This is a genomic window from Chitinophaga sp. CF118 (genome assembly GCF_900112615.1).
Classification (GTDB): Bacteria; Bacteroidota; Bacteroidia; order Chitinophagales; family Chitinophagaceae; genus Chitinophaga.
Genome location: NZ_FOMK01000004.1, coordinates 57,672 through 288,357, shown reverse-complemented (window position 1 = coordinate 288,357; position 230,686 = coordinate 57,672). Strand labels below are relative to the sequence as shown.

Annotated in this window: 185 protein-coding genes, 1 pseudogene and 1 riboswitch (2 of these 187 only partly in view); of the genes and pseudogenes, 113 read left to right on the top strand and 73 right to left on the bottom strand. The window is 41.1% G+C overall.

Features of this window, described 5'->3' with window-relative positions:
• Positions 1-770, top strand: partial view of a dihydrolipoamide acetyltransferase family protein gene (locus tag BM176_RS17500; protein WP_090105388.1) — the 3' portion only. 595 nt of this gene lie to the left of the window's left edge; the window shows 770 of its 1,365 coding nt (coding positions 596-1,365); its start codon lies beyond the left edge, outside the window; its stop codon occupies positions 768-770.
• A 269-nt stretch (positions 771-1,039) separates the two neighbouring features.
• Here BM176_RS17500 and BM176_RS17495 read toward each other — a convergent pair whose 3' ends face one another.
• On the bottom strand, positions 1,040-1,372 hold the full coding sequence (locus BM176_RS17495) for an RNA recognition motif domain-containing protein (RefSeq protein ID WP_089783217.1): 333 nt from the start codon (positions 1,370-1,372) through the stop codon (positions 1,040-1,042).
• Between the two features lie 247 nt (positions 1,373-1,619).
• Between BM176_RS17495 and BM176_RS17490 the strand changes: the two genes are divergently transcribed.
• On the top strand, positions 1,620-2,339 hold the full coding sequence (locus tag BM176_RS17490) for a hypothetical protein (protein WP_090105386.1): 720 nt from the start codon (positions 1,620-1,622) through the stop codon (positions 2,337-2,339).
• A gap of 64 nt (positions 2,340-2,403) precedes the next feature.
• Here BM176_RS17490 and BM176_RS17485 read toward each other — a convergent pair whose 3' ends face one another.
• The 8 genes from BM176_RS17485 to murC form a co-directional block, all read right to left on the bottom strand.
• Positions 2,404-3,018 (bottom strand): DUF4230 domain-containing protein, encoded by a 615-nt coding sequence (locus tag BM176_RS17485; protein ID WP_090105384.1) that lies wholly within the window; start codon positions 3,016-3,018, stop codon positions 2,404-2,406.
• 85 nt (positions 3,019-3,103) lie between these two features.
• The gene (locus BM176_RS17480) at positions 3,104-3,598 is read right to left on the bottom strand and encodes a cupin domain-containing protein (RefSeq protein WP_090105382.1); all 495 of its coding nucleotides are present in this window, start codon (positions 3,596-3,598) and stop codon (positions 3,104-3,106) included.
• A gap of 77 nt (positions 3,599-3,675) precedes the next feature.
• On the bottom strand, positions 3,676-4,503 hold the full coding sequence (locus BM176_RS17475) for a DUF6597 domain-containing transcriptional factor (RefSeq protein ID WP_143097841.1): 828 nt from the start codon (positions 4,501-4,503) through the stop codon (positions 3,676-3,678).
• 182 nt (positions 4,504-4,685) lie between these two features.
• Positions 4,686-7,400 carry an alpha/beta hydrolase family protein gene (locus BM176_RS17470; RefSeq protein ID WP_090105378.1) on the bottom strand — a complete coding sequence of 905 codons (2,715 nt, stop codon included), beginning with the start codon at positions 7,398-7,400 and terminating at the stop codon, positions 4,686-4,688.
• A 476-nt stretch (positions 7,401-7,876) separates the two neighbouring features.
• A complete protein-coding gene (locus BM176_RS17465; protein WP_090105376.1) occupies positions 7,877-8,755 on the bottom strand; it encodes a DMT family transporter in 879 nt (292 codons plus the stop codon).
• 7 nt (positions 8,756-8,762) lie between these two features.
• Positions 8,763-9,509: a polyprenol monophosphomannose synthase gene (locus tag BM176_RS17460; RefSeq protein ID WP_090105374.1), complete on the bottom strand. Its 747-nt coding sequence runs from the start codon at positions 9,507-9,509 to the stop codon at positions 8,763-8,765.
• Between the two features lie 68 nt (positions 9,510-9,577).
• On the bottom strand, positions 9,578-10,351 hold the full coding sequence (locus BM176_RS17455; protein WP_090105372.1) for a 3'-5' exonuclease: 774 nt from the start codon (positions 10,349-10,351) through the stop codon (positions 9,578-9,580).
• 9 nt (positions 10,352-10,360) lie between these two features.
• Entirely contained in the window at positions 10,361-11,713 is a 1,353-nt protein-coding gene (gene murC / locus BM176_RS17450; protein WP_090105370.1) for a UDP-N-acetylmuramate--L-alanine ligase, read from the bottom strand.
• Between the two features lie 329 nt (positions 11,714-12,042).
• Between murC and ytxJ the strand changes: the two genes are divergently transcribed.
• The 3 genes from ytxJ (at position 12,043) to aroQ (ending at position 13,555) form a co-directional block, all read left to right on the top strand.
• Complete coding sequence (ytxJ, locus tag BM176_RS17440; protein ID WP_090105366.1) at positions 12,043-12,372, top strand: bacillithiol system redox-active protein YtxJ; 330 nt, start codon at positions 12,043-12,045, stop codon at positions 12,370-12,372.
• 188 nt (positions 12,373-12,560) lie between these two features.
• Entirely contained in the window at positions 12,561-13,136 is a 576-nt protein-coding gene (locus BM176_RS17435) for a UbiX family flavin prenyltransferase (RefSeq protein WP_090105364.1), read from the top strand.
• Complete coding sequence (aroQ, locus tag BM176_RS17430) at positions 13,133-13,555, top strand: type II 3-dehydroquinate dehydratase (protein WP_090105362.1); 423 nt, start codon at positions 13,133-13,135, stop codon at positions 13,553-13,555. Before BM176_RS17435 ends, aroQ begins: the two co-directional genes overlap by 4 nt.
• Here the strand turns inward: aroQ and BM176_RS17425 are convergent.
• The gene (locus tag BM176_RS17425) at positions 13,539-14,423 is read right to left on the bottom strand and encodes a glycosyltransferase family 8 protein (RefSeq protein ID WP_090105360.1); all 885 of its coding nucleotides are present in this window, start codon (positions 14,421-14,423) and stop codon (positions 13,539-13,541) included. The two genes, aroQ and BM176_RS17425, sit on opposite strands and share 17 nt — an antisense overlap.
• Before the next feature lie 411 nt (positions 14,424-14,834).
• Between BM176_RS17425 and BM176_RS17420 the strand changes: the two genes are divergently transcribed.
• Positions 14,835-15,695, top strand: a complete 861-nt coding sequence (locus BM176_RS17420) for a KilA-N domain-containing protein (RefSeq protein WP_218162229.1) — start codon at positions 14,835-14,837, stop codon at positions 15,693-15,695.
• Between the two features lie 219 nt (positions 15,696-15,914).
• Here the strand turns inward: BM176_RS17420 and bioB are convergent, their stop codons facing one another.
• The 5 genes from bioB to BM176_RS17395 all read right to left on the bottom strand — a co-directional run bounded on the left by bioB (position 15,915) and on the right by BM176_RS17395 (position 21,099).
• Positions 15,915-16,910 carry a biotin synthase BioB gene (gene bioB / locus BM176_RS17415; protein ID WP_090105358.1) on the bottom strand — a complete coding sequence of 332 codons (996 nt, stop codon included), beginning with the start codon at positions 16,908-16,910 and terminating at the stop codon, positions 15,915-15,917.
• A 168-nt stretch (positions 16,911-17,078) separates the two neighbouring features.
• On the bottom strand, positions 17,079-18,179 hold the full coding sequence (locus BM176_RS17410; RefSeq protein ID WP_090105356.1) for a M42 family metallopeptidase: 1,101 nt from the start codon (positions 18,177-18,179) through the stop codon (positions 17,079-17,081).
• Entirely contained in the window at positions 18,172-19,050 is an 879-nt protein-coding gene (locus BM176_RS17405; protein ID WP_143097840.1) for a UbiA prenyltransferase family protein, read from the bottom strand. The genes BM176_RS17410 and BM176_RS17405 overlap by 8 nt, the downstream gene beginning before the upstream one ends.
• A gap of 3 nt (positions 19,051-19,053) precedes the next feature.
• Positions 19,054-20,592, bottom strand: a complete 1,539-nt coding sequence (locus tag BM176_RS17400) for an acyl-CoA carboxylase subunit beta (protein ID WP_090105352.1) — start codon at positions 20,590-20,592, stop codon at positions 19,054-19,056.
• Between the two features lie 60 nt (positions 20,593-20,652).
• The gene (locus BM176_RS17395; RefSeq protein ID WP_090105350.1) at positions 20,653-21,099 is read right to left on the bottom strand and encodes a hypothetical protein; all 447 of its coding nucleotides are present in this window, start codon (positions 21,097-21,099) and stop codon (positions 20,653-20,655) included.
• Positions 21,100-21,252: 153 nt separating this feature from the next.
• Here BM176_RS17395 and BM176_RS17390 point away from each other — a divergent pair, with 153 nt between their 5' ends.
• Both BM176_RS17390 and BM176_RS17385 read left to right on the top strand, forming a co-directional pair.
• Positions 21,253-22,236, top strand: a complete 984-nt coding sequence (locus tag BM176_RS17390) for an acyl transferase (protein WP_090105348.1) — start codon at positions 21,253-21,255, stop codon at positions 22,234-22,236.
• Between the two features lie 172 nt (positions 22,237-22,408).
• Entirely contained in the window at positions 22,409-23,047 is a 639-nt protein-coding gene (locus tag BM176_RS17385) for a class I SAM-dependent methyltransferase (RefSeq protein WP_090105346.1), read from the top strand.
• Between the two features lie 5 nt (positions 23,048-23,052).
• Here BM176_RS17385 and BM176_RS17380 read toward each other — a convergent pair whose 3' ends face one another.
• Positions 23,053-23,775 carry a hypothetical protein gene (locus BM176_RS17380; RefSeq protein WP_090105335.1) on the bottom strand — a complete coding sequence of 241 codons (723 nt, stop codon included), beginning with the start codon at positions 23,773-23,775 and terminating at the stop codon, positions 23,053-23,055.
• 409 nt (positions 23,776-24,184) lie between these two features.
• On the opposite strand from BM176_RS17380, the gene BM176_RS17375 reads away from it, so the two are divergent.
• Positions 24,185-25,753 (top strand): T9SS type B sorting domain-containing protein, encoded by a 1,569-nt coding sequence (locus tag BM176_RS17375; RefSeq protein ID WP_177230438.1) that lies wholly within the window; start codon positions 24,185-24,187, stop codon positions 25,751-25,753.
• Here BM176_RS17375 and BM176_RS17370 read toward each other — a convergent pair.
• Both BM176_RS17370 and BM176_RS17365 read right to left on the bottom strand, forming a co-directional pair.
• Positions 25,746-26,111, bottom strand: a complete 366-nt coding sequence (locus BM176_RS17370; protein WP_090105331.1) for a response regulator — start codon at positions 26,109-26,111, stop codon at positions 25,746-25,748. The two genes, BM176_RS17375 and BM176_RS17370, sit on opposite strands and share 8 nt — an antisense overlap.
• An 8-nt stretch (positions 26,112-26,119) precedes the next feature.
• The gene (locus BM176_RS17365; RefSeq protein WP_090105329.1) at positions 26,120-26,818 is read right to left on the bottom strand and encodes a sensor histidine kinase; all 699 of its coding nucleotides are present in this window, start codon (positions 26,816-26,818) and stop codon (positions 26,120-26,122) included.
• A 430-nt stretch (positions 26,819-27,248) separates the two neighbouring features.
• Here BM176_RS17365 and BM176_RS17360 point away from each other — a divergent pair, with 430 nt between their 5' ends.
• The 26 genes from BM176_RS17360 to BM176_RS17235 all read left to right on the top strand — a co-directional run bounded on the left by BM176_RS17360 (position 27,249) and on the right by BM176_RS17235 (position 56,217).
• On the top strand, positions 27,249-27,929 hold the full coding sequence (locus BM176_RS17360) for a response regulator (protein ID WP_143097839.1): 681 nt from the start codon (positions 27,249-27,251) through the stop codon (positions 27,927-27,929).
• A gap of 295 nt (positions 27,930-28,224) precedes the next feature.
• Entirely contained in the window at positions 28,225-28,896 is a 672-nt protein-coding gene (locus BM176_RS17355; protein ID WP_255373536.1) for a polysaccharide biosynthesis/export family protein, read from the top strand.
• 47 nt (positions 28,897-28,943) lie between these two features.
• Positions 28,944-31,328, top strand: coding sequence for a GumC family protein (locus BM176_RS17350; protein WP_090105325.1), 2,385 nt, complete (start codon positions 28,944-28,946; stop codon positions 31,326-31,328).
• Between the two features lie 198 nt (positions 31,329-31,526).
• The gene (locus BM176_RS17345; RefSeq protein WP_090106111.1) at positions 31,527-32,063 is read left to right on the top strand and encodes a UpxY family transcription antiterminator; all 537 of its coding nucleotides are present in this window, start codon (positions 31,527-31,529) and stop codon (positions 32,061-32,063) included.
• A 36-nt stretch (positions 32,064-32,099) separates the two neighbouring features.
• Positions 32,100-33,119, top strand: coding sequence for a mannose-1-phosphate guanylyltransferase (locus BM176_RS17340; protein ID WP_090105323.1), 1,020 nt, complete (start codon positions 32,100-32,102; stop codon positions 33,117-33,119).
• Positions 33,120-33,137: 18 nt separating this feature from the next.
• The gene (locus BM176_RS17335; protein WP_090105321.1) at positions 33,138-34,079 is read left to right on the top strand and encodes a GDP-L-fucose synthase; all 942 of its coding nucleotides are present in this window, start codon (positions 33,138-33,140) and stop codon (positions 34,077-34,079) included.
• Positions 34,080-34,091: 12 nt separating this feature from the next.
• Entirely contained in the window at positions 34,092-35,444 is a 1,353-nt protein-coding gene (locus tag BM176_RS17330; RefSeq protein ID WP_090105319.1) for a UDP-glucose dehydrogenase family protein, read from the top strand.
• An 11-nt stretch (positions 35,445-35,455) separates the two neighbouring features.
• The gene (gene gmd, locus BM176_RS17325; RefSeq protein ID WP_090105317.1) at positions 35,456-36,553 is read left to right on the top strand and encodes a GDP-mannose 4,6-dehydratase; all 1,098 of its coding nucleotides are present in this window, start codon (positions 35,456-35,458) and stop codon (positions 36,551-36,553) included.
• Positions 36,550-37,728 carry an acyltransferase family protein gene (locus BM176_RS17320; RefSeq protein ID WP_090105315.1) on the top strand — a complete coding sequence of 393 codons (1,179 nt, stop codon included), beginning with the start codon at positions 36,550-36,552 and terminating at the stop codon, positions 37,726-37,728. The genes gmd and BM176_RS17320 overlap by 4 nt, the downstream gene beginning before the upstream one ends.
• Positions 37,729-37,829: 101 nt before the next feature.
• A complete protein-coding gene (locus BM176_RS17315) occupies positions 37,830-38,834 on the top strand; it encodes a polysaccharide pyruvyl transferase family protein (protein WP_090105313.1) in 1,005 nt (334 codons plus the stop codon).
• Between the two features lie 3 nt (positions 38,835-38,837).
• The gene (locus tag BM176_RS17310; RefSeq protein ID WP_090105311.1) at positions 38,838-40,328 is read left to right on the top strand and encodes an oligosaccharide flippase family protein; all 1,491 of its coding nucleotides are present in this window, start codon (positions 38,838-38,840) and stop codon (positions 40,326-40,328) included.
• A gap of 12 nt (positions 40,329-40,340) precedes the next feature.
• Positions 40,341-41,588 carry a glycosyltransferase family 4 protein gene (locus tag BM176_RS17305; protein WP_090105309.1) on the top strand — a complete coding sequence of 416 codons (1,248 nt, stop codon included), beginning with the start codon at positions 40,341-40,343 and terminating at the stop codon, positions 41,586-41,588.
• Entirely contained in the window at positions 41,585-42,862 is a 1,278-nt protein-coding gene (locus BM176_RS17300; RefSeq protein WP_090105307.1) for a hypothetical protein, read from the top strand. Before BM176_RS17305 ends, BM176_RS17300 begins: the two co-directional genes overlap by 4 nt.
• Positions 42,822-43,961, top strand: coding sequence for a glycosyltransferase (locus BM176_RS17295; protein ID WP_090105306.1), 1,140 nt, complete (start codon positions 42,822-42,824; stop codon positions 43,959-43,961). The genes BM176_RS17300 and BM176_RS17295 overlap by 41 nt, the downstream gene beginning before the upstream one ends.
• Positions 43,954-45,342: a hypothetical protein gene (locus tag BM176_RS17290; protein WP_090105304.1), complete on the top strand. Its 1,389-nt coding sequence runs from the start codon at positions 43,954-43,956 to the stop codon at positions 45,340-45,342. The genes BM176_RS17295 and BM176_RS17290 overlap by 8 nt, the downstream gene beginning before the upstream one ends.
• The gene (locus BM176_RS17285) at positions 45,311-46,294 is read left to right on the top strand and encodes an acyltransferase family protein (RefSeq protein WP_090105302.1); all 984 of its coding nucleotides are present in this window, start codon (positions 45,311-45,313) and stop codon (positions 46,292-46,294) included. Before BM176_RS17290 ends, BM176_RS17285 begins: the two co-directional genes overlap by 32 nt.
• A 9-nt stretch (positions 46,295-46,303) precedes the next feature.
• Complete coding sequence (locus tag BM176_RS17280; protein WP_090105300.1) at positions 46,304-47,389, top strand: glycosyltransferase; 1,086 nt, start codon at positions 46,304-46,306, stop codon at positions 47,387-47,389.
• The gene (locus BM176_RS17275) at positions 47,386-48,462 is read left to right on the top strand and encodes an acyltransferase family protein (RefSeq protein ID WP_090105299.1); all 1,077 of its coding nucleotides are present in this window, start codon (positions 47,386-47,388) and stop codon (positions 48,460-48,462) included. Before BM176_RS17280 ends, BM176_RS17275 begins: the two co-directional genes overlap by 4 nt.
• 2 nt (positions 48,463-48,464) lie before the next feature.
• The gene (locus tag BM176_RS17270; protein WP_090105297.1) at positions 48,465-49,601 is read left to right on the top strand and encodes an XrtY-associated glycosyltransferase XYAG1; all 1,137 of its coding nucleotides are present in this window, start codon (positions 48,465-48,467) and stop codon (positions 49,599-49,601) included.
• Between the two features lie 3 nt (positions 49,602-49,604).
• The gene (locus tag BM176_RS17265) at positions 49,605-50,513 is read left to right on the top strand and encodes a glycosyltransferase family 2 protein (protein ID WP_090105295.1); all 909 of its coding nucleotides are present in this window, start codon (positions 49,605-49,607) and stop codon (positions 50,511-50,513) included.
• A gap of 7 nt (positions 50,514-50,520) precedes the next feature.
• A complete protein-coding gene (locus BM176_RS17260; RefSeq protein ID WP_177230436.1) occupies positions 50,521-50,964 on the top strand; it encodes a VanZ family protein in 444 nt (147 codons plus the stop codon).
• A gap of 15 nt (positions 50,965-50,979) precedes the next feature.
• A complete protein-coding gene (locus BM176_RS17255; RefSeq protein WP_090105291.1) occupies positions 50,980-51,528 on the top strand; it encodes a WcaF family extracellular polysaccharide biosynthesis acetyltransferase in 549 nt (182 codons plus the stop codon).
• 2 nt (positions 51,529-51,530) lie between these two features.
• Entirely contained in the window at positions 51,531-52,775 is a 1,245-nt protein-coding gene (locus BM176_RS17250) for a WcaI family glycosyltransferase (RefSeq protein WP_090105289.1), read from the top strand.
• Positions 52,776-52,796: 21 nt separating this feature from the next.
• Positions 52,797-54,182, top strand: coding sequence for an undecaprenyl-phosphate glucose phosphotransferase (locus tag BM176_RS17245; RefSeq protein WP_090105287.1), 1,386 nt, complete (start codon positions 52,797-52,799; stop codon positions 54,180-54,182).
• A 133-nt stretch (positions 54,183-54,315) separates the two neighbouring features.
• Entirely contained in the window at positions 54,316-55,026 is a 711-nt protein-coding gene (locus tag BM176_RS17240; protein WP_090105285.1) for a hypothetical protein, read from the top strand.
• A gap of 141 nt (positions 55,027-55,167) precedes the next feature.
• A complete protein-coding gene (locus BM176_RS17235) occupies positions 55,168-56,217 on the top strand; it encodes an acyltransferase family protein (protein WP_090105283.1) in 1,050 nt (349 codons plus the stop codon).
• A 58-nt stretch (positions 56,218-56,275) separates the two neighbouring features.
• Here BM176_RS17235 and BM176_RS17230 read toward each other — a convergent pair whose 3' ends face one another.
• The 7 genes from BM176_RS17230 to nirB all read right to left on the bottom strand — a co-directional run bounded on the left by BM176_RS17230 (position 56,276) and on the right by nirB (position 68,771).
• Positions 56,276-57,808: a malate:quinone oxidoreductase gene (locus BM176_RS17230; protein WP_255373535.1), complete on the bottom strand. Its 1,533-nt coding sequence runs from the start codon at positions 57,806-57,808 to the stop codon at positions 56,276-56,278.
• A gap of 128 nt (positions 57,809-57,936) precedes the next feature.
• Positions 57,937-59,373 carry a rubredoxin gene (locus BM176_RS17225; RefSeq protein ID WP_090105279.1) on the bottom strand — a complete coding sequence of 479 codons (1,437 nt, stop codon included), beginning with the start codon at positions 59,371-59,373 and terminating at the stop codon, positions 57,937-57,939.
• A gap of 258 nt (positions 59,374-59,631) precedes the next feature.
• A complete protein-coding gene (locus tag BM176_RS17220; protein ID WP_090105277.1) occupies positions 59,632-63,153 on the bottom strand; it encodes a nitrate reductase in 3,522 nt (1,173 codons plus the stop codon).
• Position 63,154: 1 nt separating this feature from the next.
• The gene (locus BM176_RS17215) at positions 63,155-64,462 is read right to left on the bottom strand and encodes an MFS transporter (protein ID WP_090105275.1); all 1,308 of its coding nucleotides are present in this window, start codon (positions 64,460-64,462) and stop codon (positions 63,155-63,157) included.
• A gap of 24 nt (positions 64,463-64,486) precedes the next feature.
• Complete coding sequence (locus tag BM176_RS17210) at positions 64,487-65,845, bottom strand: alginate export family protein (RefSeq protein WP_255373534.1); 1,359 nt, start codon at positions 65,843-65,845, stop codon at positions 64,487-64,489.
• A gap of 71 nt (positions 65,846-65,916) precedes the next feature.
• On the bottom strand, positions 65,917-66,252 hold the full coding sequence (nirD, locus tag BM176_RS17205) for a nitrite reductase small subunit NirD (protein WP_090105273.1): 336 nt from the start codon (positions 66,250-66,252) through the stop codon (positions 65,917-65,919).
• Between the two features lie 17 nt (positions 66,253-66,269).
• The gene (gene nirB / locus BM176_RS17200; RefSeq protein WP_090105272.1) at positions 66,270-68,771 is read right to left on the bottom strand and encodes a nitrite reductase large subunit NirB; all 2,502 of its coding nucleotides are present in this window, start codon (positions 68,769-68,771) and stop codon (positions 66,270-66,272) included.
• A 199-nt stretch (positions 68,772-68,970) separates the two neighbouring features.
• Between nirB and cobA the strand changes: the two genes are divergently transcribed.
• On the top strand, positions 68,971-69,729 hold the full coding sequence (cobA, locus tag BM176_RS17195; RefSeq protein WP_090105270.1) for a uroporphyrinogen-III C-methyltransferase: 759 nt from the start codon (positions 68,971-68,973) through the stop codon (positions 69,727-69,729).
• Complete coding sequence (locus tag BM176_RS17190) at positions 69,716-70,411, top strand: Crp/Fnr family transcriptional regulator (protein WP_090105267.1); 696 nt, start codon at positions 69,716-69,718, stop codon at positions 70,409-70,411. The genes cobA and BM176_RS17190 overlap by 14 nt, the downstream gene beginning before the upstream one ends.
• Here BM176_RS17190 and BM176_RS17185 read toward each other — a convergent pair.
• A complete protein-coding gene (locus BM176_RS17185) occupies positions 70,406-71,029 on the bottom strand; it encodes a response regulator transcription factor (protein ID WP_090106109.1) in 624 nt (207 codons plus the stop codon). The genes BM176_RS17190 and BM176_RS17185 overlap by 6 nt on opposite strands.
• Positions 71,026-73,062: a tetratricopeptide repeat-containing sensor histidine kinase gene (locus BM176_RS17180; RefSeq protein WP_090105265.1), complete on the bottom strand. Its 2,037-nt coding sequence runs from the start codon at positions 73,060-73,062 to the stop codon at positions 71,026-71,028. The genes BM176_RS17185 and BM176_RS17180 overlap by 4 nt, the downstream gene beginning before the upstream one ends.
• A 213-nt stretch (positions 73,063-73,275) precedes the next feature.
• On the opposite strand from BM176_RS17180, the gene BM176_RS17175 reads away from it, so the two are divergent.
• Both BM176_RS17175 and BM176_RS17170 read left to right on the top strand, forming a co-directional pair.
• The gene (locus BM176_RS17175) at positions 73,276-73,728 is read left to right on the top strand and encodes a carboxymuconolactone decarboxylase family protein (protein WP_090105263.1); all 453 of its coding nucleotides are present in this window, start codon (positions 73,276-73,278) and stop codon (positions 73,726-73,728) included.
• Between the two features lie 9 nt (positions 73,729-73,737).
• A complete protein-coding gene (locus tag BM176_RS17170) occupies positions 73,738-74,604 on the top strand; it encodes a sigma-70 family RNA polymerase sigma factor (protein WP_090105261.1) in 867 nt (288 codons plus the stop codon).
• A gap of 110 nt (positions 74,605-74,714) precedes the next feature.
• On the opposite strand, the gene BM176_RS17165 is transcribed toward BM176_RS17170, so the two are convergent.
• The gene (locus BM176_RS17165; protein WP_090105259.1) at positions 74,715-75,914 is read right to left on the bottom strand and encodes a transglutaminase domain-containing protein; all 1,200 of its coding nucleotides are present in this window, start codon (positions 75,912-75,914) and stop codon (positions 74,715-74,717) included.
• Between the two features lie 179 nt (positions 75,915-76,093).
• Between BM176_RS17165 and ligD the strand changes: the two genes are divergently transcribed.
• A complete protein-coding gene (ligD, locus tag BM176_RS17160) occupies positions 76,094-78,736 on the top strand; it encodes a DNA ligase D (protein WP_090105257.1) in 2,643 nt (880 codons plus the stop codon).
• A 72-nt stretch (positions 78,737-78,808) separates the two neighbouring features.
• Here the strand turns inward: ligD and BM176_RS17155 are convergent, their stop codons facing one another.
• A complete protein-coding gene (locus BM176_RS17155) occupies positions 78,809-79,201 on the bottom strand; it encodes a DUF983 domain-containing protein (protein ID WP_255373533.1) in 393 nt (130 codons plus the stop codon).
• 57 nt (positions 79,202-79,258) lie between these two features.
• Entirely contained in the window at positions 79,259-80,125 is an 867-nt protein-coding gene (locus BM176_RS17150) for an AraC family transcriptional regulator (protein ID WP_090105253.1), read from the bottom strand.
• 162 nt (positions 80,126-80,287) lie between these two features.
• Here BM176_RS17150 and BM176_RS17145 point away from each other — a divergent pair, with 162 nt between their 5' ends.
• Together BM176_RS17145 and BM176_RS17140 are read left to right on the top strand one after the other, a co-directional pair.
• On the top strand, positions 80,288-83,506 hold the full coding sequence (locus BM176_RS17145) for an AsmA-like C-terminal region-containing protein (RefSeq protein ID WP_255373532.1): 3,219 nt from the start codon (positions 80,288-80,290) through the stop codon (positions 83,504-83,506).
• Between the two features lie 23 nt (positions 83,507-83,529).
• A complete protein-coding gene (locus tag BM176_RS17140; protein ID WP_090105251.1) occupies positions 83,530-84,285 on the top strand; it encodes a ThuA domain-containing protein in 756 nt (251 codons plus the stop codon).
• 166 nt (positions 84,286-84,451) lie between these two features.
• Here BM176_RS17140 and BM176_RS17135 read toward each other — a convergent pair whose 3' ends face one another.
• Positions 84,452-85,510, bottom strand: a complete 1,059-nt coding sequence (locus BM176_RS17135; protein ID WP_090105250.1) for a hypothetical protein — start codon at positions 85,508-85,510, stop codon at positions 84,452-84,454.
• Between the two features lie 473 nt (positions 85,511-85,983).
• Here BM176_RS17135 and BM176_RS17130 point away from each other — a divergent pair, with 473 nt between their 5' ends.
• From BM176_RS17130 to BM176_RS17080, 11 genes are all read left to right on the top strand, one after another.
• Entirely contained in the window at positions 85,984-87,189 is a 1,206-nt protein-coding gene (locus tag BM176_RS17130) for a serine palmitoyltransferase (RefSeq protein ID WP_090105248.1), read from the top strand.
• Positions 87,186-88,358: a GNAT family N-acetyltransferase gene (locus BM176_RS17125; protein WP_090105246.1), complete on the top strand. Its 1,173-nt coding sequence runs from the start codon at positions 87,186-87,188 to the stop codon at positions 88,356-88,358. The genes BM176_RS17130 and BM176_RS17125 overlap by 4 nt, the downstream gene beginning before the upstream one ends.
• On the top strand, positions 88,355-89,338 hold the full coding sequence (locus tag BM176_RS17120; protein ID WP_090105244.1) for an NAD-dependent epimerase/dehydratase family protein: 984 nt from the start codon (positions 88,355-88,357) through the stop codon (positions 89,336-89,338). The genes BM176_RS17125 and BM176_RS17120 overlap by 4 nt, the downstream gene beginning before the upstream one ends.
• Positions 89,339-89,355: 17 nt before the next feature.
• Entirely contained in the window at positions 89,356-90,696 is a 1,341-nt protein-coding gene (locus BM176_RS17115) for an inositol-3-phosphate synthase (RefSeq protein ID WP_090106107.1), read from the top strand.
• Entirely contained in the window at positions 90,680-91,138 is a 459-nt protein-coding gene (locus BM176_RS17110; protein WP_090105241.1) for a phosphatidylglycerophosphatase A family protein, read from the top strand. The genes BM176_RS17115 and BM176_RS17110 overlap by 17 nt, the downstream gene beginning before the upstream one ends.
• Positions 91,138-91,512 (top strand): GtrA family protein, encoded by a 375-nt coding sequence (locus BM176_RS17105; protein ID WP_090105239.1) that lies wholly within the window; start codon positions 91,138-91,140, stop codon positions 91,510-91,512. Before BM176_RS17110 ends, BM176_RS17105 begins: the two co-directional genes overlap by 1 nt.
• A gap of 9 nt (positions 91,513-91,521) precedes the next feature.
• Entirely contained in the window at positions 91,522-94,068 is a 2,547-nt protein-coding gene (locus BM176_RS17100; protein WP_090105237.1) for a DUF5686 and carboxypeptidase-like regulatory domain-containing protein, read from the top strand.
• Between the two features lie 14 nt (positions 94,069-94,082).
• The gene (locus BM176_RS17095; RefSeq protein WP_090105235.1) at positions 94,083-95,300 is read left to right on the top strand and encodes a DUF4833 domain-containing protein; all 1,218 of its coding nucleotides are present in this window, start codon (positions 94,083-94,085) and stop codon (positions 95,298-95,300) included.
• Between the two features lie 20 nt (positions 95,301-95,320).
• Positions 95,321-96,256 carry a phosphatase PAP2 family protein gene (locus tag BM176_RS17090; protein WP_090106106.1) on the top strand — a complete coding sequence of 312 codons (936 nt, stop codon included), beginning with the start codon at positions 95,321-95,323 and terminating at the stop codon, positions 96,254-96,256.
• Between the two features lie 656 nt (positions 96,257-96,912).
• On the top strand, positions 96,913-100,197 hold the full coding sequence (locus BM176_RS17085) for a SusC/RagA family TonB-linked outer membrane protein (protein ID WP_090105233.1): 3,285 nt from the start codon (positions 96,913-96,915) through the stop codon (positions 100,195-100,197).
• 23 nt (positions 100,198-100,220) lie between these two features.
• Positions 100,221-101,900 (top strand): RagB/SusD family nutrient uptake outer membrane protein, encoded by a 1,680-nt coding sequence (locus tag BM176_RS17080; protein WP_090105231.1) that lies wholly within the window; start codon positions 100,221-100,223, stop codon positions 101,898-101,900.
• A gap of 155 nt (positions 101,901-102,055) precedes the next feature.
• On the opposite strand, the gene BM176_RS17075 is transcribed toward BM176_RS17080, so the two are convergent.
• Positions 102,056-103,240, bottom strand: a complete 1,185-nt coding sequence (locus tag BM176_RS17075; protein WP_090105229.1) for a tetratricopeptide repeat protein — start codon at positions 103,238-103,240, stop codon at positions 102,056-102,058.
• 102 nt (positions 103,241-103,342) lie between these two features.
• Between BM176_RS17075 and BM176_RS33130 the strand changes: the two are divergent.
• Positions 103,343-103,435: pseudogene (locus tag BM176_RS33130) on the top strand (T9SS type A sorting domain-containing protein); the annotation flags it as partial.
• 94 nt (positions 103,436-103,529) lie between these two features.
• On the opposite strand, the gene BM176_RS17065 reads toward BM176_RS33130, so the two are convergent.
• Positions 103,530-105,719 (bottom strand): B12-binding domain-containing radical SAM protein, encoded by a 2,190-nt coding sequence (locus tag BM176_RS17065; RefSeq protein ID WP_090105227.1) that lies wholly within the window; start codon positions 105,717-105,719, stop codon positions 103,530-103,532.
• Between the two features lie 843 nt (positions 105,720-106,562).
• Here BM176_RS17065 and BM176_RS17060 point away from each other — a divergent pair.
• Genes BM176_RS17060 through BM176_RS17045 form a run of 4 tightly spaced genes read left to right on the top strand, consistent with a single transcriptional unit; the run spans position 106,563 to position 109,306 of the window.
• Positions 106,563-107,408 (top strand): ABC transporter ATP-binding protein, encoded by an 846-nt coding sequence (locus tag BM176_RS17060; RefSeq protein WP_090105225.1) that lies wholly within the window; start codon positions 106,563-106,565, stop codon positions 107,406-107,408.
• A 1-nt stretch (position 107,409) separates the two neighbouring features.
• A complete protein-coding gene (locus tag BM176_RS17055; protein ID WP_090105223.1) occupies positions 107,410-108,204 on the top strand; it encodes a hypothetical protein in 795 nt (264 codons plus the stop codon).
• Positions 108,205-108,582 (top strand): GntR family transcriptional regulator, encoded by a 378-nt coding sequence (locus BM176_RS17050; protein ID WP_090105221.1) that lies wholly within the window; start codon positions 108,205-108,207, stop codon positions 108,580-108,582.
• 1 nt (position 108,583) lies between these two features.
• The gene (locus tag BM176_RS17045; protein WP_090105219.1) at positions 108,584-109,306 is read left to right on the top strand and encodes a GIN domain-containing protein; all 723 of its coding nucleotides are present in this window, start codon (positions 108,584-108,586) and stop codon (positions 109,304-109,306) included.
• A 104-nt stretch (positions 109,307-109,410) separates the two neighbouring features.
• Here BM176_RS17045 and BM176_RS17040 read toward each other — a convergent pair whose 3' ends face one another.
• Complete coding sequence (locus BM176_RS17040; protein WP_090105217.1) at positions 109,411-110,343, bottom strand: EndoS/ChiA family endoglycosidase; 933 nt, start codon at positions 110,341-110,343, stop codon at positions 109,411-109,413.
• A gap of 583 nt (positions 110,344-110,926) precedes the next feature.
• On the opposite strand from BM176_RS17040, the gene BM176_RS17035 reads away from it, so the two are divergent.
• From BM176_RS17035 to BM176_RS17020, 4 genes are read left to right on the top strand one after another with little or no spacing between them, the layout of a single operon-like run.
• Entirely contained in the window at positions 110,927-114,184 is a 3,258-nt protein-coding gene (locus tag BM176_RS17035) for a SusC/RagA family TonB-linked outer membrane protein (protein WP_090105215.1), read from the top strand.
• 18 nt (positions 114,185-114,202) lie between these two features.
• Positions 114,203-115,708, top strand: coding sequence for a RagB/SusD family nutrient uptake outer membrane protein (locus tag BM176_RS17030; RefSeq protein WP_090105213.1), 1,506 nt, complete (start codon positions 114,203-114,205; stop codon positions 115,706-115,708).
• 19 nt (positions 115,709-115,727) lie between these two features.
• The gene (locus BM176_RS17025; protein ID WP_090105211.1) at positions 115,728-116,420 is read left to right on the top strand and encodes a hypothetical protein; all 693 of its coding nucleotides are present in this window, start codon (positions 115,728-115,730) and stop codon (positions 116,418-116,420) included.
• Between the two features lie 21 nt (positions 116,421-116,441).
• A complete protein-coding gene (locus tag BM176_RS17020) occupies positions 116,442-117,410 on the top strand; it encodes a DUF5007 domain-containing protein (protein WP_090105209.1) in 969 nt (322 codons plus the stop codon).
• A 53-nt stretch (positions 117,411-117,463) separates the two neighbouring features.
• Here BM176_RS17020 and BM176_RS17015 read toward each other — a convergent pair whose 3' ends face one another.
• Entirely contained in the window at positions 117,464-118,168 is a 705-nt protein-coding gene (locus BM176_RS17015; protein WP_090105207.1) for an SMUG2 DNA glycosylase family protein, read from the bottom strand.
• Positions 118,169-118,273: 105 nt separating this feature from the next.
• Between BM176_RS17015 and BM176_RS17010 the strand changes: the two genes are divergently transcribed.
• Positions 118,274-118,741 carry a hypothetical protein gene (locus BM176_RS17010; RefSeq protein WP_090105206.1) on the top strand — a complete coding sequence of 156 codons (468 nt, stop codon included), beginning with the start codon at positions 118,274-118,276 and terminating at the stop codon, positions 118,739-118,741.
• Positions 118,742-118,874: 133 nt separating this feature from the next.
• Here BM176_RS17010 and BM176_RS17005 read toward each other — a convergent pair whose 3' ends face one another.
• Together BM176_RS17005 and BM176_RS17000 are read right to left on the bottom strand one after the other, a co-directional pair.
• A complete protein-coding gene (locus BM176_RS17005; protein WP_090106104.1) occupies positions 118,875-119,846 on the bottom strand; it encodes a bifunctional methionine sulfoxide reductase B/A protein in 972 nt (323 codons plus the stop codon).
• Positions 119,847-119,917: 71 nt separating this feature from the next.
• Positions 119,918-120,667, bottom strand: a complete 750-nt coding sequence (locus BM176_RS17000) for an alpha/beta hydrolase (RefSeq protein ID WP_090105204.1) — start codon at positions 120,665-120,667, stop codon at positions 119,918-119,920.
• Between the two features lie 128 nt (positions 120,668-120,795).
• On the opposite strand from BM176_RS17000, the gene BM176_RS16995 reads away from it, so the two are divergent.
• The 7 genes from BM176_RS16995 (at position 120,796) to BM176_RS16965 (ending at position 134,150) form a co-directional block, all read left to right on the top strand.
• Entirely contained in the window at positions 120,796-121,218 is a 423-nt protein-coding gene (locus BM176_RS16995) for a DUF5655 domain-containing protein (RefSeq protein ID WP_255373531.1), read from the top strand.
• Positions 121,219-121,238: 20 nt separating this feature from the next.
• Positions 121,239-121,931, top strand: a complete 693-nt coding sequence (locus BM176_RS16990) for a sulfite oxidase-like oxidoreductase (RefSeq protein WP_090105202.1) — start codon at positions 121,239-121,241, stop codon at positions 121,929-121,931.
• Positions 121,932-122,077: 146 nt separating this feature from the next.
• Complete coding sequence (locus tag BM176_RS16985; protein WP_090105200.1) at positions 122,078-126,106, top strand: hybrid sensor histidine kinase/response regulator transcription factor; 4,029 nt, start codon at positions 122,078-122,080, stop codon at positions 126,104-126,106.
• Between the two features lie 191 nt (positions 126,107-126,297).
• A complete protein-coding gene (locus tag BM176_RS16980; protein ID WP_090105198.1) occupies positions 126,298-129,486 on the top strand; it encodes a SusC/RagA family TonB-linked outer membrane protein in 3,189 nt (1,062 codons plus the stop codon).
• Positions 129,487-129,506: 20 nt separating this feature from the next.
• Positions 129,507-131,159, top strand: coding sequence for a RagB/SusD family nutrient uptake outer membrane protein (locus BM176_RS16975; protein WP_090105196.1), 1,653 nt, complete (start codon positions 129,507-129,509; stop codon positions 131,157-131,159).
• Positions 131,160-131,173: 14 nt separating this feature from the next.
• Complete coding sequence (locus BM176_RS16970; RefSeq protein ID WP_090105195.1) at positions 131,174-132,403, top strand: glycan-binding surface protein; 1,230 nt, start codon at positions 131,174-131,176, stop codon at positions 132,401-132,403.
• A gap of 10 nt (positions 132,404-132,413) precedes the next feature.
• Positions 132,414-134,150 carry an alpha-L-arabinofuranosidase gene (locus BM176_RS16965; RefSeq protein ID WP_090105193.1) on the top strand — a complete coding sequence of 579 codons (1,737 nt, stop codon included), beginning with the start codon at positions 132,414-132,416 and terminating at the stop codon, positions 134,148-134,150.
• A 79-nt stretch (positions 134,151-134,229) separates the two neighbouring features.
• Here the strand turns inward: BM176_RS16965 and BM176_RS16960 are convergent, their stop codons facing one another.
• Both BM176_RS16960 and BM176_RS16955 read right to left on the bottom strand, forming a co-directional pair.
• Positions 134,230-134,754 (bottom strand): hypothetical protein, encoded by a 525-nt coding sequence (locus BM176_RS16960; RefSeq protein ID WP_090105191.1) that lies wholly within the window; start codon positions 134,752-134,754, stop codon positions 134,230-134,232.
• A complete protein-coding gene (locus BM176_RS16955) occupies positions 134,751-135,806 on the bottom strand; it encodes an AAA family ATPase (RefSeq protein ID WP_090105189.1) in 1,056 nt (351 codons plus the stop codon). Before BM176_RS16955 ends, BM176_RS16960 begins: the two co-directional genes overlap by 4 nt.
• A gap of 198 nt (positions 135,807-136,004) precedes the next feature.
• Between BM176_RS16955 and BM176_RS16950 the strand changes: the two genes are divergently transcribed.
• Positions 136,005-137,825, top strand: coding sequence for a beta-N-acetylhexosaminidase (locus BM176_RS16950; RefSeq protein WP_090105187.1), 1,821 nt, complete (start codon positions 136,005-136,007; stop codon positions 137,823-137,825).
• A gap of 171 nt (positions 137,826-137,996) precedes the next feature.
• On the opposite strand, the gene BM176_RS16945 is transcribed toward BM176_RS16950, so the two are convergent.
• From BM176_RS16945 to BM176_RS16900, 10 genes are all read right to left on the bottom strand, one after another.
• On the bottom strand, positions 137,997-138,251 hold the full coding sequence (locus BM176_RS16945) for a hypothetical protein (protein WP_143097838.1): 255 nt from the start codon (positions 138,249-138,251) through the stop codon (positions 137,997-137,999).
• Between the two features lie 22 nt (positions 138,252-138,273).
• Positions 138,274-138,915, bottom strand: coding sequence for a hypothetical protein (locus BM176_RS16940; protein WP_090105184.1), 642 nt, complete (start codon positions 138,913-138,915; stop codon positions 138,274-138,276).
• 21 nt (positions 138,916-138,936) lie between these two features.
• Positions 138,937-140,955, bottom strand: coding sequence for a TonB-dependent receptor plug domain-containing protein (locus BM176_RS16935; RefSeq protein ID WP_090105182.1), 2,019 nt, complete (start codon positions 140,953-140,955; stop codon positions 138,937-138,939).
• A 109-nt stretch (positions 140,956-141,064) separates the two neighbouring features.
• Positions 141,065-141,763: a LytR/AlgR family response regulator transcription factor gene (locus tag BM176_RS16930; RefSeq protein WP_090105180.1), complete on the bottom strand. Its 699-nt coding sequence runs from the start codon at positions 141,761-141,763 to the stop codon at positions 141,065-141,067.
• Complete coding sequence (locus BM176_RS16925; RefSeq protein ID WP_090105178.1) at positions 141,760-142,788, bottom strand: sensor histidine kinase; 1,029 nt, start codon at positions 142,786-142,788, stop codon at positions 141,760-141,762. The genes BM176_RS16930 and BM176_RS16925 overlap by 4 nt, the downstream gene beginning before the upstream one ends.
• Before the next feature lie 109 nt (positions 142,789-142,897).
• Entirely contained in the window at positions 142,898-147,043 is a 4,146-nt protein-coding gene (locus BM176_RS16920) for a hybrid sensor histidine kinase/response regulator (protein ID WP_090105176.1), read from the bottom strand.
• Between the two features lie 283 nt (positions 147,044-147,326).
• Entirely contained in the window at positions 147,327-147,734 is a 408-nt protein-coding gene (locus BM176_RS16915; protein WP_090105175.1) for a hypothetical protein, read from the bottom strand.
• Between the two features lie 50 nt (positions 147,735-147,784).
• Entirely contained in the window at positions 147,785-148,177 is a 393-nt protein-coding gene (locus tag BM176_RS16910; RefSeq protein WP_090105173.1) for a hypothetical protein, read from the bottom strand.
• 506 nt (positions 148,178-148,683) lie between these two features.
• Entirely contained in the window at positions 148,684-152,328 is a 3,645-nt protein-coding gene (locus BM176_RS16905; RefSeq protein ID WP_090105171.1) for an alpha-L-rhamnosidase-related protein, read from the bottom strand.
• 138 nt (positions 152,329-152,466) lie between these two features.
• Entirely contained in the window at positions 152,467-154,365 is a 1,899-nt protein-coding gene (locus BM176_RS16900) for an AAA domain-containing protein (RefSeq protein WP_090105169.1), read from the bottom strand.
• A gap of 323 nt (positions 154,366-154,688) precedes the next feature.
• On the opposite strand from BM176_RS16900, the gene BM176_RS16895 reads away from it, so the two are divergent.
• Positions 154,689-155,636, top strand: coding sequence for an ABC transporter ATP-binding protein (locus tag BM176_RS16895; protein WP_090105167.1), 948 nt, complete (start codon positions 154,689-154,691; stop codon positions 155,634-155,636).
• 148 nt (positions 155,637-155,784) lie between these two features.
• Positions 155,785-157,449 (top strand): ArnT family glycosyltransferase, encoded by a 1,665-nt coding sequence (locus BM176_RS16890; RefSeq protein WP_090105165.1) that lies wholly within the window; start codon positions 155,785-155,787, stop codon positions 157,447-157,449.
• A gap of 95 nt (positions 157,450-157,544) precedes the next feature.
• Here the strand turns inward: BM176_RS16890 and BM176_RS16885 are convergent, their stop codons facing one another.
• Positions 157,545-158,405, bottom strand: coding sequence for a 2OG-Fe(II) oxygenase (locus BM176_RS16885; RefSeq protein WP_255373530.1), 861 nt, complete (start codon positions 158,403-158,405; stop codon positions 157,545-157,547).
• A gap of 66 nt (positions 158,406-158,471) precedes the next feature.
• The gene (locus BM176_RS16880; protein ID WP_090105163.1) at positions 158,472-159,197 is read right to left on the bottom strand and encodes a DUF4197 domain-containing protein; all 726 of its coding nucleotides are present in this window, start codon (positions 159,195-159,197) and stop codon (positions 158,472-158,474) included.
• Positions 159,198-159,282: 85 nt separating this feature from the next.
• Here BM176_RS16880 and BM176_RS16875 point away from each other — a divergent pair, with 85 nt between their 5' ends.
• Entirely contained in the window at positions 159,283-160,431 is a 1,149-nt protein-coding gene (locus BM176_RS16875; RefSeq protein WP_090105161.1) for a DEAD/DEAH box helicase, read from the top strand.
• 151 nt (positions 160,432-160,582) lie between these two features.
• The gene (locus BM176_RS16870; RefSeq protein WP_255373529.1) at positions 160,583-160,990 is read left to right on the top strand and encodes a hypothetical protein; all 408 of its coding nucleotides are present in this window, start codon (positions 160,583-160,585) and stop codon (positions 160,988-160,990) included.
• Here BM176_RS16870 and BM176_RS16865 read toward each other — a convergent pair.
• Both BM176_RS16865 and BM176_RS16860 read right to left on the bottom strand, forming a co-directional pair.
• Positions 160,987-161,373, bottom strand: a complete 387-nt coding sequence (locus BM176_RS16865) for a VOC family protein (RefSeq protein ID WP_090105157.1) — start codon at positions 161,371-161,373, stop codon at positions 160,987-160,989. The genes BM176_RS16870 and BM176_RS16865 overlap by 4 nt on opposite strands.
• Positions 161,374-161,383: 10 nt before the next feature.
• On the bottom strand, positions 161,384-162,232 hold the full coding sequence (locus tag BM176_RS16860) for a dioxygenase family protein (RefSeq protein ID WP_090105155.1): 849 nt from the start codon (positions 162,230-162,232) through the stop codon (positions 161,384-161,386).
• Between the two features lie 155 nt (positions 162,233-162,387).
• On the opposite strand from BM176_RS16860, the gene BM176_RS16855 reads away from it, so the two are divergent.
• From BM176_RS16855 to BM176_RS16810, 9 genes are all read left to right on the top strand, one after another.
• Entirely contained in the window at positions 162,388-163,551 is a 1,164-nt protein-coding gene (locus tag BM176_RS16855; RefSeq protein WP_090105153.1) for an ATP-binding protein, read from the top strand.
• Positions 163,552-163,604: 53 nt separating this feature from the next.
• Positions 163,605-164,198 (top strand): RNA polymerase sigma factor, encoded by a 594-nt coding sequence (locus tag BM176_RS16850; RefSeq protein WP_090105151.1) that lies wholly within the window; start codon positions 163,605-163,607, stop codon positions 164,196-164,198.
• 66 nt (positions 164,199-164,264) lie between these two features.
• Positions 164,265-165,299: a FecR family protein gene (locus BM176_RS16845; RefSeq protein WP_090105149.1), complete on the top strand. Its 1,035-nt coding sequence runs from the start codon at positions 164,265-164,267 to the stop codon at positions 165,297-165,299.
• Between the two features lie 75 nt (positions 165,300-165,374).
• Positions 165,375-168,560: a SusC/RagA family TonB-linked outer membrane protein gene (locus BM176_RS16840; protein WP_177230434.1), complete on the top strand. Its 3,186-nt coding sequence runs from the start codon at positions 165,375-165,377 to the stop codon at positions 168,558-168,560.
• A gap of 18 nt (positions 168,561-168,578) precedes the next feature.
• A complete protein-coding gene (locus BM176_RS16835) occupies positions 168,579-169,988 on the top strand; it encodes a RagB/SusD family nutrient uptake outer membrane protein (protein ID WP_090105145.1) in 1,410 nt (469 codons plus the stop codon).
• Between the two features lie 4 nt (positions 169,989-169,992).
• A complete protein-coding gene (locus BM176_RS16830; RefSeq protein ID WP_090105143.1) occupies positions 169,993-170,889 on the top strand; it encodes a glycerophosphodiester phosphodiesterase family protein in 897 nt (298 codons plus the stop codon).
• An 85-nt stretch (positions 170,890-170,974) separates the two neighbouring features.
• Positions 170,975-171,223 (top strand): Atu4866 domain-containing protein, encoded by a 249-nt coding sequence (locus tag BM176_RS16825; protein WP_090105141.1) that lies wholly within the window; start codon positions 170,975-170,977, stop codon positions 171,221-171,223.
• Positions 171,224-171,653: 430 nt separating this feature from the next.
• Positions 171,654-171,872: a universal stress protein gene (locus BM176_RS16820; protein ID WP_090105139.1), complete on the top strand. Its 219-nt coding sequence runs from the start codon at positions 171,654-171,656 to the stop codon at positions 171,870-171,872.
• Between the two features lie 441 nt (positions 171,873-172,313).
• On the top strand, positions 172,314-173,354 hold the full coding sequence (locus BM176_RS16810) for an LLM class flavin-dependent oxidoreductase (RefSeq protein WP_369823742.1): 1,041 nt from the start codon (positions 172,314-172,316) through the stop codon (positions 173,352-173,354).
• Between the two features lie 152 nt (positions 173,355-173,506).
• Here BM176_RS16810 and BM176_RS16805 read toward each other — a convergent pair whose 3' ends face one another.
• Positions 173,507-174,583 (bottom strand): AI-2E family transporter, encoded by a 1,077-nt coding sequence (locus BM176_RS16805; protein ID WP_090105135.1) that lies wholly within the window; start codon positions 174,581-174,583, stop codon positions 173,507-173,509.
• Between the two features lie 208 nt (positions 174,584-174,791).
• Between BM176_RS16805 and BM176_RS16800 the strand changes: the two genes are divergently transcribed.
• Together BM176_RS16800 and BM176_RS16795 are read left to right on the top strand one after the other, a co-directional pair.
• Positions 174,792-175,829 (top strand): DUF6340 family protein, encoded by a 1,038-nt coding sequence (locus BM176_RS16800; RefSeq protein ID WP_090105133.1) that lies wholly within the window; start codon positions 174,792-174,794, stop codon positions 175,827-175,829.
• A gap of 131 nt (positions 175,830-175,960) precedes the next feature.
• Positions 175,961-176,620: a GDSL-type esterase/lipase family protein gene (locus BM176_RS16795; protein WP_090105131.1), complete on the top strand. Its 660-nt coding sequence runs from the start codon at positions 175,961-175,963 to the stop codon at positions 176,618-176,620.
• A gap of 193 nt (positions 176,621-176,813) precedes the next feature.
• On the opposite strand, the gene gpmA is transcribed toward BM176_RS16795, so the two are convergent.
• Positions 176,814-177,503 carry a 2,3-diphosphoglycerate-dependent phosphoglycerate mutase gene (gene gpmA, locus BM176_RS16790; protein WP_090106100.1) on the bottom strand — a complete coding sequence of 230 codons (690 nt, stop codon included), beginning with the start codon at positions 177,501-177,503 and terminating at the stop codon, positions 176,814-176,816.
• 151 nt (positions 177,504-177,654) lie between these two features.
• On the opposite strand from gpmA, the gene BM176_RS16785 reads away from it, so the two are divergent.
• On the top strand, positions 177,655-178,071 hold the full coding sequence (locus BM176_RS16785) for a secondary thiamine-phosphate synthase enzyme YjbQ (protein ID WP_369823744.1): 417 nt from the start codon (positions 177,655-177,657) through the stop codon (positions 178,069-178,071).
• A gap of 135 nt (positions 178,072-178,206) precedes the next feature.
• Here the strand turns inward: BM176_RS16785 and BM176_RS16780 are convergent, their stop codons facing one another.
• The gene (locus BM176_RS16780; RefSeq protein WP_143097837.1) at positions 178,207-179,205 is read right to left on the bottom strand and encodes a hypothetical protein; all 999 of its coding nucleotides are present in this window, start codon (positions 179,203-179,205) and stop codon (positions 178,207-178,209) included.
• Between the two features lie 231 nt (positions 179,206-179,436).
• Here BM176_RS16780 and BM176_RS16775 point away from each other — a divergent pair, with 231 nt between their 5' ends.
• A complete protein-coding gene (locus BM176_RS16775) occupies positions 179,437-179,880 on the top strand; it encodes a helix-turn-helix domain-containing protein (protein WP_090105126.1) in 444 nt (147 codons plus the stop codon).
• A 2-nt stretch (positions 179,881-179,882) separates the two neighbouring features.
• On the opposite strand, the gene BM176_RS16770 is transcribed toward BM176_RS16775, so the two are convergent.
• A complete protein-coding gene (locus BM176_RS16770; protein ID WP_090105124.1) occupies positions 179,883-180,308 on the bottom strand; it encodes a MauE/DoxX family redox-associated membrane protein in 426 nt (141 codons plus the stop codon).
• Positions 180,305-181,330: a hypothetical protein gene (locus BM176_RS16765; protein ID WP_143097836.1), complete on the bottom strand. Its 1,026-nt coding sequence runs from the start codon at positions 181,328-181,330 to the stop codon at positions 180,305-180,307. The genes BM176_RS16770 and BM176_RS16765 overlap by 4 nt, the downstream gene beginning before the upstream one ends.
• 683 nt (positions 181,331-182,013) lie before the next feature.
• On the opposite strand from BM176_RS16765, the gene BM176_RS16760 reads away from it, so the two are divergent.
• The 6 genes from BM176_RS16760 to BM176_RS16735 all read left to right on the top strand — a co-directional run bounded on the left by BM176_RS16760 (position 182,014) and on the right by BM176_RS16735 (position 189,449).
• Positions 182,014-183,462 (top strand): phytoene desaturase family protein, encoded by a 1,449-nt coding sequence (locus BM176_RS16760; protein ID WP_090105121.1) that lies wholly within the window; start codon positions 182,014-182,016, stop codon positions 183,460-183,462.
• 186 nt (positions 183,463-183,648) lie between these two features.
• A complete protein-coding gene (locus BM176_RS16755) occupies positions 183,649-185,361 on the top strand; it encodes an RICIN domain-containing protein (protein WP_090105119.1) in 1,713 nt (570 codons plus the stop codon).
• Positions 185,362-185,383: 22 nt separating this feature from the next.
• Complete coding sequence (locus BM176_RS16750) at positions 185,384-186,895, top strand: RICIN domain-containing protein (protein ID WP_177230433.1); 1,512 nt, start codon at positions 185,384-185,386, stop codon at positions 186,893-186,895.
• 233 nt (positions 186,896-187,128) lie between these two features.
• Positions 187,129-187,701, top strand: a complete 573-nt coding sequence (locus tag BM176_RS16745) for a Crp/Fnr family transcriptional regulator (RefSeq protein ID WP_090105115.1) — start codon at positions 187,129-187,131, stop codon at positions 187,699-187,701.
• 61 nt (positions 187,702-187,762) lie between these two features.
• Entirely contained in the window at positions 187,763-188,590 is an 828-nt protein-coding gene (locus tag BM176_RS16740) for an SDR family NAD(P)-dependent oxidoreductase (protein WP_090105113.1), read from the top strand.
• 112 nt (positions 188,591-188,702) lie between these two features.
• Entirely contained in the window at positions 188,703-189,449 is a 747-nt protein-coding gene (locus tag BM176_RS16735; RefSeq protein ID WP_143097835.1) for a M15 family metallopeptidase domain-containing protein, read from the top strand.
• 75 nt (positions 189,450-189,524) lie between these two features.
• Here BM176_RS16735 and BM176_RS16730 read toward each other — a convergent pair whose 3' ends face one another.
• Both BM176_RS16730 and BM176_RS16725 read right to left on the bottom strand, forming a co-directional pair.
• A complete protein-coding gene (locus BM176_RS16730; protein WP_090105110.1) occupies positions 189,525-190,112 on the bottom strand; it encodes a DUF4202 domain-containing protein in 588 nt (195 codons plus the stop codon).
• A 115-nt stretch (positions 190,113-190,227) separates the two neighbouring features.
• Positions 190,228-191,418 (bottom strand): THUMP domain-containing class I SAM-dependent RNA methyltransferase, encoded by a 1,191-nt coding sequence (locus BM176_RS16725; RefSeq protein ID WP_090105109.1) that lies wholly within the window; start codon positions 191,416-191,418, stop codon positions 190,228-190,230.
• Between the two features lie 274 nt (positions 191,419-191,692).
• On the opposite strand from BM176_RS16725, the gene BM176_RS16720 reads away from it, so the two are divergent.
• The 3 genes from BM176_RS16720 (at position 191,693) to BM176_RS16710 (ending at position 198,190) form a co-directional block, all read left to right on the top strand.
• On the top strand, positions 191,693-192,892 hold the full coding sequence (locus BM176_RS16720; RefSeq protein ID WP_090105107.1) for an ROK family protein: 1,200 nt from the start codon (positions 191,693-191,695) through the stop codon (positions 192,890-192,892).
• 161 nt (positions 192,893-193,053) lie between these two features.
• Positions 193,054-196,536 carry a SusC/RagA family TonB-linked outer membrane protein gene (locus BM176_RS16715; protein WP_090105105.1) on the top strand — a complete coding sequence of 1,161 codons (3,483 nt, stop codon included), beginning with the start codon at positions 193,054-193,056 and terminating at the stop codon, positions 196,534-196,536.
• Positions 196,537-196,615: 79 nt separating this feature from the next.
• Complete coding sequence (locus BM176_RS16710; protein ID WP_177230432.1) at positions 196,616-198,190, top strand: SusD/RagB family nutrient-binding outer membrane lipoprotein; 1,575 nt, start codon at positions 196,616-196,618, stop codon at positions 198,188-198,190.
• 64 nt (positions 198,191-198,254) lie between these two features.
• On the opposite strand, the gene BM176_RS16705 is transcribed toward BM176_RS16710, so the two are convergent.
• On the bottom strand, positions 198,255-199,376 hold the full coding sequence (locus BM176_RS16705) for a M57 family metalloprotease (protein ID WP_090105099.1): 1,122 nt from the start codon (positions 199,374-199,376) through the stop codon (positions 198,255-198,257).
• A 787-nt stretch (positions 199,377-200,163) separates the two neighbouring features.
• Here BM176_RS16705 and BM176_RS16700 point away from each other — a divergent pair.
• Together BM176_RS16700 and BM176_RS16695 are read left to right on the top strand one after the other, a co-directional pair.
• Complete coding sequence (locus BM176_RS16700; protein WP_090105097.1) at positions 200,164-202,080, top strand: thiamine pyrophosphate-binding protein; 1,917 nt, start codon at positions 200,164-200,166, stop codon at positions 202,078-202,080.
• A gap of 13 nt (positions 202,081-202,093) precedes the next feature.
• Positions 202,094-203,749, top strand: a complete 1,656-nt coding sequence (locus tag BM176_RS16695) for a flavin monoamine oxidase family protein (RefSeq protein WP_090105095.1) — start codon at positions 202,094-202,096, stop codon at positions 203,747-203,749.
• Between the two features lie 159 nt (positions 203,750-203,908).
• Here the strand turns inward: BM176_RS16695 and BM176_RS16690 are convergent, their stop codons facing one another.
• The 5 genes from BM176_RS16690 to BM176_RS32515 form a co-directional block, all read right to left on the bottom strand.
• On the bottom strand, positions 203,909-204,718 hold the full coding sequence (locus BM176_RS16690; RefSeq protein ID WP_143097834.1) for a hypothetical protein: 810 nt from the start codon (positions 204,716-204,718) through the stop codon (positions 203,909-203,911).
• A 164-nt stretch (positions 204,719-204,882) separates the two neighbouring features.
• Positions 204,883-205,659, bottom strand: coding sequence for a slipin family protein (locus BM176_RS16685; protein ID WP_090105092.1), 777 nt, complete (start codon positions 205,657-205,659; stop codon positions 204,883-204,885).
• A 15-nt stretch (positions 205,660-205,674) separates the two neighbouring features.
• On the bottom strand, positions 205,675-206,949 hold the full coding sequence (locus BM176_RS16680) for an NfeD family protein (RefSeq protein WP_090105090.1): 1,275 nt from the start codon (positions 206,947-206,949) through the stop codon (positions 205,675-205,677).
• Between the two features lie 74 nt (positions 206,950-207,023).
• A complete protein-coding gene (locus BM176_RS32955; RefSeq protein WP_255373528.1) occupies positions 207,024-207,155 on the bottom strand; it encodes a hypothetical protein in 132 nt (43 codons plus the stop codon).
• A complete protein-coding gene (locus BM176_RS32515) occupies positions 207,152-207,361 on the bottom strand; it encodes a rhamnogalacturonan endolyase family protein (RefSeq protein WP_255373550.1) in 210 nt (69 codons plus the stop codon). The genes BM176_RS32955 and BM176_RS32515 overlap by 4 nt, the downstream gene beginning before the upstream one ends.
• Before the next feature lie 197 nt (positions 207,362-207,558).
• Here BM176_RS32515 and BM176_RS16670 point away from each other — a divergent pair, with 197 nt between their 5' ends.
• The 3 genes from BM176_RS16670 to BM176_RS16660 are packed head-to-tail and all read left to right on the top strand — an operon-like array spanning position 207,559 to position 210,684.
• Positions 207,559-207,924 carry a hypothetical protein gene (locus tag BM176_RS16670; RefSeq protein ID WP_090105087.1) on the top strand — a complete coding sequence of 122 codons (366 nt, stop codon included), beginning with the start codon at positions 207,559-207,561 and terminating at the stop codon, positions 207,922-207,924.
• 2 nt (positions 207,925-207,926) lie between these two features.
• Positions 207,927-209,936, top strand: a complete 2,010-nt coding sequence (locus tag BM176_RS16665; RefSeq protein WP_090105085.1) for an ATP-binding protein — start codon at positions 207,927-207,929, stop codon at positions 209,934-209,936.
• A gap of 13 nt (positions 209,937-209,949) precedes the next feature.
• Entirely contained in the window at positions 209,950-210,684 is a 735-nt protein-coding gene (locus BM176_RS16660) for a LytR/AlgR family response regulator transcription factor (RefSeq protein ID WP_177230431.1), read from the top strand.
• A 41-nt stretch (positions 210,685-210,725) separates the two neighbouring features.
• Here the strand turns inward: BM176_RS16660 and BM176_RS16655 are convergent, their stop codons facing one another.
• Together BM176_RS16655 and BM176_RS16650 are read right to left on the bottom strand one after the other, a co-directional pair.
• A complete protein-coding gene (locus tag BM176_RS16655) occupies positions 210,726-211,157 on the bottom strand; it encodes a hypothetical protein (protein WP_090105082.1) in 432 nt (143 codons plus the stop codon).
• A 222-nt stretch (positions 211,158-211,379) separates the two neighbouring features.
• A complete protein-coding gene (locus BM176_RS16650) occupies positions 211,380-211,874 on the bottom strand; it encodes a DUF4430 domain-containing protein (protein ID WP_090105080.1) in 495 nt (164 codons plus the stop codon).
• A 732-nt stretch (positions 211,875-212,606) separates the two neighbouring features.
• On the opposite strand from BM176_RS16650, the gene BM176_RS16645 reads away from it, so the two are divergent.
• Entirely contained in the window at positions 212,607-214,016 is a 1,410-nt protein-coding gene (locus BM176_RS16645) for a hypothetical protein (protein WP_090105078.1), read from the top strand.
• A gap of 65 nt (positions 214,017-214,081) precedes the next feature.
• Here the strand turns inward: BM176_RS16645 and BM176_RS16640 are convergent, their stop codons facing one another.
• The 3 genes from BM176_RS16640 to BM176_RS16630 all read right to left on the bottom strand — a co-directional run bounded on the left by BM176_RS16640 (position 214,082) and on the right by BM176_RS16630 (position 217,526).
• Positions 214,082-215,236, bottom strand: coding sequence for a DUF3095 domain-containing protein (locus tag BM176_RS16640; RefSeq protein WP_090105076.1), 1,155 nt, complete (start codon positions 215,234-215,236; stop codon positions 214,082-214,084).
• A gap of 343 nt (positions 215,237-215,579) precedes the next feature.
• Positions 215,580-215,671: riboswitch (TPP riboswitch) on the top strand.
• Between the two features lie 72 nt (positions 215,672-215,743).
• Positions 215,744-216,394 (bottom strand): DUF4142 domain-containing protein, encoded by a 651-nt coding sequence (locus BM176_RS16635; protein ID WP_090105074.1) that lies wholly within the window; start codon positions 216,392-216,394, stop codon positions 215,744-215,746.
• A gap of 70 nt (positions 216,395-216,464) precedes the next feature.
• Positions 216,465-217,526 (bottom strand): serine hydrolase domain-containing protein, encoded by a 1,062-nt coding sequence (locus BM176_RS16630; RefSeq protein WP_090105072.1) that lies wholly within the window; start codon positions 217,524-217,526, stop codon positions 216,465-216,467.
• A 488-nt stretch (positions 217,527-218,014) separates the two neighbouring features.
• On the opposite strand from BM176_RS16630, the gene BM176_RS16625 reads away from it, so the two are divergent.
• The 6 genes from BM176_RS16625 to BM176_RS16600 all read left to right on the top strand — a co-directional run bounded on the left by BM176_RS16625 (position 218,015) and on the right by BM176_RS16600 (position 223,357).
• Complete coding sequence (locus tag BM176_RS16625) at positions 218,015-219,196, top strand: hypothetical protein (RefSeq protein ID WP_090105070.1); 1,182 nt, start codon at positions 218,015-218,017, stop codon at positions 219,194-219,196.
• Position 219,197: 1 nt separating this feature from the next.
• On the top strand, positions 219,198-219,986 hold the full coding sequence (locus tag BM176_RS16620; protein WP_090105069.1) for a peptidoglycan recognition protein family protein: 789 nt from the start codon (positions 219,198-219,200) through the stop codon (positions 219,984-219,986).
• A 378-nt stretch (positions 219,987-220,364) separates the two neighbouring features.
• The gene (locus tag BM176_RS16615; protein ID WP_090105067.1) at positions 220,365-221,096 is read left to right on the top strand and encodes a hypothetical protein; all 732 of its coding nucleotides are present in this window, start codon (positions 220,365-220,367) and stop codon (positions 221,094-221,096) included.
• On the top strand, positions 221,089-221,499 hold the full coding sequence (locus BM176_RS16610; RefSeq protein WP_090105065.1) for a hypothetical protein: 411 nt from the start codon (positions 221,089-221,091) through the stop codon (positions 221,497-221,499). The genes BM176_RS16615 and BM176_RS16610 overlap by 8 nt, the downstream gene beginning before the upstream one ends.
• 308 nt (positions 221,500-221,807) lie before the next feature.
• Positions 221,808-222,212, top strand: a complete 405-nt coding sequence (locus BM176_RS16605) for a hypothetical protein (protein WP_090105063.1) — start codon at positions 221,808-221,810, stop codon at positions 222,210-222,212.
• On the top strand, positions 222,209-223,357 hold the full coding sequence (locus BM176_RS16600; RefSeq protein ID WP_090105061.1) for a hypothetical protein: 1,149 nt from the start codon (positions 222,209-222,211) through the stop codon (positions 223,355-223,357). The genes BM176_RS16605 and BM176_RS16600 overlap by 4 nt, the downstream gene beginning before the upstream one ends.
• 127 nt (positions 223,358-223,484) lie before the next feature.
• Here BM176_RS16600 and BM176_RS16595 read toward each other — a convergent pair whose 3' ends face one another.
• On the bottom strand, positions 223,485-224,330 hold the full coding sequence (locus BM176_RS16595; RefSeq protein WP_090105059.1) for a caspase family protein: 846 nt from the start codon (positions 224,328-224,330) through the stop codon (positions 223,485-223,487).
• A gap of 405 nt (positions 224,331-224,735) precedes the next feature.
• Between BM176_RS16595 and BM176_RS16590 the strand changes: the two genes are divergently transcribed.
• Positions 224,736-225,554 (top strand): hypothetical protein, encoded by an 819-nt coding sequence (locus BM176_RS16590; protein ID WP_090105057.1) that lies wholly within the window; start codon positions 224,736-224,738, stop codon positions 225,552-225,554.
• A gap of 77 nt (positions 225,555-225,631) precedes the next feature.
• Here the strand turns inward: BM176_RS16590 and BM176_RS16585 are convergent, their stop codons facing one another.
• Positions 225,632-226,774 (bottom strand): papain-like cysteine protease family protein, encoded by a 1,143-nt coding sequence (locus BM176_RS16585; RefSeq protein ID WP_090105055.1) that lies wholly within the window; start codon positions 226,772-226,774, stop codon positions 225,632-225,634.
• A gap of 424 nt (positions 226,775-227,198) precedes the next feature.
• On the opposite strand from BM176_RS16585, the gene BM176_RS32950 reads away from it, so the two are divergent.
• The 3 genes from BM176_RS32950 to BM176_RS16575 all read left to right on the top strand — a co-directional run.
• Complete coding sequence (locus BM176_RS32950; protein ID WP_255373527.1) at positions 227,199-227,330, top strand: hypothetical protein; 132 nt, start codon at positions 227,199-227,201, stop codon at positions 227,328-227,330.
• 116 nt (positions 227,331-227,446) lie between these two features.
• The gene (locus tag BM176_RS16580; RefSeq protein ID WP_143097833.1) at positions 227,447-228,310 is read left to right on the top strand and encodes a hypothetical protein; all 864 of its coding nucleotides are present in this window, start codon (positions 227,447-227,449) and stop codon (positions 228,308-228,310) included.
• 25 nt (positions 228,311-228,335) lie between these two features.
• Positions 228,336-230,686 carry the 5' portion of an RHS repeat domain-containing protein gene (locus BM176_RS16575; RefSeq protein ID WP_090105051.1) on the top strand. Its footprint extends 877 nt past the window's final position, so the window shows 2,351 of its 3,228 coding nt (coding positions 1-2,351); it begins with the start codon at positions 228,336-228,338; the stop codon falls past the right edge of the window.

The following is a 230,686-nucleotide window of genomic DNA, read 5'->3' as shown; positions in this document are numbered from 1 at the left end:
CATCCGTGACGATACAGCATCCAACAGTAAATAATAATGGTAGCACCCATAATTATGGTGGAAATGTAGAGATCATTGAGATGGATCGCATGCGTAAGATGATTGCTGAACATATGGTTCGAAGCAAACATACGAGTCCGCATGTAACCAGCTTTGCTGAAGCGGATGTAACCAATATGGTGAGATGGCGCGATCAGGTGAAGAAGGATTTTGAAAAGAGGGAAGGGGAGAAAATCACCTTTACACCACTTTTTATAGAAGCACTGGTAAAATGCATCAAAAAGTATCCATTAATAAACAGTTCACTGGACGGCGATAGGATTATTGTTAAAAAGGATATCAATGTAGGTATGGCTACGGCATTACCAACAGGTAACCTGATAGTACCGGTGATCCGTAATGCAGATATGCTGAACCTGGTAGGACTGACCAGGCAGGTAAACAACCTGGCAGCAGCTGCCCGTCAGAACCGTCTGAAACCGGATGCTACACAGAATGGTACTATCACATTAACGAATGTAGGCTCTTTTGGCAGCCTTGCAGGAACGCCTATCATCAACCAGCCCCAGGTAGCGATACTGGCTGTAGGGGTTATCAAAAAGCGTCCGGTGGTGATAGAGACAGAGCATGGTGATACGATTGCTATCCGCCATATGATGTACCTGTCATTGTCATATGATCACCGTGTTGTGGATGGTGCGTTAGGGTCTACCTTCCTTAGTGCGATTGCAACTGAGCTGGAACATTTCGATCCTCACAGAGAATATTAATAAACAGTTTTTAGCCCGGCTTCTGCAGAAGGAGCCGGGTTTTTTATTTTTGATTCCCCCCAACGTCCTTTCTTTGCTACAATCACTACAAAAAAATACGAATAAGACAGTTATAAGGGAGGATTACACTTATTCCTGAATGTGCTTTAGAGAGCTATAAACATGATACTTCAGAGCATTGTGTAAAAATCATCGCACTAAAAAAGCCCCGAAGCATAATGCCCGGAGCTTTCTTAAATTTCTTGACCGAATAGCTTTGGTCAACAGAATTAATAACGACCACGACCGCCGCCGCCGCCGTATCCACCGCCGCCGCCACGGTTACCACCAAATCCACCACCTCTAGAGTTATTATTCGGTTGTTTAGGTCTTGCTTCGTTTACCATCAGCTGTTTGCCTTCGATTTCAGTTCCGTTCAAACTGTCCATAGCCTTACTACCTTCTTCCTGGTTGGCCATCTCGACAAAACCGAATCCGCGGGAACGGCCTGTTTCATGGTCCTTGATAATTTTAGCGGAAGTCACTTCGCCAAATTCGCTGAATATCTGGTGAAGGTCCTCATCGTTCAACCTGTAGTGCAGGTTGGCTACGTAAATGTTCATGACTAAAAAATTAAAAAAATGAAAAATAATATTGAAGATAAAGAAATAAGTTCAATAAATACATAGCCCTATGAAATAATTTAACAAAGCAGGTAAACAAGGTGGTTTTATCCCACTGATAGGGCTTATAGCTAGCATTTTAGTCCAATTTTAAATTTTTGCTAAGCTTAAATTAACACATAAGTGATATTTAAAAGTGCTCCATTTTTCGTAAATTAAGTGTAATGATCCATTAAATTTTATTACGATGAGTAATTTGAGCGAAACATGGTTTGCAGACGGTTATATCGACTTTGAGCAGAAAAAATATGCCTTACTGGCTTATCTTCAGCAGATTAACCGCTACTTCAACGAAAATAAATTGTACCCGCAACTGGCAGATGTGGTCTTTCATTACAATAATCTTGTAGCTTTTAAAGACAACAAGCAGTTTCTGCAGCAGCAATTCCCTAAACGGCTAACGGCTATCAATATGGAACGCCTGCAGCTGCTCTACGAACAGATGGTAGCAGACGATGAACTGATGCTGGAACTCGAAAGTATTATCCAGTACGCTATTCATAAACTGAATGGTACTATCCGGGAAGGAGCTGAGATCTATGAATTTGTGGAAGGCAGCCTTGATATTTCACCTGTGGGCCTTATCCCACTGGATTCACAGGAGGGTTACTTTTTCCTGTGCGATGGCAGTCACAGGCAAACACTGGTGTACGAATACCGGCTGAGCATCTTTGAAAGGCATGATGAGAAGTACAGGGGAATTCATACCCAGTATATCGATACCTACGCCAAAGATCTGGTGCATTCCTGCGAACATATCAAAACCAGCCTGATCCGCCAGCGAAAAAAACTACCCAATCCTGCAGTGTACAGAGTAGATACAAAACTGGTATTTCCTGTTGAAGAAACCTTACTGCCGATAGCCAAGCGCAGCCTTGTAAAATATATCGCTAAGAATGCAGCCTGAGCAGGGGTAAAAGTGCTTTGGACAAATGCTGAAATGCATCCCTGAAAATGCGGTTTAAACGCCCCTAATTTAGCGGATTATAAGCGGTGTTGTCAAATGCTATTTCTAACTGGTGATCGGCGAGAAATGGCTGGTAATATTGCTTTATAATCTTAGCAATCTTATCCTTTGACTGGCTAAGATATAACTTGTTGTTTTCAAGCTGTTCCCGGGAAGTTTTGTAAAGTTTCTTCTGTACATCGGTATAGGTTTCGTCATCCTGGAACAGGAACCATCCCTTCCGGTTGGCGGTTTCCATTTTGTCGACTGTCAGCTCATAACTCAGCAGATGAGGCTCTGGCAGGTTTACTACGATCTTCTTGTCAGAAATCGTAACATGGAAATTCTTTTCACTGATATCAACACCGTATTTAGCCTGGTAGGGGATAGATACCCAGATGGTATTTTCCAGGAAAGCCTTCTTCATATTACTGGACCAGGAGCCATCTTCCTCAATATTACTACGCTTGATATTGGCTACACCCTGTACCTCCAGGCTGGCCAGTTCTGCTATCTCTCTCACGATCAGGCTATTGGAAAGGATACTCTGGTTTACATTCTTGCTGCCAAATTGTTTACCCAGCCAGAATACCAGTATTATAAGTGCTGTGAAAAAAATGAAACGTAGAAATCTTTTCATAACGAAAAACTAATGAAAATAATTAATTACCTACAATCCCTGTGGAGAATGCAAAATATTAAAAATAGCTGTAAAATACCAGCAGTTATGGCTCTCTTGTAAGTTCTCCTATCAGGGCAGCATGTGCAGGATAGCTGGTCTGTAAAGACTGGCGACCGGCCAGTTCAAAATCAGCAAAATCAAATCCCGGCGCTACGGTACAGCCTACCAGTGTAAAGCCATTCTCTCCAGCCACACGTGAAGCAAACCAGTTACCGGCAGTAATTACCAGTTGCGGTTTTTCCCCCAGGTGGAAATTCAGTCCCAGCTTATGTATGGTAAGTTGCCCTGAAGGGTCAATCTCATAGATATTTAATGGATTCCCATCATAAAAATGCCACATCTCATCCGATTTAATACGGTGAAAAGCAGAAAAATCCGCATTCTCCAATAGGAAATAGATCCCGGTAGATGCGTTCCTGTTACCTGTCATAACAGGGGAGCGGTATGTTTCGCTGAAAGCGCCTCCTTCAATATGCGATTGTAACTGAAGATGTTCCCGCCAGTAAGCGGCATTATGTGTCTTGTAATCCGTGGACATATTCCGAAGATAAGGCTTTAAATAAAAAAAAACAGCCTGCCGGAAGGCAGACTGCTCAAGAATATATGTATAAATGATCAGGCAACAGCCATAGGTCGTACCATTTGTGCAATAACCGGCATATTAGTCTGCTGATCCATTACAGGGGGCTCTCCTTTAAAAAACTGGAAATCCTGAATGAATTGTGCATGATTGTAATAATCGTTGGTGGTGATGAATGACTGCCATTGTTCTACGGTCATTTTCTGCATATTACGCATTGCATCTCTGAAGCGGAGCATACGTGCATACAGTTGTGGTGTGATACCAATCACTTCCATGAACTTCCTTTCCAGGGTAGGACGGGAAGTTTTGAACTTCCGCGTAAGACGATCAATGTTGATATAGCCCTGATGGCGAAGCATATAATCGGCTACTTCATCTACCTGTTTCAACGGATGATTATTTTCTGCCAGCATGGAAGTAAACGCGTTGTTCAGCGTAATATCCAGACTGATAGGATCAATCGTAGTTGCAAGGTCCTGTGTCAGTTTCTGCCAGCTGCAATTGTTATGCTTCTGCAGATCGCGGTAGTAGTTATTGAAAGCCGACATATCCAGACCTGCCAGTTTATAACACCCATAAGCGTTCAGTTGCACTACCGTCATTTTTACCGGGCCTTTCACTCTTATCTGGTGGTGGCAGGTAAAGTGTCCAATCACGGACGCAGAGGGTAAAGTAAATGATGCATGCTGGCTCGGTTGAAATGTCACTTCTCCTTCCTGCAGGAATACCATGTAAAGGTCTCCAAGGGAAAAAAGATTTTGTGGCAGATTAATCAATCCACTGTTGGCATTCTCCAGATAGTAGTAATGCTTTACGTAGGGGACCAGCGTAGCAGCCGGGTGATAGATTCGGAAGTTCATAGGATCTGAATATACTGTGTTACGAGATATCCACACAGGCACTTAGGGCCATCGGTTTTCAATACAAACATATGGGAATGTAAGTATATAAAAAAATATAATTTGAGTGTATTGAAAGCCAGTTGTTTGTATTGTCCAAACTGGCAAAACAGCCATGAATGCGTAAAAACCGGGGGTGGAAATCATTCTTTCCATCCCCAGTTTTTACCCTTTTCAGTAGCTGGCACGCCTGAGAGCATCCATTCAGGAATGGGTGCATCTTTTAAATAATAGTCAAAGAATTGCTGTTCACGGCGTTGTATATCTTTTCTGTTTTGCCGGAGGATGAGATTATGTGCTTCATTGTTGTAATTAAGCAACCATACCTGTTTCCCCAATCGTCTTAAACCAGTAAATAATTCTATACCCTGATACCAGGGAACGGCACCATCTGCATCATTACTCATAATAGCAAGAGGTGTATTAACTGCCGGTAAATGAAACAGGGGAGAGTTCTCAATATACAATTCAGGTTTATCCCATAAGGTAGCGCCTATACGACTTTGTGAACGTTCATACTGAAACTGTCTGTTCATACCGGTTTCCCAGCGGATTCCACCATAAGCGCTCGTCATATTTGCTACCGGAGCACCAGCCCATGCAGCTTTAAACAGGTTGGTTTGTGTAATGAGATAAGCTACCTGGTAGCCACCCCAGCTTTGCCCCTGGATGCCCATATGCAGACTGTCTACCCAACTGTTTGCTGCTAATGCCCTGGCACCACTCACGATATAGTTATAAGCACTTTTACCGGGATATCCATTCTCATAGGTGATATCAGGAGCCAGCACAAGATAACCACGGCTTACAAAGAAAGAGATATTGAGTCGTGATGGTGTTGGTGTTGGAGGTATGTAGTTATACATTCCATCAGTGAGTTTCTCATAGAAGTAAAGTATCACCGGATACTTTTTCGTGCTGTCAAAATCTTCAGGTTTATACAGAATACCTTCCGCCGGTTTACCATTGTAGGCAGTCCATTTGAAGAGGGATACAGTCCCCCAGTTATATTGTTGTTGTTGCGGATTGATATGACTGATCTGCACGTCTTTTTTGAGATAAGAGTTTATATACAAGTCAGGTGAACGTTCGTAACTACCCTTTGTATAAATGCTTACAGGCGTACTTTTTGCTTTCACGGGATCGCTGAAGGAGAACGGCCCCATGACCAGTTTTTCAGGGGCAAGGATTATCTTTTTTCCTGGCAATTGATACCATCCGTTTTCTTTGGTTACCTCATTAAAAGTTTCCAGTAATAATTGCTGTCCCCCAATAAAATAACGTTCGTCTTTATCCAGACGGATATTACGGAAGCGCAGTTTTTGTTGCCGTCCCAATCCCTTTGTTAGCATTAATGGCGCTCTTTTAGCAGCCGGATCCAGTTGCCATATATCATAACGGTCATAGATATACACATTTGCATCCTGGAATTGCCAGCCGGCCACTCCATAAGGGCCGGGAGCATCCGGATGATCATCATCTTCCTCATACATTGGAACAGGAACCTGTGCACTGATATTACGGCTGATGCCTGTCGCCGTTTCATAAGTGAACCAGTGTCGTTGCTGCACATCGTACCAGAGAATATATTTACCATCAGGAGAAATAGTACTGCTGCTGTCAAGATGTTCCTTCACCACTTTACGTGAACCATCATTCATGTTCACGACGTATGCAGTTTTAAGCGTATTACCTGTCCACTGCATAGCTACACGTTCTCCTTTATCGGTATGTCCCAGCGCATACATACTGTTGCCTTCATCAGCAGGGATCAGATTTTCCATATCCTTATCAGCCAGTTGAATTACTTTCCCGACAGCGGGATAATAAACGGCAGTATAACTTCTTTTGAGTTCTTTATCTGCATTTTTCAATTGCATCGGTTGCAGGAAATCATCTTTATAATTCCATATATCAACCTTTGCTACTTCAAAATCTACTATGCTGGTATCTTTAGGAATAGGAGCAGGTGCTGTACCAAAAAACAGTCTTTCTCCATTTCTGCTGAACCATACTTTACCATCAGGACTGATTGTCCATTCAGCAGGAATATGACTGTTATGTTGAGCAGCAGCAATTAAACCGCTATCCTGTCCGGAACTGTAATAATACAGTTGGAAAAGTTGAACCAATGCCTTTGCGCTATCGCGGGAACTGCACCATGCAGCCTGTTTTCCTGTTTCATCGAAAGCAAACTGTTTACGGATACCCGGACCTCGGCTCAGCGTATCTGCTTTGTGAGTGGCCACATCCCATAACAATACGCCTTCTTTTATTTCTATCAGCAGCTTGTTGCCCGGTTTACTGAAAGTATATTCCTGAACATTCCGGATGGTATCTACCTGTTGTTTTTCCAGGTAAGCAATAACGAGTGTACCACTAGTACTATCATATTGCGGTTTTTCCTGTAGCCAGGCAATGACACCACTGCCTTTCTCCGGCGTTTTAAAGGACCTTACTGCTGTTGTTTTCCATATACTGTCTCTTCCTAAGGTAATAATGCCAAGAGAGTCTTTTGGCATGTCTGCGGCCTTTTTCTTTCTGATCTTAGCCTGTCGGGTAACAGCATAAAATGGTTTGATAGCAAAAAGGAGGTAGCGGCTATCTTCTGTGATCACAGGATTGCTCCCCCTGGGCACAGCCAGTTGTTGCTGGGTTTTACTGTTGTAAATCATCAGTGTGGCATCACCTTCCTGCGGAATGATGGTATAAGCCACCCATTGACCGTTAGCACTTATGACTTTACTGCCTATACTTTGCCAGTTGTCATATACGGTATGGTCCAGCGGTTTCTTTTGGGCATAAGAGCCGAAAGAAAGAGCGGAGAGTAGCATTATACAAGTCGTAATCCTTTTCATGCATCCAAAATAAAAAAAATACCAGTGTGGGAATTGAATTCTATACGAGTGGTTAATTACTCCTGAATCAGATCCTGGACAGTACTTAATGAACCAATTAATCCATAATATAGTCTTATATAAGCCTTACCTTTTAAGATAAGGCTTATATAAGGCTAAAATAAGACTAGGATAAGGCTTATATAAGGCTTATACTACTGATAAGGTACTACTACAGGGCTTTTAGAGTACTTTTAGGTAAGATACGTCCAAGGTATAGTATAGAGTGATAATGATTTATGTATAGTTTATTTTATGAATAAGCTATGATGCTTATTTTGAAGTCGGGTTAATCGGGGGGGAATCTATAAGAAGTTTTGGCGCGATATAGAAATCTATATTACGCCAAAACTTCTCATAGATTGTACTCTTTTGTCTCGGATACCCAACAGATGCGCACATCAGGAGTTGACGTGAGCTATTTAATATTTGAATAATTATGCGGCTTTCTGTATTGTACGGGAAACCCTGGTCATTTGTAGTACTACGGATAGGAGTATACAGCCTAATCCTGCATAAAAAGCAGGTGTTAGTTGTTTATTTTCATGAAAGAGGATAAAAGCCATTACGATGCTGTATAGTGGCTCCAGATTAAAGGTGAGATTTACAGTAAAGGGAGAGATTTTTGTCAGTGCATTCATCAGCAACATATACAGACACACCGTACACAGCCATGAAAGAATGAGCAGGTAGAATAGGTCTGATACAGAAGGCAGCTGCAAGGGCTGTGGAAATACATGGAGATAGAAGGGGAGGGCGAGGGTCAGTGCCAGCCATCCGACAGATAATTCATAGAAAGTAATGGTAGGCGTATCGTATTTGCTGATCAGGCGTTTATTGAAGATGGTGAACAGAGCCGCACATAAGGATGATATAATCCCAAGGATGATGCCGGTGCGGTATTCTGCATCAAAATGAAAGATGAGAATGATTCCACATAAGGTAAGGCCACTCAGCAGCAGTTCGGTTTTATCCAGACGATAGCGGTTGATCAGGGGATCTAAGATAGCGGTAAACAGGCTGGTGAGAGAAAAACAGACCACTGCGATAGATACATTTGAATACTTAATACTACCATAAAAGAAGAGCCAGTGAAGGGCTATTACTATACCGGTAAGACCGATGGGCACGATCTGTCTGAAAGAGAGCTTTGTGAGCATTTTCTTCCAGCGGAATATGACGTATAAAGTGATTATGGTGAAAAGTAGTCTGTACCAGACCAGCAGACCTTCGTTGAGGGTGATGAGTTTACCTAAAATGCCCGTAAAACCTGCCAGGAATACCGACAGGTGTAATTGTATCAGTGCTTTTTTCATGTCCGCTTTATTCGCTGTTTCTTACTCGTCTTTCATACTTGCGGAACAGGCTTTCCCATTGAATTTTAAGTACTCCGAGGACTCCTTCTTTTATAATCCCCTTACTCATTTTGGAATATCCTTCTTTACGGTCTTTAAAGGTGATGGGCACTTCTTTGATGAGGAAGCCCAGTTTCCAGGCCGTAAATTTCATCTCTATCTGGAAGGCATATCCCACAAACCGGATGGCATCCAGGTTGATGGCTTCCAGCACCTGGCGTTTATAACATACAAAACCTGCAGTTGCATCTTTTACATGGATCCAGGTAACAAACCGTACATATACAGATGCCCCACGGGAGAGCACAGCTCTGTCCCAGGGCCAGTTTTCTGTTTTGCCACCTTTTACATAGCGGGAGCCAACTGCCACATCACCGCCATCCTTTGCACAGGCATCGTAAAGCCTGATCAGGTCGGCCGGGTTATGGGAGAAATCGGCATCCATCTCAAAAATGTAGTTATATCCTTTTTCCAGTGCCCATTTGAAACCGTGGATATAGGCAGTACCTAATCCCTGTTTACCACTTCTTTCCGCCAGGAATAGTTCCTGAGGATGCTCTTTCTGGATGGATTTAACGATATTACCGGTACCATCTGGCGACCCATCGTCCACAATCAGGATATGAAAATCTTGTTGCAGAGAAAACACAGCGTCAATGATCTTACGGATATTATCCTTTTCATTGTACGTCGGAATGATGACAAGCTTTTCCAATCAGCAAATTGTTGTTTAAGGCTGCGAAATTAGTGTAATACCTAAAGAAAGTATGGATTTTATAAATATTAAATCTTTTTTAACATCATACTATGATAGATTTCTGTGAGTTTCTGCTTGGTATTCAAGGGGAAATCTGCTTTCATCATCCAATCATAATACTGAGGTTCTATTTTTAATACATCTCTAACAGCCCTGCCTTTATATTTGCCAAAATTGAATACTTCGTTACCGCTCTGCATCACCATTCTTCTCGCAAAGTCCACATACTCATCCTCTTTGGTGAAATCTGCCAGGTGTTCTACTTCAGATTGCAGCTGTTCATAACGGAGCAGCTGGGCTTCCAGGATCTCGTAGGTAGCCAGTGCATCGGCTTCTGCACTATGGGCATTTTCGAGACTTTTATCGCAGTAAAATTTATAGGCAGCGCTCAGTGTACGTTTTTCCATGAGGTGGAAAATCTTCTGTACATCCACAAATTTGCGGTCTTTCACATCAAATTCAAGGCCTGTACGTAAAAATTCTTCTACCAGCAGGGGGATATCAAAACGGTTTGAATTATAGCCAGCTATATCACAATTCTCCATGAACTGGCGCAGTTCATTGGCCGCTTGTTTAAAAGTCGGGCAATCTTTAATATCATCATCACTAATGCCATGAATAGCAGTAGAAGATGGAGGAATAGGCATTCCCGGGTGAATACGTTTCACCTTGGACTGAATGCTCTTGTCCGGGAACACTTTAATAATAGCAATTTCTATGATACGGTCAGTGGCCACATTGGTGCCAGTCGTTTCAAGATCAATAACGGCCAAGGGCCTTTTCAGTTGCAATGAGGGCATGACAAAAATTTATAGATACTTTTTGAGCGAATTTACATCCAATCCTTCATAATCACCTGAACTCATGAGGAGTAAGTTTGTATTACCGTAGTTCTGTGCGTCCAGGAAGGCCAGTAAATGGTCCCTTTTATTGAAGATCTGCAGGTCGCTACGGCCAAAACCCTGTGCTACCAGTTCGGGTTCCAGGTTAGGCATCCGCTTGATTTCCAGTGCATGACTGCTGTAAAATACCACCGGCACATCTGCTTTATCCATAGCACCCTGGTATTGTACCATAAAAGCAGCATTCAGGCTACTGTAGGTATGCAATTCCAGTACAGCAATGAGTTTACGCTGCGGATACTGTTCTTTCAGTGCCTCCATGGTAGCCTTTACTTTTGAAGGAGCATGGGCAAAGTCGCGGTAAATAGCGCAGTGATCATTTTTCCCTACGACTTCAAGCCTTTTGGCAGCTCCGGTAAAAGTAGCGATTGCTTTCAGGAAGGTCGCATCATCGATTCCTAACTCATTACATACCAGTCGGGCAGCATGCATATTCAGCAGGTTATGATCGCCGAATACTTCCAGGGTCGCTTTTAGTCCGCCAAAAGTAACTGTGGTGGTACCATTCACGATCTGGTGTTCAGGAACATTGTAGGGGATCAGTTTCAGATGACCGCCTTCAGCCTTTACCAGTTTAACCAGTTCATGGTCAGTATCGTTATAGATGAGTGTTTGTCCTGCTTCTATAGTTCGGAGGAAGATGGCAAACTGCTCAAGATAGTTGTCGTAAGTAGGAAATACGTTAATATGATCCCAGGCAATACCTGTTAGTACGGCAATGTGTGGGTGCAGGAAATGGAATTTAGGCCGTTTTTCGAGCACTGAAGCCGGATATTCGTCAGCTTCACACACAATCAGTGGCGCATCTGTAATATTAACTGATTGGGTAAATCCTGCCAGTTTTGCACCCACCAGGTAGTCAAAAGCAGTTCCCGCCTGTTGCAGTACGTGCATGATCATGGCGGTGGTAGTAGTTTTACCGTGGCTGCCGCCAATAGCAACCCGTTTTTTCTGCAGGCTTTCCTGGTAAATATATTCAGGGAAGGAATAGATCTTAAGGTTCAGTTGGCGGGCACGGATCAGTTCCGGATTATCGGCACGGGCGTGCATTCCCAGGATTACGGCATCAATATCCGGGGTGATCCGGGACTCGTCCCATCCCATGGTAGCCGGCAGAATACCAGCCTGTTTGAGATTTCCGTGAGAGGGCTCAAAGATCTCATCATCGCTCCCGGTTACCTGGTAGCCTTTATTTTTCAGTGCTATCGCCAATTGATGCATGACACTCCCGCCTACAGCAATAAAATGTACTTTTGTCATATAAACTAATGCCTGTATTTTTGCGTTATATTTATGTAATCAGGGAAAAAGGACCGATATTATAGTTAAAAAACTTAATATAATTTTTATATTTGCAAAGTAACGTTACAAATGACGATTAAAAAAGCGATATCGCCATTCCCTATGAAATTTCATTTATCAACAAAACATCATCCCTTTATGCAAGTATCTTATCTTAAAGTTTTGGGCGGCGCAGGTCTTATGTTTATCTTTGCGGCTTTACTAACTTCGTGTGCATCACAAAATAAGTTAGGCTGTCCGATGAAGATAGGCAAAGTGACACACACGGCAAACAGCAAGGATTGTTAATGAACTGGATACCTCTTACTACAGAAACTCAGTTATCAGAGATCAAAGCAACATCGGCCGAAAAACCGGTGGTTATCTTTAAACATAGCACGCGATGTTCAATCAGCGCTGTTGCTAAGTCCAGGTTGGAAAGGGCTCAAATGCCTGAGAACATTTCCTTTTATTACCTGGATCTGATCAGTTTTCGTAATTTATCCAACAAAGTGGCAGCCGATTTTTCTGTAGATCATGAATCGCCACAGGTATTATTGATTCGCAATGGGGAATGTGTATACGATGAAAGCCATAGCGGAATCCGCATGGAAGAATTGGAAGCGCACGCAAACTGAGGGTCGCTAAGTGCACCCATTGGAAGGAGCTAAATTCTATTTATCCAAAGAAATTAAGTCCCGGGAGTTTCCCGGGATTTTTTACGTTTATAGCAGGGAGCACATAGTATTAATGTAATTCCACGGATTTTTATTCCGAATCTTTTACATTTATAGCCGCAAGGTTTAATTTCCTAGCTTTGCCTCATATGAAACATCGGATAGTAGTAGCAGTTACAGGTGCCAGTGGTTCTATTTATGCCAGACAGCTTTTAAATAAGCTGCAGGCAGCAGCTGCACAGACAGATGAGGTGGCGCTGGTGCTCACAGAGAATGCCAGAACGGTATGGGAAACTGAACTGGGCACAAAAGATTATGCGCAGTTACCATTTAAAGTATATTCACAACAGGATTTTCATGCACCTTTTGCCTCCGGTTCCGGCAGGTTTGATACCATGATCATCTGCCCTTGTTCTATGGGTACATTAGGTCGCATAGCCACTGGTATTTCAAATGATCTGATCACCAGGGCAGCAGATGTAGTGCTGAAAGAAAGGCGTAAGCTGATTTGCGTGGTAAGGGAAACTCCTTATAACCTGGTGCATATCCGGAATATGCTTAGCGTCACAGAAGCAGGAGGGATCATTTGTCCGGCTACTCCTTCTTTTTACAGTGTACCTAAAACCCTGGAAGAAGTGGCCGCTACTGTTGTGGACCGTGTACTGGACCTCGCAGGTATTGAACAGAACACCTTCAGATGGGGAACTAATAATAAAGAATTATGAAAATTGCAATCATCAACGGACCTAATTTAAACCTGCTAGGTAAGCGGGAACCAGGTATTTACGGAAACGAATCTTTCGAAGATTATTTTGTTACACTGAAGCAATTATATCCATCGGTGGAACTCAGCTATTTCCAAAGTAACTCAGAAGGAGGATTGATTGATCATCTGCATGAGATTGGATTCTCTTATGATGGAATACTTTTCAACGCCGGTGGTTATACGCATACTTCTGTGGCTATACGGGATGCAATAGCAGCGATTAAAACACCGGTACTCGAGATTCATATCAGTAATATACATGCAAGGGAAGAATTCCGTCATAAGAGCATGATAGCACCTAAATGTGTGGGCAGTATCTGCGGTTTGGGAATGAAAGGGTATGCACTGGGAATAGCGTACTTTATTGTCGGCCATTAATAATACGTTTTATTAATGACTTTTTAATTTTCCAGGTACGTTGAAGTTTACCTATTGTAAGTACTCCGTATTTTTTTTGCCAGAATGTTGTGTTATAATCGGACCATAGCTTATATCCGGAATGAGTAATGCTTCCAAATAAATCCCATGGTTTTGGTGCACCTGCAAAATGCAGAATAGAATTATGATAACTGTGTGTAATAGGCAATATCCTATCAGGATACCACAGGTTATTAAAACGATCATCGATATAATGAAAATCGCCGTTGCAAAGTGCATTTAATATTGTTTGATCGTGAGAAATTAATTCAAGAGGATACTGCTCACACATCTGATCTATCTCTTGCGAAATACTTTTTGAATTCCAGGTTTTTATATTAAAGACTAATACTCCTGAATTAAAGCTTTTTTGTTCTTTACCAAGACCTAATCTGTTAATTAAAAACTTTCCGTCTAATGCACTCATAAATGTTCCTAAGGGCACCGCTGCGATAAATTGATCGGTGAATTTGATTTCACTTACAGTTAATATATCTAACAAAATAAGCAAGTCAGCATCAAGATATAATGCATATTCGCTATCAATCAATTTGGGTATAATGAACCGGCCATATATTGCCCAGTTGCCATGTAAAGAGTTTAAATGCCCAAACATTTCAATAGCATTAAAATCATAAAAAGAAGTAGCCCCCTGATAGTTTTCCATTTCAAGCAACTTCAGAATGTTGTCCTTATCACTGATATCTACATTAGAGCAAAAAAAGTGTAACGTCAGTTTTTTTGTATCTGAACAGTTTCTGATTAATGAGGTTAATGCTGCGCCCAGACCTTCAAGCCCGAGGACATCAATTACGAACACGATATTCATACACAGTATATTCTAGGATCAATTCTTATAAAAAGTAGCCTATATCAATTGGTTGGCTAACGTTAACGAAAAATTACTACTGTCAAAACCAGGCATTCACATTATATAAGTTTACGATATTAAATTCCATCAAGTAGTTCGCATGTACAATATAAGGACCCTAATCCAATTTTAGAAATAACCATTATAAAAATAGTTTCTCTTATAAGGTTATTGCTTCCTGCATTTTGAGTTTTTCAATTCTACCAGTTCAATTATTACATAATCATCTCTAATAACATTAAAAGTTTTTTTGGATATAAGAGAATGATTCTTGATATTTATTGTATTGTTTGTGCCTTTTCATCTCCACTGATATCTTAATAAAACTGCTTTACTAATTAGTAGGAAATACGGGCAATTAATTATTTTATGATGGCTAAAAAAAGAGAAATTACCGTCCAGGATAAAATTATATCCGTGATTGATCATCATGATGTTGATTATATCTCACTTACAGATATGGTTAGGCAAATGCCCAGTAGCAATATTGTTATTGGTAATTGGCTAAGGAAAAAAGATACAATTGAATATTTAGGTCTCTGGGAGCAACTCTACAATCCAGATTTTAAACCCATCGAATTCGAGGGGTTTAAAAATGAAGCAGGTACAAATAGGTTCGCATTATCTCCTCAGCAATGGATTGAAAAGACAAACGCAATTGGGCTAATCTCAAAATCGGGCCGATATGGGGGGACATATGCCCATAAAGACATTGCTTTTGAATTTGGAGCATGGATCAACCCCAGCTTCAAGCTTTATCTGATTAAAGAGTTTCAGCGATTAAAAGAAATAGAGGGAGATAAGAGTAAGCTGGAATGGAATTTCAGACGAAGTCTGGCAGCAACAAATTATAGAATTCAGACCGATGCAATTAAAGAAACACTCATACCCTGGGGGGATACTCCCCAAAAGAATGATGTGTATATATATGCTGAAGAGGCAGACTTAGTTAATCTGGCATTATTTGGTATTACGTCGAAACAATGGAAGGAAAAATATCCGGAAGAGGCATTTCATCACAAGAATATCCGGGACAGTGTTGATACAAATAGATTAATTGTTTTATCTAATCTTGAAAGTCTAAATGCTATCCTGATAAGAAAAGGAATGGGGAAGATGGAAAGATTCGATATGCTGAGAGAAACAGCTACCAATCAACTAATTTCTTTAAATAAAAGTGTAAAAGATCCTCTGGCAATTGAAAGCCCAAATCAAAAAAAGATAAAATAAACTTATATCCACCTGGAAACAGATCTTACAAGGAAGAAGGATGTAATTGCCATCTAAATTCTAAACTCACCGATTTCGGTGAGTTTAGAATTTAGATGGTGGACATAATAAAAGGATCTGTGGAAATATCGCAAATTCCCAGGATTCTAAACTCATCGAATTCGATGAGTTTAGAATACAACATAAAAAAAGCTCCGCAGAATCCTGCGGAGCTTTTTATTATAAAGCAATCGCTTCCTGAACCTCATGATCTTTGAAAGCTTCTCTTGCTTTCAGACCAAGCAGCTCAAACATCATATGATCTTCTTCGAAAGATGGATTGTCAGTTGTCAGCAGTTTCTCACCGGTAAAGATTGAGTTAGCGCCAGCCATAAAACACATTGCCTGTTCAGCAATGCTCATTTCGGCACGACCAGCACTCAAACGGACCATAGCCTTTGGCATTACCAGGCGGGTAGTAGCGATCATGCGTACCATATCCCAGAAGGCTACCTTAGGCATGTTTTCCAGTGGTGTACCTTTTACGCGGGTTAAAGCATTGATGGGCACTGAATCAGGATGTTTAGCCAGGTTGCTAAGGGTATGCAGCATACCAATACGGTCATCGTGAGATTCACCCAGGCCGATAATACCACCGCAGCATACGCTTACGCCAGCTTTCTGTACATTATCAAGGGTACGCAAACGGTCCTCGTAAGTACGGGTAGTAATGATTTGTTCGTAATATTCTCCGGAAGTGTCCAGGTTGTGGTTGTAGGCGTACAGACCAGCATCTGCCAGTTTCTGTGCCTGATGCTCATTCAGCATCCCCAGGGTACAGCAAACTTCCATACCCATTTCATTTACACCTTTCACCATGTCCAGCACCCTGTCAAAGTCGCGGTTATCACGCACTTCTCTCCAGGCCGCACCCATACAGAAACGTGTAGAACCAGCTTCACGGGCTTTCTGGGCATATGCCAGTACGTCCTCTTTTTTCATGAGGCCGTGAACATTGATGTCTGTATTATAACGGGCTGCCTGTGGGCAGTAGGAACAATCTTCGGAGCAACCGCCGGTTTTGATGGAGAGCAGTGTACAAACCTGTACTTCTGCAGTGGCCTGCGTTTGTCTGTGAACAGATGCTGCACGGAACACGAGCTCCAACAAGGGCGTATTATAGATCTCTTTTATTTCTTCAATGGTCCAGTCGTGACGGATCTGCACATCTTGCATAATAATCTAATTTGAACAGCAAACCTACAAAAAAAAGTATTATAAAAATTTAATGCCGGAAAGGGCTTTAGCTTTCTACCTGAAACATTTCATCTGTTATGGTCTCAGATGCCGAACAGGCTGGCTTTCAGCTATTTCGGATTAAGGATCAGATAGATTCCTATAGATTTAAAGGTATTTAAAGTTCGTTTTTGGTGTAATATTCAGCAAAGTCTGGTAAATCAGGTGAATTGTGTTCTCTATATCATCCTTTTTAACCATTTCTACCGTGGTGTGCATATAGCGCAGCGGCAGGCTGATAAGTGCAGACGGGGTACCGTCGTTGGAGTAGGCAAAAGCGTCCGTATCCGTACCGGTACTGCGGCTCACAGCATGCAACTGGTGTGGGATATCGTTCTTTTTGGCCGTTTTAATGATAAGGTCACGCAGGATGTTATGCACTGCCGGACCATAAGTAATACTAGGGCCACTGCCACACTTGATCTCTCCTTCAATGTTCTTGTTGATCATAGGCGTAGTGGTATCATGGGTAACATCAGTAATGATAGCCACATTTGGTTTGATGCGTTTGGCAATCATTTCAGCACCCCGAAGTCCAACTTCTTCCTGTACGGCATTCACGATATAAAGGCCAAAAGGGAGGCTTTGTTTTTTTTCTTTCAGCATCCGGGCTACTTCCGCAATCATAAAGCCACCTATACGATTGTCTATGGCGCGGCATACATAATAGTCGTTACTCAGTTCCTCAAAACCATCTTCAAAGGTAACCACACATCCCACATGGATGCCCAGTTCATCTACTTCCTTACGGGAACGGGCCCCACAGTCCAGGAAGATGTTATCTACCTTCGGCTGAGGTTCTTTGCCATCTCCACTACGCATACGGGTATGGATAGCCGGCCAGCCAAATACAGCTTTTACGGTACCATTCTCTGTATGGATATTCACCCGTTTAGATGGAGCGATCTGCTGATCAGATCCGCCATTGCGGATCACATATATGAGGCCTTCCGGTGAGATATAATTAACGAACCAGGATATTTCATCAGCATGCGCCTCAATCACTACCTTAAATTCTGCTTTGGGATTAATGATTCCCACTGCCGAACCATAATTATCTACATAATGTTCATCAATATATGGCTGTAAATATTCGAGCCACAGTCTTTGTCCTTCCTTCTCAAAACCAGTAGGAGAAGGATTATTAAGATAATTTCGCAGGAACGTAAGCGCTTCCTTGCTCAATATGGATTTTTGCTTCTTAGACATTGCTGTTATTGTTAATGATTGTGCAAAAATAAGGAATTAGGAGGCAGCTTTTTACTAACAAAATATGGAGCAGTGCAGATAACATTACCATGCCATCCAGTACAAAGTAATAGAACAGATCGGAACGGGTATGCATTGTATAACGGGTAAGCAGGGCCGTTGTAAGCACTGGCGCGAGCAGGAACACTGTTACAGGCCAGTGATACAGCGGAAGCAGGGTGAGTGCAAATACTGCTGAAAAGAGAAGTGAAAAATAATATAACCGTTTTAGGTTGGGTCTGCTTAGATAGGTAATCAGCGAACGGATGCCTTCCCGTTTATCCGCCTCCAGGTCCCGATAATCGAATAAGATACAGATAGCATATATAAGGAAAAAACGGTGTAGCGTAAATCCTGTCAGCGCCAGGGTTACTGGTTTTCCTGCTATGAATACCGGCAGGAGAGTGGTGACGTACGTCCACACAAAAGAAAGGAACAGTGTTTTACCAATAGCGATCTTACGCAGCCAGATAAATGGCGGGTGAGGCAGCTTGGGTGCAGAATAGAGAAAGGTAAGGATAGCAGCCCCGGCTAATGGCAACCAGTGTGCACGAAGGAACCAGAAGCTTAGTACTGCACCTATACCACCAAATGTGCACAGTGTTAACTGTAAGGTTTTGTGCCTGGCACCCCAGAGAATTCTTTCAGAAGCAGAGTAATCTGCAGGTGTCAGGTACCAGTGGAAGTTGTAGCTGCAAATGGTGGCGAAAAATACGAAGATGTAAAAAACATTATTTACATCAATGATATTAGATAGTATATTGACTTGCCATATCATCAACACCGCGCAAAACGAAACATAAACAGAAGAGAAAATAAATGCCCGGAACATAATTTATAATGGAATGTTTCCATGTTTTTTCCGGGGCAATGTTACAACTTTATTTTCCAGCATTGCATAGCCTTTGATCAGTTTGATGCGCATCTGGTCGGGAGTAATAACCTCATCAATATACCCCTTTTCTGCTGCCAGATAAGGATTGGCGAAACGTTCCGTGTATTCTGCCACCAGTTCGTTCATTCTGGCTTCGGGATCAGGAGCGGCATCTATTTCTTTTTTGTAGATGATTTCTACCGCACCTTTGGGGCCCATAACAGCAATCTCTGCCTGTGGAAAAGCGAAATTCAGATCGGCACCAATATGTTTGGAATTCATTACACAATAAGCACCACCATATGCTTTGCGGGTAGTCACCGTGATCTTGGGTACGGTTGCTTCACTGAGTGCAAACAGGAGTTTAGCCCCGTTAGTGATAATCCCATTCCATTCCTGGTCCGTACCTGGCAGGAATCCCGGCACATCTACAAGTACCAGTAAGGGAATGTTGAAGGCATCACAGAAGCGGGTAAAGCGGGCTCCTTTCACAGAGGCTTTGATATCCAGTACTCCCGCCAGATTAGCCGGCTGATTGGCCACTATGCCAATGCTGCGACCTGCAATACGGGCAAAACCTACCAGGATATTCTCTGCATAATCGCGGTGTACCTCAAAGAAGCTATCCGTATCTGTTACCTGCGCAATCACGTCTTTCATATCGTAAGGCTGATTGGAATTCTCAGGTATCAGGGTATTTAAAGGAGGTCTTATTTCGTCTGAGGGTTGGTAAGGATATACCGGTGCATCTTCTTCACAATTCTGCGGTACATAACTAAGCAGTTGCCGGATATTCTGAATACACTCTATCTCATTGGCACAGGCAAAATGGGTGACCCCGCTTTTGGATGCATGTGTATGCGCGCCGCCTAGTTCTTCAGCCGTTACTTCCTCATGGGTTACGGTCTTTACCACATTGGGGCCGGTCACGAACATGTAGGAGGTATGCTCTACCATCAGAATAAAATCGGTGATGGCAGGGGAGTATACGGCACCGCCGGCACAGGGCCCCATTACAGCGGAGATCTGAGGGATTACACCGGAAGCACGGGTATTGCGATAGAAGATATCTGCATATCCGCCAAGACTTACTACGCCTTCCTGGATCCTGGCTCCGCCGCTATCGTTTAGTCCTACTACCGGGGCTCCGTTCTGCATGGCAAGATCCATGATCTTGCATATTTTGCGGGCGTGAGGTTCGGAAAGGCTGCCGCCATATACTGTAAAGTCCTGTGAAAACACATAGGTGAGTCTTCCATTGATTGTACCATATCCTGTAACCACACCATCACCCGGAAATTGTTCCTGATCAGTAGTAAGGCCACGGTTACGGTTATGGACAAACATATCCAGTTCTTCAAAGGAACCTTCATCCATGAGCAGGGTGAGCCTCTCACGGGCAGTCAGTTTACCTTTTTTATGCTGGGAGGAAATACGTTCTTCACCACCACCAAGGGAGGCAACAGCAATGCGTTGCTGCAGTTCTTCAATTTTGTCCATGGAATTGCTTTGAGGTATGAATATTGGCAAGTGTAAAGCACAACCTGCAGATAGCGGTTACTAACTTCCCGGATAAAGTATTTCTACTTTAGGCGTAGCAATAGTATCGCTGATGTTATTTGCATTATCTACAACATATACAAGGAAGTGAACACTGTCTTTCGCAACAGGGTTGTCCGGGTCATTCGGGAAATCTATTGTACCCAGGTGAAGGACTACCTCTGCAGAGAGATTGGGACGTTTACTGGCATCAAGGCCCGGCATTGGCCGCCCCGAAAAGTTAGTATCCGTGGGGTTTCTGTCGTAAATGGCGGTAAATTGCAGGGCATTTTCAATATCCCCGTCTCCGTCTTTTACCTGGAAAGTAACATCCAGACCCAAACTGGCATCTACTGGTGCATAAGAATAAGATTTGAAGGTAATTACAGGTTTAGTACCCAATGAATCCTTCTTACAGGCAGTAATGGCTGCTAAAGCAAACAGGGATAAAAAAAGCATTTTCTTCATATAACAAACCTACATTAAATTTTTAATTATAGCTAATATACACTGCCAGCCAGTTACCACATCGTAATAACGTAATTTATACACTGTTTGTTACGTAGGTGATCCTAATTAAAGATAGTAGCCTAAATTTGTGCGGTTTTAAAGTAAGCAACTATGAGCGGCATCAATGCAGCAACAATATTTTCATTACAGGAGAAGGATCTGGAAGCGGCAGCCTTGGAGGTATTCCGTTATCAATACCGGGAAAATGTCCTGTACCGCGCTTATACCGATGCATTACATATCCGGCCGGAAGAAGTGAAAACATTACACAAGATTCCCTTTTTACCTATACAATTCTTTAAAACACACACAGTTACATGCGGAACATTTAAACCGGAACTGGTATTTGAAAGCAGCGGAACCACACAAACCGTGAACAGCCGTCACCTTGTAAAAGATGCAGGATTGTATGAAAAGAGTTTCCTGGCCACCTTTGAACGGTTTTACGGTCCTGTGGAAGATTACGTGATCCTGGGATTATTGCCTTCCTACCTGGAACGGCAGCATTCCTCCCTGGTATATATGGTGGAAGAAATGGTAAAACGCAGCCAGCATGCTGCAAGTGGATTTTACCTGTATGAGCATGATAAGTTATTCGCCCGTTTGCAGGAACTGGAATCCCGTGGTCAAAAGACATTGCTGATAGGGGTCACTTTTGGTTTGCTGGACTTTGCAGAGAAGTATGCCCTCCGGCTGGAACATACCATCGTGATGGAAACAGGGGGTATGAAGGGCCGCAGGGAGGAATGGACCCGGCAGCAGGTGCATGCCTTTTTACAGGAAAGACTGGGCTGTGCCAATATACATGCAGAGTATGGAATGACAGAACTGCTTTCACAGGCTTATTCCTACGGACAGGGTTTCTTTCATAGCCCACCCTGGATGAAGGTACTGGTACGCGATGAGAATGATCCTTTCCAGTTGTATGAGGAACAGGCAGCAGGCGTGATCAATGTGGTAGACCTGGCCAATCTGGATTCCTGCGCGTTCATTGCTACTGAAGATATTGGCCGTTTACACGAGCATGGCACTTTTGAAGTGCTGGGCAGGTTGGATAACTCTGCGCTGAGAGGTTGTAGCCTTATGGTAAGCTAACTTCTATTAATAATTATTGAAAAATACTTAGATAAGTAATATTTACATTAGTTAATATAGCCTAATTTGGATATATTCTTATGCACCGTTATTAGAATCATCAGCGCAACTTCCGGTATTACTGTTAACAAACCCACTGCATTTTCCTTCACAAAGTTAAATCAACATTGTTATGAGCAGGTTATATGTACAATATGGCTGTGGTTTCTCATCTCCCCAGGGCTGGAAAAACTTTGATGCTTCGCCCACTCTTCGTATCCAGCAGCTGCCCTTAATTGGAAATCTTTTAAAACACCGCATGCATGTTACCTTTCCTGAAAATGTACTACAGGGAAATATCTTGAAAGGACTACCGGGAATCACAGAAAACTCCTGTGATGGTATTTACTGTTCCCATGTACTTGAACATCTTTCTTATGATGATTTCATGACAGCTGTTAATATCACTTTTAATTACCTCAAACCCGGTGGTATTTTTCGTTGTGTAGTACCTGACCTGGAAAAAGCGGCAAGAGAATATGTACAGGATCTCGCTAATCATGATGAGGAAGCTAATACCAAATTCCTGGAGAAAACAAGGTTGGGCAAAAAGCAACGGAAAAGAGGGTTGGCAGGTTTGCTGCAGAATACAATGGGGAATAGTGAACATCTTTATATGTGGGATACACTTTCACTTAGCAATATTTTATATAAGGTAGGGTTCATCCGGGTACGCCCAGCAGGCTTTAATGATTCTGAAGATGAGATGTTTAAACTGGTAGAGTCACAGGGGAGATTTGAAAACGCAGTGGCACTGGAAGCGATAAAATAAATATATTAATGAATCAGCAGTGCTTTTTCCAGCAGGGCTTCAAGTTTTTCCGGCTGACCGCTGATAGCTTGTAGTTCCTGCATATAAGGAAAACTCTGGTGGTCCATTCCAAATTTCTTCATGAGATAAAGGTCGAGTGTCTCGGTCAACTGCTGATTTTCGAGGTAATTCCGCAGGTAGAAAAGAAAACTTTGTTTCTCTTTATCCAGTAAGAGAATGATAGCCATTTTCTCTTTCAGCGGTTGCTGAATATTCATCTTGAACAATTGTAGAATCTGTCTGAAATGCCGGCCGGTTATTTCTTCATTATAAGTAGGTAGAAAGTCAAGACAAAAGAATTCCACAGTAAAGTCATCAAAGATACCGGCACTCAACTGGTCATCATCTATATTATACCAGGTGGCCCACTCCAGCAAATCCTGCCGGGAAATTTCTCCCTTTACGAATGCATCCAGCTGATGTATCAAACCGGCACGGGTAGGAACAGTATCTGTTGAATGATTGATGTTACTGACGATATCCAGATAGAATGTTTCATTCATGTCACGGGCAGCTTCAATCAGCAGATAGGTAATATCTATTCCTTCCTCTATCAGTAGATAACTATCAAATTCCAATACTTCAGCAGTTTCTTCCAGAATTTCCTTTCTAGTTTTGTGCCCCTGTAAATATCCTTTGATCAATTCAATGAAGTAAGTGGATGTAACAGACGGTGTTTCATTTTTCATACTTACAGGTTTAAAATCATTTAAAATTCAATCACCTCAGCACATCTGTTTATATAACATATAGGTATGAGCAGCACGATTTCCTTTCTTACAATATAGCAAGAAAAACTTAAAAAAGTATTGGGAAAGTGAGGTAATACGGTAGCCATCGAAAATTTAAGAGAATGTTTGCATATTGCAGTTTCTGTTATACATTAAATAATAATTATCTGATATATTATATTAAAATATATTGTATCTTTATCTTATTCCTGGGAATGCAATTACAATAACCATTATGAGGGAATAGCTAATATTCCTTTGTTATACCTGTGAAGAAAGGATCCTATGAGGACATGATATGTATGTCCTAAAGCAAGGCATTGATCGAAACGGCAATTCATGAACATTTATTAGAACTATGTATCCTATGAGGCTCAAGCGGAAACCTGTATCATTACAGATACGGGGAAGGGCATGCTATTACTATCCTGTTATTCTGTTGATTAGTGGCATCATTTTAAGTAATATCTGTTACGCTCAGAATATCATTTTGAAAAACCCTTCACTGGAAGGTGCGCCCGGCAGGGATTCTATACCTGCAAGCTGGTATGCTGCATCCAATACACCAGATATACTACCTGGCGTTTTTAATATCAAACTGCCTGCCTCGGATGGTAAAACATATGCAGGCCTGCACAGCGGCCCTAATTACAGGGAAGGGCTGGGACAGCAGTTACAGGGAGAACTGTTGGGAGGAATGGCATATACATTATCAATGGATCTTGCATTTGCTCCAAGCTACTTATATAAGGCATGTTATGGTAATCTTGCTATCTATGGTGGTAACATACCTGGTGATACAGCGGAGTTATTATGGAAGTCGGGTGTATTTACTGATACTACCTGGAAGCGGCACAACGCAGTACTGATGCCTTCAAAAACGTATACCTATCTGTCTTTCTGGGCAGACCCTTCTGAGGCATGTGATAAAAGCACTTTTGGATCTGCGCTGCTGATGGATAACTTCTCTGTGATAAAGCAGGTACTAAAAACACAATTGTCTGCAAGTCCGAGCTGCAAGCATTCCAGTACAGGTACTGTAGCGGCGAATGTAACAAGCGGACAGGCACCATTTAAATATCTCTGGACACCCGGTAACTATACCACTGCACAGGTGGATCATTTACCCGCAGGTGTATATACCGTGGCCATAACAGCTGCCAATGGTACTACTGGTGGCGGGCAGGTAACGGTAGGGGCTTCAGATCTTAATACAAAAATTACGGTTACAACTTCTGCCTGTGCCGGCGAAAACAATAACGAAATCAAACTGGATGTTACAGGCGGAGTGCCTCCATACCATTTTTACCTGGATGACATAAAAGCTGGTAGTAATTCTGTATTCAGCAAACTGGATCCGGGGTATCATAATGTAATGGTGAAGGACGAAGATTGTGCAGATACATTTCAGGTAACAGTAAAAGAGCCTGAACCATTACAACTGCAACAGGCATCAACCGTGTCTTGTAGTTGCAGTGAAACCAATGATGGAAAGATCGTGTTAAAAGCAGCAGGAGGTACTTTGCCATATCAGTACCGGTTGTATAATGAAATGTGGAAACAGGACAGTATTCTGTCTGATCTAAAGGCTGGTTATTACCAGTATGAAATAAAGGATGCAAATGGATGTAGCCTGGGTGGAAATGCAAATATTACTTCACCGTGGCAGAACTGCCTGGTGGTAATACCATCTGCTTTTAGTCCGAATGGAGATGGTAACAATGATCTTTTCAAACCGAAGATCTATGATGCTGTTAAGAATTATCAACTGAGTGTTTTTAACCGCTGGGGAGCACTGGTATTCCGTACATCCGATCCTAATGCCGGGTGGGATGGCGCGCGACTGCAGTCGCAGTCATTTATTTATGTATGCACATTTAATGACCGGAATAATGAACGGAAAGAATATACAGGTTCTTTGTTATTAATTAAATAAGGAGTTTTTTTATTTGCTCATGCAGGCTTGTAAAGAGGAACGGTTTTGTGAGATAACCTGCTGCACCTTTCTGATAGGCAAGATTCACTTCTTCTTCTCCTGTTTTGGCACTTAGAATAATCACCGGGATCTTACAAAGAGTTTCGTCCAGCTGAAATTGTTCTAGTAATTGATAACCGTTTAGTACAGGCATGTAGATGTCACTGATCACAAGATCGGGGTGATGGCTTTTAGCCAGTTCAATACCTTCTTTTCCATTGGTAGCAGTAATTACTTTATAGTCGTGAAGCTCCAGTAAGTTCTGCACAGTATCGAGTAAACCAGGTTTGTCTTCAATTAACAGGATTGTATTACTCATAGTGATGACTATAATCCGGTATATGCAAATTTTAATATAAATATTGTGCCCTTGTTCTGTTCACTCTGAACAGTGATTGTTCCATTATTGGCCGTAACAAAGTTTTTTACAATATGTAAGCCGAGACCAGTACCCTCAATATTGTTTACATTACTACCTCTGTAAAATGGCTGAAATAAGTAAGGAAGATCCTGGGGGGGAATACCTATGCCATCATCTTCTATCGCGATAATAAGTGCTTGTTCTTCGTACTTTAATTCTACAGCAGGCATCTTTTTATTGGAAAATTTCAGCGCGTTATTAATGAGGTTAGAAAATATTGTGGACAATTGTTTTTTATCTACATATATTTTATTGTGTGTACCAGACACTTTAATTTTAAAAGTCCTGGCATCTTTCCGATCAGTAAAATAGTGTGCTTTCAGGTCATTCAGTACTTCCTGTACATCCGTCAGTTCTTTTTTTATTTCAATGCTGTTAGAAATGATATTACTCATTGTAAGGATTTCGTCCAGCATATTGTTTAGCTTAAAGATTTCAGTAGTTATTTTGGACATGTTCTTTTTATAGAAAGGGTCCATGTAATTATCTATATGGAGTTTGGCTGCTATAAGGTCTACTGCGGAGGAAATAGCGGTTAAAGGAGTTTTGAACTCGTGTGAAACAATAGCAATGATATTGCTGGTATTATTATTAAGGTCCGACATGTATTCTGGTTAACGGATATTTTATCACATCTATTATCCCGTGTGTGGAAAATCATTCACATTATAAAATTATTATCATCCCACACTCCGTTTTAAATGAATTGGTTTTTCTTTAAATTTGCTATGCCAATATAATTAATAGTTAGATAATTATCTACTTAATAGTTTATAATATTTTGTTTAAATTTATCAGAGAGACACTGTTTGTTACTATCTTGTTCGTAAAGCCTTACCCAAATTGTTACATAGAATTAAAAGTAATAAGAGCCAGTTACTATAGAGATGATTTAATTCATATGTAATCATTATTAAAATAAGTAATTATTATTTTAAATAGGGTCCGGCCATTTCTGGAACTATTTTTGATAACTGATTGCAGAGTTATACCATATTTATTTTATTGAACGAACCTTTTGCTAACAATAACCCTATGATCAACATTGGAATTATAGAGGACAACTATTTCCAGCTGAATAACTACAGAGAATTTCTGGAGGATTTTCAGGAGTGCAAAGTAGTATTTGCATGCAAATCGATGGAAGAATTTCGAGAACTGCCTTTTAAAGGAGAAGATGTAAATGTGATTTTACTGGATATCTCTTTGCCTGGAGAATCGGGCATACAGGGCATGCAGGAATTAAAGCGCATTTATCCGGAGTCCAAGATTATTGTGCTTTCGGGGCATGATGGTAAACATTATGTAATCGAATCTATCAGGCAGGGAGCGAATGGTTATATAATAAAAACCAGTCGCCTGATGGAGATCTATCATTCCATTCTGGATACGATCAGTGAAGGAGGTACATTATCTCCTAAAGCAGCACATCTGCTCATCAGTCATATTAATAAAGATCCGCTTGAGGATATCCGGCATAGACTCACCAAAAGGGAGTATGAATTGCTCGCGCTGTTGAAAGAAGGCTACTCATATAAGGAGATGGCAGACAAACTTTTTGTAACAGTTTTTACAGTAAATCAACATCTTAAGAAAGTATATCAAAAGCTCAATGTTGCAACCAAATCTGAGCTTATTTCTAAAATATGGTCCAATAGCCTCGTTAGTTTATTGCTAATCGCGGGATTTGTTGATTATTGTTCAAATATTTTTTAACTATATGTCAATCTCTGCAATTAAAATCATATTACTATAATAAGTAGGCACATTCGTGTTATATCAGGCAATTGTACTTTAGTGAGTAGTAGTTCACAAATCATTGTTGTACTAATTTTGTAATATGGGAAAAGCGCGGAAGATAACCTTCAACTATTAAATTGGAATGATGTTTTTAAGAAAGGATTTCTTAACCCTTATCGTTGTTGTTGCACCGATGCTTATTTGCTGTGCTTTTTCATCATGTGTCAGTACTAAGAGTTCGGTTTATTTTCATGATCTTCCGGATACAGTCATGGCACCAGTTGCTGGTAATTTTGAACCGGTGATTCAGAAGAATGATATCCTGCAAATTACGGTAAGTAGTATGAATGTTGAGGATGCTGTGATCTATAACACACCTAGCATGGCCAATATTGGCGGTGCATCTTCAAGTGGTCCGCAAGCAGTAGGTTTCCTGGTAAGTGAACAGGGATTTATACAGTATCCTGTATTAGGACAGGTAAAAGCTGATGGTTTGACAAAAAGCGAGCTGACAAAATATTTGCATGATCAGTTGGAACAACGCAAACTATTAGTAGATCCTGTAGTTAGTATCAGGTTTTTAAATTACCGTGTAACCGTGTTGGGAGAAGTAACCAGGCCAACCGTTGTGAATGTGGGCAATGAAAAAATTACCATTATGGAGGCATTGGGTCTTGCAGGAGATATTACCGTTTTCGGAAAGAAAGAAAATGTGCTATTGATTCGCGATACTGATGGCGTGCGAACAGTGAAACGATTGAATTTAAATAGCAGGGAAATATTTTCCTCTCCATATTATTATCTGCGCTCTAATGATATTGTGTATGTGGAGCCAAACAAGGCAAAGATTGCCGGATCAGACAGAGCTAAACAAACCATACCGATCATCCTGAGTAGTTTATCACTGATGGTGATCATATTAGACCGGTTAATACTTAATTAATTAGCCAGGCGTAACGCCCCTATTTTTAACTCTTGCCAGGATATTACATGCAAAGAAAAAAAACAGATATACGTAAGCAACAGGAAGATCAAACAGACCTGTTTGAACTGGTGAAGAACAGGTACCTTCCTTACTGGCCTTTATTTATACTGGCTGCCGTAATTGCTGTTGCAGGAGCTTTTGTTTACCTGCGATACACTACTCCAATGTACAGGATCTCAGCTTCCCTGCTCATCAAAGATGATCAGAAAGGAATGGGTACTTCTATGTTGGAATCTCTCGATCTCTTCGGATCAGGAAAACAAATCGATAACGAAATTGAAATATTGAAATCGAAAACACTTGCAAGGCAGGTGATCAGAAATCTCAATATGTATGGAGAAATCATTGAGGACGGGAAAATAAAAGATGTAGTATTATATAAGACCATCCCCGTTAAGCCGGTATTCCTTCAACCGGATATGATTCCTGATCTTACAAATACATTGGTGCCGCTGAGTTATGATGTTGCCACACGGCGTTTATCCGTGAATGGTAAATCATATCCTTTAAGTGATACAGTGCCAACTCCCTGGGGAAAGATGGTGTTCCTGCCTGGCAATGTGACCGAGGGAACTCACCGGTATTTCCTGCATGTTTCAGGAGAAAAACTTCTGGCAGTACAATTTGCAGGTAACCTGAAAGTATCTCAGGTGAACAAACTGGCAAATGTGATAGGACTGGAATACAGTGATGTAATTCCTGCAAGGGGAGAAGCTATTCTGAATGAATTGATGCACGTATATGATGCAGCAGCGATTGATGATAAGAATAAAACGGCGACTAAAACAATGGACTTTGTGGAAGGCCGTCTGCGTATCGTTACCTCTGAACTGGGACAGGTAGAGTCTCAACTTGCACGCTTCAAAACAAATGAAGGCATTGTAGACCTGAGCGAACAAGGTAAATTATTCCTGGAAAGTGTAAGAGAAAATGACAGCAAACTGAACGAAGTGAATATGCAGTTGTCAGTGCTCGATTCGATAGAAAATTATGTGCAGGGTAGAAAAGAAGGTGAAAGTATGGTACCGGCAACACTGGGATTAACAGATCCTGTATTGCTGGAACTTGTAGGCAAGCTGTCAGAAACAGAAATGGACCTGGCACGTCTGAAAAAGACAACAGGAGAAAACAGCCCTTTGCTGGCCAGCCTTAACAGTCAGGCCGCCAGGTTAGCGCCTGCTGTATTGGAAAATGTACGTAACCTGCGCTCCAACCTGAGAGCAGGACGGGAAAAGCTACAGAGCGAAAACAATAAATACATGGTTGTACTCAAGGGAGTACCCATGAAAGAAAAAGCATTACTTGAAGTAGGCAGACAACAGGCCATCAAGAATAATATCTACACCTTCCTGCTGGAAAAACGGGAAGAAACAGCCTTACAATATGCCGCAGCTATTTCAGACAGCCGGGTGGTGGATATTGCAGAAGCAGACTCTTTTCCTTTTAGTCCGCGGAGGTCAATGATCCTGGGTTTATCTTTCCTGGGAGGCATTGTTCTGGTGGCAGGATTTATTACACTGAAAGAGATGTTTAATAGTGAAGTGATGTTCCGTGCTGATATTGAAAAGGGTACAGCAACACCGATTCTGGCAGAGATTATGCAAGACCAACTGGCGCATCCTATTGCGATTACAGAAGGAAAACGTACGCCAGTTGCAGAGCAGTTCAGGGCATTACGTACAGGATTGTCTTACATCGGTATTAACGAAGAACATAAAACAATCCTTATCACCTCTTCTATTTCCGGAGAAGGAAAGAGCTTTATTGCCATTAACCTGGCTATCAGCCTTTCCCTGATGAAGAAGAAAGTAGTATTGCTGGAGTTTGACCTGCGTAAGCCTAAAGTGAGTAAGATGCTGGAAGTACCTGGTCAGCCGGGGATCAGTAATTACCTGGCAGGGCAGGCTGTGCTGGGAGATATTCTGAAGCTGCCGATAGAGAATAATGAATATTTTAACTTGTTGTCTTGTGGTGTAATTCCACCCAATCCAACAGAGCTGATATTAAATGGAAGGTTGGAACATCTGCTTGCAACACTGAGAGCTACTTTTGATTATATCATAATCGATACCGCTCCGGTAGGTCCGGTTACAGATGCCCGGTTACTGGCTCCATATGCTGATGCTACGCTATATGTGGTACGTCATCAGCGCACGCCCAAATTCTATCTGAAGATGATAGATGAGTTGTATCAGCAGCAGGAGCTGGGTAAACTAAACATTGTTTTCAATGGTATTAAATCCCGTGGTGTTTCCGGTTATTCCGCAGGCTATAGCAATGGCTATGGTTATGGAAACGGACATGGATACGGCTACGGATATACTGACGAACATAAGAACGGTAACATCAGGAAAAAGCGCTTTAATAAGCTCTTTAACGCCAAATCCTGATCTTATCAGACCATATCATATTGAATCGAATCATACTGACTAATACACCTTGATTAACCAATCGATGCATTAAAGGCACTCATGTGACTGAGGAGGCGAAGCTATGCCCTCAGTAAACCCATCCACCCTCTAGCCTTAATAAATTCCATTATCAAAGTTATTGTTATTGTGATTTTTTAACCGTAAAACATCATGCTCATGGAACAGAATCCGAACAATTGGTATGCAGTGTATACCAAGCCCAGATGGGAGAAGAAAGTTGCAGATGCTCTCAGCCGTAAGCAAGTAGAAACTTATTGCCCCATTAACAGAGTCACACATCAATGGAGTGACCGTAAAAAGATTGTCGAAGAACCTCTTTTCAAATCTTATGTATTTGTACGTATTTCTGAAGCAATGAAAACACTGGTACGCGAAACCAGTGGTATCGTTAATTTCGTTTACTGGCTTGGAAAGCCTGCCCGGATCCCTGATCATGAAATTGAACTGATCAGGAACTTTCTGATGGAATACCAGGATGTAGAAGTTGAAAGTTTCCCCATTCATGAGAATGATCTTATTCAAATCACTGCCGGCCCGCTGATGTACCAACGCGGAAGAGTGGTGGAAGCAGGTAAGAACACCGTCAAAGCTGTGTTATATAGCATGGGCTTTGCATTAACTGCTACCGTAAAGAAGAGCGAGCTGGTGCTCATCAACAGTCAGTCTGTTGCTCCTCTGAACGTTTCCATCTAGGCACAATCCTACTCTTTAAATACTACCCATAACACAATGCAACATATCATACTTTGCGGTGGATCAGGAACCCGTCTCTGGCCGTTATCAAACCGTCAGACACCCAAACAGTTATTACCCCTGTTTGACGGGCAAAGTTTGTTACAACTCACATGGTTGCGCAACAGTTTTGCATGTGACAATGTAGTGGCTATTGTAAATGAACAACAAGCAGATGTGGTGGCAGATCAGCTGACTGTATCCGGCGCGGAGTCAGTTGCATTGATAGCAGAACCAGTGGGTCGTAATACTGCCGCTGCTATTGCACTGGCAGCATTTTCCGCTGCTCCGGATACTATCCTGCTGATCACACCTGCAGATCACCTTATCGGTACACCGGATCTTTACACTGAAACCATTCTTACCGCAGCTGAATTTGCTGCAGAAGGGCATCTTGTTACCATCGGCTTAGAACCTGCCTATCCTGAAACAGGATACGGTTATATCCAGTATGCAGATAATGATGTAGTACGCTTTACGGAAAAACCGGATGCGGTGACTGCTGCTGCAATGCTGGAAAGTGGTGACTATCTGTGGAACAGTGGCATCTTTTGCGGTAAAGCAGGCGTATTACTGGAACAACTTGCATTACATGCACCAGCGATTTATGCTTCAGCAGCAGTAGCTGCTACGGCATGGATGGAAACAGGGCAAATCCCGCAGGAGGTAATGGAAGCAATCCCCGCAGATAGTATTGATTATGCAGTGCTGGAAAAAAGCAATATCGTAAAAGTAGTACCCAGTGCAATGGAATGGAGTGATGTAGGTGGATATGAAGCACTGGCAGATGCATTGGCAAATCATTACCGCTACAGCAATCACCAGGCAGTGTTTATAGAAAGTGATCCTGTAAACAGTATCGTGATCGGGAAAGATAAACTGGTAGCCCTGGTGGGAATAGAAAATGTAGTGGTGGTGAACACACCGGATGCACTGCTGATTTTACAAAAAGGGAAAGGGCAGGATGTGAAACAACTACACCAGTGGGTAAAGGAGAACAGACCAGAATTATTGTAAAATAAAATATTGACCCTTATGCAACTGAACGACAAGATATACATAGCCGGCCATCGTGGCATGGTAGGCGGTGCCATAAAAAGAAGACTCGAAATACTGGGATATAATAATATTGTTACACGCAGTTCGGGAGAATTAGATCTCCGCGTACAGGCAGATGTAGGTAATTTCTTTGCAACGGAACGTCCGGACTATGTATTCCTGGCAGCGGCAAAAGTTGGTGGTATTTATGCCAATAATACCTATCGCGCAGAGTTCCTGTATGAGAATCTGATGATAGAGGCTAATATCATTCATTCAGCATGGAAACACGGAGTTAAAAAACTGATGTTCCTGGGCAGCTCCTGCATCTATCCGAAAATGGCCCCACAGCCACTTGAAGAAAGCAGCCTGCTCACCGGTCCGCTGGAAGCAACAAATGAACCATATGCAGTGGCGAAGATAGCCGGAATCAAATTATGCGAAGCCTACCGTGATCAGTATGGTTGCAATTACATCAGCGTAATGCCTACCAATTTATACGGCATAGGAGATAATTATCATCCTGAAAACTCACACGTATTACCTGCGCTGATCAGGCGTTTTCATGAAGCTAAAGAAGGTAATAAACCCAGTGTAACCGTATGGGGTACCGGCACACCCCGTCGCGAATTTATGTATGCAGACGACCTGGCAGATGCTTGTGTATACCTGATGCAGCACTATGACGAAAAAGAACTTGTGAATATTGGAACTGGTGAAGACCTGAGTATTAAGGAACTGGCAGAAACAGTAAAAGAAGTGGTTTGTTATGAAGGTAAGCTGGTATTTGATGCTTCAAAACCGGATGGCACACCGAGAAAATTAATGGATGTTTCAAAACTACATAGCCTGGGATGGAAACATAGCGTAGATCTTAAAGAAGGACTGGTACAGGCATACGCAGATTTCCTGCGCAAGCGGCATTTTGTAATGATTTAAACGCGCAAAATTATGAAAGTAGTAGTAATAGGTACAGGGTATGTAGGGTTGGTTACAGGAGCCTGTCTGGCAGAAGTTGGAACTGAAGTGGTGTGCGTGGATGTAAATGAAGAAAAGATCCGCAACCTGCAACAAGGCATTCTGCCTATCTATGAGCCGGGGCTTGAGGAAATTGTTACCCGTAATTATGAGAACGGCCGGCTGTCTTTCAGTACCAGTCTGTCTTCCGTGATTACAGGAGCTGCAGTGGCCTTTATTGCGGTAGGCACTCCTCCGGGAGAAGATGGTAGTGCAGATCTGAAATATGTGTTGCAGGTAGCAAAAGAAATAGGCAGCGCTATGACAAATTACCTGGTGGTAGTAACTAAGAGTACCGTTCCTGTTGGTACCGCTGTGAAAGTGAACCGGGTAATCAAAGAGGCGATGTTGGAAAGAGATGCACTGATAGATTATGATGTGGCTTCCAATCCTGAATTCCTGAAAGAAGGGGCGGCCATACAGGATTTCCTGAAGCCGGACCGCATCGTGGTGGGCATCAATTCAGAACGCGCTAAAAGTGTGCTGGAGCAGTTGTATCATCCATTCCTGTTAAACGGAAGGCCTATTGTGTTTATGGATATTGCTTCTGCAGAAATGACGAAGTATGCTGCCAATGCTTTACTGGCTACTAAAATATCCTTCATCAATGATATCGCTAATCTCTGCGACCTGGTAGGTGCCGATGTGAATATGGTGCGTAAAGGGATCGGCAGTGATCCACGTATCGGTCACAGCTTCATCTATCCTGGTATCGGATATGGTGGTTCCTGCTTTCCTAAAGATGTAAAAGCGCTGGCGCAGACAGGAAAAGAGTATGGTCATCAGTTGCGAATCCTGGAGGCGGTGGAAGCCGTGAACGACGATCAGAAGAAAGTGATGTTTGAGAAGATCTGGAGGCATTTCGACGGGCAGCTGACCAATAAGACGTTCGGCATATGGGGGCTCTCCTTTAAGCCTAATACAGACGATATGCGGGAAGCATCCAGCCTGGTGCTTATAGCAGCTCTTTTGGAGGCCGGCGCCAGGGTAAAGGTATTTGATCCCGTGGCAATGCCCGAAGCTCGTAAAGAGCTGGGAGATGCTGTAGAATGGTGCTCTGATATGTATGCAGCAGCGGCAGGTGCAGATGCGGTAGTCCTGATCACTGAATGGAATGAATTCCGTTTGCCCGACTGGCCACGGGTAAAAGCATTACTCAATAATCCCGTAGTATTCGACGGCCGGAATATTTATGATCTTAATTTCCTGCAGAAGAACGGTTTCAGCAGTTATGGCATTGGGATCTCTCCCCGCAGTCATGAAACAATTTTAACATCTAACTATTAAAATTCAATTGTATGAAAGTTGCCTTAATTACTGGTGTGAACGGACAAGATGGTGCCTACCTGGCAGAGTTACTGCTTGAAAAGGGATACATGGTGCACGGTGTTAAACGCCGCGCTTCCCTGATCAATACAGAAAGAATAGACCATCTGTACCAGGATCCCCACAGCCCGGATGTCCGTTTCAAACTGCATTATGGCGATATGACCGATAGCACCAATTTGATCCGTATTATCCAGGAAACACAACCGGATGAGATCTATAATCTGGCTGCAATGAGTCATGTAAAGGTGAGCTTTGATACTCCGGAATATACTGCTAATGCAGATGGTATAGGTACATTGCGTTTACTGGAAGCCATCCGCATCTTAAAGCTGGAAAATAAAACCCGCATTTACCAGGCCTCTACTTCAGAATTATACGGACTGGTACAGGAGGTACCACAAAGAGAAACCACGCCATTTTATCCACGTAGTCCATATGCAGTTGCCAAGTTATATGGCTATTGGATCACTGTGAACTATCGTGAAGCATACGGTATGTATGCATGTAACGGAATTCTTTTCAATCATGAAAGCCCGCTGCGTGGAGAAACTTTTGTTACGCGCAAAATTACCCGTGGTGCTGCGGCAATTGCACTGGGCTTACAGGATAAACTATTTCTCGGTAATCTCGATGCCCGCCGCGACTGGGGCCATGCGAAAGATTATGTGGAAGCGATGTGGCGCATCTTACAACAGGAAACAGCTGAAGATTACGTGATTGCTACGGGAATCACTACACCGGTGCGCGACTTTGTAAGAATGGCATTTGATGAATTAGGTATAGAACTGGCATTCACCGGTAAAGGTGTGGAAGAAGTAGCGGTAGTAGCTGCCTGCCGTAATAAAGATTTTATACTGCCAATAGGGAAGGAAGTGGTAGCGGTAGATGCTGCTTATTTCCGTCCTACAGAAGTAGAACTGCTGATCGGTGATCCTACAAAAGCTAAAACAAAGCTGGGCTGGGAACCTAAATATGATCTTGCTGAACTGGTGAGGGAAATGATGCTGGCAGATGTGGAATTATTCCGCAAAAAAGATGTTGCACAACTGGAACACCTGATAGGATGATGAAGTTGCCTGTTAAAAACTCGCTTTCTTTTCTCGATGGGTTGCGCGGTCTTGCCGCGCTATATGTTGCTACAGGGCATGCCCGGTGGTTGCTGTGGGAAGGAGGGGGAAACTACAAACAAATGGCACATAACTATTCTATTGCTGAGAAAATACTGGCAGTAGGTATGTCGGTATTCAAATACGGGCATGAAATGGTATTGTTCTTTTTTGTATTATCCGGTTTCGTGATTCATCTGAGATATTCTTTACAGTTAAGTAAAGGAGAGGAGGCGCCTTTTACATTCGGGACTTACTTTTTCAAAAGGCTGAAGAGGATCATGCCTCCCTACCTGTTCGTTTTTGCATTGACATTTATCTGCGACAGTATAGTAGCGCATAATCAATATTCAATCTATACGCATACTACACCCATTCCGCTGGTGAATCAGAACATCGTCTTTGAGCATTCATGGTCTTCGCTGATCGGTAATATCTTTTTTTTACAGGACGCTTATGTACCGGTGTTTGGCTCAAACGGTAGTATCTGGTCATTGAAATACGAATGGTATTTCTACATGTTGTACCCGGTATTATTATTCTTTAACAGGAAAAGCCCGTGGTTCACGTTGATTGGTCTCACCGGGATCTTCCTGGTATATCTGGCAGGTTTTCATACCGGATTCATTTTGTTCGACCAGGTAGTAGCTTGTTTGCTTTCCTGGTGGATAGGTGGATTTGCTGCAGATATTTATAGTGGCAGGGTAAAGATCAAACGGTATTTCCTTTATCCGCTGATTGTGATTATTCCTTTCATCCCTGCAGTGCATGTTTCTCCAGTATCTAACCTGTTAAGAGACCAGATTGTGGCTTTCGGTTTTATGGGACTACTGGTACTGCTGCTGGATTATAAGAATAATAAAATAGTGCAGTCGTTTGGAAATCTGAAGTGGCTGGGGGATTGTTCCTACACACTTTACCTGGTCCATGCACCGCTGTTGATTCTTGCAAACGGTATATTACTGAGGGCAACAAATAATGTGATGCCCAGGTCATTTGTATATGTTTGGCTGGCAGTAGCCGGTGCAGTAATAATAGCATACGGATTACATTTCATTGTAGAAAAACCATTTGTATCCGCTACGAAAAAAGTGTCATCAAAACAACCGGAAGTCATGCCGGCTTTGGTAAAATAGATCTTTTAAATTATAACCGGAGGTCATGCCGGTGAAACCAATGTATCCATATCAAACACCCGGGGGTGTCATGCCCGGCTGTGGTAAACAAACTATCCAACATGAAAATATTAGTAGAAAATTCCACCTGGAATAACATCGGTGATGGCTTCTACCAGAGTGCATTGTTCGTATTAATCAAACAACTGTATCCGGATGCTACCGTTTTAATGGAAGAGGGGCCTATTTACAGGGCTTTCCGTCCAAAGTCTGAAAAGCAGAAGCAGAATGCTCTGCATTTGATGAATTATCAGTCGGCCGATCTGCATATTTTTTCCGGACCAATGATCCGGCAGATCCTGACCAACTACAAACAGAAGATCATAGATCTGAAGAATGCCGGTGAGCAGTATGCACTGATTAGCGCATCGTCTGCAGGTATATCTGACGAACTGCGTAAAGAGACCGGTGAGTTTTTTCAGAAATATCCGCCTCTGTTTTTATCATCCCGTGATGAAGAAACATACAATAAGTTCAAAGACTATATAAAGAACAGTTACAACGGTATCTGCACGGCTTTCCTGGTGAATAAGATGTTACCTGTGGATCAGCTGGATGAGGATTTCAAGTTTTTTATCAGCAGTTTTTACAGGGAATTGGAACCCGTTTATAAAGTGAACGGAGATGTGAAAATTACCAACCTGGAGCTGGATCGTAAAAAGAACTTCTTTGGCATCAACCACCGTTTCTCACGCCATCTTAACCGTCTGCGTCCGCAACAGGATGCATTGAACGAACATAAAATTGTGCGTGTCCAACAGGAAGTGTCTACTAAGTTCAATCATATCACATTTGCGATGCCAAACTCCTTTGTGAGTTTTAATCTGTTATCTTATCTCGCTTTGTATAAATCTGCCGCTTTTACCATTTCCGACAGGGTGCATTCATGTGCAGTAAGTCTGGCTTTCGGAAAACCGGCACGATTATTTACAAACAGTCCAAGAGCAGGGATTTTTAACAGGCTGGGATTTGATCATAGAAAAAACAACGGTATCATGTATCCAAACATGGACATCATTGATGTCGAAATGGAAAAAATGTCTTCATTTATTAAATCAGCCTTTTAACTCTTGAGCAACAAAAACATTTCCGGAAAGCAGGTCTTTAACAGCATCAGTTGGATGCTGTTGCAAACCGGCGCTACAAAACTGACAGCAATTTTAGGGCAGATAGTTCTAGCCTGGTTACTGCTTCCAGAACAGTTTGGATTGATCAGTCTCGTTTATACCGTAACCACTATCGGTATGCTCATTCAGCAGTTTGGTCTGAATGATGTATTGGTACGACGGCAGAAAAGTTTCAATAACTGGCTGCCATTATCATTTGGTATCTCCTGGATTTTTGGTATCATTTCCTTTTTGCTCCTCTTGATCCTGGGGTTCATTGGTAGCAAAATCTATCATGATAACAACATTTTTATCCTGGTTTCATTTTATGCTTTCACTACACCCATGGATGCATTGAGTGTGATCCCTCTTACTAAACTACGGATAGACCTGGATTTTAAAACGCTCTCCATTATACGTGTAATGGAAACCGTAATGACGATGGTGTTAACCGTTATCCTGGCCGATCTGGGGCTGGGCGTATATAGCTTTGTGATTCCTCCGCTGATAGTATCAGCTGTGTCACTGATCGTGAAGTACAGGATTACACATTTGAAGATCCTCTTCAATCTACACCTGAAACGTTGGAAATATCTCACTGTAAATAGTTCCTGGTCACTCATGCATTCAGTGATACAGCGTATCATGGATCAGACAGATACTATCCTCCTGGGTATCCTGGTTAGCAAAACTATTGTAGGTATTTATTACATGGCCTTCAGCTTATCCATCCAGGTGATTGGCTTTGTGGCCAATAATCTTCCGCAGGTATTATTCCCCAGCCTGGCATCCATTAAGGATAGCAAAAGGGCGAAGGAGATTTACAAAAAGAGCGTAACCTATCTTTCCGTTTTCGGTGCCGCATTTGCCATTTGGCAGGGTGCGACCGCCTTCTGGTTAGTACGTGTGTTACTTTCTTCCAAATGGGTCGATACTACACCGCTTGTAGAGATTTTATCAATAGGTATGGCATTTCGTGCAGTGGCCTGGTTATGGTCTATTCCTTTCAGGGTAACAGGCAGATTCTCCGGTATGGCCAAACATTCTTTTTATTCACTGCTTTTTATGATAGCGCTCGTAACAGCAGGAACGCTGCAATGGGGTGTATATGGTACTGCCGCAGGTGTTTCCCTGTACTATACTATTATTAGTCCGTATTGGTTGTATAAAGGCTTTAAACTTTTGGGGGGTACATTGCCGGAGGCATTGCAGATGTTTATCATCCCCATCCCACTGGCATTATTCAGTTATGGCAGTTGCTGGTACTTTTTCCGGTTTATGTATACAGGAATAAACCCGGTGACCGTCATGATCATCATCTCACTGGCAGGAACTACTTTTTATATAATGGGTATTTACCTTTTGATGAATGATACTTTCCAGGAGATCCGCCGGTTGATTCTGGAACGATTACCGGTGAACAGCGGCGTAAGAAAATTGTTATCGCGAAACTAATCCTAATCATTTATGCACGCAATCAGAAGTATCATTTCTACGGGGCAGGGCAGGTTACACCTGATTCAATCAGCTATCGCCATCCAGGGCCAGGGAGTGGATGTAAAAGTGATCACTGGCTGGGTACCCGGCAAGCTGTTTTCCGATAAACTTATTAATAACATGGGCCGCCTGATAGGAAGAAGCAACCTGGCTTACGGCCTGCGTAAACGTTCGCCGGAAGGATTGTCCCGTAATGATATCATGACCTGCAGCTTCTCTGAATTTTATATCCAGTTCCTTTTCATGCTGACTGGCAGAAAAATTTTATCGAGAGATACTTCTGCGCTGATGGGATGGAAAGCTTTTGGTACAGAATCCAAAAAGTATATCAGGAACAGTGAGATTTTTCATGTACGCAGTGGTGGTGGCCGCGCCGGCGCTATTCGCAAAGCACGTGCACAGGGAATGAAGATTGTGGTAGATCATAGTATCGCTCATCCAAAAGAGATCAAACGGCAATTGGGTAAACTGGAAAGCGAAAGTAAAAATTCAAAGTACATTAATATATCTGACCGGTTCTGGAATTCTGTGTTAGAGGATTGTGAGGAAGCAGATATGCTGCTGGTTAATTCAGATTATGTAAAAGATACATTCCTGGAACAAGGATATCCTGCTGAGAAGATCAGCGTGATCCATTTAGGGATTGATGAAAGTTTTTACGACCTGAAGAAAACATATCAGTCTGATAAGATAAAATTGCTTTTTACCGGAAATTTTGGTTTCAGAAAAGGCGCACATATCATTATTCAGGCAATAGAAATACTGATACAACAGAATATTCAATTCACACTGGATGTAATAGGCAATGTTTCTGCAGAAGTGCAGATACCTGAATGGTTCAGGAATCATCCGGGTATTACATTACATGGACACATGCCGCAGGATCAGATGAAGAAATTTCTGGCTACCAGTGATGTATATATCTTTCCCACGTTTGTTGAAGGAGCAGCACAATCAGTAAAAGAAGCAATGGCTGCAGGATTGCCGGTAATTACTACCGTTAACAGTGGGGCTCCTGTACAACACCGTCAGAATGGTTACCTCATCAAAGATGATGATGCAGTAGATTTGGCCAGTGCGATTATCGTGCTCAGCAAAGATGAAGAATTACGTAGCAGCATGGGAAAACAGGCCGCTGCAACAATCCGGAAGTCACATACCTGGAGCAACTATGCAAAAGAAGTGACAGAACTATACAAAAGCATGATAGGCGCATGAATAAATACTTGAATAAAAGTAATACAAGAATGGTGTTATACTCTCTTTTGAGCAGTGCAACATTGTCCTTTGTGGGTACGCTTATCATGAGTGAAGTATTTGCCTTTTTTTATTCTCTTTCTTTTAAAAGAATAAGGGAGTTATATACGAGGGTACCGGATCTCAAAAAGATCCATATTGGTATGGGACTTTTCCTGATCATGCAGATGCTAAGTGATGTTGTCAATCAGACCGAGATGAATAACATGTTGCGTGGATGGGCAGCGATTGGAGTCGCTATCATCATGTTCACCTTTATGTTCCGTATGTTCGATGAAACACCCAAAGTGATCGTTGCATTTATGATCGCAGAAGTAATAAGACTGATTCTTTTCGGACAAAGCAACCTGGAACAGGATAGTGCTTCGCTGGCAGAAAGTTATTCAGCTTTTAAATTTAGAATAGCCCCTATTACCAATAACATTATTTTACTCCTTGTATATTATACATATAATAAGCGTAAGGATAATCTGACAGTTGCATTGTTTGTAGTATACGGACTGCTCTGTATAGGACTTGATTATCGTTCCAACGGCTTGTTCTACCTGTTTGCAGGGTTGATTGTACTATTCAGAAAACAACTCATGCACATGACGCTGGCCCGTAAAATAGGGCTCACATTATTCCTCGTAATCGGTTTTCAGATATTGTTCATGCTGTATGTAAACGCAGTATTGTCGGGTGCGTTCGGGGGAAAACATGCAGGGACACAATTGGAAGAAACAGGTAATCCATACAATCCTTTTAGCCTTATCTCACAGGGGAGGGGAGAGTTTTTTGTAGCGATTGAAGCTATCAAAGATGCTCCGCTGCTGGGGCATGGTTCCTGGGCAGTGGATAAGGACAGCCATTACCGTATGATGATGTTACAGGATCTGGATGCGTCTAAAGTTCGGATGAATACAGAAAACAATGCAGCAGTGATTCCAAGTCATTCCGTATTGCTGGGAGCGTGGTTGTATGCCGGTGTAGTAGGGTTCATCGTAATGCTGTACATCTTTATCATGGTATTAAAAAAAGCTTTCTATCTGATTAAAGATGAGCGGGCAATGGAGACTCCTTATTACCCATTGATTGTATTGTATACAGTGCAGCTGATCTGGACATTTCCCTTTTCTCCGCTGCCACAAATCCGGAATATCATTCCTGCTTTTATTGCATTTATTATAACCATTTATTATTCTCTACAAAACGATGATGATGAAGAAGAGGATCTGCTTCCTGACAACGGGTGATATTACGAGTATTGCTACCATGAAAAGAGCATTGGGGATGGCCAATCCACTCTCCGCAATGGGATGGGAGGTGTCTATTATTGCAATGGATTGTACGGAGAACAGGCAGCGGGTGAGTATAGAATGCGGCAGCTATATTGGAGTGCATTATTATCAGCCGGCTGGTGCTGGTAAAGAAGTGCAGCAAAAAACAACTATTCTTAATACTATCCAACCGGACTATATCTATTTCTGTGCATTCGGCTTCCGTAACTGGATTAAAAAAAGCGCACTGAATTTTCATCCTGAAATGATTATTGAACATTCCGAACTACAATCAGGAATACCAGATAATAAAGGATTGAAAAAAGTGATGGCACATTTTATAGAAACACTGTCTGTTTTATATGCGGATAAACTGATCTGCGCCAGTAAGTACCTGGAAGACTTTTATCAGCGTAAGGCGAAGCAGTTGTTTAAACGTAACCTTTCCATATTGTACTCTCCTTATGCTTACAGCAATGAGGTGATCGATGCGCCCAAATCATATCTCAGTGAACTGACAGAAAAATATGCAGGAAATACTGTACTGATATATATGGGGACTATGACCCGCAACTATGGGTTGTTTACTATGCTGGAAGCAGTAGAGAAGGCAATACAAAAAACACCGGACATTAAATTACTGCTACTTGGCAGAGGGCGTCATCTGGAAGATGCAAAAGCGTATGTGAAAGAAAAACAGTTGGAACCTTACATCGAATTTCTGGGATATGCGCCTGAAACAATGCTGAGCTCTTACTTTGAACTGGCCGATGCATTTATCTCCCCACTAAATGACACCGTGCAGGACTGGGCCCGTTGTCCAAGCAAAATATACATGTACATCCCTTTTCATAAGCCGGTATTTACCTGTAAAATAGGAGAGCCGAAAGAGATTTTCGGGGATGACGGTTATTACTTCGATAATACGCAGCCTGCTACGCTGACAGATCTGATCACCACCCTGGCAGAAGGTGAACTGCAGCCCGTAACACTCGATGTTACAGAACATAGCTGGGAAAAACGTTCACAGGATTTTAGCAACTGGATACTTCAAAAAGAACAGGTGTATGCATAAAGCAACTTTACTATCAAAAGGAGAAGGAAATTATTTTTTCGGTTTTCACGATTTAGTAGCATGGAATAGTGCCGGTGATAAATTACTGGCATTAAGGATCTCAGATATGCTCACACCTCCGAATCCCGATGTTACCTGTGATATAGGCTTTATTGAAGATAACGGAAGGTTCCATAAGCTGGGTGAAACATATGCCTATAATTATCCACAGGGGGCCAGACAGCAATGGATTGGCAATACGGATCTGTTTATCGTAAATGATAAAGTAGATAATTCCTGGCGTTCTAAAGTGTACGATAGTGTTACAGAACAATGTACCGATATCCTGGATTACCCTACACATGTAATTACGGATGATGGTTGGGCATTCGGACTGGATTACGCCCGCTTGTTCAGAGTTGGTGGATATGGTTATACAGGACTGCCTGACGCATACGCAGATGATGAGGCACCTTCAGCTTCTGGTATCATGAAACATCATGTCTTTACGCATGAGCACAAGATGATCCTGACCGTAAAAGAAGTGGCCAGCTTCCAGATGAATCCGAATCTGGGTCGCTGCCATTATTTCACACATCTGTTACTGAATCCTGCCCAGGACAAACTCGCTTTCCTGCATCGCTATAAACTGAAAGACGGTGGAGAAACCACTCGCCTTATGACAGTGAATGTTGACGGTACAGGCCTGCGTTGCCTGGCCTCTGGTTTCCTGAGCCATTTCGATTGGAAAGACAATGAGCACGTAGCTATCTGGGGAAGAATAGGCAGTGGAGTAGAGCGGTTACGTCAATCATTCCTCTATAAGATGATGCCTACAGGACTGGTATCAAAAGGGAAAAAGCTCCTGAAGAAATTATTGTACAGACCCCAGAAGGGTGGCGCGAAAGTAAACCCGGCTTTTAACTGGTTACTGTTTAAAGATACAGAGAATCCGCAGCCTTCATTACTGGCAAAAGGTGTAATCGAAGAAGATGGTCATCCAATGTTCTGTCCGGCCGACCGGGATTGGATGATCTGCGATACCTATCCCGATGCGAATGGCATCAGAACCTTGTTCCTGTTCCAATACAGCACACAGCAACGGTTCGATCTGGGACGTTATAAGATGATCGATCAGCAGCCTGATATTGATAAATCAATGCCTTTCCTGAAAGGGGTGGATAAAGCAGTACTGAAAGCGTTTTCTCCTCAGCAAATGGCTTTTACCCGTAGCGGTTTACATTGTGACCTGCACCCACGATGGAAAAAAGATGGTACAATGGTAGCTTTTGATTCCATCCATGAAGGTAGCAGAAAGGTGTATGGTTTTGACGTGACGGACATTATATCAACTAAAGCAGATACTTCCCATGACCGTCAGAAAGTACATTCCCGGATTTGATTTTATCCGCCCTATTGCTGCTTTCAGTGTTGTATGGATCCATGGATGTGCAGGCAGCTACTGGACGCGTGAACTGAATCCCCTGAACAATTATGCTGTCCCTGTATTTATTGCCATCTCTTTATTCCTGTTTGCCACACAGGTGATCAGTAAAGGACAAACAGATTTCGGGGAAATGGTCGTTACCCGCTTTAAGCGGCTGATGATTCCATTTTTTATATGGACCCTGATTTACCTGGGTATCCGGTTATTTAAATCAAAATTTATTCATGAGCCGTTTGAGATCGACTGGGTACAGACATTTGTTTTCAAAGGGAGTTCTTATCAGTTATGGTACCTGCCTAACCTGTTTTACCTGTTATTACTATTCTTCGGTTTTCTGAGGATGGCAGGTAAACACAGGGGAATTGCAAACATTGTATTAAGTGTTATGATTATTGCTGTTGCGGTAGTGTTACTGTATACACCAGCAGATATCCGGACAGCGCCCTGGTTCACGCGGCACATTATGTTATACTTTCTTCCATCACTGATTTCATCAGGCATAGGAATGTTGTACTACATCAATTATAACAGTATAGAAAAGAGTTATGGCAATACAGCAAGAATAATAATGCCGATACTTTGTGTGGTTGCTTTCGTTGCACAGTGGTTAATTCCACATGTACTTACCGGGTTAATCTTTGTTGCTATATTATTTCCTTTCCTCTTGTTTCAGGCCAATATTCAATATCCTTTCATGAAACAACTATCAAAAAATTCTATGGGTATTTACCTGATCCATGGTGTTTTTCTGGAAGGTATCAAAACCGCCATGCAGATAGTTCATCATCCCATAAAAGGATTAGCACTAACTCTTGGCTCCATTATCATTACTTATGTACTCAGCTTTATAGTGTCCGACCTGCTGTCCAGGAGAGAGGTACTGAGAAAGTATTTAATGGGCAATTAATACTTTATTATGATCGCCATATTGCAACCGTTTATACCACATTACCGGGAGGAATTCTTCAACTCATTCAGGCAGCAAATGCCAACAGACCTGTTCTGTTATGAGAAACAGGAAGACATGAAAAAAAATGATTTCAAAGAAGGCGAGACGAAGATCATTCAGTTACGATCTTTTATGAAAGGTCCCTGGGTATTGTATAATCCTTTTCCGCTGCTGAATAAGAAATACGATGTGCTGGTATTAATGCTGAATTTCGGACATCTTAGCACCTGGCTGATCCTGTTTTTGAAACCATTTATAAAACAGAAGATTGTATTGTGGGGACACGGGATCTCTGTGAAAAGATATGTACACGAAGAAAAGCATCCACATATCCTGTTAAGATGGATGATTGCATTATCTGATGGCGTATGGTTCTACACAAAAAAAGAACTGTCCGTATGGAAGACCTTCAAACCCCGCATTAACGGGCATGCTTTAAATAATACAATCTCCGGTGTGGAAGAGATACTGCAGATGGAATTATCAGATAAAGAAGTGCTACGCAATAAATATAAAATCCCGCAGGAACGGATTCTAATCTACTGCGCGCGTTTCAATGAACCTGGCAGACGTGTGGATCTGTTGGTAGATCTCATAGAGAATATGTCTTCCAAAGTATTTGCTTTCGTGATTATTGGCGATGGTAAATTAAAGCCTGACTTTTCAGGGTATGATAATGTACATGATTTTGGAGCGTTATACGACAGAAGGATCAAGAGTGAACTGTTTAGTATGGCAGATATCTATTTCCAGCCCGGATGGGTAGGATTATCGGTTGTGGAAGCCATGTCTTACGGGAAGCCTGTTTTTACATTCAATCGTTCTTTATCTGTGATGCAATGTGTGGAATACAGTTATATACAACATGCACACAACGGGATGATCTTTGAGAATATGGATAGCTGTATCACGGGACTGGCGCAAATTACAAATGAGGAGATTGAAAGACTGGGAAAGAATGCGCGTGAATATGTAAGAACAGAACTGACTATGGACTCAATGACGAATAATGCCGTTAATGCGATCCGTCATGTAAAACCTCTTGCCATATGAAAGCTGAGAACAAACTGTGGCCACTGGAAGTGTGCAGGGGAGTAGCTGCTATCTATGTAGTATTACATCACTCACGGCAAATGCTGCCACATGCCATACAACCATTGTTGCTTTTCGGGCAGGAAGCAGTGATCTTATTTTTCCTGCTGAGTGGTTTCGTGATCCATTATAATTACAGCGTGAAGAAAGGATTTGACAGGGCAGACTTTTTATGGAAAAGGTTTGTAAGAATCTATCCCATCTTTATCCTGGTAATGTTGCTGAGTGTTGTTTTAAATATCGCTACAGGTGCACAACAAGCACATATGGATGTGGCTACCTTCTTCTACAATATTGTTGGACTACAGGATTCGCAGTTACAGAAGCCGGGAATAGGGTATGCTACTTTCGGAGATAATGACCCCTTGTGGAGCCTGGGATATGAAGCGTGGTTTTATCTTTTTTACGCGATAGCAGGATCTAAAAACTTCAACAGGAACCTGGTCATCGTAACTGTGATCGCATTGGCTGCAGGCATCCTGTTTTCCTTTTATCCCGGTAAGGCATACCTCACTTTATTTTACCTGCCTATCTGGTGGTTAGGTGCAGCAATTGCACAATCAACTATTACGGAACGTATTCGTCCTTTTGCATGGGGCATGCTGGTGCTGCTGATAGCACTGGGAGGTTATGTGGCTGGCAGCTACCAACAGATCAGCAGTAGTAACAATAGTATAGGGCTGCATCCTTTTATTGAGATTCGTCATTTCACTGCTGCTATTGTATTTGCCATATTGTGGATGGCGGCTCAAAAATGGTTATCGCTGAAGCATTTTGCATGGATGGAACCACTGGCTATACTGGCGCCTGTATCATATGGTATTTACATCGTGCATGTGCCTTTGCTGAGGGGTGTGAAATTCGTGCTGCACGACGGGTTGTTGTCCTGGCTGGTATTTGTTGTACTAACTCTGTTAATGGCTTATTTACTGGAGATCCAGTTTCAGAAGAAGATAGTACTGCCTTTATTATTAAAACGAAAGAAGACGCCAGCCCTGGTAAGAGAAAGGGAATTGGTTAATATAAAAGCATAGGAATGAGAATTTTATTTATAGCGCCTTCTTATAAGCCCGCATTTATCTATGGTGGTCCGATTGTAGTGATTGCCCGACTGGCAGAAAGATTGGTACAACTTGGACATGAAGTAACAGTGTATACAACAACGGCCAACGGTAAAGCAGAACTGGATGTACCTGTTAAACAACCAGTGATGGTAGATGGTGTAACCGTTCAATATTTCAAACGGATCACCGGCGATCATACGCATATTTCTCCTTCTTTAATGGCGCATACCTGGGCTACTGCTAAACAGTATGACGTAATTCACATTCATTCCTGGTGGAACTTCCTGGTATTAGGAGCAGCATTGATGTGCCGGTTGAGAGGAATCAAACCGGTATTATCTCCGCATGGTATGTTTTGTGATTACGTGCTGACGGCAAACAACCAGGCAAAGAAAAAAGTACTGCATGCAGTGATAGGTAAGCAGTTACTGAGAAATACTTATCTGCACGTATCCTCACGGATGGAATGGAATGAGTGTTTACAAATCAATACCAATTGGAAAGGTGCTGAAATCTTTAACCTGGTAGATCTGCCATCGGGTGAATATGCTAGAAAAGAAAGCCCTGTTTTTACCATTAGCTTTCTCTCCCGGATAGATCCTAAAAAAGGACTCGATATATTATTGCATGCACTGTCTGGCGTAACATTTCCTTACAGGTTACAGATTGGAGGCTCCGGAGATGCAGACTATGTAGCATATCTGAAACAGATGGTTGTCGACCTGGGAATGGAAGATCATGTGGAATGGGCAGGATGGAAAAACTCAGCAGAGAAGTTCACTTTCCTGGCAGGCTCTGATCTGTTTGCACTGACTTCGCTGAATGAGAATTTTGCTATCGTAGTCATTGAATCATTGTATGTAGGTACACCAGTGTTCATCAGCAATAATGTAGGATTGTCTAATTATGTACAGCAGAATGGGTTTGGCTGGATTACGGGGATCGAAAATGTGGCAGAGATCAGGGAGAAACTGACTCAGGCATATAACAACAAGCAGGTACGTAATAGCATTACGTCACGTGCCAGGGCAGTGATTGATCATGATTTTAATGAAGCAAAGCTGGCAGGAGATTATGTGAAACTATATCAAAGCACAAACGCGAACTAACAGATGAATATAGCGGTTATCATTCTTACTTATAACGAAGAAAAACATCTGGCCCGTTGCCTGCAAAGCATGCGTCAGATCTCGGATGAGATCTATATTATCGACGCTTTTTCAAAAGATAATACAGTGGCGATTGCGGAGGCACATGGAGCAAAGGTATTACAACATGCCTGGGTAAATTATGCACAGCAATTTCAATGGGGGCTGGATAACTGTGGTAGCAAAGCTTCCTGGGTGATGCGTATGGATGCAGATGAATATCTGGAACCCGGTTTAATACAGGAGATTAATACCCGCATTACACAAATGCCGGAAGATGTAAGTGGAATTTATATCCGTCGTAAAGTACTCTTTAAAGGAAAATGGATCCGTTACGGAGGCTTTTATCCGCATACGCTGCTTCGCATCTGGCGCAATAAGATAGGCAGTATTGAACAGCGGTGGATGGATGAACATATTGTACTCTCACAAGGGAGGACTATCATGTACAAAGAGCATATAGTAGATTATAACCTGAATGCAATTCATTGGTGGGTGAACAAGCATAACAATTACGCCATTCGGGAAATGGTAGATCTTCTTAATATCAAGTATGGTTTACTGCAGGCAGATAAACGGTTATTAGAGGGAGAAGGAACACAGGCCAAAACAAAACGTTTTCTGAAAGAGAAAGTATATGCAGGCATGTCGCCGGGTATGAGAGCCTCTTTCTATTTCGGATACCGGTATTTTCTCCGTTTGGGTTTCCTGGATGGTTATTATGGATTCATCTTTCATTTTATGCAGGGATACTGGTATCGTTTACTGGTGGATGTGAATCTGGCAGAATTTGAATTGAAGCTGAATGGTGATAAGCGAAAGGAGAATATGATAGCCTTATTAAAGGATGATTACAATATTATCCTTACTTAAATTAAATATGACGAGAAGGAGTTTAAAGATAAGCGTGACGATAGGATATCTTCTGTTGTTGTTATGTGTGGTAATTCTGAACCCACTGAGGTTTGAACATATTGTTCCGCTGGGAAGCCGCTTACGGATTCATCCGTTTGTTGATTCACTAAATGACATTTCGTATGCACGCGGCAGTAGTTGGTTCATACACTGGTTCAACTTCCTGGGGAACATTTTTGGAAACATTGCGCTGTTTATCCCTGTTTCCTTCATTGCCATATTGGTTTTTCGGATGCAACAGTTCTGGATGGTAGTCCTTATGGCCTGTATACTGAGTTTGATTATAGAGACAGTGCAGTATTGTACAGGTTTGGGCGTGGCAGATGTAGATGACGTAATACTTAATACTGCAGGTGCCGCCATCGGGTTTTATATATGTAAAAGGGCCTATAGCTTTTTGAGTGAATAATTATTTAATCAAACAATGAATACAGATCTGTCCAAATTCAGTGTAGGTAACTATACCGCCGGTCCGGCATGGAAAAAAGGAATTTGGTTCCTGGTGAATTATTACATTTTCGATAGTGTCTTTCCCTGGCCATATGGATTTAAAAGATGGCTGCTACGTGCTTTTGGTGCTACTGTTGGACAAGGGCTCATCATCAAAACTAAAGTGAGAATTAAATATCCCTGGAGGTTAAGTATTGGAGAACATTGCTGGATAGGGGAATCCGTATGGATTGATAACCTTGATATGGTGAATGTTGGAGACCATGTTTGTATTTCCCAGGGCGCTATGTTGTTAACCGGTAATCATGATTACAAGAAAAGTGATTTTCCTTACAGACTTGGTGGAATAAAGATTGAGGACGGCGTATGGATTGGTGCACAATCTGTAGTATGCCCGGGTATCGTTTGTGGATCGCATGCAATACTCACGGTGAAATCCGTGGCCGCAAAAAATCTGGAAGCATGGAGTATTTATACAGGTAACCCTGCTATTCATGTACGTAAAAGAGAGATCACCGAATAAATATGGCAAAACGATTATTACTGATTGGAGGAAACTTTTTACCTGAACAAACCGGTATTGGAAAATACAACGGTGAGATGATCCGGTGGCTGGCCGCGGGCGGTTATGATTGTTCCGTTATTACCAGTTATCCATATTATCCGCAGTGGAAAGTACAGCCTCCTTATGATAAAAACAGAAACTGGTATAAGAAGGAATTGATCCGTGAAGAAGGATGGCTGGGAAAGATTACTGTATACAGGTGTCCGCAGTATGTACCTGCAAAGCCATCGGGTAAAACAAGAATGCTGCTGGACTTTTCCTTTGCAGTATCTGCATTCTTCAAGCTGCTGCAATTGCTGCCACGCAAAAAATTTGATGTGGTGATCAGTGTAGTACCTCCTTTTCATCTGGGCCTGCTCGCAGTACTGTATAAGAAACTACGTGGCGCAAAGGTATTGTATCATGTACAGGATATGCAGATAGAAGCAGCACGGGATCTCAACATGATTAAATCTCCTGCACTTATCAAAGTATTGTTCGGGCTGGAACGTTACATCCTTCAGCAGGCAGATATGGTAAGCAGTATCTCTGATGGTATGATGAGTAAGATACAGCAGAAGGCCGGTAAGGAGATCTTCTTTTTTCCAAACTGGGTGGATGTTTCGTTATTCCATCCGCTGGCAGAACGGATGTCATTAAAAACAGAATACGGTTTTGCCCCAACAGATAAGATTGTGTTATACTCGGGAGCGATTGGTGAAAAACAGGGACTGGAGGCTATTCTGCATGCAGCAGACAGCCTGAAAGATCAGCCCGGGTTAAAGTTCCTGATCTGTGGTTCAGGGCCTTATAAAGAGAAACTACAGCACATTGCTGCAAATATGGGATTGCAGAACGTCATATTTTTTCCTTTGCAGCCTTTCGAGCGCTTTAATCATTTCCTGAATATGGCGGATGTACACCTGGTGATTCAAAAAGGAAATGCCAGTGATTTAGTAATGCCGTCCAAACTGACTACTATCCTTGCTGTGGGTGGACTGGCGCTGGTTACGGCCAACAACGGTACAAGTTTGCATAAGCTGGTGAGTACACATAATATGGGGATTGTAGTGGATGCAGAAAATCAGGAAGCATTGAATGAAGGTATCATCAGATCAATGAATGATAATGCGACAGAACTGGCCAGGAATGGCAGGTTATATGCGGAAACCTACCTGTCGGTAGGGAAAATAATGTCAAGATTCGAAGAAGCGGTAATAGGATAATAGTTAGTTAACATTTAATATATGCTGAACAGATATTTAAAAATATGCAGTATCCAGATACTGGTGTTTGATTTTATCAGCCTGAATGGATTTTTCTTTTTTACACAGTATTGGATGCAACAGTTTAGTGTACCTGTGCATGTAAACAGAGATGCTTTTTTACTGGCTTCTAATATTTCATGGGCAATTGCATTATATACCACAGGGATCTATTTCATGAGTCAGCAGTTGTCGTACGAAAGGATTACACGCAAAACGATTCAGAGTGTTTTATACTACCTGCTACTCATACTCTTGTTTGTATTCCTTTACAAAGAGGCTTATAACCGGATATTTATAGTTACCTATTGTTTACTTTTTATAGCGGTGGCACTCATAGACAGGTTGTTTTTTTATATGCTCACCAACTACATTCTGCGTCGTAAGGAAATTGAAAGGAAAGTAGTAATAGTAGGATATAATGATTTATCGAAACAGTTGGTAGATAATTTATTGGGCAGAAAGAGTAACCTCAGATTTGAAGGATATTTTGAAGAACCAAGTAATGTGCATGAGTTATCTTTTTACCCGGTGATTGGCAATTTACAAGAGTGTGTTACTTATGCGCAGACCAATAATATAAGGGAGATCTATTCCACTTTATCGCCGGAACAGTTTCCTTACCTGTACACCCTGGCACATGAAGCAGAGCGGCATTTTATCCGTTTCCGTTTCGTGCCGGATTTCAGAATGTTTGTAAACAGGCAGATTTACATAGATTACCTGGATAACATTCCTATCATCTCATTACGTTCGGAACCATTGGATGATATTGCAAACAGGATCAGAAAACGGGTTTTTGATATTATGTTCAGTGCCTTTGTAATGGTGTTTATTTTAAGTTGGCTGATTCCATTACTGGCGCTTCTGGTAAAACTGGAATCCCGTGGCCCCATCTTCTTCATACAGCATCGTACCGGCCGGAACAATCAAACTTTCCGCTGCCTGAAGTTCAGAAGTATGTATGTGAACAATGATGCCAATAATAAACAGGCCAGCAGGAACGACCGTCGTTTCACGAAGATCGGACGCATACTGCGTAAGACCAACCTGGACGAAATGCCGCAATTCCTGAATGTTTTTGTAGGAGATATGTCTATTGTAGGACCACGCCCACATATGCTGAAACATACAGAGGAGTATTCTGCGATTATTCAGAAGTATATGATCCGTCATTTTCTGAAACCAGGTATCACAGGATGGGCACAGGTAAATGGTTACCGTGGAGAGATTACAGAAGAAGTGCATCTGCGCAAACGTATCGAACATGATATCTGGTATATGGAGAACTGGTCTGTATATTTGGACTTGCGGATAATCTTTTTGACTGTATTTAACACGATTCGAGGCGATAAAAACGCTTTCTGATAATTTTGTACTAGTATAAGTAGCATAATTGAGCAGAATTAAAGAATGGTAAATGTTACATTTGCGCTCCGGCAGCGGTTAAGTCGGGAATATCTATCTTTAATAGGCGGGGACCTGTAAACCAGCGACGAAAATGAAAACTTCTGTAACTGCAAATAAATTTCTTGATAATAACCGGCTTGCAGACGATATCTTTCACGAGCTGAAATCTATTATATCAAGTATTCTTTCCAGCGTTGAGCTGATTGCGCTCTATGATGGGAAAGCTGTGCCCGGCAAGATTACCCGGCAGGCAGAGGCCATTAAATCACAAGTAATAGAATTGGATTTTCAGTTGCAGAATGTACGCATCATTCAACTAATTCTGAGCCAATCATTTGTGCTTAAGAGGAAGATGACTAATGTTCATTTCTTTCTGACCCAGTTTATCCGGGAAGAGCCTTATACAAAGCTGTTATCTCCGGCAGTGGAATTGCAACAGAACAAGGGGACCGCAGATGCTTTTATAGATGAATTTGTAATCAGGCAATTAATATTAAATCTGTTCTTTTGGATGAACAGGCATTCATCTACTTACCAGTTACCCAGACTGATATTTAGTTTTGAAGAAGGCTATTTTGAAATCAGAGGACATTTTTTTGCTAACTATATTTTTTCATCTCCATTTAAATCATCCGCGCATGAACATCGCGTTACTGATAGTGAATTATTAAACCAACCCATTTGTTACCTGATGTCTTACCTGGCAGCTTTGCATGATGGTAATTTTGAAATCACAGCAGCACAGGAAAAGAATGTGGTAGTAGTGGTACGGATACCATATAAACCGAACGGTGTACGGTAAAATTTCTCTTAGAAACAATAAGATAAGGTTAAAACAAAGGGGATATATCTATATCCCCTATTTTTTTACGCTTTTGGATGTTTTTAAAAATCACTGGTGCCGGATTGTATGTATAGGCAGAAACAGTAAAAGAATTAAATTATGAAATCAGAAAAAGTACAAAGGGACTCAAACATTGAATTACTCCGCATCGTGTTAATGTTTATGATCATTGTACATCATCTTGTTACCAGGGGATTAAAATTGCGGGAACTGGGTTCAGGAACTTATACTCCCATGTCATCCACTACTTTCCAGATTCTTTTAAATAGTTTCATAATTGTAGCTGTTAATACATACGTATTTATTTCAGGATACTTTGAAATAAAGTTTAAAATAAAAGTGCTTATTTCTTTTCTCATCCAATGTCTCTTTTATTCCATTCTGCTGTACCTCATATTTGTATGGCTGGGATTGAATGTATGGAGTATTAAAGGATTCGCCATGACCTTTTATTTTCTCTATAAAGGCTGGTGGTTTGTTCCTGTTTATTTAACGTTGTATGCTTTATCTCCCATGCTCAATAAAGGATTGGCAGGGATGAATCAAAAGCAGCTTATTTGTATGATAATCGTTCTGCTGATCCTGGCACATATCAAGTTCGTTATGGGCAATTTTATTTCAGACAGGGGGTTTGGTATTTATAACTTTATCTTTATTTATGCTGTGGCGCATTACTGCCGGAACTATGTGAAGAAAGTAGATTATGCCTGGTTATGGTATACCTGCTGTTCCCTGCTGATCTTTGCAATGGCGTACGGTTTATATCTCTTCGGAAAACCTAAGATAACCTGGGCTGTTTATAATTACAATAACCCGGTGATGATCCTATCCGCAGTTTTCCTGTTTTACACATTTAAGAATATCAGTATCAGGAGCGGTCTGATAAACAGCATTGCGGGGCTTGTATTCGGAACTTACCTGTTTCATGAGCAAAGGGATGTGTGCCTTTATTTAAGGGATCATGTGATGGTGTATGTTCAGGATACGGTGCATAATGATATAGCGTTGTTTGCTTCGATCTTTTTACTGGCTGTGCTGGTCTTTATTGCGGGGATTAGTATTGAGAAGATAAGACAGTATATCTGTGATCCGGTTCTTAATTATTTGTATAGTATTAAATGGGTGCAGCGTGTTTCAGATCTTAATTAATGGATTGTGTGTTAATGAAAAAAGCGGCTATCGTACGACAGCCGCTTTTTTTATTTAGTTAAGCTACAACGCTTGTTTTTTTCAATTCTAATATTGTGTTGGACCATTCTCTTACCTGATCACAAAGAGCAGGTTTATCAGCCAGTTTTTGGCCATATGAAGGGATCATCTGCAACAGTTTGTCCTTCCATTCAGGAGTAGCCAGTTGTTCTTTAAAGCAACGGTCCAGTAATTCCAGCATGATTGAAACAGCTGTAGATGCACCGGGGGAAGCCCCCAGCAATGCAGCAATAGAGCCGTCTGCCGCACTTACTACTTCAGTACCAAATTCCAGTACACCACCGAGTTCAGGATCTTTTTTGATCACCTGTACACGCTGACCTGCAAACTCCAGTTCCCAGTCTTCCATCTTTGCTGTAGGCAGGAAAGCCTGTAAGGCTTCGAGTCTTTCTGCGGGTGACTGACGTACCTGGTCTATCAGGTATTTTGTAAGTGGGAGGTTATCAAGGCCAGCCGCCAGCATAGGGCGGATGTTATTGAATTTAATAGATTTAGGCAGATCCAGCCAGGAACCTTTTTTCAGGAACTTTGTAGAGAAGCCGGCATAAGGACCAAACAGCAACGCTTTTTTGCCATCGATCATGCGGGTATCCAGGTGAGGAACGGACATCGGTGGCGCACCAACCGAAGCCTTGCCATATACTTTGGCAGCATGCCTTTCCACCACTTCCGGATTTTTACAGATTAACCATTGGCCGCTTACAGGGAAGCCACCAAAGCCTTTTCCTTCCGGAATATCTGATTTCTCCAGTAGAGGCAGTGAACCACCACCAGCACCTATAAATATGAATTTTGTAAAGAGCTTTCTTTTCTTGCCTGTTTCCAGGTTTTTCACAGTCAATCGCCATTTCCCATCCTCATCCTGCTCCAGGTCTCGCACTTCGTGATTCAGATGTAAGTGTACACCATCTTGTTCTGTCAGGTAATTGATCAATGATCTTGTCAGCGATCCGAAGTTGATATCGGTACCCAACTCCATACGGGTAGCAGCTACTTTCTCTGCAGGGTCCCGGCCTTCCATTACGAGGGGAATCCATTCAGACAATACGGCAGGATCTTCAGAGTATTGCATGCCTTTGAACAGGTGGTTACTTTCCAGCGCTTTCTGGCGCTTTTTAAGATACTCTACATTCTGTTCGCCCCATACGAAGCTCATATGAGGAACGCTTTGTATAAAACTTCCCGGAGATTGTATGCAGCCCTCTTGTACAAGGAATGACCAAAACTCCTTGGATACTTCGAATGATTCAGCAATTTTCATTGCTTTATTTATTTCGATAGAACCATCGGCCTTCTCTGGAGTATAGTTAAGTTCACAGAAAGCAGAATGCCCTGTTCCGGCATTATTCCATGCATCTGAGCTTTCACCGGCAATCATATCCAGTCTTTCAAAGATTTCAATGGTCAGTTCCGGTTGCAATTCTTTTAACAGAACACCCAGCGTTGCACTCATTATGCCTGCACCGATTAAAACGATGTCAGGCGCCGATTTAGGAGACATATTATTTTTTTTACACGATTTGCAGCGCAAAAATAAGACTTAATCTTGTAGTTCTATAACGTTTTAGCACTTGTTTTAATCGTTTTAATGATTACCAGGATGGAGCTTCCTGTATAAGTTACTGTAGTTCAGGCTATGCGCGAAGTGCAAAGAAAATGTTAAGATGTGATATTAATAGATGATGCAATATTTACCGGTATAAAATCAGATAACGGGGCTTCACAAACGGAGCAACAGTAACCGGAGGGTAAGTCGGCAAACGAAGTACCAGCTGGAATTTGTTGTCCCGGATCTCCCACAGTTTCATCGTAAATGGTCAGGCAATGTTTGCACTGATGTACCCATTTCTCCGGTTGCACTACTGTAGGAACAGCCTGTTGCGTGATACTAAGCGGATCATGGCTGTTTTCATAAAAATGTTTACAAAGCGCTGTAATATAAGGGCCCAGGTATTCCTTGGCCACATCTGTTCTGTAAGGGATAAGTGAACCAGAATTAGGCTGGAAATCCGGAGTATACAGAATATCATACCGTTGAAGGCCTTTTAAACGGCTTTTATGCCTGGCTTCCTGTTTGTTGATAATAATGGAGCCAAAGCAACTATTCCCCGGTTTTAGGCGTATACCAAAGCATAAACCGTAGGTCCTTACGTCGGCACTGTCGAAGTACCTGATAATGTGGCGTTTTAGTACGAGTGCATCTTCACTGTTATCTTCCACCTGCCAGTTCAGTTCATTGGCAGCATGGCGTACGTTGATATTGTATTTACCCAGAATATAATCCCAGAGACGCCGGTGCTCCTGCTTTATGTTTTTGATGATCAGCGATTTCCAGGATGTAGCATAGAGTTGTCCTGTCTTGGTTTCCAGGCAGATAGTACAGATATCTTTCAGGAAAGGAACGGAGAACTCTTCATCCCGCCGGTAAATCCCCAGCCAGTAATGATTATCGTGTTTATTGAAACCCTCATAGTAGGGGAGGTGAAAGCTAGGCTGTTCCAGTTCATGATCTTTTGGACGGCTCATGTATTCAATCTGTGCTTTCACCTGTGTGTAAAGCTGTTCATTTTCGCCTGGCAATAATGATTCGATACAACGGCTTACTTCACCTATATTGTTCGTATAGATCAGTTCCGGCCATGCAAACAGTGCGCCTGTTTTAGGATACCGGATATAAAGATACCAGTAGTGTGGCTGCCCGGCAGCAATCCAGTTGATATGTCCTGTAAAGAATGGTGTAAAGGTTTGCCTGCTGTCGCAGATGTTTATCTTCAGGGAAGGTGTATGATCAAACATATCGAAAACATCTTTGTAAATGCCTTCGGTTAGCCATGTATCAGTATTAAAAATGCCGGAAGTGAGATAGGAACTGGTGATGTTGGGACCAGATCCGTAAATGATCTTTTGTTCTTTGCAAGCCTTTTCAAATGTTGCCAGTTGTTTAACAGGTACGTCCAGTAGTAATTGCTGCCGTAATCCGAAACGCGCCTGTTTTACACGTGCTTCTCCTGCTATCTCCAGAATTGTATGGAGATAACCTGGAGAGATGATCCCTCCGGTGAAGTTTATACTAATCGTTTGCGTTTGCTTTAACATAAGATATTTCTTCCTGTTCTTTACAAATAATCCGGGAATGCAAGAGATAAAATACAGTCAGGAGATAAATTCATCCTTCGTTCATCCTTCGTTTTTTAACGAAGGATGAACGAAGGATGAATTTATCTCAACTCCGTCTGGCCCCTTACTATGGACCTTTTCGGGAGGATTTTATGCGGTTTTATTCCAATTTACCATGTTTCCCTGATAGTATTTTATCGTTTCTTATAAATTATTCCTGATAATCAATCCCAACGATTAAAATACTTTCTGCATATGATCTGTTTTCTTCTTCCCTGGTATTGCCTTTTCCAATAATGCCTTCACTTCCGATCTGCAACTACCACAGCCCATGCCCGCACCGGTGGACTGACATAATTGCTCCAGGCTATTACAGCCTTCTTTAATTTTCGCCGTAAGATTACCTTCACCCACACTGCCACAGCTGCATATGAGCTTACCAATTACCGGCTCACCCTTTTTACCTGATCTTAAAAGTTCCAGTCTTTTATCAGAGAGTTCTATCTTGTTACTGATCAGATCTTTGAATTCCAGGAATTCGGACTTGTCACCAATCAGGATAGCACCTATTAACCGGTCGTTATGGATCAGGCACTTTTTGTAATAACGTTTTGATTTATCAATGAAGATGACCTCTTCATATGCAGGGTCATCCGGTGTTTCTATTGTGCCTAAAGAGCAGAGATCTGTGCCATGCATCTTCAGGATATTCATAAAAAGCGATCCCTGGTAATAACCGGTAATATCACCGCTGAGATAACGGGCAACTACAGCTGCCTGTTGTTCTGCTGCTGCGGTAATTCCATACAGGGTGCCATTGAATTCAGCTATTTCACCAATAGCATAGATGTCAGGATCGCTGGTTTGCAGGTATTCATTTACAACCACCCCGCGGTTACAGGATAGTTCGCTGGCTTGTGCCAGTTCTATATTCGGTACGGTACCAATAGAAAGTACCACTGCCTGGCAAGCCACATGACGGCCACTTTTCAGCCGTATGCCATCAAGTTGTTTTAAACCTGTGAAGCGTTCTATCTCATCATTATATAAGATTTCTATGCCGCGGTCTGTCAGCTCTTCATACAACAGCTGGCTTCCCAGTCCGTCCAGCTGCCGGTCCATCAGTTTAGATGTACGCTGTATAACTGCTACGTCTATATTCATTTCACGCAGGGACGATGCCAGTTCTATACCTAGCAGTCCACCTCCCGCTATCATCACTTTTCCCTTAGAAGGATCAATATGTTTGACGAAGGCATCTGCATCCCGGCGATTACGCATGGTAAATATGCCTGGCAATGGAGGTGTATCTTTGAGCGTAGCAGCTCTGCTGCCCATTGCCATTAACAGGATGTCATAAGTATGTACCTGCCCTTTACTATCAGTCACCGTTTTATTTTCTCTGTCTATCTCCAGAATACTTACTCCACGGTGTAAGGTAATATCGAAGTTTGTTTCTTCATCATCTGTCATTTTTACCAGTTGTTCCCATTGCTGGGTACCACTGATATAATCAGGTAACATTACGCGGTTATAGAAGGGGAGATCTTCTTTACTGAACACGGTGATTTCATCTGTTGTATTCAGCTGCCGGTAAGACTTTACAAATCCGCAGGCACCTGCGCCTGCGCCTATGATTACAATTTTTTGCTGAGGTTTTTTATAGGGTTGTACCTGTACTGCTGAATATTTAAAATCAGGTTGTTTGGAGATGGGATCCAGCCTGGTATGTGTAAGATTATTTGCTCTGTTCAGATCGTTGTTTAGTGTTTTCCCCCAGTGCATAGGAAGAAATACCACTCCCTTTTTAATCGTGTTACTCAATTGTGCTTTTACCCGCACAGCACCATTAACGTTATATATCTCTACAATATCATCTGCTTTTATCTTACGGTCTTTTGCGTCGTCCGGATGTATTTCCAGAAAAGGAGCGGGGATATGTTGTTTCAGTTTGCTCACTTTCCCTGTTTTACTCATCGTATGCCATTGATCACGTATCCTGCCGGTGGTAAGGATTAGCGGGTAGTCGGCATCTGGTGGAACAGATGTATTTTCATCATCGAAAGAATGAATAATTGCTTTGGCCGAAGCAGTATAAAACTGGTGATCTGTAAATAGACGTGGTGTACCATTGCCAGAAATATCTTTGGGATATGGCCATTGTACACTACGTTTTTCTTTGAGTAATGTATAATTCAATCCGCTCACATCTATGTTAGTACCGGCAGTGAGGCGGCAATGTTCATCATAAATTTCTGAAGCATTGGCATATGAGAAACCATGATAACCCATTTTTTGTGCAAAGCGGCAAATGATTTCCGAATCTGGCAATGCCTCTCCAGGGGCATCTGTCACCTTCTGTAAGTAACTGATGCGGCGCTCAGCATTGGTCATAGTTCCTTCTTTCTCAGTCCATGCTGCAGCTGGAAGGACTACATCAGCATATTGCAGTGTTTCTGGTTTGGAAGAAATTTCCTGCACCACTACAAACTTAGCTTTCTGCAGGGCTGCTTCTGCGAGTCTTGCATCGGGAAGACTTACCAGTGGATTGGTGCAAAGGATCCAGATGGCTTTCAGTTTACCACTGTTTAAAGCGGCGAACATTTCAGTTGCTGTTAATCCCGGCTTTTCTGAAAGTGGACCACTTCCCCAGAAGGTTTGTACTTCTTTGCGATGTGCCGGGTTATCCATGAGACGATGAGCGGGTAACAGATTAGATAATCCACCTACTTCACGCCCGCCCATTGCATTCGGCTGACCCGTTAAGGAGAAGGGACCACATCCTGGTTTTCCTATATGACCGGTAATGAGATGAAGGTTTATCAGGCTAAGGTTTTTGTGGACACCTACAGAACTCTGGTTCAATCCCATGGTCCACAGCGTCATAAAACGTTTCGCTTTACTGATATACATCGCTGCTTCCATGATCGCCTCTTCTGTGATTCCACATATAGCTGCTGCACTGGCGAGACTGCGTTGCATTACCGTCTCTTTATAACGGGCAAATCCTTCGGTATGTTGTGTGATAAAAGTATGATCGGTAGCTCCCTGTTCTATAAGCAGCCGGCCTATAGCATGATGTAGTACGATATCCGTACCGGGATGTAATTGCAGATGCAGATTTGCCAGCGCACAGGTTTGTGTAATGCGTGGATCGCTGACGATGATCTTCAATGCAGGATTTGCTGCTTTAGCAGCTTCTATCCGGCGCCATAAAATTGGATGGCACCATGCCGGATTGGCACCGGCTACAAAAATGCAATCGGCCAGTTCAAGATCCTCATAATTCCCCGGTACGCTATCTTCTCCCAACGACATTTTATAAGCAGCTACTGCACTGCTCATACACAGACGGGAATTGGTATCAATATTATTGCTGCCAATGAAACCTTTGATGAGTTTATTGACTACATAATATTCTTCTGTTAAGCATTGCCCGGATGCGTAGAAAGCTACTGCATCCGGACCATACTTTTGAATAATCTGTGTAAATACGGCGGCGGTTCTTTCCAGTGCCTGGTCCCAGGATACGCGCTGACGCGGCATATACCTGTTATAGCGCATTTCAGGATAGAGTAGCCTGTCACCTGTATCCATGACGGTATAATGCAGGTTCATCCCTTTGGAGCAAAGCATACCCTTATTTACAGGGTGATCTTTATCTCCTTCCACATGCAGTTTTCCCTGCCTGTCCTTATTCACTATAATCCCGCAACCAACACCGCAATAACAGCAGGTTGTCTTAAATGAAGTTGGCATGTTAATCTGCAAATGCTACCTGCGCAGGTATTTTTGTTGGCACTGCGACAGGTTTTTTAATGAATCTTGTAAGCATTACGATCACTGAGACCGCAATCACTATCCAGCCTATATATGTGAATGCCTGTACGTAGGAGATGGATTCGGATTTGAAAAGAAACCCGAACATCATACCGCCGAGATTTCCGCCGGCACCTACAATACCGCTAACGAGTCCTACATTCTTTTCGTTGATGAAAGGAACAATACCATAAGTTGCACCATTGGCCATTTTGAGGAACAGTGCAAAGCTGAGCATAGATATGATAGCTAATACAAGTGTTCCTGCCTGTGCAAATAATAATAATCCCATTCCTTCCAGCAGCAATACTACCGCGAGCAGGGTACCTTTTCCTTTCATGCCAAAACGTGCTCCTACTTTATCAGAAACGATACCGCCGAATGCCCTGGCAAAGATGTTCATGAATCCGAAGATGCCTGCCCAAAAACCTGCACTGCTCTGGGAAAGATGGAAGGTATCTGTGAAATGAAGAGAAGCAACGTTGTCGAAAGTTATTTCCATTCCAAAGCACATACCATAGGCCAGGGTTAAAGCCCATATGCGCCAGTCTGCAAGGATTGTCCAGTCTGTTTTTGTTTTGTTTTTATTATACCCCACTTCATCATAATTCCCTGCAGGAGTATCTTTGGTATAACGTTGATAAAGGAAAGCAACTATCAGCATCATTATACCCGGAGCGATCATGGCATATCTCCATGCTTCTGCTTTTGTGTAGCCGAAACCAACGATAGCAGCAAAGATCAGGGGCATCACCATATTAGTAACACCTCCACCCAGGTTACCCCATCCACCGGTAACAGCATTCGCAGTTCCTTTGATGTTGGGTGCAAACATCATAGAGGTGTGAAATTGTGTTACCACAAAAGACGCACCTATTATTCCGATGGCTAAACGGAATAGCAGAAAGGTGGTGTAGTCTTTGGACAAGCCTACAAGGAAAACAGGTATAGAGCCAACAATCAGTAATCGCACCGCCGTTTTTCGCGGTCCCCATGTATCGCATAATTTACCAATGATCAGGCGGGCTATGATAGTGCTTGATACAGAGGCGATAATAATGTTTCCTACCTGCGATTTGGTAAGACCCAGGTCTACGCGAATGGTCGGCATCAGTGGTGCGAGTCCGAACCATCCGAAAAAGCATACAAAGAACATTAACCAGGTAGTATGGAATGTTCGCATTTGCACTGTGTTCAGGCTAAAAAGTGGCAGTTTGGTAAGTGGCTGATTACTACTGATTGCTGGCATAAGAATTTAGTTTTTTGGTTGTTATTATTTCAACAGTAATTCTGGTTTAATTAAGATTGTCAGGTAGGCCCAGTTACTGTTGCTTTGCGCGTTCGTTACATTTTTAACACTTGCAGCGGTTAAAGAAGCTGTATTCCAGAAGTGGCTGTAGCCTGCTTCGAAACTGATGATTTTAGTAAGAGCAAATGTTCCTACAAGATCTGCTTCAGTACCAAACCTCCGGGTAGCTCCACCGGGAATGGCACTGGCAGAGAAGAACTCATGTACATCTCCGGTTAACAGGAACCGCGGACCTGCCTTTAGTTTCGTTTTGATATAGTAGTCCTGCAGTCCTTTGTTACCAAAACCGTTAGCAGCATAGAAGTAATCCATGAGTCCCCAGAAGGCATGTGGGGCGCCATATAAAGGATCGAATGCTTTGCTGGTTTTACCGGAAGAAGATAATCCACCGGTAGTATAATCTACACCAGCACCTGCGCTGAATGAATTACAGAGCGCGTATTGAAATGATGCCGACAGTAGTTCTGCGCTTAATGTTTGTCCACTGGCATTACTGCCGAACTGGTAATAAGCAGAAGCGGTTACGCTCAGTTTATTAAACTGGTTAGTGAAAAACAGTCCTGTAGTAGCACGGTTGTAGGTGCCCTGATCCCATGTTTTTACAGCCACATTGTTCACGCTGTCAATGTGATACTTGTTGAACTGGTCTGCCAGGAAGAGGAATGATACATTACCCTTAGGTAGTTTTTTACCCAGGTACAGGAATTCCAGACTTTTGTACTGACTGCCGCCGTTTGTATTAGCGGTGTAAGCACCTGGAGGCGTGGCAGTATAAATAGTACCTGCCGCCATTTCTTTGTTCTGATTAAAAGCCCCGCCTACATGCAGCATCCATGATTTGCTTTCATATTTTAGTATTGCTGCATCGTGCCGGCGAGCCTGTTGTAACCAGTTGAGGTTGCCCAGCAGGCGGCCATCATCATACACTAATTCCTGTCTGCCTACTTTGAGATTGAGGCTTTTGTTCTTTACCACAGTATCCAGCAACATGACTTCTGCCCATGCCTCATGCAGCATAAATCCGTTGTTGTCTTGTGTTGTGGTCCTGTTGATTGTTGATACGTCCTGTCCCCATACGCGTACGTCCTGTACTGTTAGTCCCAGTTTGAAGCGGTAGCCTGTAAATCCAGCCGAGAGGCGGCTACGCTGTGATGTGAAAATAGCTGGCTGATTGCCCAGTGGTAATGGTGATCCTTGTCCGTCCCTTAATTCTGTCCTTGTTCTTAATTGTGCCCCCAGTGTAAATTGTGCCTGGCCGTTTTGATAAGATAGCATGCAGATAAGAATAGCAACTGCTCCTCCCAGGAAGTGTTTGTTCATCATTTTGGTTGATTTTTAATTAGCGGATTTAGTAACTTAAATAGAGGTGTTATATCCAAGTTACCAAATCATTATCATATGCCAATATAGACAAGATCTTCTTCCACTTTTACTGGATAGGTAGTGATACCGCACTCCGTGTCGTCCGACAGGCATCGTCCATCTGCCAGAGAAAATGTTTTTTTATGAAAGGGGCATGCTATTTTAGGCTCCCCTTCCTGTGTGCCCGTCATACCACGGCTTAATGCCATCTGTTGTTTATGCGGACAAAGATTCTGCGTAGCATACCAGGCATCCCGTCTTGCAAAACGAAACAGGGCTATTTGTTCATCTCCATACTTAACACATACTCCTCCGTTAGCAGGCACATCTGAAACTTTACAGGCGTAGAACCAATTATTGGTTGACATAGTTGACATTTTTAAAGTTATTTCCACTCAGCTGCTCTTTTCTGTTCACGCAGCGGATCAAATTTTATAGTAGGATCTTTATCACCAGGTGCATTTACAAAGTGATTGAAACGTTTACGCAGTTCAGGATTTTCCACCACTTCTTTCCATTCACATTTATATTTATCTACAAGATCCTGCATTTCATTGTCCAGTTGTTCGGCAATACCCAGACTATCGTTCACGACTACATTACGCAGATAGTTGATACCACCATCCAGCTTATTGAGCCAGGTAGCTGTACGTGTAAGCGGATCCGCAGTTTTGATATAAAACATCAGGAAGCGGTCAATGTAACGGATACAGGTATCACTGTCCAGGTCAGCCGCCAGCAGAATAGCATGTTGTGGTTTGGAACCACCATTACCACCTACATAGAGATTCCATCCTTTATCTGTAGCGATGATGCCGAAGTCTTTTGACTGTGCTTCCGCACATTCCCTGATACAACCAGATACAGCCGATTTGATTTTATGCGGTGCCCGAAGTCCGCGATATCGTTCTTCTATCCGGATGGCAAAGCTCACACTATCGTGAAGGCCAAAACGACACCAGGTAGAGCCTACACAGCTTTTAACAGTACGTAATGCTTTTCCGTAAGCATGGCCGCTTTCAAAGCCCGCAGCAATTAGTTCTTCCCATATGAAAGGAAGATCGCTGAGGTGAGCACCGAACAGGTCTATTCTTTGTCCGCCGGTAATTTTTGTATAGAGGTTGTACTTCAGTCCAACCTGTGCAATCACCAGCAGTTTTTCCGGTGTAATCTCACCACCTGGAATACGGGGCACTACAGAGTAGGTACCACCTTTCTGGATATTAGCAAGATAGCGGTCATTGGAATCCTGTACGGTATCATTTCCTTTTTCAAGGATCATATCATTCCACAGGCTGGCCATGATAGAAGCCACTACTGGTTTACAGATCTCACAACCATCTCCATGACCATAATGATCCAGTGCCTCATCGAAAGAGCGGATATCTTTAATCCTTATCAGGTCGAACAGTTCCTGGCGGGAATAGGCAAAGTGTTCACACACCACATTGCGGATGTATTTGCCCTGTGCTTTCATGGTACCGCTTATCAGGTCTTTCACCATGGGTACGCAACCACCACAACAGGTACCTGCTTTTGTACATTTCTTTACCGCATTCAGTGTTTCGTTGCCAGCTTCCACCGCTTCGCAGATAGCACCTTTGCTCACACTCTCACAGCTACAGATCAATGCATCATCAGGAAGGCTCATCACCCCAGCACCGGACTCGGTATTACCACCCCTTGCACCCAGTAGGAGATCTTCAGGGTTAGGAGGGAGGATAATTTTATTTTTAGTTGTTTGCAGCAGCATATTATAGGCCTCAGCATCACCAATGAGAATCCCGCCCAGAAGCAGTTTGCCATCACCGGAAATATTGATACGCTGATAGGTACCTTTCATGCTATCTTCAAATACGATAGTCCGGGAAGTGTCTGCCGGAGCAAACGGATCGCCGAAGCTAGCCACATCTACCCCAATCAGTTTTAATTTGGTGCTCATATCAAAACCTGTAAAGGCTTTATGTTCACCTGTAATATGGGTAGCCGCCACTTCAGCCATTTCATAGCCGGGAGCAACCAGGCCATAGATCATACCATTATATAAGGCGCATTCACCAATAGCATAAATGGAGGGATCAGTAGTCTGGAGCTGGTCGTTTACAACGATTCCTCCACGATGACCGGTTTCCAGTCCGCATAACTTCGCTAGTTCGTCTCTTGGTTTAATCCCCGCAGAGATTACCAGCATGTTAGCCTCCAGGATGGAGTCGTCTGCAAACTGGAGAGCAGAGATGGTATCATCTTCGCCTAGTATGGCGGCAGTATTTTTATTTGTGTGGATGTGCAGTCCCAGGCTTTCCAGCTTATGCTGTAGCATGCGGGAGCCGTTATCATCTATTTGCCGGGGCATCAGTCTGGGAGCAAACTCTATCACATGGGTATCAGATACGCCAAGGTCCAGCAGCGCTTTAGCAGCTTCGAGTCCCAGCAGGCCACCGCCTATTACTACCCCCCTGGTAGCTTTGGGAGCGTAGTCCCGCATCAGTTCCAGGTCTTCGATGGTACGGTATATAAATACGCCTTTTTTGTCTACCCCCGGAATAGGAGGAACAAATGCAGATGATCCGGTAGCAATGATGAGGTAATCATATGTTTCCGTAATATCTTTGTAGGAGTGAACGGTTTTATGCACTCTGTCAATCTGTTGAACAGGATCGCCGAGATGTAAACGTATATTATTTTGTGTATACCAATCAGCCGGAGCCAGCAGGAGATCATCTGCTGTTTTCCCGGAGAAGAATTCACTTAAATGCACTCTATCGTATGCAGGGCGGGGTTCTTCCCCAAAAATTACTATTTCTAAGGTCCCGGCTGGCGCTTTGGCAATAATTTTTTCACAAAATTTGTAGCTCACCATGCCATTACCTATTATTACAATTTTCATGACCAGGGATTTAATTGATAAAATGATGATTGATCTCTTCTCTTATTCAAATTATTAAAATCTTAATATGAAGAATATTTTCTGTTCAACTGTATTTTATACTCTTTTTATGATCTGCATCATGAAATTAGCAATAAGTATTCTATTTTTATAGTGATTTAAACAATTCATATCATATAATTATTTTTATAATATTCATATGGCATATTTATCTTTGGTAGGTGCCGGGCCAGGTGATCCGGAATTAATTACCCTGAAAGCGGTAAATACGCTCCGGGAGGCGGATGTGATTCTGTATGATGCCCTGGTAAATGAGGCGTTGTTAAAATATGCCAAACCAGGTGCAGTATTGAAATTTGTTGGCAAACGTTATGGTTGTCATTCATTATCTCAGCAGGAAATCAATCACCTCATTGTAGAGTATGCTTTGTCACATGGGCATGTGGTGAGGTTAAAAGGAGGGGATCCTTTTGTATTTGGACGGGCGGGAGAGGAAATTGCTGCCGCAAGGGCAGCAGGAATCCCGGTACAGGTAATCCCGGGTATTTCAAGTGCATTGGCGGCCCCTGCCGGCCAGATGATCCCGCTTACCAGCCGTGGTATTACGGAGAGCTTCTGGGTAACGACCGGTACTACGCTTACCGGGGGGATCTCTGCCGATCTTGAACTGGCAGCCCAATCTTCTGCGACTGTTATTATATTAATGGCAATGAGTCGCCTGGAAGCCATCATGGAAATATTTACCAGGCATGGCAAAAGTAACTTGCCGGTAGCCATTATACAGGATAGCACAACTGAAAGGGAAAAGATGGTAACAGGTACAGTAAATGATATTGTATTTAAATCACAATATGCCGGTATGGCTAATCCGGCAGTAATTGTAATCGGGGAAGTGGTCAGTTTGCGTGATCTGACCGGAACAGTACAGGAATTAATAAAAAGGAATGAAGAAAGATAAGCACGATTGCGATCTGCACACTTGTATGTTATGCAGGTTATGTATAAAAGAATGGCTTCCTGCTGTAAAAGCAAACAGAAAGAATCTTACTCTGAAAAAGGGACAGCTACTGTTCCGGGAGGGAGAACCGGTAAACGGAATCTATTTTATCTACACGGGTAAAGTAAAAGTACATAAACACTGGGGTGAAGAGAAGGAACTGATTGTACGCTTCGCCCAGGCAGGAGATATTGTAGGACATAGGGGGGTAGGGAGCGAGATGGTGTACCCCGTATCTGCTACTGCTCTGGAACCGGTAACGCTCTGCTTCATTGATCTGGAGTTTTTCCAGGCATCAGTTAAAGTCAATCATGCTTTCCTCTATGAACTCATGATGTTTTATGCCCGTGAACTACAGGATTCTGAAAAGAATACCCGTAACCTGGTACATATGTCGGTGAAGGGCCGTATTGCACATGCATTGCTGTTATTAAGGAATAAATTTGGATGCAGTGAAGATGGTTCGATCAATATGACATTAAGCCGGCAGGATCTTGCTTCCTATACCGGTACTACTTATGAAACAGCCTTCCGGGTAATGAGTGAGCTGATCCAGGAGAACGTGATTGCTGTTGCGGGTAAAACGATAGCTGTTAATGATGTTGACAGATTACAACAGCTTGAAAAAGAAGCTATGTTATAGCAACTTATATTCAGTGGCCAGTTTTACAACCGAAGTTGTGTTATTCACACCAAATTTTTCCATCAGATTTTTACGATGACTTTCTACCGTATGTGTGCTGATGAATAATTGTTCTGCTATCTGCATGGTCGTTAGTCCTTTTCCTATCAGATGTAATATTTCTTTCTCTCTGCGGGTGATGCGTGGAATGGCTTTCAGCAATTCCTGATCTGCATTTTTCAATGCCTGCTGCGTGCTGCTGCATAAATATTGTTCGCCATCCATGATAGCGTAGATTGCATGAATGATTTCTGTGCCAAGTGCATTCTTCAGTACATATCCGCTGGCACCGTTCTGTAACATGCTATGGATAACAGGATGTTCATCATGAATGCTCAGCGCAATGATCTTTATATCTTCATATTTCTTTTTGATCTCTTTACACAAGTTAATTCCACTCACATCCGGCAGGTTTACATCCATCAGAATTACATCCGGCTGCTCCTTATCAAGTGCAAGTAACACGCTTTTTCCATCGCCATAATCCCCATTCAGGGAAATGCCGTCATCAGTGCGTAGTATATTTTTCAACCCTTCCACCATGATAGGGTGGTCTTCTACAACAATTACCTTGATCATATTGTACATTCAATTATAATGGTAGTACCTGTACCTGTTTCTGATTGTATATCTATTTTTCCTCCCAGGAAATCCACACGGGCCTGGATATTGGTTAGCCCGGCTCCTTTCAGCCTGCTGCCTGCTTCTACATCAAATCCTTTACCGTCATCTTCTACGGTGAGGAAAAGTGTATCACCTGTTTGCTGAAGCAATACCAGGATCTGTTCTGCATCTGCATGTTTTACGGCATTATTAACCAGTTCCTGCATAATGCGGTACAGTACCACCTGCCTGGCATGTTCCATTGTAGTCTGAAAGTTGAACACCTGGCATACCACATTTTTTACACCGGTTTTTTTCAGTCCGCGGCAATATTCAACAGTGGCTTCTCCCAGTCCGTATTTAATCAGGATCTCCGGCATCATGCTGCGGGCAATGCGGCGCAGTTCATCCATCGCTTCGTCCAGGCGTTGCATGGTATTGTCCACCAGTATTTTTATGCGGGATACTTTCTGCGCAGGAGAGATGGTAGAAAGTTCCAGTTTGATACCTGAAAGCAATCCGCCGAGGCCATCGTGCAGATCGCGTGCGAGCCTTGTGCGTTCCTGTTCCTGTCCTTCGAGCATGGCGGATAAGAGCGATATCTGGTGTTCCTGCCGGATGCGCTCTACTTCAAAAGCGTGCAGCTTTTGCTGTTGTTCAAGGAGCTTGCGTCCATTGCGGTAGAACTGGTAACTTAAGGAGGCTACTATCACAAGTGATACCATGATTACCCCCATCAGCGCTAATAATAAACGGTTCTTCTGCAATGCAAATTCCTGCCTTTCATTTTCATGCTGCAGCTGCAGAATACGATTCTCTTTTTCTGAGGACTGATACCTGGCTTCCAGTTCATGCAATTTTTGTGTCACATCTTTTTCCTGCAAACTATCAGATAGTGTGAGATACTTTCTGAGAAAGTCATAAGCTTCATCCGTGTTATGCTGTTTGTAAGCGATGTCGGCCATCAGATCCAGGGCATGTAACCGGAATGGAAAGTCTTTAAGGGTCAGGGATAGCGCCGCATATTCTTTCATCAGCTCCATTGCCTGGTCATATTGCCCCAGCCTTACGTATAGTTTTGCCAGTGAGTAAAGGTTGTTGCAGATAGCATGACTATAGTGATAGCGCCGGGCAATGGAAAGACCGTTATTAAACATGGAAGTAGCATGGTAATACAGTTGGTTTTTTACATCCAGCTGTCCGCGGTATTCATAATAATTAGCCCAAAGGTCAATGGAATCTGCCCCTGTTAGATCCAGTTTCCTCTTTGCATTTACCAGGTATTTTTCCATCTGCGGCAGGCTGTCCATGTAATACATACAACTGGCCAGACTCAAATGTCTTCTGGCAATGTGATAACTATAAAGCGGCGAATCTTTATAAGTCTCTACACTCTTGCGATAATAAGTAACAGCAGTTTTGTATTGTGCTTTATTAAAAAAAATATTGCCTAAATTATCGTAGGTATTACCCAGGATATCTGGTGCATCAAGTTTTTCCAGCAGGGGAATGGATTGCAGATATTGTTCTACCTGTTGTTCAGTACGTCCCTGATTTCCCAATAGAGTAGCCAGATTTATTTTAGTCATCGCCAGTAACCGGCGACTTTCTTTTGAGGTATCTTTTATCAGCACATCTTTTGCCTGGAGGAAGTACCTCTCTGCTTCTTCAAGATTATCGGAATTATTATACCAGCTACCAATGGAGAAATAGGTGCGGGCTACGCCGATCTTACTTTTTTTGCGGTTATAAATATCGATAGCCTGTTCGAAATAGTTTACTGACAGCAGGCTGTCTCTGGCTGGCAACTTTTTAGCGAGCAGGATCATTAATTCTGCACGGGAGGCATCAGAGGGTGCTCTTTTAATGGCTCTCAGCAGGCTATCTATGATATGAGGTGGAGTATTGGTATGTTTCTGCGGTAAAGCCGTTTGCCACAGTAACAATATACATATCAGTAGTTTGCCTGTTTTGATAGCAGGTTTGGGTAATGTTGGCCAGTCATTCATAGGTACAATCTCTCCGAAATATATAAATATTTAATCGAATGTAAGTTATATCAGTCAGATGAATTTCTGTTTTCTGGTGGTTTAAATAAAAGTGATTGATTATCAATTATTTTCAATTCATTTTGAAAAAAGATTGAGAATCTGGTCACGTTTTAAAACGCTGGTTTGTCTTCTTAGGGATAAAAATATTCTTCAATTACAAAATCAATAAAAATGAAACAGAGAATTGCCCACGAAGAGATAACACCGGCTTTTTTTGACGGACTATTTAAAACAGGAGCTTACCTTAAAAAATCAGGATTAGATCCTAAATTGGTAGAATTAGTAACTTACAGGGTATCGCAGATCAATGGATGTGCATTTTGCCTGGATATGCATCATAAAGATGCTATTCACGCAGGAGAAACAGAACAGCGCTTATATTCTCTTGCTGCATGGGAAGAAACCCCATATTACACAGATAAGGAAAGAGCCGGACTGGCATTTGCTGAAGCGGTAATAAAGGGTCATGTAGCAGACAGTATATTCGATGCGCTGACACCTTTATTTTCCAAACAGGAGATCGCAGATTTAACACTGGCAATCGTGACTGTTAATAGCTGGAATAAGCTCAACATCACGTTCAAAATAGTGCCTGGTACTTATAAGGTAGGGCAGTTTGCATAATTTAGATACATGGAAGCATATCAAAAGATTCTATTCCCATATGCGTACAATATTTTAGGCGCAGTGGAAGATGCCCGGGATGCGGTGCAGGAAGTAATGTCTAATCACTTTGCTGTCAATAAAGAAGGCATTGAGAATGAGAAAAACTACCTGATCAAAAGTGTGATCAATCATGCTATCAATACTAAAAACAGGAATAAAAGAATCGCCCGGCAGTCAGACGTATGGCTGCCGGAGCCTGTTGCTACGGATGATGAGGCGGATAAGAATCTCCATCTCAAGGATATCCTGTCGTATTCTCTGATGCTGTTACTGGAAAAGTTAAATGCGACAGAAAGGGCGGTCTTTATCCTCAAGGAAAGTTTTGATTATTCGCATCAGGAAATTGCCGAAGTGTTGTCTGTCACAGAGGAGCATTCCCGCAAGTTATTAAGCAGAAGTAAGGCCAAGCTTTTTAAACCGGCAGCAGCTTCCCGCACAATTGAGCAGAATGCCCATGCTGCTGTGTTGCTCGAAAACTATATCGAAGCCATTCGTAAACGGGATACCCAAAAGCTGGAAAGCATGTTGTCTCAGGACATTGCCTTCTATGCTGATGGCGGAGGTAAGGTGAGTCTGGTGAAAGAGATTTGTCTTGGTGCTGTTGATACCGCAGAACTGGTTACAATGATCTATCATCGTTATCAAACGACCTTTAATATTGTATTTAAGTGGATCAATCATCAGCCGGCGTTTCTTTATTATAAGAACGATAAACTTTATGTTTGCCAGGTATTTAATATTTCATTTGCAGATTCGAAGATCTTGCAGATCAACACCATATTGGATCCTGATAAATTGAAAGGTTTAGAAGGGATGTTAAATATTGAGGCATAACAAATCAGGGCGACTAAATTTAGTCGCCCTGGTTTTTAAGAATTATTGCTTAAACAGAAGTTTATCCAGGCTCCATTTAAGGGCTCCGGTGAAAAAGAACACGTATTAACTCAATTCATAGGAATGCCAAACCAGGTTACTTTCCTGTCATAGAACATCGACTTCCTTCCCGACTTACCTTTGCTTAAATACAGATTTAACCATGCCTGTTGCTCAGTTACATGAACAGCAATATCACTGATAGACTTATTCAGTTGTGTAATCATCGCTGTTATATTGGCATCCGGATTCTGAATCTGTGCCAGCTTAGTCTTCGCTATTTTCAACTTGTTATCCGCTGCATCAATCATTTGCTGAATTTCAGGATCTTCTTTCTTAGGTATAAACTGCTTATTCCTGTAATTAATAAAGTCATTATAATAGTTAACCCCTTCGTTATAATCCGCACCAGCAGCATTATAGATGCGGACAATTTTATTTTGCCTGTCATTCTCAATCTCTAACTTAATATGCTGTAATCTGTCAAACACCATAGAATTTTTAACACCATTCTTCTCAACCCTGTATCCGGAAGCAACTAATTGTTCTATATAGTTTTGCTTTTCATATAATTGAAGCGTATCAATATAGTTAAAGTAAGGGTGGGACAAATTCTGTTGAGTTTTTCCTTCGTAGAACTCCTGATTGGTAATTGGATAATTCAGGAATTGCCAGAGATAGTCGAAGGGGATATGAGATTTAATAAGTATAACCGGACTTACCTTGAAGTAGCTGTTATTGATTTTCTTAAAAAACTTTCCTCCATTCACATATCCTGAACCCCAGGTAGGATCAAACATATACCAGGAAGTATCTATTAGCGCAGCACACCATGCATGCGGTATATAATCTGTGAAACCATTCTGTTTTGTATATCCCTCAATTACATAAGATTTTATGCCGGATTTTGAACAGATATCATTAAACAATGCGGCATAGTTTTCACAAATACCTTTTCTTGTTCTTAATGGTTTTGAGATCTTTTCTTCTTTTTTTTCGTAGAAGTTGATGGCGAACATATTCTCTATGTCATACTGAATATTGGAGGCTACCCAAATGAATATTGCCCTTGACTTATCCTTATCACTTTTAAAGTTTGCCGTTATGTAGCCGGCAATACCGTCTGCAGTTTTTGTTAAAGAGTCTGGCAGTTCGAGTGCTTTTTTGTCTATTGCAGCAAATTCATTTACAACTATCTTTTGTGTGGACTTTTGTGCAGATAAAGCTTGTGTAAACAGAATAAGAATAAGGATAAATCTTGCTTTTTTCATTCTTTCAGTTATATCGTTATTGAGGTATTGGAACTATCTAATGTACAGAATGACTGTAAGTTATGCAATATTTGAATAAATGTAAAATTGGAAATGGGATGGGCTCGTCGGGTATGCGTAAAAACAAAAATAGCAGAATTTATAAACAAAATTGGCACGAGTATTAGTGCTAATATAGTATGGGACTTGCAACTTACAAAAAGAAGAGATCGTTCAATGATACGCCGGAGCCTACCGGCGGAAAAGCCGTTTCCGGCGAACTCAGATTTGTAGTACAGAAACATGATGCTACAAGACTTCATTATGACTTTCGCCTGGAGATGGAAGGTGTATTAAAGAGCTGGGCAGTACCCAAAGGTCCCTCTTTAAATCCACAGGATAAACGACTGGCAATGATGGTAGAAGATCATCCATTTGATTACCGCAGCTTTGAAGGAATTATCCCGAAAGGTAATTATGGTGCCGGTACAGTGATCGTTTGGGATGAAGGTACATTCACACCTTTAGAACCGTCGGGTGATAAGAAGAAGGATGAGAAAGCACTGATGAAACAGTTGCGTGCCGGCTCTTTGAAAATAAACCTGCATGGTACTAAACTGAAAGGAGAGTTTGCGCTTGTAAAACTGAAGAATGGGAAGGATGAAAATGCCTGGTTGTTAATCAAACATCGTGATAAGTATGCAAAGGAGACAGATATTACGCGGAAAGATAAATCGGTCATCAGCAGGAAAACTATTTTGCAGATGGAAAAGCATCCTGTGAATGTTTATGGGAAGACTACCATACAACCCGGGACGACTAAGAAGGTTGCGGCAAAACGGGCGGCAAAGAAGGCCCCGGCTAAAACTACTGATCTTTCGAACGCTCCCAGAGCAGCCTTCCCTAAAACAATAAAGCCAATGCTGGCCACACTAATCGATAAACCGTTTGATGAACCCGGCTGGTTATTCGAAGTGAAATGGGATGGTTACCGTGCCATTACACTTAGTAACAAAGGGAAAGTGGAACTGCTTTCCCGCAATAACAAATCCTTCAATGATAAGTTTTATCCTGTTTATAAGGCGGTATCAGACTGGGGAATTAATGCAATAGTAGACGGAGAGATCTGTGTTCTGAATGAGAAGGGCATTGCAAATTTCGGTTCCTTACAGAACTGGCGGAGTGAAGCAGACGGAGAACTGATTTACTATGTATTTGACATCCTCTGGTTAGATGGTCATAACCTAAAACAGCTGCCATTAACAGAACGCAGAACTATTCTCAGGTCAATCCTCCCGGAGAACGATATCATCCGCTTTAGCGATACTTTCAACAGTACTGCAACTGAGTTCCTTGCAGCAGCCGGTAAGTTGGGTATGGAGGGGATAATAGCGAAGAAAGCAGATAGTATCTATGTAGAAGGTGACCGTACCAGGAGCTGGCTGAAAATCAAATCCAATAAACGGCATGAGGTAGTGATTGGCGGCTTTACCAATAATGAATCATCTTCCAAACCTTTCAGTTCCCTTCTTGTAGGTGTATATCAAAGTGATAAACTGTTATATACAGGCAAGATTGGAACCGGCTTTAACGCAAAACAGCAAAAGGAGATGATGGCACAGTTTAAGCCATTAATAGTCAAAGCTTCTCCCTTTAAAGAAATCCCGGATGTAAATAAGCCTTCCCGTTTCCGCCCCGATCCTCCCCATGCAACTGTTACCTGGTTAAAACCGAAATTAGTTTGTGAAGTAAGTTATGCAGAAATAACAACCGACGGTGTTATGAGACATCCCAGTTTTGAAGGTATGAGAGATGATAAACCTGCTAAATCTGTAGTAGCAGAAACTGCGGTGGAAACAAGTGAAGTATTGCCCGTGAAAAAACAGAAGTTATTAAAACCCGTTGCATCCGGTGGCAGGAAATCATTACTTAATCCTACAGAAGAAACACAGGTTAAAACAGTGAATGGTCATCAGTTGACCTTTACGAATCTTAGCAAAATTTACTGGCCGGATGAGAAGTATACCAAGCGTGATATGCTAAACTATTATTACCAGGTAGCACCATATATCCTTCCTTACCTGGCAGATCGTCCGCAATCGCTGAATCGCTTTCCGAATGGTATCAAAGGGCATAGTTTTTATCAGAAAGATGTAACGAACAAGTCGCCCGACTGGATTCAGAAATTTCCATATCATACGAACGGAGAGGATAAGAATTTCATGGTACCACAGGATGAGGCAAGTTTGCTTTACATGGCCAATCTGGGAGCCATAGAAATGAATCCCTGGAGCAGTACTATACACAATCCCGATTATCCTGACTGGTGCGTGATCGATCTGGATCCTGATAAAGGAAATACTTTTGAACAGGTAATTGAGACTGCACAAACCGTAAAGAAGGTGCTGGATGAATTGGGGGTAAAAGGCTACGTCAAAACATCAGGATCTACCGGTATTCATATCTATATTCCATTAGGTGCCAAATACACTTATGATCAAAGTCAGTTGTTTGCAAAACTGATAGCGGTACAAGTACATGAACTGTTGCCAAAGTTTACCAGTATTGAACGAATGACGCGCAACAGGAAAGGGAAATTGTATATAGACTATCTGCAAAACCGAGCTCTGGCAACATTAGCTGCTCCTTATTCATTGCGGCCCAAACCGGGAGCTACTGTTTCAATGCCTCTACATTGGGAGGAAGTGAAAAAGGGATTACAGATGAAGGACTTTACAATTAAAAATGCGCTTGAACGGATTAAACGGGAGGGCGATATTTTCAAACCGGTATTGGGAAGAGGTATTAATCTGAAGAAATTACTGAAGAACATGGAAGAATAAACCCCGTATTCAGTAAAGCCGGAAAAAGGGCTTTCCGGCTTGTATTTGTAGAATTAGTTGCACAATGATACACTATACTGTTCTGTGTTGAGTGGCAGAGGCCGCAAGTCGTTCTGGTTTATACCTGACAAAGAATGCCAGCCATATGGTTCTTGACACACGCATAATTGGTGGTTGCAACGCCACAAGCAGTACTGCATTAATACCCAGCCACCAGAACATACGGTTATCGTAGAGAGAAAATCCGATAATCACCCACCAGGCAATAAATGTAGCCACGCTGAAAGCAATGGTCAATGCATAACTTACATAACCGGTACCATAATAAAAACCAATTTCTCTTTCAAGATCTTCTCCACATACAGGGCAATGCTCATTCATTTCTGTGAAGTGTTTCAGGTTATATGCATTGTCACTTTTATATAGCTTCCCCTGCCGGCAGGCAGGGCATTTATTTTGCAACACACTTAATACTAGGTTAGGTCTTTTTCCTGTTTTTTCGGCACACATGGTAATAGTAATTTATAGATGAATAAATTTTTTCCTGAACTCTTCGGGAGTTATCCCTTCATAGTTTTTAAAGAACCTGGTAAAGTAAGAGTTGTCCTTGAAGCTAAGTTCATAGGCTATTTCAAGAACACTCATGCCTGCGTTTGTCAGTAAACGTTTGGCTTCCAGCAATACCCTTTCACGGATCACATCTCCGGCTGTTTTCCCTAGCAATTCCCTGCATAATGCATTTAAATGATTGGGAGTGATGTATAACAACTCTGCATATTCTTTCGGCAACCGCATGGTTCGGTAGTACTGATTGATCAGTTGCTGAAAACTTTTCAGCAGGGTAGTAGTATGCTGAGGCAGATGATTATGTTCGTTATGGGTAGTATGTTTTTCTACCGTAATGAACATTTCCAGCAACCGCAGGCGGATCATATCTTTATTCTGTTCTTTCAGCAGCGCTTCAAAAATCCTTACTATTTCCTCACGGATATCTTTTGTTAACTGGCATACACACTGTCCGCTGATCCCACTGAAAAAACTGAACTGTTCCAGGTAAGACGGGTTTAAAAGAAATGGCCGAAAGAAATCTGCAGAGAAATGAATGATATAGCCATCGGTATTTCCTCTGAAGTCCCAGCTATGTACCTGTCCCGGTGCCATAAAATAGATCTGGTAAGGACGCACATCAAACTTCACAAAATCAATAGTATGTGTACCACTACCCTGAGTGAACAGTACCAGGTGATAAAAAGAATGGCGGTGGGCATGATGCAGCGCCTGGTAGTGTTTTTCCAGGTACCCGCCAAAGCGTTCTATCATCAGATCCTGCGCCGGACCATTTTTATCGATGGTACAGATATCATAAACCGGTATTGTAGCGCGGGCCATTTCCTTTCTTATTGTTGATTCTCCAAAATTAGGGTAAATCAAGTAGGGGTGGTGGTGATTATTGTCGTTATTATGGTACTTTTTACTGATACATTCATATATAGGATAATTTTTATTTTATATAGGTTGTATCTAAATTTGCATTATTACCTGAAGGGCATTATGAAGCAGACAAGAAAAAGGATATTCCGGATATTTTTTATACTGGTATCGATAGTTTTATTACTGGGAGTGATTGGTGTTGTGATTCTCTATACCCAGCAACAGCGACTTACTAATATGGCTGTCAGTGAGTTAAATAAACAGCTTCCCGGCGAACTGGTAATTGAAGGTAGTGAAATCTCTCCTTTTCAGAACTTTCCATACGTATCTATAGGATTGCGAAATGTACGCTTTTATGCAAATAAACAGCGGAAGGGACGCCCACTTTATGAGATGGAACGCTTGTATGTGGGATTCAGCCTGCCGGATGTGTTAAGGGAAAAGTATAATGTAAAGGTGCTTTTCCTTAAAAATGGTCATCTGGACATGGTGCGGGAACTGAATGGTAATCTGAACCTGGTAGAAGCCAACAGGATTAAACAGGATACCCTGGCCACCACAGAGAGTTCTTCCGGAAGCCTGGCCCTGGATGTGAAGAAGATCGTATTGAAGAACATGGACATTTCTTTTTATGATCGGACAAATGGACAACGCCTCTCTACACATATCGACAAGATAAAAACAGCCTTACATGCTGATGATAAAGAGATTAATGGCACACTACACGGCGGATTTATAGTAGATGTAAGCAGCCCTTCAGATACTGTATTATTCCGTCATAAAAAACTGGAAGCCAATATAAAAGTCTCCTACAATACAGAAAAACAATTCCTGACCATTTCTCCCAGCCAGCTAAAGATAGAAGCTGCCACCCTGAAAGTATGGGGTACAGCAGATCTTCTGCATGGTGATATGGTCGATCTGAGGGTGACTGGCGACAGGCCCGACCTGAACCTGCTTTTTGCCTTTGCTCCTCAATCTGTGGGAGATGAGCTGAAACGCTTCAATTACGATGGCCGTATCTACTTCAATGGTACTATAAAAGGTAAATTTGCAGGTGGGCAGCTGCCACAAATTGCTTTTTCTTTTGGTTGTGAAGATGCCTGGTTCCTGAATAAAGATGCCAACAAAAAACTAGACCAGCTTGAATTTAAAGGATACTATACAAACGGGGCTGCTCATTCCCTGAAAACATCAGAACTGCATTTGCTGAATATGAATGCCCGCCCCGACAAAGGGACTTTTAAGGGCAATTTTGTAATGCGTGATTTTACAGATCCGAAAATCATTATGCAGATAGACTCTGAACTGGAGCTGGAATTCATAGGAGCCTTCCTGGGAATCAAAGACCTGGAACGTATTACTGGTCATATCAGCCTTAAAATGGATTTTAAGGAAATGGTGGATCTCAGTTTGCCGGAAGCATCTATGTCAAAACTAAAAGAGGGGATCCAGAGTGAGCTGACCGTAAAAGACCTTACCTTCCGCATTCCCGGTTATCCGCATATTGTACGTAACCTGGATCTGCACGCCAATATGAAGAATGGCAGTGTTACGCTGGATTCGCTGGCCTGCAAATTTGGCAATTCGGACTTCTTCATGAATGGCGCCCTGAGTGATCTCCCTGCGTTGTTCCACCAGCATCAGAAGCCGGTGACCATTACATTGAATGCCCGGAGTAATAAGATGATACTGAAAGAGCTGCTTGCCTTTGATACCACTATGGCGGCTAAAGTGAAAGAAGAGATTAATGGATTTAATATCGGACTTTCCCTTGAAACTTCCGTACAGCAGTTACTACACCCTGCACCTTTGCCAAAGGGTAAATTCCACATGGAAAAATTATATGCAGGCTTTAAGATTTATCCACATGCCTTCCATGATTTTGGAGCAGATCTTACTATCAATGATACCGCATTATTACTTAAAAATTTCGGAGGCAAGATAGACAGCAGTGACCTGCGGTTAAGCGCCAGGGTGATCCACTACCAGTTATGGTTTGACAAGGTTATGAGAGGAAGAACGCAGGTAGCATTTGATCTTAAGTCGGACCATCTGGCCATGAATGATCTGCTTAGTAACCGGTCAAGACAATTCATCCCGGCAGATTATCAGCATGAAGTAGGCAGTGGCCTCTGGCTGCGTGCTAAGATGGATATGAAGTACGATTCTGTATTCAGATTTGCAAAACTGCATATCGCTAATATCTCCGGTGCTTTAAAAGTACATCCTATCAAACTGGACAGCATCAAAGGCACTATAAAATACGGGGCTAATAAATTCATTGCTGTAGATACTCTGACCGGTAAAATAGGACGCAGCGATTTCGATCTCAGCATGCGGCTGTTCACAGGGAAAGATACTACACAGCGGAAAAAGGCGAACTTTTTACAGTTTACTTCGAAGTTCCTGGATGTGGATGAGCTCACCAATTATAGTTTCAGTAATACACCAACACCTGAAGCTCCACTGGTACAACCTGCTGTTGTTCGTGTAACCGATTCCTCACATTCTAAAGCATTCAATATCTTCTCCATTCCTTTTACTGCTTTCACAGCTAAAGTAAATATAGGGAAGGTGAAATATCATAAACTGTGGTTGAAAAACATTACTACAAGCATGCGTATGCAGGCAGATCAGCATTTGTATATTGATACCCTGGGTATGAATGTAGCAGAGGGCAGGATAGGAATGCGGGGGCATTTCAACGGTAGTAATCCAAAGAAAATCTATTTCAGGAGCCGCATTCGCGTAGAAGATGTGAACATTGAAAAGATGATGCTTAAACTGGACAACTTCGGACAGGATCTAACCATCAATAAAAATATAAAAGGCCGTTTAAGCGGACAAATAAAAAGCCGTTTACTGGTGCATCCGGACCTTACACCTATCATCAATGATTCAGAAGCGCAGTTAGATGTACATATCTATAACGGCAGCCTTATCGACTTTGCACCTATGCAGGCAATGGCCGGTTATTTCAAAGATAAAAACCTGCGCAACGTGCGCTTTGATACTTTACGGAATAAGCTGACTTTAAAAAATGGGGTGCTTGAAATCCCTACCATGAATATCAACTCCTCACTTGGATTCATTGAGATCTCTGGTAAACAATATATGGATATGAGTATGGAATATTATCTGAGAATTCCTTTGAAACTGGTTACACAGGTCGGTTTCAAATCACTCTTTGGTAAAAAGCAGGAAGAAGTTGATCCTGACCAGGTAGATGCTATTGAATACCGCGATAAAGATAAAAAGGTACGTTTCATGAACATCAAGGTGTCTGGCACTCCGGACAAATTTAAAGTAGGTTTGGGCAAAGCTAAGAAAGCATAATATTTTCATACATTGGGAATAATATGGGAAAGAATACTTTATTGCTGGTAGCCATTGCTACTCTGTTACTCTCCTTTAATACTGCAAAGCCGCGATTCCGTGTACTGGCATTGTACGAGAATGGCGGTCATCATGTAGCTTATTCAAAAGCAGCAAAAGTATGGCTGGATCAACTGGCAGCAGATAGTGGATTTGCTATTGACTATATCCAATACACAGATAGTATTGACGATGCTTTTTTAAGTAAATATCAACTCTTCATTCAGTTAGACTATGCACCTTATGGATGGAAAGAAAAAGCAGTAAAGGCTTTTGAAAAATATATAGCGGAAGGCAGGGGAGGATGGATCGGTTTTCATCATGCAACTCTGTTAGGGGAATTTGATGGTTATCCGATGTGGGAATGGTTCCATCAGTTTATGGGAGATATCCGGTGGAAAGATTATATACCCGGTTTTGCCGGGGGAAAGGTGCGTGTAGAAGATACAATACATCCGGTAATGCGTGGAGTGCCTCATTCATTTTCCATAAAAACAGAAGAGTGGTATACGTATGATAAAAGCCCACGGGCCAATGTTCATGTAATTGCGAATGTAGATGAATCATCTTACGTACCTGCTTCTGAAAAGAAGATGGGTGATCATCCGGTTATATGGACTAATCCACATTATAAAGCACGTAACATTTATATTTTCATGGGTCACTCACCAGATCTTTTCAGCAATGCAGCATATGTTACACTCTTCAGAAATGCTATTAGCTGGGCAGCAAAAAAGTAGAATAAAGGGAAGCATCATTGTTATTGATTCATTAAATACACCTTTATCTGCCGTGATGATTAGGTGAAGTATAATAAAGATCTAATCTAAAGCCTTATCCCAAAGCTAAATTAACAAACTAAACAGGCAGATGCAGTGTATTTAATGATCAATAACAAATAATAAATTAGTTTCTGCTTCTTGCTCCGGACGATCTTCCACCACCATTTCTACTTCCTGATCTTGTTCCCTGGGAACTTCTTCCCCCTGAGTTAGAAGGTTGGTAGCTTCTGCCGCCATTATTGGTTCTTGCCGGCTGATAGGTTCTGCCACCTGTGTTACCGTTGGATACCCTGGAAGGTTGGTAGCTTCCACCACCGTTATTCACCCTGGAGGGTTGGTAAGTTCTGCCTCCGGAGTTAGTAACTCTTGACGGCTGATAATTTCTTCCACCATTATTTACGCGGTTCACCCGGTAATTATTTACCACTACCCTGTTACGGTTGATCACAGTAACGGAAGAGGTACGCATAGGGCGATACATCACACGCGCAGGAGCAATTCTGCGGGTATTCACGAATACATATCTGGTATTATAATAGTGGTAATGGGGACGGTATGCGTACCATGGCATTGGTCTCCAGGGGCGCCACCATACAGGGTGTGAGTGCCAGCCCCAGGGAGAAGCCCATATTACATAAGAAGGTGCATATACGAACCTTACGCAGGGCCAGAACCATACATTTACAATAATCCCGGTGCCAAAAGAAGCAGAAGGACCATGAGTAGCGGGCGAGTAGTTAAAAGCATTGTCGGCTTCCGGAGCTGGTTCTGCAATCTTTGTTTCCCCATAAATATCTTTATCTCCTTCTATCTGGATCACAGCATTTTCATCGCTGGTTTTCTGCAGTTCTATCACTGCAATGTCCTGATTTTCATTCTCTGAGACTACGGCCTGTAGAACAAATACCTGCACATCATCTTCCTTTTTATTAATCACCCTGATATAATCGATGTTACCATCATTATTCAGATCCAGGTTATTCACCTTATTTTCTTCTGAATTAAGTGCTTTTTCGAATGCCTCAGGGGAGGCCGACTGTTTAAACATTTCGAGTGCACCCTGAAGGCTGAAGTTATCCCCTGGCAGGCCGGTAGAATCCTGGTCGGATGTGTCCTGCGCATTTACATATACAGACAACAGCAGTGTTACCAGCAGTGTCGGTAAAAAATAGCGGAATTGCATAATTATAGGTTTTTGTGGCGTACTAATATTGGACTCATTTAATTACAAATAGTTTAATTGCATTATGTAACAATGCTTTATGTAATATGAAGTTTAGAGGCAATTGTTATACATCTGTAATCTTTTGTTGTCTATTTAGATTTTATTTCATCTGTATAGTATTTTTTGACTAATTTCGTGCCATAGTCAGGAAATGGGCAAAAAACCCTTCCTGTCTTTACTTAAAGCTACAACTCTAAGCTGTTTGGACCACCGAATTTAATTGCTTAAACCACAACTCACAAGCTGTTAAGCGTCGCGACTAGTGAACTGCTTAATCTACAACTCGCATACTGACAATTATATTATTGACACTGTGTTTTTGCAGGACTGTTGCCGTATATCATGACGTCGGCTCATACCTCAAAATTATATGTGTTTATGTTTCAAGCCCGAACTTGTTCAGGCAGTGTTATGTCTTTAAGATTTATGAGATGAGCAAAATGTTACGTTCGAAAATGGCCGGTCTAGCCAGGGTGAATAGCACCAAAGAAAAGGGGATTTATCCGTATTTCAGACCTATCTCATCCTGTCAGGATACTGAGGTAATGATTAATGGAAAGAAAGTATTGATGTTTGGCTCCAATTCCTACCTGGGATTGACAAGCCACCCGAAGGTGAAAGAAGCGGCCATCAAAGCAATTGAAAAATATGGCACCGGTTGTGCCGGTTCGAGATTTCTGAACGGAACACTGGACCTTCACCTGGAACTGGAACACAAACTGGCACAGTTTGTAGGTAAGGAATCGGCAATCGTATTCAGTACCGGTTTCCAGGCTAACCTGGGTGTACTATCCAGCATTACCGGCCGCAATGATTATATCCTGCTGGACGAACTGGACCACGCATCTATTATAGATGGCAGTCGTTTGTCTTTTTCAAAAGTGATTAAGTACCGCCATAATAATATGGACGACCTGGAAGCAAAATTACAGGCCTTACCACAATCATCTATCCGGTTAATAGCAGTAGACGGCGTATTTAGTATGGAAGGAGATATTGTCCGCTTACCGGAAATCGTATCTCTTGCAGATAGCTATGGGGCAAATATTATGGTGGATGATGCCCATGGGCTGGGTGTAATCGGACATCAGGGAGCGGGTACCGCATCTCATTTCGGGCTCACAGATAAGGTAGACCTTATCATGGGAACCTTTAGTAAGTCTCTCGCTTCCCTGGGAGGTTTTATTGCCGGCGACGGTGATATGATCGAACACCTCAAACATACGGCACGTTCGCTGATCTTCAGCGCCAGCATGACACCTGCATCTGCGGCAAGTGTAATTGCAGCGCTTGAAATCATGACTACCGAACCGGAACATATCAGAAGGCTTTGGGATAACACCCATTATGCCCGCACATTATTACAGGAATATGGATTTGATACCGGAGATGTATCAGAAACACCAATCATTCCTATTTATATCAGAAATGAAGAACAGGTATTTCATATTACGCGTAATCTGCTGGATGAAGGGGTGTTTGTAAATCCTGTAGTGCCTCCGGCAGTATCTCCGGACGCAACACTGATCAGATTCTCATTAATGGCTACACATACATTCAGCCAGATAGAAACAGCGGTGGAAAAACTATCGGAAGCCTTTACACAGGCAGGGATCCCATTAAAGGTTAAAATATGATAGAGACATTAAAGACGCCAGTCGCAAAAAAGGCTTTATTAAGCAACGTTCTGCGGGTACAACGTGTTATCTCCAAAAAAGACCTGCAATTGTTTATTGATTTTCCCCACGAATTGTACCGCTATGATGCGAACTATGTACCGGAACTGTTCATTGCACAGCGTGATATGTTGTCATGGAAGAAACATCCATTTCATGAACATTCAGTAGTACAGCTTTTCCTGGCTTTTCGCAATGATATGATTGTAGGCAGGATCGCAGCTATAAAAAATAATAATCATAATGCATTTAATAATGCGGCCGACGGCTTCTTTGGCTTTTTCGACTGCGTCAATGATCTGGAAGTAAGTAATGCTTTGCTGGACGTAGCAGAACACTGGCTGAAAGATCACGGATTAAAAACGATCATAGGCCCGGTTAACTTCTCTACTAACGAAACATGTGGACTGCTGATACAAGGCTTTGACAGTGCGCCGGTCATCATGATGACTTATAACCGTCCATATTATATAGAGCTGCTGGAAAATGCAGGACTGAGGGAAAAAGTAACATTACTGGCTTATAAGATCGTGGTGGCCTCACTGGATGACAAGCCTTACCGGATGATGCCGCTGTTAAAGGAAAGACTTGAAAAGAGAAACATTACGATCCGTAAGGTAAACCTGAAAAAATTCAAAGAAGAGGTAAAGATGCTTCATGAGGTTTACAACAATGCCTGGGATGAAAACCTGGGTTTTGTTCCGATGACTGAAAAGGAGTTCAATTATCTGGCTAAAGATCTGAAGATGGTGCTGGACGATGAGTTTTGTCTGGTAGCAGAGCTGGATGGCAAAGCCATCGGGTTTGCACTCTGTGTGCCGGATATGAACCAGATCTTTAAAACAATCAAACGGGGGCGTTTATTGCCTACCGGTATATTCAAACTGCTCTTCAATAAGAAAAAGATTGATACGGTGCGTGTAATCGCATTGGGAGTACTGGAACCTTACCGGAAGATGGGGATAGAAGCTTGTTTCTATGGAGAGCTGATTCAGCGGAGCCGGGAAAGAGGCTTCCTGTATGCAGAAGCATCCTGGATACTGGAACATAATGACCTCATGAACAGAGCGCTGCTTAAAATCAATGCCGATCCTTATAAGCGTTACAGGATCTACGAAAAAGCTTTATGAAACCAAGAATTCTGATTACCGGTGCCAGTGGATTTATAGGATATCATTTGATATCGGCGGCTTTAAATGCCGGTATGGAGGTGCATGCAGCTATCAGATCTTCCAGTAAGATCTCCCAGTTGCAACATTTTAACCTCAAATATGTTATTCCCGATTATACGGACACAGACAGTTTGTGCAAACTCCTGGAGGAATATCAGTACAGTTATATCGTTCATGCTGCGGGGGTAACAAGGGCAAATTCTGAAGAGGAGTATAAAACCTTGAATGCGGTATATACTCTGAATCTGGCAAAAGCTGCCAGAGCAGCAGACATACCGCTGGAAAAGTTTGTATTCATCAGCAGTCTTGCCGCACTCGGCCCGGTGTCTTATAATGCTACCTGGCCGATACCGGATGGGGCAAATGCCAACCCCATTACCATGTATGGTCAGAGCAAGCTGTTGGCAGAAGAATTGCTGGCAGGGCAGAAAGACCTTCCCTGGGTAGTACTGCGGCCCACTGCAGTATATGGTCCGCTGGAAAGGGATCTGTTCGTATTGTTCAAAACATTTAAGAGGGGGATGGAAATTCATGTGGGACGTACACCGCAACAATTGAGTTTTGTTTATGTAAAAGACCTGGCAGATGCTGTTATTCTGGCACTTACAGCACCGCCCATTCATACCGGTTACAACGTGTCTGACGGGAATAGTTATGACCGTTATGCACTTGCAAACATCTTTAAGCGCTCTCTTGGCGTAAATATGTTACGAATCCACATTCCCACACCACTGGTAAAGCTCTTTGCCACGGTATCGGAGAAGGTAAGCAGGGGAATTCCGCTGCTTAATAATGAAAAACTGCGTGAACTCAATGCCCAAAGCTGGAACTGCAATATTGAGCAGATCAGGCGCGATCTTGGTTTTAACCCCAACTATAACCTCGAAACGGGCATGAAGGAAACGCTTAACTGGTACAAAGAAAATAAATGGTTTTAGAAACAAACAAAGCAAGCATGAAACACCAAATCAATGAAGCAACTGGTAAGCTCGGCATTCTGATGCCGGGACTTGGTGCCGTTGCCACCACATTTATCGCAGGAGTAGAAGCTATTAAAAAAGGCCTCTCAAAACCAGTAGGTTCCGTTACCCAGATGGGTAATATACGTTTAGGAAAAAGAACTGAAAACAGAAACCCCTTTATCAAAGATTTTGTACCACTGGCCAATTTGAATGACCTGGTATTTGGAGGATGGGATGTTTATGAGGATAATGTGTACACTGCTGCGGTAAAAGCAGAAGTGCTGGACAGGTTTCTTATAGAATCCGTTCGCACTGAGCTGGAAGCTATTGTTCCCATGAAAGCAGCTTTTGACAAAAGTTTTGTTAAGAATCTGGATGGCACACACGTAAAAGACTTTAAAACACGTTATGACCTGGCAGAAGCTGTGAAAGCTGACATCAGAAATTTTAAAGAGAAAAATGGTTGTGATAGAATCGTACTGGTATGGTGTGGTTCTACTGAAATTTATCATCAAACGGCAGATGTGCATTCATCCCTTGAAAAGTTTGAACAGGGATTGAAAGACAACGATGCCCGTATCGCTCCCAGTATGATATACGCATATGCGGCTATCAGCATGGGTATTCCTTTTGCCAACGGGGCGCCCAACCTGACTTGTGATATCCCGGCATTAACTGAGTTGGCAAAGAAAACTGCCACCCCCATAGGCGGAAAAGACTTTAAAACAGGACAAACATTGATGAAAACTATCCTGGCACCTGGCATACAGGCACGTGCGTTGGGACTTGAAGGTTGGTTCTCTACGAATATTCTGGGTAACCGTGACGGTTGGGTACTGGATGATCCTGAGAATTTTAAAACCAAAGAAGTTTCCAAGCTGGGTGTGCTGGAAGATATCCTGCAGCCTGATCTGGCACCGGATTTATACGGGGATCTTTATCATAAAATCAGGATTAATTACTATCCTCCGCGTAAGGACAATAAGGAGAGTTGGGATAACATTGATATCTTTGGCTGGTTAGGGTATAAAATGCAGATTAAAGTAAATTTCCTGTGCCGTGATTCTATCCTGGCTGCACCTATCGTCCTTGACCTGGCATTATTCATGGATTTTGCCAAGCGTGCGGGCATGAGCGGTATACAGGAATGGTTATCGTTTTACTTTAAATCACCGCAAACAGCACCGGGACTGCGCCCTGAGCATGATATTTTTAAACAACTTGCCAAATTGCAGAATACGCTCCGCTACCTGATGGGAGAAGATCTTATCACCCATCTGGGACTGGACTACTACGAAGAAGAAATTTTAGTTACGGATGATCAGAATACATAAAATGATTGCTACCAGTCTTGGCATCGGGTACATTGGCAAAGGCGGCGGAACAGTTGCTGCTGCGGTAGCAGCACTTTGCTGGTACCTGGTGCTGGCTGACAGTCATATACCGGCATACGGACCGGTACTTTTTACAGTTATCATCACCTTACTGGGAGTGTGGTCTGGCAACATAGTTGAACCTTACTGGGGTAAGGATGATAAAAAAGTAGTGATAGATGAAGTGGCAGGGATGTGCGTAAGCCTCTTGTTTCTGCCGGTGAATGTTAAATATGTACTAACGGGACTGGTACTTTTTCGCTTCTTCGATATCCTTAAACCATTGGGTATCAGGCGTACGGAAGCGCTCCCCGGAGGATGGGGTGTCATGGTGGATGATGTAATAGCAGGTATCTATGCAAACCTGGTATTACAATTGATATTTTATTTTAACCTTTTGTAATGCCAGTGAAATTTATAAAGGCGCAGGCCTCATCACTGGCTGCTACAGGTGTAGATTTTCTGATTGCCATCCTGCTTACGCAGGTAATAGGAGTGTGGTACATCAGTGCCAATATAACCGGTAACGTAGCCGGAGGGGTAACCAACTTTTTTGTGAACAGACAATGGGTTTTTGAAAAGCGGAATAATGCCATCAGCTTACAGGCAGTAAAATATATCCTGGTGTGGGGAGGTAATATGATCCTCAATGCAGTGGGTATATGGCTACTGGTAAATTATAAAATATTGCCTTATGTTTGGGCCAAAATTATAGTCGCTGTAGTAATAGGTGTCACTTATAACTATATGATTCAGAAGCGGTTCGTATTTAAATGATGATGATAGATGAATGGAATTAAAAATATAATAACTGGTATTTCGTTACTAATCGCTTTCGGCTTTAATACAGCAACGGCTCAAACTACCAGGCTGAAGGGACAGATAACAGATAGTAAATCCTTAGTGCCACTGCCTTTTGTGAATGTATTCATACCCGGTACAGCCATAGGAACTGCTACAGATGCCGCCGGGCGGTATGAGCTGGAGTATAATGCAACCAAAGACAGCATCCGTTTTGCATTCATGGGCTATAAAACCGTAGATAAACGCATCACCAAAGGAACAGACCAGGTGTTGAATATCAGGTTGGAAAGCACCAGCAAAACCCTGAACGAGATCGTGGTAAAGCGGAAAAAGGAAAGATATCGCAATAAGGATAATCCTGCAGTAGAACTGATCCGGCTGGTGGTTGATAACAGGGAGAAAAACAGGATGACACACTATGACTATGCGGCATACAACCAGTACGAGAAACTGGAGTTCGCATTGAGTAACTTGTCTGCCAAGGTGCAGAATGGGCGGTTTACCAAAAAGTATAAATTCATTTTTGATAACCAGGATACCACCAAAATGAGTGGTAAGTCATTATTGCCCATTTACCTGGAAGAAAAACTGGCAGATGTTTATTTTAGAAGAAGCCCCGAAAAAAAGAAAGTAATAATTACCGCAGATAAAAAGGTAAACTTTCAGGACTTCATAGATAACGATGGACTAAATGCTTATCTGAGGCATATTTATCAGGATGTGGACATTTACGACAACAATATGACGTTGTTTACCAATCAGTTCCTGAGTCCTATTGCAAACGCTGCCCCTACTTTCTACAAATACTATATAGCAGACACAATTACTACCGCAGATAATGAAAAGCTGGTAGAAATGGAATTCTATCCAAGGAATAAAGGTGATTTTTTGCTGGAAGGTAAATTGTATATCACACTGGATGGTAACTATGCTGTGCAGAAAGCTGAGATGACTGCCAACAAAGAAATTAACCTCAACTGGGTAAGGGAATTTCATCTGTATTTAGACTTTGAAAAAACATCAGATGGAAGATACTTTACCAACAAAAGTACAATGCGTGCTGACTTTGGTGTATTCAAAGGAAGAGGCGGGATCTATGGTGAACGTACCGTGTCTATAAAAGATATGAAGATCAACCAGCCCATGGCGGAAGATTTCTATAGCGGTCCCTCACTGGTAGAAAATGAAAAAACAGAAGAAAAGCCGGATAGCTTCTGGGTACACAACAGGCACGATACATTATCCAGCGCTGAAGCCAGAGTATATAAAAATATAGATAGTCTTCAGAATATGAAGTCCTTTCAAAGGACCATGAAGATTGCCACTTTGCTGCTTGCCGGGTACACAAAAGTTGGCCCGGTAGATGTTGGCCCGGTAAATACCTTTTACAGCTTTAATCCGATAGAAGGATTCAGGTTACGTGCCGGTGGCAGAACATTACCTTCTTTCAGCAAAAGTATCTACCTGGAATCATACGCGGCTTATGGTTTTAAAGATGAAAAGTGGAAATACTACATTGGTGCCAGTTATGCTTTAAATCATAAAGCACCTTACTCATTCCCTATTCATGCCATCAGCGCCAATTTTCAGCGCGATACTAAAATTCCAGGACAAGAGCTTCAGTTCATACAGGAAGATAATTTCCTGTTGTCTTTCAAACGTGGTAACAATGATAAGTTGTTATACAATGATATCTACAAAATAAATTATGAGCATGAGTTTAACAATCATTCCTCTTTTAATGTAGGGTTCAAACACTGGAAGCAAACACCTGCCGGCTCATTGAACTACGCTAAGGGAACGAGCACGGAAATGGTAAGGGATCCGATCACTACGGCAGAGTTTTCCCTGGAATTACGCTGGGCACCACATGAACAATTTTACCAGGGTAAATTATATCGTATTCCCATTCCGAATAAATATCCTATCGTTACGCTCAGAGCTATTGCAGGTGTAAAGGGGATTGCGGAGAGCGGTTATGACTACAAGAACATCTCCCTGAATTTATACAAGATGGCTTACCTTTCGCAGTTGGGATATAGTGAAATTGTATTGGAAGGTGGTTATATCTTCGGAAAATTACCTTATCCTTTACTCACTATTCACCGCGCTAACCAGTCGTACGCTTACCAGCTGGATTCTTATAACCTGATGAACTTCCTGGAATTTGTAAGTGACCGGTATGCCAATCTGAATATAGATCATAATTTCAATGGTTTTATCTTTAACAAAATACCTTTGCTGAAGAAACTGAAACTACGTGAAGTAGCTGCATTTAAAATATTATACGGCGGGTTGCGTGATGAGAATAATCCTTACAAAGATCCGTCCCTGATCCAGTTTTCAAAAGATACAAGCGGCATTCCCATAACTTATACACTTAGTCATGGACCGTATATGGAGGGTAGTATCGGTATTGCCAATATCTTTAAACTGTTAAGGGTAGACCTGGTAAGACGTTTCACTTATCTTAACAACCCCAATGTTCCTACATGGGGTATAAGGGCACGTTTTAAATTTGATTTCTAAAATAGTAACTGAGCATGAACAAGAAATGGAGAGATAAATTACAGCAGCTTATTTACCTGGTGATCAATCCCCTTGTAAAGGGGTTGATTAAGCTGGGACTTACGCCCAATGCTGTGACCCTTATTGGCTTCGCATTAAATATAGGAGTAGTCATAATTTTTGTGGCCGGGGTAGAAGAGGGGAATCGTGGAGATCTGTCTTATGTTGGTTGGGCGGGAGCTCTTACTTTATTTGCAGGCTTATTTGATATGCTGGACGGGCAGGTAGCCAGATTAGGTAATATGGGGTCCCGTTTTGGTGCCCTGTTTGACTCTGTGCTGGACCGTTACAGCGAAATGGTATTATTCTTTGGCATATGTTATTACCTCATCGGTCATCATTATTTTCTGAGCTCCATATTTGCCTTTATAGCGCTGATTGGCTCTATGATGGTAAGTTATACAAGGGCGCGTGCAGAAGGATTGGGAATAGAGTGTAAGGGCGGTTTAATGCAACGTCCGGAAAGAGTGGTGATCATCTCTATATCGGCCATTACCTGTGGCATTACCGCGCACTACATAGGAGGGGATTATAAACTGTTCGTTCCCGGTATTCCGTTTCATATATTTGAGACCATTTCCATCTTTACCTTCCCGTTATTCATCATGGCGGTATTAACTAATATCACTGCTATTGGTCGGTTACTGGATGCTAAAAAAGCATTATCAGCTGGTGTATTGATCCTCGGGATCCCCCTGCTTACCTTTGCTGGCCGGCCTGGTGAAGAACCAGCTTTCCCGGTACCGAATAACGTACCTCATATGTTGTTCTATATGCAGCGTACACCTAACATTAATACTATCATTTATGATCTGAACATTCAGAAGGATGGTACATTGGATAAGGATGATCCGGTGAATGTTTACTGGATACGGTATGCAGACGGTGGAGAGAAGAAAGATCTTAACTATATACAGCGTAAATTTGCCTACGGTATAAAAGTAAAGTCACTCGGAAACGAAAAATATGATATCCGTTCCGTAGCCTATACAAAAAAACAAATGTTCCTGATGAAATCTGCCACCGGGGATTATCATATCTATACGAAGATCAATAATACAATGGCTATTCTGAGCCGTATTTACCTGCAGATAGAAGGTGGTACTTTCTGGTTTCCGAATGTAGTGTATATAGAGATGAAGGGAATAGACCCTGTTAGTGGTAAAGAAATAAAGGAGCAGTTTAAGCCGTGATCCTGCGGAAAAAAGAACGTATGACGACTAATAAGAGGCTTTTCGATATAAAGACATTATTATTTACAACCTCAATAAGTATTGCCTACCTGTTGCTATCAGCCTGGCTGGTTGGCTTCAAAACCGACCAGTTATGGCTTGTGGTTATCTTCAATAGCTGTTATTATTTTTCATGGCCCACGCGGCGGCTCATTACAGGCTTCTCTATCTTCATTGTATACTGGATCCTGTTTGATTACATGAAAGCCTTCCCTAATTACCTGTTCAATACAGTACATATCAGGGACCTTTATGAAACAGAGAAATCCATTTTCGGGGTACTTGTAAATGGGGTGAAAGTAACTCCGAATGAATACTGGTTATTGCATAAATACACCTGGCTGGATGTAATGTCTGGCATATTCTATTTGTGCTGGGTACCAGTTCCACTGCTTTTTGCGGGTTATTTGTTCTACAAGGATACCCTTGCATTCCTTCACTTTGCCATTTCTTTTTTACTGGTTAATCTCATTGGGTTTGTTCTGTATTATATTTACCCTGCAGCGCCACCCTGGTATATCCAGCTGCATGGATTTGAATTTATTGCCCACACACCAGGTAATTCGGCCGGACTATTACGTTTTGATCAGTATCTGAACATAGACGTATTCGGTTCATTGTATTCCAAGAGTTCTAATGTATTTGCGGCCATGCCATCACTGCATTCTGCTTACCCACTCATTGTGTTGTATTATGCAAGGAAACACGCTAATGTGTTTTTCCAGGTAGTGTTTGGCGTAATTGCTGTGGGAATCTGGTTTTCTGCTATCTATAACAGTCACCACTACATATTGGATGTTGCTGCCGGTATTATCTGTGCTATCATTACCATTATTTTTTACAGGCGGGTGCTAATGGTCAGTCCCATTTGTAACAGATTCACCATGCACCTGTATAAGTTGATTAATACAAAATAGATATTATATAGTATTAAATAATATGTTTATTTTTTTTGCTTGTTTTACTATAAAAGTTATGAGAATACTTGAAAAGTATATATATTTATATTAATAGACGAGAAAGAAAGACCAAAATCTAGAAAACTAGCTAAATCGTAGACGAGCTTTATTGGGATAAGTAGTGAACAACAAGATTTAATTGAACAGAACCAGCCAATTGTCATGGCCTTTATTGTGAAATAAAATAATCCAAATTGAACAACAAGATTTAACAATCAGCACAGCCAATTTCAAGGGTAACTTTATTTTGAAATAAAAAATCTAAACTAAACAACAAGATTTAATTATCAGAACAACCATAATCATCGGGCTGACTTTATTGTGATAAATATGACTTGCATGTATCGTTGCAAGCAGTTGGTTAATTGCTTTTGTGTGGAGCTTTACTTCCTATAAGGTGCCTTAGAGTCTTTAATTCTTCCGGTTATTTATCGATCTCCATTGTTTGTTATGGCGGAATTCACTTGCCCGACAGTCTGCTATGTACGATGTACATACCGGAATGACCTGTCTATTGATATAACTGGTAAAGAAGTTTGTACCGGGTAGAAATCATAATTCTACCGGCTGGCTTTTTTATGCGACATATTTATTAGTCATTTTAAAACAGAATTATGCGAATCCACAGCTTATTATGCTTCATGGTATTGCTTTGCCATGCATTCACTTGTTCGTTAATGGCACAGACCACGCCAAAAATTACCGGAACAGTGAAGGATGAATCAGGAGCGCCCGTTCCGGGAGCAAGCATTAAAATTAAAGGAGGAGGAGGAGCCGTAACCGATGGTGAAGGAACCTTTAGTATTAATGTTGAAAAAGGGAAAGTCCTCATTATTTCAGGAATTGGTTTTGAAACAAAAGAAGTAACAGTGAGTGGATCTGTTATGCACATTCAACTTGGTATAGATAAAAAACTACTCTCAGAAATAGTAGTAACTGGTGTTGGTACAGCTACCAGCAAAAGAAAACTAGGTATCTCCGTAGAATCTGTTAATGCAGAAAAACTAACGTCAGGAGCTTCTACTTCTATAGACCAGGCATTGATCGGTAAAATTCCAGGAGCCCAGATAACGTCTATTAGTGGTAATCCCGGAGATCCCGTAAACATTCTGCTCAGGGGTGTTAATACAGTGCAGAATGGTACCAAACCACTAATCATGCTGGATGGTGTGCAGCTTTCTACCACAGATATGAACTCTCTTGATTTGAGTAATGTGGAAAGAATAGAAGTAGTACAAGGTGCTGCATCTGCCTCTCTGTATGGTGCACAGGGTGCCAATGGGGTAATGCAGATCTTTACTAAAAAAGGAAAAATGGGCCCTCTGGCTGTCAACTTTTCTTCCAGTTATACAACCAGTGAATATATCAACAGTGGTAATGTAACAAAGGCAAACAAGCATCCTTATTTAACAGATGCCAATAATAATATTGTAGATGCTTCAGGAAACATTTTAGCCTATGATGATCTTGGCTCCATTGAAGGCATCTCTTATGCTTATGGCGGTGCTACCCGTTATGGAATATTGGATCCCCGCAATATTGCTAATAAATCTTATAATGCTAACCTGAAATACTACGATCACTTTAAGCAGGTATTTAAAACAGGAACTACTCTTAATAATAATATCAATTTTTCTGGCGGGACAGATAAGAGTGATTTTAATATTTCAGTTGCTAATAACCATACTGTCAGCCCTATTATGCATAACGGATCTGTAGACCGTTCAAACTTAACTACAAACCTGGGAACGCAGTTATTTAAGGGCTTTAAACTCAGATCAGTTACACAACTGATCTATACCAAAAATACACTTGTTCCCGGCCTGGGTGCTGCCGGAGGGTATTTATATGGCCAGGGTAACCGTAAAGGTAATTTGAGCAGTGTTTATAATTTCTTAAATACTTCTCCTTTCTTTGACCTGGGAGCTAAAATGGCAGATGGCAATTCGCCTGCATACCAGACGGCTGATTTTCTTAGTATCAATGCCTTTAATCCTTATTACGTAAAGCAATATGCAAGTGGGCTGGATAATAAGGTAGATATCGTTCAGAGTTTTAATGCCAACTATGAGGTAAATCATTTCCTGGAGCTGGATGCCAAATATGGTCTTCAGTACAGAACTGAAGGTAGCACCTGGACTTATCTCAATCAAACAGAAAATGCAAATGCAACTTACTATGATACATGGGTAGGAAATTTTGCCGCCGATCGTTCTGGTGAAATAGATAAATGGAATTACACTACTGTTTTCCAGAATTTCCTGGCCAGCGCATACTTCAAAACTGATTTCCAGAAGGATTTTCATATCAATCTCCCTATTCAAACCAGTACACAGGTTTCATTCGACTATCGTAAAAATAAATATAAAGAACAGGATGTGTATGGCTTAGGTTTGCCACTCACATCTCCTATCAATTTATCTTCTGCATCAGAAGTACATGTTGCTCCTATTTCTTCTGTTACAAAGACGAATGGAAATTATGATGAAACATTTGTCACCTACGGATACCTGCTTAATCAGAAAATTGATTTCGGTGATTATGGTGGTATAGCAGGAGGATTCAGAAGTGACTGGTCTTCCGCTTTTGGTAGCGGTTCAAAACCTTTTACTTTCCCGCACGCATATGGCTACATCCTTCCTTCTTCCTTTAACTTCTGGGGAGGTAAGCTGGAAAATGTTGTTTCTTACTTCAAATTAAGAGCAGCATATGGAGAAGCGGGTATTCAGCCTGGTCCATTTGACAGATATCCTACTTTGGACCAGAGCACTATCGGCGACGGACTGGTATATTCAATACCCGTAACTGCTCAGAATCCAGCTTTACAGGTGGAAGTATCCAAAGAGTTTGAAGCAGGTACTGATTTCACCTTTGATGTTAATAAAAGAGGCAAATGGTTAAGTGCTATTAATGGTTCCTTTACCTACTGGAAACGTAAGAGCGAAAATGTGATCTATACAGTTAGCTCTGCACTCTCTTCCGGCTCTACCGGTATCCTGAATAACGCCATCAATATGTCGTCCAAAGGATTGCAGTTCCAGTTAAACCTGCCAGTATTTCGTTCCAAAGATTTTACATGGGACTTTACAGCCAATTACGGCCGTCAAACTTCTATGATAGATAAGATCAGCGGTGGTTCAGATATTATCCTCACTTCATTTGCAGGAAGCACAGCACTGGTATTAACCGCAGGACAAAAAATAGGACAGATATACGGATATAAGGCATTAACAAGTACAAGTGAGACTGATAAAACAGGTGCCCAGTATATTTCCCCTGCAGACGCAGGCAAATACCAGATTGTAGACGGCCGCGTGGTAGATACCGCCAGCAGATCTATTCAGTTTGCTTCAACTGCTACTGCATTCGGTGATCCTAATCCCAAGTTCAATGCATCCTTCATTAATGCATTTACCTACAAAGATTTTCTTACTTTCTCTTTCCAGTTTGACTGGGTATATGGCACCCATCTGTACAACCAGACAAAAGAATGGATGTACCGCGATGGTATTCATGGAGATTTTACCAAACCGGTAACCATTAACGGAACAACAGCTGCGTATACTGCATATTATGGAAGTGCTTACTCCAGTTCCTGGGGTAGCCTGTATGGACCAGGTAATAATGCCACAAAAGATTATTTCTATGAAGATGCTTCTTTCTTAAGATTGAGAAATGTTTCTGTCGGATTTGACCTGGCAAAAGTGATGAACATCAGATACTTCAAAAAACTGCAACTCGTATTTACAGGAAGGAATATCCTGACTGTAACAAAATATACCGGTTTCGATCCTGAAGCAAGTTCCGGTGCTGTGAATTCTTCTTTCGACAGAGGAGTGGATCATAGTACAATGCCGAACATGAAATCTTACATGATAGGTTTAAATGTGGGATTATAATTTTTTATTAAAAAAAGAAAGCCATGAATAAGCATAAATATATTTTATCAATTTTGAGTGTTGCTCTTTTACTGAGTGGAACTGCGTGTAAAAAAGATCTGAACGTAGGAAACCCGAATTTGCCTACGGAAGGGGAAAATGTAAATTCCGAATCAGGGATCATCTCTCTTGCAGTAGGTGCAGTGTATGTGAATGGTTTCAAGAACGGCGATGACTGGCTGGGAAACAGCTATTTCTCATTACCTTACGGATACAGTGAACTCCTTGCTGATGTAGTGGGGGCACAGGCTTCTAATCAGCTGATAAGTACAATCAGCATCCCTGAATATTACACCCTGGACAATAACTCGAAAACCACTACAGGTATATCCAACATTACCCAGTTAAGGGCTAACAATACCCGGGCGCAGACCGGCTCCGGTTATAATCCGCTTTATTACCAATGGTTGAATATGTACGCGCTTAACAGTGCCTGTAATAAGGTATTAAGCCTTGTAGATAATATCACCTTTTCCGGAGAGGGTACTACGAAGGCCAATACAATCAAAGCCTGGTGTTATTGGTGGAAAGGATACGCATATGCTTCCATAGGATCAATGTACTATTCAGGCCTGATCGTAAATGAAGCGGGCGCAGCCAGCAACAAATATCTTATCAAGGATTCCATCATTGCAGAATCAAATACCTGGTTTAATAAAGCCGCTGATATCCTGGGCACAGGAATTTCCAGTGCAACAGATTACAGCACCGTTTTAGGACAACTAATCCCTTCTTTTTGCCAGGTAGGAAATGGTGGTGTGCTAACAACCGATATGTGGATCAGGAATATCAATACCATGCTTGCCAGGAATATCCTGGTGAATAAGCTGGCGCCTTTTGTAAATGGTAATCCTGCTGCAACAATCACCAAGTCCTCCACTGCTACCATGACTGCTGCGGATTGGACCAGTGTATTAACATTGGCTACAAATGGTATCAAAAAAGGAGATTATGTATTTACCGGAAGAAGCGCTGCTGCCAATGGCTTCTTTACAGCAGCAGGAGGTACGGCGGCTGCCTTAACAACAAATGTGAATACTTCTTCTACGTTTAGATTAAGTGAGCGTTTTGTGCAGAACTTTGAAAGTGGTGATAAGCGCATGAGCAACAATTTTAATACCGCTACTACTTACCTGGATGATATTACTTTTGGTACGCGTTACAGCATCATAGATGGTGGTAACGGACAAAGCGGTGTATATGTGTATGGTAGTAAAGCCGTAGGGGCATATGAACTCTTTATTGCCGGAAGTTATGAAGAAAATGAATTAATGCTGGCAGAAGCTAATATAAGATTGGGTAATACCGATGCCGGCCTGGCTTATGTAGATGCTGTAAGAACCTATTTGGGTGCCGGTGTAGCAGCTGTTTCTGGCACCGGTTTGAATGAGGCCGGGGCACTTACAGAACTGGTAAAAGAAAGAAGAGTAGCGCTTGTTTTCAGAGGATTATCTTTTTATGATAGCAGGAGATGGGGCTGGACATATGACATTGATAATGGTGGTGGTAGTTATGGCAATACTTTCCTGACTTCTGCCGGCGATGTAAATACAAATGTTACTATCAATTATGACTTCCTGGATTACTGGGATGTTCCTGCCGATGAAGTGGATATAAATCCTGCAGGTGAAGGCAGTGCAGCAACTAAGAATCCTAATTTCTGATTTTAACGTTTCTTATTTTTTTACAGCCTGTATCATTGAGCGAGAGCTTATTGGTACAGGCTGTAAAATTTTACACCGGCTATCATATTTTCACTGCACAATTACGAAACATTTCTGTGGTATTTAAAGAGCCTGCATTTTACAGGATAATAATCTTATTTATATTTAATACTCCTAAGCAGATCATCTACTTCACTGCCATACTTACCTTTAAAATCATACTTCTGCGCACTGAGTAGCATTTGCTGAGCAGCATGAAAATTTCTTTCCTGTAAATATAACAGGGCAAGATTGCGATAAGCATATGCATTGCCTTTGTTGTATTGAAGGGATTGTGTTATCAGTTCTCTTGCCTGCGAAAGATATCCCAGACGCATTAACACATAACCTTTGTTGTTATACGCGTATGCACATTCTGCATCGATAGCTATAGCCTGATCAAAAAGCGTAATCGCTTTATCATATTGTTGAAGATCCGCTAGTACAAAACCAAGTGCATTTAGTAATTCAGCCGAACCAGGGCTAATGGCCAGCGCCCGGAGGTATAATTCTACTGCACGAATCTTATTACCCGACTGACTGTAACAATATCCTAATTGAGAGAGTACTCCGGTATGCTCAGGATGTTGTTGTAATACCTTGTCATAATAGGGAATCGCTTTTTCAAATTGAAGGTCTGTGGCCCATGTAATGCCCAAAATCCAGAGTGCATCTGTGTGCTGCGGATCAATCTGTAAGATATATCTGCAAAATCTCCGGCTTCTTTTCCTGTCATTGTATTGAAGAAAATTCCTTGCTTCCGCTAAATGTTCTTTCACCATTCTGTTCTTTTGTTTTTCTCCATACAACCATAGAACCAGGGGATTATGAGGAAACGAACGTGAAGGTTTGATCTTTGGACTTCTGAAAGGAATATGGAGCTGGTTATCTCTTACTGCCGCTAATTGCTCCACGAAGGTGCGAAAGACGATACCCAGCGATTCCAGTTTATGCCGGCAAAGGTTTTCTATACTGAGCAGGGACAGCATGATATGCTCGGGCAACAGATGTTTATCTTTCAGTTTCTTCTGATAATAGGCGGCATTCTTCATCATGCGTTCTGCCTCCTGCGTTATGAAAACGGAGGTATTAATTACAGTTCCATGTTGCCAGTCAAGCATTTTCAGCCAGGTGATCATCTTTTCTCTGTCCTCATCCTGTATCAGATCCGTAAAGGCAAAGGAATCAAGCAGCCCAAGTAAGATCATCTGACTATCTATATAATAGAGTTCTTTTTCCAGGGAAAATGTCCTGGCATAAGATAAAGCAGCTTTTATTTCAAGGGAGGCATCGAAAAGCATCAGTTATTAAATATACCTCAAATTTATAATATTATTATGGCACCTTGGATAAGAAATATGGAATCATTTGATATGCAGTAATCTGTAACCGGTACGCAATACGTATTACCTCTTGGTAACGTAATGCCCGGGGTTTATTTTGTAAGGGTTAGTAAAGGAGGGAATAGTATTACTAAGAAGATTATTAAAAACTGATTCTCAGTAATAGCACCCTCTGTTCCCCATAAAAAAACATCCCCGGTTCCGAAGAAGCCGGGGATATTTTTATTTAACCAAAAACTAATTGAAACTATAATTTCAGCAATCCAAACTTATACAACGTATTCACCGGTTTATTATCCCAGAACAATTCAAAATCTTCCAACCCGGCTTCCGTATAACTATCCATTACTTCTTTCAGCGTATATGTCTTTACGTTACCTACAGAAAGTTTTTCCAGCATACCTGCTAGCCATCCTCCCTGTGCCTGATCTACACTGATAGTATACTTTTCTTTCTTGTTCTGGAAGGTGAGTGCTGCCATTTCCCACTGATTTCCTTTTTTCGACTTTGTAAAATTCTCTACAGAAGGTGTTTTTCCCAGCCACACAATTTTAGCTGTAGGTTTATGTGAAGAATACTGATCTTCTGTTAAAGCATTAACAATATAATCGGGGGATATTTTTGTTTTCGGTACTTTAAAATCAAACCACTTTTGCAAAGGATCTGTTAAGCAGATACCATGCATGTAATTCAATAATGATTTTTTCAATCCGAAACTGAAGAGCTCATGTTCAGTACCTGTTTCATCAATATGCACAATATCGTTATTGGCGAATGTACCCACAGCCAATGATTCCTTTCGGACATTGAATTTTTCAGGTTGCATTCCCACGGGACTATGTGCCGTCATAGTAAACTGGTGCCAGAATGCAGATTGCAGGATGCCTGCCTGGAACATCTGTCGTACCATTTCCAGGGAGTCTATTGTTTCCTGAGCTGTTTGGGTAGGGAAGCCATACATCAGATAGGCATGTACCATGATACCAGCCTCGGTGAAGTTTCTGTTCACCTGTGCCACCTGCGATACGGTGATTCCTTTCTGGATCAGTTCCAGTAAGCGGTCAGATGCAACTTCCAGTCCGCCGGAAACGGCAATACAACCGGACTCTTTCAGCAGCAGGCAGAGATCCCGGGTAAAGCTTTTTTCGAACCGTACGTTTGTCCACCAGCTAACGGTCAGTTTTCTTTTGATGATCTCGAGTGCTAAAGCACGCATGAGGGCTGGCGGTGCGGCCTCATCCACAAAATGAAAACCGTTCTGCCCGGTTTGCGCAGTGATCTCTTCCATACGGTCGCACAGTAATTGTGCAGCTACCGGTTCATAGAGTTTGATATAGTCCAGGGAGATATCGCAGAACGTACATTTACCCCAGTAGCAGCCATGTGCCATGGTGAGTTTATTCCATCGGCCATCGCTCCACATGCGGTGCATGGGATTGACTACTTCTATGGCAGAGATGTATTTATCAAGGAGGAAGTCGCTGTAATCCGGCGTACCTACCTGTCCTTGTTTATAATCCGTGCAGGATTGATTATTGGAGTAAGTTACTTTTCCATCTATGACGGAAAAGGTACGTTTCAGCTCATCTAAGTCTTTCTTTCCTTCTACAAAGGCAAACAAGTTTTCAAGTGGCGCTTCACCATCATCCAGGGAAACGAAATCATAGAACTCGAATACGCGGGTATCGGAGAGGGAGCGAAGTTCAGTATTAGCAAAGCCGCCGCCCATCGCCACTCTTACGGAAGGATAGTTCTTTTTGATCCATTGCCCGCAACGCAGGGAAGTATACAGATTGCCCGGGAAAGGGACGGAAATTGCCACCATTTTAGGTTGTACGGTGGCCATATGTTTTTCCAGGATCTCAATTAAGATCTGGTCTATGTATGTGTAATCTTTCTGAAGGGCCTCATACAGCTCATCGAAGCTGTTAGCCGATCTGGCCAGTTTTTCTGCATAACGGCTGAACCCGAAGTGTTCATCGATTGTTTCCATGATCAGGTCGGAGAGGTCTTCGAGATACATGGTTGCCAGGTGTTTGGCTTTATCCTGAGTACCCATGGAGCCGAATGCATGGTCCAGGTCGTCCAGTTGTGAAAACCGGCTGGCTTCCGGAAGGAAATCCCGTTTACAGATTCTGTGGGCCAGGGTAGGGTTTTTGCCCTGCAGGAAAAGGATTACATCGTCTATTGTATAGATGTAATCGTCCTGTAAAGCCACGATACGGGCTGCATTTTCGGATAAAGGGGTGCTGATTTGGGTAAAAAGATGTTGCAGGCCCTGTTTTCCAAACAGGGCCAGGGTTACTTCAATACCAAGGTCTGCCTGGAAAGAAGTAATGTTTTTAGTATTAAGAAAACCTTTCAGGTAAGCTGTTGCCGGGTATGGCGTGTTCAGCTGTGTAAAAGGCGGAGTAATTAAGAAAACAGACGCACCCAAATCAGTGATTTTGATGCGAAATTATTACTAAATAGGTTAAGAAGGAATAAAACCTACATGAACAAGGGCCACAAATGGAGATGGGAGTCATTACATCCTGGCAGAAAATATTAAGTGAAATATTTTGCAAATAAACTGATTTCCAACTTGTTGGAATAGTTTTTCAGGTAAAAAAGCATTGTAAACTACGGTCTTTGGTATACAACAATTAGTAATATACTTACCTGACTTCTTAACTTCATGCGGGAAACGAGCTATTGTCATGCAGGAAAGTTGGGAGAGAGTAGCACTTTAAGCCAGTGGTTGATCGGTGGTTGGTCGGTAGTTGTTCGGTCATGACTGATCAATCACTGACCAACCACCGATCAACCACCGATCAACCACCGATCAACCACCGATCAATCCCTCAACTCTTCCTTAACTCTCTATGAAGTCTCTCCGAAGACACTAAGAATTTGCACTAGTCATGAATAGTTATTCGCTTTGTGACAGGAAAGGCCAGCCACGTTTTTTCAAAACAGCTGCCTAATGCTTTTGACCATTTTTGATCTGTACCGTACTTGCAAGACAATTTCGCAGACATTTCCCAGCTAACGGTCTACAAAACATATCCCTGGCCAACTGTCCGGTTTCGAACCAATTCTTCAAGATTCATATTGAAATTCAGCGATTTATTGAAATTTACAAGTAGTGAAGGATGCGACAAATAGTAGCTATGAATAGTTGTCCTGAGCTGCTTTCCTGTCGAATTTTATCTGGGGGAATTAAAATATTTTGAAAAACGCTTGCAGAAGATAAAATAAACATCTACTATTGTAGTGTAATACTTAACTACTACACTACATGATTAAGATTTCAAATTTATCATTTGGTTATAGCAACAAAAAATTGCTCTACAGCGACCTTTCGCTAGATATAAAAGGAGGAAACATATATGGACTGTTAGGCAAAAACGGTGCAGGGAAATCTACGCTGCTGAAGAACATATCCGGAACATTATTTCCCAAAAAAGGGGAGGTAATAGTTAACGGTAGTATTCCCCAAAGGAGAAAACCATCGTTCTTGAATACTGTATATTTTATTTCTGAAGATGTTACACTTCCGCCGCTAACGCTCAGGAAATATTTAGACTTATTTTCGGTGTTCTATCCCAATTTTAATGTAGATGAGTTAAACACTTTTCTAAAAGAGCTGGCAGTTTCCGTTCCCGCAAAGCTCAGTGCGTTGTCATTTGGTCAGCAAAAAAAATTCAGTATTGCCTTTGCATTAGCCTGCAACACACAGATTTTACTAATGGATGAGCCTACCAATGGCCTGGATATTCCTTCGAAAGCGCAATTCAGGCAATTGATCGCATCAGTAATGACAGATGACCGCATTATTATTATCTCGACGCATCAAACCCGTGATCTCGAAAACTTAATTGATCAGGTGATCATTGTCGATGATGGTCAATTGCTGTTAAACGAATCTGTTAATACGATCACAGAAAGGCTAATCTTTGAAACGGTTAGTATTCAGCCAAATGATAACAGGATCTTATATGCAGAGAAACATTTAAAAGGAGTGTCTCTGGTGAGGGAAAATACTTCAGGTGAAGATACCCGGATCAATTTAGAGAACTTATTCAATGGCGTTACCTCAAAGCCACAATTAGCAAAAGAAATTTTCACCACTAACACTAAATAAAATGAATGATACATTTAATATAAAGCGGTTTGGTTGGGTATTCAAAAAATCAGTACTTGAACGGCCCACCCTTATGCTTGGATTGATGTTAGTGACACTTGTCATTACTTTACTTACCTATGCAATTGTACAATCGATGGCAGGTATAGCCAAGGCCCAGGTCAGCGCTTTTGTTTTTGGGTTTCTGGTTGGCGGCAGTTTCATGTCATCTTCAGCATTGGGCTACTTTTCATCCAATTCAAGTGGTACATCCTTTTTAATGCTACCTGCATCACATTTGGAGAAATGGCTTTGTGCTGTGTTGATTTCAGGAGTTATCTATGCTGCAATATATCTTGGTTTTTTCAGGTTGGTGGATGTGTTTTTTGTAAATAACTACTATCAGGGACTTGATCCTAATAGTCCCAATTATCAAAATTTATATCATTCAGTTGAAGTATTTGGATTTAACAATGAAATAGCTAAGAACATATTCGTCATTTTCTTTAATATTTCAGGAGCGATGTTATTGGGTTCACTTTATTTTAATAAGGTCAGTTATATTAAAGTAGCTCTATTGGTTTGTACGCTGGTAATATTCACTTACTTTGCGAATCTTCTGATCGCTGGCCTGTTTTTTAACCATATCGACATGGCTATTCCTTTTAAAAGTATATTTTTAAAGGTAGGTTCTGCGATTGGAATTGTAGATCTGCCCGAAGGTGTAAATTCAGCAATTAGCTTTTTGATAAGTTATGTGATCCCCGGAACATTGTGGTTAACAGCCTTAATAAGGTTAAAAGAAAAGGAAATGTAAATGGAATTCAGAGACAAGCAAGCGATTTATCTGCAAATAGTGGAATATGTATGTGAACAGATACTACTAGGAAATTGGCAGACCGGAAATAAAATATTAAGCATAAGGGAGCTGGCCGTTTACATGGAAGTAACACCTAATACCATACAACGTACTTATGACTTTTTGCAGCAAAAGCAAATTATAAGTAACCGCAGAGGAGTGGGGTACTTTCTTGAAGAGGAAGGTATGCAACGCGTTCTTGCTTACCGGAGAGAATTGTTCTTGGAAAATGAACTACCGTTGATGTTTAGAAACATGCATTTACTTAAAATTGGACCGGAAGAAGTTAACAGAAGATTTGACGAATATATTACCCAAAATTATAAGGATAAATAAAATGAAACTAAGTACTATAATACTCATTACCCTGCTGGCACTTTTGGTGACTAGTTTGTTTGCCTCCAACCTGCTTTTCAAAAGGCAGTATGACCACCGGGATAAATCCGATCTATATTGGAATTACAATAAGATATTGGAACGCCCTTTTAAGCATTTAAAAGTTGATGGAGGAAATGTGACTAATATCGTTTTTATGCAAAGTAAAAGCTTTTCTGTAAGAGTTCTGGACTACTGGGGTGGTTATCAGAAAGATAGTGTGAAAGCCTATGTAAATGGGGATACTTTACATATAAAGTTTCTTAATAAATATGATAATCTTATAGAAAAGTCATGGATGCAGAACAATATCCTGGTGCGTGTTGCTGCCCCTGAACTGTTATCAATTGAAGGGCATAATACGAACCTTGAATTAGATGAGTTCCGGCAAAAATCGCTTACAGTTCGTTTGTCAGGAAAGTCACGATTAGAGGTAGAGAGCAACATTCATAGTTTTGATCAACTTGAAGTTACCCAAAATGACTCGACTCAAGTGGTATTTGAAATGAACCCCGATCTGAAAGGTTCCCCAATCATGCATGCAAAAAAAATAACAGTGAGGTTAAAGGGGGTAACCCTGTTGGATATGGGCCATTTATATACGAACCAAAGTGATCTTTTAATAGCAGATAGCTCAGCGCTTATTCTTTCGGGTAAAACCATAAATTCTTTAAAATTCAATTAAAATGAAGGGTTTGAGGATCGCTTAAACAGCGTATGGTTTCCAACCGTGACCCGGGTAAAGAACAGGCTGTATAATGAGAATACAGCCTGTTCTTTATAAATTATTTAATTCGTTGTTGCCCGGAAAATCCTGTTAGTGTAGGAGGAATCAACATTACCTGCAAATACCATGATACCGGCTTTATGGCTGCCGCTGGAAGGTTGCCATGCAGCAGCAGTGATAGCTGTACTTACGCTGTTATATTGTTTGGAAACGCCAATCATTGTTTTGGCTGCTCCTATGTAGTTTGCCCACCTGTTGAATCGTGTGGTGTTATTCTGGGAATAGCCCATGTCCTCCACAAAGTTTAAATATTGGGCAACAGAGGGAACCTGCCCGATAGCATATCCTGCCTGTCCGCCACTATAGATAGCTGCTGTATAAACAGTTCCGGTAGGATTGTTTGACAATGGACCAAAATATGCTCCGAATGCTTTTATCAGGTTAGTGAAATTGGTGTTGGCGGCGGTGCTGCCCATATGCTCTACATCCAGGGCAATACCATCTAAGTGCAAAGAATCTATAATGCAGGCTTTTACAAAGGATGCAAACTGCAGATAGGTTAATTTTTGTCCGTTGTAGGTAGTGAATGGAGTAGTGGTATTCCAGGAAGCAGCATCGTCTACATTCATCAATACTTTTACTCCTCTTGCCTGTAATACTCTTACATGATTAATGATTGATTTGTAGGAATGATAGTTGGGGTTGACAGTCAGGATATAACTGTTGCTGCTGCCGTAATGTAAAGAGTCTGCCATTTCCCATCCGGTGCCTTCAAAGAGAACAACAACATTCGCCTCAACAGAGAAATTAGTGAGTGGAAGATTATTGGGTGTAGCATCAAAGGCATAATAAGCTACTTTAAATGGGCTGGGTAGAGCGGCTGGAGCTGCTACGGCAAGCGTGGTTACAGCGGGCACTTTTAGATTGTCTTTTTTCATACATCCGATGGTGCTTATGAATGTTAAGCCGGTAAGTATAAGGGTTTGTGTTTTCATAATGTATATGTGGTTTGGGTATATAAACTAGCAGGGATTGTAGAGCATCGTGGAATCTTATTCGTTATCACAAATTAACTTATTTATCTATTAAAGTCATTAAATATTTAGTGAATTTAAATTCCGTTCACAGTCTATTTAAGATTGTTTACAATCTGTTTGCTTTTCATTGACAACTTATTTTTCCATTACATCTTAACTTGTCCTAATATTCGACGTGTGTAGGCCCTGTTAAAGAAACTGATTTGCATTGAGAAAAAGAGTTTGACAAGATAATTTTATCAACCGGTAAAAGCCTCTACGTAGCAGCATTTCACACTAAGGGAAAGGGATAATTTTTAGTTCAACGTTATATACTATGGAGTAATTAAAAGGTATGTAGTTATATCGCTCTTTTATAAATATTCATGTCAACTAACATTTAGTAATTACTGTATCAACCAATTTATTTATCATACCCGGAATGCAGAGATAGCATCCAGGTAGCAGAAATCTTATGTATTTACAGCTCTTTATAATACTCATGCCCAACAGGCATGATCAACCAATTTCGTAATAATCCTTAAGCTTCAAAATTTATTTCATGACTGTTAATTTTACAAAATGCAGCTATCGCTGTACTGTGATGTTATTAACGCTCTCCCTTACAATCATTTCTATATTTGCACGGGCACAGGGCACACCTGATGCACGTGTAATTATATCCGGGACAGTAAAAGACGGGGGAGACGGAGAGTCTCTTCCTGGTGTATCCATCAGTATTTCCGACTTAAAAGGTGGCGCCGTTTCTAATACAGATGGTGGTTTCAGTATTAAAGCCAACATCGGCAGCACACTAACGTTTAAAATTGTAGGATATGTTCCTTTTTTATTCAAGGTAACCGGTCCTGATGCAAAAGTGAATGTATTACTGAAGCGGGATAAAACAGATTTGAAAGATGTGGTAGTAATCGGCTATCAGGAAGTTTCCCGTAAAAATGTAACAGCTTCAGTTACCTCTGTAAATCCGAAAACAATGCTGGACGTTCCTGCTCCTACTCTGGATGCCCTTTTGCAGGGCCGCGCTCCGGGATTAGATGTACAGAACTTTTCCGGCGAACCGGGTGTAAGAAGTAATGTAGTAATGCGTGGTAATACTGCCGTGAGCAGGAATATCAATAGTGACTTTACCAGTCCTCAGGGTAAAACAAGTCTGGCACGGGCATTAAGCGGCCCTTTATATGTAATAGATGGAGTACCTCAGAACACGGATGATATCGCCGCTATTAACTATGGTAGTGGTACCGGTACTGATGCATTGGCCGGTATTCCGGTGAGTGACATCGCGAGTATTGATATCTTAAAAGATGCCTCTGCTGCTGCTATCTATGGATCAAGGGGTGCCGGTGGGGTAATCATCATCACCACCAAACGCGGTGTAACAGGAAAGCCAAGAGTGGAATTTTCTACTTATCATGGCATCACAGATCAACCGGCACTGGATAAAGTGGTGATCGGTGCAGAAGAGCGCAGAGCGAAAATGGCATTGATAGAACACTATGGAAATTACTTTAATCTACCTTCTATTCCTCAGATTTTAACAGATAGCCTTAACCCGGGATTTAATAATGCCAATGATTATATAGGCCAGCTTTACCAGAGTGGTCGTGTTAGCAATTATGATGTATCCGTGAACGGTGGTACTGAACTTGTTAGTTACAGGTATTCACTGAATTATTATGATGAAGAAGGAGTTATTAAGAAATCAGGATTTAAAAGATATAGCTTTAACGGGACTACAGGACTGCACGTTTCTCCTAAACTGAACATCAGTACGCAAATCCGTTTCTCAAGAGGAGACAGGCCTATTTCACTTAGCGATGTTTCCGGTGGTTATGGTCCTTTTAATGGTGGGTATTATGCTTCCAGCCCATTGCCTACTTCATTGTTATACCTGTCTCCCGCAAACAAGGATTTCATTTTCGGAAATACCTCCAACAAGACAGATCTGAACACAGATAATAATCTCTCTATCAGCCCTATCATAGAGTGGAAGATCTCTAAGAAATGGAACTTTAATACGGTGCTTTCCTACAATATGCACAACTCCCGTAAAGATGCATATATACCTGGTGTGGTGAGAAAGGATGGCACAGGTAAGGCTACCAGCTTTACAGATGCTTCCATCAACTACCTGATGAGTAATTCACTTCAGTATACTACCGGGTTAGGTAAATACCATACGTTTAATTTTTTATTGGGACAGAATACTGAGTTCAATGAATACCGCGTAACACAGTCTAGTGCAATTGGTGTTCCTAATGATCAGATCCGTACTGTTACTGTGTTAAATAAAAACTTATCTACAACCAGTACAGACCTGCAACAGAGTGGTATCCAAACGGGTTTCTTCCGTGTGAATTACGGATACAAAGGACGTTATTTATTGTCTGCTGTAATGAATGCAGATGCATCTTCCCGTTTTGGTAAAGATAACCGCTGGGGATATTTCCCTTCCGTATCTGCCGGATGGGTAATTAGTGATGAACCATTCATGAAAAATCAGAGCAGCTGGCTTACCATGTTGAAACTGCGTGCCAGCTATGGTCAAACAGGCCGTCAGCCCGATGGAGGAGATAATTATCTTTCTTTTAATACTTACACAGTAGGTGCCGGTGATTTCCAGGGTAGTGTCAATCCTGTTACCAACTATAATCAGGTATTCACTTACAACGGTGTACCTGCTGTATCTCTTAATTTTGATAAGGGCCTTTCCAACAGAAAACTGAGCTGGGAAAAAACAAGCCAGACCAATCTTGGTATAGACCTGACCCTGCTGAACGGACGGTTTAACTTTGTGGCAGATGGGTATGTGAAACAAACACATGGCGGTATCTTTACTATGGCGGTTCCTGTTACAACAGGATATTCTACAATCACCGCCAATGCTATTGGTATTCGTAATACAGGTATTGAAATGCAGATCATTGCCAACATCTTCCAGCCTTCTTCAAAATTCCAGTGGCAGGTGATGTTGAATGCTGCACATAATGATAACATCATTACATCATTGCCTAATGGTGGTCGTGATATTTACCTGGATAAATTTGTATTGAGACAAGGGCAACCACTCAATTCTTATAACGTTTTCAAAGCATCCGGCATTTATAAATCAGATGCAGATGTTCCGGTAAATCCCGTAACGGGACAGGTATTGAATTTCTATGGTTATCCTTTCAGAGGTGGTGATCCTATCTGGCAGGATTCAAATGGAGATGGTGTGTTAAACGACAGAGACTATGTACCTGCCGGTAACCCAAATCCTAAAGTAACAGGTGGTTTCAGCAATACATTCAGTTACAGAAGATTTACGCTCGATGTATTCTGTACATTCACAGCTGGTCGTCAAATCTACAATGATTACCTGGCAGGAAAGCTTTCCCAACTGGTGCCTACAGATGATGGCAACCCTGATCCTTATCATTCCATCAGTACGCATTCCCTTCCTGATCTGAATGGTATTAATTACTGGCAGAATGCGGGAGATAATGCGCAATATCCTTCTTTAAGTTCCGTAACAGGTACCCGTTATAAATATGCACTTGTAAGTTCACAATGGGTTGAAAGTGGTACTTATCTGCGTATCAAGAAAGTGTCTCTGGGTTATAGCCTGGCACCTGCTTTACTGGAAAGACTGCATATGAAACGTGTTCGCATTTATGGACTGGTTGATAATCTGCACATTTTCCAGAAATCAAAGAATGTACCCGATGCAGAGCAGGTGGATGCTTTTGGGGTATATAGTGGAAGTGGTTATCCCATTCCTAAAAAGTTCACCATGGGATTGGATATAAGCCTTTAATTAAAAAAAATCAGGATCATGAACAAACGACTCTTACATAAAAGTTATACTGTCATATTATTGGCTTCCATCATGATAGCATCATCATGTAGTAAAATACTTGACCTGGAGCCTCATAATTCTACTTTTACAGATGCTTATTTTACCAATGAACAGGATGCCAATACAGCTCTTGCGGGTGCTTATGCAATACTGCGTAATGTATTGATGACAGACAACTGCTGGCACATGTATGGTGATGTTGCTGCCGGCGAATTTAAACCGGATGGTAACTATGATGCAGGTGCCATCGATGTTGCTTCAGGAAATTATATTGGAGGAAATGCTCCCGGAGGATTAAGGAACTGGCAGAAATTTTACAAGCTGTTACAGCAGGTAAACCTGATCATTGATAAAGTTCCCGGTATCGACGATAATAAGTTCCTGGATACAACTGCCAAGAGGCATGTTATTGGAGAGGCATATTTTTTACGGGCATTTACTTATTTCTATATGAGCAGGATTTGGGGTGATGTGCCTTTAAAACTGGCGCCCGATTTGAATGCAGATGAGGCAAAGAATATTCCCAGAAGCCCTGCAGATTCTGTATTGATGCAATGTCTGGCTGATCTGGAAATCGCAAAAGGGGCCCTTGATTTTGGTTATACGGATGGATTACAACGTGCGGTAAGAGCTAATAAAGGAAGTGTTTTTGCTTTGGAAGCACACATCAAAGCATGGAAAGGCGACTATGCCGGTTCTGAAATTGCTGCCAATGAAGTCATCACCAAGGGTGGATACCAACTGGTAGATTCTGCGAATTACATGCAGATCTTTATAGGCAGATCGATGGAAGGGATCTTTGAGGTTAATATTAATGACGGACAGAGTGAAGGTATTGCATTGAACAGATATGAGGGAGGCTATAATGCTCCTGCCAATGTATTAATGGATCCGTTTATTGATGGGAAAAGCACAATCGCATGGCCTTTAAATAATACATACCTGTCTAACATCTATAGAGAAAGCGGTGATATCCGTTTCGAAAAGTTCTTTTATCAGGCAGGTTCTGATAAAGGGCAAACCATCAAATATGCGAACATCACTTATGCGGATGGTTCTGGTAAGAAACAGCCAAGAATGGCTAACAACATGAATATCTTCAGACTGGCAGATATCATTCTATTAAGAGCTGAAGCATTAAATAAATTAGGACGGGATCCGGAAGCGATAGTATTGTTAAACCAGGTACGCAATAGGGCAGGGGTGCCAGACTATGATGGATCAGTTGATCTTGCTTCTGTAATCCTTGAAGAGCGTATGAGAGAACTGTTTTATGAAGGGCAGTCTTATTACGATCTTGTAAGAACAAAGAAATTATCCAGTTTTAGTCCTGTTTCAAATATTGGTTATAATGAGAATTTCACTGATGGAATGTTCATGAATGGATCTCCTTTAGGCGGATGGTTATGGCCAATTGATAATGATATGTTCAGGGACGATTTTACACTGAAACAAACTCCTTACTGGCAGGGTAAATACTAATTAATTAAAAAGAATCTTCATGAAAAATAAGATGTTTTCCGGTATCATAATTCTGATAGCTATCGCGTTCTTCTCCTGTAAGAAAGAATATACGATTGGTGGTAGTGTAAGCGACCCGCATGTAGATATGACCACTTACGATTATCTCAAAACAAATCCTCTTTTTGATACATTACTCCTGCTCATAGACAGAACAGGGCTGAAGGATGAATTAAATTCCTCCGGAACTTTTTTTGCATTCACCGACTATGCCATTCAACATTATGTTGATGCTAAAAGGGAAGATGAAATACTGAAGAGGAATGATGAAAACCTTGTATATACTTTTGATTCACTTGATTTCACCGCATTAAAAGATTCCGTAAGGGCTTATATCTTTAAGGATGAGATAACAAGAGATAATACCACTTCCACAGGCCGTATATTCAAATCTAATGATGGTGAACTCCGGTTGGTGCAGTTAATTCCTTCCGGCGATTATACAGATGGGACAGTATTTTCTACTCCGCCTAAATACATCTATTTAAACAAGATGATTGCCACCGAGAACGGATATCCTGTTCCTATAGATTCTACTGGTATTCCCGGTCTGAAACCTGGACAGTTACTCAAAACACTTTGCCAGACAACGGGTATCATCACTACTACCGGTGTATTGCATGTGTTAAGCAACTCACATACATTCACCTACTACGCGGACGATAAAAATTAATCTTTACCTTATTCTATTATCATGAAAAAGAGTTTTAAAGTCGCTGTCTGTATATTATTAATAATTGCTGCTGTTTCTTCCTGCAAAAAAGTAGAACAAGGTTTCCTGAGCAGTCAGATACGTTACGTAGATAATCCTATTAAGATAACACGTGGACAAATTGTTCAAACCGCAGCTGTAAATGGAGATGGTTCAAGTGCTCCCGTTATATACACATTGCTGGATATAAGAGACAGTACTCATCACCATGCAGATTCACTATACAAGAATTTTGAACGTTATGAGTGGATTGGCCAGTTCGATGCAAATACCGATACTACGGTGGAACTGCTTAATAAAAAGAGAGCGAAAAAGAATACACCGCCCTTTGAGTTTAATGAACATACAGGTGCATTTACTTTTTATGGTACAACGACTAAAGTGCCTTTAGGGACTTATGAATTTGATATCAAAGCTACCAATCAAAACGGATCAAAAGTGTTTAATAACGTGGCCACTTTCACACTTGTGGATGGAGTTCCCTACCAGATAGGAGCAGGCGGATGTGCCTGGTTTATAGATGGTACTACTACCAGCGGTGATCTTGGTGCCCCGGATGTATGGATCGAAAAAACATCTGATGAGGGTACAGATATTACACTGAAGATAGTAGATCAGAATAATAACCCGTTTAATCCTGCGGCCAATGAAATCATAAGAAGAGGTGACCGTAGCGATTTCCAGACGTATGCACAGTTCCATCCACTGGTGAAAACAGATTCTACAATGACCTGTAATTACGAAACAACACCTTTTCCTTTAAAGCAAAGCCAATACGGTTATCTGATCTATTATCGTATTCCAAGTCAATTTGTGAATGTAGACCCTGCTTTTACACCTGATACTAAAAAAATCTACAGCGTAAATCCAAGGTTCCAGTTTAACATCTACCAGGAAGGATCATATAGTGTGACCGTAAAAATGAAACACGTAACCAGGGTAATGCCTTAAGAGAATAATACTGTAACAATTCCGGCCGTCCCAATTCATTTTGGGGCGGCTTTTTACTTATTATCCGCAAACTCCCGCAGGTATTTATCTACATATTCCTGCTTTGTTTTAGACTTATACTGCATCACAAAACGGGGATGTTCCAATGCTACTATCTTCTTAAAGAATCCCTCTTTCTTATTCAGTTGCTCCAGGAAATTCACATTCTTTCCTGTACCTAAACAAAAGCATACACTGGTATCGATCCCAAATGTTAATTGCTCACTGATACTCTCCACCATGAAATCATACACCGCATCAGTCAGCGCCCTACTATCGTAATAATTATAATTGATTTCCTTACCTCCGGGTTGTAAAGCCGTAAATCCCAGCGGACAAACAGAACCAATATAGAAGTCTTTATAGAATTTCTCTGCACCTCCATAGGCATGGATTACATCATGTATGAACACGGCAGATGGCTCATGTGTTTTCATCCCTTCAATCTGGATACCATGCACATCTATCATCCTTTTGGTATCCGTAAAAGGAACTCCTGTGGAACCGGAGCCTAATCTGCCGGGATTAATACCCATAATCATCCGGCGGGTATGGTTATCATCGTAGAACTTCTTATAGAATTGCCGCATTACATCCATTATCTGTGGTTGTTCGCGGAAAGGATTCATGATCCGGATACCGGGAGGAAGCTGACCGGTAAACTGTACATTACTGTTAAAGTTGATCACATGATCAGCAAATGTTGCTTTCTTACTCAATGGAAACTGGTTTTCTCAAAAATACGGTTTTGCGAACTTTCTTTCGTACTGGTTTGTTAATATGAGTTCTCTATTCTAACTTGGTCATCCATAAAACTAAATGCCATGTTTGAGCAATTCATGCAACTGATCCAGGAAAGTGGTCAACAGTCAGTCGTTAACAATCCTGAGGTACCTAATGAACATAATGAAGGAGTAATGAAAGAAGCTGGTAGCACTATCATGTCTGCCCTTAGTAATCTGACTCAAACAGGACAGGTGAATGAAGTTCTGGCTACGCCCGGTCATCCTGCTGTACAGGAAATACAGGGTAACTTCGCTACTAATATCATAGAGAAATTCGGGATCAACAAAGATGTGGCGGGAAATATCGCATCCACACTTATTCCTTCCATTTTAGCTTCCGTTAGTGGCAAAACAGGAGGATTAGATCTTCAATCCATATTGCAGTCTTTCGGTGGTAGTGGCAATCTGCAATCCACCCTGAGTGGTATTGGCACTAAGTTCGGATTGGATAAAGATGGTGATGGAGATGTAGACCTGAATGATGTAACGAAGATGTTTAAATTCTAACTAAGGAGTATCCTGTTTGTAACAAAAAAGGATACTACTGGATCAGAATAAAAAAAGGGTGCACCATATTTTGATGCACCCTTTTGGTTTTAAAGAAGTAAATGTATGTAAGGCATTCGTCTTTGTTACAATCTTATGATACTTTTAATTTACTTACATATTTACTTCTGAACTTGTTTAACTTAGGATTGATTACCGCCGCACAGTATCCATTACCCGGATTGTTGCGGAAATAGTTCTGGTGATAAGCCTCTGCCGGGTAAAACACATCCAGAGGTTTCACATCTGTAACAATTGGCTCGTCAAATGAATCTTTCACCTTTGCAATTACCTGATCTATGATGGCCTTTTCCTGCGGGGTAGTGTAAAAAATAGCTGACCTGTATTGTGTACCTACATCTGCTCCCTGTCTGTTGAGGGTAGTAGGATTGTGGGTGGTCATATGGATCTCAAGAATATCTTCCAGAGATATCACATTGGGATCATAAGTCACTTTTACCACTTCCGCATGTCCGGTATTGCCAGTGCAAACCTGCTCGTAAGTAGGAGATTTTACCTGTCCGTTTGAATAACCGCTCACCACTTTAACAACGCCATCTACTTCCTGGAAAACAGCTTCTGTACACCAGAAACAACCGCCACCCAATACGATACTTTCTTCCTGCTTTTCCTGTTTTACAAGTGCATCGGAATTCATACAGTACCGCAGGCCGGAAGGAGCCGGACCATCAGGAAACACATGTCCAAGATGCGCATCGCATACACTGCAGAGGGTTTCAACGCGTACCATACCATAGGCCGTATCCTGGTGATAGCTGATGGCATTTTCTGCTATTGGTTGAGTGAAACTAGGCCAGCCTGAATTAGATTCGAATTTCTCTCCACTGTCAAAAAGCAGGTTGCCACAACAAACACAGGAATAAAGTCCTGGTCCGAAGGCACTGCATAATTCCCCGGAAAAGGGTCTTTCTGTGCCTTTTAAGCGTGTAATACGGAACTGATCTGGTGTCAGGATCTTCTTCCACTCTTCTTCCGTTTTTTCCACCCTTCCTGGCGGCGTAAGATTCCCTTCACTGCTGAGCTTTAAGATATCTTTCCAGTTCATAGTCATTTTTTGCTTGCATATGCTCAATAGCCATGCCGTAAGTATTTTGCGTCAAAATGCCCTTAAAGAGGCTACTTTTTGTCAGTACCCTTTGCGGCAGCTTCGATTATGGCTGCTACTTCTTTGGGTTTGGACATGAAGATCACATGGCTGCCATTGAGTTCTGTGATGGTAGTTTTGGAACGTTTGTACATGTTACGCTCTATGTCCGGATTGATACTCTTATCCGCAGTGGCTACGATACCCCAGGAAGGTTTCGTTTTCCAGGCTGCATGGGATAAAGGCGTACCGAATCCTTTTGCGCTAAAAGCTCCCTGGGATGCGTACATAAAGGCGGCCTTTTCTTTGCTTACATCGGCACAGAAGCCTGCATGGAATTTTGCTTTGTCGTAATACACAAAGCCTGCTGGATCCGGAGCAAGAATCCCGTTTTCTGGTGCTGCCGGAGCAGATTGGGCCCAGGAAAGGGCAGATTCTCCCGCATCTGGCTGAAATGCTGCTACATATACCAGGCTTACCACTTTGGGTGAAATTCCCGCTTCAGAGATAACAGCGCCACCCCAGGAGTGTCCTACAAGTACGGTTGGGCCGTCTTGTTTGTCCAGCACAAGGTTTACCGCTGCTACATCATCTTCCAGAGAGGAGAGAGGGTTCTGTACAATGGTAACGTTGTAACCTTTGTGGCTAAGGATATTGTATACGCCTTCCCAGCCGGATCCGTCGGCAAAGGCTCCGTGAACGAGTACAATATTCTTTGCCTGTTGTGCAAATGTTACATTTGCTGTTAGCATTACGATGAAAGAAAAAATAAATCTTCTCATTGGATGAATGGGTTTATAGTTTGTTACGATACAAAATTAGAGTGAATGAGGAGTAATGACAATTGACGTATAGAGGTAATTCTTGTACATTTTACTGTAGGAATAAAGTATCTTTTGACAAATTTTCAATGATGTGGGTATGTCCTTTTTGTCAGCAGCAATTTGTCAATAACAACCAGGTGCATTCATGCGGAGATAAAGTCTTATCAGATTTCCTTAATGGCAAATCCGAACATACACTTTCCCTGTTCTGGCATTTTGTAACCAGTTACCAGCTATTGGGCAATGTAACAGTCCATCCTACAAAATCGATGATTGCTTTTGCGGCTACAACACGTATTGCTTATGTCACAAAATTGGGTAAGGATTTTGTAGATGTTGTATTTCCATTTAATAAACCGTTCAATGATAATCTTTGTTTTCATAAAATAGCACAGGTGCCGGGAACGTCTCAGTATAATCATCATTTTCGGATGCAGCACAAGGAAGATCTGAATGAAGAGGTGAATGGATTTATGTTAATGGCATATAAAGGCAGTCATTCTGCATAACTTTAATTAAACTTACAATTATGGAAGGATCAGAAAAATTAAACAGGGTTGTAGATGCCAGAATGAAACTCAAAGCCCGTTTTGAGGATAAGATGAGCCTTACGCCTTCTGTTTCGGACAATAAACCAATGGGGAAAGGAAACCCTAATCGTCATGGAATGCCGCAGGTGCCGGTCGGGCAAACCATCACCAAAAAGTGGCCTGTTCTGGATCTGGGGATTCTTCCGGAGATTTCCCTGGAAGAATGGCGACTGGTTATTGATGGAGAAGTAGAGCACCCGGTAGAACTTACCTGGCAGGATTTTCTGGCCTTGCCACAAACTGAAGATACTTCCGATTTTCACTGCGTTACCACCTGGTCAAAGCTTGATATGAACTGGAAAGGAGTGCGGCTCCTGGATCTGGCAGCATTGGCTCAGCCGAAAGATACCGCCACGCATATTATGTGTTATGGTTATGATGATTACACCACCAATGTTTCTCTGGAAGAAGCATTGAAGCCAGATGTGCTGCTGGTGCATGCTGTAGACGGACAACCTTTGCCACAGGATCATGGTGGACCGGTAAGAATGATCACTCCTCAGTTATATGCCTGGAAAGGATCAAAATGGATCAGGCGGATAGAATTTCTGTCAAAAAACAAATTAGGCTTCTGGGAAGAACGGGGGTATTCAAATACGGCTTATCCCTGGAGGAATGACAGATACAGTTAAGCGCATGTTAATCAAAATACTTTCATGGAAATTAATCTTATATTAAAGCCAGATAATTACCTATATATTCATTCGTTCTGTAATAACTGGTATTATCCCTAAAACATTATATTTACTATTATAACTTAGCATTGATTCGCAATTCCATGTTACAGAAAAAATGCCTGCTTCCACTGTTATTAGTTGTGCTATCCTATGCTCATGCACAGCAGTTTTCTGCATTGAATATTCATAACGGGCTGTCTAATAATCAGGTGAACTGCATCTACAAAGATGTCAGGGGCTTTATGTGGTTTGGTACAATGAGCGGTCTGAACCGTTATGATGGAAACAGTTTTAAAGTATTCCGTCATAATCAGGGAGATTCTAACTTCCTGGCTGACGATTATATTTACGGTATCTATCCCGCTCCGGGTAATAAATTATATGTAAAGACCCGGCAGGGAGATAATATTTATGATCCTGTGAAAGAACGGTTCTCCAATGCTGTTACGTGGTTGAAAAGGAAAGGTATGCCCGGTTACGGAGTAATTTCCATTGAGAAGATAAGCAATTCCTGGTGGGTAGCATATGCTGACTCCGGTTTATACAGGATAGATAGTCTTGAGAAAGTAACAAAAAGCAAAAGTGCTAAAAACATTGCATCCATTGCTGCAGCTTCGGGCAACAGGCTGGTGATTTTATATACCAATGGGAGCATTGACATGCTGGATACACGTTCGGATAAAATCATTTATCACACAGATCAATTGACCAGCTATATTGATAAATCATCTTTAGCGCTCCGGCTTTTTGTGGATATGCAGGATGAACTCTGGATATATATGCCCGGCAGTGATTTCGGCGTATTATATCTCTCCCCCGCCGGAAATATAGTAAAACAGTTATCCAGCAGGAATGGCATTATGAATAATGACCTTGTCAACAGTATCGTTCAGGATGATAATGGGGCAATATGGATAGGCACGGATCATGGAGGTATAAATGTGATCAATAAAAATGACTTCAGTTCCCGGTTCCTCATGAACAGAGAAGGCGATACAAAAAGTGTTGCTGAAAACGCCATATATGCACTGTATAAAGATAATCTGGGTATCATCTGGAGTGGTACATATAGGAGAGGGATCAGTTATTATGCGGAGAATATGACAAAGTTCCGGCTGTATGAACATAAAAGTACAGACAACCGGAGCCTGGGTTACAATGATGTAAATTGTTTTGCAGAAGACAGGAAAGGAAATCTTTGGGTTGGTACAAATGGGGCAGGACTCATCTATTTTGACCGTACGGCAAATACATTTACCCGGTTAATCCATCAACCTGGCAACGATAACAGTATCAGCAGAGAAGTGATCATCAGCCTGTATGTTGATGCTGAGGATAACCTCTGGATTGGTTACTATTTCGGAGATATGGATTATTATAGTAAAGGACAATTTACACATTACCGGCACAATGAAAAAGATCCTAACAGTCTTGGTAACAAAACCGTTTGGAAAATATATAAAGATCAACGTAATAATTTCTGGATAGGTACACTGGGCGGAGGATTGGACAGGTATGATGCCGCCAACGGAATTTTCTATCACAACAACGTAGACCTCCCTAATTCTGTTCACTCCAACTATATTTCATCTATGGCAGAAGATGGGAAAGGAGATTTGTGGATAGGCACTGCCTATGGCATTGATGTGCTCGACAAATCCAAGGGCATTTTTATACATTACCTGAGTACAACTCACCAGTTGAGTAATGATAATGTCAGTTCATTATTATCCGATCGTAATGGAAATATGTGGGTAGGTACAAGAGACGGATTGAATGTTTTTGATCCGCATACCCAAATGTTCAGATCCTTTCGTATGGAAGATGGATTGCCCGACAATAACATCATCAGCATCCTGGAAGATGATGACGGGCACATCTGGACCAGCACTTCCAATGGCCTCAGTAAAATCACTGTTCTCCGGAATAAAGACGACATCGGTATCAGTTGCAGAAACTATGATGATAAAGACGGATTGCAGGGAAAGGTATTTAATGTGAATGCAGCTTTAAAATTAAGATCCGGTGAGCTGGTTTTTGGTGGGGCCGATGGATTTAATATTTTTGATCCGGCAGAGATCGGGCAGAATAAAAATGATCCCTCCCTTGTTTTTACCAACCTCCTTTTATTTAACAGACCAATAACCGTAAATGAGCGGTTGAATGGCCACGAGATCCTGAAGGCCTCATTACCAGAAACTAAAGAAATTGTGCTCAGGTATAATGAAAATGATTTTTCTATAGACTTTGCCGCATTAAATTTCATAAATGCCGGCAAGAATAAATACGCTTATAAACTGGAAGGCTTTAATAAAGAATGGGTAATAGCAGATGGTGAAACAAAACGGATTACTTATACCAATATCAATCCGGGGAAATACACTTTACGCCTGAAGGTTGCTAATGAAGAAGGGTTATGGAATAATAAAGATATTTCTCTGCAAATCAGGATCTTACCGCCCTTCTGGAAAACGACGCTGGCTTATATTATATATGTGCTGTTGGGGATTATAACACTATACTTTTTACGAAGGATGGTATTATTGCGGGCTCATAGCCGCTTTGCACTGCAACAGGAACGTAATGAGGCACACAGGCTGCATGAGCTTGATATGATGAAGATAAAACTCTTTACCAACCTTAGCCATGAATTCAGAACGCCGGTATCACTCATACTGGCGCCACTGGAGGAGATCATTCAACACGAAAAGGATAATCATAACAAGCATAAACTACATCTGATCCATCGTAATGCAAAAAGATTGCTGAACCTCGTCAACCAACTGATGGACTTCAGGAAAATGGAAATGCATGAACTGAAACTGCACCTTACGGCAGGAGATGTGTTGGGTTTTGTTAAGGAGGTAGCCTGTTCTTTTACTGATCTCGCAGAAAGAAAGCAGGTAGCTTTTTCTTTCAATGCCAGTTGCGATCAGTTAAATACCCTTTTTGACCATGACAAGATACAGCGTATCCTGTTTAATCTTTTGTCCAATGCATTCAAATTCACGCCGGGAGGAGGCTTCGTTACTGTAGTTGCGGATGTGACGGAAACGGCAGATAAAACCTGGCTGGAAATAAAGGTGATAGATACCGGCATTGGTATACCTGCAGAAAGGCAGGATAAGATTTTTGAACAGTTTTTCCAGAGTGATGTCTCTGCTGGTTTTGTAAACCAGGGAAGCGGTATAGGTCTGGCTATTACGAAAGAATTTGTGAAGTTGTGTAATGGAACTATCACAGTAGAGAGTGAAGTAAATAAAGGAAGCAGTTTTATAGTCCGCCTGCCATTTGAATTATTACCCTTCAATATAGCGGAATCTTTACCGGAGGCAACAGTTAGTGAAATAGAACCCTCTTCCAGTGTCAAAAAGGAACAAACGGTGTTGCTGGTAGAAGATAATGAAGATTTCCGTTTTTACCTGAAAGAGAACCTGAAAGCATTTTATAACATTATAGAGGCAGAAGATGGGATTTCCGGATGGCAGAAAACCCTGTCTGCACACCCCGACCTGGTGGTAAGTGATATCAATATGCCGGGGTCAGATGGCATTTCACTCTGCAGGAAAATAAAGCAGGATACCCGTACCCGGCAAATACCGGTAATATTATTAACTGCTATGGCAGGAGAGGAACAGCAATTGAGGGGACTGGAAACAGGGGCCGCCGACTATATGATCAAACCTTTCAGTTTTGAGATCATGCTGTCAAGGGTACGAAATATACTCGCCAGCCAGGCACCGGTAAAATATGTAATTGGTCAACCAGAATCAGATAATAATATTGTCCATGTACCCACCCCGGATGAAAAATTCATGCAAAAGGTACAGGATATAGTAGTGAAAAACCTTTCAAATGCCTCTTTTTCAGTAGAAGAACTGAGCCGGGAACTTTGTATGAACCGGGTATCGGTTTACAGGCGCATTTTTGCCCTTACCGGGAAAACACCTATTGAATTTATACGCGCCATGCGATTGCAGCGAGCTGCAGAACTGCTTACAAAAACAGGAATGAATATTACCGAGGTAGCTTACGAGGTGGGGTTCAATAACCCCAAATACTTTGCCCGGTATTTTAAAATGGCCTATAATGTACTACCTTCTTCTTATATGGCCGCTATGCGTAAATGAGTCATGCAACAGAAGATACCCCTCTTCGTATACATTTGATACCCCTGTTGTAACATTTTGACTTGAATTATAAACATCCTGGCTACTCCTTACTAAAAGGAGAAAGATATCTTTACTTCGACGTTATGAATGGGGTACCCAACAATGAACAAATGAATTAACAAGCCAAAATCACTTAATTCCTCCACGCTATGAAACGAGCCAGTATTACTGGATCATCATACCTAATCGTATGGTTGATGATTTCTGTATGTGCATTAATGATGCCCGCAAAAGGGCAGAACCTTCCCGGTGAGCTACGAAAAGTTACCGGTACAGTCACCTCCCAGGAAACAGGTTTAGGAATTCCCGGTGCATCTGTCACTATTAAAGGGACAAAGTCCATTACCGCCACCGATGATAAAGGAAACTTTACCATTACTGTAGCACCTGGTCAGGTAATCACCATTTCCTCCCTTGGTTTTGTATCAAAACAACAAAAAGCCGGTTCAGGCAGTACAATGAGTATTAGTCTGGACCAGGATCCCCGCACCTTAAATGATGTAGTGGTAGTTGGATACGGAAAAATGAAAAAAACGGATCAAAGCAGTGCGCAGGTATCCATTTCATCTGCCGATATAAACAAAACCATAAATACTACCCTCGACCAGGCATTGCAGGGCAGGGCAGCAGGGGTATATGTAACTCAGAATTCAGGACAACCCGGCGGCGGACTTTCAGTCAGCATACGGGGTATTAATACACTGAACGGAACCAATGAGCCGCTGTATGTTATAGATGGGGTACAAATACAGCCTTCCACTGTTGCTTACGGGGCTACCAGTTCTGTTAATCCACTGGCAGGGATTAATCCTTCCGATATGGAATCAATGGAAATCCTGCAGGGGCCTTCTGCTACAGCTATATATGGTTCCCGCGCCACTAATGGTGTGGTGCTGGTAACAACCAAACGGGGTAAACCCGGGCAGGTAAAACTGGGGTACAACTATTTATACTCTTTGCAGGATGAACCGAAAGGATTGCCTGTGATGGACCTCCGCCAGTTTGCACAAATGAGTAACGAAATTGCTGAGCAACTGGATCGTACTCCAACAGCTGAGTTTAAAAATCCCAGTGTGCTGGGCAAAGGTACCAACTGGCAGAAAGCCCTGTTCAAAACTGCAGCTTTGCAGAAACACCAGGTTACTGTAAGTGGTGGAGCCACTAATACCACGTATTATATGTCTGGCGAATATTTCAAGCAGGATGGTGTTGCTATAGGATCTGATTTTAACAGATACTCTTTCCGTCTTAATCTGGATAACCAGGCATTTAAATGGTTGAAACTGAGTACCTCTCTTAATTTTTACCAGACCAAAGAAAAACTGGCAGCTACAAGTGAAGATGTGATAAGGAATGCCATCAACCTGGCTCCAAATATCCCGGTAAAAAATCCTGACGGCAGCTGGGGAGGTGCAACAGTGAATGAATTTGGCGGCAATGCAAAGTATGCACCACTTAATCCTGTAGCTATTGCCAATCTTGTGAGCAACAATTATAAAAAGACCGGTGGTCTGGGTGGAGCCTCTGCCGAAATTGGTATCATAAAAGGCCTGATATTCCGTACCAGCTTCAATGGTAATTTTGAATATGCAGATGGCGCCAAATTTATCCCTACTTACCAATTGGGTTATAATGTTAATGAAAAGGCAAGTTTAAGTATCAACAACAACAGAAATTTCTACTGGAACCTCAACGAATTATTACAATACAATAAGGATTTAGGAAAGCATAGCATTGGCGTGATGATCAGCCATGAGGCACAGTCCTGGAATTCTCAGGGATTTTCCGCAATGAGAACCGGGTTCGCCAGCAATGATATTCAATCACTGAACCTCGGTGATGCACTAGGACAAACTACCGGCAGTTACAAAAGTTCAGGAGCTCTGGAATCATACCTGGGACGTGTGAATTATACGTACAACAACAAATATATTCTTCAAGTGGCTGGCAGAACGGATGGTTCATCCAATTTTGGGGTTGATAACAGGTGGGGATTTTTCCCATCAGTATCTGGTGCCTGGAGGATCTCCGAAGAGTCATTTATGAAACAGATACCTTTTATTAATGAGTTGAAGATACGTGCAGAATATGGTACTACAGGTAATAACGGTAGCGGCGGGGCGCAGTATTCTGCATTAAATGCAGTTACAACAGCCTGGGGAGCTGGTTTTCGTACCGGTCAATATGGAAATGCAAATCTTCAATGGGAGTCAACAGAAACAAAAAACATCGGGTTTAACCTGAGTGTATTGAAAGACAGGATTCAGCTGGAAGGTGATTTCTACATCAAAAAAACGAATAACCTGTTAATGCCTAACCCACTGCCTGCTTACATGGGTACACAGGGAGAAGGCGCCATCAATGCTCCTACTGTGAATATTGGAGCCATGCAGAATAAAGGCTTCGGTCTTACCCTGAATACGGTAAATATTAATAACCTCAACGGTTTTACCTGGAGAACTAATTTTAATGTTTCCGCATTTAAAACAAAGATCACTAAGTTTTATTCAGATGCAGCATTCCTGTCAAGGTCTGCATGGTACATGAATAACTTCACTTCCCGTTCATCTATCGGAGATGCCCCATGGCAGTTCTACGGATATACTGCCGAAGGCATCTTTAAGTCAGTTGATGAAATTAACAACAGTGCTATCCCTGCACAAGCAGATGGCAGCCGGCTTCCTGTAACAAAAGATGGCGGCGTATGGGTTGGTGATATTAAATACAAAGACCAGAATGGAGATAAAATTATTGATTCAAGAGATCAGACCTTCATCGGAAATCCCTGGCCTAAACTGACTTTCGGCTTTACCAATACATTTTCCTATAAAGGATTTGATCTGAATATACTTGTAACTGCAGCACAGGGTAATGAGATCTACAATTACCTGCGTTTTGAAAATACCAATCCAAATAATATCAACCTGGGCAGGAATCTGTTGGCAGAATCATTCGATTATGCCCGCGTATCAGCAGATGGCACATTGCAGAATCCGGGTACCAGTGTACCTCGTCTGGTAGGTAATGATGTGAACGGAAATGGTAACCGTTTCACGAATCTTTTCGTGGAAGATGGCTCTTATATAAGAATCAAGAATGTACAGCTGGGCTATAATATTCCACGTTCCCTGCTTCGGCAACAATCGGTTATAAAGGCAGTGCGCCTTACAGCAGGCGTACAGAACCTTGCCACTTTCACTAAATACAAAGGGTATGATCCTGAAGTAGGTGCTTACATGGGGAAAGAGGTACAGCTGAACAGCCAGCTCATTGGCGTTGATGCAGGCCGTTATCCGTTAACAAGACTTTACTCTGCCAGTGTAGCCGTTGATTTTTAAAGCAGTTAAAAATTTAGATCATGAACAAGCTTAATTATAAAATATATTCGACCGCGTTAATGATATTGGCAGTACTGGCTGGTTGCAGTAAAGACTTTTTGAACAGACCACCGGAAGATGCTATCGTAGATGCTAATTTTTATAAATCATCAGACCAGGTGCTGGCAGGTACAGCCCCGCTCTATAATATTGTATGGTTTGCCTGGAATGATAAATCTTCGCACGGTATAGGTGATGGAAGAGCCGGGATTTTAATGTCAGGCTCCTACCAGGTAGATAATATCAGGATGCAGACTACAGATATTACACCAGAAGTATACAGTTCCTGGACTTCCTTTTTTAATGTAGTTGCACAGTCAAATATGGTGATCAATAATCTCACAAAATATACTGCATCCTCAGTACCTGAAAATGTAAAACAGGCAGGGATTGCAGAGGGCCGTTTTATGAGAGGACTTGCTTATTCTTACCTGGTACAGAACTGGGGACCAGTACCCATCATCACAGATAATAATGTGCTGCTCACTGATACTACCATTACAAGGAATACTACTGAGACAGTATGGGAATTCATAATACGCGATATCCGTGCTGCCGCACAGAACCTGCCTTCTACTCCTTTGCAGAAAGGACGTTTAACCAAATGGGCTGCAGAAGGTATGCTGGCCAGGATGTACCTTACCCGTGCAGGCGTAGGACAATCGGGCTCCCGCACTCAGGCAGATCTGGACAGTGCTGCATGGTATGCAAATGATGTGATTATGAACAGCGGCGCTTCACTGATGAGTAATTATGAAGACCTGTTTCTTATGAAGAATAATAACAATTCAGAAAGTTTATTCTCTCTGCAATGGAAATATGATGGCGACTGGGGAACACAAAACAGTGTGCAGGCATTCCTTGCCTATAGCTCTGATATAACAGGTTTTGGCGATGGCTGGGGCGGTGATCTCGGTGCTTCTTACGACCTGCTGAAACTGTATTCAGCAAATGATAAACGTCGTAAAGGAACATTCATGTTCCCCGGAGATCATTATTCCTATATACATCAGTCCATAGACGATCCAAATAATCCTGGTAAGAAGATCATACAGGAATTACAGGTACCCTGGAATTTTGTTGGTACAGACAGATATAATAACCGCGCGTGGGTGAAAAAATATGTAGTAGGACGGCCGGAAGATAATGATGGAAAAGTAACACAACAGCATACGGAGATTAGCACTTACATGTTGCGCCTCGCAGATGTGTACCTGATTTATGCAGAAGCTGTGCTGGGAAACAATGCATCTACCGCTGATGCGCAGGCATTGAAATATTACAATGCTGTACGCACCAGAGCCGGGCTCGATGAAATGACAGTGATCACATGGGATGATATCTTTAGAGAAAGAAAGCTGGAACTGGCGATGGAAGGACAGGCATGGTATGATATTGTTCGTCTGCATTATTATAATCCCGCTTTGGCACTTTCTATCCTTAACAATCAGGACAGGGGTTCTTACAAGATTGTTCCCAATGCTGCTACCAATGCTACTTCCTGGACAGTTACATCTGATCAACCGGCCTTTTATCCTGTTTCAGAAAGCAATTTTCAGCTGCCTTATCCCGCAGCAGAGTTGACCGCTGCTCCAAATCTTAGAAAACCGCCAGTGCCATATAAGTTTAATTAAAAAAAAGTAACGTTATGATTAATATTAAAGCAATCAGAAACCTGCTGCCGGTTATGTTATTATTACTGCTGGCATGTTCAAAAGATAAAGATATTTCCGGTTCACCGGTTGTTAATACAGTCACCCTGCTGGATTCGTTACATCAGGACAGCTCTTTTGTAAGAGCATTGCCTGGTACGCTTATCCTGATAACAGGGCAAAATCTGAATGGTGCGGTAACCGTTTCCTTCAACGGACAGAGTGCTTATTTTAATTCCACTTATAATACCAATACTCATCTCATTATTACAATACCGGGAAATGCACCAACGGAGGCAACAGATCCAGATGTTCCCAATACTATCCGTATTGTAACTTCACATGGAGAAACCTCTTACTCTTTTGTGGTAGATATACCACCGCCAGCTATTGCAGCAATCTCAAATGAAAATGCCTTACCGGGCGATTCACTGATCATTTATGGTTCCAGTTTATGGTTGATCGATAAAGTGATTTTCCCAGGTGGCCATGAGTTAACGGAGTTTGTGGAAAATGCGGCAGGTACAAGGTTAGGAATGATTATGCCCGATCTGGGAGATGATACCGGACGTATTGAAATTCAGGCTAAATATGGAAATACGGTGTCCAATGCGCCTTTAAATGATCATCAGAGTGGGAATGTGATCAGCAACCTTACCGCAGCTGGTGAAACCGGGGAATTGCCTGTTTTCAACTGGGGCTGGTGGGGAGCTAACAGAACTACTGATGCTTCTATGTTCCCGGGAACCAGGGGCGCTTATCTGCAGAATATTTTTGGTGGCGTAGGTGCAAAAGATGGAGCCTGGTGGAATGGTAACCGTTCGGGTAATTTCAGTGAGGTAGCAATGTTCACAAGCGATGTTATGACACAGCAGGCTGCTAACTATGCACTTAAGTTTGAGATCAACACGAAAGAACCATGGACTGCCGGCGTGGATGTGTTGCGCATGGGAGATAATTATGCCTATCGCTTTATGCCATGGTCTACTGCTGCAGATGGAATAGCGGATACTAAAGATACATGGGTGACCGTTACAGTTCCGTTATCTGAGTTTAAAACTGTAGCAGATGGTGTAGAAGGTACAGGCGCGGGCGCCGTTACAATGGCAGACCTTTTAAAAGATGGAGGTGTAGTAGCGTTTGGTTATCGCTTTATTACAGAAGCCAGTCCTGTAGATGTATATAATGCGGCTTTTGATAATTTCAGGATTGTAAAAATAAAATAAATTTTAACCGATGAGAAGAACCAACAGCATTGGAATTGTATGCCTGGTATTGACAATTGTAACAGCTTGTAGTAAGAGTACTGCAGAAACAGACACCGGCGAGAACAAGGGAGATTCAATAATCGTAACCGTACCCAGTGATCCTTCACTGGCAGGTACTATCGGGTTTTTTATGGAGGGATGGGCGAAGAAAACCTTTTCAGCACCCTCTTATACCGAAAAAACGGTTCCGGCTTCCGCCACCCTGACGGTGACCGTAGATGCATCTACGGTAGTCACGAAAGTTTCTCCCGCTTTATTCGGGAACAACAGTAATCTTTATATGAGCCAGATGGTTACTGAGCAATCATTGCTCACCCATCTTACCAATCTGCATCCTGGTATTATACGTTTCCCGGGTGGTAATCTCAGTAGTGTATTTTTCTGGAACGGCTTACCAGGCAATCCACCTGCTGATGCCCCTGCAACCATTAAGGATGCTGATGGTAATAGTATAGATCCTGGTTACTGGTATGGCGGCAATACTGCCGGCTGGACATTGTCGCTGGATAATTACTATAGCATGTTGCAGCAAACCGGCAATGAAGGTATTATCACCGTAAATTACGGGTATGCAAGATATGGTACCAGTGCTGATCCTGTAGCAGCAGCAGCGCATCTCGCAGCTGACTGGGTACGTTATGATAAAGGACGTACGCGTTACTGGGAGATTGGTAATGAATCTAATGGTACCTGGCAGGCCGGTTACAGGATAGACGTTGCCGCGAATAAGGATGGTCAGCCAGAAATGGTAACCGGAGATCTTTATGGCAGACATTACAAAGTATTTGCAGATTCAATGCGTAAAGCAGCTGCGGAAAATGGTAAACCAATTTATATTGGTGCGCAATTACTTGAACATGCACCGGCAGTATGGGCTACGGCAACAGATCAAAGCTGGAACAGCGGTGTATTGAAACAGGCAGGTAGTGGAGCGGACTATTTTATTGTACATAGTTATTATACTCCTTACAATACTAATTCCAACCCGCCTGAAATATTGGCTTCTGCCGTTACTGTAACTAAAGCAATGTCCGATTATCTGGCCAGCTCTCTTTCTACAGCTGGTGTAAGTACAAAGCCGGTTGCACTGACAGAGTGGAATATCTTTGCTGTGGGATCTCAGCAAATGGTATCGCAGGTAGCAGGCATGCACGCTGTAATGGTATTGGGTGAATTGATGAAGAATAAGTTTGGTATGGCCAGCCGCTGGGATATTGCAAACAGCTGGGAGAACGGCAATGATCATGGCCTCTTCAGTCAGGGTGAAGCCGCTTCCGGTGAAACGAAATGGGCACCAAGACCAGCCTTCTATTATTTCTACTTTTTCCAGAAATTCCTGGGCGACAGATTTATTAATACCCAGGTGTCTGACAGTACTAGCAATATCAGTACTTATGCATCAACGTTCAGTTCAGGAGAGGTGTCTGTTGCCCTTGTAAACAAAGGCACTAATCAGCAAAATGTAAAACTTGCCTTCAAGAATTTTAATGCAGGCAATCGCTTTTACTGGTATGTACTGACAGGAGGGGATGGGAGCACCAGCTTTTCCCGTAAGGTATTTGTAAATGGAGAAGGTCCTTCAGGTGTAGCAGGTGGCCCGGCAAATTATACTGCGGTAAAGGCCTATGAAGCCAGCGCACAACAAGGTGTGACAGTGACCTTGCCGCCTTTGTCTGTGGTATTTATGGTGGTCGATAAAAAGTAAAGTATTGGAGTTGATCCAAAGGCTCAAAAGGGGCTTGGGGATCAACTCTTTTCATAATTGTTGCCCTGGTATTATCAGATTAAAAGGTATGACTTTGTCCTTCCATCAGATCCGCATTATGGGTCTCTTTAAAAGCTACAATATCTGCTGCACGTTTTGCACTTTGTAAAGGATATACCTGTTTTGCTTTAAGGCATACCACAGCAATAAGGGATGTATTTTGAAGATCGATTTTATCTTTCAATAAGGAAATAGAAGAATCTAATTGTTTTATAGCATTTGCTCTTGCAGCACTTCTCTGATTAGATTTAACTTGTTTGATTTCAACAAAATATAGCTTCCTGGAATTTCCTATAAAGAAATCACATCTTGATTCATTATCAGAACGAAGTAAACAATTATCTAAAGCCGCAAAGGCTAATGTTGCAGCCGTTGGGTTTTCAAGTGTGAAATGAACAGGTTGTTCTTCTCGTGCTTTTATATAGCTTTTTTGCTGTGCTGCAGCGCAATCATAACAGTCGAATATTTCTATTTTTGTATCGTTTGTTTCAGTAAGACAATCAGCAGTTTCAGTGCCAAAAACCCTTCTTAAATCCTGTATCATTTGGTATTAGGCTTGTACAATTCCATTAAAGCATCAAATTCACCGGCCAAATCTTCAGAAATGCTATCTAATTCATTCTCATCAATAAGACCGGTATTCGCGTTTACGATTGAAGTGGCACTTCCATTTTTTACATAATAGGCAGAAAAATCATTTTTGTCAATCCATGATTTGCTGGATATTATGTCATTGACTTTTTCATCAGCATCATTATTCTGAGCAGCAACTTTAGATGCAAAGAGCAAGTTATTTGCAGCGCTTAGGATATAAGGACTGTGAGTTGGCAACATAACATAAGCACTGCTTAAGTGAGGCATGCTCATTCTTTCTGTAATGTAATAAAGCAACTCCTTTTGTAATGTCGGAAATCCATGTAATTCCACTTCTTCAATTACAAATAGCGATGCAGTTTTAATGGGATATTGGAGAATAACCAACAACGGCAGATTGGCTTGAATAGCACTAGATGTTTCATCAAGTTGGAGTGGGTCGTTTCCTTTTATTATTACAAGATTTTTACCGTCTTTATATTCATATTCAACATTTAAAATTGGAAGATTGAATGTCTTTTGGTTTTTCCTCGCAAGAGTGAAATCCTTTCCAAATTGTAAGAAATATTTGGGTAATGTACTTTGTTCAAGGGTAAGCTCAAATAATGACTCACTTATCATTGGCAAAGCTATCCTTTCGGCTGGAATATAGTAGCTTTCTGTTCGGTTGACAGTATGTTCCAGTCCTTGTTTATGGATAATTTGTATTTTCAATCCATTTAATTCAAAAGAAAAGAAATCATCTTCAAAAAACCAATATGTATTTAGTTTATGAAAGTTCTCAATTCTATAATAATTGAGGAACACATATAGTATGTCTATCTGCCTCTTTTCACTGGCTTTAGAAAAAATAGTATAATCAAACGAATGTATAACACACAAAACTTTTGATATAGTGCTCTTACCAGATGCTTGTGGTCCAATCAGAATATTGAATTTCTTTACTTCAATATCAAGATTGGTGATTGGTCCAAAGTTTTGTATTCTTAATGTAGCCTTCATACTTTTCAAAGATAAGCATCTTTTGTTTAATGCATAATAGCCATAGGCAATGTTTATAGGTTTCGAAAGCAGGCACTTTTTATTTAATGTATCAGGTAACAGTACCAACCGCTCGTACAATTTCCCTTTTGATCCTAATTGAATATTTATATATTGGGAAAATTGCCAACGGTCTCAATAATAAATTAGGATAGTACCATGTTAAAGCGAATCGTTTTTGTTCTAATTGCCTGGATGGCAGTTAGCAATGCCTATGCTCAGAATGGAGTTTATTCCATCATTCCAAAACCAGCTTCTCTTCAACCCGGGAAAGGGGTTTTTATCCTTGATCAGCAAACTCACCTTGTTGCTAAAAGTGATGCTGCTAAACGGAATGCGGACTTGTTCAATGACTTTCTGTGGAACAGGTACAAATTAAAGCTCACTGTAACGCCTGATACCTCCGGGAACGCTATCATTATTGAAGAACAGGGAAATGAGCAGGAGGCTTATACCCTTAATGTATCAACTGATAAGATCAGTATAAAAGGAGGAAACAGTGGAGGCTTTTATGCTTTTCAGACAGTACTTCAATTAATAGAGACGCAAAACGGGGGCCTGATTATTCCCGCAGTAAGTATTGCAGACAAACCTGCATTTGGATATCGTGGAGTAATGATTGATGTGGCCAGACACTTTTTCTCTTTAGATGAAATGAAAAAGATTGTGGATGCGATGGCTTATTTTAAGTTCAACCGGCTGCACTGGCACCTGACAGAAGATCAGGGCTGGCGTTTGGAAATCAAGAAATACCCAAAGCTGACACAGCTATCTGCATGGCGGGATTCCACTATTATCGGCCAATATGGGGATTTCAAACCCTTTGTATATGACGGTGAAAAACATGGAGGATATTATACCCAGGATGAAGCACGTGAGTTGGTAAAATATGCAGCCGACCGTAAGATCACTATTGTACCTGAAATTGAACTCCCCGGTCACAGTACCGCTGTATTGGCGGCTTATCCGGAATTTGGATGTAAGGATACTACTTACCATGTTCCAGGTTATTGGGGAGTACATTACAGTATTTTCTGCCCTAAAGAAGAAACATTTAAATTCCTGGAAGATGTACTGACTGAAGTGATGGACATCTTTCCAAGTGAGTTTATTCATATAGGTGGAGATGAGGTGCCTAAAGAACACTGGAAAGAATCTGCATTTGCACAAAAACTGATCAGCAAACAGAAACTGAAAGATGAACACGGATTACAAAGCTATTTCATTACCCGCATTGAAAAGTTCTTAAATCAGCATGGCAGGCGTTTAGTCGGTTGGGATGAAATACTGGAGGGTGGACTCGCTCCAAATGCAACCGTTATGAGCTGGAGAGGTGAAGCCGGTGGTATAGCTGCAGCAAGAATGGGACATGATGTAATCATGTCGCCTAATAGTCACTTATATCTGGATCATTACCAGGCAAAGGATGGTAAGACAGAACCGGTTGCTATTGGCGGTTTTCTGCCATTGGAAAGAGTATACAGCTATCATCCAAAACCAGATTCTTTAACCGCCGAACAACAAAAGCATGTCCTGGGTGTACAGGGCAATCTGTGGACAGAATACATCCCTACGAATAATAAGCTGGAATATATGCTTTTCCCAAGGATACTGGCTTTATCAGAGGTCGCCTGGACAGAAAGAGCAGATCAGAACTATGATGATTTTTCTACAAAACGTTTACCTCTTCGTTTACAGGAACTGGAACAAATGAATGTATTCTACCGTATTCCGGAAGCAAAGATTCGTTTTGGTACAGCGTCTTCCGGAAGGAAGACTGTAGAGATCATTCCATTTGTAAACAATAGTACCATATACTATACTGTGGATGGTCATAAAGCTGATCAGGCAGCTACTTTATACAGCGGTCCTATTCAGCTTCCATACTCAGCCAAACCATTAACATTGAATTATATCATTGTTACTCCTGGTGGTCGTATCAGTAATATGTTCAGTGTTTCTTTAGCGGATAGCAAGTAAGTTATACAATTACAAGTCTCCATCAGGAGGAAAGAGAAGAGCCTGTATCTTAATCGCGATACAGGCTCTTTTCATTCGGACACTTGATGGAGGGCCTTGGTCGTTTAAGTAATTCTCAAGCCCTTTATTTATTTTTGATCCATCTTCTTCTCTTTATTTTCAAATACCTTCTCAGTTACCCACATGCCTTTCTTCTTTTACTTCCTGATTGCAATGCCATGGTCCTCTGCCATCAGCATGCCTGAAGGCGATACTCATTAACAATATATTTGTAGCTATAAACAGGAAGATAACAAGTATAACAGCAACTTTGGTTATTATACTTAATGATGGTTTCTTTGAAAAACCACCGAAAACATACCCGATAATGAATACCATACTAGCTATAAATAGTATTCGCAGGATGATGATAAATACGAGTGCCATAAAATGAAATTTTTAACGTGATTTATTTATACTTACTTAAAAGTTCCATGTCTTCTGCTTTACCCCAGTGAGGCTGACTATCCGGTGTAGCATTTTCCAGCAGCTTTAAGCTTTGCGTAGCCAGTTGCCTGGCAAGATTCTTATCTCCTCCCCACATTTTTGGTGTATTATATTTTACCCATGCTTCTACATACATCGCTCTTGGATTTGTGGGATTGAATTGTTTTGCCTGTCTAAGCCACTGGTCGGATAACATGCCGTATTTTCTACCGTAAGTCATGGGATTAATAAATACTTTAGTACGATATACCATACTCATCACCGTATATACTTCGGACAACTCATTCTTTTGACGGGTAGTATCCAGGAGTGATTTCGCTTTATTAGCCTGTTCCTCACCACGAATGCTATATGGTTCTATCTTATCGCCATCATCCTGATAAAGAAGGCCGATCCTGGCATTGCAAAAAGCAGCATAGTAATAAGGTAGCCAGTCATTACCTTGCGATGCAATGGCAGCAAACACTTTCTCCAGACTTTCATAATCTTTAGCTGTTTGGGACTGATCGAGCTTTGTGATGGCATTTTGTAATGATGTAGTTTGCGCAAAACCGGTAAAACCAGATAGTACAACTGCCATGAGGCCAATGATTAAATTTTTCATTTTTATTGTTTTATGATGGGTTTATAAATTATTATCCAGGAAATCATCGGTACGATCAATACCGAAACTCATGAAGATCCCGATGAAAAAACTTTGAGTAGCCGGTGGTGTTACCGGCACTTTATTATTTCCATTGAAACTGTAGTTATAGCCGAATACCTGTTTGGTCCCTAACAGATTATTTACGCCGAAGGCAATGCCGGAAAAATCCTTCCGTTTCCATTTTTTAAAGAAAGAGCAGAGATAGGCAACATGAAGATTCATCATACTATATGTTTTAGTTGTTCCATGATCAAAAATCTGTGTACTCTTGTCTGTAGTATTGTAGTGGATGTCATAATAAGGTCTGCCGGCGGCAAGGGAATATGACAAATTAAAGCTGGTGGAAATGTTCTGGAAAAACTTTTTGATAGCGACAGTGGTAGTATGAGGGGCCGTAAAAGAAGGACGTAATAGATGGGGATAGTTTAGGAAATCCCGTTTGGTATCCAGGTAAGTATAAGTTATCCAATAGTCAAGATTCCTGATTGATTTTTTATCCCTCCAGAATAGTTCCAGTCCTTGCGCATATCCCTTGCCATTATTATTAATCTCCGGGATGGTCTTAATCAGCTTGTTGTACTGCTTATAATAGGCTTCCACGCGGAAGAACCGGTTGTTGGATTTTTTAGTGTAATTAAGCACATAATGTATTGCATTGGAAAAAGTGAGATGAGTTGTTTGATACAAAAAATCGTTCAGAGGCTCCTGATAAAAGATGCCATAAGCAAGATTAAACTGACCACCATCTTTTAATCTGTAGGCCAGACTTACCCGTGGGGCCAATACAGTTTTGCCGGTTATAGAAGAATATTCCAGGCGCAAGCCTGTTCTGGCAGCGAGGTTTTCAGTCAGATAAAGATCGCCTTCAATAAATGCGGCTGTTAAATTGTCTGTTAATCTTCTTGTACTATCACTCACTATTCTTTTGTCTTCAGAATAAAAATGTTCTACACCAAAACGTATTGCCTGGTTATGTGGCAGGAATCTTGTAAATAGCACCCTTGCCTGTGCAAAATGAGAAGTAGTGAAACGTTGATTGTTTTTATCACTGAATGGTTCATAAGGAATATGAACTGTGTGTGCTGTTCCATCTGTAAGTTTATTTGTTACATCATCCTGGTTATAACTGTAAGCAGCACCAGCGTCTATTTTCCAGTCGTTTGTGAGATAATTCCGATAACTGAGATTATTATAAACATTCCTGCCTTTTACCTGGTAAGTGGATTGTAGAGTGCTGCTGTCTATATCCGGATTGTTCATACCTACATTACTGGTATTCCAGTTGGTATAAAATTTCAGCATCCCTTTTTTACCGGTTTTGATCCTGAAATTGGCATCTCCTTCCAGGTATTCAGGACCGTTGAAATAGTCAGGTTTTTGCGGGATAATTGAATGATAGAATGACTGATTACTGTAGTTTAAGTTAGCCCCATAGCTGCTTTTATTATCGCTGGCCAGATGCTGCATACCTGCTCCCAGATTAGTCGGGAAAACACTGAAACTGGCAGATGATTTTTCCGGCAGATCTACGCTTTCCAGGATCAGGGCACTACTCATTGCCTGCCCGTATAACGCTGAATATCCCCCGGAACTGAATAATATTCCTTTAAACAAAAATGGATTAATGCGGGCATATTGCTGGATGCCAGGTACAGCCGGGTAGTTAGGATTTTTAAGGAGAGTACCATCAATGAATTGTTTTGTTTCATCACCTGTACCACCTCGTACAAACAAGCCTGATTGTTCTCCAATCTGCTGTGCTCCGGGCAGAGAACGTAATGCAAGACTAATATCTGCATAACTTCCGGCTACAGTTACAGCATCAATAGGAGTGAGGGAGGCTCCCTTGGCTTTATCGCTTGCGTCAAAAGCACCAGCGCTTACTATTACTTCATGTAAAACATGATGAATAACTGTATCAGCCGGAACCTTATGTTGTGCAATTACAGAAGGGCTGAATAATGTTAATATAAGTGCCGGAAGTGTATGTAATTTCATCACTTGTTGTATGATTTACTGTCAAAATTATAGCAGTTAACAAGTGTATCCGGAGAGAATAGACATGACAGTAAAGTGTAGCGACAGAAAGGGGAAGTCCGGAGAAATCTTAATATTCAGGCCGGTTAATTATGCGGGTTACATTTTCTTTGTAGAACTCACTTACCGGTATTTCTTTTATGCCAATACATACAAGATCACGTTTCACTGTTGTAATTTTTCTTACAGCCACGAGAAAGGATTTATGAGTACGTATGAAGGCGGCAGATGGAAGTTTTTCTTCTATTGCTTTAATAGTCATCCGGGTAAGGATTGGTTGGGGGGATGATGACAGATGGATCTTTATATAATCCTTTAAACCTTCTATATATTCGATATCGGCTACTACAATTTTCACCTGTGTATATTCCACGTTTACAAAAAAATCCTGCACATCAGGCTGACCATGTTGTAAACGGAATAATTCATTTGCGCGATTGCATGCTTTCACGAAACGTTCAAAGCTGAAGGGCTTTAGCAGGTAATCTACCACATGCAGATTAAATCCTTCCAGTGCATATTGTTCGTAAGCAGTTACAAGTATTACCAGTGGAGGTCGCTGTAACGATTGAAGAAATTGTAGTCCATTCAGCCGGGGCATTTGTATATCCAGGAAGATGAGATCTACCTGTTCCTGTTGCAATACTTCATATGCTTCCAGTGCATTCTTATACGTCCCTATGAGTTGCAGAAATGGTAATTGCCGGATGTTGTCTTCCAGCAGATCACGTACTAATTGTTCATCATCTATGGCAATACAACGTATCATGTTAGTAACAAAGTTAAAGTAATATGAAACACGTTATCATGATCGCTTACATTTAATGTATGGCTACCCCGGTAGAGTAGGTCCAGACGTGATCTGACGTTGGCGAGCCCTATACCTGAACTTTCATCTTTAGCGGTATCCGGTTCTTCGTGGTCAGATTGGTTCCAGACTTCAAATACCAACCGGTTTTTATTGACAGATAGTTGTATGTCGATCAGGGGTTGTTTAATTCCACCCAGCCCATGTTTAAATGCATTTTCCACAAAAGGTATCAGCAGCATGGGTTCAATTGTGTAATGATCTGTTTCATCATCAGATGAAATGTTATAATTTATCAGTACATCATTTCCGAAGCGTAATTTTTGCAACTCAATGTAGCTGCTCAGGTAGGTTACTTCTTTACTGAGAAGAACTTTTTCTCCCTGTGTATCATAAAGCATATAGCGTATGAGGTCGGAAAGTTTAATCAGTGCAGATTCCAGGTGATCGGACTTTTTTCTTGCCAGTGAAACCAAATTGGTTAAGACATTAAAAAGGAAATGCGGACTAATCTGTGAACGGAGAAATTTTAGTTCCGTTCTTAGTTGTTCTGCGTGTTTTTCTTTTTGTTCTTTTTCGGAATTAATTTTGTCAATCACCTTGCGATATACAAGACTGATGATGAGAATACCAATAGAAGGTGCAAATACAAATTTATAGTTGGTTACATCTTTCTGTACCTCCGGAAACCAGGTTGCCATTATATGGTATTTCAACTGGAAAGAGGTTATAATCAGCAAAATGATACTTAGTATATACAGCCACCAGAAACGTTTATTCCAGAATTTTGGATACAGATAATAAGCATTGGAATAAAAAATAGCTGCATGAATAATTCCGGAAATAGTAAAGAATAATCCGGGTATAGCACCTATTTTATAGTCATGGTCTGCCGTGGAAACAAAATAGGGTAAAAACAGCAGTGTACTCCATACAAGGATATGGAGTGAAATATTAATATCTCTGGATTTAACGAATATTTTCATATACAGTAAGTGGTAAAGCTACTGATTTATGGAGGTTTTTAATGTAGTAGGTGATATCAAGGGAATATGTGCCGGCTTAAAGGGTATTTGTAGCGACATGCCGGACTTCTTAACTCCACTTTTTCAGTAACTCAATAAGTGCTGGCTGACTAATTGGTTTGCTGATATAATCATTCATCCCTGAATCAAGGCATTTTTCCCTGTCTTCCTTCATTGCATTCGCTGTCATGGCAATGATCACAGGTTGTTTAACTGTTTTCTGGCGGATGATTTTTGTCGCCTCAATTCCATCTACTTCCGGCATTTGCATATCCATGAGAATCAGGTTATGTTTATCTCGCTCCCACATTGTAAGTGCTTCATGTCCATTATTAGCTAAATCAACATGATAGCCCAGCTTGTTTAGAATTGTTTTTGCTACAAATTGATTAACAGGATCATCCTCTGCCAATAAAATATGCCATGGGAATAATACACTTAATTTCTCAGGTTTAATTACCGTTCTAATGACATTTGTGTCTGTCACCACTTGTCTCTTACTATTTTTGAGGGTATCAAAGACCTGAGAAAATAACATTTGCTGCTTGATGGGTTTAGCAAGTGCAGATGCAAAAAGATCTGTGTATTGCTTATGATATTCTTCCCCAATGGAACTTAATAATATAATAGGTAATTGCGGATGAAGTTCCTTTATGATTTTTGCCAGATCGGTACCATCCATATCGGGCATATGCATATCAGTCAGTACCAGGTCAACAGGACCTTTTTCTTTAATTACTTTTAATGCTTCTTCACCGGAAGATGCCGGTAAAGTAACGAGTTCCCATTGTTCCAATTGGCTCTTAAGAATAATTAAATTGGTCATATTGTCGTCCACGATTAAAACCCGCTTTTTTTCGAGGCCGTCATAACTATTATTAACGTATGTAATGAGGGGTTCTTTACTCACTTTTGTACGGATGGTAAAGTAGAATGTAGTTCCTTCTCCTGGTTCACTGGAAACTTTTATATCTCCTTCCATAATTTCCACCAGTTTCTTACAAATTATCAGTCCTAATCCTGTTCCGCCATATTTGCGGGTTGTAGATGCATCTACCTGTGAAAATGCCTTGAATAATTTGTCAAGATTTTTATCCGTAATGCCGATACCTGTATCTCTCACGGTAAATCCTATTACAACTATATCATCCGGTTGTGATTTCTCCAGTTGTACTTTTACAAATACTTCTCCCATTGTGGTGAATTTGATAGCATTGCCTACAAGATTCATCAGTATTTGTCTCAGTCTCAGCCGATCTCCAATGATCTGCACAGGAACGTTATGGTCTATCTGGTATAATAGATCCAATCCTGCCTTTGCCGCTTTCCCGGCAAAAATATCCAATACTTCCTCAATGCAGGTGCGTAGATCGAAATCCCTCTGTTCGAGTTCTATTTTACCAGATTCGATCTTGGAAAAATCCAGGATATCATTGATTACATTCAACAGGCTTTCCCCACTCGTTCTTATAATCTCAGCATATTTACGTTGTTCATCGTCAAGCTGACTTTCAGCCAGCAGGTCTGCCATCCCGATAACACCATTCATTGGTGTGCGGATCTCATGGCTCATCGTTGCAAGGAAAACGCTTTTGGCGCGGTTAGCCTGCTCTGCTTCCTGTCGGGCTTTCCGTTCTTCTTCCATCGAAACAGCCAGCCGCTCTGTCCGTTCCTTTACCTGTTTTTCCAATACTTTTTTCTGTGCCTGGACGGCATTGATACGAGCTCTGTTAAAGAGAATAATACCCGCCGTAATGGCTGCTATTACCAATGTTTTGAACCACCATGTCAACCAAAAAGGAGGTATGATAACAAGTTGTATAGAGGTAAAGCGGGAAGACCATTCTCCATCGTTACGAAGTCCTTTTACTTTGAATGTATATTTGCCTGGATCCAGGTTTGTATAGGTAGCTACCCGCCTTGATCCGAATTGATTCCAGTCTTTATCAAAGCCCTCCAGCATATACATGTATTGTTTTTTTTCCCTGATGGTATAGTTGAGGGAAGCGAATTCGAACGAAATAACCGAGTATTTATAAGGTAGCCGGATTTCCGTTGCTTCTGATATACTTTTCTTTAGGGGAGAAGGATCATTTTTATCAAGGGCGATTGGAACATCCTGGTTAAGGATCTGGAAATTGGTCAAAATTAAAGGAGGATCGAATGGGTCTATTTGTATGCTGTCGGGATTAAACATATTAAACCCGTTTACACCACCAAAATACATAATTCCAGAGCGGCTTCTGGTGGCTGCATGTGCTTTAAATTCATTTGACTGAAGTCCATCAGCTGGTGAAAAATTTGTAAAAGATTTTGTTGAGGGATCGAATCTGGACAACCCTTTATTAGTGCTGATCCATAATCTGTCTTTGCCATCTTCCAGTATATCGAAAATAATATTATTAGGTAATCCATCCTTCATAAAGTATGTGCTGAAGGTTTTACTTTGCCTGTTCCAGCAGTTTAAACCATAGCTGGTGCCAATCCACATGTTCCTGTTATGATCTTCATAGATACAATTGATTCTGTTATCGCTCAGGCTGTTTGGCCCTGTTTCACGGGCAAAATAGGTAAAGGTTTGAGTCGTTTTATCAAGGATGTTTAGGCCCTTTTCAAAACTTCCTATCCACAATAAACCCTCACTATCCTCATAAATACTTTGTACCCTGTTACTACAGATACTATTGGGGTCATTGCTACTATGTTTATAACGTTTGAAATACTTTTTTTTAGGATCATAGAAGTTTAGTCCTCCTCCAAAAGTCCCTAACCACAGGTTATGATCCCTGTCTTTCGCCATAGAACAAACATTATCATTGCTGATACTGGTGCTGTCTTTGGGATTATGCTTTATTTGCCTGATAGTGTTATTCTTCAGATTAATAACAGAGATCCCATTACCCACGGTTCCCAGCCACAAATTATGATCTTCATCTTCCAGCAGGGCTACTATATAATCGCTGCTTACAGTTTTTGGATTGCCCTCTTCATGCCGGAAGTGGGAAAACCGCCTTGTTACAGGGTCAAATAGATTTAACCCTCCTCCATCTGTTGTTATACCAATACGGCCATCACTGGTTTCGCAGAAGCCAAGTACATTGTTATTACTAAGGCTATTATCAGAAGTACTATGCTTATAATGAGTAAATTTATTACGGTCCTTGTTATAAAGATTGATGCCACCGCTGTAAGTTCCTACCCACATGTTTCCGTGGAAATCTTCATAAATAGAGTAAATAGAATTATTGCTCAGACTTGTATTATCAATATCATCGGATAATAAATTATTGAAAGTTCCTTTCTGCGGATTAAATATGCTTAATCCGCCATTTTCTGTACCAATCCATAAGTTGTCATTGCTATCGGTGTTCATAGAGAGGATTACATCCAGGGGCAGTGTATTAGGATTGAAGCGATTGTTTTTGAAATGTGTGAAGGTCCGGCTCATAGGATTAAACAGATCCAATCCTCCGCCTCTTGTACCTATCCATAAATGGTGATTTCCATCTTCAACGATGGCCTTGATGGAATTATGTGCTAATGATGTCAAGTCATCCGCGGAATGCTGAAAATGGGCAAAGGATTGCGTTTCTTTATCCAGCAGGTTCAAGCCCCCCTGGAAGGTGCCTACCCAGAGATGCTGTTGGCTGTCTTCAAAAATACTGGTCACATAATTATCGCTTAAACTGGAGGGATTGTTCTTATCATGTTTATATAATGTGAACTGGTTGGTTTTGTAGTTATACTTATTTAACCCACCGCTTTCTGTTCCAATCCATAAATTATCATCACTGTCTATAAAAAGAGAACTTATAAAATCATTGCTGAGGCTATTAGTATTATGATTATCATGAGCATAACGGATGAACTGTTCAGTTTCCCTGTCAAACCGGTTTAACCCACCGCCCCAGGTACCGATCCATATATTTCCTTTTTTATCCTGAGCTATACTTTTAACGAAATTATTGCTTAGACTGGTTGTATTTGATTCGTCGTTCTTATAAACTTTAAATTGATAACCATCATATTTATTTAATCCATCCTGTGTACCTAACCACATCCATCCCCTGATGTCCTGTAAAATACTGGTTACATTACTTTGAGATAACCCTTCATTCGCACCTAAATGGACAAATTTTATTTGTTGATTTTGAGAGAGTGCTACCAGTGGGAAAACATTCAAAAATACATACAGAAAGTACCTATACACTTTCATGACGTGGAATTTGGGTATTATGAACAAAATAATCGTTCGATATGCTTGTTTACTGGGTTTTCAAGAGAGAATAGGTCAAGTTTTATAGCTATCTCTGATTGATACTCAAATTATTCTACTAAGCTTTAGTAATTTAGTATAATTAGGGGAGAAAATCCAGAATATATGGTAGGATAGGCTTGCTTTGGCCCTTTGGGTTATAAATATAGCGCCCTGTAGTTATCGGTTTTATATATGCAAAAAGAAGTAACTACTGGGCTCGTATATTAGTTCTTTCTGATATTTATTCCTGCTTGGCAAGTAGCTCCTTTTCTGCAACAGGTTCGGTACTATTATCTGTTTTGAGACCTGGGAAATATTCTGCAACCATTTTATTATATAATCTCTTAGATTCACTAATACCGTAATTCCATTCTGAAATTAGTTGTTCAATTTCCAGCACTACTGGTTCTTCATACTTGAAAAATAAGTATTCATTAATGAATCGGGTGTTGAATACTTCATTAATAGTCATATAGGCATTGTATAAATTTTCATCAGGCTCCGATCCATCCTCCAGGGTTAATTCAATAAGATGTATAGTTTTTATTATTATTCCACTTAATCCATATCTGATTTTAACATTAGGAAATTGTAATGCCAATAATTGCAAAGACGTTTTCAAAAATTTTACAGATTTCATCTTTTTCATCTTACGATAATTTGTTTATCAGATATTAATAGCAGTAATGTATCATACTCTTAACATCTAAGCATATCCTTTTCTACAAGTGGCTCAGTATTATTATCTTCCTTGCTATCTGAAAGATATGGTGCACACATTTTGTTATACAATCTATCAAATTCGCTAATGCCATTATTCCATTCAAATATCGGTTCCTTAATCTCTAATGAATTATCACTGGAAGTGAATATAACATTTTCACAAAAGAAGCGCGCACTAAAGGCTGTTCCAATAGCAGAACATGCATTGAGCAAAGTTTCATTAGAATCACATTCATCCGGAATTAACTCAACAATATGTGTATCTGTTAATACTGTTTCATAGCCATATCTAATTCTGATGTCGGGAAATTGTAATGCCAATAGCTGTAAAGAATTTTTCAGAAACTTTTCAGATTTTTTCTTTTTCATTTTATTGTAATTTATTTATTAGACTATTAATAGAGGCAGCATTATTCAATGCTTTACAAGGTTTGCACACATGCATAAAACGAGCAATGCACACTACTGGAATAGTAACATTGTTCAAGCAAAACCTTTGCAGAAGATAAATTTTGTTTAGTCTTTTCTATAAGTCCATTCATAGAAATCAATTAAAGCATTAACAATATGAATCGTAGATTCTTACAATTCAATTTTAGAAATAGTTATATGCTTTGGAAATTGATCTTATGAGTGGAACAGTAATATTGAATTACTGTGTGTAGTAAAAATGTGGTAGTGCGAATGTATAAAAAGTTATTAAAGCCAGCAATTTATTTTAAAAGTTTTTTTTCATCCATAGAGAAGTAATCAACACATGCAATTTAGCATACAAAAAACATATAATTGGTTAACCAGAAGTTATTTTTAGTACATAAAAAATCCGTAGGAGCTGCCACACCGGCAGCTCCTACGGAACTCATACATCAATCAACTTAATATTTTATTACCTTCTTACTAAACACTGATTTTCCTACTTTCACATTGATAATGTAAACGCCTGCAGGTAATGCAGACATATCAAGTAGTTGTCCATTACTAATCTGCCTGGAAGAAACCACCGTTCCGGAAGTATTATAAATCCGGACATACAATTGCGATTCTTTCGTATTAGCTGCTCTTATAGTTACTGCATTTGTAACAGGATTAGGATCCACAGAAAGCGATACTGCTTTATCTGCAATAGGTAATGCCGCGGCTACGGTGGCAACTGCTGCTGTTGCACTGAAATTCCATTGTCCGTTAGTCTGACCGGTATTCGTCCATTGGTGTACTAGTCCGCCACCAGATACTCCATTTACCTGTAGTACTTTACCACTATGTTCAGGGATCATTTTGTAATAGCCGTCACCGGTAGCAACAATGATATAGTTCTGATGATGCTCTATAGGATCATGATATGAATGCTGGATCAGGAGCGCTCCATTATCCAGGGATGCTCCAGTTACATCCAGTGATTTACCACTATGTTTCGCCAGGATTTTGTAGTTACCATCTCCCAGATGTGTTAATATGAATTTCTGGTTATCATTGCCGTTATACTCTGAATGGATCATACTGGCACCGTCCGCTGTGGATGCTGCATTCACATCCAGCATTAACCCACTGGCCCTGTTCCTTATAAAGTAAGTGCCGGATAAATTAGTCACCCCATTCGGAAGCACACGGATAGAAGTGGTTTTATCATGTAGTGGAGACCATGTAATGCAACTGTTACTAGCCGTAAGCGTCTCCGTTTGTCCGGTAAAGTTATCATCCGCATAGAGAATCACTTTGTATCCTTCTGCAATTGCTAATGAGGATATCGCATCATCAGTAATCCCCAGTGCCTTCATTTGTGTGAGTGTGTAATCACCATATCCCAGACCGATTGCGGTACCTGTATAATTACAATCCATATAAGTAATCACTGCTGCGTTCGATGTTCTTGGATATGCAACAAACTGCCATGTGCCCGATGTTACTTTAAACTGGATGTATTTCTGATCTTCCTGGTAATAAGTTACGCCTGCAACACTGCCCAGATTAGTACCGTTTTTCCAGATAGTAGTACCTCCGACTTTAATCTCTGCGGTAACTGCAGACAGCAGTTCTTTGGGAATACCTACGATGGCTGTAGTACCGGCGGGATTGGTAAGCATTTGCGTGAAACTGCTGGTGTTATTCGCAAATGATGCTGTGATGTTTCCCTTAGGTGTTGGTACTGTTCCGGAGAATGTTGTTACCCCACCTGCCTGTGGTAAAAAGGTAAACTCCGTATATGCCGGTTGTGTAGGCCGCACACCCAACAGGTAAGCATTCATAAGGTACAGCGGGCCGGCAGACCATGCATGGTTATTGCTGACGTAACCTGCATTGCTGTTAGTTTCTGTAAACTCTTCCCACAGGGTAGACGACCAGCTGTTGATCATGCCGTTGAACCTGCTTTTCATCCTGTTAACGGCAGAAGTACCATCCAGCATAAATAATGCCTGCTCAATGTACATCTCCTGATAAGGACCGGCATCATTCCTGTTTTTCAATACATTCAGTATGCCTGCTTTCTGGTTATCATCCGCTACGCCTGCCAGTAATGCCCATGCATTACTTCTGTCATCCACAGTCGTTGATTTTGTGCCGTTCATATTGTAATATACATAAGACCTGATGGCACTGTTCCAGAAGTAATTATTGAAGTTGGTTTTAACCTTCGTCTGCAAACCCTGATAATATGTTTTATCGCCTGCCTGACCTAATAGATCCGCTGTGTTAATTGCCATATCCAGCACATTAATGTACAACGAATTAAAGATGGTATTTGCACTGCCTACATCCACAGAACCCCGGTTATCACCCCAGTCTATCCAGTTCCAGGCATCGCCTCCCTGTAAGATCATCATGCCATCACTGTTGCAGGTACTGGCGCAAAATTGTATGTATTTTTTTATCTGTGGATAAAGCTCCTGCAAAAAGCCTTTGTCGCCCGTATACATGTAATACTTCCACAACATAGCTACGGCAGCCAGGTTCTGATCGGGTAAATGAAAACGTGTACCCGGAGCAGTTGTATATAGGGAACCATTCGCTTTCTGTGTATTCATCAGCTCCCGGAATGCCTTACGTGTCAGTTTATTTGCACTGGTATCATAAAGGTAGAAAGAATAGAGAATCTGTTCGGATACATCTCCCCACCACTGACCGCGTTCACGATCCGGACAATCATAGTACTGATCTCTCATGCATACCTTGGACGTATTTTTCGCTTTGGTCCATAACGTATTCAGTGATGCATCTGAAGATGTAAACTGACCAATCGTTTCTGCATTGTAACTCGTTTCCCTGTATTTCAGTCCAAGGATTTGTACCTGTCCTGTTACATTTGTAAACTCATAATTAACAGTATGATTGCTGGAGTTCTGCCATGTCAGACATTCAAATTCCTGGTCGCCGGCTTTCGTAATATACTCCTGCCAGTAATGTCTGTTCACTACAAGTTTAATTTTCACTCCGGCAGGTGCATTCACCCGCAGATAAGGCCGCAGCTGAATGTTACTACCTACTGTTCCGGTGATAGTGGTATTAGCTGCAATAGTTGTTGTTATTGCCGACTGATTCTGGTAATTACTCAACTCATATTCCTTGAAGAAAGGAATACCGCGGGGGACTAACTTATTCCAGGGGGCAACTGCAGGGACTCCTTTTTTCACTGCATTACTCCAGGCTGCATCATTAAAGGCTGCGGTGGTCCATCCGGAGGGTTCTACCTGTGCATTGTAAGAGATTGGAAATGCAATCCACTTGTAATCCTGTCCGTTCAGTATTAACAGTGTAGTTGGGCCAAAAGATGGATGTACCATGAACTTCCAGCTATCATCGGAGGCAATGGTAGAAGGCGTACTGCCACTCAGTCTTGCGTCGAAGAATAATCCGCCATTACCTGTGGTTATCTGTGAATAACCACCCTGACCGGCCCTATACCATACTAATACTGCAATGGTGTTTTCTCCTGCCTGCAAATAAGGAGCAAGATCCACTTCATCATAATAAGTGTTCTGCTGATCCGGGCGCAAATCAAGTCCACCATCTTTTACTACCAGCTGGTTGTTCACATACAGCTGGTATTTGCTTTCAGCTGCAATCTTTGTGATTGCAGTTCCTGGCTTGGCAGACAGTGTTACCTTTTTTCTGAAAGCCATCCAGGTATTGTCCGGACCAGCAACAGAAGACCAGATCCAGTTAGCACTTCCATCGGTACTGAGAGGACTGATAACAATTGAAGATACTTTGTCATTCCAGTCAGCTCCTATCCAGGACATAGATGCTGAGGTTGTAAAACTTGCACCGCCAAATGCATCATGTTCAAATAATGAAACCTGGTAACCGGCGGGTACCGTAAAGGAAGAAATGATATTATCCGGCATGCCTGCTGCAGTAAGACTTGCAATGGAATAGCTGCCGGGAGAGAGGGCGACTGATCTTCCTCCATAATTGACATCATCATAAAAGACTGCCTGCTGTGCACTGGTAAGGTGGACACCAGTGAGCATACAGATTAACAGCAGGAAGTAATTCCTAAATAACGTAAACTTTGTGTGATTCATTGGTTTTGAGATTTGAGGGTTGATGGTTATTCTGAAAAGAGGTATGGGCTATAATAACGTGGTTATAGGTCATAGGTTTTCATGAGGGATAATTTGATTACCCCCGAAAAATAAAAAGAAAAACTGAATCAACTGTCCTTAACTGTCTATGAACTCCCAGGCGCTTTTATAAGCATCCTTTTGTTCGGCGTAAGTAATGAAATCAGCATAAAATGCTAATTGAGAAAGAGTTCCGCTGTCGCCGATTACTACCAGTTTTTTCCGGGCTCTGGTCATGGCAACATTCATACGCCTTATATCCGACAGGAAGCCGATCTTACTTTCAGTATTGCTTCTCGTCATGCTGATATAAACGATATCTCTTTCCTGTCCCTGGAAACTATCGATTGTATTCACTGAAATTTTGTTTCCAAATGGTTGTAGAACAGGTGAATGTAATAACTGTTCCTTCAGCAGATAGATCTGTTGTTTATAAGGGGAGATGACGGCAATCGTGGGGAAATTATCCGGCTGATAATGTGGCCCCAGCTCCGTAACCAGTTGTGTGAGATGCTTGAATAAAAATGCTGCTTCCTCCGGGTTGGTAGTGCTGGTGCCTTCTGTTTTCTCATCAAAACCACAGCCGGCAGTATCTATAAATGCAAGTGGGATATCCTGAGGGAATAATAGATGATCTGCTACAGATACATGCGCTTTCAGTTTATCTGCATAAAATATGGAAGAGGAATAACCCATGATCATACTGTTCATGCGATATTGTTCTTCCAGTAATGTTACTGCTTCCGGATGTTGTGCTACGCACTTTTCCAGCAGGGTGGTACTCAGCCCGCCCTTCGCCGCTTCATTTGATTTAACGGTAGGAGATAGCTGACAATGATCGCCGGCAAGGATCACCTTTTGTGCTTTGAGGATTGGGATCCAGCAGGCGGGTTCCAGTGCCTGTCCTGCCTCATCGATCACTACGGTATGATATTTTAGTTTCCTGACAGTATAATGATTTGCTCCCACCAGGGTGGCCGCGATTACCTGAGCTTTGGTCAGCAGATCGTCAATAATATATTGCTCTGTATTTTCTACAGATTTCATGATGCTGCGGGCTTCATCAAAGAGCGCCTTCCGCTGATCCCTTTCTGCCTTTCCAAAGTTCCGCTTATACTTATGAGCCATATCACGGAACTCGTTGGCCTGTTTTCTCAGCTTTTTGATCTCTTTCATGCTGTTATGTTCAGCCATTTTGCTGTCGAGGGTAAGGGACATCAGTCTTTCGGAAACCCTGGCGGGGTTACCCACACGGAGTACGTTCAGTCCTTCGTCCGACAGCTTCTCACTCAGCAGGTCCACGGCGGTATTGCTGGGTGCTACCACCAGGATCTGTTTATGGTCCTGCTTGATGAGGGCTTTGATGGCCTGTACCAGGGTAGTGGTTTTACCTGTGCCCGGAGGGCCGTGGACAATTGCCAGATCATTGGCGGCCAGTATTTTATGTACGGCCTCCTGCTGAGAGCTATTCAGCCGGGGGATGGTGTAAGGAGGGATGTCTGTCTGGAAGCCCGGGGCTTTTTCACCAGTCAGAATTTTGATCAAACGGTTCTCTTCGCTAAGTGTATCTGCCAGTTTAAGGGCATTTTGCATTTCATCGTAGCTATTATCATCAAACAGCAGGTCGATGCCCAGTTTCCCATCGCGGGACCATTCCGGAAGCTCATCCGTACGTAATGTAATTTTGAGCTTATTGCCACTCTGGTAGGAGATAGTTCCTTCTACACGGTCTTTTTTCGGGTCATGATTGGAGAATAATACGGCAGATACGCCAAAACGTAGCTGGTGGCTGATATCCTGGTGGGTGGTCCGTTCCACTTCTACAGTTAAATAATCGCCCCGGCTCATTTCTGTATCCTTAATGGCAATGGGATACCATGTTAATCCATTAGCTCTTCGCTCTGCTACAGATGAGGTTTCCGTCAGTTGCTGGTAAGATTGCCTGTCTTCTTCCCGCTCTATCTTCATCAGATCAAGCAGTCTTTTGAAATACTCCATCTGGCAAAGATAAGATTGCCTCACGAAATCTTTTGTCCTGTTTAGCTGAATAAACAGGTTATTTTCAATAAAACAACCCCATTGAAAGCCCTTGCCATTAACGTTTCTAGAGAGATAAAGCATATATAAAGCATATGTGAAGCATATATAAAGCATAAATGAAGCATACCTCTAGAGATATGGATTATATATGCTTCACTAATGTGTTTATTATGAATATCTTGTATTTTGCCTCTCTGGTTATGTATTTGTTTAGGTCTAAATAGAGTATAAACATTTAATTTCAGGGTATTTTTGCAGGATAAAATGTCTCTACCGACTTTATGAGTTTATTACAAGTATCAGGAATCTGTAAACAGCAACAGGGAGCTTTCGTATTAAAAGAGACCAGCTTTACACAACAGCAATTTGAGAAAATAGCCATAGCAGGGGAAACCGGTTCGGGGAAAAGTACCCTGATGAAAATCATAGGAGGCCTTACACAGGCAGACGGGGGAGAGGTATTATTTGAAAATATACGTGTAAAAGGACCGGAAGAGGTTTTATTGCCGGGACATCCTGGTATTGCTTACCTGTCTCAGCATTTTGAATTGCGTAATCACTACCGGGTAGAGGAGTTGCTTTCTTATTCCAACAAACTCTCTGATGAGGATGCGGAGAATATCTATAAAGTGTGCAGGATCACACATTTAATGAAAAGGAAAAATGATCAGTTATCCGGAGGCGAAAAACAACGTATTGCGCTGGCAAAGTTGCTGATCACTTCTCCAAAATTATTACTGCTGGACGAGCCATTCTCCAACCTGGATGCAATCCATAAAGGCATCCTGAAGTCCATTATTTATGATCTTGGTGAGAAACTGGAAATTACCTGTATGCTCATCTCTCACGATGCACAGGATATTCTTTCATGGGCAGATAAAGTATTGGTGATGAAAGACGGACAGGTTATTCAGCAGGGAACCCCACAGGATGTTTACAGCAAACCGGTAAATGAATATGTTGCAGCATTATTTGGTAAATACAACCTGCTCTCACTGAATGGGAAGGATACATTCATACGGCCGGAGAATATAAAGATAGTTCCCAAAGAGAATGGTACATTAAAAGGTAAAGTAGATAAAGTACTTTTCTTTGGCAGTCATTATGAACTGGATGTCCGGCTTCCGGATAATACCGTTACCATAAGAACAGGGGAAAACGGTATCAAAAAAGGAGATACCGTCTATATTTCCCCTGCAAAGGATAAGGCCTGGTATTTTACCAGTTAACCCTGCCATTATCATCAAAAAATCCTGTAGCGTATTTTTGGTGCCTGTAAATCCATTTAGATCTATTTAATGTTTTGATAATTAACTGATTTGTAAAAGATATTATATGCACATATATTTGTAGACTTCCAACAAATTCGATAAGCATATGTATTCAAATAAAACACTGAATGTTATATTGTTGTCAGTGATTGCAGCTCTTTTATTTATTCCTTTTCTTGGCAGGGTACATTTGTTTGACTGGGATGAAATAAACTTTGCAGAGTGTTCAAGAGAAATGCTCAAGCTGGAAGATTATACGCGTATATATGTAAACTTTAAGCCGTTCTGGGAAAAGCCACCTATGTTTTTCTGGATGCAAAGCTTGTCCATGAAAGTTTTTGGTATCACGGAGTTTGCTGCCCGTTTCCCTAATGCGATCTGTGGTGTAGTTACGCTGGTGGTACTTTTCCTTTGCGGACAAAGGATTTACGATAAGAAATTTGGTATCCTCTGGGCGCTCGCTTACGGTGGATCACTTTTCCCTAATATGTATTTCAAATCAGGTATTATAGATCCCTGGTTTAACCTGTTTATTTTTCTGTCATTATACTTCTTCATTTTATATACCTGGAAAAGGAATGGATTTGATAAAGAGGGATTGCAGAAAAAGCCGGTGCAGTATGCTATATGGGCAGGTGTATTCATGGGGCTGGCTATTCTTACCAAAGGGCAGGTAGCATTGATGGTCTTTTTGTTAGTTCTGGGTGTTTATTTTATTTATAACAGATTCAGGTTCTATTTTAACTGGGGGCATGCAGTTTTATTTCTGGTGGTGGCTTCTTTGATTACTTCTTCCTGGTATGGTTATGAAACTATTAAAAACGGACCTTGGTTTATTACTGAGTTTCTGAAATACCAATACCGTCTGTTTACTACACATGATGCCGGACAGGAAGGCTTTTGGGGGTATCATTATGTGGTTCTTCTCATAGGATGTTTCCCGGCTTCTCTGTTTGCGATTCCTGCTTTTTTTAAAACACCATCCACTAGCCGGTTTGACAGGGATTTTAAGAAATGGATGCTTATCCTTTTCTGGGTAGTCACTATTTTATTCACGATTGTACAATCCCGCATTATTCACTATTCTTCTATGGCATGGTTCCCGGTTACTTTCCTGGCGGCCTATTCATTTTATAAGTGGGATAGAAAAGAGATGAATTATAAGAAGTATGCCGGGGTATTTGCTACCATATTGGGAGTAATCATTTCTGTAGTGCTGCTGGCAGTTCCTCTTATCGGGTTAAATATTGGGAAACTGGCTCCATATGTGAAGGATAAGTTTGCACAGGCTAATATGGAGGCAGATGTAAAATGGAATGGTCTGGAAGGTATTGCAGGAATAATTATGGTGATCACTATTATAGTTGGTGTAAGGTGGTTAAGAAAGAAGGAATTCTATAAAGCGGCCTGGACTTATTTTGCTGGTACTGCGCTTGTTATCTTCTTTGCAGCTGCAATGATTGTTCCTAAAGTAGAAAGATATTCGCAGGGAGCTGCTATTGATTTCCTGATAGAAAGACAAGGGGAAGATTGTTATGTAACTGCATTAGGTTACTGGAGTTATGCTCCGTTTTTCTATACACATAAAGAAAAACCAGCTAATGCAAATGCTTACAATGAAGACTGGCTGCTTTCCGGAGATATAGACAAACCTGCTTATTTTGTTACGAAAATAGACAAGATTGATAATTATAAACAATTTACAGGACTGAAAGAACTATATAGAAAGAACGGTTTTGTTTTTCTGAAGAGAGAAATACCTTCTAAATAACAAAGGATATAAAAGACGGACTCCGTTGTAAGACTCCTGTTTAAGAGGAGGCTTGCAACGGAGTCCGTCTTTTATCTACAAAAAGCTATTCGTGTTTATTTCTTTCCTGAGAAGAAGCGCAGGATTTTGCTAACGATTTTATCATTAGAACCGAGCATCCCCTTGATTTCAGTATAAACGGCCAGCATGGTATTGTCCAGCTTTACCATCAATTTTTTTCTGTTTTCACCTGGTCTTACCATATAATGCGTAGCCCTGCGGAAAGGATGAGCTTCTTCTGTATAATAATATAAAGCAATAGATCTTCTGAAAACATCTTCAGGACAGGTGGTTGGTTCCGGATGACCATGATAAGAGTCTGCATCTGTATTAAAAATAACACAGCGGTTAAATATGGGTAACACCTTCCTCTCACATGCTTTCATTTCTGTATCCCATAACTCCAGTTTGCCGCCCCATTCTTCCTCCCAATCTTTATTGAGGTAAACCAGCACATTTACACGACGTTGCCAGTGGCGGTGATGCGGATGAACTGTGAAGTCAGCATGAATGTTGAGATAACCATTCCTTTTAGACTGGTGGATACCTCCGCCCTCAAGCAGATCATCTTTCATTAAGCCTTTTATGCCTGTAATGGTACTCAGGAATTCCAGGAATGCCGGTGAGTTCAATTCGTTAATAGTACGCTTAATGGTGGTTGGTAATGCATCCAGCTTGTTCAGGCCCGCCTTTTTCTCATTATAATGGACATAATTAATCCATCCATCAGCTTCATTGAGTTTATTAAACTCATCCACACAGGCATTCAATACTTCCGGATTAAGGAAATTTTCCAGTACAATATGTGGATAAGGACTTGCCTGCTGGTATTCTCCACTTAATGCAGGAAGTTGGCTATTCCATTTATCGTAGTCAAATAATTGATTGGTTTGTGAGGACACTGTAGTGGTATTCACGGCTTTGATTTTAAGTTTAAGGATACTAAAATAGGCAGAAAGTTGCTAGAATGGAAAAATATGGAATTATTTAACCTGTGCCAGTGCACTGCCAAATACGGTTTTTAAAAGATCTGTTACACGTGCAGCGGGATCTTTTCTGATCTTTTGTTCTTCCAGCCCTACTTCCAGGAAGATTCCGGCAACAGCCTTTTCCGTAACGTAAGCAGAAAGATCGGTGTTTACCGGTTTGCTGGTGAACTTATTATATGTAGAGAAAACATCCGACCAGTATTTGGTTGCATCCACTTTTTTCAGAGCCTCTGCAATAACAGGGCGGAAAGAATCCGATAATGCCAGCGTAGTTTTCTGTTTGAAATAATCAGTTGCCGCAAAATCTCCGCCTCTCAATATGCCGATAGCATCAGTGATGCTCATTTGTTTGATTGCATTTACGAAGATAGGAGTGGCCGATTTGGCTGCTTCTTCAGCACCCCTGTTCATTGACAGGATAGCTTTATCAACAAGACTGCCCATACCCAGGTTACGTAAAGTAGACTCAACTTTCTGTGCCTCAGGGGGCATCAGGATCTTCAGAGCAGCATTTGCAAAGAATCCATTTACAGAAGAAAGTTTCGTAGCACTGTTCTGTGTGCCAATGGTCAATGCTTCTTTTAACCCGGAGGCTATCTGTGCTGTGCTCAACTGACCATTAGTGGTGCTGGCAGGCAGGCTGTTAAGGACCTGCTGAGCGGTTTCGCAACTGGTCAAAAGCACTAAAAGAACAAGACATGACAAAAAACCTTTTTTCATAAGATCGTATATTACATTGTATAGTGTCAAAGTTCGACAAATATAGGCGTTACTTTTCGTAGTTTATGCTAGCTTTGCGCAAAAAATGGCATTTTCATCACTTGGATTATCTGGACCTTTATTGCAGGCTGTAAGGGAACAAAAGTACGCAAACCCTTACCCGGTACAGGAACAGGCTATACCTGCCATTATAAGTGGAAAAGATATCCTGGGCATCTCCAAAACCGGGTCCGGCAAAACAGCTGGTTATGTATTACCCATACTGGAGCTGTTTCAGACCAGGGCTTCAAAAGGAGACAGATATGTAGGGGCGTTGGTAATTGTGCCTACCAGGGAACTGGCTATCCAGGTAAATGACGTTTTCAAAACATTTAGTAAACATCTTCCTCAAACAATAAAGACAACAGCCGTTTTTGGTGGCGTGTCCATCAATCCCCAGATGATGGCGGTGCGCTTTACGGATGTGTTAATTGCTACTCCCGGCAGATTGCTGGACCTCATCGAAAATAAAGCCGTACATATTTCCAGGGCAGACATCCTGGTACTGGATGAAGCAGATAAAATGCTAAACCTGGGCTTCAAAGAGGAAATGGACAAAATCCTGGCCCTTTTACCGGAGAAACGTCAGAATATCCTGTTCTCTGCTACATTAAACAACGATGTTAATGATATCCAGTTACAATTGCTGCGTGAACCTTTCAAGATAGAAATCATTGAAGAAAAGACGGAAAACAGCATTGAGCAGATTGAACAGGTTGCCTATAATGTACCACTGGAGAAAAAAGGACCTTTCCTGAGATACCTGATTAAGAGTGAAAATATGGAACAGGTGCTCGTATTTGCCTCTGCAATCAGATCTGCAGATAATATCGTAGGGAAACTGACAAAGAATGGAATCCAGGCAGCCGCTTTTCATGGTGATCTGAGCCAGTCGGCAAGAGTAGAGAATCTGCGGAAATTTAAAAACGGTAACCTCCGTGTATTGGTCGCCACAGACCTGGCAGCAAGAGGGATAGATATTCAGGGCTTGCCTTTTGTTATTAATTTTGAATTACCCCGTTCCCCTAAAGATTATGTGCATAGGATTGGCCGCACCGGCAGGGCAGAAGCACAGGGAAAAGCCATTTCTCTGTTATGTGAAGATGATCAGCATCACTTTAAGATCATTCAGAAAAAAATGGGTAAAAAGGTGGAGATAAAAGAGAGTGCAGATATCAATTTACAAGGTTTTTAATGCCAATGATTGAAAGATCCTGAAAAGGGATTTATTTGTCCTAACATCTTCCTTTTTCAATAAAGACCTTTGCTGCGTCTTTAAAGTGATAAGAAAAATGTTATTCTTTCTATTCTTTCATTCTCTCTTAAGGTGGCTTGTTCTAATAAGCTTGCTATACGCTATTTACAGAGCGTATACCGGTTACAGATCAAATTCAGTCTTCACAAAAACAGATGATTCGGTAAGGCACTGGACGGTAACAATTGCCCATATCCAGCTGCTGACCGGCATCCTGCTCTATACACAGAGTCCTGTCATAAAATATTTCTGGAAAAACTATCATGAAGCCATTCACCAGCAGGAAATAACATTTTTCGGTTTGGTACATATCTCGATAATGGTAACGGCCATTGTGATCCTGACCGTTGGCTCCGCACTGGCTAAGAGAAAAGATATTCACAGAGAGAAGTTCCGGACCATGTTACTTTGGTTCCTGCTTGCTTTAATCATTATTTTCATCGCCATTCCCTGGCCTTTTTCACCACTCGCAAACAGGGTTTATTTCAGACCATTTTAAATATCCTGATAGTTACTGATCTCTATCAGGTTATTATCCGGATCACGGAGATAAACTGATAAGATCTTTCCCACAGCACCGGTTCTTTCTACAATACCTTCTACAACCGGAATGTTTTTACTGTGCAATTCTTCCAGTACCTCCTTAACGGGTGTATCTGAAATAAAGCAAAGGTCGGCTGATCCTGGGGTTGGATGGTCGGCCTTGGGTTCAAATTCCTTTCCTTTCTGATGCAGGTTAATCTTTTGGTTTTTGAATTGCAAGGCTTTCCTGTCTGGTCCGAAAGTAATTACAGTCATACCGAGAACATGCGAATAGAATTCACATGTTTTGTCAATATCCTGCACTGTCAATACCAGATGATCTAAGTGATCAATAATCATGTTTAATCTTTTAATTATTACCTATTCTGAAACACCGCATGCTGATAGCAGAAAATACTTCCTCATAAGTATAAGTGATCTCTTCTTTTTTATCTGCCAGTGCAATGCTGTATAACATAGGAATATAATGATCCGTAGTTGGAACAGCTTTGTTGGCCATCTTCCCTAAATTATTATAGTAAAACAAACTTCCAAAGTCGCGTTCATTGATCCTTGCCTTCACCCATTCATCAAACTCAATTGCCCATGAATAAGGTTTATTGCGCGAAAAAACACCCTTCAATAGGCTTAACTCAAGGTTATGTACTATGTTTCCGCTACCTATGATTAACACTCCCTTTTCCCGCAATGGTTTCAGATGTTGCGCCAGGTTCCAGTGATAATCCAGCCTTTGCGATACCGGGATACTTAATTCCATGACCGGGATGTTTCCTTCAGGTACAATATGTCTTAAAATAGCCCAGGCACCATGATCCAGATCGTTACTTTCATCGAGTTCCACCTGCTGCGACATTTCCGGGATTACTTTGCTGAATGCAGTAGCACCGGATACTTTATAATAAGGACAGTTGAACTGATCCGGTACTTTCAGATAAGAGGCTTCTGCCGTCAGGTAATGTCCGGAGATGATCAGTATAGCTGAAGGCTTACGTACCAGGTCATTACCCATCTTTTTTAAGCTTTGTGTAAAAGGGTTATCCCTGAAGGCGTTTTCCGGGTCTCCATGTCCTATAAAGAAAACGGGCATTTTTTCCGTTGGCTGGAAAACACCGGGCAGATTTAATAACCGCTCAATCTGTGATGAGTAGGGAATGAACGGCAGCAATGCTGCCATTTTGATAAATGATTTCCTTTCCATGCTAATGATTCTACGAACAATATATAAATATAGGTAGAATGGAGGGAGTATTTGAAAAACAGTTAATTTATTGATTTTCACTAGTTTAATTAAAAATTCGTGTAAAATATGGAATCTGATTCCATATTTTACACGAATCGCTGTAAATTTGCTATATGATACAGAGATCAGCTGCTAACAAAATACTTCATTTAGCTTCTTTATTCAAATCTGTGGCGGTTACCGGACCCCGTCAATCTGGAAAAACAACTTTGGTGAGGGAGCTATTTAAGCACAAGCCATATTTATCACTTGAAAATCCGGATACCAGAAGATTTGCAATCGAAGATCCCCGTGGTTTTCTTGCCGGATATCCTAATGGGGCGATACTAGATGAAGCACAGCGTACGCCAGAATTGTTCTCTTATCTTCAGGGAATTATGGATGATAGGCAGGATGCGGGGCAATTTATACTAACAGGATCTAATAATTTTTTATTACAGCAAAATATTACTCAAAGTTTGGCAGGAAGAGTAGCTTATTTGTACCTTTTGCCTTTCAGTCTTTCTGAGCTATACCGGGATAAAAGTGAAGGAGTACCTGACGAAAACTCTATTATGCTAAATGGATTTTATCCACCCATACATGATAGACATATTCCTCCCATGGATTGGTTTCCTAACTACTTGCGTACATATATAGATCGTGATGTAAGACAAATAAAAAACATCACAGATTTGATTGTATTTGAACGTTTCATCAGGTTATTGGCAGGAAGAACAGGTCAGGAACTTAATATGGCTGCACTTGCCGTGGAAACGGGAGTAGATACAAAAACAGTCCAATCATGGATCAGTATCTTGGAAAGTAGTTTTATTATATTTCTGCTTAAACCACATTTTAAGAATTTTAATAAAACACTGGTTAAAAGACCCAAAGTTTATTTTTACGATACGGGGTTGATTTGTTCATTATTAGGGATTAATGATGTTAACCAGCTAAAAAATCATCCTTTAAAAGGGAGTATTTTTGAAACGTTTATAATATCAGAACTTGTAAAGAAACGAACTAATGCTGGCGAGCAGGTTAACTTATATTACTGGAGGGATAGAACGGGCCATGAAATTGATCTTATTATAGATAACGGGACCTCTCTTTTACCTATAGAAATAAAAGCCGGGAAAACGGTGAATGCAGATTATTTTAAGAATATTTTATACTGGTTTGAATTAAGTGGAGAAAAAAAAGGGTATATTATTTATAGTGGTGATGAGGAACAAAAAAGAAGCAACGGTATTGAAGTTATTAACTGGCAACGCTTGATTGAGCAGAATCTCTGAATTCACAATTTCTTAACCTGCACCCCTAAATCCAAAATGTACTTTTGCAGGGTATGGAGGGGGGCAGAACAGAAATATCTTTAATTTATGATCTTTCCGGTGGAAGTATAACCGCCTTTGAAATGTTGTACCACCAGTACAAACAGGCGGTGTATGCCAATATCTTTAAAATGGTTCGTCAGCCGGAGGCAGCAGAAGATATTTTACAGGAGGTGTTTCTGGCGCTCTGGCAAAACCGGGAGCAGATCCATAAGGACAAATCTGTGGCAGGATGGCTTTTTGTAGTGAGTTATAATAAGGCCGCAACTTATCTGAAACAACAATTAAAATCGGCCATTGTATTGCATGAATACCCCGAAGATATCCCCCAGGAACAGGACGATGACGAATTATATGATATACAGCTTTCTATAGTAGAAGATGCTATTAACCATTTACCTGCGAGGAAAAAAGAAGTATTCCGCCTATGCCGGCTGGAAGGAAAGCCCTATGAAGAAGTGGCTGAAATAGTAGGGATCTCCGTACCCTCTGTAAAAGATTACCTCAAACAGTCTACCCGTTTTATTAAGCGATACGTAAGCGGAGAGTACACCTCTACCAGCCTTACAACCCTATCTCTGCTGATCATTTTCCTCGATACTTACTGAGTTAACAATCTGGTAACATTAAAGTCATCCCCATTTATTCCTTTCCGGAGTATTTATAATTGAATCATGGAAACAATTCAACATCTGATAGAAAAATTCTGGGCTGGTACTATCACAGATACCGAGAGACTGCAGCTATTCACCTATATGAATGATCATGAAGGTGCGTGGAAGAAATACCTGGAACATGGATATGATAATCATGCAGAGAAAGGTGAAACGCTGTTGAGCGAAGCTGCTGCGGATAAAGTGCTGGCAGGTTTACGTGAAAAGATAACACCGGTAAAAATAGTGTCTGTTAACAGATGGACCAGATGGGTTGCTGCCGCTATGATTATAATCGTAGCAGGATGGGGTATTTTTCAATACAGTAACAACACCCGGCTTAAGCATAGTCTGGCAGTGAATGTAACAGATGTACGGCAGTTATTGCAGCATGTTAATAACGGCGGTCATGTAGAAAAGATCGACTTATCTGATGGCTCTGTTGTACAATTACAACCGGGTAGTATGATCTGTTATTATCCATCGTTTGATAGCCTGGAACGTAATATCACACTTGAAGGAACTGCTTATTTTAAAGTAGCAAAGAACAACCGTCCGTTTAGCGTGACTGCAAAAGGATTCACTACAACTGCACTTGGTACAGCATTCTCTGTGAGTACCGCAAAATCCGGTAAAGTATCTGTGACGCTTTTAGAAGGAAAAGTAGTGATAAAAGCCGCCCGTGGTAGTGGGATGGTGATGAAAGAAATGTATCTGACTCCGGGACAGGAGTTTGTAGTGAACACTGAACTGAAACAATATCACGTACAGCAGTTTGATAATATAGGCGTGGGCGTAAAGAAAACAACTGTTGCCAATCAGCATATCATCACCATGTCGTTTAATAAAACAGACTTAGAGGATGTATTCGCACAGTTAGGGACATACTATAAAGTACAAATTGAAATGGATACTGCAGCTATTGAGAGATTGTCATTTACCGGCTCTTTTGAGAAGTCCGATTCCCTGCAGACAATATTATCGGCTATATGTAATATGAATGATCTTACATTCAAAAAAGAAGGGGAGAGAATAATCATCAGTAAACAAAAATAAATCCGGATTTATAAGATAAACTGATACTGTCCAATGGGCAGTACGGGAAACCTATTGTCAAAAAATAAACAGAAAATGCAAAAGCAACATCACAAATTTTTCCGGCAGTTCATAGGGTATATATCTGCCTGCATACTGTTGTTGAATCTTACTGTACATGCACAGCAAACAGCCCGGATAAAGGGGATGGTAGTGAATGAAAAAGGAGAGAGCATGCCTGGCGTTACCGTACAGATGAACGAAACAGGTAGTAAAATTACAAAGGTTACAATTACTAATGAAAAAGGGATCTATACTTTCGATCACTTAACCGTAGGAGGTAAATATGACTTCCTGTTTACTGCTGTAGGGTATGAAAAATATGTTTCCAATAGTTACCTGATCAATGAAAGTGATAATAATTCATTGCTGGTAAGAATGAACGTGTCTACAAAAGCATTGAGTGATGTAGTGGTGATCGGCTACGGACAACAATCCCGGATGAAGGTGACCGGTGTAATCTCACAGGTAAAGTCAAAAGAACTGAGCCGATACGGTGGGAGCAGTTTTGCACAACAACTGGTTGGAAAAGCTGCGGGCGTGGTTATCAATGATGCTTCTGCACAACCAGGTACAGACCCGCAGATCGTAATCCGTGGTATAGGAACATTAACCGCAGGCAGAAATCCGCTGATCGTGGTAGATGGATTTCCTTTATCAGAAGGATCTTCTTTTAATTCCATCAATCCACAGGATATTGAATCTGTGGATATCCTTAAAGATCCGGCTTCTGCGGCTATCTATGGTTCCAGGGCTGCTAACGGCGTAATCCTGGTTACAACTAAAAAAGGGAAGTCCGATCAGTTTAAAGTATCTGTAGATATTTATACAGGTACACAGGAGCGCTCCGACAGGGTGAAGTATGTTAATGCTTATGAAGCGGCTACCTTTTTTACTGAGGCGAGAGACTGGGGCTATGTGTCAAAAAATCCGGCAAACAGAAGTATTAATGATGACAGAGCAACCCGTATATCAAAAGGTGCAAGCCTGAGGGATCTGCGGCTTAATTATCTGCAACCTTACCTGGATGGTGAGCAGGGCCTTACAAATACCAACTGGCAGGATGAGGTGTTCAGAAAAGGACAAATCAGCAGTTATAACCTGGCTATTTCCGGTGGTTCTGCTAAAACAAACTATTATGTGGCTGGCAACTATTTCAACCAGCAGGGCATTGTTATAAACAATGGATTAAAACGTTATAGTGGTACCATAAAACTGGATACAAAATTATCCGACCGCTTTGATATGGGTGTAAGTATCAACCCTTCCTATAACACACAGAACTATTTTGAAAATAATACCAACTGGTCCAATGATCCGATAGCAGATGTCTATATCATGTATCCTTTTTTTAGTCCTTATAATGCAGACGGTTCACTGGCTATCAGCAAACAGATCATTGCCAACACACCCGAAGATGGAGCACTGGGCGAAAATGCAGTAGCGCTGGCAAAGAAGATTAAAAACAAGAGGGACTTTTACAGAACATTCGGTAATGGTTATATGTCTTTTAAAGTACTGAATGGATTGAAATTAAAAACACTGGTGGGTGGAGATATTATCAGTAACATGTTTGATTTTTATAACCCCTCTGATATAGGACAGTACAGAGGTGCAGCTCCCAAACCTGCTATTGCTACTGAAACAAAAAACTTCAATGTTAATTACCTTTGGGAGAATACATTGAACTACACAAAAAACTGGGGACATCATGATCTTGATGTACTGGCAGGATACACATTTCAGAAAGAAACAGGATCAGCTACAGTGGTGACAGGCTCTGGTATTGCAGATAATAATATTATCAACATCGGTGGAGCCAGTGCATTTAATGTTACTGCTTCCCGGTATACCTGGGTACAGATCTCTTACCTGGCCCGTGCGCAATATGCTTACATGGATAAATACCTGTTATCTGCTACCATAAGAAGAGATGGTTCTTCCCGTTTTGGTAATGACAGGAAATGGGGAAATTTCCCTTCCGTAACGGCAGGCTGGATATTAAGTAAAGAAAATTTCTTTCCTGAATCAAATGTAGTTTCCTTTGCTAAGATACGTGCTACCTACGGACAGTCGGGCAACAACCAGATCGGTTCCTATAGTTCCAAAGCGCTGGTCAATTCCTCCAATTATGTATATGGTAATGCGCTGGCAGCAGGGTTCGTAGCTACAACTACACCTAATCCCAATCTTTCATGGGAAACAAAAACTTCTTCTAACCTGGGTATAGACCTGGGCCTATGGAATAAATTCAATGTAACGGCAGACTACTATAATTCAATTACAAAAGATCTGTTATTAAATGTGCCGGTGCCAGATCAGTCAGGCTTCAGCACCTCTATCCAGAACATAGGGAAAGTAAAGAATTCCGGTTTCGAAATAGAATTATCAGGTACTGATATTGCGCTTGGTTCTGTAAAATGGAGTTTCAGCGGGAACCTGGCCACTAACAGGAATGAAGTGCAGGCATTGGCTCCGGGCCAGAAACAGATCATTACCGGATCAGAGAGCAATTTCCGAACTAAGGTAGGGGGGCCTGTTGCAGAACTATATGGATACAAAGTGACTGGCGTATATAAAACTCAGGCAGAGATCGATAACAGTCCTCATATGGCTGGTACACTCACCGGCGATTATAAAGTAGAAGACATTACCCATGATGGTAAAATCGACACAGACGATCGTATGGGGTTTGGTACCTATAATCCCAAATTCACTTATGGTTTTTCAAGCAATTTCTCTTACAAAGGATTTGAATTAAGTTTTGCACTACAGGGTATCCAGGGCAGAAAGACATACGACAGACAGATTGCTTTGTTTGACGAATCCGGCGAAGGCTTTTCCGTTCCCAGTAAATATTACTACGATCACCGCTATCATCCTGTTGATAATCCTGACGGTTTCCTGGCTCAGCCAAATCTCGGTAATTTATCCAGCGCAAGGAAATTAACCCGCGCATCCAATATGTTCTTTAAGAATGCCGATTATCTCCGTTTGCGTAATCTGCAACTGGCATATTCACTTCCTGCATCATGGGCTTCCAGAGTTAAGATGTCGGCAGCAAGGATTTATGTTACCGCCAATAACCTGTTTACCATTACAGATTTCAGGGGATATAATCCGGATGCTACTTCTACAGATAATGTGCTGACGAATGGATTGTCAATGGCCAATTACCCTGTAGCAAAATCATTCATCATCGGGTTTAATGTAACTTTTTAAACTGTTTAATTATCTATCATGAAAAAGAGAAGCGTTATTATTCCTGTGCTGGGATTGTTATTCATATTAAGTTCCTGTACAAAACAACTGATGCAGGACCCTACTACAGAAAAAGAAGCTGGCAATTTCCTCAGCAATGAAACAGAGGTGGAAGAATATGTGAATGCTGTATATGCCAATTTACAGTTCAATGGATTATACGGTTTATTTATGCCGGCTATCGCCGAAATCCCTTCAGATAATACCTATGATGAAGTACCTGCTAATGATGATGGGATTTACGGACAGCTGGACCAGTTTACGCTGATTGCTTCCAACGGTATCATCGCATCTACATGGCAGGATTCATATAAGGCTATTCAGAAAGCAAATGTGGTATTGAACCGTATAGAGAATATTTCTTACAATGTAGCCACCACAAAAGAGGCCCGCAAGGGAGAAATGAAATTTATCCGCGCATTGCTGTATTTCAATCTTGTAAGATTATATGGAGATGTACCACTGGCACTAAAAGAAACAACAGATCCTAATGTATATTTCGGACAAGGACGTACACCTTCTGCCGATGTATATACTCAGATTATAAAAGACCTGACAGAGGCAATAGATGAGTTACCGGTTTCTTCCGCGCAATCTGGTAAGGTAATAAAAACCGCAGCACAGGCGCTGCTTGGAAAGGTATACCTGACCTTAAAAGATTATACAAATGCAAAAATACAGTTAACAGCAGTAGTGAATTCTGGCAGGCACCGGTTAATGACTAATACCACAGATGTATTCAGTATCGCTAATGAAAACAATGCAGAGATAATATTTGCCGTGCAGTTTGCATCCGGTTTGAATGGAAATACTGAAGGCAGTACTATGTTTCAGCAGTTTAGTCCCTCCGGTACACAATCCGGTGCAAAAGGACATAATCTGCCAACAAAAAGCTTGTACAACCTTTATACTGCAACAGATAAACGAAAAGGCAGCTACATTGATGTAACAGCCGCCGGTATCCCTTATTGCAAAAAACTTTCACAACCAACAACAGTAATTACGGATGGGGGCAGCGATGTGGTGATATTACGTTATGCGGATGTATTACTCATGCTGGCAGAAACAGAAAATGAATTGAACAATACAGTTGCTGCAATACCTTATATTGATTCTGTGAGAGTAAGAGCCGGTCTGCCAGGTACAACAGCACTTACACAAGATGATCTCCGTTCTGCTATTGCATTGGAAAGAAGACTGGAACTGATAGGAGAGGGGCAGCGCTGGTTTGACCTTGTTCGCACTGGCACGGCTGTTTCTGTGATGAATAAGTGGTTTAGCGATAACGGTATTTTAACAACCATCGATAACCATAATCTTTTAATGCCCGTACCACAAGGTCAGATAGATACGGATCCATCTATTAAACAAAACAAAGACTATAACTGATTATATGAAAAAGCTGCTTCCATTTTTATTATTGCTGATCACTATTTCGGGCTTTGGGCAACAGGTGAATGCGATCATCAGCAAATTTGAAAATCCTTTAGGAAAAGATATTCTTGTTGCTGCACACCGGGGCGACTGGCGGAATGCTCCGGAAAATTCCATTGCAGCAATCCGGTATGCTATTGACATGGGAGTAGATATCGTAGAAATCGATGTTCAGAAAACGGCAGATGGGCAACTGGTAATTATGCACGATGATAAGATAGACCGCACCACTACTGGTAAAGGACGCGTGAAAGATTATACACTGGATTCCCTGAAAACATTTTATCTGCGAAATGGACTGGGTATTCCTACGCATCACAGGATTCCTACATTGGAAGAAGCTATGCTGGCCGCAAAAGGTAAGGTAATGGTAAACCTGGATAAATGTTATGACTATATGAATGAAGCTTATGCTGTGCTTGAGAAAACAGGGACCGTACATCAGGCTATCTTCAAAGGTTATTTTCTTTCTGCTGCTAAAGTAAAGACCGATTATTCCGGTGTGCTAAATAAGATCCATTATATGTCAATGGTACAACTGGATGATAGTGCTGCATTAAATATGATCCATGATTTTGAAGAACAGATAAAACCAACGGCTTTTGAGCTGATCTTTAAGAGTGATACCTCAGCTATTTTATCTCAGTTGAACACTATTAAACAAAAAGGTTCCAGAGTATGGGTGAATGCTTTATGGGCAAGTTTGAATGGAGGTCATTATGATGATATGGCTGTAGATGACGGAAATATAAAAGATAGCTGGCAATGGTTGCTGGACAAAGGATTTACTGTTATCCAGACGGACAGGCCGGCTGCATTGCTTGCATACCTGCGTGGGAAGGGCCTGCATAAATAATGTTTGAATTATACAACAATCTGTTTGAAATCTATAAAACATCTGCTTCACTCCATATGTACCTTTGAATTATAAAATAATTCTTATGGAACAGCAACACAAATACGTTGGTATGTGGGTAACTGCCGACGGCTATATCAGGCAGGAACTATTGCCCAACGGAAAATATGATGAAGCCCGTGGAACTAAGAAAAGTGCATACACCGGACGTTATGAAGTAAAAGGTGATCATATTATGTATTGGGATGATACAGGATTCACAGCCACAGGAGATTTCAAAGGCGATGATACTCTTTATCACGGAGGGTATATCTTCTACCGGGAAAATAAATAAATTACCAAAAAAGCTTTAGGTTATATCTAAAGCTTTTTTGGTATGATAATATTATTGTCGCCGGTATTGATTTAACCGCTGAACAGGTGAGATTGCTGGATGAAGTGAGTGCTATTCCGTTAACTTATCCAAATGATGTTGATACAGTTGCCATGATAACCGATCACTGCCGGCATAAAGTTGCATTCGCTGTAAAGAGAGTATTATGATTGATGAGGTTTCTCAGCTTATTATCTTCTGCCATGTTTAATTACCAGCATACAAGTATGATTATAAAATTGTTCATCCCTGGTTCAGCTTATCTACCAGAGGGTTGGTAAGTCATCCACTGTAATGATAAACATCATCATTTTTCCCTTGCCGGATCATTTATTCCGGACTGGATACCAGGTAGCTTGCAAGTAATATCCAAACCATAAAACCTTATAAAATGGAAAAGCTAATAGTCGCAGTTGACTTCCCAATTACATCTGAAAATGTAGCCCATTATACAGCCGACCTGGCATTACAGATGAATGACGAAATTCTTTTACTTCATGTAATTGATATTACTTTAGTAGTTCCCGGTATAATGGTAACTGATGGCTATTACATTACCCTGGAAGACGATCCCGAATACGAACTAATCGACGAGGAAAGATTGAACTAGTAGAAAACCTGCCATCTAATTGTTCCGTCTGTCCTTCTACCAGGTGTAAGCCTGGTCTGTTCCTTACCTGTGAATCCCAATCTTCTGAAAAACCTTTCCCTATATCTTTTATTAGTTTCCCTATATCTTTTTTTTAAGAAGCAAAGCGCAGTCTGCTGTCCAACCCCATTTTCATGGACCGCATTCATGTATACAGTACAGAGTAACTATCATAACCCGTTGTTGGTTTTAAGTATGTGCCAGGACCATATTTAACAGAGATCCTGTATTAAGTAAAAATAAGGCTAACATAGCGAGCAACATACAGTTGTCTTTTCACAAATCGCAGTCATATGAAAAAATCCCGATAGCATCACCCTATACATAGTTCCCCACGGGAAACCGCCGGTATTTCCGAAAGTAAAGTGACATTCCGATATTTGCACCATAAAGTAGCACAATATGAAAATGGAATTAGGCATTAGCTCTTTTGGAGATGTACGTCGGGATAATGGAGCCGGAAATGCAGTGAATGCACACCGGCGCATGCAGGAGTTACTCGCTGAAATAAAGCTGGCAGATGAAGTAGGATTGGATGTATTTGCTTTGGGAGAACATCACCGCTCTGATTTTATGATCTCAGCACCAGAGGTAATCCTGGCAGCAGCGGCAGCCATTACTAAAAACATACGTTTATCCAGTTCTGTAACCGTACTTAGTTCAGTGGATCCCGTTAGAACATTTCAGAACTTTGCTACAGTAGACCTTGTATCGGGTGGCCGTGCAGAGATCATGGCAGGCCGTGGCTCCTTTATTGAATCTTTCCCGCTATTTGGATATAAACTGGATGATTACGACGAGCTATTCAATGAAAAACTTGAAATGCTGCTGAACATCAACCAGCATGAGATCGTTACCTGGAAAGGTAAATTCAGAGCACCTCTTGTGAATCGTGGCATTTATCCACGTCCCCTCCAGGAATCATTGCCCATATGGCTGGCAGCCGGAGGTACACCTGCATCTGCAAAACGTGCAGGCAGAATGAACCTACCTATTATGCTGGCATTGCTGGGAGGTACTCCTGAGTTCTTTGTGCCTTTCGTTAAAACATTCCGGCAGGCCGCAACAGATGCCGGTCATGATGCCAGTAAATTACAACTGGGAATCAGCTCACAGTTTCATATAGCAGAGCATGCAGATGAAGCAGCAGAAGATTTCTATCCCGGATATGAGGTACTGATGAACCGTGTAGGGCAGGAAAGAGGCTGGTCGCCCCTCAGCAGAGCACAGTTTGAATATCTGAGAGAGAAAGGTCCCTTAATGGTGGGAAGTGTGCAGCAGGCAATCGATAAGATCCTGGCTCAGTATGAGTTATTTGGGAATACACGTTTCCTTGCACAACTGGTAGGAGATGATATGCCACATGAAAAAGTATTACGTTCAATAGAACTGTACGGTACTAAAGTAGCACCAGCGGTAAGAAAAGCGTTGGAAGATAAATAAGTGGGATTGCTATTAATCAATAAATACACCTTGTCTGCCGTGATGACAAGGTGAAGGTCAATAAAGATCTAACCTAAAATTATATTCTAAAGCTAAATTAAGAAGCTAAACAGGCAGATGCAGTGTATTTATTGATTAATAGCAATAATAAATTAAGGCACATCCTTCTCCTCTATTTTTTCTTCCTTATCCTCTCCCATCAGGATAGCCCAGGGTTGTAACCCTTCCACTTTTTCACTGATAATACGTATGATTGCTGCCAGCGGGATGAAGAGGAACATACCGGGAATACCCCAGATCAGTTTACCAGTCAATATTGCCACAATAGTAATGAGCGGGTTCAATTTTACGTTGCCACCTACAATACGTGGCAGTAATATATTGGCATCCACGAAATGAGCCACTATGAATACGATCCCGACAGTGAGAGCCTGACTGGGAGTTCCATCGGCCAATGTAATAATCATGCTGATGACCATAGCAGTGTAAATACCCAGGTAGGGGATTACATTGAGCAATGCCGCCATTACGCTGATCAGCAGGGCATATTTAATACCTAAGATTGCAAAGGTTGATAATAAGAGTACAATCAGTATGAACATTTCAGTTAAGAGTCCGATGATATAACGGTTAATCATGCTTTTGGCACTAATGATCACATCTTCTACCTTATGTAGTTCACTTTCCGGGAATAAAGCCACAATAAAGCGTTTGAAGAGACGGCGGTGATATAACATAAAGAAGGTGAAGATCAGGAAAAAGATAGTGAGGATGATAACTTCTCCTACACCTAAAAAAGTAGCACCCAGGGAAGTAAAAGCCGTAGACTCGAGGCTGCCGGCAGATCTCTTCAGATAGGTGGCCTGATGCTGGTAATCGATATGATAAGTATTGAACACCCATGAGCTGATCTGCTGTATCATTTCGGAAACTTTCGATTGCAGCTCCGGCAGATTATGGGTAAAACTCACCACCTGGTGGCTCAATATGTAAATAAAAGATCCTATAATCACTATAAATGAAAGTATGGATAATACCGACGCAAGGCTCCTGTGTAATCCCCATCTCTCCAGTTGATTTGATACAGGCAGTAATGCAAATGATATCAGCAGCGCGAAAAACAGCGGAATAATAAGCGTTTTACCAAAGTGCATCAGGAACAATACTAGTATCAATGCATGCAGAACGAGGGCCAGGCGTGCGTAGAATGCCAGTTTGACGCTTGTCATAAAAGAAATAAATTTTAAAATATGATTGGGTAGTGTGTTACAATGTAATAAAAATTTAGATACCGGAAATGGGTTCCGGGGATCATAAGTGCCTTGTTGTTACTATTTTATATTTTAATATATGATTAATAATAATTATTATTATCTTGTTGATGAATAAGGGCATATGCTCCCTTATTGAAAGGGGCAATTAACGTAAACGAGACCTATGAAACAACTATTATCTGTTATTTTAGTAACATTTACATTTTATTCGTGCAGTTCAACTCAATTGGTATACATCAGTGTTTTGGAACCGGCACCTGTAACTATCCCTCCCAATATTAAAACAGTGGGGATTGTGAACAGGAGTATTGTTGCAGACAAGAATAAAGCCATTGATGTTGTAGACAAAGTACTTAGTCTTGAAGGGGATAACCTTGACAAAGAAACCGCACAGGCAGGTATTACCGGACTTGCAGATGAGCTCATTAAAAATAACAGGTTCACAAATGTTACCGCATTTAATAGTATTGATCTGAGAACAAATGTTCCCGGACAGTTCCCGTCTGCTTTATCCTGGGATATCATTGATAAAATATGCCGGGAAAACAATGTGGATGCACTCTTTGCACTTGAGCTGTTTGATACAGATTCCAAAATAAGTTATGCTGCCGTTCCAATAAAAATAAATACACCGTTGGGAAGTATTCCTGGAATTGAGCATCACGCCAATATGCTTACAACTGTAAAAACAGGCTGGAGGATTTATGATCCTGCCGATAGGCTTGTACTGGATGAGTATTCTATGATAAAGGATATTACATTTTCAGGAAAGGGTATCAATCCGGTAGCTGCTGCTGGAGCTATCCTTAACCGGAAAGAGGCCTTAAAAGAAGTTTGCGGAAAAGCAGGACACGACTATGCATTCAGAATAATTCCTTATTGGATCAGAGTGTCAAGGGACTATTATGTAAAAGGAACTGAGAATTTTAAAATAGGAAGACGTAAAGCACAAACAGGAAACTGGAAAGGCGCTGCTGAATTATGGAAGAAGGAAACAACATCCTCAGACAGTAAAATTGCTGGCAGGGCATGTTATAACATGGCAATCATCTGCGAAATAAATGGCGACCTTGACCTTGGTATACAATGGGCACAGAAGGCATATGAGAACTACGGCAATCGTCTGGCACTGAAGTATGTGAACATTCTTAAATACAGGAAACAAAGTAATAATGTTTTGAAGAACCAGCAAGCGGATTAATAATAACATTATATTCCCGGTTACCGGAGAGCTTTGAACTGATGTATACCGGTAACGTATAGTGTAAATTCAATATAAAGAACCACTGTTTCTTTATATTGAATTTACACTATATTTGGTAAAACCATTGTATGAAGAAAATACTTGTACTAACCCTTCTGCTCCTAACCGGAAGCTTGCTCTATGCCCAGGATAGACCCAGATTCTGGGATGATGTTCAAACCATTAAGAAGTACGACGAGATGTATACACCTCCGGCAGATCCTATTCTGTTTGTTGGTAGTTCTTCCATCCGTAAATGGAATGATCTGGAAAGAACCTTTGCAGGCTATGTGGTTTTAAACAGGGGAATCGGGGGAGCTGTTACTGATGATATTACTTATTATGCTAAAGATATTATATTCCCGTATCATCCACGGGAGATTGTGCTGTATATAGGAGAAAATGATGTGCCAGATGAAAAGACGACTGCTGATTCTATCCTGAACAGAACGAAACATCTGATGGAAGTATTAAGGGCGCAACTGCCAGATGTACCTGTTGTATATATATCAATGAAACCAAGTCCCAGCAGAGAGATATACCAGTCAAAGGCAAAGGCCGCCAATGAACTGATCCGTGATTATCTGAAGACTGAAAAGAACACAACTTATATTGATATCTTCAACTTAATGTTAACACCTGATGGAAAACTGCGCAGGGAATTATTTGTGGAAGATATGCTGCATATGAATCGTGAGGGGTATAAAATATGGCGTGCAGCAGTAGAACCGTACCTGCTAAAAAGATAAAAAGGGAGCCCTATAGATTGTAAATGATCAATAAATACACCTTGTTTGCCGTGATGCTTAGGTGAAGTATAATAAAGATCTAATCCATAATCTTATACCCAAGCTAAATTAAGAAACTAAACAGGCAGGCGCGGTGTATTTATGATCATTTATAATCGCGGAAAATCCTTTTTAGTTGGCCCATTTTTTATTGCTATTCCAGGTAGTAATGCCTGATCCTGTTAAAGTCTTCATCCAGTTCATACACCCAGGGTACTCCTGTCGGGATATCCAATTCGGTTACCTGCTCATCTGTTAGATGATCCACATATTGAATCAATGCCCGTAAGCTGTTGCCGTGAGCACATATGATCACCTTCTTGTGATTCCGTACGGCCTGCATAATTGTTTCTGTCCAGTAAGGTAATACCCGGTTCATTGTTTCACTTAAATTCTCCGTCAGTGGTAATTCCCGTGCTGTTAGTTCTTTGTATCTTGAATCATTGCCGGGAAAGCGGGGATCAGTACGATCCACTGCTGGAGGATGTTCATGTGGATCTCTTCTCCATTTATGTACCTGTGCTTCTCCATATTTTGCAATGGTCTCCTCTTTATTTAATCCTTGTAAAGCACCATAGAATCTTTCATTTAAACGCCATGATTTCTGTTCAGGAATCCATAGGAGATCCATTTCTTCCAGTACAAAGTGAAGGGTTTTAATAGAGCGTTTGAGTAATGAGGTGAACCCGATATCAAAAGAGTAACCTTTATCTTTTAATAGTTGACCAGCATGTTTTGCCTGCTTAATACCTTCTTCGGATAGGTCTACATCTTCCCAACCTGTAAACTTGTTTTCCAGATTCCATTCGCTTTGTCCATGACGAAGTAATACCAGCTTCAGCATTTTTTTATGGGTTTGTAAGTAAATGTACAAATTAAATAAACCTGTTTTTATTACGACCGGATAAAAGCCTGCGATTATCTTTTGCAGATCTTGCAAAAGGAGGTATCTTGAAATTAAAGATGGCAGGACAATCAAAGAATTAATCATGAAAATATACCAGGAATCATTACAATTAAGAGAAAGAAGAAGAGGATTTCATCTTATCACAACAGAAGTGATGCAAGCATTTCCTAATATCAGGGAAATCAAAACAGGCATCTGCCAGGTGTTCATTCAGCATACATCAGCATCGTTAACTATAAATGAAAATGCAGATCCTACTGTAAGAATGGATTTCGAAATGTACTTTAATAAAACAGTGCCAGAAAATGATCCTCAGTATATCCATAATGATGAAGGTCCTGATGATATGCCTGCCCATTTGAAGGCTGCTTTATTAGGTAGCTCGGTGATGGTCCCTATCCGTAACGGAAGACTGGCTCTCGGTACCTGGCAGGGTATTTATTTATGTGAGCATCGTGATCATGGAGGACCAAGGAATCTGGTGATTACTGCCTGGGGGGAATAATATAAAAGAGGTTGTAAGAAATAAACGAAGGGCCTAAGGATCGGATAAACGACAATTGTTCTTCATCAAGTGTCCGAATGAAAAGAGGTTGTACCAAACTTTGATACAACCTCTCTTATACCTTCTTAAATATTATCAGATTTTTCCGAAGAGCCCTACCATTTCTCCATTGGTTACCTGTTTCATAACTCCTGTATTCTTATTATACAGTTTGCATTTGAACAGCATTTTTGTTTTCAGATAGAATGTCCCTGTCAGATCCGGTGAATCAGATATGCTGGAAATATTGAATGTACTACCTGTCTGATCTCCTGTACCGTATTCCGTTCCCCACTCTTCCCCATCAGCATCCAGCCAGCCAATGGTAACGCCATCTCCATCTGCAAAGCTTTTTACTATCTTATAACTACCGGGAGCAAAAAAGGCTTTAAAAGTATTATTGGTTGCATTCAGATAGTTATGCATGGTACCACGGGTAACACCAAAACCAGTTTTCCCTTTAGGTGTTTCACTTTCTCCTATAACATAATAGTTAATACCGGCAGATATTGTTACATCATCCACGCCACTCAGACTGGACCCAGCTTCATAATCATTAGTCATCGTAACTATTTGCTCATAGGTCTTACCATCTATCGTAATCTTATAATAATATTCTGTAGCACTACCAGGATCTGAATTACCGGGGATAGTTGCAACAGCAACACTACATGTATTATTCCCTGAGTTGAAGGCATATAAATTGATCCCGGCAGTTTGAGGAGTACCTATGCCCTTCAGCGTTATCATCTGAGAACCAGTAGCCGTAAAGGTGCCTGTGCCGGTGAATGAAATGCCGTTCAATGAATTGGTAGACATTGTCCAGTTACCAATTTTTGTGACATTTACAGTAATCGTCACTTTGGCATCTGTGCCCAGCACTGTACCTGTCTGGTAGTTACCGGCAGCAGTTGCATCTGAACAATTAGTACCTGAAGCGATAAACGAAAATTGGGCAGTACCACCGGTTGTTCCCGGGATTTCTGTAGTTGGGGTAGTTGGCGGCTCATAAGATTTCTCTTTTCCACAGCCCAGGCCTGCAATGAATAATAACAGGAATAACGCCAGGTGGCGGCTCTTAAGTTGACAGAACATACTAGTATTTAATTGATTAATTGCTACAATGCCCTTGTTTGGCAGGTTGCAAATATAGTAGAAATACAGGTCGATTTGCACTAATCTTAATAGTCCATGTTTAAGGAGTAATTGTTTGAAAAAATAAATACGCATAATGCGTACTTTTATTAACTTAGTATAATCAATGGGACGAGAATCCTCGTAATGCTAAAGAACAATATACAGTAAGTGAATATTAAATTATCTTTTATGGATACTTTACAATTTAAAGTTATTAAAACTGAAAAGCAGTACAAACAGTATTGTAACCAATTAGAAACATTGTTAGCACTGAAAAAGAAAAATAAGTACAATCAGGATGTTATCGAACTTTTAACAGTATTAATCGAAAAATGGGATGCAGAACATAGCACATTTACGGATGCAGATCCCATCGAATTATTACGTTATCTCATGAATGAGAATAATCTTAAATCAGTTGATCTGGCCAAGCTGCTGGAAATTAGCACAAGTTTAGTATCTGATATTCTAAACTATCGCAGAAGCTTATCTAAAGATATCATAAGGAAGCTGTCTGAAAGGTTTAAGTTATCCCAGGAGGCCTTTAACAGGCCTTATAAACTGATATCTTCTGCTAAACCGCAAGAGGTTAGTGTAATGAAAATCACTAAAAAAGTTGCAATCGAAAAATAAGATTATGCAACCGCCTTCTTGTAATTATTATCTGTGAGCAATACTCCCGTGGCGGCCAGTAATGTAAAACAGATGTTAAATACAATATGCACAGGGTAAGACATCTTCCCAAGGATACCCCCACATGAGCAGGGTATATTTGTAAAGAAGAAGAACAGCGTGGATAAATAAAAGGTAAAGATGGCCATCACAAAGAAAGATAAAAAGAGCCCTGTTTTTCTTGTTAAGGGAAAACTTAACAGAAATACAATCAGAAATTCTGTACCTAATACAACTGGCCCCAACAGGTTCTTATCGTATTTTACGAGTAACGGTGATTTACCCATATCAGACAGGAAGATTTGGTAATCCATTGCTTTAAAAATACCAGCATACATGAAAAGCATGCATATAAGTATCACAATTGTTTGAAGAATATAATTTTTCATTGAGATGTCAGCTTAAAAAGAAGAATGTTTTTTTCGTAGGCAGCGATTAGCGTATCTGAACATTTTGCCAATTGTAATACAGGGCTATTCTGATAGCCGGGTAATCTGAAACTACCTTCGTATTTACCGCTCATTATATTATAAACGTCTATTGCCGGGCCCCGGTATCCGCTGGACAAAACATCCTTAGACAATACGTAAGAAAGTATATAGAGATGTTCCTGATCGGAAGTAGCAGTTGAGTTGACTACAATCGATTTGCTTGACCTGGTATATATGTTACCAGTGGGTACAGCTATATTGGATGGAGGAGTATGATCAATTGTATGAATAACCTGGATTTTGTTATGTTGCTCATCATACTTTATAATACCGGAGTTATAAAATGGAATATAAAAGTGATTTCGGGAAGGCATGTTCCGGATATAAAATCCATCGGCAGAAAGACCGCCATCTTCAAAGCGTGGAAATTCATATAGGGTACTGTCCTGCACAGGAGCGTTGAAGTTTCTCAGTTTTAATTGCGTTACCTTTTTAGTGGTATCATAGTTTGTTATCAGGAATGCAGTTTCATATATATCCTTAAATGATCTGGCAGTTGTAGTATCAGGGTAAATTATACTATCCAGTTTTCCGGTACCTGATTGATAAGATGTGATCTTTTTACCAATATCGTCAAAGAGATAAAAAGTATTTGTATTGGTGTCAATTTCGAGCCTTGTAACTATACTTAGAGGTAGTATTCTGTTTGTGAAGAAAGAGTCTGTTTGATGCAGATGGGTATTGTATTTTAAAATGGCAGTTTTACTGTACACATATCCATAAACATTCCCCTGCGCCACTTTCATAATACTTACCCGGCCAGGAAATTGAACTGTATCAATTGCCTGTAATTTATACCTGTCATAATTTCTTGTATGATCCGTAAATATTCTGTCAGGTTCAGCTCCTTTTACAAGTATGTACATGACGATCATTGCGCAACATAATAGCGCGGATAGTATCAGCAGATTTTTTTTCATAAAGAGAAGGCTGCATGGGCAGCCTTTAACTTTTAAGATTTAATAGAATAAATAATTTCAGATAATAGATCAGGGGCAGAGCTGTGTTTTGATACCCCAGGCTCCGGTGGAATTACATTTAATATCTGGCTCGCAATGGCAGTAAGGGATTCTTTTCGATTGATTGGCTTTAACTGTAACAGCGATTGTTGTGCCAACGGCGAGCACAAAGAATAGCAAGGCTAACTTTTTCATGTTTTTCTTTTTTGGATTTTGAATAATTAATGAATATTTAAAGTGAAATACTACAGGGTTATGGGTCCAGATTTAGGTTATGTAATTGTTGGCGAATATTTCCTAAAGTGAATCTAAGAAATACTTTTTGATTTTGCAATAGTCGTAACAGGATTTTATAAAATAAAGTTTAACAGAATGGAGGTGTGTAAAAAAAATAAGTAGTTGTACCTACATTAAATACAACAGGAATTGTTTTACTTCAAATGGAAATATTGATCAATCAAATGTTGTAAATTAACCTGGCTTTGTCAATTGCGGGCTATATAAATAATTGATTAAAGATGTGACATGAGAATATGAAAGAAGAAAGTAATACCGGAGAATTCAGGTGGGCGATGGTAGGCCTAAAGCTCATACACCACAAAAAAACATTTTTATCATCCCGATATCTGTAAATTTGAAATCCAATGTCTACAGAATACGATGCAATAGTTGTGGGCTCCGGCCCTAATGGACTGGCCGCAGCTATTACCCTTCAACAGGCTGGCTTGTCGGTACTGGTAATAGAAGGCCATTCAAATACCGGTGGCGGTTTGCGAACCGCAGAACTGACTCTGCCAGGATACTGGTCAGATGTTTGTTCTGCCATCCATCCAATGGGTGCGGGTTCTCCTTTTCTGCAAACATTGCCCCTCGAACAGTTCGGGCTGGAATACATTCACCCGCCGGTACTTGCTGCGCATCCTTTTGATGATGGCCATGCTGCAATACTGAAAAGAGATCTCACAGAAACGGCTACTCTGTTAGGAAACGATAAAGATGCTTACCTGAGGTTACTGGAACCAGTGGTAAGAGACTGGCCGGGACTGGCTCCCGATGTGCTGGGACCATTACACTTTCCTGAGCACCCGCTTAATATGGCCCGCTTTGGCTTGCAGGCGCTGCGTTCAGCACAAAGTGTGGCAAAGGGGTTCCGTACAAAAGAAGCGAAAGGTCTCTGGGCTGGCATGGCTGCCCACAGCCTGCTCTCACTGGATACTTTATCTACTGCTGCCGTTGGCCTGGTATTGATGGCAAATGGACACCTGACCGGATGGCCGTTGCCAAAGGGTGGGTCGCAAAGTATTGCAGCAGCATTAGTAGCCTATTTTAAGTCGCTGGGAGGCAAAATAGAGACGGGGCACTATGTAAGATCATTGTCGGAGTTACCTTCCGCAAAAGCGATCTTATTTGATATTACACCAAAGCAATTACTGGAAATCGCAGGAGAGTCTTTTAATGACCTCTATCGCTGGCAGCTGAAAAAATATCGCTATGGCGTGGGAGTGTTTAAAGTAGACTGGGCTCTTAATGGGCCAGTACCCTTTACTGCCCCGGAATGCCGGCAGGCAGGCACAGTTCATCTGGGTAATACCATTGAAGAAATTACCCGTTCAGAAGCGGATGTTAATGCCGGGCGACTTAATGATTCCCCATATGTGTTGCTGGCACAACAAAGCCTCTTTGATCCCGGAAGGGCGCCGGAAGGTAAACAAGTATTATGGGGATATTGCCATGTACCACATGGTTCGACTGCCGACAGAACTGAGATTATTGAAAAGCAAATAGAAAGGTTTGCACCAGGATTCAGAGATCTGATTCTGGACAGGCATACTTTTAATACAGCACAACTGGAGGAATATAATCCCAATTATATTGGAGGAGATATCAATGGCGGTATTCTGGATATCTGGCAACTCTTTACCCGTCCGGCCTTGCGCATTTCTCCCTATCGTACTGCTGCCAAAGGACTTTATTTATGTTCCTCTTCAACACCTCCGGGAGGAGGAGTACATGGCATGTGTGGTTTCCATGCTGCCAGAAGGGCGTTAAAAGATCTCTGGCATATTAATGTGCCACTGCCCCGGAAAGCATAAGATATTGATTTACGAAATATCGAAGTACTCTCATAAATATACGGGATGCCGTAATTTTTATGAGAGAGCAATTTCTTGTATCCTACAGCAAAACAATGAATTAGCACAATGGCATATGCTTTGAAATAACCAGCCCTGAAAAATAAAAGGATTTCCCTTTTAATATTAACCATAACCATTTATCTTATGATGAAACCCAGTTTATTGTACTTAGCACTCTTATGTTTATCATTATTCAGTTGCTCCAAAAGAAATTCTTCCAATGAAAATTTAAATGCTGGTGATAAAACCACAGCAGCAGTAGCAGGATCTCCTGTTGGAGATGTTGTTGGGAAAGTAACCGTTGGCTATCAGGGCTGGTTCTCCGCCCCGGGCGATGGATCGGCAGTGAACAGATGGACGCATCAGAACCTTGATATGTGGCCGGATCTGCGGGAATATTCAGTTACATACCAGACTACTTCAGGGAATCTTGGAAATGGCCAGCCAGCAAAAATGTTTTCTTCATATGATCAGTCAACTGTCGATCTGCATTTTCAATGGATGCAGCAAAATGGTATTGACTGCGCCGCACTTCAGCGGTTCACTGGAGAACTGTCAGACCCTCCGTTCAAATCTCAGCGGGATGGTATGGCATTGAAGGTTAAAAATGCAGCGGAAGCTACTGGCCGGAAATTTTACATCATGTATGATATTTCGGGGAACCAGACCATGCAATCGGTTTTAAAAACTGACTGGATAAGTACGATTCAGGGTACACTTAACCTGTTATCATCTCCAGCTTATGCAAAGCAGAATGGTAAACCAGTTGTATGCATATTTGGTATGGGTTACCAGGGGGCTACTGTTCCCGGAGGAGGTGATTCGGCAGCATGCCTCGACGTTATCAACTGGTTTAAAAGCCAGGGATGTTATGTAATCGGCAGTGTGCCTATGAACTGGCGTACTCCTACTCCGGATGGTTTTTCCCGGAGTAATTTCACCAGTGTTTACAATGCATTTAATATGCTTGCACCATGGGCAGTAGCAGCCCAGGTAGTGGCTTCCTATCAACCCTGGATTCAGGGAGATTATGATTATTGTGAAGCGCATGGTATCGATTATCAGCCGATTGCTTATCCCGGATTTTCTTTCCATAATACTAATGCTTCAAGTAAGCTGAATGAAATACCGAGAAATCATGGTGATTTTATGTGGGCGCAGGTAGCTGTAATGAAAACAGTGGGTGTTAAAAGTCTTTATATCGCCATGTTTGATGAGATGAATGAAGGTACGTCCATTTTCAAGGTTGCAGAAAATGCCTCTCAGGCACCTGCTGATAAGTCATATGTTAATCTCGATCAGGATGGCGTTGCCGTATCATCAGATTTTTATCTGCGGCTTACTAATGATGCCGGCAGGATGATCAAAGGTCAGATTCCTTATCAGGCTACACATCCTACAGCTCATGTTATTGGAGGAGCTGGTCCCCTGACCAATGGAACTTACAAAATTATAAACCGTAACAGTGGAATGGCGCTTGACGTAAAAGGTGAACTGACGGCCAACGGTAGTTCTGTTCAGCAATGGAATTATACTGGCGGGAATAATCAGCGCTGGACATTGACAAGTCTTGGTGGCGATCATTATAAAATTATTGGTGTACAAAGTGGAAAATCACTTGACGTGGCAGGGCAGAGTCTTATTGACGGTGGTAAAATCCAATTGTACGATTATAGCGGCGGCGCAAATCAGCAATGGGTAATAACACCAACGGCTAATGGCTATTATTTTATCCAGGGAGTGCAGAGCGGAAAAGTAGTAAATGTTCCAAGGCAGTCTACCGAAGCTGGTACACTTATCGAGCAGTGGACAAATGATGGTGGCAATAATCAGCAATGGTCAATACAACTCCCTTAAACAATTACTACAAAACAAGATCATGCATTTTAGAAAAATAAGTGGAATACTCTTAATAGCTATTTCTTTTTTGTTTAATAGTTGTACAAAAAAGAATGCTATCGAAACAGCTATTCCCATTAGGAATAATGATGTGAGTGTTTCAAAAATAGCGGCAGTTGCCGGTAATCCGGATGATCCGAATATAAAATATTTCGGACGCTGGGATTTTAGTGATACAAATCAATATGTAAGTTATTGGGGAGGTGCTTATATCAAAGTAAATTTTTCCGGTACAACTGTAAAAATAAAAGTTGGTAATACGAGTAACTTTTACGCCAAAATAGATAATGGTGCCTGGGTAAGTTACAACAATACCGGAGGAACAATTGATCTGACATCAATTCCTCTTACCAGTGGCATTCATTCTTTAAGTGTTGCTCAGGGGAGGGATTATGATTACCTGTTTAAGTTCCAGGGACTGGTTCTTGATGCAGGCGCTGTAACAAGTGCTCCTGCTTCGTTAGCTGACCTGATTGAATATATCGGAGATTCTATCACCGCGGGATATCTCGACGAGCAGACAAATGTATCGGATTATGCGTGGGTCTGTTCTGAAATGCTGCATTGTGAACATACTCAGATCGCTTATCCTGGCATTTCCCTGGTAAGTACAACTGAAAATCCTTCCGGAATGGATGTGCAGTATTTTAAGCAGCAAACGTCCAATTATCCGTCATCGCCAGCATGGGATTTTACAAAATATACCCCAAGAGTTATTGTCATTAACCTGGGGACAAATGATAACACAAATAATACGAAAGACAGTGCATTTCAGCGGGGATATACCAGTTTTCTGGCCAACATCCGTACTAAATATCCTAATGCTGAAATATTTGTTTTACGCACTTTCCTTGGATTAAGGGCATCGCCTTCATCTGCAGCGGTAAGCGCCCGGAATGCGGCCGGGGATAGTAAGGTTCATTATATCAATACGGCAGGCTGGCTTACCCAGGGGACCAGTGATTATCTGCCGGACAACCTGCATCCCAGTGTAAGTGGTCATATTAAAGCCGCTAACCTCTTACAGCCAATACTGGCTCCGTATGTTGGAGGCAGTCCTTTAATTGCCGACGGAACATATAAAATTACAAACAGAAATAGTGGGTTGGTATTGGATGCAGCAGGACAAGGAACTGTTAATGGAACTGCCATTCAGCAATGGAGTTATAATGGTGGGAGTAATCAGCAGTGGACCGTGAAAAGTATTGGTAACAACCAGTATCAGATCATTGGTTTACAAAGTGGCAGATCCCTGGATGTTACCGGGCAATCTGTTGCGGATGGAGCTCCTATTCAGTTATATGATTACCAGGGAGGTAATAATCAGAAATGGTTGATTACCCCGGCTACCGGTGGTTATTATACAATCACTGCCGTTCAGAGTGGAAAGGTAATGGAGGTTTCTGCTCAATCTACCGCCTTAGGCGCTGCTGTAAACCAGTATACCAGTAATGGGGGAAATCATCAGCAATGGATTTTCCAGGTACCTTAGTCTTGAGTAAGAGAATTGCTTAAACAATCTGGACCCTCCATCAAGGTGTCCGAATGAAAAGAGCCTGTATCGTATTTATGGTACAGGCTCTTTATTTTATTATTCCTATAAAAGCAATCTTCTCAAAGAGTAAGGCTGCAATTTCATATGATGTGTGAAGGGAATATACAGTCGCTTAACCAATTCTTTAGCACTTCATTTATTGATAGCTGGTAAAAGTGTAATTTGCGGTTATGCATAGTAAATTACTCCATCTTATTGCTGAAAATGTGCATTTGGATAAAGCAGACGAAGTGTTTGTAGAAAAGCTGTTTCTTCCTGTAAGTTGTGAAAAGAACACTATGTTGGAGAGAGAGGGGAAAATTCCTCAGTATCTTTACTTTATCAATTCGGGTTTTGTCAGGGTTTTCTACTGGGAAGATGGTAAACAGATCACCACGCATATCAATTGCCCTCCTGGCTTCATTACATCTTTCAATAGTTTTATTTCTGGTACTATTGCTACGGATAACGTTGAATGCGTTACCGGCTGTGAACTTTTGCAGATCACCAAAACAGACCTTGAATGGTTATATAAACGCAGCGCACAATGGGCTGCATTTGGTAAAATTATCTATGAAAGATCCCTCACCTATAATGAAGAACGTACAAAGGAAATGATAGGATTGTCGGCAGAACAGCGATATCTTAAACTCCTCCGGAGCCAGCCTGAAATTGTTCAGCAGGTTCCTTTACAGTATATTTCCTCTTATCTGGGTATAGAACCTCAATCATTGAGTCGTATTCGGAAAAAGATAAGTTCTTAACATTTGTTCAGTGTGTTCAGTTTGAGGTGATTGATCTTTGCATCGTACAAAACAAATAACGATGAAAAGTATCAAAGGGAAAACAGTGTTAATCACCGGAGCATCCTCCGGAATAGGCAAAGCATTTGCTTTTGAAGCGGCAAAGCAGGGAGCCAATCTTATCTTAACAGCCCGTTCAATACAGAAATTGCAGGATATAGCCTCACAGATTATGCGCAGGTTTGGGAATACGGTTCATTTATTCATTGCCGATCTCTCTAAGAAAGATGCACCTGCAGATCTCTATCGCCAGATCAGCGAAAAAGGGCTCAAAACAGACCTGTTAATAAATAATGCCGGCATAGGGAAATGGACAAACTTTTTAGACGAATCTTCGGCTTCATATGAAGAAATGCTGGAATTAAACATCAACTCCCTGGTTAAACTCACTCAGCTTGTAATTCCGGGTATGCTGGAAAGGGGAACGGGAGGTGTTATTAATATTGCCTCTACGGGAGCATTACAGCCTTGTCCTTATGTGGCAGTTTATTGTGCCAGTAAATCCTTCGTATTATCCTTTTCAGAGGCTTTATATGGAGAATATTATCACAGGGGGATTACAGTAACTGCTGTTTGTCCGGGAAATACAGCTACCGGCTTTCAGGCTATAGCAGGCGCAGATACTAAGGGGATGGCTGCGGATACGCCTGAATATGTGGCAAAGAAAGGATTAGAGGCATTTTTAAAGGGGAAGAGCTTTAAGATTACCGGAACAGTTAATTATCTGCAGTCTTTTTTGCCAAGGCTACTGCCACGGAAAAGCGTTATTAATGTGGTATCGGGGATGATGAAAAAAAGGGTAGAGGGTGTCAGAAAATATGGATTGGAGGTTAGTGTAAATAATAGGTGATAACCAACAAAATACAAACTAGTTGGTATTGCAGGGGAAGTCAACATTTTTAACTTTATAGTGTTATGCAGAATAGAAATTCTATTCAACTTTAACCATTTAAAGTATTACAATGAAATCTCCATTAATCCCAATTAACGTTATTTCGATTTATAAGAATAGTTTGGGTGATTTGCTTCCATTACCTACCCGGATGGCAAAGTGTACGCCAGACACACATACTGCTATTATAAATACAGCCATGGGGCTGGCTAAGAAAGGAGGGCGTTTAATATTAAGTGACCTTTTCCGCAGTTATGATATGCAGGCTCAGTCACATCAGGATTATATTTCAAAAAAGAAGAAGGCATTCAGTCCGCCGCCGGGAGGCAGCTTTCATGAAGCCGGACGAGCATTTGATCTGGATCTGAGTGCTATCAAAATTTCCCTGGCAGACTTCTGGGCCATAGCCGCTAAATCCGGCATATTCCCTATCATAAAACAACCTAAAGCAGGTGTATCAGAATCCTGGCATTTTGACTGCCGTGGCAGTCATCAGATTGTTTATCAATATTATGAGGATGGGAAGGGCACTAATTTCAAACCATATACAGCTGCAGCAGCAAGTGGTATCCTTTCATTAGGGGTGCATGTAGATGCTTTTGAAGGCAACCAGGTGCAGGCTGCTATTCAGTCTTGTATTATCCGGCTGGGCAAAGTGATTGGAAATATTGACGGACAGATTGGGCGTAAAACCCAGAAAGCCCTGGAAGAACTTGAAATTCCATTGGATATGGCTAATCCTGCTAATATGCTGATGCAGGCGGAGAATATGGTCCAGAAAAAATTTCAGGCCGAATTTACTATGCCATCAGTTTAATACTGAGTGGATGGTAGTATATCCATATGAACTTTGGTTGTTATTATCAGGAGCAACCAAAGTTCGTTTATCGGATTATATAGCGCCTTCCAGCGCCTTGTTCAGGAGTTTTGATCCCTTATCACTATAGTTGAGCAGCAAAGCGGCTTCCCTTCCCTGTGAGCTCATTTTTGCCCATGTTTTTTGCAGGATTCCTATCATTTTTTCTTCAGAATGCTTTTCAGCCAGCTCATCATACTGAAATTCAAGAAATACCAGGCAGAGTGCATTCTCCATTGTTTGCACTTCACTATTCGTTTTGAGCGTCTTTTTTAATACAATTATATTTACCTGGTTGATGATATCTGCTTCATATCCCAGCGACTGTAATATCTCTGTAGCTTTTTGTGCATGAAATTTCGAAAGATCGCTTCTCCATTTCAGATAGCCCACCCGGCCATCTGGATAAGTGTTTCTCGCAATTTCCCATCTTCCAATATGCTGGCATCTGGAAGCAAGCAATAAGGGTTCACTGGCTTCCGGATTAAGTTTTTTTATCCATTCGTATAATTTGAGTGCATAAAAATACTCAGATGGATATTCCTGCCCGTTCCATGTCACTTTCACAGGATCCCGCTGGTTGTATTCATCAAAAAGATTAAAAGCCTGTTCAAGATTAGCCATAGAAATTAATTTTTTTGTACCAATTCATAATGATACAAAAAAATAATCAATCTTTTGATTATCCGTGTGTTTGGGCAGGCCCCGGCCAACTAATAAGAGTAATATGTTTAACTGGTTACTGTTCTTCCAGTTTAGCATCTTTTGGTATAGCACGTGTACCGCTGTACAGCTCATATTCCAGCAGGCGGCAATCTATAATGCTGGTATAAAATTCTATACGGCGTTTTGCTTTAAGGCCGATTTTTTTTGCAAGTTCAAGGTTGCCGGTAAATACATATCCGAAATAACCACCGCATTTTTGTTTCATAAAATCACCTATGCGGCTATATGTTTTTTCAAGTTCAGTTACTTCTCCTAAACGTTCGCCGTACTCAGGGTTAACATAAAAGATACCGGGAACATTCTCAGGTATTTCCGTATCTGCAAAGTCACAAACAGAGAATTCTATAAGGTTTGCCACACCGGCTGCCACAGCATTTTTGCGTGCATTCTCAATTGCTTTAGTGCTGTAGTCTGTTGCAATAATGCGAAGATCTGGTACTTCTTTTATTTGTTGTTCCAGTAATGCATCCTCCTGCAGATAAACTTGTTCATCATATCCTTTAAGGTGCATAAAAGCATAATTGGTCCTGAATAGGCCGGGCCTGCGATTTGTAGCAATCATTGCAGCTTCAATAGCTATAGTTCCCGAACCGCACATTGGGTTTACGAATGGATTTACCTTATCCCAGCGTGATGCATAAATTGTGGCAGCCGCCAATGATTCCAGCATTGGAGCCTGGCCTGGTATTTTGCGGTATCCATGACGGGCAAGTGAATCTCCGGATGTATCAATAAAAACTTCAGCACCCTCATTTTTCCAGAACAAATGAATTACTGCGCCTGTTAACGCAGCACCTGTAGAAGGACGTATTCCCGTTTTATTCCTCATCCTGTCTATAATGGCATCTTTTACCCGCAGGTTTGCAAACATGCTGTTGTTGATGCTTTCATTGTTCACATTGCTGGTAATAGAAAAATATCCGGATTCAGGTATTATATTCTCCCAGGGGTAGGAGCATAGATTATTATATACATCATCTGCATTTGTAGCCTCAAAGGATTTAAGGCTATATAATACCTGGCTGGCACAACGCAGGTTAAGATTAAGTTTGATACATTCATTAACCGTTGCCTTCAGCTTTATACCGGTTACAAAAGTTTCTTCAATATCGAATCCAAGATCCTTTGCTTCCTGTTCCAGGTAAGGCATCATGCGCTTGTGACAGGTAATGGTAACATTCCCGGTAGTGGTATATATATGCATAAAGCGCGAATATAAATCAAATTACCGGAAGCATTCACCCAAACCAACTGGCTCGCTTTGCTTTCAACCTTATTTAATTCCCTGACCTGGTGTCATTTATGGTTTAACCAAAAACCTGTTTTTTGATTAATTTTCAAAAGACCCCTTATTTTAAGGCCAGACCTTTCTAAATTTTAATAACCTATAGAACTTTTTAATAAATTTAAAAAGTTATTAAAAAGTTAAGAGAAGTATATTATCTTCATAAAGTTTAATAAAACATTGACCCGACAGAATGGAAGAGAAAAATTTAATGTATAGGAACTCTGTTATCAAGGAACTATACTTTGCCAAAACGCTTTCATGTGCGGATCTAAGTGGGAAAATAGGTAAAAGTCTTCCACTTACCGCCAAAATATTGGCAGAAATGATTGAGGAAGGGGATGTAGTAGAAACAGGGTATGCGGCATCTACCGGCGGACGAAAGCCGGTTATGTATTCAATGAAACCGGATATCATGTTCATCGTATCTGTGGCAATGGACCAGTTTGTTACCAGGATTATTGTTGCGGATATGCAGGGAAATTATGTGACGGAAATTGAAAGATTCGAGTTGCATTTGTCGAAAGAGCCACAGTGGCTATATTTATTGGGGAACAAGATTGAAGAGGTTATCAGGAAGTCGGGCATTAAAAGAGACAATATTGCAGGGATAGGAATAGGTATGCCGGGATTTGTGGATGCCGGGAAAGGAATCAATTACTCCTTTCCGGATGCCGGAGAAGAAACCATTACCGGGTATATTGCGGAGAAAACAGGAGTACCTGTATATATAGATAATGATTCAACCATAATCGCACTGGCGGAACTTAAGTTTGGGGCGGCCCGCCATAAAAAGAACGCCATGGTAGTTAATATAGGATGGGGGATTGGTCTGGGATTGATTGTTAATGGGGAACTGTTCCGGGGGCATAATGGTTTTGCCGGTGAGTTCAGCCATATACCTCTTTTCCTGAACGGGAAGTTATGCAGCTGTGGTAAAACAGGCTGCCTGGAAACAGAAACCTCATTACTGATAATGGCTGAAAAAGCAAAGGAGGGATTAAAAGCAGGACGGGTTTCTTTGCTGCAGCAACTACCGTTGGATTCTTTTGAAGAGGTGAATGAAAACCTTCTTTTCGCAGCTGTAAAGGGAGACCGGTTTGCTGTGGAATTATTGTCGGAAGCAGGATATAATATCGGTAGAGGGGTAGCTATTTTAATACATCTTTTCAATCCGGAATTAGTGGTATTGAGTGGAAGAGGGTCCCTTGCGGGTAAAATATGGCAGGCTCCTATACAACAGGCATTAAACGAGCATTGTATTCCCAGACTTGCTTCCAATACAGAAATAGAAATTTCAGAAATGGGATATGAAGCAGAATTAATCGGAGCCGCCGCGTTGGTTATGGAAAATTATAGAATGGTGAATGCAAAGAATATTTCCTTTAATTAAATAACAAGCATGAAAACGTAAACATGAGCACTAAAGACTGATCATAAAAAAAACCGGATCCTGTTTGCAGCAGAACCCGGAAGAAATTTGATCATCCAGTACAAAACGAGACACTAGCACTAATGACTGTTTAAACTTTCAAAACCAAACTACACAAAAGTATGGAACTACTTTTACATGGCAAAGTCCCTGTTAAAGGGCGGCTTTTGCATGCCAACCTTATGCTTATCCCTATCCTGATCCTAACAGCCTCTTTGCACGTAAGTGCAAAGAGCTTTTCCCGGATAAGACTCTCCTCCAAAAACATCTTACCAGAAAAATCAAAAGACGCTTCTTATCTCCCACACATCCTTACAGATATTCACGGACAGGTGATAAATAAGAATGGGGAACCAGTTGCTGGTGTAAACGTAACAATTGCTGGAACATCGAAAGGTACAGTGACCGATGAAAAAGGAAATTTTCAGATTCAGGCAGGTGAAGGTGCCGTGCTGGTCTTTTCTTATGTAGGGTATCAGACCACTAAAATCACGCTGGGCGCGTCTTCTACAGTAAGTGTAACACTACTGAAAAGCGAGAATGCAATGAATGAAGTAGTTGTTACCGCACTTGGTATTGGCAGACAGAAAAGAGCACTTGGTTATTCCCAGGAGCAGATTAAAGGAGTTGAAATAGCTCAATCCAATGCGCCCAATGTTGTTAATGCATTAAGCGGCAAAATGGCCGGTGTAAATATTACCAGCCCCAACGGTGTAGATGGTGGCAGCACGAGAATTATTATAGGTGGAAATAATACCATAACAGGAGATAACCAACCTTTGATTATTATAGATGGAATGCCTATGGATAATACAATTCCCGCTGCTGCTCAGGACGTTACAGCTCCTAAGGATTGGGGTAGTGCTATTAACCTGATCAATCCGCAGGATATTGAAGATATGAGTGTATTAAAAGGTCCTGCTGCTGCAGCTTTATATGGTGGCCGTGGTGCAAATGGTGTAATATTAATTACTACCAAAAAGGGAGCTCAACGGAAAGGATTAGGCGTTGATTATAATTTCGGTTATAAGGTAGTGCAACCTTACCGTTATATTAAAATGCAAAATGAATATGGAGCAGGAGGGATGGTATCATTAGATGCTCCTCAATACCGGAAAGATGCATCAGGTAATCTGTTGCTTACAGATGGATGGGAACAGTCGTTTGTAGATCAGAATACGGGCTCAGGACCTTATGGCGTGGCGCTTTGGAACCAGGTTAGCTGGACAGGCACTGGGGTATCCTGGGGACCTAAAATGGATGGCACTGAAATAACCTGGTGGGACGGCACTAAAAAAGCGGATGTTCCTCAGCCGGATAATATCAAATCTTATTATAGAAATGGTAGCCAGGCTACACACAACATTGCCATTTCAGGTGGAAATGACTGGGGTACTTTACGGGCTTCCTACACAAGGGCGGATAATATGGCTATTATTCCCAACTCGAAGTATTCCCAGAATTCATTCAACGTAGGTACTGCTATGAAACTAAGCAAAAGGTTGAATGTCCAGGTGAATGCTTCTTATTTTACAAACGTATATCTGAATGCGCCTGCATTAGGAAATACAGAAGGTACGCTTCAATCTAATCTCATATACGCTTATAGCAGAAATTACAGAGGTTTTGATGATCTTGGAAAATATAAACTTGCTGATGGATCCCGGAATAGTTACTCCGGCTTTCCATGGGCTGGTAACGGTTCTGCACAATACCTCTACTGGAATACGTATGAAAAAAATGAGACGGTTACCAGAAGAAAATTAATAGGCTCGGCACAAATGAATTACGAAGCTACTGATTTCCTTAACTTCCTTGTAAGGGCAAGCGTGGATGCGAATAACAATGAAGACCTTACTATTAATAGTCCTACTGATGCTACCGGAACAATTGGAGGTACATATGGACACGGGCTTGTAAGAGATATTGCAAATAACTACGACTGGCTGGCAACACTTCATAAGGACAATATTGTTAAAGACTTCAGTGCTAAATTGTCTGTAGGTGGTACATTCTATAAAAGATCGATGTACGGTATTTCCGGAACAAATAGTCCTTCTGCATATGCCAATCCGTATTTAACTTATTTTGCTAATTATGCGGGTTCTACTCAAACGAGCCAGATTCCATCAGAATCCTGGTATGATAAAAAGCTGAATTCTGTATACAGCTTTTTGAACCTGTCTTACAAAAATTATCTTTACCTGGATATCACGGCAAGGAATGACTGGTCTTCCACATTGCCTAAAACACAATGGTCCTATTTCTTCCCTTCTTTTTCTGCCAGTTATATATTTTCAGATGCGTGGCATATTGATCCTTCAGTGTTAAGCTTTGGTAAAATAAGAGCTGCATGGGCAGAAGGAGCGGTAGATGTTCCTCCTTATATCATCAATACAATTTACACTTCATCAAGTTTTGCAGGTCAGCCAACCGCGAGCCTGCCATCTGCATTGCCTGCAATAAACTATAAACCTCAGGTAAATAAAACAGCAGATTTTGGTGTTGCACTTGGATTTTTACAGAACCGGATCAATTTCGACTTTAGATATTATCATGGTCGTGCTACACAGCAATTGTTAAATTCACCTTTGCCTATTTCTTCAGGTGTTTCAAGCATTATTGTTAATACAGGTGTATTGGAAAATTCCGGTATAGAAATGATTCTGAGAGCAAGGGTAGTAGATCAACCACACTTTAAATGGGATGCGAGTTTAAATATGTCTAATAACCGCAATCGTCTTTTATCTCTTACAGAAGGTGCTACCCGGGTAGATATGGCAAACATTTGGGGTGCAAGTGGAAACTATATTTCAGCAGTTGTAGGGCATGAATTCGGTACTATTATGGGTTACGATTATGTTTATGACTCTAAAACACATAAACCTTTGCTGCAGGATGAAGCAATGATTATGCAGAACTTTGGTGTGGATGCTGCAACAGCAGCGAAGATGAAGGGTACTATGTATCAGTCAACCAGCACAATGGTACCTATTGGTAATGCAACACCAAAATTCAGAGGAGGTATCACCAATACTTTTTCATTTGGCGGAGGTCTCTCTATCGGTACTTTGATAGATTGGAAAATCGGCGGACAAATATGGAGTGGAACATACGCTTCTACAATGCAACAGGGTACTGCTCCTCAAACCCTGAAAGAAAGGGATGGCGGCGGCCTTGCCTATACCACACCTGATGGTACTTCAACAAAATGGGGTGTTGTTTTACCGGGTGTTTATTCCGATGGTACTGTTAATACTAACGTAGTACATTACTATTATAAATACATGCAATACGGTGTATGGAGCAGTGGTCCTAACGGAAGCAGCTGGATACATAGCACAGGCGTTTTAAAAGATACATGGTATAAGTTGAGAGAAGTATCTATCAATTATTCGATACCAGCCAATATCATAAAAAAGACCAAAGCATTCCAGGCTGCATCTGTTTCATTAGTAGGAAGGGATTTGTTCTATCTGTATAGTTCATTACCTAATCATATTAATCCGGAAGGTTCCAATGGCGCCGGTAATGCACAAGGTATTGAGTTCGCTTCTTTACCGGGCGTTCGCTCAGTAGGGGTACAGCTAAAGGTGTCATTCTAAAAAAATGCCCCGATTTATTCACTTAAAAACTTATACTAACATGCATTCAAAAAGCATTTTTATATACTTATTGTTCGGGATGTTTATTTGCGCATCCTGCACAAAGGATTTCCAGGAGCTGAATACTACACATAATGCTCCTTCATCTACTACGATTGGGCCTTTGATTAATCGTATCGACAGTTCACTTTTTTTAGGCAGTACCGAACAGGGTGCCATTCATAACGATTATTATTATCCGATAACGCAATTAGCTGCTACTGCTGCTTCTTCAGCGTTCGTGTTATCCAATGGTGTTGATGAAATCTGGAACAATTATTATAGTACGCTTCAGGATATAAACCTGGTTCAGGATAAAATAAATGCGGTTGCAGATCAGGAATCCATGAAGAATATCCAGGCAGTATTATACATTTTACGTGCCTATAAAACATTCAGGGCAACAGACCAGTTTGGGGATATTCCTTATTTTAAAGCAGGTAAAGCCTATACTGGAAGCGTATCAAGTTTCAGGGTTGCTTATGACTCTCAACAACTGATCTATGACTCATTGTTGGCTGATCTGGCATGGGCTGTGAAGAATATTAACACAGCTGCCAGTCCTGTAACGACTCAGGGAAATGCTTACCAGACATTGGGTAGTTACGAAACGTTTTTGGGTGGCGATATGACTAAATGGCAAAAATTCGCTAATTCCCTGCGGTTACGTTATGCTATGCAAATGGTAGAAAAAGATGCTGCTACTGCTACCCCCATTATTCAGGATGCATTGAACAACGGTGTTGGCTTAATAGGTGATGATGAAGATATATGTCTGTGGCCGGCTTCATTAGGAGGGTATGATGTAGCATCAAGGTGGTTTAGCTTTTCAACAGGTGGAACCGGGCTGGTACGTATGAGCAGTACTATGTGGAACATGGTGTCTAATAATACTACCGATGCAGGTATCTTTGATCCCCGCGCTAAACTTTTTGTTGAAACGAATGCAGCAGGTAACTGGGCTCCTTATGTTATAGGTGTTAGTCAGGGTGATAACATAAATGCATACACTTATGCAAGTACAGATCCTACTAATAAAAACGGGAGTATATATTCACTTATTAACTGGTATCTTATTCGTGATGAGTGGTATATTCCAGAACCTATCATGACCGCTGCAGAAGTACATTTCTTAAAAGCGGAAGCGTATGCCCGCGGACTAGGAGCCAGTCTGGATCTGACTACTGCTGAAACAGAATATAAGGCAGGTATAACCGCATCGGTTAATTTCTGGTACAAAATAGCAGGGAACACAAAAACTGCCTCAGAAGATTGGACAGCAGTAGCTCCTTCTACTCCTACTACTTTGGAAATGCAGACTTTTCTTGCCAATCCCAAAGTCCTATTTACCGGAACCGCTGCTGATGCATTAAGTAAAATTTATGCACAGGAATGGTTGTCTTATTTCAGGCAACCCTGGCTGGCATTTAATTTATGGAGAAGAACTGGTAGCACACCTGTTGATGCCAGCAGCAATCCAACATCAGCTTATACAACTTTTTATCGTCTTCCCTATGCTCAGGATGAAGCGGTAAATAATACAGATAATTATAATACCCAGATCAGCAAAATGGGTGGAAATAACACCAATTATAAAGTTTGGTGGATGAAATAGAGAACAGAGCACAATGAAAACGGGCGTATCAATTTTGATACGCCCTTATTTTTATTCAGACTTCTTAATAACCCCAGGTATTAGAATCCCAGCGTGCCACTCCGTTCTGATAAATTACCAGATTACCATCATCCTGCAGCACTACATAACCACCGGGATAATTATAGGTTCCGGAGTCCCAGTGTGCAGCGTTATTAGTATCGTAAAGTACAAAGTTACCGTCTCCCTGCATTACAGCCCTATTAATGGATGAATTACCGTAAGTGCCGGAATCCCAGAGCGGAACATTGTAATAATATAGCACAAGGTTACCATCCCCTTGCATAACGAGGATAAACCGTCCATCGCTGGAACGGATTAATTGTCCTTGTGAAAGCTGCTGTCCTGCCTGTAAGTTATTTGGACCTCCTAAAGTAACCGGGTAAAGCGACAATAATGCAATCTGGTCATAGTAAGAGAATCCTCCCCAGTTTACACCACAGGTACCTCCATTCATGATAGACGAGCCATCAGTGGCAGGGGTACTTGGAATATGGATAGCGGATGATTCACCTTGTGGCTGCCAGTTAGTGTGACGTAATCCAACACAATGTCCTAGTTCATGTGCCAGCAATAATGTTAATTGTGCTGTACTCGTAAGGCCGTAATAGTTTAATGTATATTCAGAAATGTAAACAACATTGAAGGGCTGACCATTAGAAAACGGAAATCCTGCTTGTCCGCAAATGCCTAATTGTAAACTATTCTGGGTAATTGTAATATTAGCACTTGCCGAAGAATATACCCTTGACATTTGTATGCCGGATCCTACTGCATTATAAGCAGCAATGACATTGTCAAGTATACCACTAAGGTTAATACTACTGAATGATCCGTCAAGATATACGTTTATATGACGATAGGCAGGAGCCACCAGGTAAGGAGAGCGGGCCTGTTCTGTTGTAGCACCATTTGCATTCTGTCCGGGTTCTTTTTTATAAAAGATGATATCATGCTGTACAATATAGCGATCAGGTAATTCTTCAATATCACTGGGGGCATAACCTTCTTTCAAAATCCTTTTAAAAACAGGATCATCGCTACTGTTTGCTACAGGCGAAGTTGTTTTTTGTGCGTTCTCTTTGGAACAACCGACTGCTAATGAGATTAACAGAATTACGTAAAATAAATACTGAAGTTTGCGCATACAAAAATGGTTAATTGATTAATAAATTTTTTGAGATAAGAAAGAATAATTGTCCGGGGGGAGAACGTGATTTCATGTTGAATAGTTAATTATGGGTTTTCAAATAAGGCACACCTATTACATCGCCGGAGTTAGCGTGAGTAAGGGGGCTTGTCTATAATGGTCCTCTATGGCAGGGGTTTTCAGTCCGCCAGCATTAATAGGGTTTAGTTCTTTACGACAGTTAAGTTATTCTTTGCACAATCTTATAAGGTTTGAATGTATTTGTACGACAGTAGTTTGCATTAAGAAAAAACGGGTTACAATGACAGGGCTCATGAGGGATTCATTTTATCTAAGATAATAAAGAATCTTCAATTGTAAAAATCATGCTTTTAAAACATTGCTTTTCAGAGGAAAAATTTCACTGTCGCTTAGTACCCGGGTAGTAACTTACGTGTTGAATTATAATTATGAATAAATACTGGTATATATCATCAATTGGAACTTGTCCATATTAATATATTGGGATAGCATTTTTTTTTAGTAATTTAAAACAATAAATAGTAGATCGTTGTTGACTAGGAAGATTTAAATGAGCACCACATATAATGAAGTAGTAATTATTACATATACGAACGTAATAAAAAGTTATTTTCTCTTGTATTAATTTCGGATCTCAACCAGAAGCAAATCATTTTATAGTATAGTTTGGATTCGATACCCCCAAAATGTTAACGTATAAAAGTTAGAATATTCACCCCTTAGTAATAAACCATTTAAAAGATCAAAATTCAAATTGCATTTTATGGAAGAACAAAAGGCTGCCGCGCCTACACGCTGGACACGTGATTACGTGTTTGATGTCCTTAAAGATCTCGGTATTCATTACATTTTTGGTGTTCCCGGTACAAATGAAATACCTATTATTGATGGCACTTCTTACCCGGAAAATGAGGTGCAGTATATTGAATGTCTCCATGAAAATATTGCTATAGGTGCAGCAATGGGATCTGCCCGCATGACGGGAAAGCCAGGTGTACTCGTGGTACACGTTACGCCAGGTATTGCGCACAGTATAGGTAATCTGTTTAATGCTTACCGTTCAGAAATGCCGCTCGTGATTCTTTGCTGTCAGCAGCAAAATGAATTAGTTACTCAGGAACCATTACTCGCTTCAAATCTGGTTGATCTTGCCAAACAATACACTAAATGGGCTCATGAGGTACGTACTCCCGATGAAATACCACTGGTGCTGCAAAGAGCCTTTAAAGAAGCAATGGCGCCTCCTAATGGCCCTGTATTCATCTCCATTCCCTGGGATTTTACAATGGTTGCTATTGAAGACAATCATAAGGTAAAAGGAGTTACCCGTATATCACCGCATTTTACAGGTGATGATGCCACCATTAAACAGGCTGCCGATTTGTTAGCTGCAGCCAGCAAGCCAATTATTGTTGCAGGAGATGCTGTGGGGTATGCGGATGCATGGCCGGAATTACAGGAATTAGCGGAACTGATCGGGGCTCCCGTAGTATTGCAGACCTTCAGTAGTGTGGCTAACTTTCCCAATAATGATTATCACTGGCAGGGAGAATTGCCTGGTAGCCAGGCTGGCGTACAAGCTGTGTTTGAACAGCATGATGTGGCATTCCTGGTGGGCTTCGGTGCGCAGGCCCAACTGGCAGTTTATAAATATTCTGATGGCCCGCTCTTCCCTCCACATGTAAAACAGATTTATCTTACCAACAATACCTGGGATATAGCTAAGAACTATTATGGGGAGGCTGCCATTTTCGGGGATGTTAAAACTACGCTGCCAATACTGAATAATTACATCAGCTTACAGCAACCAGTTGGAGCGGCTGTAAGGAATGAGAGCATGAAGAAACTGGCGCTGGACCGTACAGCTAACTGGGATCAATATCTCCAGAATGCATTGCAGCAAGAAGAAATATGGGCGGTTGTTATTGCAAGGGCGCTGAAAGATGCAATAGAAGAACGTGATATGACGAATGACTTCGTATATGTGCATGAAGCTGTTTCTGATGGTGCTCCCTTCCAGTATTATCTCCCATTTGGTACTACAGGTGCAAAACCTATCAGTTATTATTGTGTGGCCGGTGGTTCGCTGGGCTGGTCAATGCCCGCTTCTCTTGGGATCAAACTTGAAAAGGAAACGATACAGGGAATAGGAACAAAACTGGTGATTAATGCTGTAGGAGATGGATCTTCTCTTTTTTACCCGCAAACCTGGTGGACAGCTGCTCATCAGAAATTACCCATCCTTTATATCATCACCAATAATCACGAATACCATACTTTACAACTGGGCTTACAACAAGTGGTGGCTGCTTATGGTTCCGCGCCGGGTTATGAATGGAAACCAAAAACTATGGATCCGGATTACCTCCGGCTAGAGAGACCACGACTTGACTTTGTGGGTATTGCCAGAGCCTTTGGAGGTGAGAATGGTGAGGTGGTAAATAAACCTGCAGATGTAAAAGATGCAGTGGCAAGGGGAATAGATCATGTACTCAATAATGAATCTTCCTACATCCTGGATATGCGCATTGCTCCTAATACACCAACAAGCCCTACCTCCAGTACACAACATTATATAGAACAACCAGTCCTGGATTTCTTTCATAAACAGGCTTTGAAGTCTAAAATGCTGAAATCGGGCAGTATAAACATTCCATCTAATATTCCTTCAATTTTCTAAAACCATTATTATTATGTCAAATGAACAAATCGACATTGCCATTGTGGGTGGTGGAGTTTCCGGCATTTACAGTGCCTGGAAACTGCAAAAAGAATACCCCGGCAAAAAGATCGTAGTATTTGAGGGTAGCGACCATATCGGCGGCCGCTTACTTTCTGTAAAACCACCAGATATTCCGGATATGGTGGCTGAACTGGGAGGAATGCGCATATTAGAAAACAATCAGTTTCTGATAGTAAAACTGATTGCCGATCTGAATGCTATATTACCCGATGAGGAACAGATTACCTTGTACGATTTTCCGGTAGATGAACCTCAGAACATTGCATACCTGCGCGGAGAATTTCTTCGTTTGATTGACTTTACAACAGAACCAGACAAAGTACCTTACAACCTCTCTTTTCTTGAAAGAGGAAATGGCCCAGGTACTATTATTGTGAATGCTATTGAACAAATTGTTCCAGGTATTACCGATATTACGCTGACGGATGAAGAGCGTCGTGAAATGACAAAGAATGCGACCTTTGATCAAATTCCACTGTACGAATGGGGTTTCTGGAATCTGCTTTACAGGGTTATCAGCAGTGAAGCATATCAGTTCAGTATGGATGCCGGTGGATATGATTCTACGCTGGTTAACTGGAATGCAGCAGATGCTATTCCCTGGTACTTATCTGATTTCGGGATCTCACCAGAATATAAAGGTTTTACCAATGGCTTTCAGCAGGTACCGATTACGCTCGCGAATCTGTTTGAAGCAGGTGGCGGAGAAATACGTCTGAATCATCAACTCCGTAATTTTGTATGGGCCGATGGGCAATTTGAACTTATTTTTGGCGATGGGGAATTGATCAATGCCGGACAACTTATCCTGGCTATGCCACGCCGGTCGCTGGATCTTCTGGCTACTCACAGTCCTAAACTGCAGGAGATTCAACCCCTCATTACCAGTGTTACTCCCCGTCCTTTATTCAAACTGTTTACCACTTATGCGAATCCCTGGTGGAGAATATCCGGATATACGGATGCAACAGGTGAGTTCATACCGGTACAGTCGGGCCGTTCAGTAACAGATCTACCGGTAAGGCAAACTTATTACTGGCCTAAGAGCGACGGTACTCCTGCAACAAAAGGAAAGTCTATGCTTCTTGCCAGTTATGATGATGGTACTAATATCGGATTCTGGGATGGATTAAGACCTCAACGTAAAGCTGCCTGGCAGGAAGGGCGCTCACATACGCTTCTGGCCGATCCGTTTATTGGAGAAGATGACAAAAAAGTAAAAGCAATAACTGAAGTTGATGAAGGCCTTAACCAGACCTGGGATCAATATCAGGCACCCCGGCGGATGGTGGACGAAGTAGCCCGCCAGTTAAAGCAGATGCATGATCTGGATTATACTCCAATGGTTAAAAGTGCAGCATTCCGTGATTGGGGCGAAGATCCGTATGGTGGTGGATGGAATAGCTGGAACATCGGTGTTAAAAGCTGGGAAGTGAGGGATAAAATCGTGCATCCGATAGAAGATTGTCCTTTGTATATCTGTGGGGAAGCCTATTCAGATGCACAGGGATGGGTAGAAGGTGCTTTACAGACTGCGGATATTATGCTTGCAAGTTTTATAAAACAACCACAGGCAGCAGCTGCCGTTGAATTGGTGCATCGCTAATATATTCTATCAAACAAAAAGAATGATCCCTGGTTAATATAAGTTTGTGAAAATTTATATTAATCAGGGATCATTCTTTTTATGCTATTGGCAATTATAAGTAATAGAAGTAGCAGTAATAGATAGCACCAAAGAAACATGATGCAACAGTATATAGAATTATTTACAGGAGTATTTAATTAAAAGGTGTGAGAAAGACTGTGTTGCAAAGGACCTGCTATTATGACCAGCAAGATTGATGGAGATAGGAAGTCCGTAATTATTGTATGCATATCCATCCACTGGTCGTGGATTATTTACACTGTAATCCCTGTCTAAAAATTGCCAGTTGGAATTGAGAGCATGATAATTGATCTTGTTATCATAACTGAATGTATAAGTATTTGTACCCTCTACGATCTTTTCAAGGTTACCAGCATGGTTATAGGTGTATAGCCTGGTTGAATGTATTACATCAAAGCCATAGGTATCCGTCGATTTAATAATCCGGTTTTGGTTATCATAAGTATATGTTGAAATATTACGTACGCCAAGGTAGGGGCGACCTTCCAGCGGTTCAGGTTTGTAACCTGGTCCTATACGTCCGAATTCATACGTTGAGTCAAGAATGACCCTGCCTTTTGTATCAAGATGATAGCGGTGCCAGGTATCAAAAACTATTTCACCTGTATATGAAGGATCTGCATAGATGCCAATAAAATCGGTCATTTGCCCCTTGTGATTATACCGGAATATAAAATTAGGTCTACTCGTTGCTGTTTGGCTCCGGATCATACTTACAGGATTCCCTTTATTATTATAAGCAATAACAAATGAATCTTCCTCGGTCGATTCCAGATCACCTATCACCTTTGTGATCTGGCAGGAAGGCGCGCAAGGGGGGATGTTCTGGCCTTTATGGCAACCGGATAATAACAAGCCGGTAACAACCAGCATTACACATGCGGAAGTAATTAGAAATGACTTCATGGAAATTTTTTTGGTGTATGAATAATTACTAAACGGTGGTGTAACGGTATATAGGAATTCTTTTCCGGAAATGATAATTAAGAATTGGGGGTGCTTGTTATGAAGGTACTAATTTAAAAGTAAATTGGACAACATTTAAACCATAGTTATTTCAAAATATTTTGTCATTCCACCTTCTTGATACTACTGTTCAAAAAAGGCGTTAAAAGATCAATTGGAACAGGGAATATAGTTGTTGAATTATTTTCTGTAGCTATCTCCCGTAGTGTTTGCAGATAGCGTAATGTTAATGCACTGGGTTGATCTGCCAGTATCTTTGCTGCGTCGGCAAGGCGTTGTGATGCCTGGAATTCTCCTTCGGCTGCAATTACTTTGCTGCGACGTTCCCTTTCTGCTTCTGCCTGTTTGGCCATAGCCCGCTGCATTTCCTGTGGCAGATCAATTTGTTTTACTTCTACATTGGAAACTTTCACTCCCCAGGGCTCAGTATTAGAGTCAATGATTTGCTGAAGCCGGTGGTTAATTTTTTCCCGTTGAGAAAGAAGATCATCCAGCTCGGATTGTCCTAACACACTTCGCAACGTTGTTTGTGAAAGTTGTGATGTAGCCATAAGGAAATTTTCAACTCCAACTATGGCTTTCTGAGGTTCAATTACCCGGAAATAAACTACCGCATTTACTTTAATGGAAACATTGTCCTGCGTAATAACATCCTGTGTCGGCACATCCATCACTACCGTACGCAGGCTCACTCTTACCATCTTATCAATAACTGGTATCAGGAAGATAAGGCCGGGCCCTCTTACTCCATTATTGCCTACTAAACGGCCTAAGCGGAAAACCACCCCACGCTCATATTCGCGAAGAACGCGGATAGAATTTGACAGGATCAGGATGGCAAAGAAAATAAGTATAATACTAACAACGGGAAACTGTACCATAATATTTATTTAGAATTAGTCATGTGCTTTTTCAACATATAATTTCAGGTTTCTCATTTCCTTCACCAGAACCCTTTCTCCTGTATTGATTTTTCCTGCAACCGATTCGGCATTCCATACCTCTCCCTGTAGCCTGACGGTACCCGTGGGATCAAGTGTATTTAATACCTCTGCTATCGTACCTGCCATCGCTTCTATTCCTATAGCAACCTTTCGTTTTTGTGCTCTTAATCCCATACCTATCACAAAAAGGAAAAATAATGTTGTCATAATGGTCGAAGAAATAATGACAGTCTGAGAAATTTGTACAAACTCTAATGACGAATTGCTTTTAATTAACATCATAGAACCAAGCAGGAGTGAGGAAACACCGCCAATAGCTAATATTCCGTGGCTTATAATTTTAATCTCCAGCAAAAAAAGAATAATACTAAAAATGATCAATGCCAATCCTGCATAGTTAATAGGCAGGTAATGCATTGAATAAAAGGCGAGGATAAGCGAAATAACACCAACAATACCCGGAAGAATAGCGCCGGGGTTGTATAATTCAAACAGTATTCCATACATTCCCAGCAGCATGATAATATAGCTGATGCTTGGATCACTGATGATATTCAGTATGTTTTCAACAAAACTCATTTCGTACTTTACTACCTGGGCTCCTTTTGTATGTAACGTTATAGTTGTTTCATTCAGATTAACCTGTTTTCCATCAACCTGGTTCAATAAATCCCGTTCATTAACGGCAATGAGATCAATGACTTTTTTCTCCAGCGCTTCTTTCTCTGTGCTGGAAATACTCTTGCGAACAGCATCTTCTGCCCATTGCATATTACGGTTTCGTTTTTCTGCAATCGTGCGGATAAATGCTACTGCATCATTTAGTCCTTTTTCATTCATGATTGAATCAGGTGCTTTTCCTAATGAAACAGGATGTGCTGCACCAATGTTGGTGCCCGGAGCCATCACAGCAATATGGGCGGCTGTGGTAATGAAAACTCCTGCGGAGCCGGCATGTGCACCACCGGGTGAAACATACACAATTATGGGCACTGGCGATTCCAGTATATCACTAACGATAATCCGTGTTGATTGAAGTAACCCACCTGGAGTGTTGATATAGATAAGCAGACAAGTTGCTTTTTCCTGATGGGCCTTGTCTATACTTTCATGAACGTAATCTGCTATAACAGGATTAATAGAACCATCAATTTTTATAGAAGCAACTTTTTGTGCAGAAAGCGCAAATGGAAGGAAAAAGAAATAATATGGTAAAATACGTTTCACAAAACTTCAGTTTGTAAAGTAAAATCCCAATCTGGTTTAAAAGAGCTACTGTAAGATACTGAATTTCAGTAACATTATGAATTGTCAGAACCGGATAATTTCGCAATTTTAGTGATGACTTCCGCCTTCCCGTCCAGGTCGTAAACGGTCACGCCATCCCAGTTTCCAATGTCAATCGTAGCTGATCCGGGAGATATATTGTTCATATTAATACTATTTGGCCCATAGTCCACTGTCCAAAGAAAAGTACCGTTACGCTTATACGCCTATTCAGCTTAACAGCGTTTGCACCCACGGCGGAGCGATAGATGTTGAAACCTATACCTGATGGATCAAACCCCAATAACCTCCAGCTCACAAAAATATTAGACCCGGTTCGTACTGCAACCACGCCACGGCCAAGGGTTTCCATCTTTCGTTGTGCATAAGTGGTGCTCAATAGGAAGGGGATGCTCTGGTAAAGGAGCCTCATTTTGGTTTTCATAATCCGTGGGGTTTAATTCTTATAGGAAATTAAACATTTTATCAGATTATAATTTGTCAGGTTTAGCTATTTGTCATTTAAATGAATTGATAATTATCTATATTTGATTTCTTAAAACTTATGCCATGACTGACAACTCATCTCAAGATCATCACAACCACTGTAACGTACCTGCTAGTTTCCACAATCTACCTTTTGTCTATTGCCAGGAGCTAGCAAATGCTAACGGAAAAATAGAGGTATCCATAATGGTACCTGCACTTAAAGGAAGCACACTGACTTGCGTATTTAATGGGGATGCCTCTTATACTATTACTATCGTCCCTCCGGCACATCATCATCATCATTATGAAATCTATACATTCAACGAGTCTCATACTCCCATTCCCGGGGAAACGGAAGTTCTTGTTCGTACAGTAATAGATGGACCTCCAAACGGAACTGAAAGAGGTACAGTGTCTTTACCTGACAGTGTTCATTTCCCAAGATAATAATGCATACACGATTTATTAGATATCCGCTTATTCTGGCATTGTTATGTCTTATTTCAATTTCCGGAATAAAAGCTCAAAGCCGTTGCTCTTTTTCTTTACAACGTATAAATGATACCGCTCTCATTTATAAGCAGCTGTTAGCTGCCGAAAAACAGATTAAGACTTCCTGCTTTCATGAGATAGAAATACTGGCAAATCAATTATTGCCTGTATGTGATTCACTTCATTATAAAGCAGGTTTAATAGCCTGTAATAATTTGCTTGGGTTAATCAATGGATTTAAAGGGAACGCAGATACTGCCAGTCTTTATTTTCAGAAGGCGCTCACTTTAAGCAAAGGGAATAAAGATGACAGGGAATACTGGACAAAGGTATATATGGGCTGGATATACAGGGATAAAGGCGATTATAAAACCGCCTCTTCCTTGTTATATTCTGTAATGGAATATGCAGGTAATCATAACAACAAAGCATTGCTTTGTTGTGCACAGATTCAATTAGGGCAGATAGCCGTGTCTCTGAAAAATGAAGCAGAGGCCAATAATTTCTTTTCGGAAGTATTGAAAATAGCTGAAGCAGAGAAACTGCCGGAATTTGCAGCTTTGGCGTTGCTGAATCTGGGAGAAATGGCATTACGTCAAAAACATTTTCCGCAGGCACAGGAACGTTTGTTAAAGAGCGAGAAATTGCTTCGGGAAAATGCTTTAATCTATGACCTGGCGCATGTATATAATAGTCTGGCCCGCGTAGCAATGGCGCAGGAGAATTTTACACAGGCAGAATATTATTATAATAAGAGCGGGGAAATAAAAAAAGAGTTTGGAGATCTGCATGGCCTTGCTGTATTATACAACAACCTGGGCGATCTCTATGCTGAGCAATACAAGGATAGCAAAGCTATAGCCGCTTTTAAAGAAAGTGCAACTCTTGCCAATAAGATAGGTTCGGCAGATATAAAACGGGCTGCATTTTTAAATCTTTCCATTTTAATGGAATATGCAGGAAAGTATAAGGAGGCACTGGATTATCAAAAAGCTGCAACTTCATTGCACGATAGTTTGTGGAACATTGCAAAGACCAAAGAAATTCTTGCACTGGACGAGAAATATAAGGTGGCGCAAAGGGAGAAGTACATTCTTTCTCTGCATGCAACAGCACAGATAAGTGAGGCCAATGCCCGTAGTAAAACACGGCAGCGAAATTTATGGATAGCTGGTTTTGTATTTATCTGCATTCTGATTGTGATTGGGTACTACGCTTTTCTTCAAAAAATAAGGTTAAACCGAATTATTACCTTAAAGAATGAAGAGCTGCAGCAATTGAATAAAACAAAGGATTATCTTTTTCATGTTATTGGACATGATATCCGGTTGCCTTTATCCGGATTAAGTCGCATAGCCGATCTTATCAATTACTGTTTACAACATAATAAAACAGACAGGCTGTTGAAGGTAGGAGATGATGTAAGGTTAACCGTACAACGTATAGATCATTTACTAAGTAATTTGTTGACATGGGGATTAAGTGAAACGGGACAAATGGCTTTTCACCAGGAGAAAATACCGGTGGCCAGGGTATTTGAACAGGTAGCTTCAGATTTCGCTACAGAACTTAAAAAGAAAGAGATCCATCTCAGCAATGATACTACAGAACAGGTTTACGCTTTCGCAGATAATAATTCATTGAAAGTGATTCTGAGAAACATGTTGGCGAATGCTATTAAATTCACACCGGTCAACAGTACCATTCATATTGCGATTAAAGGGGAGGGAGATCAATGTTTGATAAAAATAAGAGACCAGGGAGAAGGGATCAGTACTACTAAGGTGAATAAACTCTTTTCAACACAAAAGAAAGAGCTTAGTTATCAGGGACCGGAAGCCGGTATGGGAGTAGGGTTATTCATTTGTCAGCAAATGGCTGTAATGAATCAGGGAAGTATTTATGTAGGCAATCCGGATGAAGAAGGCGCTGAATTCATTTGCGCATTACCTCTCGCAGAGTCTTAAACAGAATGATTTTATGAGAAGCTTGCAGGTACTTGTTATAGAGGATAATTATACTGATAGTCTGCTGATGGAAGCAGATCTTACTGCTATGGGGCACTCTGTTTGCGGAATTGCCGATAATATGAAAGATGCTTTGGGGATTTACCTGGAAAAAGATCCGGACATAATACTTATAGATATTATGCTTCATGGTAAAAAAGAAGGTATCGCGATTGCTGAAAAAATCAGCAGCAGTTCCCAGAAAAAGCAACCTTTTATTTTTATTACCAGTCTGATGGACAGACCTACTTTTGATCAGGCAAAAGCTACTTTTCCAATCTCATACCTGACAAAACCTTTCAATAAACTTGAACTGGAATATGCAATAGAACTTGCTTTACAGAACAAGCAACAACATAATACATCAGCTTCCGATAGTTACGCTGCTGAAACATTTTTTATAAAAAAAGGGAATCATCTGATCAAGGTTCCTATAATGAGTGTTTTTTATATTGAAGTAGAAGGGAAATTTTCTAATATTTTCTGTGAAAGAGGGAAATTCCTCATTGAGCTTCCATTGAAGGAAGTCATGGAAAGACTGCAGGGATTCATGTTTGTAAGGATCAGCAGGAATTGTATTGTAAATCTGAAAGAGGTAAAGGAAATTGATCTTACAGAAGATGTAATCATCCTTCAGAATAATACCCGCATTTATATGACCCGTCGTTATAAAGCTGATTTCCTGGAACAATTCAAACCATTAAAATAACAGGAAGGTTTGCCGCAAACCTTCCTGTTACCATAGCTATACTAGAAATCTGCTGCCAGAAGATTCCAGGTTTCATTAGGGTCTCCTTTACTCCAATCCCATACATACACTTCTGTTCCTGGAGGATAAGGCCCATTACCTTTTACATTTAAATTCATGTCGGTGTTGTTCCTTAACTGAATGGCTGTACCCGCAAGATTCCAGGTTACCCTTTGATCTGCCATCTCCGAAACTTTACATTGCCTTACTGGGGCAAAGTTTTCAGGTGCAATAGCAACTAACCCCGTTTTCTTATTTAACAGCACAATACCTATATAATTTCCTTTAAGGTCATAAACAATAGGTTGCCATAGTTGACTATCATCACCTTCTTTAAATGTATTAATAATAAGATTGCCTGTAAGATCATTGTTGTTAACAGACAATACAGTATTGTTTTCTATTCCACAGCGTGGTTGTATACGGTAATACATAGTAATATTCTTTTTGGTTTTTAAATCTCGTATGTTTCTTGTCAGGCTCCGGAACCATTGCTGAATACCTTACGAAAATAAGGCTCAAAAGAAGAGGAACTGCTGCCAGGGGCATGAGATGCTGGAAAAGAGGAATAAGTGGTTGAAAAGGGGTTATATTTCATTTACAGGGTACTACAGCCTCCTATTCCGCTAACCAAAAAGATAAATTACCGGTTAACGCTATTTAATATGGGCGAGGTACAATGACTGATGAGATTTTTGGGATGTTTGAGTAGTTTTCAATGCCGTTAGGGATGTGCAAACAAATGTAATTTTATCCTTAGCGTTCACTTTCTGAAAATCTATTCCATAGTCTGCGAATTTTCCATTGATATATAATCCCCAGTAGTATCCTGTTGGTGCAGAATGGTTATTTATACCAGTTACAAAACTTCCATAAGGGCAAAATTGCGTTGTTTGAATGGTGAGCGGCACCGATGAATTTGCACTACTTAATGCAACAGTTACATTCATTCCTTTTACCCAGGGAATTTTGGGATTAGAATAAATTACCGTTCCCTGGCAGGTTGCAGTAAAAGAAACGGAAGCGCAATTTGTGGTGCTACAACTCGTACATGAAACAGGGGCGGGGTGTTTATCCTGGGCGAATGATTGGGACGACAGGACTAACAAACTGCATAAAATGCAGAGCGCAATAATTTTAATTCTTAACATAGGTTTAAAATTTGATGATTATTTTGAAGTTACCCTCTGAAGTTAATCATTTCATTTTTATTGATCAACTGGAAAAATAAATTTCTTATTTCCTCATACAATAGTATTCCTGAATAGCACTATTTTGAACAGATATTGTCTTCAATAGCTAAGAATTATAACACCCCACGTATAATGTTAATAGTGAGTCTATGAGTAGAACACACCTTGAACACTCTTTGAATACTCTTTGATCACAGTTATGTGCTCTAAGAGTGTTCAAAGAGTGTTCAAGGTGTGTTACAGGTGTGTTCCAACTACGAACTCACTACGAACTTACTGTTAACTTATCCTTAACTTCAAACCACGAATAATAAATAACAGCATTGTTATTGCAATATAATTATTCATTCATTTCCTATTCCGGAAATCTACATGGGCATCACGGAAAAACTACATGAACAGTTTTGTTACTAGATAATTTAGTTAAGAATATTTTTTAATATATGAACCGATATTTAGGGCCAATGCAAGAAATCTTTTATATTTACTTAGTTTAAAAGAACAACGCTTTCGAATATTTTGCTGCTTGAAAAACCATTAAGAAGAATTCCACCTATGTTTGAATCCACCGGGCTACCGCTATCACTCCCGTATTAAAAAAAATGTGCGTAGCCATTATAACCATATTATGCATTAATTATTAACCTGTAGCATTTTGCATAACTGCTGCTTTAAAAAATCTCACAAAAAATGACCAGAAAAAACCTATTGAAACGCCTGATTTCACCTGCTGCCTTTGTATTGCTGGCGGCGGCATGTGTTCCTGAAAAACCTAATAACCCTGCATTACATGATCTCAAAGCGCTGCTGGCTGCAGACACTGTAAAAGTAACCGTAGATGCTAGCCAGTTAGTGATGACCACTTCGCTCAAATTAGGGGTTACTTATATGCAGCATAATCTCGATAGCTGGAATGATGCTGCTTCCGTAAAAAGAGGCAAAGCACTGTTAACTGGTGCCATAGTATATCATAACCAGCATATTTTCGGTTTTGGTGCTGGTAGTCCATTGTCGCGCCCCGGACAATATAACTGGTCATCATTGGATGAAAGGGTGAAAATGATGACAGATATGGGCGGAACTCCGGTAATTACCCTCGCTACTGCGCCTACCTGGATGACGGACCCCGCATGGAAACCAGGAATATATGCAGGGGATAACACCGCAGATTCTGATGATAACGGTGATACCGATTGGAATAAAATTGAATGGGCGCCTTTGCCTGCGCATGAGTCGGACTTTGCGAGCCTCTGCGCAAGAACAGCAAAAAGATATCCTAACATTAAATATTTCCAGGTTTGGAATGAATTGAAAGGTATGTGGAACGACGCTGCCAATCGCTGGGATTACGAGCGTTATACTTCTCTATATAACAAGGTGTACGACTCTGTGAAAAAAGTTCGTCCGGATGCCATCATAGGAGGGCCATATGTAGTGGTGGATTCATGGTTTAGCATCCCAGGCGGCGGGAACAGTAATATATCAGATCCTTCCTATGGCACCATTGATCAGCGTACTCTGGATGTGATCACTTACTGGCTGGCGAATAAAAAAGGTGCTGACTTCATTTGTGTGGATGCCGGTTCTGATGCGCATGATCAGGTGGTAACAAATCCTATTGCTGCCACTAAAAAATTTAAAGATATCAGTACCTGGATTCGTAGTAAAACTAATTTGCCTGTTTGGTGGGCAGAAGATTATGTGGGAGAAAATACTGATGTAGATACCGTGAAACAGCCAGCTGCTTTAGGATGTATGTTAGTCTACCATGCATTGGCGGGCGATGCTGTATCCCTTCGCTGGTCGCCGGAATCGCAGACTGGTGCTGTCAATCAGAGTTATTTATTCACCAGCACACAGAATGCTGGTGGTGGATATCCTTTTAAGAATTATTATGTATACAGGGATTTTAACCGCTATTTCCCTTCTGGAACAAAAGTTTATAAAACAACGGTGTCTAATACAAACGTAATGGCTCTTGCTTCTGCATCAAGGGTAATGCTGGTTAACAAAACAGCGGCTTCGCAGCGTATAAAAATTAATAACAGCTTATCTGTCACGCTGAGTGCTTATCAGGTTTATTACAGCACACTTCCATAAAAAATAAAACATCGTCAGCAGGGAGCATATATATGTTCTCTGCTGACGATGTTTAACCAATAGATTCAAATCTTTCTAAGTTTTAATTTCAATACACCTGCAGCTTTTGTATAGCCTCCTTCCGCTCCATCTACAAAGTGAATATGGTCATCCTTCAGATCCCGTACATAACAGGACATAACAGACTCTTTGCTCACATAAAATGCATATAGAATCTCTCCCGCTGTCTCCAATGTATTCAATGCTTCCTGAAGAAGTAACCGCTGTTTTTCTGTTCCTGTGATAACTGTATTTATTTTACCGTCAATTACCAATGTATCGGACATTTCTACCAACCGGCTCAGATAGGTTCTCCCGTTTTTCGTTTGGAAATAGAGATAACCAAGAGAATTGGTGAGCCATGTCTGGATGAGGTTAAAGACTTTCATCTTGCCAAATCTGGCGCGTATTTCTAGCCCCAGTTTGGTAAAAGTGCCTTTCAATCTAAGTTTTGAAACAGATATAGGCTGCCTTTTTTCAGGGGATCCGTATATTTCATCGATATGAAAAATTACTTTTCGAAATGCTTCTGATTGTTTCACTCCATCAGCTGCAATAGCTATTAAAGTGACTACTTCATAGGTATTTACAGGTGGCTTAATTCTATCCCAGCGACATTGCATCCCACTAAGATTCAGTTCGTGCTCCAGGAGTTCATGGTCGGGGAGTTGGTAGTCTTCTTCTTTAATGAGCTTTTCAGCATAAGTAAGGCCATCTCCCAAAACTATAGGGATGGAAAAGTTCCCGGAGCTACTGAATTTACACACCTTAAGTTCATGTCCGTGTTCATAAATTTCTTTAACAGGTATTGTACCTATCCGGAGTTCAATATTGAAATTATTCTGTGTATTACTTTTATATATTTGAAGAGCACCTATAGCAGCATTTTTAATAGCTGGGGGAATAATGAAGGTGGCGCCATCTCCACCAAAGAAAAATGGAATGGTAACATTCGCCTTAAAACTTATATTCAGTATAGCCACAATACTTCCGGTGGCAATAAGATTTACCGTTTCATGTAGTCCGTTTTGTACGGCAGAAGTAGAATCTTTAATATCCGTTATAATAACATGCCAGTTGTCCGGGATCTTATAAAACAAATGTTCCTCAGTTAAGAGATCACTTAGAGGAATACGATTTACCGGCAACCTGGAATAAAACTGATCGTTATTTATGGACATAATATTCTTTATCTGAAATATGCGATATAAGATCTTCTTCGCATTTTCTTTTCATTTGATGATATGGGGATGTATAATAGACAAATGAAGTAAGAAATTGTTCAGTTTGTATTAAAAAGACCTATGTAAATCGAATATACATGAATCCGGTTAAATATGGGAAATTCTGCTACAACAGTGTGGAATAATCAGAACGTTTTTGCAACTATAACCATGCTTATCAATTAGAGCTGATATGTGCTACAGTTGCCGATTTTACTTTAAATCAAAACGATAAATAATAAAGTTAATGTTATGTTTAATGGATGCGTATTTGGCACGATAATTTATATTATATAAGTAGAATGTTTCAAAGGGGTGGTGAGAAAGCCTGAGATTATACCCTTAAAACTTGAACTGGATAATGCCAGCGCAGGGATTGAAACAAACAAGGCCTTCGGTAAATCCGAAGGCTTTTTTATTGCAGGTGAAATAAATATTCCGCAATGGAATATTATGGTTGACCGCTTAATGATATGTTAGTTTGAGTGGAGGATAGATTTTCTTGGTATCATATATCCCAAGCACATTTTGTAAAATATAAGCAGAATCAAGGTGCTTGTGTAACATTTCAAGGTTGTTATTGGCAAAAGCCATAATCTGAGGATCAGTCCCCTTACTTCCTTCTTTTTCGAAGTCTTTGATGTCGCCTTTATGATCGCTGACCATTGTGCGGATATATGCACGGTCGAAGTCCGCACCCTTTCTTTTCTGCAAGCTCTTCACTATTTTTTGTTGACGGTTGGATATTGCGATTGGGAGTGTTATATTCTTTGAGGACGCCAGCGCCTTTAACTTTTCGTTCCGTTCTCCATGATCTTTAACCATCATCGCCCCAAATGCCTTTACCCGCTTATTAGTGGAATTGGTTTGTGCCAATTGGCCTAATTGCACTTCCATCATTCCTCCGCTGGCAGCATTTACGAGGAAATCTGCATCTGCTTTGGTTGGTATTAAGGCAAGAGTGTCGGTGGGTTGTTTTATGGTTCTTTCGTTCCTGATCTTCATTGCATTGGAGTCTTTCGCACTTTTTACACTATCAGGTGACTTATTGTTGTTACAACTAAAGAGAATAAAGAGAAGTATCAGGCCCCGGTAAAAATTCTGTAAATTTTTCATAGTGCCATTTCCTGATAAAAGCACAAAACATATGCCATTGAAGACATGCACTAAATGACCGGGAAAACACCTATTCTAAAGTGACTCCTTTTAATATAGTATCAGCCATTTTAGAGAGCTCATGGGGCAAAATGGTATTAGAGAGAAGGACAATGCCGGTTTTCAATTCAGGGTACATAATTACAAGACTGCTGTAATTGGGGAGGTTGCCATCCTGAAAAATACGGCGCATTCCATTTGCACTTTTTATTATCTGCCAATTGAGAGCGCAGGAAAACCTTGTGTTGTTACCCATTTCAAAACCCCAGCTCTCTTTATGAGACAGTGCAACTGCAGAATCTTTTTCGTCCAATTGATACTCTATATATTTTAACAGGTCACCCACACTGGATTTGATACCACCAGCAGCCTGCAAATAATTATAGCTTTCGGAATTATAACTGCCATCCTTATTATATCCTTTCGCAGCGTGTTTTTTATCAGTAGCAGTTAAAGTTATTTTAGTGTTTTTCAAACTTAAGGGACGGACAATTTTTATTTTAAGTAATTCTTCATAAGGTTTATTATATACCTTTTCCAAAATATACCCCAATAGCTGCGCCGCAGCATTGGAATATTGAAATTTAATACCGGGCAAAGTATCCAGTTTTATATTGTGAAGATCTTTTAGAAAATTATCGCGGGTATAACCTGGCTTATCCGCACTGTCGGACAGGAAAAAAGGTAAACGTGATACATGAGAAATAAGATGATAAAGTTTTATGGGCTGCCCGTTATATTGGAGGTTTGGGTAATCGCCTTCAATATATTTCCTTATATCATCATCCAGTTTAACTTTATTTTCAGTGACTGCCTGTGCTAATAAAAGTCCGGTAAATGTTTTTGATAATGATGCAATGGAATAGAATGTATGATCGTCCGGGGTATGTAGGGTGCCTTTTTCAGTTGTGCCGGCGTGATATGTATAAGAATAACCATTTTTATAAATACCAATAGAAAGTCCAACTGCTCCATTTGTGTTCATAAATGTAGCCATCTCTTTTTCTATAATATTTTGAATGCTGTCGGGAAGTTGGGCATTTGCGTGGAATATGATAAAGCTACAAATAAGGATCAGGGAGATTTTTTTCATTTTTAGTGGCTTTTAATAATTGAAGCGGAGAGATAGTTCAAGAGATATGCCACGATATGAAGTTATTCATTATCAATTTATTGGGTGAAATTCCGGCTAAAAGAATGTGCGAAAGTGAACGTGTAATGTCCGTATTTAATAGTTGGGTTGAATGTGAGAAAATTGATATATTTGGAATGCCCTACAGATCTTTTGGTATATTATATTTTTATAGTCTTTTATAGTATTGCGATGATTGTGCAGTGAATAAAGTTATATTTGTAGAAATAAGCATTTTATCTTTATGCTATAGGATCAAAGAAATGTTAATACCCCGATAGATTCCCGATTATTGTGAAGTACCAGATTAACCTAAACCCTAAAGCATAATGAAATGAGACACGACCCTATGCTTTTGTTATCCAGAAAATACCGATGATTTCAGGGAAATGCCAATTACCTGACCCCATATAAAGATATGATCATAGCTAATTTATAATACCCCTTTTATGTTTGGTTCTGTTATTTTTGAAGTAGCAATAGGAATCATTTTCCTGTATATTTTAGTCAGCCTGATTTGCACTTCTATCCGCGAAGGTATAGAAACGATTTTGAAAACCCGGGCAGCTTACCTGGAGCGTGGTGTCCGGGAATTACTCCACGACCGGGAGGCCAAAAATATTGCCAGAAGCTTTTTTGAACATCCCATGATCAGCAGTTTATATTCTTCTGATTATACTCCGGGTAAAAACACTAAAAAGCCGAAGATATTCGACTCCGGAAAGGATCTTCCTTCGTATATCCCCGCAAAAAATTTTGCGCTTGCATTGATGGATATTGCAGCCCGTGGAGCTAAGAATAACGAGGCCACCAGCGACGCCAATTCCGTAGAAATGTCTGTCGAATCTATCCGGACTAATATTCTAAACATTCAGAATTTATATGTTCAGCGCGCAATGCTTACGGCCCTGGATAGTGCCCATGGTAGCCTGGACCGTTTGCAGGAAAACCTTGAAAAGTGGTTCGATAGTAGTATGGACCGGGTTTCAGGTTGGTATAAGCGTTCCACACAATGGATTCTTTTCATGATTGGTTTAATAGCGGCAATTGGATTAAATATAAATACGATAGCGATTGCTGACTATTTATTCCGTAATGAGGATGCAAGAAAACTAATTGTGGCCAGAGCCGAAAATGCGGCAAAGGATACAAGTCTTGTTCAGATGAGTTTCGACAAAGCTCAAAGTGAACTGGCTGAACTCAAGTTGCCCATGGGATGGGAAAACGGCATCATTGCGGCAAGAAATAATGACAACAGCAAATTTAAGATTTGGAACCATCTTGCCGTACCTGTTCTGGGTTGGTTGCTCACTGCATTTGCAGCAGCCCTTGGGGCTCCTTTCTGGTTCGATCTGCTCAATAAGGTAATGGTGATCAGGGCGACGGTTAAACCGGCGGAAAAGAGCGGGGAAGAGGGGTCTGAGGACCGGCAAAACACAAAGCAGAATCCTGTTGTCATTCAAATGACTACTGAAATGGAGCCTAAGCAGAATACTGAAATAGTCCACAAGCCGGTTACCAGAGAAGGCGGAGTGCTGGATGAGGAAAGTGACATCGATAATTGTAAAGTGGGGGCTGAAGTATTAACAGCCGACGAAGATTTACCACAATCAGAAGGAGGAATATCATAATATGCCATATACATTAACATGGTTGCCGGACATCCTTAAAAAAGCCGGACTTAAAGTAGCCCAGGTAGATGGGTGGGAGGAAAGGGGTGTGAGTGAAATGGGTACTGTTCTTGGCATTCTTTGCCACCATACGGCTACCCAGAAGCCAGGTAATATGCCAAGTCTCAATACGCTTATTAATGGTCGTACGGGGCTGAAAGGGCCACTTGCGCAACTTGGCCTGGGAAGGGATGGGACTTTCTATATTGTGGCTGCCGGAAAATGTAATCATGCGGGGGTGGGTATATGGCAGGGTATCAGTAACGGCAACACTCACTTCATCGGTATTGAAGCCGAAAATACCGGATTGGCAGATGATTTTCCATGGCCAGAGGTGCAATTGGATGCTTATTACCGGGGCGTTGCAGCAATATTAAAGCATATCGGAAAAGATGCCAGCTTTTGTGCGGGTCACAAAGAATACGCGCTTCCTAAGGGACGTAAGCCGGATCCCGACCTGAATATGGACGAGTTCCGGAAAAAAGTTGCAGATATTCTCAATGGCGTTACTGATCCACCGGTATTAATTCCTGCAGTTGAACCCGATGGGGGAGCCGGACGACCAACTATCAAACGGGGGGATAATAATGATTTCGTCAAGATTATCCAGGCCAAACTTGATATGGAACCAGATGGTAATTTCGGCCCTAAAACCGAAGCAGCTGTTCGTGCATTTCAACGGAACCATCAACTTGTTCCGGATGGAATTGTAGGACCAAAATGCTGGAAAGTGTTTGATAGTATTAGCTGAGTATCCGCAAATTGCTACCGGTGAGAATACATACATTAAAGAATTTTGACTTCGCTATATTCATTTGTTTTGTTAACCCCAATATCTGATTTTTCTGTAAGAAGAAATTTTAATCTGCTGTAATCCGCTTTTTAGTATTAAAATAAGTACCTTGTGTGTATGAGTGGTTCTGTGAACCTTAAAGAAGATAGACAACCCCAATAATTTAACTAACGCTTTATAGATATCAAATGAATATCTCCAGATAAAACAACTAATGGATTATGAAATAGTTTACACTATAATTATTTCTTGATAATAAACATAGCCCCGGAAATGTGCGTCATCTATAACCATAGATAACGCAATATGTATTTACACCCCAAAATAGTAAGTAACATGAAACTTAAAAAGCCCCTTATTCAATGTTCGATTAAATCTAACCTTCACGAACGTTATATCTTTAATTTTAGGATTAAACCTGAAATACTAGCTACCAAACTTCCTGTAAGCTGGTTGCGCCCCCAGATTATCAACGACTGGAGTGTTGTTTCCTTCTGTATTTTGGATATTAAAAAACTAACAGTTGTTCCCATCCCCAATATTTTTAATTATCAAACGATTTCATGTGCATATAGAATTGGAGTAGTAGACACTTCATTAAAAGCTGAAACTCCATCTGTTTATATTACAGATAGAAATGCAGATTTGTCACTCATTACTAAATTATCGCCGTTTTTGCTTGCAGATGCAATCCCCTATGTTAAAGCATCTATTTCTCATGAGAAAGAATTAGTGAGGATACAATGCAATTATGCAGATGGACAAGGCTTATTTTCTGCAGAGGCAACACCTGGTGAACTAAAATCACAGATGTTTAGTTCTGTGGAGGATTTTAAAATATTTATTAAGAATGGGGTATCAAGTTACACTCCATCCATCTATCCCAATAATATGGCAAGGGTAGATTTACACAAATCTGATACAGCCTATACTGCAATGGTTGGCGAAGTTGAGTTTAGCTGGCTTGATGGAGTCTGGAAAGATGCAGGCTTGCAGCTTGATAGCATTATAAGAGCAACGGGAGGAGAATATAAATGGACATACAGAGGATTAGCCAGTTATGAGTAAGGTCGAGGCAATCAAGGTGGAACGAACAATTAAGAAGCCTTATTCATTGGTTAAGGGAATTTTATTTGACCTATCTAATTATATAAATTGGTGGAATACATTTAATGCAAGAGTTGATATAAAAACAAATACTATTACGTTTAAGCCTCTACCTTTTGTTGAAGTGAAATTACAACAAGTGGATAAGGGAGAGGATTTTATTATCTTCAAATATATTGAAGGGCCTTTAGCCGGATATGGCACCTGGAGAATCAGAGATATTGGTAACGGAAATACAAATGTTTCGTACACAATTTTTGTTAGGGGGAAGAATAAAATATTAAACTCAATAAAGAATACAACGTTATTTAAGTGGAAACATTCAAAGGATATTCATAATCTTCTAAAAGCGCTCGAAAAATAAACAACTATACTTCTCCCACAAGATCTTCCTGTTTCTTCAACATTGTCTTCAAACCTGGTTTGCATATCTGGATTCAGGTGGGCAATTGCGGACTGTACCCATTTGGTATTAATTCTATCTGGCATTATCAAGCGTATGAGCTTTGAACAGTATCAATCGTGTGTCAAATGGCTAAGGCCCGCCCAATAAATACCAACTATCTGGTATTGGAGTTTAACGTACTAAATTTCATCTTTGTAATGAAATAAGCACGGAAAAAGAACCCAGCGACGAACCCACTATTAAAACACACAAACACCCCTCTTCAAATGGATACTTATTCTATCGGTTCAGAACCCCGATCAATCAAACTTACAGCAGATATTACCACTATCGGCATGGCGGCTACCAGGGCCTTCTCTATCGACGGCCCACCGGACTTTAAACCAACCGGGGTAGCAGCGTCTGTTAACGCTACCGGCGATATTAAACTGGCGGAAATTGGTATGCCGATGGTGCTAACAGGGAAAGTACTGTTTATTGTTACAACGATTCGCCTTACAGGTGCCGACATTCAAACGCGGAAGAAAGCTTTTGAGAATATTGAAGCATTATATATGCTGGATTCCGGATTTGAAGGTCATAAAGAGTTTATGGAACCAGATATTATCATTGACCTCAACAATAACTTCACTGACATCGAATTAAACAAAAGCATCAAACTGTTGCCATGAAAAAGATCCTCTTCTTCCTGCTAATATATTGGAATATTCACAATTCAGTATTCGCACAGAATATTGTTGATCCTGCTAACCTGAGTGTTCCTCAATCCAGTGCTTTTAAACTGATGGACGTTTCTCCCGAACTGATAGAAACACCTGGGACACCTAAAGCTTTTGGATTAGGAATATTACAAAGTTTTAATAGTTCTTCCCTCTGGCCACAAAATTATGCTGCTACTTTCAGCCCCTATTGGTGGGTGCGTTCACCTAAAAGAAACTTTTACAACTTTACAGGTATCGATGAAAATGAGGTTAATGGAAAACGTAAGTATCACCCTTTTAATGATATAAAGTTCGCCGATATCTCTGTTGCTTTCCTTCAAAAAAATGTAATTCCGGATAGCGCTAACAGTAATGCTAAAGTATTCTCTGTTGGCTTCCGTACTACTATCTTAAAGATTCATGAGAAGAATTATGCAACTGAATTAGGTGATCTTACAGATGCCTGGCATAGCGATGCGCTGAAAAACATAGATGCTGTAGTAAAAGGAAATCTGCAATTCAGGGAAGCCGTTTTTAATGGAGATACAACAACTCAAAGAATGATCCGGAAAAGAATCAATGACTCTCTTAATTTGATTACATCAAAAGAAAATGCTGCAGACCTTGTAGATGAAAAACTACTACAGAAACCAATTCTGCAATGGGATATGGCCGGGGCGTATGCAACGTATGGCATTGGGGATACTTCCTGGCAAACGGGGAGGGCAGGGGTATGGACTACAGTTGCTTTAAATATCCCACTGTCTAAGAAGAACAAGATCAACTATCTTTCATTCACCGGTTATGCCAGATATATGTACGATGCTTTTTCCTTAAAACAGGGCGTGCCTACCCATTCCAACAGCTTTGAAGCAGGTGGTAAAATGTCACTGACTATTGAGGATTTCAATATTGGAATAGAGGCAATACACAGAAACTATCAATTGGCAGATGACCTTAAATCTCAACGTGTGGTAGGTGTTATTAATTACAGGATATCAAAGAATTTTTATATTAACGGAGCTTTCGGAAATGATTTCGGAATGGGAAAGCCTAAGATATTAGCTATGCTCGGAACCACTTTTGGATTAAGCCGTGAAGCATTGCCATTTTAGGAAGGTATCAGTATTTAGTGTAAATAATTATATGGATACCAGTTTACGTCTTATCGCTTCAATTGCCGGGCCTACCCGGCAAAAAAGAAACGATAAGACGTTTTGGGGAATGGTGATACCCGCATATTTAATTCCTTTCAGGTACTGCCTGTAACTCAAGGAACGATTGTTTTGCCAATACCGGGCTTCCTTCCAGTTGTGGCTCCTGGCTAAATTGAGCTTTTGCCAGTGACTTATTAATTGTTGATACTAAATTCTTCAACGGCATTGCTTGTCCGTCTTCTGTTCCCAATAGTTGTAGCAGGAAGTAAGTCATTGCCCCGTTATATCTGTCACCAAAGAATGCATCTGAGGATACTTGATTAGATTTACATCCGGTGATCAGCGCAAGGTGCAGATCTTCGCTTACTCCTTTAATAGTGGCACGTTCCAATTGTTTTTCCCTTGCGGTTTCCACTCTCCAGGCAATATCTGCCGGACGGGGATAAGATTTCGATTTTCTATGCTGCTTTTGAATTTCGGGCGATTCCATGAATCTGGAAAGATCTCCCGAATGGCAGGAATCTGATATCCATACGAAATTTACACCTTGGGGTATTGCGGAGAAAATTCGTCTGAAGTCTTTATCCCGTATAGCATGTTTATCTGTCCAGTCAAAGTCTACAGGGCAAATAACTTCATCCAGTCCATCTACTTCTCCTTCAGGATTCCTTGTCGCCATTTGTGCACCATGACCGCTGTAATGAAATACGATTCTGTCGCCCTTCCGGATACCATTGAGTAACCATGTTAGTCGCTCCAGTATGGCAGCTGTGGTAGCGCGTTTATCTACCAGTAACCGGATATCGGACTTTTTAAACTGGCAGTTGTCAACAAGGAATGTGGCCATGTCGGTGATATCATTTATGCAGCCATTTAAGACTGCTCTTGGATCGGGATATTCATTGATCCCAACTAAAAGTGCTCTGTCCATTGTGTGAAATTTTAAAAGTGAAGAAATTATTTATTGCTGTCCCAAGCAAAACTGCTGAAAGATTAACAGGGAGAGTAAAATAGAAATTACATTCATGACAAGATGTTTTTGAGGTTATACAGATTCTGATTGGGGTAATATTGTTGCTGATTCTCTTAATACAAACCTGGTACTGCCGATAAATAATAATAAGGGGAAAAACTTTCCTAAGATACCGTATTTTTCCCGTATGCCAGACAAGTGGAAAGTATTTTGAGATAACTATCGATTAAACGTTGTCCAATATGCTTTTAATTAGTATCTTCATCAACGAACCCCAATTTTGTAGCATAATATTATTTCTGGGAAATTCCTGTATTCCGTTACACCATCGTTTTGTATTACTCAAACTCCAAAAAAATCTCCATGAAGTCTTTTTTATTTGTTTCTGCATTCGCAATGCTGGTCATTGCCGGTTTCACGTTGTCTGGTTGTCATAAAGGCCAGAATATTCACCCTTGTGCTCCTGCCTGCCAAATCACCAAGGTAATGGGTGATCTGGGAAGAAACGGGGAACATTCTTTTGATATTATTTATAATAATAAAGGTAATCCTGTAAGTATGCTCCGGAGTAATGTAGGTATTGGCAGGCCTAATTTTGTATTCCGGTATGATCACAAGGGACGGCTGACCGATTTTTATGGCGTCTATTCAGCTCCTGGTCAACCAGACCCTTCATCATCATATGAAGCCTGGCACAAGTATTATTATGATGCAAAAAACAGGATCATTCTTGATTCAACATTTGATTTCGGTACTATAGGATCAGATAATGAACCTATACCTAATACCATTCGCTATCCTAATGGTGTGATGAATATTTCAACTTATGTCTATGATAGCCAGAACCGGATTATTAAATCGACGGATACCCAAGGTAGTAATACAACAATCAGGACTTTGCTGTATACCTATAACAATGCCGGTAATCTTGAAAGTGTTTTGGATCCATCTGTGGAGCCTGGTTCAATGCCTCAATACTTCTTTGATAACAAGATCAATTATCATCGTCTAAATGGTATCTGGCAGTTTTTAGACAGGGATTACAGTGTTAATAATCCAATGCCCGCGGATACTTATAATAGTTATGGACTTCCGATCGTTATCAATCTTCCCAGTCATTATACAGGATATTTTGTTACGACAAATTTCTCTCATGCTGAATTTGAATACTCCTGTAAATAATTTTATACATAGTTAAAAGAGGCTGTAGTGGTACAGCCTCTTCTTTAGTGTATCGGATAGGAACCCCATTGGTATTATCACGCACCCATTAGATCATCTTGTTTTTCAGACACTGCTTTCTGTCTCAGTACCAGGTCGCGGAAACTTCGTTCATTCATCACAGTATCTTCTTGTCCGAAATGACGTATCAGGTAATAACGGTCTTGTTCTTCGCCTTCCATATGAAGCCATAATGCTTCCAGGTTCAGTGCAGGGAATTTCAGCAATCGCAGTTCGCCTTCTACGGCTTTGTCCTGCAAGCTGGATTTGATCTTTTCCATGCCATTCTCGATGCGACCTAAATATTCGATATCTGTGCTTACCTGCAACAATTGTGGATCGTCTGCCAGGGTTGATAGATCGTAAAGTGCCACCGGACTCCTGTCATCCATTTCAATAACGCGTAAAGAACTCGGGGCTTCCGGTATTCTGAAATCATTATCGATATCATGAAGAGAAACTACATATGCATGGTGGGGAAAACTGAGTTCAAGTTCAGCAACACTTTTATCCAGATGCAGGTGAGGGTACTGTAAACTTAGCAATGGACGGATCTCCGGAATGGGTTTCAGTAATTCTGGTTCGAATACAAGGTCTTTGAGCCACATAAAATAAAAATGTTTTTTGGTGATGTAAGCATGCGTCCAGGAACCACTGCCTTGATAGTTATTGCTGAACTGGCTTACGGTGAGGACACTTTTCCCGTATATCGGATCATCAATATGAAAATACTTAGTGTTAAATATTTTCGAAACACCATGGATTACCATGAAATGTCCTCCTCCGCCGGCCCAGCCAATCCTCGTACCTACTAACAGTCCCTTGTCGATTTCCTCTTTTACACTTTCCCACGAGATTGGACCTTTGTATTCTACAAAGTTTTTTGTGCGGGTAAGTGCACGGTCCAGATACCACGGAACGTTACAGGCACCTGGCACAGGCGTAGTGCAGCAGGTATTTCCCAATTCTGCAGAAGCGATCTTGCACTGCGTCCAGGGATTTAGAAAACGGGAGTAATAGAACGAAACGCTTTTGGAAGTAGCCGACCAACACCAGTTGGACTGAGTCTGCAATTCCATAGTAAAGTTAAGAATTGCACTTTGGTACAACTTGTTAAAAATACTTAATTCCTGAAGAACAGGTTTGAGAATAACCTGCTCTTTGAGATTTGAAAAGTTCATAATCTTTATTGTTTGGGGTTAATTAATAAAATCAATCTTTACATTCTCTGATTCGTGGAGTGAAAATCTGATTCAAAAGTATCCAGTTTGCAACTTTTAAAAAAGCGTATTAATACCTGTTTTGCACCTTTCCATTGGAAGATTTTTTATTGTACCATTAGGTGAAGATATTTTCACATACAATTGATTCCAAATAAGTAGAAATACGCATTTTTTGACGGATAACTTTGGGTTAACATTTTTGCAAGAAACATTTCTTATTTTCAAGAAACAATTATTTATCCACCTATCATCTGTAGTCATGCATCAATTTCCTATTCCCCGTTGTTTCCTGATATCTTTGCCTGTTTAGTGTCTTTTTTCTACTATAGTTCCATATTGTATGTAAGCCTGAAGTTCTTAATCTTTTACCCCCCCTTCCCGCATGAAACTGTTTATACCCCTCATTATCACATTGAGCATTTATTATAATCATGTAAATGCGCAGGATAGCACAATTGAACGCTTACAATTACAAAAGCAGCTGGCTACAAATATGGACGCGAGCACCGGATAGCATTCGTATGACTTCTTAACCCCTCTTTAGCTACCCAAAACTGACAATATCAAAGTGATATTTGGACATTCATTATAATCAACTAAATAAATTCTGCACAATTAAAACGTTACCTCATGAAAATTAAATCAGTATTGATTTTTTTATCGCTGCTATGCGCCCCTATGTATGTAAGTGCTCAGTATTATCCAGACGTGTTAACATATACAATGAATGGAGTGCCTGCCAACGGAATAAAGATAAAAACGAATCTGGCATTCATTAACGGAGCGCAAATGCCAACCATCATGATAGAAGGTTTCAGCCACGGATCAAACGAACCTATCAGCCTGATACTAAATTACTACGTTTATACCAATGTCTTTTATAAAGGTAAAATAAGCAGTTCCGGTTCGTACACACCTCCTGTCTATCTGGCTGTCGAAAATGGAATGGTTGTTATATTTATTGATAGCCAATCCAGCTATCAACGAATCCATGTAAGGGCATTCGGATGGGGCCGTGTTGGTGACGTTCCAGCCAGTTACACCGGTTGGACAGCAGTAGATTCTGCGTTATCTGTTGATGCAACCGCAACTTATCTGTTACCCTATCAAAACCGGTTTTCAGGAGATGTTTATCTACCTGGCAACAGTGTATTTAATACCGATGGAAACCTGGGTATAGGAACAACTGCTCCAGGTACTAATAAACTGGCAGTAGAAGGGACTATCGGTGCCAGAAAAATGCAGGTAAAACAAACCAGCTGGGCCGATTTTGTTTTTCAGCCGGATTATCAGCTACCCCCGTTACAAGAACTGGAAAAGTATATTCAAGCAAATAAACATTTGCCAGGTATCCCAACGGAAACGGAAGTGCAGGAAAAAGGTATCGATTTAGGTGAAATGAACAAACTGCTGCTGCAAAAAGTAGAAGAACTCACTTTGCATGTAATTGATCTTCAGAAACAGATTAATCAGTTGCATTCACAACAGAAATAAATTTTTCAGAATAAAGAAGATCATCATGAAAATATTGAGCTATCTGCTTGCTTTACTATTTGCAGTGAACAGCAATCTTTATGCGCAAGAAACATCTTTAAATCCTACAAAGTTTACCGTGATTCCACCTGCCCCCAATGCCATGGCATTGGGTAAATATGGCGACATACCTGTAAGTCTGAGCAATGGGTTACCGAGTATATCTATTCCGCTGACCAATATTACGGTGAGTGATGAATTTAGCATGGACGTAGATGTATCTTATCATGCCTCAGGGGTACGTGTTGACGAAATTGCAACATATACTGGCCTTAACTGGACGTTAAATGCAGGGGGAGCCATCACACGTGTGGTAAAAGGTAAAAAAGATGAAGCGGGTTACATAGGGCAACTGGACGGGAATAAGATACCGACCAGCTTTGCTACTGATGCTGTAGACAGCACCTATGAAGTATTCAGAAATAGTGCACAGGGTATAATTGATACTCAACCCGATGAATTCTCTTTCAATTTTGGTGGCTATAGTGGAAAATTTGTGATCGGAACCAACAATGAAGCCTATCTGATGCCTTACAAAAACTTCAGGATTAAATGGCTTTTTAATGGGGCTTTCTATTATTTTGTTGCGATAACGGATAATGGAACACAATATATTTTTAAGGACTCAGAAACTTCATATACAATTTCTTGTGGGGCTAATGAAGATGAGACGACAAATGCCTGGTATTTGACTACTATTATCCTTCCCCGTAGTAAACGCAGAATCAATTTTATTTATGTAACAGATCCCAGCCTTACTGTGTATTCTATGTCTGAATCGGATGCAACTAATCTGTATCCGGATCCCGCAAAACCATTGCAGGGCTGTCCTGTAATAATTCCCTTGCATAGTAACTGTGCAAACTATCGTACTACCTTTCAAAATAAGATTAAAAGGATTGATTATCCTGGTGGCCAGATAGATTTCAATTATGGTTTTATCCGAAATGACCTGTCCAACAGTAATCTGGATACTTTTTATGCGTTAAGCTCAATCGTGTCCTCCGGATTTTTAAACGGAACTATAACTCCTTTGAAAAGATTTACGTTTGATTATACCAATGGCAGCCGCTTACAACTAAAACAGGTTAGCAATGCGGATATATATGGGAACGTGATATCCTCTTATAAGCTGACTTATAATACTGCACATAATTTTCCTGACCTTGATTCCAAAGCACAGGATCATTGGGGGTATTTTAATGGGAAGATATACAATACCACTTTACTACCTGCTGAAGAAGGAGTTGATGGCGGTGACAGAGAGCCTGACACCGATTATATCAAGACTGGTATTCTGGAAAAAATTGAATATCCGACTGGCGGTTCCTCTTCTTTTGAATATGAAAACAATACTTATAGCCGTTTCAATATTGTTGATAGTGTTTATGATCCGCTATACCTGCCAGCCAGCGTATCAAAGGAGATCCGGACAGGCTATTATTCTGCACAGATTCAATATCCCAACTATCTCAGCGACAGTATTACTTTTAATATCAATAAACATCAGTTCGTAAACAGTACTGCAACGCTGCAGGCATGTTGTGGAAATAGCGTGAGTATGTTCATCAGGAATGTCTCAACCGGGCAGCAATGGAATGTAGCGAATGGCCAATCGTATGTAGAACTGGATTCGGGCCAGTACCATATCGTACTGGCATGTGCACATGACGAGCCTACAGCAACATATGAAAAAGCACAGATTACGTTACAGTACAAGAATGTTACCAGCTATACTAAAATAGCTAAAGCTGGTGGGTTAAGAATCCGCAGAATGACGATTTATGATGGCATTAATCATGCTAATGATATCGTGAAAACGTATTTTTACCGTTTTGGAAATGACAGCATACGGTCTACCGGTTGGTTGTTCAATAAACCGGCCTACAAATATTCTTTTACCGCCATGAAACAACCGGGCTGTTCAGCCTGTGGTTTTGACAATCCTCAGGGTGAGTATCCTTGTATAACCAGAATCCGCAGTTCTTCAGCCAATAATGAAATTTCGTTTTCACATGGTGGTAGCCTCGTATATCAGGAGGTACTGGAAGCTTCACGTAATAATAATGAGAATGGTAGTACCAGGTATAAATATTATGTAGCCAGCGATGCTAACCCCTTTGTTTCATATCCGTTCTCGCCATTCACCAATACCCATCCGCTTAATGGAATGGAAGAAAGCCGCTCGGTATTTGACAATGCAGGTAAGCTGCTTAGTAAAACGATTACCGAATACGAAACCTATTTAAAAGGCAACATAACGGGCTGGAAAGTTGGCTATTTGAAAAAAGGTTTAATTTCTTTAGGGGCAGGTGTGGAACAGTTTTTAGCCAGAAG

What these genes read in the sequence shown, in the direction of transcription:
- BM176_RS17495 (WP_089783217.1), bottom strand. Translation starts at nt 1,372, where the DNA reads ATGAACATTTACGTAGCCAACCTGCACTACAGGTTGAACGATGAGGAC.
- BM176_RS17490 (WP_090105386.1), top strand. Translation starts at nt 1,620, where the DNA reads ATGAGTAATTTGAGCGAAACATGGTTTGCAGACGGTTATATCGACTTT.
- BM176_RS17485 (WP_090105384.1), bottom strand. Translation starts at nt 3,018, where the DNA reads ATGAAAAGATTTCTACGTTTCATTTTTTTCACAGCACTTATAATACTG.
- BM176_RS17480 (WP_090105382.1), bottom strand. Translation starts at nt 3,598, where the DNA reads ATGTCCACGGATTACAAGACACATAATGCCGCTTACTGGCGGGAACAT.
- BM176_RS17475 (WP_143097841.1), bottom strand. Translation starts at nt 4,503, where the DNA reads ATGAACTTCCGAATCTATCACCCGGCTGCTACGCTGGTCCCCTACGTA.
- BM176_RS17470 (WP_090105378.1), bottom strand. Translation starts at nt 7,400, where the DNA reads ATGAAAAGGATTACGACTTGTATAATGCTACTCTCCGCTCTTTCTTTC.
- BM176_RS17465 (WP_090105376.1), bottom strand. Translation starts at nt 8,755, where the DNA reads ATGAAAAAAGCACTGATACAATTACACCTGTCGGTATTCCTGGCAGGT.
- BM176_RS17455 (WP_090105372.1), bottom strand. Translation starts at nt 10,351, where the DNA reads ATGCCCTCATTGCAACTGAAAAGGCCCTTGGCCGTTATTGATCTTGAA.
- murC (WP_090105370.1), bottom strand. Translation starts at nt 11,713, where the DNA reads ATGACAAAAGTACATTTTATTGCTGTAGGCGGGAGTGTCATGCATCAA.
- ytxJ (WP_090105366.1), top strand. Translation starts at nt 12,043, where the DNA reads ATGAACTGGATACCTCTTACTACAGAAACTCAGTTATCAGAGATCAAA.
- BM176_RS17435 (WP_090105364.1), top strand. Translation starts at nt 12,561, where the DNA reads ATGAAACATCGGATAGTAGTAGCAGTTACAGGTGCCAGTGGTTCTATT.
- aroQ (WP_090105362.1), top strand. Translation starts at nt 13,133, where the DNA reads ATGAAAATTGCAATCATCAACGGACCTAATTTAAACCTGCTAGGTAAG.
- BM176_RS17425 (WP_090105360.1), bottom strand. Translation starts at nt 14,423, where the DNA reads ATGAATATCGTGTTCGTAATTGATGTCCTCGGGCTTGAAGGTCTGGGC.
- BM176_RS17420 (WP_218162229.1), top strand. Translation starts at nt 14,835, where the DNA reads ATGATGGCTAAAAAAAGAGAAATTACCGTCCAGGATAAAATTATATCC.
- bioB (WP_090105358.1), bottom strand. Translation starts at nt 16,910, where the DNA reads ATGCAAGATGTGCAGATCCGTCACGACTGGACCATTGAAGAAATAAAA.
- BM176_RS17410 (WP_090105356.1), bottom strand. Translation starts at nt 18,179, where the DNA reads ATGTCTAAGAAGCAAAAATCCATATTGAGCAAGGAAGCGCTTACGTTC.
- BM176_RS17405 (WP_143097840.1), bottom strand. Translation starts at nt 19,050, where the DNA reads ATGTTCCGGGCATTTATTTTCTCTTCTGTTTATGTTTCGTTTTGCGCG.
- BM176_RS17400 (WP_090105352.1), bottom strand. Translation starts at nt 20,592, where the DNA reads ATGGACAAAATTGAAGAACTGCAGCAACGCATTGCTGTTGCCTCCCTT.
- BM176_RS17395 (WP_090105350.1), bottom strand. Translation starts at nt 21,099, where the DNA reads ATGAAGAAAATGCTTTTTTTATCCCTGTTTGCTTTAGCAGCCATTACT.
- BM176_RS17390 (WP_090105348.1), top strand. Translation starts at nt 21,253, where the DNA reads ATGAGCGGCATCAATGCAGCAACAATATTTTCATTACAGGAGAAGGAT.
- BM176_RS17385 (WP_090105346.1), top strand. Translation starts at nt 22,409, where the DNA reads ATGAGCAGGTTATATGTACAATATGGCTGTGGTTTCTCATCTCCCCAG.
- BM176_RS17380 (WP_090105335.1), bottom strand. Translation starts at nt 23,775, where the DNA reads ATGAAAAATGAAACACCGTCTGTTACATCCACTTACTTCATTGAATTG.
- BM176_RS17375 (WP_177230438.1), top strand. Translation starts at nt 24,185, where the DNA reads ATGAGGCTCAAGCGGAAACCTGTATCATTACAGATACGGGGAAGGGCA.
- BM176_RS17370 (WP_090105331.1), bottom strand. Translation starts at nt 26,111, where the DNA reads ATGAGTAATACAATCCTGTTAATTGAAGACAAACCTGGTTTACTCGAT.
- BM176_RS17365 (WP_090105329.1), bottom strand. Translation starts at nt 26,818, where the DNA reads ATGTCGGACCTTAATAATAATACCAGCAATATCATTGCTATTGTTTCA.
- BM176_RS17360 (WP_143097839.1), top strand. Translation starts at nt 27,249, where the DNA reads ATGATCAACATTGGAATTATAGAGGACAACTATTTCCAGCTGAATAAC.
- BM176_RS17355 (WP_255373536.1), top strand. Translation starts at nt 28,225, where the DNA reads ATGGCACCAGTTGCTGGTAATTTTGAACCGGTGATTCAGAAGAATGAT.
- BM176_RS17350 (WP_090105325.1), top strand. Translation starts at nt 28,944, where the DNA reads ATGCAAAGAAAAAAAACAGATATACGTAAGCAACAGGAAGATCAAACA.
- BM176_RS17345 (WP_090106111.1), top strand. Translation starts at nt 31,527, where the DNA reads ATGGAACAGAATCCGAACAATTGGTATGCAGTGTATACCAAGCCCAGA.
- BM176_RS17340 (WP_090105323.1), top strand. Translation starts at nt 32,100, where the DNA reads ATGCAACATATCATACTTTGCGGTGGATCAGGAACCCGTCTCTGGCCG.
- BM176_RS17335 (WP_090105321.1), top strand. Translation starts at nt 33,138, where the DNA reads ATGCAACTGAACGACAAGATATACATAGCCGGCCATCGTGGCATGGTA.
- BM176_RS17330 (WP_090105319.1), top strand. Translation starts at nt 34,092, where the DNA reads ATGAAAGTAGTAGTAATAGGTACAGGGTATGTAGGGTTGGTTACAGGA.
- gmd (WP_090105317.1), top strand. Translation starts at nt 35,456, where the DNA reads ATGAAAGTTGCCTTAATTACTGGTGTGAACGGACAAGATGGTGCCTAC.
- BM176_RS17320 (WP_090105315.1), top strand. Translation starts at nt 36,550, where the DNA reads ATGATGAAGTTGCCTGTTAAAAACTCGCTTTCTTTTCTCGATGGGTTG.
- BM176_RS17315 (WP_090105313.1), top strand. Translation starts at nt 37,830, where the DNA reads ATGAAAATATTAGTAGAAAATTCCACCTGGAATAACATCGGTGATGGC.
- BM176_RS17305 (WP_090105309.1), top strand. Translation starts at nt 40,341, where the DNA reads ATGCACGCAATCAGAAGTATCATTTCTACGGGGCAGGGCAGGTTACAC.
- BM176_RS17300 (WP_090105307.1), top strand. Translation starts at nt 41,585, where the DNA reads ATGAATAAATACTTGAATAAAAGTAATACAAGAATGGTGTTATACTCT.
- BM176_RS17295 (WP_090105306.1), top strand. Translation starts at nt 42,822, where the DNA reads ATGATGATGAAGAAGAGGATCTGCTTCCTGACAACGGGTGATATTACG.
- BM176_RS17290 (WP_090105304.1), top strand. Translation starts at nt 43,954, where the DNA reads ATGCATAAAGCAACTTTACTATCAAAAGGAGAAGGAAATTATTTTTTC.
- BM176_RS17285 (WP_090105302.1), top strand. Translation starts at nt 45,311, where the DNA reads ATGACCGTCAGAAAGTACATTCCCGGATTTGATTTTATCCGCCCTATT.
- BM176_RS17280 (WP_090105300.1), top strand. Translation starts at nt 46,304, where the DNA reads ATGATCGCCATATTGCAACCGTTTATACCACATTACCGGGAGGAATTC.
- BM176_RS17275 (WP_090105299.1), top strand. Translation starts at nt 47,386, where the DNA reads ATGAAAGCTGAGAACAAACTGTGGCCACTGGAAGTGTGCAGGGGAGTA.
- BM176_RS17270 (WP_090105297.1), top strand. Translation starts at nt 48,465, where the DNA reads ATGAGAATTTTATTTATAGCGCCTTCTTATAAGCCCGCATTTATCTAT.
- BM176_RS17265 (WP_090105295.1), top strand. Translation starts at nt 49,605, where the DNA reads ATGAATATAGCGGTTATCATTCTTACTTATAACGAAGAAAAACATCTG.
- BM176_RS17260 (WP_177230436.1), top strand. Translation starts at nt 50,521, where the DNA reads ATGACGAGAAGGAGTTTAAAGATAAGCGTGACGATAGGATATCTTCTG.
- BM176_RS17255 (WP_090105291.1), top strand. Translation starts at nt 50,980, where the DNA reads ATGAATACAGATCTGTCCAAATTCAGTGTAGGTAACTATACCGCCGGT.
- BM176_RS17250 (WP_090105289.1), top strand. Translation starts at nt 51,531, where the DNA reads ATGGCAAAACGATTATTACTGATTGGAGGAAACTTTTTACCTGAACAA.
- BM176_RS17245 (WP_090105287.1), top strand. Translation starts at nt 52,797, where the DNA reads ATGCTGAACAGATATTTAAAAATATGCAGTATCCAGATACTGGTGTTT.
- BM176_RS17240 (WP_090105285.1), top strand. Translation starts at nt 54,316, where the DNA reads ATGAAAACTTCTGTAACTGCAAATAAATTTCTTGATAATAACCGGCTT.
- BM176_RS17235 (WP_090105283.1), top strand. Translation starts at nt 55,168, where the DNA reads ATGAAATCAGAAAAAGTACAAAGGGACTCAAACATTGAATTACTCCGC.
- BM176_RS17225 (WP_090105279.1), bottom strand. Translation starts at nt 59,373, where the DNA reads ATGTTAAAGCAAACGCAAACGATTAGTATAAACTTCACCGGAGGGATC.
- BM176_RS17220 (WP_090105277.1), bottom strand. Translation starts at nt 63,153, where the DNA reads ATGCCAACTTCATTTAAGACAACCTGCTGTTATTGCGGTGTTGGTTGC.
- BM176_RS17215 (WP_090105275.1), bottom strand. Translation starts at nt 64,462, where the DNA reads ATGCCAGCAATCAGTAGTAATCAGCCACTTACCAAACTGCCACTTTTT.
- BM176_RS17210 (WP_255373534.1), bottom strand. Translation starts at nt 65,845, where the DNA reads ATGATGAACAAACACTTCCTGGGAGGAGCAGTTGCTATTCTTATCTGC.
- nirD (WP_090105273.1), bottom strand. Translation starts at nt 66,252, where the DNA reads ATGTCAACCAATAATTGGTTCTACGCCTGTAAAGTTTCAGATGTGCCT.
- nirB (WP_090105272.1), bottom strand. Translation starts at nt 68,771, where the DNA reads ATGAAAATTGTAATAATAGGTAATGGCATGGTGAGCTACAAATTTTGT.
- cobA (WP_090105270.1), top strand. Translation starts at nt 68,971, where the DNA reads ATGGCATATTTATCTTTGGTAGGTGCCGGGCCAGGTGATCCGGAATTA.
- BM176_RS17190 (WP_090105267.1), top strand. Translation starts at nt 69,716, where the DNA reads ATGAAGAAAGATAAGCACGATTGCGATCTGCACACTTGTATGTTATGC.
- BM176_RS17185 (WP_090106109.1), bottom strand. Translation starts at nt 71,029, where the DNA reads ATGATCAAGGTAATTGTTGTAGAAGACCACCCTATCATGGTGGAAGGG.
- BM176_RS17180 (WP_090105265.1), bottom strand. Translation starts at nt 73,062, where the DNA reads ATGAATGACTGGCCAACATTACCCAAACCTGCTATCAAAACAGGCAAA.
- BM176_RS17175 (WP_090105263.1), top strand. Translation starts at nt 73,276, where the DNA reads ATGAAACAGAGAATTGCCCACGAAGAGATAACACCGGCTTTTTTTGAC.
- BM176_RS17170 (WP_090105261.1), top strand. Translation starts at nt 73,738, where the DNA reads ATGGAAGCATATCAAAAGATTCTATTCCCATATGCGTACAATATTTTA.
- BM176_RS17165 (WP_090105259.1), bottom strand. Translation starts at nt 75,914, where the DNA reads ATGAAAAAAGCAAGATTTATCCTTATTCTTATTCTGTTTACACAAGCT.
- ligD (WP_090105257.1), top strand. Translation starts at nt 76,094, where the DNA reads ATGGGACTTGCAACTTACAAAAAGAAGAGATCGTTCAATGATACGCCG.
- BM176_RS17150 (WP_090105253.1), bottom strand. Translation starts at nt 80,125, where the DNA reads ATGGCCCGCGCTACAATACCGGTTTATGATATCTGTACCATCGATAAA.
- BM176_RS17145 (WP_255373532.1), top strand. Translation starts at nt 80,288, where the DNA reads ATGAAGCAGACAAGAAAAAGGATATTCCGGATATTTTTTATACTGGTA.
- BM176_RS17140 (WP_090105251.1), top strand. Translation starts at nt 83,530, where the DNA reads ATGGGAAAGAATACTTTATTGCTGGTAGCCATTGCTACTCTGTTACTC.
- BM176_RS17135 (WP_090105250.1), bottom strand. Translation starts at nt 85,510, where the DNA reads ATGCAATTCCGCTATTTTTTACCGACACTGCTGGTAACACTGCTGTTG.
- BM176_RS17130 (WP_090105248.1), top strand. Translation starts at nt 85,984, where the DNA reads ATGAGCAAAATGTTACGTTCGAAAATGGCCGGTCTAGCCAGGGTGAAT.
- BM176_RS17125 (WP_090105246.1), top strand. Translation starts at nt 87,186, where the DNA reads ATGATAGAGACATTAAAGACGCCAGTCGCAAAAAAGGCTTTATTAAGC.
- BM176_RS17120 (WP_090105244.1), top strand. Translation starts at nt 88,355, where the DNA reads ATGAAACCAAGAATTCTGATTACCGGTGCCAGTGGATTTATAGGATAT.
- BM176_RS17115 (WP_090106107.1), top strand. Translation starts at nt 89,356, where the DNA reads ATGAAACACCAAATCAATGAAGCAACTGGTAAGCTCGGCATTCTGATG.
- BM176_RS17110 (WP_090105241.1), top strand. Translation starts at nt 90,680, where the DNA reads ATGATCAGAATACATAAAATGATTGCTACCAGTCTTGGCATCGGGTAC.
- BM176_RS17105 (WP_090105239.1), top strand. Translation starts at nt 91,138, where the DNA reads ATGCCAGTGAAATTTATAAAGGCGCAGGCCTCATCACTGGCTGCTACA.
- BM176_RS17100 (WP_090105237.1), top strand. Translation starts at nt 91,522, where the DNA reads ATGAATGGAATTAAAAATATAATAACTGGTATTTCGTTACTAATCGCT.
- BM176_RS17095 (WP_090105235.1), top strand. Translation starts at nt 94,083, where the DNA reads ATGAACAAGAAATGGAGAGATAAATTACAGCAGCTTATTTACCTGGTG.
- BM176_RS17090 (WP_090106106.1), top strand. Translation starts at nt 95,321, where the DNA reads ATGACGACTAATAAGAGGCTTTTCGATATAAAGACATTATTATTTACA.
- BM176_RS17085 (WP_090105233.1), top strand. Translation starts at nt 96,913, where the DNA reads ATGCGAATCCACAGCTTATTATGCTTCATGGTATTGCTTTGCCATGCA.
- BM176_RS17080 (WP_090105231.1), top strand. Translation starts at nt 100,221, where the DNA reads ATGAATAAGCATAAATATATTTTATCAATTTTGAGTGTTGCTCTTTTA.
- BM176_RS17075 (WP_090105229.1), bottom strand. Translation starts at nt 103,240, where the DNA reads ATGCTTTTCGATGCCTCCCTTGAAATAAAAGCTGCTTTATCTTATGCC.
- BM176_RS17060 (WP_090105225.1), top strand. Translation starts at nt 106,563, where the DNA reads ATGATTAAGATTTCAAATTTATCATTTGGTTATAGCAACAAAAAATTG.
- BM176_RS17055 (WP_090105223.1), top strand. Translation starts at nt 107,410, where the DNA reads ATGAATGATACATTTAATATAAAGCGGTTTGGTTGGGTATTCAAAAAA.
- BM176_RS17050 (WP_090105221.1), top strand. Translation starts at nt 108,205, where the DNA reads ATGGAATTCAGAGACAAGCAAGCGATTTATCTGCAAATAGTGGAATAT.
- BM176_RS17045 (WP_090105219.1), top strand. Translation starts at nt 108,584, where the DNA reads ATGAAACTAAGTACTATAATACTCATTACCCTGCTGGCACTTTTGGTG.
- BM176_RS17040 (WP_090105217.1), bottom strand. Translation starts at nt 110,343, where the DNA reads ATGAAAACACAAACCCTTATACTTACCGGCTTAACATTCATAAGCACC.
- BM176_RS17035 (WP_090105215.1), top strand. Translation starts at nt 110,927, where the DNA reads ATGACTGTTAATTTTACAAAATGCAGCTATCGCTGTACTGTGATGTTA.
- BM176_RS17030 (WP_090105213.1), top strand. Translation starts at nt 114,203, where the DNA reads ATGAACAAACGACTCTTACATAAAAGTTATACTGTCATATTATTGGCT.
- BM176_RS17025 (WP_090105211.1), top strand. Translation starts at nt 115,728, where the DNA reads ATGAAAAATAAGATGTTTTCCGGTATCATAATTCTGATAGCTATCGCG.
- BM176_RS17020 (WP_090105209.1), top strand. Translation starts at nt 116,442, where the DNA reads ATGAAAAAGAGTTTTAAAGTCGCTGTCTGTATATTATTAATAATTGCT.
- BM176_RS17010 (WP_090105206.1), top strand. Translation starts at nt 118,274, where the DNA reads ATGTTTGAGCAATTCATGCAACTGATCCAGGAAAGTGGTCAACAGTCA.
- BM176_RS17005 (WP_090106104.1), bottom strand. Translation starts at nt 119,846, where the DNA reads ATGAACTGGAAAGATATCTTAAAGCTCAGCAGTGAAGGGAATCTTACG.
- BM176_RS17000 (WP_090105204.1), bottom strand. Translation starts at nt 120,667, where the DNA reads ATGAGAAGATTTATTTTTTCTTTCATCGTAATGCTAACAGCAAATGTA.
- BM176_RS16995 (WP_255373531.1), top strand. Translation starts at nt 120,796, where the DNA reads ATGATGTGGGTATGTCCTTTTTGTCAGCAGCAATTTGTCAATAACAAC.
- BM176_RS16990 (WP_090105202.1), top strand. Translation starts at nt 121,239, where the DNA reads ATGGAAGGATCAGAAAAATTAAACAGGGTTGTAGATGCCAGAATGAAA.
- BM176_RS16985 (WP_090105200.1), top strand. Translation starts at nt 122,078, where the DNA reads ATGTTACAGAAAAAATGCCTGCTTCCACTGTTATTAGTTGTGCTATCC.
- BM176_RS16980 (WP_090105198.1), top strand. Translation starts at nt 126,298, where the DNA reads ATGAAACGAGCCAGTATTACTGGATCATCATACCTAATCGTATGGTTG.
- BM176_RS16975 (WP_090105196.1), top strand. Translation starts at nt 129,507, where the DNA reads ATGAACAAGCTTAATTATAAAATATATTCGACCGCGTTAATGATATTG.
- BM176_RS16970 (WP_090105195.1), top strand. Translation starts at nt 131,174, where the DNA reads ATGATTAATATTAAAGCAATCAGAAACCTGCTGCCGGTTATGTTATTA.
- BM176_RS16965 (WP_090105193.1), top strand. Translation starts at nt 132,414, where the DNA reads ATGAGAAGAACCAACAGCATTGGAATTGTATGCCTGGTATTGACAATT.
- BM176_RS16960 (WP_090105191.1), bottom strand. Translation starts at nt 134,754, where the DNA reads ATGATACAGGATTTAAGAAGGGTTTTTGGCACTGAAACTGCTGATTGT.
- BM176_RS16955 (WP_090105189.1), bottom strand. Translation starts at nt 135,806, where the DNA reads ATGAAGGCTACATTAAGAATACAAAACTTTGGACCAATCACCAATCTT.
- BM176_RS16950 (WP_090105187.1), top strand. Translation starts at nt 136,005, where the DNA reads ATGTTAAAGCGAATCGTTTTTGTTCTAATTGCCTGGATGGCAGTTAGC.
- BM176_RS16945 (WP_143097838.1), bottom strand. Translation starts at nt 138,251, where the DNA reads ATGGCACTCGTATTTATCATCATCCTGCGAATACTATTTATAGCTAGT.
- BM176_RS16940 (WP_090105184.1), bottom strand. Translation starts at nt 138,915, where the DNA reads ATGAAAAATTTAATCATTGGCCTCATGGCAGTTGTACTATCTGGTTTT.
- BM176_RS16935 (WP_090105182.1), bottom strand. Translation starts at nt 140,955, where the DNA reads ATGAAATTACATACACTTCCGGCACTTATATTAACATTATTCAGCCCT.
- BM176_RS16930 (WP_090105180.1), bottom strand. Translation starts at nt 141,763, where the DNA reads ATGATACGTTGTATTGCCATAGATGATGAACAATTAGTACGTGATCTG.
- BM176_RS16925 (WP_090105178.1), bottom strand. Translation starts at nt 142,788, where the DNA reads ATGAAAATATTCGTTAAATCCAGAGATATTAATATTTCACTCCATATC.
- BM176_RS16920 (WP_090105176.1), bottom strand. Translation starts at nt 147,043, where the DNA reads ATGAAAGTGTATAGGTACTTTCTGTATGTATTTTTGAATGTTTTCCCA.
- BM176_RS16915 (WP_090105175.1), bottom strand. Translation starts at nt 147,734, where the DNA reads ATGAAAAAGATGAAATCTGTAAAATTTTTGAAAACGTCTTTGCAATTA.
- BM176_RS16910 (WP_090105173.1), bottom strand. Translation starts at nt 148,177, where the DNA reads ATGAAAAAGAAAAAATCTGAAAAGTTTCTGAAAAATTCTTTACAGCTA.
- BM176_RS16905 (WP_090105171.1), bottom strand. Translation starts at nt 152,328, where the DNA reads ATGAATCACACAAAGTTTACGTTATTTAGGAATTACTTCCTGCTGTTA.
- BM176_RS16900 (WP_090105169.1), bottom strand. Translation starts at nt 154,365, where the DNA reads ATGGAGTATTTCAAAAGACTGCTTGATCTGATGAAGATAGAGCGGGAA.
- BM176_RS16895 (WP_090105167.1), top strand. Translation starts at nt 154,689, where the DNA reads ATGAGTTTATTACAAGTATCAGGAATCTGTAAACAGCAACAGGGAGCT.
- BM176_RS16890 (WP_090105165.1), top strand. Translation starts at nt 155,785, where the DNA reads ATGTATTCAAATAAAACACTGAATGTTATATTGTTGTCAGTGATTGCA.
- BM176_RS16880 (WP_090105163.1), bottom strand. Translation starts at nt 159,197, where the DNA reads ATGAAAAAAGGTTTTTTGTCATGTCTTGTTCTTTTAGTGCTTTTGACC.
- BM176_RS16875 (WP_090105161.1), top strand. Translation starts at nt 159,283, where the DNA reads ATGGCATTTTCATCACTTGGATTATCTGGACCTTTATTGCAGGCTGTA.
- BM176_RS16865 (WP_090105157.1), bottom strand. Translation starts at nt 161,373, where the DNA reads ATGATTATTGATCACTTAGATCATCTGGTATTGACAGTGCAGGATATT.
- BM176_RS16860 (WP_090105155.1), bottom strand. Translation starts at nt 162,232, where the DNA reads ATGGAAAGGAAATCATTTATCAAAATGGCAGCATTGCTGCCGTTCATT.
- BM176_RS16855 (WP_090105153.1), top strand. Translation starts at nt 162,388, where the DNA reads ATGATACAGAGATCAGCTGCTAACAAAATACTTCATTTAGCTTCTTTA.
- BM176_RS16850 (WP_090105151.1), top strand. Translation starts at nt 163,605, where the DNA reads ATGGAGGGGGGCAGAACAGAAATATCTTTAATTTATGATCTTTCCGGT.
- BM176_RS16845 (WP_090105149.1), top strand. Translation starts at nt 164,265, where the DNA reads ATGGAAACAATTCAACATCTGATAGAAAAATTCTGGGCTGGTACTATC.
- BM176_RS16840 (WP_177230434.1), top strand. Translation starts at nt 165,375, where the DNA reads ATGCAAAAGCAACATCACAAATTTTTCCGGCAGTTCATAGGGTATATA.
- BM176_RS16835 (WP_090105145.1), top strand. Translation starts at nt 168,579, where the DNA reads ATGAAAAAGAGAAGCGTTATTATTCCTGTGCTGGGATTGTTATTCATA.
- BM176_RS16830 (WP_090105143.1), top strand. Translation starts at nt 169,993, where the DNA reads ATGAAAAAGCTGCTTCCATTTTTATTATTGCTGATCACTATTTCGGGC.
- BM176_RS16825 (WP_090105141.1), top strand. Translation starts at nt 170,975, where the DNA reads ATGGAACAGCAACACAAATACGTTGGTATGTGGGTAACTGCCGACGGC.
- BM176_RS16820 (WP_090105139.1), top strand. Translation starts at nt 171,654, where the DNA reads ATGGAAAAGCTAATAGTCGCAGTTGACTTCCCAATTACATCTGAAAAT.
- BM176_RS16810 (WP_369823742.1), top strand. Translation starts at nt 172,314, where the DNA reads ATGAAAATGGAATTAGGCATTAGCTCTTTTGGAGATGTACGTCGGGAT.
- BM176_RS16805 (WP_090105135.1), bottom strand. Translation starts at nt 174,583, where the DNA reads ATGACAAGCGTCAAACTGGCATTCTACGCACGCCTGGCCCTCGTTCTG.
- BM176_RS16800 (WP_090105133.1), top strand. Translation starts at nt 174,792, where the DNA reads ATGAAACAACTATTATCTGTTATTTTAGTAACATTTACATTTTATTCG.
- BM176_RS16795 (WP_090105131.1), top strand. Translation starts at nt 175,961, where the DNA reads ATGAAGAAAATACTTGTACTAACCCTTCTGCTCCTAACCGGAAGCTTG.
- gpmA (WP_090106100.1), bottom strand. Translation starts at nt 177,503, where the DNA reads ATGCTGAAGCTGGTATTACTTCGTCATGGACAAAGCGAATGGAATCTG.
- BM176_RS16780 (WP_143097837.1), bottom strand. Translation starts at nt 179,205, where the DNA reads ATGTTCTGTCAACTTAAGAGCCGCCACCTGGCGTTATTCCTGTTATTA.
- BM176_RS16775 (WP_090105126.1), top strand. Translation starts at nt 179,437, where the DNA reads ATGGATACTTTACAATTTAAAGTTATTAAAACTGAAAAGCAGTACAAA.
- BM176_RS16770 (WP_090105124.1), bottom strand. Translation starts at nt 180,308, where the DNA reads ATGAAAAATTATATTCTTCAAACAATTGTGATACTTATATGCATGCTT.
- BM176_RS16765 (WP_143097836.1), bottom strand. Translation starts at nt 181,330, where the DNA reads ATGAAAAAAAATCTGCTGATACTATCCGCGCTATTATGTTGCGCAATG.
- BM176_RS16760 (WP_090105121.1), top strand. Translation starts at nt 182,014, where the DNA reads ATGTCTACAGAATACGATGCAATAGTTGTGGGCTCCGGCCCTAATGGA.
- BM176_RS16755 (WP_090105119.1), top strand. Translation starts at nt 183,649, where the DNA reads ATGATGAAACCCAGTTTATTGTACTTAGCACTCTTATGTTTATCATTA.
- BM176_RS16750 (WP_177230433.1), top strand. Translation starts at nt 185,384, where the DNA reads ATGCATTTTAGAAAAATAAGTGGAATACTCTTAATAGCTATTTCTTTT.
- BM176_RS16745 (WP_090105115.1), top strand. Translation starts at nt 187,129, where the DNA reads ATGCATAGTAAATTACTCCATCTTATTGCTGAAAATGTGCATTTGGAT.
- BM176_RS16740 (WP_090105113.1), top strand. Translation starts at nt 187,763, where the DNA reads ATGAAAAGTATCAAAGGGAAAACAGTGTTAATCACCGGAGCATCCTCC.
- BM176_RS16735 (WP_143097835.1), top strand. Translation starts at nt 188,703, where the DNA reads ATGAAATCTCCATTAATCCCAATTAACGTTATTTCGATTTATAAGAAT.
- BM176_RS16730 (WP_090105110.1), bottom strand. Translation starts at nt 190,112, where the DNA reads ATGGCTAATCTTGAACAGGCTTTTAATCTTTTTGATGAATACAACCAG.
- BM176_RS16725 (WP_090105109.1), bottom strand. Translation starts at nt 191,418, where the DNA reads ATGCATATATATACCACTACCGGGAATGTTACCATTACCTGTCACAAG.
- BM176_RS16720 (WP_090105107.1), top strand. Translation starts at nt 191,693, where the DNA reads ATGGAAGAGAAAAATTTAATGTATAGGAACTCTGTTATCAAGGAACTA.
- BM176_RS16715 (WP_090105105.1), top strand. Translation starts at nt 193,054, where the DNA reads ATGGAACTACTTTTACATGGCAAAGTCCCTGTTAAAGGGCGGCTTTTG.
- BM176_RS16710 (WP_177230432.1), top strand. Translation starts at nt 196,616, where the DNA reads ATGTTTATTTGCGCATCCTGCACAAAGGATTTCCAGGAGCTGAATACT.
- BM176_RS16705 (WP_090105099.1), bottom strand. Translation starts at nt 199,376, where the DNA reads ATGCGCAAACTTCAGTATTTATTTTACGTAATTCTGTTAATCTCATTA.
- BM176_RS16700 (WP_090105097.1), top strand. Translation starts at nt 200,164, where the DNA reads ATGGAAGAACAAAAGGCTGCCGCGCCTACACGCTGGACACGTGATTAC.
- BM176_RS16695 (WP_090105095.1), top strand. Translation starts at nt 202,094, where the DNA reads ATGTCAAATGAACAAATCGACATTGCCATTGTGGGTGGTGGAGTTTCC.
- BM176_RS16690 (WP_143097834.1), bottom strand. Translation starts at nt 204,718, where the DNA reads ATGAAGTCATTTCTAATTACTTCCGCATGTGTAATGCTGGTTGTTACC.
- BM176_RS16685 (WP_090105092.1), bottom strand. Translation starts at nt 205,659, where the DNA reads ATGGTACAGTTTCCCGTTGTTAGTATTATACTTATTTTCTTTGCCATC.
- BM176_RS32955 (WP_255373528.1), bottom strand. Translation starts at nt 207,155, where the DNA reads ATGAACAATATATCTCCCGGATCAGCTACGATTGACATTGGAAACTGG.
- BM176_RS32515 (WP_255373550.1), bottom strand. Translation starts at nt 207,361, where the DNA reads ATGGAAACCCTTGGCCGTGGCGTGGTTGCAGTACGAACCGGGTCTAAT.
- BM176_RS16670 (WP_090105087.1), top strand. Translation starts at nt 207,559, where the DNA reads ATGACTGACAACTCATCTCAAGATCATCACAACCACTGTAACGTACCT.
- BM176_RS16665 (WP_090105085.1), top strand. Translation starts at nt 207,927, where the DNA reads ATGCATACACGATTTATTAGATATCCGCTTATTCTGGCATTGTTATGT.
- BM176_RS16660 (WP_177230431.1), top strand. Translation starts at nt 209,950, where the DNA reads ATGAGAAGCTTGCAGGTACTTGTTATAGAGGATAATTATACTGATAGT.
- BM176_RS16655 (WP_090105082.1), bottom strand. Translation starts at nt 211,157, where the DNA reads ATGTATTACCGTATACAACCACGCTGTGGAATAGAAAACAATACTGTA.
- BM176_RS16650 (WP_090105080.1), bottom strand. Translation starts at nt 211,874, where the DNA reads ATGTTAAGAATTAAAATTATTGCGCTCTGCATTTTATGCAGTTTGTTA.
- BM176_RS16645 (WP_090105078.1), top strand. Translation starts at nt 212,607, where the DNA reads ATGACCAGAAAAAACCTATTGAAACGCCTGATTTCACCTGCTGCCTTT.
- BM176_RS16640 (WP_090105076.1), bottom strand. Translation starts at nt 215,236, where the DNA reads ATGTCCATAAATAACGATCAGTTTTATTCCAGGTTGCCGGTAAATCGT.
- BM176_RS16635 (WP_090105074.1), bottom strand. Translation starts at nt 216,394, where the DNA reads ATGAAAAATTTACAGAATTTTTACCGGGGCCTGATACTTCTCTTTATT.
- BM176_RS16630 (WP_090105072.1), bottom strand. Translation starts at nt 217,526, where the DNA reads ATGAAAAAAATCTCCCTGATCCTTATTTGTAGCTTTATCATATTCCAC.
- BM176_RS16625 (WP_090105070.1), top strand. Translation starts at nt 218,015, where the DNA reads ATGTTTGGTTCTGTTATTTTTGAAGTAGCAATAGGAATCATTTTCCTG.
- BM176_RS16620 (WP_090105069.1), top strand. Translation starts at nt 219,198, where the DNA reads ATGCCATATACATTAACATGGTTGCCGGACATCCTTAAAAAAGCCGGA.
- BM176_RS16615 (WP_090105067.1), top strand. Translation starts at nt 220,365, where the DNA reads ATGAAACTTAAAAAGCCCCTTATTCAATGTTCGATTAAATCTAACCTT.
- BM176_RS16610 (WP_090105065.1), top strand. Translation starts at nt 221,089, where the DNA reads ATGAGTAAGGTCGAGGCAATCAAGGTGGAACGAACAATTAAGAAGCCT.
- BM176_RS16605 (WP_090105063.1), top strand. Translation starts at nt 221,808, where the DNA reads ATGGATACTTATTCTATCGGTTCAGAACCCCGATCAATCAAACTTACA.
- BM176_RS16600 (WP_090105061.1), top strand. Translation starts at nt 222,209, where the DNA reads ATGAAAAAGATCCTCTTCTTCCTGCTAATATATTGGAATATTCACAAT.
- BM176_RS16595 (WP_090105059.1), bottom strand. Translation starts at nt 224,330, where the DNA reads ATGGACAGAGCACTTTTAGTTGGGATCAATGAATATCCCGATCCAAGA.
- BM176_RS16590 (WP_090105057.1), top strand. Translation starts at nt 224,736, where the DNA reads ATGAAGTCTTTTTTATTTGTTTCTGCATTCGCAATGCTGGTCATTGCC.
- BM176_RS16585 (WP_090105055.1), bottom strand. Translation starts at nt 226,774, where the DNA reads ATGAACTTTTCAAATCTCAAAGAGCAGGTTATTCTCAAACCTGTTCTT.
- BM176_RS32950 (WP_255373527.1), top strand. Translation starts at nt 227,199, where the DNA reads ATGAAACTGTTTATACCCCTCATTATCACATTGAGCATTTATTATAAT.
- BM176_RS16580 (WP_143097833.1), top strand. Translation starts at nt 227,447, where the DNA reads ATGAAAATTAAATCAGTATTGATTTTTTTATCGCTGCTATGCGCCCCT.